Origin of the sequence: Rhodococcus gannanensis, assembly GCF_042681175.1 — a bacterium.
GTDB classification, from domain to species: domain Bacteria; phylum Actinomycetota; class Actinomycetes; order Mycobacteriales; family Mycobacteriaceae; genus Rhodococcus_G; species Rhodococcus_G gannanensis.
In genome coordinates this window covers 121354-350201 of the sequence record NZ_JBHUFB010000010.1, presented here as the reverse complement: position 1 = coordinate 350201, position 228848 = coordinate 121354, and the positions used below count along the sequence as shown (strand labels likewise).

217 protein-coding genes and 1 tRNA gene (1 of these 218 running past the window's edge) are annotated in these 228848 nt (G+C 69.1%); 141 read left to right on the top strand and 77 right to left on the bottom strand.

Features of this window, described 5'->3' with window-relative positions:
- Nucleotides 1-2000, bottom strand: partial view of a Stk1 family PASTA domain-containing Ser/Thr kinase gene (pknB, locus tag ACFSJG_RS12595; protein ID WP_378485558.1) — the 5' portion only. The gene continues 13 nt to the left of window position 1, outside the view; the window shows 2000 of its 2013 coding nt (coding positions 1-2000); its start codon is at nt 1998-2000; the stop codon falls past the left edge of the window.
- A 119-nt stretch (nt 2001-2119) separates the two neighbouring features.
- On the opposite strand from pknB, the gene ACFSJG_RS12590 reads away from it, so the two are divergent.
- On the top strand, nt 2120-2485 hold the full coding sequence (locus tag ACFSJG_RS12590; RefSeq protein WP_378485557.1) for an Rv2175c family DNA-binding protein: 366 nt from the start codon (nt 2120-2122) through the stop codon (nt 2483-2485).
- A 39-nt stretch (nt 2486-2524) separates the two neighbouring features.
- Nucleotides 2525-3412, top strand: coding sequence for an SDR family oxidoreductase (locus tag ACFSJG_RS12585; protein ID WP_378485556.1), 888 nt, complete (start codon nt 2525-2527; stop codon nt 3410-3412).
- On the opposite strand, the gene ACFSJG_RS12580 is transcribed toward ACFSJG_RS12585, so the two are convergent.
- From ACFSJG_RS12580 to ACFSJG_RS12565, 4 genes are all read right to left on the bottom strand, one after another.
- On the bottom strand, nt 3397-4317 hold the full coding sequence (locus ACFSJG_RS12580) for a phytoene/squalene synthase family protein (RefSeq protein WP_378485555.1): 921 nt from the start codon (nt 4315-4317) through the stop codon (nt 3397-3399). The two genes, ACFSJG_RS12585 and ACFSJG_RS12580, sit on opposite strands and share 16 nt — an antisense overlap.
- Before the next feature lie 10 nt (nt 4318-4327).
- On the bottom strand, nt 4328-5878 hold the full coding sequence (locus tag ACFSJG_RS12575) for an alpha-(1->6)-mannopyranosyltransferase A (RefSeq protein ID WP_378485554.1): 1551 nt from the start codon (nt 5876-5878) through the stop codon (nt 4328-4330).
- Between the two features lie 147 nt (nt 5879-6025).
- Nucleotides 6026-7561 (bottom strand): phytoene desaturase family protein, encoded by a 1536-nt coding sequence (gene crtI / locus ACFSJG_RS12570; RefSeq protein WP_378485553.1) that lies wholly within the window; start codon nt 7559-7561, stop codon nt 6026-6028.
- Nucleotides 7561-8649, bottom strand: coding sequence for a polyprenyl synthetase family protein (locus tag ACFSJG_RS12565; RefSeq protein ID WP_378485552.1), 1089 nt, complete (start codon nt 8647-8649; stop codon nt 7561-7563). The genes crtI and ACFSJG_RS12565 overlap by 1 nt, the downstream gene beginning before the upstream one ends.
- A 101-nt stretch (nt 8650-8750) precedes the next feature.
- On the opposite strand from ACFSJG_RS12565, the gene metF reads away from it, so the two are divergent.
- Nucleotides 8751-9674 (top strand): methylenetetrahydrofolate reductase [NAD(P)H], encoded by a 924-nt coding sequence (metF, locus tag ACFSJG_RS12560; protein WP_378485966.1) that lies wholly within the window; start codon nt 8751-8753, stop codon nt 9672-9674.
- A gap of 30 nt (nt 9675-9704) precedes the next feature.
- On the opposite strand, the gene ACFSJG_RS12555 is transcribed toward metF, so the two are convergent.
- The 5 genes from ACFSJG_RS12555 to ACFSJG_RS12535 are packed head-to-tail and all read right to left on the bottom strand — an operon-like array spanning nt 9705 to nt 14593.
- Nucleotides 9705-10862, bottom strand: a complete 1158-nt coding sequence (locus ACFSJG_RS12555; protein ID WP_378485551.1) for a glycosyltransferase family 2 protein — start codon at nt 10860-10862, stop codon at nt 9705-9707.
- A complete protein-coding gene (locus ACFSJG_RS12550; RefSeq protein ID WP_378485550.1) occupies nt 10859-11527 on the bottom strand; it encodes an LppM family (lipo)protein in 669 nt (222 codons plus the stop codon). The genes ACFSJG_RS12555 and ACFSJG_RS12550 overlap by 4 nt, the downstream gene beginning before the upstream one ends.
- A gap of 38 nt (nt 11528-11565) precedes the next feature.
- On the bottom strand, nt 11566-12375 hold the full coding sequence (locus ACFSJG_RS12545) for a carotenoid biosynthesis protein (protein ID WP_378485549.1): 810 nt from the start codon (nt 12373-12375) through the stop codon (nt 11566-11568).
- Nucleotides 12372-13949, bottom strand: a complete 1578-nt coding sequence (locus ACFSJG_RS12540) for a phytoene desaturase family protein (RefSeq protein ID WP_378485548.1) — start codon at nt 13947-13949, stop codon at nt 12372-12374. The genes ACFSJG_RS12545 and ACFSJG_RS12540 overlap by 4 nt, the downstream gene beginning before the upstream one ends.
- Complete coding sequence (locus ACFSJG_RS12535) at nt 13946-14593, bottom strand: GNAT family N-acetyltransferase (protein ID WP_378485547.1); 648 nt, start codon at nt 14591-14593, stop codon at nt 13946-13948. The genes ACFSJG_RS12540 and ACFSJG_RS12535 overlap by 4 nt, the downstream gene beginning before the upstream one ends.
- 229 nt (nt 14594-14822) lie before the next feature.
- Here ACFSJG_RS12535 and ACFSJG_RS12530 point away from each other — a divergent pair, with 229 nt between their 5' ends.
- From ACFSJG_RS12530 to ACFSJG_RS12415, 24 genes are all read left to right on the top strand, one after another.
- On the top strand, nt 14823-15224 hold the full coding sequence (locus ACFSJG_RS12530) for an SAV_6107 family HEPN domain-containing protein (protein ID WP_378485546.1): 402 nt from the start codon (nt 14823-14825) through the stop codon (nt 15222-15224).
- Nucleotides 15225-15413: 189 nt separating this feature from the next.
- The gene (locus ACFSJG_RS12525; RefSeq protein ID WP_007531178.1) at nt 15414-15824 is read left to right on the top strand and encodes a DUF3040 domain-containing protein; all 411 of its coding nucleotides are present in this window, start codon (nt 15414-15416) and stop codon (nt 15822-15824) included.
- 481 nt (nt 15825-16305) lie between these two features.
- Nucleotides 16306-16737, top strand: a complete 432-nt coding sequence (mraZ, locus tag ACFSJG_RS12520; RefSeq protein WP_378485545.1) for a division/cell wall cluster transcriptional repressor MraZ — start codon at nt 16306-16308, stop codon at nt 16735-16737.
- A 225-nt stretch (nt 16738-16962) separates the two neighbouring features.
- Nucleotides 16963-17919, top strand: a complete 957-nt coding sequence (rsmH, locus tag ACFSJG_RS12515) for a 16S rRNA (cytosine(1402)-N(4))-methyltransferase RsmH (protein ID WP_378485965.1) — start codon at nt 16963-16965, stop codon at nt 17917-17919.
- The gene (gene ftsL / locus ACFSJG_RS12510) at nt 17916-18740 is read left to right on the top strand and encodes a cell division protein FtsL (RefSeq protein WP_378485544.1); all 825 of its coding nucleotides are present in this window, start codon (nt 17916-17918) and stop codon (nt 18738-18740) included. The genes rsmH and ftsL overlap by 4 nt, the downstream gene beginning before the upstream one ends.
- A complete protein-coding gene (locus tag ACFSJG_RS12505) occupies nt 18737-20632 on the top strand; it encodes a peptidoglycan D,D-transpeptidase FtsI family protein (protein WP_378485543.1) in 1896 nt (631 codons plus the stop codon). The genes ftsL and ACFSJG_RS12505 overlap by 4 nt, the downstream gene beginning before the upstream one ends.
- A gap of 136 nt (nt 20633-20768) precedes the next feature.
- Entirely contained in the window at nt 20769-22373 is a 1605-nt protein-coding gene (locus ACFSJG_RS12500) for a UDP-N-acetylmuramoyl-L-alanyl-D-glutamate--2,6-diaminopimelate ligase (RefSeq protein ID WP_378485964.1), read from the top strand.
- Nucleotides 22370-23875, top strand: coding sequence for a UDP-N-acetylmuramoyl-tripeptide--D-alanyl-D-alanine ligase (locus ACFSJG_RS12495; protein WP_378485542.1), 1506 nt, complete (start codon nt 22370-22372; stop codon nt 23873-23875). Before ACFSJG_RS12500 ends, ACFSJG_RS12495 begins: the two co-directional genes overlap by 4 nt.
- Nucleotides 23872-24951 (top strand): phospho-N-acetylmuramoyl-pentapeptide-transferase, encoded by a 1080-nt coding sequence (mraY, locus tag ACFSJG_RS12490; protein ID WP_378485541.1) that lies wholly within the window; start codon nt 23872-23874, stop codon nt 24949-24951. The genes ACFSJG_RS12495 and mraY overlap by 4 nt, the downstream gene beginning before the upstream one ends.
- A complete protein-coding gene (gene murD / locus ACFSJG_RS12485) occupies nt 24951-26411 on the top strand; it encodes a UDP-N-acetylmuramoyl-L-alanine--D-glutamate ligase (RefSeq protein WP_378485540.1) in 1461 nt (486 codons plus the stop codon). The genes mraY and murD overlap by 1 nt, the downstream gene beginning before the upstream one ends.
- The gene (ftsW, locus tag ACFSJG_RS12480) at nt 26398-27963 is read left to right on the top strand and encodes a putative lipid II flippase FtsW (protein ID WP_378485539.1); all 1566 of its coding nucleotides are present in this window, start codon (nt 26398-26400) and stop codon (nt 27961-27963) included. Before murD ends, ftsW begins: the two co-directional genes overlap by 14 nt.
- Nucleotides 27960-29108: an undecaprenyldiphospho-muramoylpentapeptide beta-N-acetylglucosaminyltransferase gene (murG, locus tag ACFSJG_RS12475; protein WP_378485538.1), complete on the top strand. Its 1149-nt coding sequence runs from the start codon at nt 27960-27962 to the stop codon at nt 29106-29108. Before ftsW ends, murG begins: the two co-directional genes overlap by 4 nt.
- A complete protein-coding gene (gene murC / locus ACFSJG_RS12470; protein WP_378485537.1) occupies nt 29105-30619 on the top strand; it encodes a UDP-N-acetylmuramate--L-alanine ligase in 1515 nt (504 codons plus the stop codon). Before murG ends, murC begins: the two co-directional genes overlap by 4 nt.
- Entirely contained in the window at nt 30616-31353 is a 738-nt protein-coding gene (locus tag ACFSJG_RS12465; RefSeq protein ID WP_378485536.1) for a cell division protein FtsQ/DivIB, read from the top strand. The genes murC and ACFSJG_RS12465 overlap by 4 nt, the downstream gene beginning before the upstream one ends.
- A 278-nt stretch (nt 31354-31631) precedes the next feature.
- Nucleotides 31632-32846: a cell division protein FtsZ gene (ftsZ, locus tag ACFSJG_RS12460; protein ID WP_378485535.1), complete on the top strand. Its 1215-nt coding sequence runs from the start codon at nt 31632-31634 to the stop codon at nt 32844-32846.
- 11 nt (nt 32847-32857) lie between these two features.
- A complete protein-coding gene (gene pgeF, locus ACFSJG_RS12455; protein ID WP_378485534.1) occupies nt 32858-33583 on the top strand; it encodes a peptidoglycan editing factor PgeF in 726 nt (241 codons plus the stop codon).
- Nucleotides 33580-34326 (top strand): YggS family pyridoxal phosphate-dependent enzyme, encoded by a 747-nt coding sequence (locus ACFSJG_RS12450; protein ID WP_378485533.1) that lies wholly within the window; start codon nt 33580-33582, stop codon nt 34324-34326. Before pgeF ends, ACFSJG_RS12450 begins: the two co-directional genes overlap by 4 nt.
- A gap of 50 nt (nt 34327-34376) precedes the next feature.
- On the top strand, nt 34377-34994 hold the full coding sequence (locus tag ACFSJG_RS12445) for a cell division protein SepF (RefSeq protein ID WP_378485532.1): 618 nt from the start codon (nt 34377-34379) through the stop codon (nt 34992-34994).
- Nucleotides 34995-35109: 115 nt separating this feature from the next.
- Nucleotides 35110-35397, top strand: a complete 288-nt coding sequence (locus ACFSJG_RS12440) for a YggT family protein (protein WP_007531212.1) — start codon at nt 35110-35112, stop codon at nt 35395-35397.
- A gap of 147 nt (nt 35398-35544) precedes the next feature.
- Nucleotides 35545-36375, top strand: coding sequence for a DivIVA-like cell division protein Wag31 (wag31, locus tag ACFSJG_RS12435; protein ID WP_378485531.1), 831 nt, complete (start codon nt 35545-35547; stop codon nt 36373-36375).
- Between the two features lie 74 nt (nt 36376-36449).
- Nucleotides 36450-36692, top strand: coding sequence for a hypothetical protein (locus ACFSJG_RS12430; protein ID WP_378485530.1), 243 nt, complete (start codon nt 36450-36452; stop codon nt 36690-36692).
- A 297-nt stretch (nt 36693-36989) separates the two neighbouring features.
- Complete coding sequence (ileS, locus tag ACFSJG_RS12425; RefSeq protein WP_378485963.1) at nt 36990-40127, top strand: isoleucine--tRNA ligase; 3138 nt, start codon at nt 36990-36992, stop codon at nt 40125-40127.
- A gap of 78 nt (nt 40128-40205) precedes the next feature.
- Nucleotides 40206-41510 (top strand): DNA polymerase IV, encoded by a 1305-nt coding sequence (locus tag ACFSJG_RS12420; protein ID WP_378485962.1) that lies wholly within the window; start codon nt 40206-40208, stop codon nt 41508-41510.
- A gap of 136 nt (nt 41511-41646) precedes the next feature.
- On the top strand, nt 41647-42141 hold the full coding sequence (locus ACFSJG_RS12415) for a WKL family lipoprotein (RefSeq protein WP_378485529.1): 495 nt from the start codon (nt 41647-41649) through the stop codon (nt 42139-42141).
- Between the two features lie 71 nt (nt 42142-42212).
- Here ACFSJG_RS12415 and ACFSJG_RS12410 read toward each other — a convergent pair whose 3' ends face one another.
- Both ACFSJG_RS12410 and ACFSJG_RS12405 read right to left on the bottom strand, forming a co-directional pair.
- Complete coding sequence (locus tag ACFSJG_RS12410) at nt 42213-42935, bottom strand: sensor domain-containing protein (RefSeq protein WP_378485528.1); 723 nt, start codon at nt 42933-42935, stop codon at nt 42213-42215.
- On the bottom strand, nt 42932-43852 hold the full coding sequence (locus ACFSJG_RS12405) for a hypothetical protein (RefSeq protein ID WP_378485527.1): 921 nt from the start codon (nt 43850-43852) through the stop codon (nt 42932-42934). Before ACFSJG_RS12405 ends, ACFSJG_RS12410 begins: the two co-directional genes overlap by 4 nt.
- Nucleotides 43853-43952: 100 nt before the next feature.
- On the opposite strand from ACFSJG_RS12405, the gene lspA reads away from it, so the two are divergent.
- The 5 genes from lspA to dnaE all read left to right on the top strand — a co-directional run bounded on the left by lspA (nt 43953) and on the right by dnaE (nt 50864).
- Nucleotides 43953-44519, top strand: coding sequence for a signal peptidase II (gene lspA / locus ACFSJG_RS12400; RefSeq protein ID WP_378485526.1), 567 nt, complete (start codon nt 43953-43955; stop codon nt 44517-44519).
- Complete coding sequence (locus ACFSJG_RS12395) at nt 44519-45445, top strand: RluA family pseudouridine synthase (RefSeq protein WP_378485525.1); 927 nt, start codon at nt 44519-44521, stop codon at nt 45443-45445. Before lspA ends, ACFSJG_RS12395 begins: the two co-directional genes overlap by 1 nt.
- Nucleotides 45438-46097: a hypothetical protein gene (locus ACFSJG_RS12390; RefSeq protein ID WP_378485524.1), complete on the top strand. Its 660-nt coding sequence runs from the start codon at nt 45438-45440 to the stop codon at nt 46095-46097. Before ACFSJG_RS12395 ends, ACFSJG_RS12390 begins: the two co-directional genes overlap by 8 nt.
- Nucleotides 46094-47020, top strand: a complete 927-nt coding sequence (rarD, locus tag ACFSJG_RS12385; RefSeq protein ID WP_378485523.1) for an EamA family transporter RarD — start codon at nt 46094-46096, stop codon at nt 47018-47020. Before ACFSJG_RS12390 ends, rarD begins: the two co-directional genes overlap by 4 nt.
- 298 nt (nt 47021-47318) lie before the next feature.
- Entirely contained in the window at nt 47319-50864 is a 3546-nt protein-coding gene (gene dnaE, locus ACFSJG_RS12380; protein ID WP_378485522.1) for a DNA polymerase III subunit alpha, read from the top strand.
- Between the two features lie 49 nt (nt 50865-50913).
- Here the strand turns inward: dnaE and ACFSJG_RS12375 are convergent, their stop codons facing one another.
- Nucleotides 50914-51141 carry a hypothetical protein gene (locus ACFSJG_RS12375; RefSeq protein WP_378485521.1) on the bottom strand — a complete coding sequence of 76 codons (228 nt, stop codon included), beginning with the start codon at nt 51139-51141 and terminating at the stop codon, nt 50914-50916.
- 110 nt (nt 51142-51251) lie between these two features.
- Between ACFSJG_RS12375 and ACFSJG_RS12370 the strand changes: the two genes are divergently transcribed.
- Genes ACFSJG_RS12370 through ACFSJG_RS12350 form a run of 5 tightly spaced genes read left to right on the top strand, consistent with a single transcriptional unit; the run spans nt 51252 to nt 56699 of the window.
- Nucleotides 51252-51686, top strand: a complete 435-nt coding sequence (locus tag ACFSJG_RS12370; RefSeq protein ID WP_378485520.1) for a nitroreductase family deazaflavin-dependent oxidoreductase — start codon at nt 51252-51254, stop codon at nt 51684-51686.
- A gap of 12 nt (nt 51687-51698) precedes the next feature.
- Nucleotides 51699-53465: a pyruvate dehydrogenase gene (locus ACFSJG_RS12365; protein ID WP_378485519.1), complete on the top strand. Its 1767-nt coding sequence runs from the start codon at nt 51699-51701 to the stop codon at nt 53463-53465.
- A gap of 59 nt (nt 53466-53524) precedes the next feature.
- Nucleotides 53525-54865 carry a threonine ammonia-lyase IlvA gene (gene ilvA, locus ACFSJG_RS12360; protein WP_378485518.1) on the top strand — a complete coding sequence of 447 codons (1341 nt, stop codon included), beginning with the start codon at nt 53525-53527 and terminating at the stop codon, nt 54863-54865.
- 8 nt (nt 54866-54873) lie between these two features.
- A complete protein-coding gene (locus ACFSJG_RS12355) occupies nt 54874-55209 on the top strand; it encodes a DUF6191 domain-containing protein (RefSeq protein WP_378485517.1) in 336 nt (111 codons plus the stop codon).
- Nucleotides 55210-55241: 32 nt separating this feature from the next.
- The gene (locus ACFSJG_RS12350) at nt 55242-56699 is read left to right on the top strand and encodes an NAD-dependent succinate-semialdehyde dehydrogenase (RefSeq protein WP_378485516.1); all 1458 of its coding nucleotides are present in this window, start codon (nt 55242-55244) and stop codon (nt 56697-56699) included.
- A 19-nt stretch (nt 56700-56718) separates the two neighbouring features.
- Here ACFSJG_RS12350 and treZ read toward each other — a convergent pair whose 3' ends face one another.
- Nucleotides 56719-58455 (bottom strand): malto-oligosyltrehalose trehalohydrolase, encoded by a 1737-nt coding sequence (treZ, locus tag ACFSJG_RS12345; protein WP_378485515.1) that lies wholly within the window; start codon nt 58453-58455, stop codon nt 56719-56721.
- A 267-nt stretch (nt 58456-58722) separates the two neighbouring features.
- Here treZ and ACFSJG_RS12340 point away from each other — a divergent pair, with 267 nt between their 5' ends.
- Together ACFSJG_RS12340 and hpnE are read left to right on the top strand one after the other, a co-directional pair.
- Nucleotides 58723-59037 carry a hypothetical protein gene (locus ACFSJG_RS12340; RefSeq protein ID WP_378485514.1) on the top strand — a complete coding sequence of 105 codons (315 nt, stop codon included), beginning with the start codon at nt 58723-58725 and terminating at the stop codon, nt 59035-59037.
- A 54-nt stretch (nt 59038-59091) separates the two neighbouring features.
- The gene (hpnE, locus tag ACFSJG_RS12335; RefSeq protein ID WP_378485513.1) at nt 59092-60444 is read left to right on the top strand and encodes a hydroxysqualene dehydroxylase HpnE; all 1353 of its coding nucleotides are present in this window, start codon (nt 59092-59094) and stop codon (nt 60442-60444) included.
- A gap of 10 nt (nt 60445-60454) precedes the next feature.
- Here hpnE and ACFSJG_RS12330 read toward each other — a convergent pair whose 3' ends face one another.
- Together ACFSJG_RS12330 and ACFSJG_RS12325 are read right to left on the bottom strand one after the other, a co-directional pair.
- Nucleotides 60455-61729, bottom strand: a complete 1275-nt coding sequence (locus tag ACFSJG_RS12330; RefSeq protein ID WP_378485512.1) for an RNA polymerase sigma factor — start codon at nt 61727-61729, stop codon at nt 60455-60457.
- 4 nt (nt 61730-61733) lie between these two features.
- Entirely contained in the window at nt 61734-62075 is a 342-nt protein-coding gene (locus ACFSJG_RS12325) for a YciI family protein (RefSeq protein WP_378485511.1), read from the bottom strand.
- Between the two features lie 180 nt (nt 62076-62255).
- On the opposite strand from ACFSJG_RS12325, the gene ACFSJG_RS12320 reads away from it, so the two are divergent.
- Nucleotides 62256-62669 (top strand): hypothetical protein, encoded by a 414-nt coding sequence (locus ACFSJG_RS12320; RefSeq protein WP_378485510.1) that lies wholly within the window; start codon nt 62256-62258, stop codon nt 62667-62669.
- A 24-nt stretch (nt 62670-62693) separates the two neighbouring features.
- Here ACFSJG_RS12320 and ACFSJG_RS12315 read toward each other — a convergent pair whose 3' ends face one another.
- From ACFSJG_RS12315 to ACFSJG_RS12300, 4 genes are all read right to left on the bottom strand, one after another.
- On the bottom strand, nt 62694-63503 hold the full coding sequence (locus ACFSJG_RS12315; protein WP_378485509.1) for a mycofactocin-coupled SDR family oxidoreductase: 810 nt from the start codon (nt 63501-63503) through the stop codon (nt 62694-62696).
- 121 nt (nt 63504-63624) lie between these two features.
- Nucleotides 63625-65940, bottom strand: a complete 2316-nt coding sequence (gene treY, locus ACFSJG_RS12310) for a malto-oligosyltrehalose synthase (RefSeq protein WP_378485508.1) — start codon at nt 65938-65940, stop codon at nt 63625-63627.
- A 2-nt stretch (nt 65941-65942) separates the two neighbouring features.
- Nucleotides 65943-68051, bottom strand: coding sequence for a glycogen debranching protein GlgX (glgX, locus tag ACFSJG_RS12305; RefSeq protein WP_378485507.1), 2109 nt, complete (start codon nt 68049-68051; stop codon nt 65943-65945).
- Between the two features lie 50 nt (nt 68052-68101).
- Nucleotides 68102-70120: an acyltransferase family protein gene (locus ACFSJG_RS12300; RefSeq protein WP_378485506.1), complete on the bottom strand. Its 2019-nt coding sequence runs from the start codon at nt 70118-70120 to the stop codon at nt 68102-68104.
- Between the two features lie 116 nt (nt 70121-70236).
- Between ACFSJG_RS12300 and ACFSJG_RS12295 the strand changes: the two genes are divergently transcribed.
- Genes ACFSJG_RS12295 through bioD form a run of 3 tightly spaced genes read left to right on the top strand, consistent with a single transcriptional unit; the run spans nt 70237 to nt 73499 of the window.
- Nucleotides 70237-71529: an adenosylmethionine--8-amino-7-oxononanoate transaminase gene (locus ACFSJG_RS12295; RefSeq protein ID WP_378485505.1), complete on the top strand. Its 1293-nt coding sequence runs from the start codon at nt 70237-70239 to the stop codon at nt 71527-71529.
- A 54-nt stretch (nt 71530-71583) separates the two neighbouring features.
- A complete protein-coding gene (locus tag ACFSJG_RS12290; protein ID WP_378485504.1) occupies nt 71584-72771 on the top strand; it encodes an 8-amino-7-oxononanoate synthase in 1188 nt (395 codons plus the stop codon).
- Nucleotides 72768-73499, top strand: coding sequence for a dethiobiotin synthase (gene bioD, locus ACFSJG_RS12285; RefSeq protein ID WP_378485503.1), 732 nt, complete (start codon nt 72768-72770; stop codon nt 73497-73499). The genes ACFSJG_RS12290 and bioD overlap by 4 nt, the downstream gene beginning before the upstream one ends.
- Here bioD and ACFSJG_RS12280 read toward each other — a convergent pair.
- The gene (locus ACFSJG_RS12280) at nt 73399-74757 is read right to left on the bottom strand and encodes a cytochrome P450 (RefSeq protein WP_378485502.1); all 1359 of its coding nucleotides are present in this window, start codon (nt 74755-74757) and stop codon (nt 73399-73401) included. The two genes, bioD and ACFSJG_RS12280, sit on opposite strands and share 101 nt — an antisense overlap.
- Before the next feature lie 86 nt (nt 74758-74843).
- On the opposite strand from ACFSJG_RS12280, the gene ACFSJG_RS12275 reads away from it, so the two are divergent.
- From ACFSJG_RS12275 to ACFSJG_RS12255, 5 genes are all read left to right on the top strand, one after another.
- Nucleotides 74844-75125 (top strand): hypothetical protein, encoded by a 282-nt coding sequence (locus ACFSJG_RS12275; protein WP_378485501.1) that lies wholly within the window; start codon nt 74844-74846, stop codon nt 75123-75125.
- Nucleotides 75122-75940, top strand: coding sequence for a hypothetical protein (locus ACFSJG_RS12270; RefSeq protein ID WP_378485500.1), 819 nt, complete (start codon nt 75122-75124; stop codon nt 75938-75940). The genes ACFSJG_RS12275 and ACFSJG_RS12270 overlap by 4 nt, the downstream gene beginning before the upstream one ends.
- Before the next feature lie 22 nt (nt 75941-75962).
- Entirely contained in the window at nt 75963-77975 is a 2013-nt protein-coding gene (locus tag ACFSJG_RS12265) for a fumarate reductase/succinate dehydrogenase flavoprotein subunit (protein ID WP_378485499.1), read from the top strand.
- The gene (locus ACFSJG_RS12260) at nt 77972-78727 is read left to right on the top strand and encodes a succinate dehydrogenase/fumarate reductase iron-sulfur subunit (protein ID WP_378485498.1); all 756 of its coding nucleotides are present in this window, start codon (nt 77972-77974) and stop codon (nt 78725-78727) included. Before ACFSJG_RS12265 ends, ACFSJG_RS12260 begins: the two co-directional genes overlap by 4 nt.
- Before the next feature lie 97 nt (nt 78728-78824).
- Complete coding sequence (locus ACFSJG_RS12255; protein ID WP_378485497.1) at nt 78825-78980, top strand: hypothetical protein; 156 nt, start codon at nt 78825-78827, stop codon at nt 78978-78980.
- A gap of 22 nt (nt 78981-79002) precedes the next feature.
- Here the strand turns inward: ACFSJG_RS12255 and ACFSJG_RS12250 are convergent, their stop codons facing one another.
- Entirely contained in the window at nt 79003-79656 is a 654-nt protein-coding gene (locus tag ACFSJG_RS12250) for an endonuclease (protein WP_378485496.1), read from the bottom strand.
- Nucleotides 79657-79803: 147 nt separating this feature from the next.
- On the opposite strand from ACFSJG_RS12250, the gene ACFSJG_RS12245 reads away from it, so the two are divergent.
- From ACFSJG_RS12245 to ACFSJG_RS12235, 3 genes are read left to right on the top strand one after another with little or no spacing between them, the layout of a single operon-like run.
- Complete coding sequence (locus tag ACFSJG_RS12245; protein WP_378485495.1) at nt 79804-80757, top strand: ABC transporter ATP-binding protein; 954 nt, start codon at nt 79804-79806, stop codon at nt 80755-80757.
- Nucleotides 80757-81608, top strand: a complete 852-nt coding sequence (locus ACFSJG_RS12240; RefSeq protein WP_378485494.1) for an ABC transporter permease — start codon at nt 80757-80759, stop codon at nt 81606-81608. The genes ACFSJG_RS12245 and ACFSJG_RS12240 overlap by 1 nt, the downstream gene beginning before the upstream one ends.
- The gene (locus tag ACFSJG_RS12235; protein WP_007531294.1) at nt 81598-81840 is read left to right on the top strand and encodes a helix-turn-helix transcriptional regulator; all 243 of its coding nucleotides are present in this window, start codon (nt 81598-81600) and stop codon (nt 81838-81840) included. Before ACFSJG_RS12240 ends, ACFSJG_RS12235 begins: the two co-directional genes overlap by 11 nt.
- A gap of 62 nt (nt 81841-81902) precedes the next feature.
- On the opposite strand, the gene ACFSJG_RS12230 is transcribed toward ACFSJG_RS12235, so the two are convergent.
- Entirely contained in the window at nt 81903-83018 is a 1116-nt protein-coding gene (locus tag ACFSJG_RS12230; protein ID WP_378485493.1) for a lipase family protein, read from the bottom strand.
- Nucleotides 83019-83168: 150 nt separating this feature from the next.
- Here ACFSJG_RS12230 and ACFSJG_RS12225 point away from each other — a divergent pair, with 150 nt between their 5' ends.
- Entirely contained in the window at nt 83169-83900 is a 732-nt protein-coding gene (locus ACFSJG_RS12225) for an oxygen-binding di-iron domain-containing protein (protein ID WP_378485492.1), read from the top strand.
- 47 nt (nt 83901-83947) lie between these two features.
- Here ACFSJG_RS12225 and ACFSJG_RS12220 read toward each other — a convergent pair whose 3' ends face one another.
- Nucleotides 83948-84439, bottom strand: a complete 492-nt coding sequence (locus tag ACFSJG_RS12220) for a pyridoxamine 5'-phosphate oxidase family protein (RefSeq protein WP_378485491.1) — start codon at nt 84437-84439, stop codon at nt 83948-83950.
- Nucleotides 84440-84565: 126 nt separating this feature from the next.
- Here ACFSJG_RS12220 and ACFSJG_RS12215 point away from each other — a divergent pair, with 126 nt between their 5' ends.
- A complete protein-coding gene (locus ACFSJG_RS12215; protein ID WP_378485490.1) occupies nt 84566-84853 on the top strand; it encodes a putative quinol monooxygenase in 288 nt (95 codons plus the stop codon).
- Here the strand turns inward: ACFSJG_RS12215 and ACFSJG_RS12210 are convergent.
- From ACFSJG_RS12210 to ACFSJG_RS12200, 3 genes are all read right to left on the bottom strand, one after another.
- Nucleotides 84842-85504, bottom strand: coding sequence for a sterol desaturase family protein (locus ACFSJG_RS12210; RefSeq protein WP_378485489.1), 663 nt, complete (start codon nt 85502-85504; stop codon nt 84842-84844). The two genes, ACFSJG_RS12215 and ACFSJG_RS12210, sit on opposite strands and share 12 nt — an antisense overlap.
- Nucleotides 85501-86226 (bottom strand): FadR/GntR family transcriptional regulator, encoded by a 726-nt coding sequence (locus ACFSJG_RS12205; protein WP_378485488.1) that lies wholly within the window; start codon nt 86224-86226, stop codon nt 85501-85503. Before ACFSJG_RS12205 ends, ACFSJG_RS12210 begins: the two co-directional genes overlap by 4 nt.
- Nucleotides 86227-86312: 86 nt before the next feature.
- Complete coding sequence (locus tag ACFSJG_RS12200) at nt 86313-86900, bottom strand: TetR/AcrR family transcriptional regulator C-terminal domain-containing protein (protein ID WP_378485487.1); 588 nt, start codon at nt 86898-86900, stop codon at nt 86313-86315.
- 139 nt (nt 86901-87039) lie between these two features.
- Between ACFSJG_RS12200 and bioB the strand changes: the two genes are divergently transcribed.
- Both bioB and bsaP read left to right on the top strand, forming a co-directional pair.
- Nucleotides 87040-88053, top strand: a complete 1014-nt coding sequence (gene bioB, locus ACFSJG_RS12195) for a biotin synthase BioB (protein WP_378485486.1) — start codon at nt 87040-87042, stop codon at nt 88051-88053.
- A gap of 1 nt (nt 88054) precedes the next feature.
- On the top strand, nt 88055-88279 hold the full coding sequence (gene bsaP / locus ACFSJG_RS12190) for a biotin synthase auxiliary protein BsaP (protein WP_378485485.1): 225 nt from the start codon (nt 88055-88057) through the stop codon (nt 88277-88279).
- Nucleotides 88280-88308: 29 nt separating this feature from the next.
- On the opposite strand, the gene ACFSJG_RS12185 is transcribed toward bsaP, so the two are convergent.
- Nucleotides 88309-89274: a zinc-binding dehydrogenase gene (locus ACFSJG_RS12185; RefSeq protein WP_378485484.1), complete on the bottom strand. Its 966-nt coding sequence runs from the start codon at nt 89272-89274 to the stop codon at nt 88309-88311.
- 175 nt (nt 89275-89449) lie between these two features.
- Complete coding sequence (locus ACFSJG_RS12180) at nt 89450-89815, bottom strand: VOC family protein (RefSeq protein ID WP_378485483.1); 366 nt, start codon at nt 89813-89815, stop codon at nt 89450-89452.
- 154 nt (nt 89816-89969) lie between these two features.
- Here ACFSJG_RS12180 and ACFSJG_RS12175 point away from each other — a divergent pair, with 154 nt between their 5' ends.
- Nucleotides 89970-90521: a DUF2567 domain-containing protein gene (locus tag ACFSJG_RS12175; RefSeq protein ID WP_378485482.1), complete on the top strand. Its 552-nt coding sequence runs from the start codon at nt 89970-89972 to the stop codon at nt 90519-90521.
- A gap of 13 nt (nt 90522-90534) precedes the next feature.
- Here the strand turns inward: ACFSJG_RS12175 and ACFSJG_RS12170 are convergent, their stop codons facing one another.
- Nucleotides 90535-91545 carry a CPBP family intramembrane glutamic endopeptidase gene (locus tag ACFSJG_RS12170; protein ID WP_378485481.1) on the bottom strand — a complete coding sequence of 337 codons (1011 nt, stop codon included), beginning with the start codon at nt 91543-91545 and terminating at the stop codon, nt 90535-90537.
- Nucleotides 91546-91709: 164 nt separating this feature from the next.
- Nucleotides 91710-92399, bottom strand: coding sequence for an NUDIX hydrolase (locus tag ACFSJG_RS12165; RefSeq protein ID WP_378485480.1), 690 nt, complete (start codon nt 92397-92399; stop codon nt 91710-91712).
- A gap of 82 nt (nt 92400-92481) precedes the next feature.
- Between ACFSJG_RS12165 and nadA the strand changes: the two genes are divergently transcribed.
- Genes nadA through nadC form a run of 3 tightly spaced genes read left to right on the top strand, consistent with a single transcriptional unit; the run spans nt 92482 to nt 95941 of the window.
- On the top strand, nt 92482-93513 hold the full coding sequence (gene nadA, locus ACFSJG_RS12160; RefSeq protein WP_378485479.1) for a quinolinate synthase NadA: 1032 nt from the start codon (nt 92482-92484) through the stop codon (nt 93511-93513).
- A complete protein-coding gene (locus ACFSJG_RS12155; RefSeq protein WP_378485478.1) occupies nt 93513-95081 on the top strand; it encodes an L-aspartate oxidase in 1569 nt (522 codons plus the stop codon). The genes nadA and ACFSJG_RS12155 overlap by 1 nt, the downstream gene beginning before the upstream one ends.
- Nucleotides 95078-95941, top strand: coding sequence for a carboxylating nicotinate-nucleotide diphosphorylase (gene nadC / locus ACFSJG_RS12150; RefSeq protein WP_378485477.1), 864 nt, complete (start codon nt 95078-95080; stop codon nt 95939-95941). The genes ACFSJG_RS12155 and nadC overlap by 4 nt, the downstream gene beginning before the upstream one ends.
- Before the next feature lie 68 nt (nt 95942-96009).
- On the opposite strand, the gene ACFSJG_RS12145 is transcribed toward nadC, so the two are convergent.
- Complete coding sequence (locus ACFSJG_RS12145; protein WP_378485476.1) at nt 96010-97482, bottom strand: cellulase family glycosylhydrolase; 1473 nt, start codon at nt 97480-97482, stop codon at nt 96010-96012.
- A 97-nt stretch (nt 97483-97579) separates the two neighbouring features.
- A complete protein-coding gene (locus tag ACFSJG_RS12140) occupies nt 97580-99775 on the bottom strand; it encodes a phosphocholine-specific phospholipase C (protein WP_378485475.1) in 2196 nt (731 codons plus the stop codon).
- 154 nt (nt 99776-99929) lie between these two features.
- Here ACFSJG_RS12140 and ACFSJG_RS12135 point away from each other — a divergent pair, with 154 nt between their 5' ends.
- A complete protein-coding gene (locus ACFSJG_RS12135) occupies nt 99930-100343 on the top strand; it encodes a VOC family protein (protein ID WP_378485474.1) in 414 nt (137 codons plus the stop codon).
- A gap of 28 nt (nt 100344-100371) precedes the next feature.
- Here the strand turns inward: ACFSJG_RS12135 and ACFSJG_RS12130 are convergent, their stop codons facing one another.
- Both ACFSJG_RS12130 and ACFSJG_RS12125 read right to left on the bottom strand, forming a co-directional pair.
- On the bottom strand, nt 100372-101007 hold the full coding sequence (locus tag ACFSJG_RS12130) for a LysE family transporter (protein WP_378485473.1): 636 nt from the start codon (nt 101005-101007) through the stop codon (nt 100372-100374).
- Nucleotides 101008-101050: 43 nt separating this feature from the next.
- On the bottom strand, nt 101051-102328 hold the full coding sequence (locus ACFSJG_RS12125; RefSeq protein ID WP_378485961.1) for a glycoside hydrolase family 1 protein: 1278 nt from the start codon (nt 102326-102328) through the stop codon (nt 101051-101053).
- Between the two features lie 172 nt (nt 102329-102500).
- On the opposite strand from ACFSJG_RS12125, the gene ACFSJG_RS12120 reads away from it, so the two are divergent.
- Entirely contained in the window at nt 102501-103337 is an 837-nt protein-coding gene (locus tag ACFSJG_RS12120; protein ID WP_378485472.1) for a thioesterase family protein, read from the top strand.
- Here ACFSJG_RS12120 and ACFSJG_RS12115 read toward each other — a convergent pair.
- Entirely contained in the window at nt 103304-104113 is an 810-nt protein-coding gene (locus tag ACFSJG_RS12115; protein WP_378485471.1) for a slipin family protein, read from the bottom strand. The two genes, ACFSJG_RS12120 and ACFSJG_RS12115, sit on opposite strands and share 34 nt — an antisense overlap.
- A complete protein-coding gene (locus ACFSJG_RS12110; protein WP_378485470.1) occupies nt 104110-104580 on the bottom strand; it encodes an NfeD family protein in 471 nt (156 codons plus the stop codon). Before ACFSJG_RS12110 ends, ACFSJG_RS12115 begins: the two co-directional genes overlap by 4 nt.
- Nucleotides 104581-105019: 439 nt before the next feature.
- Here ACFSJG_RS12110 and ACFSJG_RS12105 point away from each other — a divergent pair, with 439 nt between their 5' ends.
- Nucleotides 105020-105976 carry an alpha/beta hydrolase gene (locus tag ACFSJG_RS12105; RefSeq protein WP_378485469.1) on the top strand — a complete coding sequence of 319 codons (957 nt, stop codon included), beginning with the start codon at nt 105020-105022 and terminating at the stop codon, nt 105974-105976.
- A 16-nt stretch (nt 105977-105992) separates the two neighbouring features.
- On the opposite strand, the gene ACFSJG_RS12100 is transcribed toward ACFSJG_RS12105, so the two are convergent.
- Nucleotides 105993-106676 (bottom strand): FadR/GntR family transcriptional regulator, encoded by a 684-nt coding sequence (locus ACFSJG_RS12100; protein ID WP_378485468.1) that lies wholly within the window; start codon nt 106674-106676, stop codon nt 105993-105995.
- Between the two features lie 61 nt (nt 106677-106737).
- Between ACFSJG_RS12100 and ACFSJG_RS12095 the strand changes: the two genes are divergently transcribed.
- The 5 genes from ACFSJG_RS12095 (at nt 106738) to ACFSJG_RS12075 (ending at nt 111388) form a co-directional block, all read left to right on the top strand.
- On the top strand, nt 106738-108027 hold the full coding sequence (locus ACFSJG_RS12095; protein WP_465270021.1) for an MFS transporter: 1290 nt from the start codon (nt 106738-106740) through the stop codon (nt 108025-108027).
- Between the two features lie 50 nt (nt 108028-108077).
- The gene (gene hisD / locus ACFSJG_RS12090) at nt 108078-109415 is read left to right on the top strand and encodes a histidinol dehydrogenase (protein WP_378485467.1); all 1338 of its coding nucleotides are present in this window, start codon (nt 108078-108080) and stop codon (nt 109413-109415) included.
- On the top strand, nt 109412-110557 hold the full coding sequence (locus ACFSJG_RS12085) for a histidinol-phosphate transaminase (RefSeq protein ID WP_378485466.1): 1146 nt from the start codon (nt 109412-109414) through the stop codon (nt 110555-110557). The genes hisD and ACFSJG_RS12085 overlap by 4 nt, the downstream gene beginning before the upstream one ends.
- Nucleotides 110554-111168, top strand: coding sequence for an imidazoleglycerol-phosphate dehydratase HisB (hisB, locus tag ACFSJG_RS12080; protein WP_378485465.1), 615 nt, complete (start codon nt 110554-110556; stop codon nt 111166-111168). The genes ACFSJG_RS12085 and hisB overlap by 4 nt, the downstream gene beginning before the upstream one ends.
- A gap of 64 nt (nt 111169-111232) precedes the next feature.
- Complete coding sequence (locus ACFSJG_RS12075; protein WP_378485464.1) at nt 111233-111388, top strand: hypothetical protein; 156 nt, start codon at nt 111233-111235, stop codon at nt 111386-111388.
- 19 nt (nt 111389-111407) lie between these two features.
- On the opposite strand, the gene helR is transcribed toward ACFSJG_RS12075, so the two are convergent.
- The gene (gene helR, locus ACFSJG_RS12070; protein WP_378485463.1) at nt 111408-113585 is read right to left on the bottom strand and encodes an RNA polymerase recycling motor ATPase HelR; all 2178 of its coding nucleotides are present in this window, start codon (nt 113583-113585) and stop codon (nt 111408-111410) included.
- A 281-nt stretch (nt 113586-113866) separates the two neighbouring features.
- On the opposite strand from helR, the gene ACFSJG_RS12065 reads away from it, so the two are divergent.
- From ACFSJG_RS12065 to hisI, 7 genes are read left to right on the top strand one after another with little or no spacing between them, the layout of a single operon-like run.
- The gene (locus ACFSJG_RS12065; protein WP_378485959.1) at nt 113867-114991 is read left to right on the top strand and encodes an MFS transporter; all 1125 of its coding nucleotides are present in this window, start codon (nt 113867-113869) and stop codon (nt 114989-114991) included.
- Nucleotides 114988-115617 (top strand): imidazole glycerol phosphate synthase subunit HisH, encoded by a 630-nt coding sequence (hisH, locus tag ACFSJG_RS12060; RefSeq protein ID WP_378485462.1) that lies wholly within the window; start codon nt 114988-114990, stop codon nt 115615-115617. The genes ACFSJG_RS12065 and hisH overlap by 4 nt, the downstream gene beginning before the upstream one ends.
- The gene (locus tag ACFSJG_RS12055; protein ID WP_378485461.1) at nt 115614-115886 is read left to right on the top strand and encodes a hypothetical protein; all 273 of its coding nucleotides are present in this window, start codon (nt 115614-115616) and stop codon (nt 115884-115886) included. Before hisH ends, ACFSJG_RS12055 begins: the two co-directional genes overlap by 4 nt.
- A 19-nt stretch (nt 115887-115905) precedes the next feature.
- Nucleotides 115906-116640: a bifunctional 1-(5-phosphoribosyl)-5-((5-phosphoribosylamino)methylideneamino)imidazole-4-carboxamide isomerase/phosphoribosylanthranilate isomerase PriA gene (priA, locus tag ACFSJG_RS12050; protein ID WP_378485460.1), complete on the top strand. Its 735-nt coding sequence runs from the start codon at nt 115906-115908 to the stop codon at nt 116638-116640.
- A 9-nt stretch (nt 116641-116649) separates the two neighbouring features.
- Nucleotides 116650-117483 (top strand): inositol monophosphatase family protein, encoded by an 834-nt coding sequence (locus tag ACFSJG_RS12045; protein ID WP_378485459.1) that lies wholly within the window; start codon nt 116650-116652, stop codon nt 117481-117483.
- Nucleotides 117480-118253, top strand: a complete 774-nt coding sequence (gene hisF / locus ACFSJG_RS12040; RefSeq protein ID WP_378485458.1) for an imidazole glycerol phosphate synthase subunit HisF — start codon at nt 117480-117482, stop codon at nt 118251-118253. The genes ACFSJG_RS12045 and hisF overlap by 4 nt, the downstream gene beginning before the upstream one ends.
- A complete protein-coding gene (hisI, locus tag ACFSJG_RS12035; protein ID WP_378485457.1) occupies nt 118250-118597 on the top strand; it encodes a phosphoribosyl-AMP cyclohydrolase in 348 nt (115 codons plus the stop codon). The genes hisF and hisI overlap by 4 nt, the downstream gene beginning before the upstream one ends.
- Here the strand turns inward: hisI and ACFSJG_RS12030 are convergent.
- The gene (locus ACFSJG_RS12030; protein ID WP_378485456.1) at nt 118594-119208 is read right to left on the bottom strand and encodes a class I SAM-dependent methyltransferase; all 615 of its coding nucleotides are present in this window, start codon (nt 119206-119208) and stop codon (nt 118594-118596) included. The genes hisI and ACFSJG_RS12030 overlap by 4 nt on opposite strands.
- Before the next feature lie 88 nt (nt 119209-119296).
- Here ACFSJG_RS12030 and ACFSJG_RS12025 point away from each other — a divergent pair, with 88 nt between their 5' ends.
- Nucleotides 119297-120559, top strand: a complete 1263-nt coding sequence (locus ACFSJG_RS12025) for an APC family permease (RefSeq protein ID WP_378485455.1) — start codon at nt 119297-119299, stop codon at nt 120557-120559.
- A 10-nt stretch (nt 120560-120569) separates the two neighbouring features.
- Here the strand turns inward: ACFSJG_RS12025 and nhaA are convergent, their stop codons facing one another.
- Together nhaA and ACFSJG_RS12015 are read right to left on the bottom strand one after the other, a co-directional pair.
- The gene (gene nhaA, locus ACFSJG_RS12020) at nt 120570-121874 is read right to left on the bottom strand and encodes a Na+/H+ antiporter NhaA (protein WP_378485454.1); all 1305 of its coding nucleotides are present in this window, start codon (nt 121872-121874) and stop codon (nt 120570-120572) included.
- A 153-nt stretch (nt 121875-122027) separates the two neighbouring features.
- The gene (locus ACFSJG_RS12015; RefSeq protein WP_378485453.1) at nt 122028-122240 is read right to left on the bottom strand and encodes a hypothetical protein; all 213 of its coding nucleotides are present in this window, start codon (nt 122238-122240) and stop codon (nt 122028-122030) included.
- 116 nt (nt 122241-122356) lie between these two features.
- On the opposite strand from ACFSJG_RS12015, the gene ACFSJG_RS12010 reads away from it, so the two are divergent.
- On the top strand, nt 122357-122536 hold the full coding sequence (locus ACFSJG_RS12010; protein WP_043807475.1) for a tautomerase family protein: 180 nt from the start codon (nt 122357-122359) through the stop codon (nt 122534-122536).
- A gap of 1 nt (nt 122537) precedes the next feature.
- On the opposite strand, the gene ACFSJG_RS12005 is transcribed toward ACFSJG_RS12010, so the two are convergent.
- Nucleotides 122538-123047, bottom strand: a complete 510-nt coding sequence (locus ACFSJG_RS12005; RefSeq protein WP_378485452.1) for a MarR family winged helix-turn-helix transcriptional regulator — start codon at nt 123045-123047, stop codon at nt 122538-122540.
- A gap of 94 nt (nt 123048-123141) precedes the next feature.
- On the opposite strand from ACFSJG_RS12005, the gene ACFSJG_RS12000 reads away from it, so the two are divergent.
- The gene (locus ACFSJG_RS12000) at nt 123142-123909 is read left to right on the top strand and encodes a dioxygenase family protein (RefSeq protein WP_378485958.1); all 768 of its coding nucleotides are present in this window, start codon (nt 123142-123144) and stop codon (nt 123907-123909) included.
- A 53-nt stretch (nt 123910-123962) separates the two neighbouring features.
- Here the strand turns inward: ACFSJG_RS12000 and ACFSJG_RS11995 are convergent, their stop codons facing one another.
- Entirely contained in the window at nt 123963-124415 is a 453-nt protein-coding gene (locus ACFSJG_RS11995; protein WP_378485451.1) for a peroxiredoxin, read from the bottom strand.
- A 45-nt stretch (nt 124416-124460) separates the two neighbouring features.
- On the opposite strand from ACFSJG_RS11995, the gene ACFSJG_RS11990 reads away from it, so the two are divergent.
- The 14 genes from ACFSJG_RS11990 (at nt 124461) to ACFSJG_RS11925 (ending at nt 143879) form a co-directional block, all read left to right on the top strand.
- Nucleotides 124461-125147, top strand: coding sequence for a hypothetical protein (locus ACFSJG_RS11990; RefSeq protein WP_378485450.1), 687 nt, complete (start codon nt 124461-124463; stop codon nt 125145-125147).
- A 46-nt stretch (nt 125148-125193) separates the two neighbouring features.
- A complete protein-coding gene (locus ACFSJG_RS11985; protein WP_378485449.1) occupies nt 125194-126768 on the top strand; it encodes an anthranilate synthase component I in 1575 nt (524 codons plus the stop codon).
- Nucleotides 126761-127441, top strand: coding sequence for a TIGR02234 family membrane protein (locus ACFSJG_RS11980; RefSeq protein WP_378485448.1), 681 nt, complete (start codon nt 126761-126763; stop codon nt 127439-127441). Before ACFSJG_RS11985 ends, ACFSJG_RS11980 begins: the two co-directional genes overlap by 8 nt.
- A gap of 84 nt (nt 127442-127525) precedes the next feature.
- Nucleotides 127526-128335 carry an indole-3-glycerol phosphate synthase TrpC gene (gene trpC, locus ACFSJG_RS11975; RefSeq protein WP_378485447.1) on the top strand — a complete coding sequence of 270 codons (810 nt, stop codon included), beginning with the start codon at nt 127526-127528 and terminating at the stop codon, nt 128333-128335.
- 117 nt (nt 128336-128452) lie between these two features.
- Nucleotides 128453-129703, top strand: coding sequence for a tryptophan synthase subunit beta (gene trpB, locus ACFSJG_RS11970; protein WP_378485957.1), 1251 nt, complete (start codon nt 128453-128455; stop codon nt 129701-129703).
- Complete coding sequence (gene trpA / locus ACFSJG_RS11965; RefSeq protein ID WP_378485446.1) at nt 129700-130503, top strand: tryptophan synthase subunit alpha; 804 nt, start codon at nt 129700-129702, stop codon at nt 130501-130503. Before trpB ends, trpA begins: the two co-directional genes overlap by 4 nt.
- A complete protein-coding gene (gene lgt / locus ACFSJG_RS11960; RefSeq protein WP_378485445.1) occupies nt 130500-131540 on the top strand; it encodes a prolipoprotein diacylglyceryl transferase in 1041 nt (346 codons plus the stop codon). Before trpA ends, lgt begins: the two co-directional genes overlap by 4 nt.
- Nucleotides 131541-131551: 11 nt before the next feature.
- Complete coding sequence (locus tag ACFSJG_RS11955) at nt 131552-132058, top strand: TM2 domain-containing protein (protein ID WP_378485444.1); 507 nt, start codon at nt 131552-131554, stop codon at nt 132056-132058.
- Nucleotides 132059-132231: 173 nt separating this feature from the next.
- The gene (gene gltB / locus ACFSJG_RS11950; protein ID WP_378485443.1) at nt 132232-136809 is read left to right on the top strand and encodes a glutamate synthase large subunit; all 4578 of its coding nucleotides are present in this window, start codon (nt 132232-132234) and stop codon (nt 136807-136809) included.
- The gene (locus ACFSJG_RS11945; protein ID WP_378485442.1) at nt 136802-138307 is read left to right on the top strand and encodes a glutamate synthase subunit beta; all 1506 of its coding nucleotides are present in this window, start codon (nt 136802-136804) and stop codon (nt 138305-138307) included. Before gltB ends, ACFSJG_RS11945 begins: the two co-directional genes overlap by 8 nt.
- Before the next feature lie 134 nt (nt 138308-138441).
- On the top strand, nt 138442-139863 hold the full coding sequence (pyk, locus tag ACFSJG_RS11940) for a pyruvate kinase (RefSeq protein WP_378485441.1): 1422 nt from the start codon (nt 138442-138444) through the stop codon (nt 139861-139863).
- Nucleotides 139860-140774: an acyl-CoA thioesterase II gene (locus tag ACFSJG_RS11935; protein ID WP_378485440.1), complete on the top strand. Its 915-nt coding sequence runs from the start codon at nt 139860-139862 to the stop codon at nt 140772-140774. Before pyk ends, ACFSJG_RS11935 begins: the two co-directional genes overlap by 4 nt.
- Nucleotides 140775-140804: 30 nt before the next feature.
- The gene (locus tag ACFSJG_RS11930) at nt 140805-141941 is read left to right on the top strand and encodes a cation:proton antiporter (RefSeq protein WP_378485439.1); all 1137 of its coding nucleotides are present in this window, start codon (nt 140805-140807) and stop codon (nt 141939-141941) included.
- 84 nt (nt 141942-142025) lie between these two features.
- On the top strand, nt 142026-143879 hold the full coding sequence (locus ACFSJG_RS11925; RefSeq protein ID WP_378485438.1) for an ABC transporter ATP-binding protein/permease: 1854 nt from the start codon (nt 142026-142028) through the stop codon (nt 143877-143879).
- A 19-nt stretch (nt 143880-143898) separates the two neighbouring features.
- On the opposite strand, the gene ACFSJG_RS11920 is transcribed toward ACFSJG_RS11925, so the two are convergent.
- Nucleotides 143899-144069, bottom strand: a complete 171-nt coding sequence (locus tag ACFSJG_RS11920; protein WP_378485437.1) for a hypothetical protein — start codon at nt 144067-144069, stop codon at nt 143899-143901.
- A gap of 417 nt (nt 144070-144486) precedes the next feature.
- Here ACFSJG_RS11920 and ACFSJG_RS11915 point away from each other — a divergent pair, with 417 nt between their 5' ends.
- Both ACFSJG_RS11915 and ACFSJG_RS11910 read left to right on the top strand, forming a co-directional pair.
- Entirely contained in the window at nt 144487-145458 is a 972-nt protein-coding gene (locus ACFSJG_RS11915; RefSeq protein ID WP_378485436.1) for an alpha/beta hydrolase, read from the top strand.
- Nucleotides 145459-145559: 101 nt separating this feature from the next.
- Nucleotides 145560-146639, top strand: a complete 1080-nt coding sequence (locus ACFSJG_RS11910) for a phosphatidylinositol-specific phospholipase C domain-containing protein (RefSeq protein ID WP_378485435.1) — start codon at nt 145560-145562, stop codon at nt 146637-146639.
- A gap of 51 nt (nt 146640-146690) precedes the next feature.
- On the opposite strand, the gene ACFSJG_RS11905 is transcribed toward ACFSJG_RS11910, so the two are convergent.
- Nucleotides 146691-147344: an NAD(P)-dependent oxidoreductase gene (locus ACFSJG_RS11905; protein ID WP_378485434.1), complete on the bottom strand. Its 654-nt coding sequence runs from the start codon at nt 147342-147344 to the stop codon at nt 146691-146693.
- 131 nt (nt 147345-147475) lie between these two features.
- On the opposite strand from ACFSJG_RS11905, the gene ACFSJG_RS11900 reads away from it, so the two are divergent.
- Complete coding sequence (locus ACFSJG_RS11900) at nt 147476-148432, top strand: AraC family transcriptional regulator (protein WP_378485433.1); 957 nt, start codon at nt 147476-147478, stop codon at nt 148430-148432.
- On the opposite strand, the gene ACFSJG_RS11895 is transcribed toward ACFSJG_RS11900, so the two are convergent.
- On the bottom strand, nt 148433-148900 hold the full coding sequence (locus ACFSJG_RS11895) for an SRPBCC family protein (RefSeq protein ID WP_378485432.1): 468 nt from the start codon (nt 148898-148900) through the stop codon (nt 148433-148435).
- A 53-nt stretch (nt 148901-148953) separates the two neighbouring features.
- On the bottom strand, nt 148954-149715 hold the full coding sequence (locus ACFSJG_RS11890) for an SDR family NAD(P)-dependent oxidoreductase (RefSeq protein WP_378485431.1): 762 nt from the start codon (nt 149713-149715) through the stop codon (nt 148954-148956).
- Between the two features lie 245 nt (nt 149716-149960).
- Here ACFSJG_RS11890 and ACFSJG_RS11885 point away from each other — a divergent pair, with 245 nt between their 5' ends.
- Nucleotides 149961-150086 carry a hypothetical protein gene (locus ACFSJG_RS11885; RefSeq protein ID WP_378485430.1) on the top strand — a complete coding sequence of 42 codons (126 nt, stop codon included), beginning with the start codon at nt 149961-149963 and terminating at the stop codon, nt 150084-150086.
- Between the two features lie 61 nt (nt 150087-150147).
- On the opposite strand, the gene ACFSJG_RS11880 is transcribed toward ACFSJG_RS11885, so the two are convergent.
- The 3 genes from ACFSJG_RS11880 to ACFSJG_RS11870 all read right to left on the bottom strand — a co-directional run bounded on the left by ACFSJG_RS11880 (nt 150148) and on the right by ACFSJG_RS11870 (nt 152563).
- On the bottom strand, nt 150148-151017 hold the full coding sequence (locus tag ACFSJG_RS11880) for an SGNH/GDSL hydrolase family protein (RefSeq protein ID WP_378485956.1): 870 nt from the start codon (nt 151015-151017) through the stop codon (nt 150148-150150).
- A 73-nt stretch (nt 151018-151090) separates the two neighbouring features.
- Nucleotides 151091-151318: a hypothetical protein gene (locus ACFSJG_RS11875; protein WP_378485429.1), complete on the bottom strand. Its 228-nt coding sequence runs from the start codon at nt 151316-151318 to the stop codon at nt 151091-151093.
- Nucleotides 151319-151426: 108 nt separating this feature from the next.
- Nucleotides 151427-152563, bottom strand: coding sequence for a helix-turn-helix transcriptional regulator (locus ACFSJG_RS11870; RefSeq protein WP_378485428.1), 1137 nt, complete (start codon nt 152561-152563; stop codon nt 151427-151429).
- A gap of 121 nt (nt 152564-152684) precedes the next feature.
- On the opposite strand from ACFSJG_RS11870, the gene ACFSJG_RS11865 reads away from it, so the two are divergent.
- On the top strand, nt 152685-153377 hold the full coding sequence (locus ACFSJG_RS11865) for a DNA alkylation repair protein (protein WP_378485427.1): 693 nt from the start codon (nt 152685-152687) through the stop codon (nt 153375-153377).
- A 105-nt stretch (nt 153378-153482) separates the two neighbouring features.
- Here the strand turns inward: ACFSJG_RS11865 and ACFSJG_RS11860 are convergent, their stop codons facing one another.
- Nucleotides 153483-154862 carry an FAD-binding oxidoreductase gene (locus ACFSJG_RS11860; protein WP_378485426.1) on the bottom strand — a complete coding sequence of 460 codons (1380 nt, stop codon included), beginning with the start codon at nt 154860-154862 and terminating at the stop codon, nt 153483-153485.
- Between the two features lie 83 nt (nt 154863-154945).
- Nucleotides 154946-155362, bottom strand: a complete 417-nt coding sequence (locus ACFSJG_RS11855; protein ID WP_378485425.1) for a RidA family protein — start codon at nt 155360-155362, stop codon at nt 154946-154948.
- A 577-nt stretch (nt 155363-155939) separates the two neighbouring features.
- Between ACFSJG_RS11855 and ACFSJG_RS11850 the strand changes: the two genes are divergently transcribed.
- Nucleotides 155940-157166 carry a lipase family protein gene (locus ACFSJG_RS11850; RefSeq protein WP_378485424.1) on the top strand — a complete coding sequence of 409 codons (1227 nt, stop codon included), beginning with the start codon at nt 155940-155942 and terminating at the stop codon, nt 157164-157166.
- A 282-nt stretch (nt 157167-157448) separates the two neighbouring features.
- On the opposite strand, the gene ACFSJG_RS11845 is transcribed toward ACFSJG_RS11850, so the two are convergent.
- Nucleotides 157449-157814, bottom strand: a complete 366-nt coding sequence (locus tag ACFSJG_RS11845) for a hypothetical protein (protein ID WP_378485423.1) — start codon at nt 157812-157814, stop codon at nt 157449-157451.
- Nucleotides 157815-158424: 610 nt separating this feature from the next.
- A tRNA-Leu gene (locus tag ACFSJG_RS11840) sits at nt 158425-158501 on the bottom strand.
- Nucleotides 158502-158646: 145 nt separating this feature from the next.
- Between ACFSJG_RS11840 and ACFSJG_RS11835 the strand changes: the two genes are divergently transcribed.
- The 8 genes from ACFSJG_RS11835 (at nt 158647) to ACFSJG_RS11800 (ending at nt 168416) form a co-directional block, all read left to right on the top strand.
- The gene (locus ACFSJG_RS11835; protein ID WP_378485422.1) at nt 158647-159255 is read left to right on the top strand and encodes an ANTAR domain-containing response regulator; all 609 of its coding nucleotides are present in this window, start codon (nt 158647-158649) and stop codon (nt 159253-159255) included.
- Nucleotides 159256-159521: 266 nt separating this feature from the next.
- Complete coding sequence (locus ACFSJG_RS11830) at nt 159522-160748, top strand: branched-chain amino acid ABC transporter substrate-binding protein (RefSeq protein WP_378485421.1); 1227 nt, start codon at nt 159522-159524, stop codon at nt 160746-160748.
- 85 nt (nt 160749-160833) lie between these two features.
- Nucleotides 160834-161892, top strand: coding sequence for a branched-chain amino acid ABC transporter permease (locus ACFSJG_RS11825; protein WP_378485420.1), 1059 nt, complete (start codon nt 160834-160836; stop codon nt 161890-161892).
- On the top strand, nt 161889-163136 hold the full coding sequence (locus ACFSJG_RS11820; protein WP_378485419.1) for a branched-chain amino acid ABC transporter permease: 1248 nt from the start codon (nt 161889-161891) through the stop codon (nt 163134-163136). The genes ACFSJG_RS11825 and ACFSJG_RS11820 overlap by 4 nt, the downstream gene beginning before the upstream one ends.
- Entirely contained in the window at nt 163133-164095 is a 963-nt protein-coding gene (locus ACFSJG_RS11815) for an ABC transporter ATP-binding protein (protein ID WP_378485418.1), read from the top strand. The genes ACFSJG_RS11820 and ACFSJG_RS11815 overlap by 4 nt, the downstream gene beginning before the upstream one ends.
- A complete protein-coding gene (locus tag ACFSJG_RS11810; protein ID WP_378485417.1) occupies nt 164082-164846 on the top strand; it encodes an ABC transporter ATP-binding protein in 765 nt (254 codons plus the stop codon). Before ACFSJG_RS11815 ends, ACFSJG_RS11810 begins: the two co-directional genes overlap by 14 nt.
- Before the next feature lie 67 nt (nt 164847-164913).
- Nucleotides 164914-167643, top strand: a complete 2730-nt coding sequence (polA, locus tag ACFSJG_RS11805) for a DNA polymerase I (RefSeq protein WP_378485416.1) — start codon at nt 164914-164916, stop codon at nt 167641-167643.
- A complete protein-coding gene (locus ACFSJG_RS11800) occupies nt 167643-168416 on the top strand; it encodes a PIG-L family deacetylase (protein ID WP_378485415.1) in 774 nt (257 codons plus the stop codon). Before polA ends, ACFSJG_RS11800 begins: the two co-directional genes overlap by 1 nt.
- Nucleotides 168417-168452: 36 nt before the next feature.
- On the opposite strand, the gene trxA is transcribed toward ACFSJG_RS11800, so the two are convergent.
- Together trxA and ACFSJG_RS11790 are read right to left on the bottom strand one after the other, a co-directional pair.
- Nucleotides 168453-168818, bottom strand: coding sequence for a thioredoxin (gene trxA, locus ACFSJG_RS11795; RefSeq protein WP_378485414.1), 366 nt, complete (start codon nt 168816-168818; stop codon nt 168453-168455).
- 136 nt (nt 168819-168954) lie between these two features.
- Nucleotides 168955-169467: a 2'-5' RNA ligase family protein gene (locus ACFSJG_RS11790; protein WP_378485413.1), complete on the bottom strand. Its 513-nt coding sequence runs from the start codon at nt 169465-169467 to the stop codon at nt 168955-168957.
- Nucleotides 169468-169486: 19 nt separating this feature from the next.
- On the opposite strand from ACFSJG_RS11790, the gene ACFSJG_RS11785 reads away from it, so the two are divergent.
- The 6 genes from ACFSJG_RS11785 to ACFSJG_RS11760 all read left to right on the top strand — a co-directional run bounded on the left by ACFSJG_RS11785 (nt 169487) and on the right by ACFSJG_RS11760 (nt 174465).
- The gene (locus ACFSJG_RS11785; protein ID WP_378485412.1) at nt 169487-170602 is read left to right on the top strand and encodes an isocitrate/isopropylmalate dehydrogenase family protein; all 1116 of its coding nucleotides are present in this window, start codon (nt 169487-169489) and stop codon (nt 170600-170602) included.
- A 34-nt stretch (nt 170603-170636) separates the two neighbouring features.
- Entirely contained in the window at nt 170637-171551 is a 915-nt protein-coding gene (locus ACFSJG_RS11780) for an ABC transporter substrate-binding protein (protein WP_378485955.1), read from the top strand.
- 26 nt (nt 171552-171577) lie between these two features.
- Nucleotides 171578-172531 (top strand): amino acid ABC transporter permease, encoded by a 954-nt coding sequence (locus tag ACFSJG_RS11775; RefSeq protein ID WP_378485954.1) that lies wholly within the window; start codon nt 171578-171580, stop codon nt 172529-172531.
- Nucleotides 172532-172558: 27 nt separating this feature from the next.
- Entirely contained in the window at nt 172559-173311 is a 753-nt protein-coding gene (locus ACFSJG_RS11770) for an amino acid ABC transporter ATP-binding protein (RefSeq protein WP_378485953.1), read from the top strand.
- Between the two features lie 114 nt (nt 173312-173425).
- A complete protein-coding gene (locus ACFSJG_RS11765) occupies nt 173426-174301 on the top strand; it encodes an SPFH domain-containing protein (protein WP_378485411.1) in 876 nt (291 codons plus the stop codon).
- Between the two features lie 5 nt (nt 174302-174306).
- A complete protein-coding gene (locus ACFSJG_RS11760; protein ID WP_378485410.1) occupies nt 174307-174465 on the top strand; it encodes a type II toxin-antitoxin system antitoxin in 159 nt (52 codons plus the stop codon).
- A 22-nt stretch (nt 174466-174487) separates the two neighbouring features.
- Here the strand turns inward: ACFSJG_RS11760 and ACFSJG_RS11755 are convergent, their stop codons facing one another.
- From ACFSJG_RS11755 to ACFSJG_RS11730, 6 genes are all read right to left on the bottom strand, one after another.
- Nucleotides 174488-175087 carry a TetR/AcrR family transcriptional regulator gene (locus ACFSJG_RS11755; RefSeq protein WP_378485409.1) on the bottom strand — a complete coding sequence of 200 codons (600 nt, stop codon included), beginning with the start codon at nt 175085-175087 and terminating at the stop codon, nt 174488-174490.
- Nucleotides 175084-175950 carry an ABC transporter ATP-binding protein gene (locus ACFSJG_RS11750; protein WP_378485408.1) on the bottom strand — a complete coding sequence of 289 codons (867 nt, stop codon included), beginning with the start codon at nt 175948-175950 and terminating at the stop codon, nt 175084-175086. Before ACFSJG_RS11750 ends, ACFSJG_RS11755 begins: the two co-directional genes overlap by 4 nt.
- Entirely contained in the window at nt 175947-176768 is an 822-nt protein-coding gene (locus tag ACFSJG_RS11745; RefSeq protein ID WP_378485952.1) for an ABC transporter ATP-binding protein, read from the bottom strand. The genes ACFSJG_RS11750 and ACFSJG_RS11745 overlap by 4 nt, the downstream gene beginning before the upstream one ends.
- 14 nt (nt 176769-176782) lie before the next feature.
- Nucleotides 176783-177844: an ABC transporter permease gene (locus tag ACFSJG_RS11740; RefSeq protein WP_378485407.1), complete on the bottom strand. Its 1062-nt coding sequence runs from the start codon at nt 177842-177844 to the stop codon at nt 176783-176785.
- A gap of 69 nt (nt 177845-177913) precedes the next feature.
- A complete protein-coding gene (locus ACFSJG_RS11735) occupies nt 177914-178492 on the bottom strand; it encodes a Rossmann-fold NAD(P)-binding domain-containing protein (protein ID WP_378485406.1) in 579 nt (192 codons plus the stop codon).
- A 226-nt stretch (nt 178493-178718) separates the two neighbouring features.
- Nucleotides 178719-179675 (bottom strand): class I SAM-dependent methyltransferase, encoded by a 957-nt coding sequence (locus ACFSJG_RS11730; protein ID WP_378485405.1) that lies wholly within the window; start codon nt 179673-179675, stop codon nt 178719-178721.
- Between the two features lie 188 nt (nt 179676-179863).
- On the opposite strand from ACFSJG_RS11730, the gene rpsA reads away from it, so the two are divergent.
- Complete coding sequence (gene rpsA, locus ACFSJG_RS11725) at nt 179864-181336, top strand: 30S ribosomal protein S1 (RefSeq protein ID WP_007531431.1); 1473 nt, start codon at nt 179864-179866, stop codon at nt 181334-181336.
- Between the two features lie 97 nt (nt 181337-181433).
- On the opposite strand, the gene ACFSJG_RS11720 is transcribed toward rpsA, so the two are convergent.
- Entirely contained in the window at nt 181434-181679 is a 246-nt protein-coding gene (locus tag ACFSJG_RS11720; protein ID WP_378485404.1) for a hypothetical protein, read from the bottom strand.
- A 115-nt stretch (nt 181680-181794) separates the two neighbouring features.
- A complete protein-coding gene (locus tag ACFSJG_RS11715; RefSeq protein ID WP_378485403.1) occupies nt 181795-181971 on the bottom strand; it encodes a hypothetical protein in 177 nt (58 codons plus the stop codon).
- Nucleotides 181972-182135: 164 nt separating this feature from the next.
- Between ACFSJG_RS11715 and coaE the strand changes: the two genes are divergently transcribed.
- Nucleotides 182136-183359, top strand: coding sequence for a dephospho-CoA kinase (gene coaE / locus ACFSJG_RS11710; protein WP_378485402.1), 1224 nt, complete (start codon nt 182136-182138; stop codon nt 183357-183359).
- A 52-nt stretch (nt 183360-183411) separates the two neighbouring features.
- Here coaE and ACFSJG_RS11705 read toward each other — a convergent pair whose 3' ends face one another.
- Nucleotides 183412-183915, bottom strand: a complete 504-nt coding sequence (locus ACFSJG_RS11705; RefSeq protein ID WP_378485401.1) for a ribonuclease FAU-1 family protein — start codon at nt 183913-183915, stop codon at nt 183412-183414.
- Between the two features lie 64 nt (nt 183916-183979).
- On the opposite strand from ACFSJG_RS11705, the gene uvrB reads away from it, so the two are divergent.
- On the top strand, nt 183980-186136 hold the full coding sequence (uvrB, locus tag ACFSJG_RS11700; protein WP_378485400.1) for an excinuclease ABC subunit UvrB: 2157 nt from the start codon (nt 183980-183982) through the stop codon (nt 186134-186136).
- Between the two features lie 11 nt (nt 186137-186147).
- Here uvrB and ACFSJG_RS11695 read toward each other — a convergent pair whose 3' ends face one another.
- On the bottom strand, nt 186148-187014 hold the full coding sequence (locus ACFSJG_RS11695; RefSeq protein WP_378485399.1) for an ABC transporter permease: 867 nt from the start codon (nt 187012-187014) through the stop codon (nt 186148-186150).
- Nucleotides 187011-189815: an alpha/beta fold hydrolase gene (locus ACFSJG_RS11690; protein ID WP_378485398.1), complete on the bottom strand. Its 2805-nt coding sequence runs from the start codon at nt 189813-189815 to the stop codon at nt 187011-187013. The genes ACFSJG_RS11695 and ACFSJG_RS11690 overlap by 4 nt, the downstream gene beginning before the upstream one ends.
- A gap of 169 nt (nt 189816-189984) precedes the next feature.
- Here ACFSJG_RS11690 and ACFSJG_RS11685 point away from each other — a divergent pair, with 169 nt between their 5' ends.
- Complete coding sequence (locus ACFSJG_RS11685) at nt 189985-190437, top strand: universal stress protein (RefSeq protein WP_378485397.1); 453 nt, start codon at nt 189985-189987, stop codon at nt 190435-190437.
- Between the two features lie 45 nt (nt 190438-190482).
- On the opposite strand, the gene ACFSJG_RS11680 is transcribed toward ACFSJG_RS11685, so the two are convergent.
- From ACFSJG_RS11680 to ACFSJG_RS11670, 3 genes are read right to left on the bottom strand one after another with little or no spacing between them, the layout of a single operon-like run.
- Nucleotides 190483-192801: a HelD family protein gene (locus ACFSJG_RS11680; RefSeq protein ID WP_378485396.1), complete on the bottom strand. Its 2319-nt coding sequence runs from the start codon at nt 192799-192801 to the stop codon at nt 190483-190485.
- A gap of 47 nt (nt 192802-192848) precedes the next feature.
- Nucleotides 192849-193394, bottom strand: a complete 546-nt coding sequence (locus tag ACFSJG_RS11675) for a pyridoxamine 5'-phosphate oxidase family protein (RefSeq protein ID WP_378485395.1) — start codon at nt 193392-193394, stop codon at nt 192849-192851.
- 47 nt (nt 193395-193441) lie between these two features.
- Complete coding sequence (locus ACFSJG_RS11670; protein WP_378485394.1) at nt 193442-194131, bottom strand: MBL fold metallo-hydrolase; 690 nt, start codon at nt 194129-194131, stop codon at nt 193442-193444.
- A gap of 153 nt (nt 194132-194284) precedes the next feature.
- Between ACFSJG_RS11670 and uvrA the strand changes: the two genes are divergently transcribed.
- On the top strand, nt 194285-197206 hold the full coding sequence (gene uvrA / locus ACFSJG_RS11665; protein ID WP_378485393.1) for an excinuclease ABC subunit UvrA: 2922 nt from the start codon (nt 194285-194287) through the stop codon (nt 197204-197206).
- 94 nt (nt 197207-197300) lie between these two features.
- On the opposite strand, the gene ACFSJG_RS11660 is transcribed toward uvrA, so the two are convergent.
- The gene (locus tag ACFSJG_RS11660; RefSeq protein WP_378485392.1) at nt 197301-197426 is read right to left on the bottom strand and encodes a hypothetical protein; all 126 of its coding nucleotides are present in this window, start codon (nt 197424-197426) and stop codon (nt 197301-197303) included.
- Nucleotides 197427-197708: 282 nt separating this feature from the next.
- Nucleotides 197709-198068 (bottom strand): DUF1844 domain-containing protein, encoded by a 360-nt coding sequence (locus ACFSJG_RS11655; protein WP_378485391.1) that lies wholly within the window; start codon nt 198066-198068, stop codon nt 197709-197711.
- 274 nt (nt 198069-198342) lie between these two features.
- Between ACFSJG_RS11655 and infC the strand changes: the two genes are divergently transcribed.
- The 8 genes from infC to ACFSJG_RS11615 all read left to right on the top strand — a co-directional run bounded on the left by infC (nt 198343) and on the right by ACFSJG_RS11615 (nt 204986).
- Nucleotides 198343-199038: a translation initiation factor IF-3 gene (gene infC, locus ACFSJG_RS11650; RefSeq protein WP_378485951.1), complete on the top strand. Its 696-nt coding sequence runs from the start codon at nt 198343-198345 to the stop codon at nt 199036-199038.
- 53 nt (nt 199039-199091) lie between these two features.
- A complete protein-coding gene (gene rpmI, locus ACFSJG_RS11645; protein WP_007531459.1) occupies nt 199092-199286 on the top strand; it encodes a 50S ribosomal protein L35 in 195 nt (64 codons plus the stop codon).
- 62 nt (nt 199287-199348) lie between these two features.
- Entirely contained in the window at nt 199349-199738 is a 390-nt protein-coding gene (rplT, locus tag ACFSJG_RS11640; RefSeq protein ID WP_050065175.1) for a 50S ribosomal protein L20, read from the top strand.
- Between the two features lie 23 nt (nt 199739-199761).
- A complete protein-coding gene (locus ACFSJG_RS11635; protein WP_378485390.1) occupies nt 199762-200574 on the top strand; it encodes a TrmH family RNA methyltransferase in 813 nt (270 codons plus the stop codon).
- 41 nt (nt 200575-200615) lie between these two features.
- Nucleotides 200616-201686, top strand: coding sequence for a phenylalanine--tRNA ligase subunit alpha (pheS, locus tag ACFSJG_RS11630; protein WP_378485389.1), 1071 nt, complete (start codon nt 200616-200618; stop codon nt 201684-201686).
- Nucleotides 201687-201722: 36 nt separating this feature from the next.
- A complete protein-coding gene (pheT, locus tag ACFSJG_RS11625) occupies nt 201723-204206 on the top strand; it encodes a phenylalanine--tRNA ligase subunit beta (protein WP_378485388.1) in 2484 nt (827 codons plus the stop codon).
- A 115-nt stretch (nt 204207-204321) separates the two neighbouring features.
- Nucleotides 204322-204777: a hypothetical protein gene (locus tag ACFSJG_RS11620; RefSeq protein ID WP_378485387.1), complete on the top strand. Its 456-nt coding sequence runs from the start codon at nt 204322-204324 to the stop codon at nt 204775-204777.
- Between the two features lie 44 nt (nt 204778-204821).
- Entirely contained in the window at nt 204822-204986 is a 165-nt protein-coding gene (locus ACFSJG_RS11615) for a hypothetical protein (protein WP_378485386.1), read from the top strand.
- A 98-nt stretch (nt 204987-205084) separates the two neighbouring features.
- On the opposite strand, the gene ACFSJG_RS11610 is transcribed toward ACFSJG_RS11615, so the two are convergent.
- Nucleotides 205085-206749, bottom strand: a complete 1665-nt coding sequence (locus ACFSJG_RS11610; protein ID WP_378485385.1) for an acyl-CoA dehydrogenase family protein — start codon at nt 206747-206749, stop codon at nt 205085-205087.
- Complete coding sequence (locus ACFSJG_RS11605) at nt 206746-207423, bottom strand: TetR/AcrR family transcriptional regulator (protein WP_378485384.1); 678 nt, start codon at nt 207421-207423, stop codon at nt 206746-206748. The genes ACFSJG_RS11610 and ACFSJG_RS11605 overlap by 4 nt, the downstream gene beginning before the upstream one ends.
- Nucleotides 207424-207531: 108 nt before the next feature.
- Between ACFSJG_RS11605 and ACFSJG_RS11600 the strand changes: the two genes are divergently transcribed.
- Nucleotides 207532-209061 (top strand): class I adenylate-forming enzyme family protein, encoded by a 1530-nt coding sequence (locus ACFSJG_RS11600; RefSeq protein ID WP_378485383.1) that lies wholly within the window; start codon nt 207532-207534, stop codon nt 209059-209061.
- 75 nt (nt 209062-209136) lie between these two features.
- On the opposite strand, the gene ACFSJG_RS11595 is transcribed toward ACFSJG_RS11600, so the two are convergent.
- Together ACFSJG_RS11595 and ACFSJG_RS11590 are read right to left on the bottom strand one after the other, a co-directional pair.
- On the bottom strand, nt 209137-210288 hold the full coding sequence (locus tag ACFSJG_RS11595; protein ID WP_378485382.1) for a hypothetical protein: 1152 nt from the start codon (nt 210286-210288) through the stop codon (nt 209137-209139).
- Nucleotides 210288-211238, bottom strand: coding sequence for a metal-dependent hydrolase (locus tag ACFSJG_RS11590; protein ID WP_378485381.1), 951 nt, complete (start codon nt 211236-211238; stop codon nt 210288-210290). The genes ACFSJG_RS11595 and ACFSJG_RS11590 overlap by 1 nt, the downstream gene beginning before the upstream one ends.
- A 163-nt stretch (nt 211239-211401) precedes the next feature.
- Here ACFSJG_RS11590 and ACFSJG_RS11585 point away from each other — a divergent pair, with 163 nt between their 5' ends.
- The 16 genes from ACFSJG_RS11585 to tyrS all read left to right on the top strand — a co-directional run bounded on the left by ACFSJG_RS11585 (nt 211402) and on the right by tyrS (nt 228663).
- Nucleotides 211402-212013 (top strand): TetR/AcrR family transcriptional regulator, encoded by a 612-nt coding sequence (locus ACFSJG_RS11585; RefSeq protein ID WP_378485380.1) that lies wholly within the window; start codon nt 211402-211404, stop codon nt 212011-212013.
- 44 nt (nt 212014-212057) lie between these two features.
- Nucleotides 212058-213119, top strand: a complete 1062-nt coding sequence (gene argC / locus ACFSJG_RS11580; RefSeq protein ID WP_378485379.1) for an N-acetyl-gamma-glutamyl-phosphate reductase — start codon at nt 212058-212060, stop codon at nt 213117-213119.
- Nucleotides 213116-214357: a bifunctional glutamate N-acetyltransferase/amino-acid acetyltransferase ArgJ gene (argJ, locus tag ACFSJG_RS11575; protein WP_378485378.1), complete on the top strand. Its 1242-nt coding sequence runs from the start codon at nt 213116-213118 to the stop codon at nt 214355-214357. Before argC ends, argJ begins: the two co-directional genes overlap by 4 nt.
- Entirely contained in the window at nt 214354-215295 is a 942-nt protein-coding gene (gene argB / locus ACFSJG_RS11570) for an acetylglutamate kinase (protein ID WP_378485377.1), read from the top strand. Before argJ ends, argB begins: the two co-directional genes overlap by 4 nt.
- Complete coding sequence (locus ACFSJG_RS11565; protein ID WP_378485376.1) at nt 215292-216479, top strand: acetylornithine transaminase; 1188 nt, start codon at nt 215292-215294, stop codon at nt 216477-216479. The genes argB and ACFSJG_RS11565 overlap by 4 nt, the downstream gene beginning before the upstream one ends.
- Before the next feature lie 2 nt (nt 216480-216481).
- Complete coding sequence (gene argF, locus ACFSJG_RS11560; protein ID WP_378485375.1) at nt 216482-217423, top strand: ornithine carbamoyltransferase; 942 nt, start codon at nt 216482-216484, stop codon at nt 217421-217423.
- Nucleotides 217420-217932 carry an arginine repressor gene (locus ACFSJG_RS11555; RefSeq protein ID WP_378485374.1) on the top strand — a complete coding sequence of 171 codons (513 nt, stop codon included), beginning with the start codon at nt 217420-217422 and terminating at the stop codon, nt 217930-217932. The genes argF and ACFSJG_RS11555 overlap by 4 nt, the downstream gene beginning before the upstream one ends.
- A 91-nt stretch (nt 217933-218023) precedes the next feature.
- Nucleotides 218024-219223 carry an argininosuccinate synthase gene (locus ACFSJG_RS11550; protein WP_378485373.1) on the top strand — a complete coding sequence of 400 codons (1200 nt, stop codon included), beginning with the start codon at nt 218024-218026 and terminating at the stop codon, nt 219221-219223.
- Nucleotides 219224-219226: 3 nt separating this feature from the next.
- On the top strand, nt 219227-220675 hold the full coding sequence (gene argH, locus ACFSJG_RS11545) for an argininosuccinate lyase (protein WP_378485372.1): 1449 nt from the start codon (nt 219227-219229) through the stop codon (nt 220673-220675).
- A 75-nt stretch (nt 220676-220750) separates the two neighbouring features.
- Nucleotides 220751-223753 carry an AMP-binding protein gene (locus ACFSJG_RS11540; RefSeq protein WP_378485371.1) on the top strand — a complete coding sequence of 1001 codons (3003 nt, stop codon included), beginning with the start codon at nt 220751-220753 and terminating at the stop codon, nt 223751-223753.
- A gap of 41 nt (nt 223754-223794) precedes the next feature.
- Nucleotides 223795-224013 (top strand): Trm112 family protein, encoded by a 219-nt coding sequence (locus ACFSJG_RS11535; RefSeq protein WP_378485370.1) that lies wholly within the window; start codon nt 223795-223797, stop codon nt 224011-224013.
- Between the two features lie 198 nt (nt 224014-224211).
- On the top strand, nt 224212-225321 hold the full coding sequence (locus tag ACFSJG_RS11530) for a hypothetical protein (protein WP_378485369.1): 1110 nt from the start codon (nt 224212-224214) through the stop codon (nt 225319-225321).
- 33 nt (nt 225322-225354) lie between these two features.
- Nucleotides 225355-226080, top strand: coding sequence for a hypothetical protein (locus ACFSJG_RS11525; protein ID WP_378485368.1), 726 nt, complete (start codon nt 225355-225357; stop codon nt 226078-226080).
- A complete protein-coding gene (locus ACFSJG_RS11520) occupies nt 226077-226577 on the top strand; it encodes a hypothetical protein (RefSeq protein ID WP_378485367.1) in 501 nt (166 codons plus the stop codon). The genes ACFSJG_RS11525 and ACFSJG_RS11520 overlap by 4 nt, the downstream gene beginning before the upstream one ends.
- A gap of 140 nt (nt 226578-226717) precedes the next feature.
- Nucleotides 226718-227362 (top strand): DNA-3-methyladenine glycosylase, encoded by a 645-nt coding sequence (locus ACFSJG_RS11515; RefSeq protein ID WP_378485950.1) that lies wholly within the window; start codon nt 226718-226720, stop codon nt 227360-227362.
- Nucleotides 227359-228663, top strand: coding sequence for a tyrosine--tRNA ligase (gene tyrS, locus ACFSJG_RS11510; protein ID WP_378485366.1), 1305 nt, complete (start codon nt 227359-227361; stop codon nt 228661-228663). Before ACFSJG_RS11515 ends, tyrS begins: the two co-directional genes overlap by 4 nt.
- The last annotated feature ends 185 nt before the right edge of the window (nt 228664-228848 follow it).

The window sequence follows — 228848 nt, the reverse complement described above, 5'->3', positions numbered from 1 at the left end:
GTCAGAGTGACGGTGCCGCCCGGCTCGATGCGCTCGCTGACGCCGGGGTTCTGTGCGACGACGATCGACTTGTCGGACTTGGACACCCGCCGGACCTCCACGTCCAGGCCGAGTCGTTCGAGTTCGTCGCGGGCCGATCCGACAGTGCGGCCAAGCATCGACGGCAGCTTCACCGCCGTGGACACGGTCAGGGTCACGCTCGATCCGGCGCCGACGGTGGTGCCCTGCTTGGGATCGGTGCCGACCACGTCGCCGGCGTCGACCTCGCTGTCGAAGACCTCACGGGTGTCGGACACGGTGATTCCGAGCGCGTCGAGTTCGGCGCGGGCCTGGTCCGCGGTCTTGCCGCGCAGGTCGGGCAGCTCGACGGGCGGGGACCCCTTGCTGCGCAGCACCTTCACCTCGGATCCGACGGCGAGCACGGTGCCGGGACCGGGATCGAGGGCGGCGACGGAGCCGACGGGAGCGGTGGCGCTGAAGGCTTCGCCGCCGTCGACCGGGACGAACGTTCGCGACCGCAGGTCGTCCTCGACCGTCGCGATGTCGGCGCCGCGGGTCAGGTTCGGAACGGCGGGCTTGCCCAGCGAGACGAGCAGCGCCACCGAACCGTCCCTGGGCACCCGGGATCCCGAGTCCGGGTCGGTGCCGAGGAGTGCGTCGGCCGGCGCCGTGTCGGAGTACTCGCCGCGGATCTCGGTACTCAGCCCCGCCGCTTCGACGGCAGCTGTCGCCGCGGTCCGGTCCATGCCCTCGACGGACGGCACCGAGGTGTACCGACCGGATCCGAGCCACCAGCCACCGAATCCGACCACCGCCGCCAGCAGGGCGATCACCAGCAGCCAGGTCATCATCGCCCGGCGGGACCGGCGGCGATCCGCCGCGAAATCGGGAAAGTCGTACCTGGTGTGAGCGGCGTACTCGTCGCTCGGGTTGTGCGGCAGGTCCTCGCGGTGCGTCAGCTGGGTCACGGCCTTCGTCGGCTGCGGTTCGGCGTGCGCGACTGCGGGGTGCGCCACGACCGTGGTCGGGGCGGCAGTCGAGACCGTGGGAGCCGCCGTTCCGGCCGCCTCGGTCGGTGCCGTGGACGCCGCGACCTGCATCGCCGCGCTGAGATGCTGGGCCGAACGTCGCGGTGCGGGCACCCGATAGTCGGGCAGTTGCAGTTGCCGTGCGGCGGCGACCAGTGCGGCGCTCATCTCGCCCGCGTGTGCGAACCGCTCCTCGGGGTCGCGGGCGGTCGCCTGCAGCACGATCTGGTCGAACTCGGCGGGGACCCCGGGAATCATCGAACTCGGCGCGGGGACGTCGGTGTTGATCCGCTGGTAGGCGATGGACAGCGAGGTGTCGCCGGTGAACGGCGTCCGGCCGGTGAGCGTCTCGAACAACATCAGTCCGGTCGCGTACACGTCGCTGCGGGGATCGGCGTACCCGGAGGTCACCTGCTCGGGCGACAGGTACGCGGCGGTGCCGAGGATGACGCTCGACGAGGTGACGTTCGACGCCGCGACCGCGCGAACCAGACCGAAGTCGGCGATCTTCACCTCACCGGCGTCGGAGATGAGGATGTTCTCCGGCTTGACGTCGCGGTGGACAAGCCCGGCACGGTGCGCGACCGCGAGGGCGTCGAGTACCGGGCGGACGACTGCCGTCGAGGCATGGGGTGGCATCGGTCCGCGTTCGCGCAGCAGCTCCCGCAGCGTTCCGCCGGCGACGAGCTCCATCACGAGGAACGCGTGTTCGCCGTCGACGCCCTGGTCGTGGACGGCGACGAGGCCGGGGTGGCTCAGCCGCGCGACCGCTCGTGCCTCGAACTCGAATCGGGAGAGGAACTGTGGGTCCTGCGCGAACTGCGGGTCCATCACCTTGATCGCGACGGGCCTGTCCAAGCGTAGGTCCATCCCGCGATAGACCGTGGACATGCCGCCGCGAGCGATCGGGGCGTCCACCCGATAGCGTCGCTCGAGCAGCTCGCCGATGAGCCGCTGATCGCCTGCCCCCACCCTCTCGTACCTTCTTTCGTTCGGTCCTGTGCCTCGCGACTCCCGTTTCGGGGTGTTCGCCCGGCATCGATGGTAGCCAGCGCGGTCGCCGGTCGGCCGAACCCGATACCGTAGCGGGTGTGAGTGCCATTCCGTACACCGACGACATCCTCGATCCCAGCGTCTCCATGCTGCAGCTGCCCGACGTGGCGAAGCTTCTCGGTCTGGTGGTGACCCGCGTCCACCAAATGCTCCGTGACGGCGAACTGATCGCGGTCAAGCGTGACGGCATCGTCTCCGTCCCGGAGTCGTTCTTCTCCGGCGACGAGGTCGTCCGGCTGCTCCCCGGACTGCTCGGCGTCCTGCGCGACGGCGGGTACAGCGACGCCGAGATTCTTCGCTGGCTGTTCACCGAGGACGAGACGCTCCCGGGCACACCGATCGACGCGATGCACACCGATTCCGCGCGTGAGGTCGTCCGCCGCGCTCAGGCCATGGCCTTCTGACCTGGATCGACCGCTGTCCACCGGCGTAAACTCACGTCGGTGGACAACCTTGCGGGCAAGGTCGTACTCGTCACGGGCGCAGCGCGCGGCATCGGTCGGGAGGTCGCTGGTCGCCTGCACAAACGCGGAGCGAGCCTCGTTCTCGTCGACCTCGACAGGGAGCCACTCGAGGCACTCGCTGCGGAACTCGGGAACCGGGTGGTGACCGCCGTCGCGGACGTCACAGATCTGGAGTCGACGAAGACCGCGGTCACGACCGGGGTCGACGTGTTCGGCGGCATCGACATCGTCGTCGCGAACGCGGGAATCGGCAGTTACGGCTCGGTCCTCGCGGTGGATCCGGCGGCATTCCGGCGGGTGATCGACGTCAATCTGATCGGCACGTTCCACACCGTTCGTGCCGCGCTGCCGTCCGTCGTCGAGCGCCGGGGCTACGTGCTCGTCGTGTCGTCCGCGGCGGCGTATGCTCCCGCCCCGGGCATGGCCGCCTACGACGCGTCGAAGGCAGGGGTCGAACACTTCGCGAACTCCCTGCGCCTCGAGGTCGCCCACCTGGGGGTCGACGTCGGCTCCGCGCACATGGCCTGGATCGACACCCCTCTCGTGCGGGAGGCGAAATCGGACCTCGGATCGTTCCGGACGATGCTGCAGTCGTTGCCGGGGCCACTGGGCCGGACGGTGTCCGTGCAGGACTGCGGGGAGCGGTTCGAAAAGGGCATTGCGCGGCGCGCCCGGCACATCGACGTCCCGGGCTGGGTCGGGTGGATGCGGCGGCTACGGCCCGTCCTGCAGTCACGGCTCGGCGAGCGTGAGACCAGACGGCTGGCCCCGGACCTGGTGCCGTCGATGGACTCCGAGGTCGCGGCGTTGGGCCGATCCGTCAGCGCCCGCACCCGGGCGCTCGGCGACGGTCACACCGCCGGCTGACGCACTCCCGTCAGCGCGGCGGCCACGATTGCGGCCCGGCGGCGCCTCGGCACCACCACACGCCGCTGCAGGACCGGGTACCCGTCGCGTTCGATCCGGTCGAGGATCGCCGCGTACAGCTCGAACGCCGCGGTGATCCCGGGCCGAACTCGCGGCGACAGCATTGCCAGTCCCGGTTCGGCGAGCCGGTACCAGTGCCGGTTGACGGCCACCAGGTGCGCGAGTGCGCGCTCGACCCGGCGGTCGGTGCGATCGTCGTCGCGGCACGCGCGGAGAAGGTCGGCATCCACGCCGAATGCACCGAGTTCGTCGGCGGGAAGGTAGATGCGACCGCGGTCGAGGTCCTCTCCGACGTCGCGCAGGAAGTTCGTCAGCTGGAACGCCTCACCGAGGGTCGCCGCCGCCGGTTCCGCTTCCGCGACGGGGACGACGGTCCCGAGGATCGGCAGCATCTGCAGCCCGATCGCGGCCGCGGATCCGCGCATGTACTCGCGCAGCGCTGCCATCGTCGGATAGGTGGCGCGGAAGTCGGGCGCGCCGGGCAGGTCCATCCGCATGGCCTGGAGGAACACGGCGAAGTGGTCGGGAGCGATCCGGTACCGCGTGATGGTGTCGGCGGCCGCGCGGACCACCGGCCGGGCCTCCGCGACGGCGCCCGCCAGTGCGGATGCGAGTTCGCCCTCGATCCGGTCGAGTTCGGCGAGGCGGACGGCCGGGGGATCGGTCGAGACGTCCACGACGTCGTCGACGGTCCTGGCGAACCCGTACAGCGCGTGAACGGCGGGGCGGTCCTGCGCCGGGAGCATCCGAGTCGCGAGGTGGTAGCTCTTGCCGTGGTGTGCGGTGAGTCGCCGGCAGTGCCGATAGGCGGCGTCCAACGAGGGATCGACGGGTGCAGCGCCCACGGTGGTCACCTCAGTTGCGGGTGGCGGCGACGGTGTCGTGTGTCGCGTCCACGCCCGACGGGCGCACCGCACGCAGCCGGAGCGGGTCGACCGTGATCAGCGAGCGGCCCGCCACTACGGCCGCGAAAGTCGCGAGCAGCACGTGCGGCAGCGAGTACAGCCCGATCGAGCCGTCGGGCTGGAACACCAGCATCAGCCACGTGGACAGCCCCACCAGCACCGCGAGTGTGGTCGTGGACATGGCGAAGCCCGCGGCGACGGCGAGCGGCCAGGAGTAGTACCAGGGCAGCGCGGCGGGGGACAGCAGCACGATCACGACGAGCGCGACGAGGATGCCCAGCACAGCCTGCTTCTCGGTCTTGCGGAAGTACCACCAGATCGCGGCCAGCGCGGCCACCATCACGAGCGCGGAGATCGCCCGCGTCACCTCGAGCACCGGCCCGAGGCGCAGCCCGGTCGCCCACGACGTCGTGACGGTGACGACGTGCGCCAGGATGGTCGGAACCGACAGCCAGTTGATGATCTTCGCGGAACCCTGCAGGGCGGTCAGCCAGCCCAGCCCGACACCCGCGACCAGTGAGCAGACGGCGAACACGGCGGCGAACACGCCGAAGCCGGTACCCGCCGTTCGCGCGAACAGGAGCAGCGCCGGAGCCGGCTCCCGGCCCTGGGCGCGGGCCTTCTCGCGTTCGTGGATCATCCAGATCCACACCACGAACGGCAGCGCGATGCCCGCCATGGCCTTCACTGCGACGCCGAGGGCGATGACGGCGACACCTGCGACGTGCCTGCGCTCGAGGGCGAGGACGATACCTGCGACCATCAGGCCCACCATGAGCAGTTCGTTGTGCACACCGCCGACCAGGTGGATCAGTACCAGTGGGTTGAGGACGGCGAGCCAGAGTGCGGTCGCGGGGTCGCCGCCGAGATGGCGCGCGAGCTTCGGCAGCGACCACATCAGCAGAGCCAGCCCCGGCAGCATCGTCAGGCGCAGCAACATGGTGCCCGCGATGACGTTGTCGCCGGTGATCGTGGTGATGCCCTGTCCGAGGAGCAGGGACACGGGGCCGTACGGCGCCGTGGTGGTCGTCCACACGTTGCTGACGTTGTCGAGCAGGACCCCCGGGTTGGCGACCGGGCCGACGGCATAGGGGTCGAACCCGTCCCGCAACAGGGCGCCCTGCGCGAGATAGGAGTACGCGTCGCGACTGAACAGCGGAACGGACAGCAGCAGGGGTGCCGTCTGCGCGGCGATCACCCAACGGAGTTCCCGGACGTCGACCAGTCCGGCCCGCACGTTGCGTCCGATCCGGACCCACGCCGCGATCATCAGGAGGACGCCGATCCACACGATGACGCCCGACAGGATCAGGCCGTGTCCGAACCGCAGCCACGACAGGTACATCGACTCGAGCAGCGGATCCCGGCGGCGCACCGCCCCCGAGCCGAAGCTGCCGAAGGTGATCATGACGGCGCCGATCACGCCGAGAATCGCAGCATGGCCTGCGTCGCTGCGCAGGAACCCGCCGCGCGGGCCTGACTCTGCAGTCGGGGCTGACATCGGTTACGGATCTCCCCCCGAATCGGCATGCGGCAGCCACCGGCGTCGGAGCGGTGGAACGGTGTCGGGCACACAGTTTAGTGGGTGTCCGGTCGGACCCGGGAATTGCGCCGCTGTTGCGGAGTTCACCTGTCGTTTCGCTCCCGGTTACCGGCCTGCGATCCGGGCCGCGGCGAGCTTGCCGGACAGCAGCACCGTGGGCACGCCGACTCCCGGGGTGGTCCCGCACCCTGCCAGCACGACGTTGTCGGCCCCCGTGTCGAGGTTGCCGCGGCGGAACGGGCCGGTCTGGACGAACAGGTGCGCCGCCGCGAACGGCGAACCGTCCGCCATGCCCTGCTGCGCCCAGGTGAGCGGGGTGTCGAGAACGTCGACGCGGAAGTGCTCCGCGATGCCCGTGTAGCCGCGCGACTCCAGGAGCGTCAGCAGCTCGCGCACGTACGGCGCCCCGAGCGCAGCCCAGTCGAGCGGGGCGCTGCGCAGGTTGGGGCACGGGGCGAGCACGGAGAGCGGCTCGTGCAGCTCGCCGTGACGAACGAGTCGCAGGTTCGCATCCGTGCACGCCGGCCTGGTCAGCAGCAGTGACGGGTCGCTCATCAGCCGGCCCCGTCCGGGGCGCGCGGTGATCTCCGCGAAGGTGCGTGACCAGGCCGCGCCGAAGTCGATGGTGTGGTGACCGCTGTCCCGCCACCGCTCGGCGACCGCGACGGGAACCGTGCCGTGCGCGACGACGGCGGACGGGGAGTGCCGTACCGGCCGGCGCGGCAGGCGACGGCGGGGGAGCAGCGCGTCGGCCGATCCGAGGTCGGCGGTGACCACGACCGCGTCGCAGTCGACCACGTTGCCGTCCGCGGTCCGCACGGCGACGGCGCGGCCCCGCTCGTAGTCGATCGAGGGGACCTCCGCGCCCAGCCGGACGTGCCCGCCCGCAGCGGTCAACGCGGACGCCATCGCCTCGGCGACTCGCCGCATGCCGCCCTCGGGGAAGTACACGCCCGTCGAGGTGTCCATGTGGGCGATCGCGCCGTAGACGCCGAGTGCCCGCGACGGCGACACACCCGCGTACAGCGCCTGGAAGGTGAAGATCCGCTGAAGGCGCGGGTCGTGCACCAGACGTGCGACCTGCGGGCCCAGTCGGCCGAACCCGCGGTGCCGCACGAGCGTCCACAGGTCGCGGCGGGCGGTGCGCGAACGCACCAGGTCGACCGGCGAATCGAAGTTGGCGTCCATGAAGCTGTCGAAGTCGGCGTCGAAGATCGTCGCCAGCCAGGACCGCAGGCGGCGGTACCGGTCGCTCTCCGCGCGGCCGCACACCCGCGCGATCTCGGCGGCCATCGCGTCCTCGTCGGAATGCACGCGCAGCGCGGAGCCGTCCGCGAACCGCGCGTGGTACGACGGGTCGAGGCGGTGGATGCGCAACGGTGGCGTCACGCTGGCGGCGGTGGCCCCGACCGCGGCGAGCGCCTCGTCGACCAGCTCGGGCATCGTCAGCACGGTCGCGCCGCTGTCGATCTCGTATCCCGGGCCGCGGTGCACGCCGACCCGGCCTCCGACCGTGGCGTCCCGTTCGAGCACGGTCACCTCGCGCCCCGAACCGCGCAGGTGCAGGGCGGCGGCGAGCCCGGCGAGGCCCGCCCCGACGACGACGACCCGATCGGTCGGTGCGGGAACGGTACGGGTCATCAGGCGGTGCGCCTGCCGACCGCGACCGCCATCGCCCGCAGCTCGTCCTTCGCCGACTCGGTGGCGGCGGACGCGTCCAGCGCGCGCAATCCCGCCGCGGTGAGCTCGTCGATGCGCGACTGCACGGCGTCCACCGCGCCGAGGTCGGTGATGACCTGCCGCATCCGGTGCACCTGGTCGTCCGTCAGGTCGGCACCGATTCCGCGTCGCAGGAAGTCCGCGGTCCCGGGATCGGACGCGTCCGCGCGGGCCAGGGCCTCGGCGAACAGCACGGTGCGCTTGCCCTCTCGTAGGTCGTCACCCGACGGCTTTCCGGTGAGGGCGGGGTCGCCGAAGACACCGAGCAGGTCGTCCTGGAGTTGGAAGGCGATGCCGATGTCGGTGCCGAACTCCCGGTAGGCGGCGATCAGGGCGTCGTCGGCGCCGGCCAGGGCCGCGCCGATGTGCAGCGGTCGCTCGATGGTGTAGGCCGCGGTCTTGTACCGGTTGATCCGCAGGGCCGCGGCCACCGACTCGTCGCCCGTGACCTCGGTGCTCACATCGAGGTACTGGCCGCCGAGGACCTCGGTGCGCATCGCCGACCACACGGGTGCGATCCGCGCGTGGGCCGCCGCGTCGACCCCGGATTCGCGAACCATGTCGTCGGCCCACGCGAGCGCGAGGTCGCCCAGCAGGATCGCGACGGACTCACCGAACTTCGCGGACTCGCCCGCCCAGCCTCCGACGGTGTGCCGGTGGGCGAACTCGACGTGCAGCGTCGGGAACCCGCGCCGTGTCGCGGACGAGTCGATGATGTCGTCGTGCACGAGGGCGCACGCCTGCACCAGTTCGAGGGCCGCGCAGGCCCGCAGCACCGCGTCGGCGTCGGGACCGCTCGGGTCACCACCTGCACCCAGCCAACCCGTCCACGCGAAGGCGGGGCGCACTCGCTTGCCGCCCCGCAGCACGAACGCCTCCAGCGTCGCCGTCGCATCGGGGAACGTTCCACCGACCGCCTCGGTGAGCGGACGACGGGATTCGAAGAAGGCGCGCAGAGCCGCCTCGACGGCCGACAGCAGAGAGGTGGCCGAGCCGGGAGGGGTGGTCATGGCCGCCAGCCTAGTGGTGGCCGGTGATCGCTCCACGGGCTCGCCCCTATGATTGGACGGTGACTTTTGAAGCCGTCAGGGGGCGATCCAGCGAGGGATGGGTGACCCGGACCCCGTCGATCGTCGACCGTATCGGTGCCGCAGGCGGCAGGATTCCGTTCTCGGTCGAGTTCTCGCCGCCGCGCGACGCCGACGCCGAGGCACGCCTGTGGCGTGCCGTCCGTGAGTTCGAGCGGATGGGCCCGGCGTTCGTGTCGATGACCTACGGCGCAGGCGGATCGACCCGCGACCGGACGGTCCGCGTCACCGGCGATCTCGCCGAGGAGACGACCCTGCTTCCCGTCGCGCACCTGACAGCGGTCGGGCACAGCGTCGACGAACTGCGCGCGATGTGCGGCGCCTACGCGGACCGCGGCATCAGCAACATCCTGGTGCTGCGCGGTGACCCACCGGGCGACCCGCTCGGAGACTGGGTCAAGCACCCCGAGGGCGTCGAGTACGCCGAGGAACTGGTCCGGCTCGTGCGCGACATGGGCGACTTCCACGTCGGGGTCGCCTCGTTCCCGGAGGGCCACTACCGGGCCCCCGACCTCGACCACGACACGAAGTACCTGGTGTCGAAGCTCCGCGCGGGAGCCGAGTACTCGATCACCCAGATGTTCTTCGACGTCGACGACTACCTGCGACTGCGGGACCGGGTCGCCCGGTTCGACGCCGAGCAGGGCGCGAAGCCGATCATTCCCGAGATCATGCCGATCACCTCGCTGCGGTCCGCGCGGCGCAGCCTGGAGCTGTCGGGGTCGAAGCTGCCCGCGCGACTCGAGGAGCGGCTGACGAAAGCCGCGGGCGACGGGCCGGAGGAGAATCGGGCCGCGGTCCGCGAGGCCGGCATCGAGGTCGCCACCGAACTCGCCGAACGCCTGATCTCCGAGGGCGCACCCTGCCTGCACTTCATCACCCTGAACTTCGCGCGGGCCACCCGCGAGGTCCTCACCAACCTCGGACTCGCCAGCCACGCCGCATAGGCGCTTCGCGCTCGTGCGCGTTTTCGGGGTCTAGGGACCCGCGATCCGCGCACGAGTCGCAAGCGGCCTGCCCTTCCAGGTGATCGAGCCCGCACGGTTGCGTCGGTGGGAGTCCACGGTCAGGACGGCCAGTCCGGCCACAGCCAGCGGGTGCGTGGCCGCGTCGAGCCCGTCCCGTGTGGCGAGGCGTCGTCCCGACTCGGCTCGCCGCGCCAGCAGTCGCGACGTCACCGCGCACCCGAACGCGGCGAGTCCCCACCGGCGCGGCCGGGCGAGCGCCGGGCCGATCGTGTACCCCAGCGCGGCGACGCCGAGCACCGCAGCGGCGCCGGCCGGTGACCCGAACTGGGTCCACAGCCAACGCCCGTGGCCGTCCCGAAGCCGGGCGGCCGACGAGTACATCCGGCACGACGCCAGGTGGCCGGCGAGGGCGACCGCGGTACGCCTGCCGGACCGTCGCAGCATCCGCGCCAGTTCCAGGTCCTCGGCGACGCAGGATGCGACGGAACGGTGCCCTCCGACGGCGCGGTAGGCGGCGGCGTCGAACACCAGGAACTGGCCGCATGCCACCGCCATCGAGGGGCGGAGGCCGTGGTTCGCGACGGGCAGGGGAGCGCTCGCGAACCAGGACCAGCACAGCAGAGGCTGCAGCAGACGCTCGGCAGGCGTCACGGCGACCTGGTACGGCCACGGCGACAACAGGTCCACCCGGAGCCGGCGCAGCGCACCCGCGGCGGCGGCGAGCGCGTCCGGGGCGAGCCGGACGTCGGCGTCGAGGAAGACCAGGATGCCGTCGCGGCCGGCGGCCAGTTCCGCGAGCCTGGCGCAGGCGGTGGTCTTGCCGAGCCAGCCCGATGGGGGATCACCCGCTCGCGACTCGATCGTGAAACGGGCGTCGCCGGCGGTCGCCGCCGCGGCAGCCGCGCCGGTCGCGTCTGCGGAGTCGTCGTCGAGGACGAACACGTGCAGGTCCGGGACGTCGCGTTGCGCCCGTAGGTCGGCGATCAGCAGTGGCAGTGTGTCGGCTTCGTTCCGCGCCGGAACGCACACCGTCACCGGCTCGGTGACCGGTCGGTCCGCACGCAGTCGCGGCGCCGCGACCGCGTTCACCGCCGCGATCGCCAACCCGGCCGCCGACACCGCGACCGCGGCACCTGCGAAAGCCGTGCCGGTGAACGCCGGGGTCACACCTTGTTCTCGTTGGCGCCGTCGCTGCGCACGAACCGCGGCGAGCGGTCGCGCTGGGTGTACGCCATCACGGCCACGACCAGCGCGACACCGAGCGTGATGCCGCCGACGATGCCTGCCCAGCCGGCGAAGCCCCGCGTACTCGGATCCTGGTATCGGACCTCGGCGCGCATCGTGTTCACCTCGCCGGGCACCAGTTTCCAGGTGACGATGGAATCGCCGTCCCTGGTTCCGTTCGTCGTTGCGACCCGCGCGGGAAACGCGACGCTGACCTGGACGTCGCTGCTGTCGGGTACGGCCTTGAGATCGGCCTTCCCGTCGAGGGTGACGACGTCGCCCGCGCGCTGGAAGTTCAGCTGCACAGACGTACCCGCCTGACTCGACAGCGCACCGAGCTGCTGGACCTCACCGAAGGTGAGATCACTGAAGAACACCTGGCTGCCGACGTATCCGTCCTGCTTGTACTCCTGGACGCGGACCTTGCCGACGAGGGAGTCCGGCACGGTCAGCTCGGGGCCCTTGTCGTCCGCTCCGGTCGGCACGTTCGCGGCGACCAGCTGCCCCGACACCCGGTCGTCGGAGGAGACACCCATCGACACCTGAACCCGCAGGCAGCCGCTGAGCAGCGGCACCGCGAGCAGCAGCAACGCGGTCAGTGCGGCCACTCGAGCGCGTGGGCGTCGGACTCGGGACGGGGTGTCGGTCAGCACTCGGACATGGTGCCAGCCCGGATCCCACGCGTCACCAGCGGCACGCCGACGACACCCATGCCGACGAACCCGTACAACGCGGACCATCCGAGTTCCGGCAGGAACACCGCGTGTGCCAGCGCTGACCCGAGCCAGGTCCACAGGAACAGGGCGAGGGGAACCGCGTCGTCGAGCGGGGGAGAGGGGGGACGGGCGCGGTCCAGCCACGTCAGCGTCACGCCGATCGCGGCGGCGATCAGCAGCCAGCCGAGGTAGTTGGTCCACGGGATCGGTTCGAGCCCGGGTGGTGACGGGTGTGGTGAACACCACGTCCACTGTCCGTCCGTGACCATCTGCGGGTCCAGGTACAGGTCCCAGGCGACGATCCCGACACTCGCCAGGGCGGCGCGCGCGACCGGCCTGGCCCGGCTCACGACGTGGGTGACGGCGATCCACACCGGGTAGCTGCCCGCCGTCCACGCCAGCGGCACCAGCAGCGGCACTCCCGCGACCTCGGGTCCCAACCGGCCGTCGGCGTACGCGTAGCAGCCGAACGGGAACCCGGTCGCGGTTCCGGCGATCTCCGAGAGCAGGCCGAGCCCGGCGGTCGCCGCGAGCATGATCGCGGTCCACCGCACGCCCCGTGTCTCCCACGCGTGGGCGAGCGCGGCAGCGGCCAGGGCGAGTACCACCGCGATCGTGACGGCGTCCCGGGCGTCGCCGTTCGTGAGCGGGTAGGCGATCTGCGCGGCGACCGCGACCACCGCCGCGGCTACGGCCGGGGTCGCGTGGTTCGTTCGGAGGGCCGGAGCCGTCCGGCTCATCGGCGCAGGAGTCGCCGTAGTCTGCCGAACCGGGCGTCCGACAACGCGATCCGGGCTGCGCTTCGGCCGCTCGATCCGGACACCCCGCCGCCGGGATGGGTCGACGCGCCGGTCAGGTACAGCCCTGTCGCGTCGGGAACGCGATGCCCGGCCAGTTCGGGAAGCGGACGCCACATGAACATCTGGTCGAGTGACATCTCGACGTGCATCACGTTGCCGCCGATCAGTCCCAGCTCGGATTCGAGGTCCGCGGGCGTCTGAACCAGCCGGTGGGTGACCGATTCCGCGAAACCGGGTGCCAGTCGGTCGATCTCGCCGACGATGCGATCACCCTCGGACTCGGCGAACTCGGACCAGCGACGACCGCCGGAGAGCCGGTACGGATGCCACTGCGACCACAGTGTCGCCTGGTGCTCGCCGGGCGGGCACAGTCCGGGGTCGAGACCACTGAAGCTCATCGCGAGGACAGCGGGTGCCGGCGGGAGCTCGCCGGCGAGCGCGGCACCGTGGGCGAGGCGGAGCTGGGCGCGGTCCGAGACGAGCAACTGCAGCCCGGAGGTGACGGTGGCGTCGGCGGGAGCGCTCGGGTAGTGCGGCAGCGAGTTCGTGCCGAGGCGCACCACCATCCCGATACCCGGGCCGACGCGGATCCGCCTGCGCCAGTCGGCGATCCGCTCCGCGTCGTATCCGCCCTGTTCGAGAAGGTCGAGGGTCGTGAGGATGTGGCACCCGGCGATCACCGTGCGGGAGCGCACCTCGTGGCCGGCCTCGGTGCGCGTCACCCAGCCGTCGCCGTCGCGTCGGACCTCCGCGACGGCGTCGCCCACGCGGATCGTGCCGTGGTCGGCGGTGAGGCGTGCGGCCAGCGCCGCGGTCAGCGCGCCGCTCCCGCCGACCGCCCGCCCCGGCGGGATGGTGTGCATCAGCGCGGCGAAGCCGACCATCGGCGCCGTCCCGGGTTCGGACATCGGTGGTCCCGACTGGGCCCCGAACCACGCCAATGCGGCCTTCAGTCGCTCGTCGTCGAACCAGTCGTCGAGCAGTGCGTCACCGGACGCGAGGAACTCCCGCGACAGCGTGGACGGTCCGTCGCCGGTGTCGAGGCCCCAGAACGAGCGCACCAGGCGTCCGCCGGTGGGCGGGGCGCCGAACGCCTTCATCACGGACGCGGTGCGCGGACCCCACACCTCGACGAACCGGCGGTACGCGTCGGCGTCGCGATGGGAGCAGGCCACCGCAATGGACGCGCAGGTGGCGTCGAGGTCGCGGTGGAAGACGATGCCGGGCCGCGGGTCGCCTGGCGGAGCGGGCGCGAACGCCCACGGATCGCAGTCCAGGTAGCGCAGTCCGTGAGCGGCGAGATCGAGCTCCTCGACGATGCCGGTGTGCCGGATCATGATGTGGGCGGACGAGCCACGGTCCACGCGGTGGCCGGGGAACCGTTCCACCGTCGACACCGCACCGCCGAGTTCGGTGTCGCGTTCGAGGACCTCCACCGACCAGCCGTCGCGGGCGAGGTAACACGCCGACACGAGTGCGTTGTGGCCCGAGCCGATCACGACGGCGTCGATCACCGTGTGGCTCCGGTCGATTCCGTGGTGGACGGCCGCAGCGGCAGTTCCCGGCCGAGCACCGCGAAGGGGCGGCTGTCGCCACTGAACCGGAAGTGCCGCACGACGTCCGTGAACCCGAGCCTGCGGTACAGGCGCCAGGCACGGTTGTCCTCGTGTGGCACCTCCGGGGTGGACAGCAGGACCCGGGCCTCGGGACGGTCGGCGAGCAGCGCGGTGAGGAGCGCGGAGCCGGTGCCATGTCCCTGGGCGCGCGGGGAGACGTGGAGTTCCGTCAGTTCGAAGTAGTCGCCGAGGACGGACTCGATCGAGTTCGGGTCGGCGCCGGCGCGGCGCATGCCTTCTCGTACCTGCTGGTGCCACCACTGGTGGGGTGCACCGCGGTATCCGTAGGCGATGCCGACCAGTGGGGCGCTCGGCTGCGCCGATGCTTCGGCTCCGTCACGGGGTGGGCCGTACGCGACGATGCCACGCCAGCCCGGGCGCGTGGCGTGTTCCGTCCACATCGGGGCGCGGTGTATCTCGGTCCCCTTGGGGTAGTCCATCGCCTCGACGTAGACGGCGAGCGCTTCGCCCAGGTGGGTGCGCAGGTCGGCTGCGGACAGTTCGACCAGTCGGGGTGCGGGGGTGGTGTCGACGGGACTCACCCTCTCTCTTGACTGCGTGTCGGTGGGTGCAGTTATATTGAATAGGTCGAACAGATGTTCGATACCGGCAATCCGGTGAAGCGTGAGGGAAGCGCGCTTCGCCGGATTGCGCGGACAGACCGCGGGTCCAGGAGCATCCCACCGATCGGGAGTGGCGCGCAGGGGATGGTGCGTCGCCTCCGTCGGTTCGATCGCCAGGTCGGGCCCGGCGCAGGGAGGTGTTCGGAGAATGGCAATTCGGGTGAATCTGCTCGACCGAGCGGACGCGCTGTTGGCCGAGGCGGCCGGGGCTCGTGACCCGGCGGATCGGTTTCGGGCCGCGTATCTCGCCGCGCTGCGCGGCGCGGGTGCGGCACTGGCGGGTCGCACCGCCCGCACCGGGTCGCGGAGCGCGTGGACTCTGCTGGCCCGGGTCGAGCCGGACCTCGCGGGCTGGGCGGAGTTCTTCGCATCCCACTCCGAGACCCGCGCGGCGATCGAAGCGGGAATATCCCGCACCATCACCGTGGGTGAGGCCAACCGCTTCCACTTCGAGGTGTCGCGGTTCCTCACCGTCGTCGAGGACCGACTGCGCGAGCTCGGGGCTCCCGGGACGCTGGTCGGAGACGGTCTCGCGCGCAGGTCCGCCTAGTTCGGCGGACCTGTCCACCAGGCGATCTCCGTGTTCGGCGGAAAATCTCGGACAACTCGTACGCGGAGTAGGTGGTACGCGGTGACGTGTACTCGTATCATTGACGACAGGTAGCCGCGAACGGCGGCAACCGGTCGAATCGACCCACGATTCGACCGCCACCATTGTGATGTGCCGGGGGAGGTAACCGTGCCACTCTCCGAGCACGAGCAGCGGATGCTCGATCAGATCGAGAGCGCCCTCTACGCCGAAGACCCTAAGTTTGCATCCTCCGTGAGAGGTGGCCGCATGCGTGCGGCCTCGAGCAAGCGTCGGATGCAAGCAGGGGCCCTCTTTGTTCTGGGGCTCATCCTTCTCGTCGCGGGCATCCCGCTTGCGGCGAAGGCGGGTGCGTTTCTGATCATCAGCCTGCTCGGCTTCCTTGTGATGTTCGGAGCCGGCGTCCTGTTCCTGAGGGGATCGGGCCCGGCTGTGAAGACGGGATCGGGTGAGAACTCCGGATCCGCCACTACGGCGAGCAAGCCTTCGGGCGGCCGCAAGGGCGGTGGGTTCTCGTCCCGCATGGAAGATCGCTTCAAGAAGCGGTTCGAACAGGAGTAGCAACTCCGAGAGCCGCGACGTCAAGGCGCGACACCGTAGGTGTCGCGCCTTTGTCGTGTCGTGGTGGCGCGGGCGTGTCGTGTGCCGAGGAGTCGCGCCAGTGGGGGTGCCCCACGTCTCCCCACCTCGGTCACCCACTGTTCCCCACGCGGCGGAACCGGTGTCGTACCGCCGGTCGCCGTCGGCTGCGGTGCGCCCCGTGAACTGCGATTACGGCGGGAGCGACCATCGCCGCGGCCGTTCGGTGGCGCATGACACACGAAACTTCCCCCACTCGTCACCACTGCGGTGACCTGCGAAGTCATCTGCATCGGAGCGTTGTTCGCCGAGTGTTCGCCTTGAATGTGGGGGAAAGTGGGGTAACGTGGAGCCCAGTGGTTCGCCTTGGTGGATCACAGGGCAGTGCGTTCGTTCCCCGAAAGAACGAGAGGCTCTCGGACGGCCTGTACGGCGTCCTTCGTAGCCGCAGGGAGGTGTCGAGATGTTTCTCGGTACCTACACGCCGAAGCTCGATGACAAGGGGCGACTGACGTTGCCCGCGAAGTATCGCGACGCACTGGCGGGAGGGCTGATGGTCACGAAAGGGCAGGACCACAGCCTCGCGGTGTACCCACGCGAGGAGTTCACGGCGCTCGCTCGTCGAGCCGCCGCGGCCTCGCGGAGCAATCCGGAAGCGCGTGCCTTCGTTCGCGCTCTCGCCGCAGGTGCCGACGAGCAGCATCCCGACGCCCAGGGACGCATCACGCTCTCGTCCGACCATCGGCGCTACGCCGGGCTGACCAAGGAGTGCGTGGTCGTCGGATCGGTCGACTTCCTCGAGATCTGGGATGCCCAAGCCTGGTACGCGTACTCCGACGAGAACGAGGAAACCTACTCCCAAGCGAGATCCGAATCACTCAGCGAGATCCTGTAGCCGCTTTCGTCGAGGCGAGTGCCGCGAGGCCTCTGCCCGATACCGACCCTGACGCACTTCCCCAGCGCCAGGTCCGGTGACTCGGACAGAGACCTCGCGGCATCCGCCCCCACTTCGAACAGCAGAGATGACCGACCAGGACGTAAGGGAGTGCTCGTGGACGACTTGAACCCGCCTGGTGATTCGGATCGTGATCCCACGCCGGAGTTCGGTCACGTCCCCGTGATGCTCACTCGCGCAGACGAGTTGCTCGGTCCGGCGATCACCGCGCAGTCCGAGGACGGGACGGGCGCGGTCATGATCGACGCGACACTCGGGTTGGGTGGTCATTCGGAGCACTTCCTGCGGACCTATCCCGGACTGCGGCTGATCGGCCTCGACCGCGACCCCGCCGCCCTGGAGATCGCGGGCGGTCGGCTCGAACCCTTCGGTGACCGGGTCACGCTGGTGCACACCAGGTACGACGGCATCGAGGACGCACTCGAGATCGCCGGCTACGACCAGGTCGAGTCGGTGCACGCCATCCTCTTCGACCTCGGTGTCTCCTCGATGCAGCTGGACGAGGCCGATCGCGGATTCGCGTACTCGGTCGACGCGCCGCTCGACATGAGGATGGATCCGACGCGCGGGCAGACCGCCGCCGACATCCTGAACACCTACAGCCACGGCGAACTCGCGCGGGTGCTGAGCACCTACGGCGAGGAGCGATTCGCGGGACGGATCGCGTCGGAGGTGGTGCGCCGCAGGAAGACCGAACCGTTCACCACCAGTGCCCAGTTGGTCGAGGTGCTCTACGCGTCGATCCCGGCCGCGACGCGACGCACAGGCGGGCATCCCGCGAAGCGCACGTTCCAGGCGCTCCGCGTGGAGGTGAACGGCGAGCTCGACTCGCTGCGGGACGCGATCCCCGCCGCCCTCGACGCGCTGGCCGTCGGCGGGCGCGTCGTGTTCATGTCGTACCAGTCGTTGGAGGACCGCCTCGTCAAGCAGGAACTGACACCGCGCACGCGATCCCGCAGTCCCGAGGGATTGCCCGTCGAATTGCCCGGCATGGGGCCGGAATTCGCGATGCGCACCCGCGGTGCAGAGCAGGCCAGTGAGCAGGAGATCGAAGAGAACCCGCGGTCGGCGCCCGTCAGATTGCGCTGTGCCGAACGGATTTCGAGGAGGGCTACGGAATGACAGTTCCCGTGCAGGACCGCACTGCGACCAAGCCCGCCCGGGTCGGCCGTCGAGTTCCCGCGAAGACGGGCGATCGCTCGGTGGCCCGTTCCGGCGCCGCACAGCGTGCCTACGCCAAGCGCAACCAGCGTGCCGCGGTCAGCGAGTCCACCCCGAAGTCCGCTCGCTCGGGCTTCACCGCCCGGATCCCGTTCGTGGCGGCGGTGATCGGCCTGCTGTCCGTCGGACTGGCCGTCACCCTGCTGCTCACCACCCGCGCTGCCGAGGATTCGTACAAGCTCAGTGCTGCCAAGGCACACAACCAGGAGCTGATCGAGAAGAAGGCCGCGCTCGAGCGTGACTTCCGCGCTGCCAACTCGGCACCCGAACTGGCGCGCAAGGCTGCCGAGCTGGGCATGATCGCCGCCACCGACGTGGCACGGTTGGTCGTGGCCGACGACGGCTCCGTCACGGTGGTCGGTGAGCCGAAGCCGGCAACCGGTGCGCCCGTGGTCGCGCCCGCGCCTGCCGCGGCTGCCGCACCGAGTGCCACGGGCCCCGCCCGCGGTGCCGGTGTCACGGCGGCGGACCTGCCTCCGGTGGGGACGCGGGCGACCGCCGACCTCGCGCCGATCCCTGCTCGGGCTCCCGCGGCGGTCGCGGCTGCTCCTGCGCCTCTCCCGGCTCCCGCAGCACCTGCTCCGGAGGCCGCCACGCCGCAGGCAGCCAATTCCCAGCAACCGGCCGCGCAGGATGAACAATTGGTGCCCATGGCACGCGGAGCACAGGCATCGGCGGACACCGGCACCGGGGGTGCCGCCGACACCGGCGGTGCCCGGTGACCACAGGTCGCCCACCTCGACCCCGCCGCGAGAACCCGCGCGGCGGGGTTCGCAGTTCAGGACCGGCCCGCAAGGGCGAGCGCGGTGGCAAGGTCGCGTACGAGTTCCGGCACAAGTGGGGCCGTCGGCTGATGTTCGGTGCGCTCGCCATCGCGGTCCTGCAGCTGCTGTGGATCCAGGTCGTGCAGTCACCCCGGTTGTCCGCGGAGGCCGCGGACCAACGGTCGACGACACTGATCGAACCGGCGACCCGGGGGTCGATCACCGACCGGAACGGTAAACCGATCGCGTTCACGATGGAGGCGAAGGCCCTGACCTTCCAGCCGCAGAAGGTGCGGAAGGAACTCGAGGAGAAGGCTCGCGACGAGGGACGGGAACCGAAGGTCGACGAGCGGCTCGCGGAGATCGCGGCGTTCATCCACGACAAGCTCGGAGCGGCCGCCCCGGAGAAGGACGTGCTGGCCAAGCTCAAGAGCGACACCACGTTCGAGTACCTCGTCCGCAGCGTCGACCCGGATGTCGCGGCGACCATCGCCGAGAAGTTCCCGGACGAGGTCGGTCTCGAGCGCCAGGACATCCGCGAGTACCCGGGTGGGTCGCTCGCCGCGAACCTCATCGGTGCGACCGGGTGGAACGGGCACGGGTTGCTCGGTCTCGAGGACTCGATGGACTCGACACTCGCAGGCACCGACGGGTCGCAGACCTACGACCGCGGATCCGACGGCGCCGTCATCCCCGGCAGCTGGCGGGACAAGCAGCCGGCGGTCGACGGCTCCGGTGTCGAGCTGACCATCGACGCCGACCTGCAGTTCTACGTGCAGCAACAGGTCCAGCGGGCCAAGGACCTGTCGGGGGCGAAGAACGCGTCGGCCGTGGTGCTCGACTCGCACACCGGTGAGGTGCTCGCGATGTCCAACGACAACACCTTCGATCCGTCCATCGGCGTCGGCAAGAACGTGAACAAGGAGCTGGGCAACCTGTCGGTCAGTACACCGTTCGAACCGGGATCGGTGAACAAGATCGTCACCGCCGCGGCCGCGATCGAGTACGGGCTGACCAAACCCGACGAGGTGTTGCAAGTGCCCGGCACCATCCAGATGTCCGGGGTGTCGGTCAAGGACGCCTGGGATCACGGCGTGGTGCCGTACACGACCACCGGAGTGTTCGGGAAGTCGTCGAACGTCGGGACGCTGATGCTCGCCCAGCGGGTCGGCGAGGACCGGTACGCGGACATGCTCGACAGGTTCGGACTCGGGCAGCGCACCGAGGTCGGACTGCCGGGCGAGAGTGCGGGCAGTGTGCCCACCCGCGACCAGTGGTCCGGCGGCACCTTCGCGAACCTGCCGATCGGCCAGGGTCTGTCGATGACACTGTTGCAGATGGCGGGGATGTACCAGGCCATCGCCAACGACGGTGTGCGGATCGCTCCACGCATCGTGCGGGCGACGATCGACGCGGACGGCAACCGGACGCCGACCGAGCACCCGGAGGGCGTGCAGGTGGTCAGCGAGCAGACGGCGACCACGGTCCGGGACATGTTCCGTTCGGTCACCCAGCGCGATCCCATGGGATACCAGCAGGGGACCGGCGCCGCCGCGTCTGTCGAGGGCTACCAGGTGAGCGGCAAGACAGGAACGGCGCAGCAGGTGGATCCGGCCTGCAAGTGCTACTCGAACTCGAACTACTGGATCACGTTCGCCGGCATTGCGCCTGCCGACAACCCGAGGTTCGTCATCGGGATCATGCTGGACGCGCCGGTGCGCAGCGCGAACGGGTCGGGCGGCCAGTCCGCCGCCCCGCTGTTCCACGACATCGCCTCGTGGATTCTGCAGCGCGACCGGATTCCACTCTCGCCGGATCCCGGTCGCCCACTGGTACTGCAGGCGGACTGACACCGTCGCAGTCGTCACCGGCGGGACGCCGCCTCCCCGCCGCGTCGGACTCGCCGGTAACGTGACACGTCGGCCGAGAGAGCCGACCGGCATCCGAAATCACCGTCAGCGCACGACCTCGTCCGAAGGGAGTCACCTGCCCGTGCAAGGGACCAACGACAGCGCCGAGCAGGGTTCGCAGAGCGTGCCCCCTGGATTGCGGCCCGCACATCCGCCGACGACGGCGGTGGCGACGCTGGCGCAGCTCGTCGGGGCGACCGTGCAGTGGCCCGCCGGCGACGGCGACGGTGGTGACGTCTCGGTGACAGGCGTCGATCTACGCGCGCAGGGCATCGTCCCCGGGGACCTCTTCGCCGCCCTTCCCGGCGCCCGGACGCACGGCGCCGACTACGCGGACGAGGCGGTCCGGCAGGGCGCGACCGCAGTCCTCACCGACCCGGACGGCGTGGCGCGGCTCGGATCGCTGCCGAGCCCGGTGCCGGTTCTCGTGCATCCCGATCCGCGGTCGGTTCTCGGTGTCGTCTCCGCGGCCGTGTACGGCAACCCGTCTGCGCGTCTGCGCATCGTCGGCATCACGGGCACCTCGGGGAAGACGACGACGTCCTATCTGGTGGAAGCCGGGTTGGCCGCGGCCGGTCGCCGGGCCGGCCTGGTCGGCACCATCGAGACCCGGATCGACGGCAGGCGGGTACCCAGCGCCCTGACGACTCCCGAGGCGCCGCAACTGCACGCGCTGTTCGCCGCGATGCTCGAACGTGGTGTCGACACCGTGGTCATGGAGGTGTCGAGCCACGCGTTGGCCCTCGGCCGTGTGGACGGCACCCGGTTCGAGGTCGGCGCGTTCACGAACCTGTCGCAGGACCACCTCGACTTCCATGCGGGACTCGACGACTACTTCGCCGCGAAGGCCCGACTGTTCGATCCCGCGTCGACGGTGCACGCCGAACGGTCCGTGGTGTGCGTCGACGACGATTGGGGCCGGAAGATGGCCGATCTCGTGGGGGCGGGCACCGTCACGGTCAGCACCACGGGGGACGCCCGGTGGACCGCGGGCGAGGTGGTCACCGCCGCGGACGGGTCGCAGTCCTTCACCGTCACCACCCCGGACGACGGCGAGCTCGCCGCATCCCTGCGGCTGCCGGGGCGTTACAACGTCGCGAACGCGTTGGTCGCGCTGGCCGTGCTGCACGAGTGCGGCATCCCGCCCGCCGATGCGGTGCGCGGGCTGGCCGAGGTGGACGTGCCCGGCCGGGTGCAGCGCATCGACCGCGGCCAGCGATTCCTTGCCGTCGTCGACTACGCACACAAGCCGGCCGCGCTGGAAGCCGTCATCGCGACTCTGCGCGGCCAGAGCACCGGCCGCCTGGCCGTCGTCGTCGGAGCGGGCGGCGACCGCGACCACGGGAAGCGGCCGCTGATGGGTGAGGGCGGCGCGCGGGGAGCGGACCTGCTGGTGGTCACGGACGACAACCCCCGGACCGAGGACCCGGCCGGCATCCGGCGGGCGGTGCTCGCGGGTGCACTGGCCGTGCCGGACGGTGAACGCGGCGAGGTGCGGGAGATCGGCGACCGGGCCGCGGCCATCGCGGCAGCCGTCGAGTGGGCGCGCCCCGGTGACGTCGTGCTCGTTGCGGGCAAGGGACACGAGATCGGACAGGAGATTGACGGGGTGAAGCACCCATTCGACGACCGCGAGGTCCTCGCGCAGGCCATCGACGGGGTGATCGGGGTGGAGCGGTGATCGAGATGTCACTGGCCCGGCTCGCCGAGATCGTCGGCGGGACCCTGCACGACGTTCCGGATCCTGATGTCCTGGTCGCCGGCACGGTGGAGTTCGACTCCCGGAAGGTCACACCCGGCGGGTTGTTCCTGGCGCTGCCCGGTGCCCGGGTGGACGGACACGACCATGCAGGCGCCGCGGTGGCGGCCGGAGCGGTCGCGGTGCTCGCCGCGCGTCCCGTCGGTGTCCCGGCTGTCGTCGTCGAGCCGCTGGGCCCCTCCGACAGCAACGCGATGGCCCTCGAACACGATGTCGACGGCTCGGGTGCCGCGGTCCTGGCCGCCCTGGCCCGGCTGGCCCGCACCGTGACGTCGGAGCTGCCGGACCTCACCGTCGTCGGTGTCACCGGTTCCTCCGGCAAGACGTCCACGAAGGACCTGCTCGCCGCGGTGCTCGCGCCGCTCGGCCCGGTGGTGGCACCGCCCGGCTCGTTCAACAACGAGCTCGGCCACCCCTGGACGGCGTTGCGCGCCGATCGCGACACCCGGTTCCTGGCGCTGGAACTGTCGGCCCGCGGCGTCGGGCACGTCGCCGCGCTGGCCGAGGCGGTTCCGCCGCGGGTCGGGGTCGTCCTCAACGTGGGAACCGCGCACCTCGGTGAGTTCGGATCCCGCGAGGCGATCGCGCAGGCGAAGGGGGAGCTGGTCGAGGCGCTGCCGTCCGCCGAGGACGGCGGTGTCGCGGTGCTCAACGCCGACGACCGCCTGGTGTCCGCGATGGCACAGCGCACCCGCGCCCGGGTGGTCACCGTCGGGCTGTCGTCGTCGGCGGACGTCCGCGCGGTCGACGTCCAGCTCGACGACCAGGCGCGGGCCGAGTTCACCCTGATGACGGCCGCCGGGAGCGTGCGCGTCGTGCTCGGTGTGCACGGTGAGCACCAGGTCGGCAACGCGCTCGCGGCGGCTGCGGTCGCGCTGGAGTGCGGGGCCACACTCGACCAGGTCGCCGAGTCGCTGGGCGGTGCCCGCGCAGTCTCGGTGAAGCGGATGGACGTGCAGACCCGTGCCGACGGCGTCACCGTCGTCAACGACTCCTACAACGCGAACCCCGACTCGGTGCGTGCCGCGCTGAAGGCGCTGGTCACGATGGGACGCTCCGCCGCCACGCCGCGACGTACGTGGGCGGTACTGGGTGAGATGGCCGAGCTCGGCCCGAACACGGTGATCGAGCACGACGCGATCGGACGGTTCCTGGTCCGCCTCGACGTCAGCCGGCTGATCGTCGTCGGTGAGGGCCGGCCATTGCGCGGCATGCACCAGGGTGCGGTCATGGAAGGCTCGTGGGGCGACGAGTCGATGCTGGTTCCCGACCGCGAGGCCGCGCTGGAGGTGCTGCGGCGCGAGGTGCGCCCCGGTGACATCGTGTTGGTGAAGGCGTCGCAGTCGGTCGGCCTGTGGACGGTGGCCGAGGCGCTGCTGTCGGATGTGCAAGATCCCGAGACGAACGAGGAGCACGACCGGTGAGACAGATCCTCTTCGCAGGTGGCATCGCGCTGGCGGTGTCGATCCTGCTGACGCCGGTGCTGATCAAGGCGTTCTCGCGGCAGGGATTCGGCCAGGAGATCCGGGTCGAGGGACCCGAGAGCCACCAGGCCAAGCGCGGTACCCCCACGATGGGCGGTGTCGCGATCATCATCGGGCTGTGGGCCGGCTACTGGGGTTCGCACCTGATCGGCATCGGCTACGACGCGGACGGTCCGAGCGCATCGGGCCTCCTGGTCCTGGGCCTCACCACGGTCCTCGGCGGGGTCGGCTTCCTCGACGACTTCATCAAGATCCGCAAGCAGCGGAACCTGGGCCTGAACAAGACAGCGAAACTCGTCGGGCAGCTGGTCGCCGCCGTGGCGTTCGGTGTGCTCGCGCTGCAGTTCCGTGGCGAGTCCGGGCTGACACCGGGCAGCCTGCACCTGTCGTACGTCCGGGACATCACCACGGTGACCATGGGGTCGGTGGTGTTCATCCTGTTCGTCTACCTGCTGGTCAGCGCGTGGTCGAACGCGGTGAACCTCACCGACGGACTGGACGGCCTCGCCGCCGGCTCGATGACCCTGGTGCTCGGCGCCTACACCGTCATCACCTTCTGGCAGTACCGCAACGCCTGCGAGACGAATCCGGGCAAGGGCTGCTACGACGTCCGCGACCCCCTCGACCTCGCCCTCATCTGTGCCGCCGCGGCCGGTGCGTGCATCGGCTTCCTGTGGTGGAACGCGGCCCCGGCGAAGATCTTCATGGGTGACACCGGCTCTCTCGCCCTCGGCGGCCTGCTCGCCGGTCTGTCGATCACCACCCGCACCGAGCTCCTCATGGTCGTCGTCGGTGCCCTGTTCGTCGCCGAGGCGGCGTCGGTGGTCATCCAGGTCGCGGTGTTCCGGTCCAGCAGGCGACGCGTGTTCAGGATGGCGCCCTTCCACCACCACTTCGAACTCGGTGGCTGGGCGGAAACCACGGTGATCATCAGATTCTGGTTGCTTGCGGCGATAGCGTCGGCGGTCGGTCTGGCGCTCTTCTACAGCGAGTACCTCGCGGTGGTCGGGGACTGATGGCGGACACGGCCCCGGCTACGGAACTGCCCGACGACATCGCCCGGCTGCGCGGCGCCCACGTCCTGGTGACCGGAGCCGGGATCTCGGGACGCGCGCTGGTCGCGCCCCTGCGTGACCTCGGCGCCGAGGTCACGCTCACCGACGGCAACGCCGACGCGCTCGCCGCGGCCGGTCGCGACCTCGACGTCCCGACCGTGACACCCGACGATGCCGTCGCCGGGATCGCCGGGTTCGCACAGGTCGTGACCAGCCCCGGATGGCGCCCCGATTCGCCGGTACTGTCCGCGGCGGCGGGATCGGGTGTCCCGATCTGGGGCGATGTCGAATTCGCGTGGCGCCTGGACCGATCCGGATTCCACGGACCTGCGAGGGACTGGCTCGTCGTCACCGGCACGAACGGCAAGACCACGACGACGTCGATGCTGGAGTCGATCCTGCGAGCGGGAGGGATCAGCGCGGTCGCGTGCGGGAACATCGGTCTTCCGGTGACCGACGCCCTGCGTTCGGAGTCGCCGCGCCACACCGCGCTGGCGGTGGAGCTGTCGAGTTTCCAGCTGTTCTGGGCGCCGTCGGTGCATCCGGCGGCGGGTGCCGTGCTGAACATCGCCGAGGACCACCTGGACTGGCACGGCGGCATGGAGGGCTACGTCGAGGCGAAGGCGCAGGCGCTGACCGGCGACGTCGGTGTGCTCGGGCTCGACGACCCGGTCGCGGCGGGCCTGCGTGACCGGCCGGGAATCGCGCGGACCGTCGGATTCCGGCTCGGGGTTCCCGCCGCAGGCGAACTGGGCGTCGAGAACGGGACACTGGTGGACCGTGCGTTCGCGACCGACGAACGTCTCGCCGACGTCGGCGACGTCACACCGTCGGGACCGGCGGGGCTGATGGACGCGCTCGCCGCGGCAGCGCTGGCCCGTTCGATCGGGGTAACGGCAGTCGCCGTGCGCGAGGGGCTGCGGACCTACCAGGTCGGACCGCACCGGGCGGCGACCGTCGCCGAGGTCGGCGGGGTCACGTACGTCGACGACTCGAAGGCGACGAATCCGCATGCGGCGCGGACCTCGCTGCTCGCGCACCCGCGGGTGGTGTGGATCGCGGGTGGGCTGCTCAAGGGTGCGAGCGTCGACGACCTCGTCGCCGAGGTCTCCGATCGCCTCGTCGCCGCCGTGCTGTTCGGTCGCGACGCCGGGCAGATCGCGGACGCGCTCGCCCGACACGCACCGCACGTCCCCGTTCACCGCGTGGAACCGGGGCACGATGAGCACGTGAAGTCGACCGACGCACCCGATGCCGTGATGGCCCGCGCCGTGCGGGTCGCGGCCGATGCGGCCGAATCGGGTGACGCTGTGTTGCTCGCACCGGCGGCGGCGTCGTTGGACATGTTCACCGATTACGGCCACCGCGGTCGCAGTTTCGCCGCGGCCGTGCACGCGCTGGCGGACGATGGCGCCCCCTGATCGACGGCGCCGTGATCCGGAGCCGAACCCGGTGACGGGCCTCGCCGCCGCGCGGGCCCGGTTCATGGCGTGGCTCGCGCGGCCGCTGGCCTCGTTCCACCTGATCGTCACGATCGCGACCCTGCTGACGGTGCTCGGCCTGGTTATGGTGCTGTCCGCGTCGAGCGTGGAAGCGTATGCCGACACCGGGTCGTCGTACAGCATGTTCACCACCCAGGCGACCTTCGCGGTGCTGGGCGCGGTGCTCTTCTACATCGCGCTGCGCACCCCGGTGCGTGTGTTGCGACGCCTCGCGACGCCTGCCTTCGTGGTGTCGCTGGTGATGCTGTTCCTGGTGCTCATCCCGGGTATCGGCACCCTCTCCGGTGGTGCGCGGCGCTGGTTCACCCTGGGTCCGCTGTCGCTGCAGCCTTCCGAACTGGCGAAGGTCGCCCTCATCGTCTGGGGTGCCCACGTCCTGGCGACCCGACCGCGGGGCGCGCCCTGGAAGGAACTGGTGGTGCCGCTGGTCCCCGGGGCACTGGTGGCGTCCTTCCTCGTCATCATGCAGCCGAACTACTCGACGACGGTGACCTTCGTGATCGTCGTCGGCGCGCTCCTGTGGTTCGCCGGTCTGTCACTGCGGTTGTTCGCCGGCGCCGCGATCGGCGTCGGGATCATCGGTGTCGTGCTGGTGTTCGCCGCCGACTACCGCGCCGCCCGGCTGTTCAGCTTCCTGAACCCGTCCGACGATCCGCAGGGTGCTGGATACCAGAGCCGGCAGGCGAAGTTCTCGCTCGCCGACGGCGGCTGGTTCGGCCGCGGCCTCGGGCAGTCCCGTGCGAAGTGGAACTACCTGCCGAACTCCCACAACGACTTCATCTTCGCCATCATCGGCGAGGAACTCGGGTTCATCGGCTGCGCCGCCGTCATCGGACTGTTCGCGCTGTTCGCCTACGCCGGGTTGCGGATCTCGATGAATTCGGTCGATCCGTTCCTGCGGTTGCTGACCGCGGCGGCGACCACCTGGATCGTCGCGCAGTCGATGATCAACATCGGCTACGTCGTCGGCCTGATGCCCGTCACCGGACAGCAGCTGCCGCTGGTCTCGGCGGGCGGCACGTCGACCGCTGTGACACTGCTGATGTTCGGCATCATCGCGAATGCCGCGCGGCACGAACCCGAGGCCGTCGCGACTCTGCACGCGGGCCAGGAGAGCAGGTTCGGGCGGCTGCTCCGGTTGCCGAAACCCGAGCAGTACTCGCCGGCGAAGGCGGCCGAGGCGCGGCGCGCGGCCGCGGCGAAGGCCGACCGCAAACGGGCGGCGCAGCGTGAGGCGCAGCGCCGCTCGGCGCAGCAGCGGGAGCGCCGGACCCGCGAGGACCAGCGTCGACGCGAGGAGCAGCGCAGACGTGAACAGCAGCAGCGCCGCCGCGCCGAGGCGACCCGTCGGCAGGAACCACGCCGCGGGACCCCGCGCCGTGGCCAGGCACTAGCATCGGACCAGCGACGGGACCGTTCGTCCGGCCGTGCCCAAGAACGTGGATTTCCTGAACGAGGTTTTCGTAGGTGAGTGAGAGCGGTACGTCGTCCGGCCTTTCCGTCGTCGTCGCGGGAGGCGGCACCGCGGGTCACATCGAGCCGGCGCTCGCGGTCGCGGACGCGCTGCGGCGACTCGACCCGTCGGTCACGGTGACGGCGCTCGGGACCGAACGGGGGCTCGAGACCACCCTCGTACCCGAACGCGGGTATCCGCTCGAGCTGATTCCGCCGGTGCCGCTGCCCCGCAAGCCCACGGCGGATCTGCTGCGTCTGCCGGGACGCGTCCGCGCCTCGGTCCGGCGCACCCGCGAGGTCCTCGACGGCGTGCAGGCGGACGTCGTCGTCGGTTTCGGCGGCTACGTCGCGCTGCCCGCGTACCTCGCGGCGGGCAAGGGCGTCACGCGGCGCAGGCGCGCGGTCCCGGTCGTCGTGCACGAGGCCAACGCCTCCGCGGGCATCGCCAACAAGATCGGCGCACGGCTCGCGTCCCGCGTGCTCGCTGCGGTGCCCGGCTCGGGGGTCGCGGGCCGGGGCCTGTCCGACGCCGAGATCGTCGGCATCCCGGTCCGGTCCTCGATCACGGGTCTCGATCGCGCGGGACTGCGGGCGCAGGCACGCGAGCACTTCGGGCTGCCCGCCGACGGGCCGGTCCTGCTGGTCACCGGCGGATCCCAGGGCGCGCGGTCCCTCAACGAGGCGGTGTCGGGTGCCGCGGAGGCACTCGCGGCCGGTGGGGTGTCCGTGCTGCACGCGTACGGGCCGAAGAACTCCGTCCGGGTCGACCAGCACAATCCCGCGGCGCCGTACGTCGCCGTCCCGTACCTGAACCGGATGGATCTCGCGCTGGCCGCCGCGGACGCGACCGTCTGCCGATCGGGTGCGATGACCGTGGCCGAGATCTCGGCCGTCGGACTGCCAGCGGTGTACGTGCCGCTGCCGCACGGCAACGGCGAGCAGGAACTGAACGCCCGGCCGGTGGTCGCGGCGGGCGGCGGACTGTTGGTCGCCGACGCCGACCTCACCTCCGAGTACGTCGCGGAGTCGGTGGTGCCGTTGCTGCGCGACCCGGATCGGCTCGCCGCGATGGGCGCGGCCGCCGCGGGTGCCGGGCACCGGGACGCGGCCGACGCCGTGGCCCGGATCGTCCTCGAGGTTGCGAAGGGTGGTCGGCGATGAGCGCGGACAACACACGGAAACCGGGATCGGCACTGCCCGACCATCTGCAGCGTGTGCACATGGTCGGCATCGGCGGTGCGGGCATGTCCGGGATCGCGCGGATCCTGCTGGCCCGCGGCGGCCAGGTGTCGGGGTCGGACGCGAAGGAGAGCCGCACCGTCCTGTCGCTGCGGGCGCGCGGCGCACAGGTCCGGATCGGACACGACGCGAGTGCGCTCGACCTGATCCCCGGCGGCCCGACGGCCGTGGTCTCGACGCACGCGGCGATCCCGAAGGACAACCCCGAACTGGTGGCTGCCGCGGAGCGGGACATCCCCGTCATCCTGCGCCCCGCGGTCCTGGCGTCGCTCATGACCGGTCACCAGTCGCTGCTCGTCGCCGGAACGCACGGCAAGACGTCGACGACGTCGATGCTGGTGGTCGCGCTGCAGCACTGCGGTGTCGACCCCTCGTTCGCCGTCGGCGGCGAGCTGAACGAGGCGGGCACCAACGCGCACCACGGGTCCGGCGCCGTGTTCGTGGCGGAGGCCGACGAGAGCGACGGCTCACTCCTGCAGTACGACCCGAACGTCGTGATCGTCACGAACGTCGAGGCCGACCACCTCGACTTCTTCGGCAGCACCGAGGCGTACGTCCAGGTGTTCGACGACTTCGCCGAGCGCATCGCGCCGGGCGGCGTGCTGGTCGCGTGCCTCGACGACCCGGGTTCCGCGGCGCTCGCCGAGCGGGTCGCCGCGCGGAACCTGCCGATCCGCGTTGTCGGCTACGGCAGCGAGGAATCAACCGGACCGGTGCCGCTCGCCGCTCGGCTGCTGGACTGGGAGGCCCGCGACGTCGGCGGTGTCGCGCGGGTGCAGCTGACCGGGGAGGACGCGCCGCGGGTGCTGACGCTCGCGGTTCCCGGCAGGCACATGGCGCTCAACGCGCTCGGTGCATTGCTCGCGGCCCGTGAGGTCGGGGCCGAGGTCGACGAAATCGTCGAGGGCATCGGCGGGTTCGGCGGTGTGCACCGCCGGTTCCAGTACACGGGGCGCGAGAACGGCGTACGTGTGTTCGACGACTACGCCCACCATCCGACCGAGGTCCGGGCGGTGCTCGGTGCGGCGCGCGAACTGGTGCGCAGTTCGGCGGGGCGGGTCCTGGTCGTGTTCCAGCCGCATCTGTACTCGCGTACCTCGGTGTTCGCGACCGAGTTCGGTGAGGCGCTCGACCTCGCGGACGAGGTCGTGGTGCTCGACGTGTACGGAGCGCGGGAGAAGCCGCTGCCCGGGGTGAGCGGCGCGCTGGTCGCCCACGCCGTCAGCAAACCCGTGCACTATCAGCCGGACCTCTCGATGGCGCCGCGTCAGGTGGCGGCCCTGGCCCGCGCGGGCGACGTGATCATCACGATGGGCGCCGGTGACGTGACGATGCTCGGCAAGGAGATCCTCGGGGCACTGGCCGCGGCGCCCTCGGCGGCCCGGAACCGGGCTCGGACGGACGTGGCGGGGCGGGCCGAGGAGCAGCGGTGAGCAGAGGGCGCCGGCCGGAGCGAACGCGCAGCACGGGGACGGGAGTTCGGTCGGGTTCGGCGCCGCGCCCACCGCGGAACCGCAAGCCGCTCTTCCTGACCGTCGCCGCGGTCGCGGTGATCGTCGCACTGACCGCGGTCGCCTGGTTCACGCCGCTGCTCTCGGCTCGCGCCGTGACGGTTGTCGGGAACGCCGGCGTCCCGTCCGAGGAGATTCTGGCCGCACTCGACGTCCCGACCGGGCAGCCGCTGTTGCGGGTCGACACCGGCGCGGCGGCCGCCCGGGTGGCATCCATCGCGAAGGTCGACCACGTGCGGGTCGAGCGGAAGTACCCGTCGACGATCCGGGTCACCGTGGTCGAGCGGGCACCTGCGGTCTTCTACGACGCCCCCGAGGGCACTCACCTGATGGATGCCTCGGGTGTCGCGTACGCGATCGAGCCGCCGCCTCCCGGCGTGCCGCGTCTGGCCGTGGCCGACCCGTCGCGGGACGACGCCGCGACCGAGGACGCGCTGGCCACCCTGGCTGCGTTGCCGCCGGTGCTGCGTCCGCAGGTCACGGAGGTGTCGGCGGCGTCCTTGTCGGACATTCGCCTCACACTGGCGGACGGCAGGCAGGTCCTCTGGGGCAGTGTCGACGAGTCCGAGCACAAGGCCGCGATCGTCGGCCCGCTGCTCGGACAGCCCGGCCAGGTCTTCGACGTCTCGAGCCCGGATCTCCCGACAGTTCGGTGACGATCCCTGCGGCGATTCGGATTCCGATGACAAATCGGTGTGTCCGTCGGCGCGCCTGCTGGAATCGGGAGGGCACCGTGCATAGCGTTTCGCCCAGTCATCCACTTGACATAACTGTAAGTCTATGGTTGAGGTTGAGGGTTTGGCTGCACCACCGGTGATGTAAAGGCGACCGGGCTCACGCGTAGCGTCGGCCCCACAAGTAGCCTCTGCACCACAAGTAACGTCAGCATCGCCAGAAACACCTCAGCGCGACTACACACGGAAGGCGAGAGCCCATGACGCCCCCGCACAATTACCTCGCCGTTATCAAGGTCGTCGGCATCGGCGGCGGCGGTGTGAATGCGGTCAACCGCATGATCGAGCAGGGACTCAAGGGAGTCGAGTTCATCGCCGTCAACACCGATGCGCAGGCCCTCCTGATGTCCGACGCCGACGTCAAGCTCGACGTCGGACGTGAACTGACCCGTGGCCTCGGCGCCGGCGCGGACCCGGAGGTCGGGCGCAAGGCGGCGGAGGACCACAAGGACGAGATCGAAGAGGTGCTCAAGGGCGCCGACATGGTGTTCGTGACGGCGGGCGAGGGTGGTGGCACCGGCACCGGTGGCGCACCGGTCGTCGCGTCGATCGCGCGCAAGCTCGGTGCGCTCACCGTCGGTGTCGTCACGCGCCCGTTCTCGTTCGAGGGCAAGCGGCGTGGCACCCAGGCCGACAACGGCATCCAGGCGCTGCGCGAGTCCTGCGACACCCTGATCGTCATCCCCAACGACCGGCTCCTGCAGCTCGGCGACGCCGCCGTGTCACTGATGGACGCCTTCCGCTCCGCCGACGAGGTGCTCCTCAACGGTGTCCAGGGCATCACCGACCTGATCACCACCCCGGGTCTGATCAATGTCGACTTCGCCGACGTGAAGGGCGTCATGTCCGGGGCTGGCAGCGCCCTGATGGGCATCGGCTCCGCTCGTGGCGACGGCCGCGCGATCCAGGCCGCCGAGACCGCCATCAACTCCCCGCTGCTCGAGGCGTCGATGGAGGGTGCGCGCGGCGTGCTCCTGTCCATCGCGGGCGGCTCCGATCTCGGTCTCTTCGAGATCAACGAGGCCGCCTCGCTGGTGCAGGAGGCCGCCCACATCGACGCGAACATCATCTTCGGCACGGTGATCGACGACTCCCTGGGCGACGAGGTCAGGGTCACCGTCATCGCCGCCGGATTCGACGGCGGTGCGCCCGTGCGCCGGGTCGAGCAGCCGCAGCAGGCCGCGGCGGGCCGCGGCAACATCGGTGTCGCGCGGGCGGGAGAGATCGGGCGGTCCCCGGCCGCCGAGGAGCAGCCGCAGCCGGCCGCTCACACGCCGCAGCACAGCACCGAGTCCCGTCGCGAGACGGGTGGTTCACTGCCCCCGATTCCCGTCGGCGCGACCGCTCGTGCCGTTCCCGTCGCGGAGGACGACGGGGAGGACGACGTCGACGTCCCCGACTTCATGCGTCGGTGACGGCAGCAGCAGTGACCTCTACGGTCCGGGTCCGCCGGGTCGTCACCTCGCGAACGGGTGGCGTCTCGGCGGCTCCGTACGATTCGTTCAACCTCGGCGACCACGTCGGCGACGATCCTTCGGCGGTCGACGCGAACCGGCGTCGGCTCGCCGCCGGGATCGGCCTGCCGTTCGAGCGGCTCGTCTGGATGGAGCAGATCCACAGCCGGACCGTCACCGTGGTCGACGGTCCGGTCGGTGCACCGGTCGAGGCCACCGACGCGCTCGTCACCGCCGAGCGGAAACTGGCGCTGGTCGTGCTCACCGCCGACTGCGTGCCGCTCCTGCTCTCGGACGACGAGGCCGGAGTGATCGCCGCGGTGCACGCCGGGCGGGTCGGCGCGCGGATCGGCATCGTGCCCCGGGTGCTCGACGCCATGGTCGCGAAGGGGGCGGAGGTGTCCAGGATCGGTGCTTTCCTGGGGCCCGCGGCCAGCGGCAGGCAGTACGAGGTCCCGGCGCAGATGCAGGCCGATGTCGAGGCGCATCTGCCGGGCAGTGCCACCACCACCCTCCGCGGCACACCGGGTCTCGACCTGCGCGCCGGGCTGCGACGTCAACTCGAGGCGGCAGGCATCGGCGGGGTGGCCGAGGATCCGCGGTGCACGATCGAGGACTCGACGTTGTTCAGCTACCGCCGTTCCGGGACCACGGGACGCATCGCCGGAGCGATCTGGATGGAGTCCGCGGAACAGTGACCGACCGCAGTACCCAGATCGCGTCTGCGCTGGCGGGTGTCCGGGAGCGCCTGGCCCGGGCGTGTGCCGACGCGAACCGTGCGCCTGATGCCGTCCAGCTCCTTCCGGTGACGAAGTTCTTCCCGGTGTCGGACGCCCGGATCCTGTACGACCTCGGATGCCGTGAGTTCGGTGAGTCACGCGACCAGGAGGCGTCCACGAAGGCCGCCGATCTCGCCGAATCGATCTCGGGGGAGCGCACTTTCGCTGCGGACGACGTCCGGTGGCACATGATCGGCAGCGTGCAGCGGAAGAAGGCGCGCTCGATCGTGCGCTGGGCGGACGTCGTCCACTCGGTCGACAGCGAGCCTCTGATCGCGGCGCTGTCGCGGGCCGCGGTCGCGGCGCTCGACGCGGGGGAGCGGGCGGAACCGCTACAGGTTCTGCTACAGGTGAGCCTCGACGGTGACCCGAAGCGGGGCGGGGTTCCGGTCCCGGAGTTGCACCGACTGTGCGAACTCGCTGCGGCCGCAGATGGACTCACGCTCGGCGGACTGATGGCGGTGCCGCCACTCGATGCGGATCCGGACGCTGCTTTCGCTACACTCGCGGCCACCCACCGTGACGTGGTGCGTGACCATCCGGACGCGCGCACGCTCTCGGCGGGTATGACCGCAGATCTCGAGATCGCGGTCCGACACGGATCGACCTGCGTGCGTGTCGGAACCGCGCTGTTGGGTTCTCGGCCGATAGCCTCGGATTGAACTGATCGGCATCCCGACCGATTATCCGCCACGCCAAGGAAGGTCGATCGATGAGCACTCTGCACAAGTTCAAGGCTTACTTCGGCATGGTTCCCCTCGAGGACTACGAGGACGACTACCTCGACGAGCCCCGTCGGGCTCCGAGGAGTTCCCGCTACGAGGACGGAATCGACGGCGGTTACGACGACGACGGCTACGGCCCTCGTGACGATCTCGACGACCGGCAGCCTGCGCCCCGGCGGATGGAGCCGCTGCCGCCGCGGTCGACGCGTCCGGTGCAGCCGTCCGCGGGCTCCGCGCGATCGACGTCCACCCACGGCTCGCTCGCCGTCAACACGGCACCTCGGGTCGAGAGCCGGCGGGCTCCGGTGTTCGACGAGGGCGGCCCCCTGTCGAAGATCACCACGCTGCGTCCTCGGGACTACGGCGAGGCCCGCATCATCGGTGAGCGGTTCCGTGACGGCACTCCGGTCATCATGGACCTCGTCGAGATGAGCAACGCCGACGCCAAGCGTCTCGTCGACTTCGCGGCCGGCCTCGCGTTCGCGCTGCGCGGATCGTTCGACAAGGTGGCGACCAAGGTGTTCCTGCTCTCACCCGCGGACATCGACGTGTCCGCGGAGGAGCGCCGACGGATCGCCGAGAACGGTTTCTACAACCAGAAGTGACATCCACCCTCGACCGAGGGGCGTGATCGACGGGTGCGGCCGGGTTCCGGCCGCACCCGGCGTGTGAGAGGGACCCGATTGTGAGTGGGACGGAAAGGTCAGGCAGAGTGGTGGAGTGCCCTTGTTCGCGGTGATCTACTTCGTACTGTTCGTTTTCTGGCTGCTACTCATCGGCCGAATCATCGTCGAGTTCATCCGGACGTTCGCACGGGACTGGCGTCCGACCGGTTTCGTGGTCGTCGTCCTCGAGGCGATATTCACGGTCACCGATCCGCCGATCAAGTTGCTGCGGCGACTGATCCCGTCGATTTCGCTCGGCGGGGTCCGGTTGGATCTGTCCATCATGGTCTTGCTCTTCATCGTGTTCATCCTGATGCAGGTCACCCAGGGACTTGCCGCGTGACGTGCACGGATGGCGTCGCGGCACGGGCTGTCGGGTCGGGTGTGACAGAATGACCCGCAGTTACAGTGTGAAAACGTGGTCCTGCAGTGAGTGCGTCATAACTGAATGCTTGCTTGACCGCCAACAGATGCGCGAAGGGATCCTTCCATGCCGCTGACACCAGCTGATGTTCACAACGTCGCGTTCAGCAAGCCTCCGATCGGTAAGCGTGGCTACAACGAGGACGAGGTCGATGCCTTCCTCGACCTCGTCGAGCAGGAGCTCGCACGGCTGATCGAGGAGAACGCAGACCTGCGCCAGCGTGTCGGCGAGCTCGACCAGGAGCTTGCGGACGCGAAGAAGGCGCCGCGCCCGGCCGCGCAGCAGGCGCCGGCTCCGGCTCCGGTGCCCGCCCCGGAGCCGCCGAAGCCCGTCGCTCCCGTCGCGCCCCCGGCGCCGGCCCCCGCACCTGCCCCGGCCCGTGCCGGCGGTACGGAGGAGGCCAACCTCCAGGCCGCCAAGATCCTCGGGCTCGCCCAGGAGATGGCCGACCGCCTCACCGGCGAGGCGAAGACGGAGTCCGAACAGCTCGTCTCCAGCGCTCGCGCGAACTCCGAGCAGCTCGTCAGCGATGCCCGGACCAGGTCCGACAGCATGGTCGCTGACGCCAAGCAGAAGTCCGAGGCGCTGCTCGCCGATGCGCAGACCCGCTCCGAGACGCAGTTGCGCCAGGCCAAGGAGAAGGCCGACGCACTGCAGGCGGACGCCGAGAAGAAGCACACCGAGATCATGGCGACCATCAACCAGCAGCGCAGCGTGCTGGAGGAGCGGATCGAGCGGCTCAAGACGTTCGAGCGCGAGTACCGGGTGCGGCTGAAGTCGTACCTGGAGTCGCAGCTCGAGGAGCTGGAGCAGCGCGGCTCGGCGGTTCCCGTGGACGGCGGCCAGGACGCCCTCGGTTCCGAGGGTTCCAAGTCGTTCGCCAAAGGGAGCAACTGACCCGGCGTCGTTGGGGCGGCGGTGATGGTTCGGCCTGACGGTCGGGGCGTGACGGCTCACGGCAGGGGGTTCCCGTGCTGGTACTGACCCTGGCGATGGCGGCGGTGGGGTTCGCCCTGCTCGTCGTCGCGCTGATGACCGGTTCGGTGGCGTGGGCGTGGGGGTGCATCGTCGTCTGCGTCATCGGCGCGGTCCTGCTGCTGGTGAGCTCGCTGCGTGGTCCCGCGCCTGCGGCCTCGGACCGGCCCGCGTCGCGCGGTTGGGTGGAGCCCGATCCCGACGATCCGCCGACCGAGCGATTTGACCGGCCCGAGTAGTATCGAGACACGAATGCGCCCGATTCGATCGGGTGTGAGCAGGCGTCGATCCGGCCATCACCGGGGAGCCTTCGGAAGAACGGTGGCGCCCGGCCTCCCCAGGGAGGCCGGGTCGCGCTCAGTAGAACCGAACGGGTTCGGCCCGTCACAGCCGATCGAGAGAGGCCGGATCCCGGATCCGGCAAGCGGGGTGGTACCGCGGCCAGGCGCACCGGCGCCGACGTCGTCCCCGTGCCAGATGAACAGGCACGAGGGAGTACGGCAGTGTCCGACAATGCAGCGCCGGAGAACGGTGCACTGAACGCCACCTATCCCCGGGTCGACCTCACCGACGGTCGGTCCGCGGGCAGCGTCAACTTTCCCGAGCTCGAGCAGCGTGTACTCGCCGGGTGGGACGCCGACGACACCTTCCGTGAGTCGGTCGCCCAGCGCGGCGACGCCGAGGAGTTCGTCTTCTACGACGGTCCGCCGTTCGCCAACGGCCTGCCGCACTACGGCCATCTCCTGACCGGCTACGTCAAGGACGTAGTTCCGCGGTTCCAGACGATGCTGGGCAAGAGGGTGGAGCGCCGGTTCGGCTGGGACTGCCACGGACTTCCCGCCGAGCTCGAAGCGGAACGCCAGCTCGGCATCAAGACCGGCGACATCGGCGAGATGGGCGTCGCCCGGTTCAACGAGTACTGCAGGCAGTCGGTGCTGCGGTACACCGACGAGTGGCGGAACTACGTCACCCGGCAGGCCCGCTGGGTGGACTTCGACAACGACTACAAGACTCTGGACCTGGACTTCATGGAGTCCGTCATGTGGGCGTTCAAGGAGCTCTACGACAAGGGCCTGATCTACCAGGGCTTCCGTGTGCTCCCGTACTCCTGGTACGAGCAGACCCCGCTGTCGAACCAGGAGACCCGGCTCGACGACGCCTACAAGATGCGCCAGGACCCGGCGGTCACCGTCGACATGGTCCTCACGGTTCCCGGGGACGATCTCGACGGCGCGAACGCACTGATCTGGACCACCACGCCGTGGACCCTGCCGTCGAACCTCGCGGTCGCGGTGCACCCTGAGATCACCTACGTCCACATCTCCGCAGCGGACGGCAAGCGGTACGTTCTCGCGAAGGACCGCCTCGCACACTACGCGCGCGAGTTCGGTGACGAGCCCGAGGTACTCGGGGAGTACCAGGGCGCCGACCTGGTCGGCCTGACCTACACGCCCCCGTTCGACTTCTTCCACGGCCCCGGCAAGGGTCACGAGAACGCGCACCGGGTGCTGTCCGCCGACTACGTCACGACCGACTCGGGTACCGGAATCGTCCACCTCGCACCGGCTTTCGGCGAAGAGGACATGGACGTCGCGTCGGCGAACGGCATCGAGATCGTGCAGCCGCTCGACGCCGGCGGCAAGTTCACCTCGCTGGTTCCGCCGTACGAGGGCATGCAGGTCTTCGACGCGAACCCGGTGATCATCAAGGACCTCAAGGCCGCCGGAAAGCTGCTGCGGCACGAGACGATCGAGCACTCGTACCCGCACTCGTGGCGCTCCGGCCAGCCGCTGATCTACATGGCGGTGCCGTCGTGGTTCGTCGCGGTGACCAAGTTCCGGGACCGCATGGTCGAGCTCAACCAGGAGATCACCTGGGTGCCGTCGCACATCAAGGACGGTCAGTTCGGCAAGTGGCTCGAGGGTGCCCGCGACTGGAACATCAGCCGGAACCGCTACTGGGGCAGCCCGATCCCCGTCTGGATGTCGGACGATCCGGCCTACCCGCGGGTCGATGTGTACGGCTCCCTGGATCAGCTCGAGGCCGACTTCGGGGTGCGGCCGACCGACCTGCACCGTCCCGTGATCGACGAGCTGACCCGCCCGAACCCGGACGATCCGACCGGCAGGTCGACGATGCGCCGCGTTCCCGAGGTCCTCGACTGCTGGTTCGAGTCGGGGTCGATGCCGTACGCGCAGGTGCACTACCCGTTCGAGAACAAGGACTGGTTCGAGGGAGGCAACGGTCAGGTCAGCCACAACCCCGGCGACTTCATCGTCGAGTACAACGGCCAGACCCGCGGCTGGTTCTACAACCTGCACGTTCTCTCGACCGCGCTGTTCGACCGTCCGGCATTCAAGAACGTCGTGGCGCACGGCATCGTGCTCGGTGACGACGGACTGAAGATGAGCAAGTCGAAGGGCAACTACCCGGACGTGAAGGAGGTGTTCGACCGGGACGGCTCCGACGCGATGCGCTGGTTCCTGATGGCGTCGCCGATCCTGCGCGGCGGCAACCTCGTCGTCACCGAACAGGGCATCCGCGAGGGTGTCCGGCAGGCGCTGCTGCCGATGTGGAACGCGTGGAGCTTCCTTCAGCTGTACGCGTCGAAGCCCGGTGTGTGGCGGACGGATTCGCCGAACGTCCTCGACCGCTACATCCTCGCGAAGCTCGCCGCCACCCGCACCGCGATGACCGACGCCCTCGAGGTCAACGACATCGCCGGCGCCTGCGACGAGCTGCGGCTGTTCTGCGACGCGCTGACCAACTGGTACGTGCGTCGCTCGCGGAACCGGTTCTGGGACGAGGACCAGGACGCGATCGACACCCTGCACACCGTGCTCGAGGTGACGTGCCGGCTGGCGGCACCGCTGCTGCCGCTGGCGACCGAGGTGATCTGGCGGGGCCTCACCGGTGGCCGCTCCGTGCACCTGGCGGACTGGCCGAGCGCGACCGAGCTGGTGCCGGACGCCGATCTCGTCGAGTCCATGGACGAGGTGCGGAACGTCTGCTCCACCGTCCTGGGTCTGCGCAAGGCGCAGAACCTGCGGGTGCGGCTGCCGCTGCCCGAGGTGACGGTCGCTGCGTCGGATGCCGAGCGGCTGCGGCCCTACCTCGGCATCATCGCCGACGAGGTCAACGTCAAGAAGGTGGACCTGACCGAGGACGTGGACGTGCACGGCAAGTTCGAACTGGTCGTCAACGCCCGCGCGGCGGGCCCGCGACTCGGCAAGGACGTACAGACCGTGATCAAAGCGGTCAAGGCCGGCGACTGGACCGAGACCGACGGCGTCGTCAGCGCCGCGGGCATCGCGCTGCTGCCGGAGGAGTACACGCAGCGACTGGTCGCGGCCGAGCCGGAATCCACGGCCGCGCTGCCGGACAACGCCGGACTGGTGGTCCTGGACTCGCAGGTCACCGAGGAACTGGAGGCCGAGGGCTGGGCGAAGGACCGGATCCGTGAGCTCCAGGACGCGCGGCGCGCGGCCGGGCTCGAGGTCTCGGACCGGATCACCGTCACCCTCGAGGTGCCGGCGGACCGACTGGACTGGGCGCAGCGGCACCGGGATCTGATCGCGGGCGAAATCCTCGCCACCACAATGGAACTCGGCCCGGTCGGAGCCGACGCGGTCGATCTCGGCGAGGGTGTCCGGGCGACAGTCGTCAAGGCGTGAGGTGACGTCGCCGGCCGTGGCGGTCCGCCGGCGGTGCCCGCGGTGACCACGCAGCGTCGGTGGGTGCTGCATCTCGACATGGACGCGTTCTTCGCGTCGGTCGAGCAGCTCACCCGCCCGACGCTGCGTGGTCGTCCGGTTCTCGTCGGCGGGCTCGGCGGTCGCGGTGTCGTCGCGGGCGCCAGCTACGAGGCGCGGGCGTTCGGAGCGGGCTCGGCGATGCCGATGCATCAGGCCAGGCGGCTCGTCGGTCCCGGAGCGGTGGTGCTTCCACCGCGCGGCGCGCTCTATTCGGCGGTCAGCAAGTCGGTCTTCGACGTGCTCCGGACCCGTGTGCCCGTCCTCGAGATGCTGTCGCTCGACGAGGCGTTCGGGGAGCCTCCCGAGCTGGTCGGGGCGGACGCCGACGCCGTCCGCGACCACGCGGAGGGACTGCGCTCCCTGATCCGTGCGGAGACGGGTCTGGTCGCGTCGATCGGTGCCGGATCGGGGAAGCAGGTCGCGAAGATCGCGTCCGGCCTCGCGAAACCCGACGGGGTGCGCGTCGTGACCGTGGACGAGCAGGCCGAGCTGTTCGAGGCGCTGCCGGTGCGGAAGCTGTGGGGGATCGGTCCGGTGGCCGAGTCGAAGCTGCGCCGACTGGGGATCGAGACGATCGGGCAGTTCGCCGCCACCAGTGAGTCCGAGGTCGTCACGCTCCTCGGCGGCACCGTGGGGCCGGGTCTGCACCGGCTGGCGAAGGGCTTCGACGACCGTCCGGTCGCGGAGCGCGCAGACGCCAAACAGATCAGCGCCGAAACCACTTTCGCCGAGGACCTGGTGACGATGGATCAGCTGCGGGCCGCTGTCGAGCAGTGCGGGGGGCACGCACACCGGAGGCTGGAGAAGGACGGGCGGGCGGCCCGCACCGTGGTGGTGAAGCTGAAGAAGTCGGACATGACGATCGTGACCCGGTCGGCGACACTGCCGTACGCGACGACGGACCTGCAGACGCTGATCGCGACCGCCCGCCGTCAGCTGATCGACCCGCGGGAACTCGGTGCGGTGCGCCTCGTCGGGGTCTCCTACGGCGGGCTGACGGCCACCGCGCAGGGATCGTTGTTCCCGGATCTCGACCAGGGCGACGACTTCGCCGCCGACGACACGCCTCCGGCGGCCGTGCCGGAGCCGGGGCGCTCCGCGCCGGCGCAGCCGGGTGCGCGCTGGCGTCCGGGTCAGGACGTCCACCACGACGAGCACGGCCACGGCTGGGTCCAGGGCTGCGGGCACGGTGTCGTCACGGTGCGTTTCGAGACCAGAAGCACCGGTCCCGGACCCGCCCGTACGTTCCCGGAGGACGAACCGGCGCTGAGAATCGCCGACCCCGCCGACAGTCTTCGTTAAGGAAGCCCTTATTTTTTCCGTGTTCACTAGGGTGACACTTGCTCGCGCGCGGGCGGGGCCACGTCGTGCGGTTCGCCGTCACAGACCACGGTTTCAAGCAAAATGCACGTTCCAACGAAGAGAAGGACACAGATTGATGCTCCGGAAGACCCTCGTTGCCGGTGTCGCGGTTGCCGCCGCGCTGACCCTCGGTGCCTGCAGCTCTGACGACGGTGACACCGCCACCGCCACCACCAGCAAGGCCACCACCACGACCGCCGTGGCAGCAACCGAAGACACCCCGCCGGTGCCGACGGCCGCCGAGCTGAACGCGATGCTGGTCAAGGGTCTCGACCCGGCCACCCCGGTCGAGGAGAAGGTCACCCTCGTCGAGGACGGCCAGTCCGATCCCGGCCTGTTCGACCAGGTCGCCGCCGCGGCCCAGCAGAACAACGCGTCCGTCGAGGTCGTCGACCCGATCCTGGACAACGGCGACGGCACCCTGACCGCCACCGTCAACATGACCATCGGCGGCCAGGTGAACCCGGGCACCGCCACCTTCGTGGTCCAGGACGGCCAGTGGGTGCTGTCCAAGGAGTACGCCTGCAACATCGTCAAGCTGGCGAACCTGACCTCCCCCGCCTGCGCCTGACGCTCCGCACACGAATGCCGGCACCCGACTGGGTGCCGGCATTCGGCGTCCTGGGGGACGTCGACCCGAACTCAGGAGTCGCCGGACCGGAGGTTGTCGGCAGCCGTCCTGGCCAGGTCGCTCAGTACCGCGGGGTCGATGGGGTCCTGGCCGGTGGCGGTGACCTGGACGACGACGCCGCCGACGACGGCGATCACGGTGTCGGAGACCATCGTGAAGCCCTCGCTGGTGGTGGTCAGCCGGAAGGCGGTCGACGCATCGCCGACGGGCGCTTGGTCGAGTCCACCGAGCCGGTAGGTGACGTCGACGCCGTCCGCGTCCGTCCCCGAGTACTCGCTGCACGCGGTGAGGGTCGTCTGCACGGCCGTGAACGCCGCGGCCGCGTCGGGATACGCGGCGGCGTCGGTGTCGATGCTCGTGAAGTCCGGTCCCGAGAACCTGGACGTCGCCCGCGCGGTGGCCCCGGGGGACTGGTCGGCGATCGGGGCGAGCACGTCGGCGCACGCGGCCGGATCCGTCGACGAGCGGTCCGACTCGGACGTCTCGGCGGCGGGAGGCAGTCCGAGATCGTCGACGGGATCGGCGACCGGAGCGAAGCCGACGGGCAGGTCCGCGACGTCGAGGAGCGCGGACCGCAGGCCGGCGTCGTCGAGGGACGAGGCGGTGGTCGCGGTCGGGGCGGCCACCGTGGTCAACGCGGACGACGGGGCCGTGTCCTCGCCGTCGCCGACACATGCGGTGAGGAGCGGCAGGGCCAGGAGGGGGAGCGCCGCGGTGGCGCGGGTGGCCTTCACTGCCCGGACCACCGGACGGTGTTGGTCGTCGCCTGTCGCAGCTTGGTGGTGCTGTTCGGGTCGGAGTAGGTCTGCTCGCCGTGGACGGTGACCGACCCGTCCACCGGCAACGGTGCCCCGAGATCGACGACGAGGGTACCGGTCCCGGTCATCACGAACGTGTCGATGTTGAGGGTGCCTGCATCGGCAGGCAGATTCCACACCCTGGCCTCCGGCTCCTGGGTGATCGAGAGGTCGATCGTGAGCCGGTTCCCGTCCTGTGCACGCAATGTCGCCGTGGTCACCTGACGCAAAGCCATCCCGCTCATCACCTGCTGCTGCATCGTCCACACCGCGCCCACACCGATCTCGGCGTCCGGGAACGCAACCCCACGGTAGACCGCCTGGTAGAACGCCTGCTCGATCGCCGAACGCGCGATGTCCTCGGAATCGGCGGCGGGCGTGATGCGCAGCGCGGTGATCGCGCCGTTCGGCTGCACCGACAGCCCGGCCTTCGACCCCTCCGACGACGCGAGCGAATCCTGAAGCCTGCTGTCCGGTGACGTCATGGCGCCGAGGGTCAGATCCACCGAGAGGGCCGGATCGGGTGCCGACGCCACCGCTGTCAGCGGCATCGTCAGCTCGGGCGTCGACAGGTCCTGCTGGGGCTGATCGGCGATCTGCTGGAAGATGTCCGACCGCGACGTCATCACCACCTGCTGCGGGATTCCCGGCGGCGGAGCGAACGTGACCCGGCTGCGGGGTTCCGCTCCGGGGTCGACGACGGAGGTCGTGATCGCCGAGATCGGGACGGTGGTTTCCTTGGTCGTTTCGGGGGCGGCGGACGAGGCCCCGTCGTCGTTGCTGCACGCGGCGGTGAGCGCGACCGCGGTGAGGACGGCCGCGACCTGCGCGACCCGTTTCGAGAACACAGACACCCGACCAGGTTAGCCACGCCCCGGCGCGGCAAGCGTGGACCGCGTCGGTGCGGGGACGGTGCCTGCGCCCGCAGGTGGCGCGGTAAGGGATGATGGCGGGGTGAGCGAAGTGGACAAAGAGGTGAGCGCGGGCGAGCGGCTGCCGACGCGAATGCGGATGCTGGTGGTGATCGCGGCGACGGTCCTGGGCCTCGACCTGGTGACGAAGGTCGCCGCAGTGCACTTCATCGAGCCGGGGAATCCGATCGAGATCGTCGGCGACTTCGTCACGCTGAAGCTGATCCGTAATCCGGGTGCCGCGTTCTCGATGGCGACGGGAATGACGTGGCTGTTGACGCTGGTCGCGATCGCCGTCGTGATCGGCGTGATCAAGATCGGTCGCACCCTGCGGTCCCCGTGGTGGGCGCTGGGCCTCGGACTGGTTCTCGGCGGCGCCCTCGGCAATCTGATCGATCGCCTGTTCCGCGCACCCGGACCGCTGCAGGGCCACGTCGTCGACTTCGTCTCGGTCGGCTGGTGGCCGGTGTTCAACGTCGCCGACTCGGGCGTCGTGTGCGGTGCGATCCTGCTGGTCGCGCTCACCCTGTTCGGACTGAACCCGGACGGTACGCGTGGGCAGGCGGACGAGTCCGCCGACACCGACTCCGCCACCGGGAAGGAGTCCTGATGCGCGAGACACGGTCGATGCCGGTGCCCGACGGGCTCGAGGGCATGCGGGTGGACGCGGGTCTGGCGCGGCTGCTCGGGTTGTCCCGGACGACGGTCGCCACGCTGGCCGACGAGGGATCGGTCCTCGTCGACGGCGGACCCGTCGGCAAGTCGGACCGCTTGCCGTCCGGCGCTTGGCTGGAGGTGACGCTGCCCGAGCCGGCGCGACCGCTGACCGTCGAGGCGCAGCCTGTCGAGGGCATGGACATCCTGTACGCGGACGACGACGTCGTCGCGGTCGACAAGCCCGTCGGTGTCGCCGCCCACGCCAGCGTCGGGTGGACCGGTCCGACGGTGGTCGGCGGGCTCGCCGCGGCCGGGTTCCGGATCTCGACGTCCGGAGCGCACGAACGGCAGGGCATCGTCCACCGTCTCGACGTGGGCACTTCCGGCGTCATGGTCGTCGCGACCTCGGAGCGCGCGTACACGGTCCTGAAGCGGGCGTTCAAGCAGCGCACCATCGACAAGCGCTACCACGCGCTCGTGCAGGGGCATCCGGATCCGTCGAGCGGCACGATCGACGCCCCGATCGGACGGCACCGCAGCAACGACTGGAAGTTCGCGGTGACCGCGGACGGCAAGCCGTCGATCACGCACTACGACACGGTGGAGGCGTTCCAGGCGGCGAGCCTGCTGGACATCCACCTCGAGACGGGCCGCACCCACCAGATCCGCGTGCACTTCTCCGCGCTGCGGCATCCGTGCTGCGGTGACCTCACCTACGGTGCCGATCCGCGGCTGGCGGATCGTCTCGGACTGGAACGGCAGTGGCTGCACGCCCGGTCGCTCGGTTTCGCGCACCCGGCGGACGGCCGATGGGTCGAGATCACCAGTGAGTACCCGAAGGACCTGCAGCACGCGCTGGATGTCCTGCGGAGTGCCTGATCGGTTCGGTGCGGTCGCCGCGGCGGTCTGCGCGGCAGGTGTGGTCGCGGGTGTCGTGGCGCTCGGCGCGGCGAACCCGCCGACGCCGCTTCCGGTCTCGACCGACCGCCTCGGCCCGGACGCCGGGGAACAGGTGGCCGACTACCTGGCCCGGGCCGGCGACACGCTCGACACCGGCGACGGTGCCGACCCGCGCTGGGGTCTGGTCTCGTTCGACCACGAGGTCACCGCAGCGGAGGCCGATGCGCTGACCGCCGACGTCCGGGTCTCCCAACTGTGGTTCCGGGTGCCGATCGACCGGGTGCAGACCCCGATCGTCCCGGTCGGGGTGGCCGGTGCGGAGTCCATCGCTCGCGCATCGGGCCTGGCCGCGGTGCAATTGCGGGGGACCACCGGCGAGTGGGACCGCCAGGCGCAGGTCGATGCGGTGTCGGCGCTGCGACTCGGCCAGAACTGCGCGTGTGTCGTCGCGGCCACGGTGCGTGGACCGCTGAGCGAGGTCGCCGAACTCGAGGGGGTGGACGGGGTGCGGGTGGTCGAGGTGCTCCCCTCCGACGCGGTGTTCGGCAGGTTCGCGGTGCGGCCGCTGCTGCCGGAGCAGACGGACGCGGTCACACCCGGTCCCGACGACGGCGAGGTGCCGTCGCGGTGAGCGCTCCGGGGGGCGGTGTCGGGACGGGTACCCGCGCGAGCGGACTCGCCGCCGGTGTCGCCGCCTACGCGGCGTGGGGGATGTTCCCGCTGTTCTTCGGCCTCCTGGCGTCCGCCGGTGCCGTGGAGGTGCTCGCGCACCGGATGCTGTGGACGCTCGTGGCGATGCTGGGGGTCGCGGCCCTGACGGGGCGGCTGTCGAGGCTTCGCGGGTTGAGTGTGCGGACCACAGCGATGGTCGTCGCAGCGGCCGTGTCGATCTCGATCAACTGGGGTGTCTACATCTACGGCGTCACCTCGGGGCAGGTCGTCGAATCCGCGCTCGGATACTTCGTGAACCCGCTCGTCGCGGTCGTGCTCGGGCTGGTCGTGCTGCGCGAACGCATCACGCGGTGGCAGGCGGTCGCCGTCGCGCTCGGCGCGGCGGCGGTGGTGGTGCTGACGGTCGACTACGGACGTCCGCCGTGGATCGCGCTGATCCTGGCGGTCAGCTTCGGCATCTACGGACTGGTGAAGAAGACGATCCCACTCGACCCGGTGACCAGCCTGACGGCGGAGGGCATCGTCACGGCGCCGTTCGCGATCGGCTATCTGGTGTGGCTCGCGGTCGTCGGGCAGAGCACGTTCGCCTCCGACGGACCCGGTCACGCCGCGCTGCTGGTGGCCTCCGGGGTGGTGACGGCGGTACCGCTGCTGCTGTTCGGGTTCGCGGCGCAGCGCCTCCCGCTGGTGACGCTCGGCATCATCCAGTACCTGAACCCGGCGATGCAGATGACGTGGGGAGTGGTGCTCCTGCACGAGGACATGCCGGGGTCGCGGTGGATCGGGTTCGGCCTCATCTGGCTGGCCCTCCTGGTGTTCACCGTCGACGCCGTACGGCGCGTGCGGCGCAGCAGGCGAGGGGCGCTCGCGCCGGTCGGGTGAGTCCGGACTCCGGTGTGGTGGACGGGGCGGAGCCCGAGGCTGAGCCGACTGTCGTGCCGGGGAGATCACCTTCCCCGGGTAATGTCATAATCAAAATTATCGGCCTGGAATCGGCGTTCATCTCGCCAGGGCGGGGTACCTGGCAGCAGGGGGACCGCAGTCGTTCTCGCCGGATGGGGATGTTTGCCGGTGGTCCGCGGGACGCGGTGAGTCGTGTCCGTCACGTGTCCCGCCGGTCGAGCCAGGTGGTCGCGGCGTGCCGGGGAACGGTGTCCGTCCGACCCCCTACACTCGGAGCGTGGCTGACTCCTTCGTCCATCTTCACAATCACACCGAGTACTCGATGCTCGACGGCGCGGCGAAGGTCGGACCGCTGTTCAAGGAGGCCGAACGCCTCGGCATGACTGCGGTCGGCATGACCGACCACGGAAACATGTACGGCGCGAGCGAGTTCTACAACAAGGCGAAATCCGCTGGGATCAAGCCGATCATCGGCATCGAGGCGTATATCGCGCCGGAGTCCCGGTTCAACACCAAGCGCGTGCTGTGGGGCGACCCGAGCCAGAAGTCCGACGACGTCTCCGGCTCCGGCTCGTACACCCACATGACGATGGTCGCGGAGAACGCGACCGGCGTCCGGAACCTGTTCAAGCTGTCCTCGCGGGCGTCGATCGAGGGTCAGCTCGGCAAGTGGGCCCGCATGGACGAGGAGATCATCGCCGAGCATCACGAGGGCATCATCGCGACCACCGGCTGCCCGTCGGGGGAGATCCAGACCCGGCTGCGTCTGGGTCACGACCGCGAGGCCCTCGAGGCGGCCGCGAAGTGGCAGGAGATCTGGGGCAAGGACAACTTCTTCCTGGAGCTGATGGACCACGGCCTGTCCATCGAGCGGCGGGTCCGCGAGGGGCTGCTGCACATCGGGAAGGCTCTCGGCATCCCGCCGCTGGCGACCAACGACTGCCATTACGTCACCAAGGACGCCGCCGAGAACCACGAGGCGCTGCTGTGCATCCAGACCGGTAAGACGCTGTCCGACCCGACGCGGTTCAAGTTCGACGGTGACGGCTACTACCTGAAGTCGGCGCAGGAGATGCGGGCGCTGTGGGACGGGGAGGTCCCCGGCGCCTGCGACAACACGCTGCTCATCGCCGAGCGGGTGCAGCCGTACGACGAGGTGTGGCAGCACCGGGACCGGATGCCGATCTTCCCGGTTCCCGATGGGCACACGCAGCAGTCGTACCTGCATCACGAGGTGATGCGCGGCCTGCGTGAGACCCGTTTCCCGGGGCGCGAGATCCCCGAGGACTACGTCACGCGCGCCGAGTACGAGATCGGCGTCATCAACGAGATGGGCTTCCCTGCCTACTTCCTCGTGGTCGGTGACCTCATCAACCACGCGAAGGACGTCGGCATCCGGGTCGGTCCCGGTCGTGGCTCGGCCGCCGGCTCGCTCGTCGCGTACGCGATGGGCATCACCAACATCGACCCGATTCCGCACGGTCTGCTGTTCGAGCGGTTCCTCAATCCCGAGCGCGTCTCGATGCCCGACATCGACATCGACTTCGACGATCGCCGCCGGGGCGAAATGGTCCGCTACGCCACCGAGAAGTGGGGTTCGGACAAGGTCGCGCAGGTCATCACCTTCGGCACCATCAAGACGAAGGCCGCCATCAAGGACTCCGCGCGCGTCCAGTTCGGGCAGCCCGGGTTCGCCATCGCCGACCAGATCACCAAGGCGCTGCCGCCGCCGATCATGGCCAAGGACATCTCGGTGTCCGGCATCACCGATCCGGAGCACGAGCGGTACAAGGAGGCCGTCGAGGTCCGGGCGCTCATCGACTCGAATCCCGATGTCGCGAAGATCTACCAGACCGCCAAGGGCCTCGAGGGCCTGATCCGCAACGCGGGCGTGCACGCCTGCGCGGTGATCATGTCCTGTGAGCCGCTCACGGATGCGATCCCCGTGTGGAAGCGCGCCCAGGACGGCGCGATCATCACGGGGTGGGACTACCCGTCGTGCGAGGCCATCGGCCTGCTGAAGATGGACTTCCTCGGTCTGCGCAACCTCACGGTTCTCGGTGACGCCATCGAGAACCTGAAGGCGAACCGGGGCATCGACCTGGACCTCGACGCCCTGCCGCTGGACGACCCCGCGACGTACGAACTGCTGGCCCGCGGCGACACCCTGGGTGTGTTTCAGCTCGACGGCACCGCGATGCGCAGCCTGCTCAAGCTGATGAAGCCGACCGGCTTCGAGGACATCGTCGCCGTGCTCGCTCTGTACCGGCCGGGTCCGATGGGCGTGAACGCGCACACCGACTACGCGAAGCGCAAGAACGGTCTGCAGGAGGTCAAGCCGATCCACCCGGAGCTCGAGGAGCCGCTCAAGGAGATCCTCGCCGAGACGTTCGGCCTGATCGTGTATCAGGAGCAGATCATGCAGATCGCGCAGAAGGTGGCCGGGTACTCGCTCGGCCAGGCAGACCTGCTGCGCCGCGCGATGGGCAAGAAGAAGAAGGAGATCCTCGACGAGGCGTACGACGGCTTCGCCGCGGGCATGAAGGAGAACGGTTTCTCCCAGGGCGCGATCACCGCGCTGTGGGACACCGTCCTCCCGTTCGCCGGCTACGCGTTCAACAAGTCGCACGCCGCCGGCTACGGCCTGGTCTCGTTCTGGACCGCCTACTTCAAGGCGAACTACCCCTCCGAGTACATGGCGGCACTGCTGACGTCCGTCGGCGACGACAAGGACAAGTCGGCGATCTACCTCGCGGACTGCCGGTCGATGGGCATCACGGTGCTGCCGCCCGACGTCAACGAGTCGGTGGTCAACTTCGCCTCGGTCGGCGAGGACATCCGGTTCGGTATGGGCGCCGTCCGCAACGTCGGCGCGAACGTGGTCGAGTCGATCATCTCCGCGCGCACCGAGAAGGGGAAGTACACCGACTTCTCCGACTACCTGAACAAGATCGACGCGCAGGCGTGCAGCAAGAAGGTGACGGAGTCGCTGGTCAAGGCCGGTGCGTTCGACTCCCTGGACCATCCCCGCAAGGGCCTGTTCCTGGTGCACACCGACGCGATCGACGCGGTGATGGGTACCAAGAAGGCGGAGGCCGCGGGCCAGTTCGACCTCTTCGGCGGCGCCGACGCGGACGAGTCGGTGACCTCGGTGTTCAACGTGAAGGTGCCCGACGAGGAGTGGGACACCAAGCATCGGCTGGCGCTCGAGCGGGAGATGCTCGGCCTGTACGTGTCCGGGCACCCGCTCGACGGCGTCGAGCACGTGATCGCCGCGCAGACGGACACCCCGATTGCGGCGATCCTCGAGGGTCAGGCCGGTGACGGCGCGCAGGTCACCGTCGGCGGCATCCTCGCGTCGGTGACGCGCCGGATCAACAAGAACGGATTGACCTGGGCCGCAACGGAACTCGAAGGTGTCGGCGGCGCGTCCGTCGAGGTGATCTTCTTCCCACAGGCGTACGCGGTGTACGGCATGGACATCGCCGAGGACTCGGTGGTCCTGGTGAAGGGCCGCGTCAACGTCCGTGACGAGCGGGTCTCGATCATCGCCAACGACCTGGCGGTGCCGGATCTGTCGGCGATCGGTGTGGCGAAACCGCTCGCGGTGAGTCTGCCGACGCGGCTGTGCACCCCCGACAAGGTCGGGGCGCTCAAGCAGGTCCTGTCGAAGCATCCGGGCACCTCGGATGTGCACCTGCGCCTGATCAGTGGCACCCGGATCACGATGCTCAAGCTCGACGACAGCCTGCGCGTGGAACCGTCGTCGGCGCTGATGGGTGATCTGAAGGCACTGCTCGGCCCGAGTTGCCTGAGCGTGTAGGGGAGAACCGGGGGCCGAGTGGCAGTGGACTCGCTGGGGCGACGCGCGATCAGTGCGTGGGGGAGCGCCAGTGCAGGCGGCGAACCCACCACACCACGACGGTCGCGCCCGCGGCGGAGAGGGCTGCGGGCTGGAGCGCTCCCGTGATGACCAGCACGGCGAGGAACACGAGCAGCCCGGCCGCGAGTGCCTCGAGCTTGTAGAGCGGCCACGGCGCACCGGCGATGTCGATCGTGCCGGTGGGGCGCGACGAACGAGTGAGGCCGACGGTGGTCATGGGTTCAGGCTACCGGGCACCCGAGGTTTCGGTCCACCCAACATTTTCTCCAGGGCGGGTGATCTCCGTCTCGGGCTGCGGACCCGGCGGCGGCGGTGTTCACTGGAACCATGCCGCTGACAGGTGAATACGTACCCAGTCCGAGCTCGTGGGCCGCGGAGCAGGTGGAGGTCTACGAGAAGTCCGGAGGCACCGAGGGCACCACGATGCAGGGCAAGCCGGTGGTGATCCTGACGACCGTCGGGGCCAAGTCGGGCAAGCTCCGCAAGGCCCCTCTCATGCGGGTCGAGCACGACGGCAGCTACGCCGTCGTCGCCTCGCTCGGAGGCGCCCCTCAGAACCCCGTCTGGTACCACAACGTCCTCGCCAACCCGCACGTCGAACTCCAGGACGGCGCCACCAAGCAGGACATGACCGCACGTGAGGTCACCGGCGACGAGAAGGCGCAGTGGTGGGAACGCGCGGTCGCGGCGTGGCCCGACTACGCCGAGTACCAGAAGAAGACGGACCGGCAGATTCCGGTCTTCGTACTCGAGCCCGAGTGATCGGAGGCCACGATGGCGCCGCGCACCGTTGCCGACCAGCTCGTCGCCCAGCTGGTCGACGCGGGTGTGCGGCGCATCTACGGCATCGTCGGTGACAGTCTCAACCCGATCGTCGACGCGGTGCGCCGGACCGGCGGCGCCGCGAAGGGCGGCATCGACTGGATCCACGTCCGGCACGAGGAGGCCGCGGCGTTCGCGGCCGCCGCCGATGCTCAGGTCACCGGAGACCTGGCGGTGTGCGCGGGCTCGTGCGGACCGGGCAATCTGCATCTGATCAACGGGTTGTACGACGCGAACAGGTCCGGCGCGCCCGTGCTGGCGATCGCCTCGCACATCCCCAGCGTGCAGATCGGGTCCGGCTACTTCCAGGAAACCCACCCGGACCGGATCTTCGTCGAGTGCTCGGTGTACTCCGAACTCGTCGCCTCACCCGCGCAGTCGCCGCGCGTCGTGCAGAGCGCCATGCAGCACGCGATCGGCGGACCGGGTGTCTCCGTCGTCACCCTGCCCGGCGACGTCGCCGACCTTCCCGCCGAGGGCACACCAGCGCCGCTGGTCCGCACCCGGCGGCCCGCTGTCGTGCCCGCGTCCGAGGACGTCGCGGCACTCGCGGCGGCGATCGACTCGGCGAACCGGGTCGCGATCTTCGCCGGCCACGGGGTGCGGGGCGCCCGGACCGAGCTGTTGCAACTGGCGGACACCGTCGGTGCGCCGATCGGCCACACCCTGCGCGGAAAGGAGTGGATTCAGTACGACAACCCCTTCGACGTCGGGATGACGGGACTGCTCGGCTACGGAGCCGCCCACGACGGGATGCACGACGCGGACCTGCTGCTCCTCGTCGGCACCGACTTCCCATACGAACAGTTCCTCCCCGACGACGTCCCGACGGCGCAGATCGACGTGGACGCGTCCCGGCTCGGCCGGCGCACGGGGCTCGACCTCGCGGTCCACGGCGACACCGCCAGCACCCTGCGTGCCCTCGCCCCTCTGGTCGAGCGCAAGACCGACCGCAGCTTCCTGGACTCCCAGCTCGCCCGGCACCGCACGCTGATGGACAAGGTGGTCGGCGCCTACACCGGCGACGTGAAGCAGAAGGTGCCGATCCATCCCGAGTACGCGGCGTCGATCCTCGACGATTTCGCCGCACCGGATGCCGTGTTCACCGCGGACACGGGCATGTGCAATGTGTGGACCGCGCGGTACCTGAACCCGAACGGGTCGCGCCGGTTCCTGTCGTCGGCGCTGCACGGGTCGATGGCCAACGCGTTGCCCCACGCGATCGGCGCCCAGGTCGCCTGCCCGGGCAGGCAGGTGATCTCGATGTCCGGTGACGGCGGACTGTCGATGCTCCTCGGCGAGCTGGTCACCCTCGCTGCCACGAACCTGCCGGTCAAGGTCGTGGTGTTCAACAACTCGACCCTGGGCATGGTCAAGCTGGAAATGCTCGTGGACGGGCTGCCCGACTTCGGCGTCGATGTGCCGAACGTCGACTACGCGGCGGTCGCAGGGGCGCTCGGGCTGTTCGCTCGTCGCGTCGAGCAGCCCGGCGACATCGAATCGGGGATGCGGGCGGTGCTGGACCATCCCGGGCCCGCGCTGCTCGACCTGGTGACGGACCCCATGGCGCTGTCGCTGCCGCCGACGATCACGGCGGGGCAGGTGAAGGGTTTCGCGCTCGCGATGTCGAAGATGGTGATGGGCGGCGGAGCCGGAGAGGCCGTGAAGATGGCGAAGTCGAATCTGCGCAACATTCCGAGGCCCTCACAGTTCGGCTGAGGGCGTCGCCGGCGCGGCCCGATTGATCGCAGACGGGGGAGAAGTGGCAGCATGGACGGGTGTCGAACACCCGAGAACTTGCTGACGTGAAGGCTGCGCCGCTCGATGCGCGCGAGATCGATGCCGCCGCGAAGCGAATTTCGGGCGTCGTCGACGCGACCCCGCTGCAGTTCTGCCCGAGGCTCTCGGCCGCGACCGGTGCACGCGTCTTCCTCAAGCGCGAGGACCTGCAGATCGTCCGCTCGTTCAAGATTCGCGGTGCCTACAACCTGATCGTGCAGCTCAGCGAGGCGGAGAAGGCCGCGGGTGTGGTCTGCGCCAGCGCGGGCAACCACGCGCAGGGCGTTGCCTTCGCGTGCAGCAGCATGGGTATCCGCGGCCGGATCTACGTCCCCGCCAACACCCCGAAGCAGAAGCGCGACCGGATCCTCACCCACGGTGCGGGCTTCGTCGAACTGATCGCGACCGGGCAGACGTACGACGCGGCGGCCGAGGCGGCCGCGGCCGACGCCCGCCGGACCGGCGCGACGATGGTGCCCCCGTTCGACGATCCGCGGACGGCAGCAGGTCAGGGCACGATCGCCGCCGAGATCCTCGACCAGCTCGGCGAGGAGCCGGACACCGTCATCGTCCCGGTCGGCGGCGGCGGCCTCATCGCCGGGATCGCCACCTACCTGCAGGAGCGGTCGCCGCAGACGGCGATCGTCGGCGTGGAACCGAGCGGCGCGGCGTCGATGACGGCGGCCCTCGTGGCGGGGGCACCGGTGACGCTCCCCGAGATCGACCCGTTCGTCGACGGCACCGCGGTGCGCCGGATCGGTGACCTGCCGTTCGAGGTGATGTCGAGTCTGGGCGGCGAGGTGGTCACGCACAGTTCGCTGCCGCTGGTGGCCCGGCAGGGTCCGGGGGCCGGCAACTTCACGATGATGCACTCGGACGAGGGCGCCGTGTGCACGGCGCTGCTCGGCCTGTACCAGAACGAGGGTGTCATCGCCGAGCCGTCGGGTGCGCTGGCGGTCGCGGCGCTCGACAACCTCACCGTCGAGCCGGGCTCGACAGTCGTGTGCCTGATCTCCGGCGGCAACAACGACGTCTCCCGCTACGGCGAGATCCTCGAACGCTCCCTCGTTCACAAGGGACTCAAGCACTACTTCCTGGTGGACTTCCCGCAGGAGCCGGGCGCGCTGCGCCGGTTCCTCGACGAGGTTCTCGGCCCGGACGACGACATAACGCTGTTCGAGTACGTGAAGCGGAACAACCGGGAGACGGGCGCCGCGCTGGTGGGGGTCGAGCTCGGTTCAGCGGACGGCATCACGTCGCTGTTGGAGCGGATGGCGTCGTCGCCGATGAAGGTCGAGCAGCTGGAGCCGGGTTCGCCGGCGTACCGCTACCTGACATAGGTGCGACCGTGGGAGCACTGTGGGCGATGACGCTGCCAGGTCTGGTGGTCCTGCTGGTGGTGCTGGCCTCAGCGGAAACCCTGTGGAACCGCCTGACCGGCGGGCGCATGCTGCCGTGGACCCGCAGGCGCGGTGGCAGGACGGTCGCGGCCACCGGGTTCGAAGAGGTCGCGGCGGTGTTCCAGGGCGCCAAGCACCACGAGTTCGAACAGCGGCAGACCACGTTGATGCATCGCGACGAGGCGGGGGACGCGCAGCGCCGGGTCGACGTCGACATCACCGCCAACCGGGTGACGCTGCGGGGACCGTCCACCGACGACTCGCCGGGGCGACTGTCGGAGTGACCGGACGCGGCGCCGATGGGATGGTGGAGCCCATGAGCAACTTCGACGCCCTTCTCGCATCGGTGCCCACTGGTCTGTGGATCGACGGCACGGAGTCCGACGCAGCCGCGGGCGGCAGGTTCGACGTCCAGGATCCCGCCACCGGCCAGGTCCTCACCTCCGTCGCGGACGCCACGGAGCAGGACGCGACACGCGCATTGGACTCGGCATGCCGCGTGCAACGCGACTGGGCAGCGACCCCGCCCCGTCGACGCGCCGAGATACTCCGCGCCGCATGGCAACTCGTCACCGATCGCGCCGAGGACTTCGCGCTTCTGATGACGTTGGAGATGGGTAAGGCGCTCCCGGAGAGCCGTAACGAGGTGGCGTACGGCGCCGAGTTCCTGCGCTGGTTCAGCGAGGAGGCGCCCCGGATCCAGGGCCGGTACACCACTTCACCGTCGGGGAGCGGGCGCATTCTGGTGACGAAGGCTCCTGTCGGGCCGTGCCTGGCGATCACGCCGTGGAACTTTCCGCTCGCCATGGGGACCCGGAAGATCGGGCCTGCGCTGGCGGCCGGGTGCACCATGATCGTGAAACCCGCTTCCTCGACACCGTTGACCATGCAGCTACTGGCGCAGGTGTTCGCCGATGCCGGTCTGCCCGGCGGTGTGCTGTCGGTGTTGCCGACATCGAATGCGGGTGCGGTCAGTGGTCCGCTGATGGCGGATCCTCGGCTTCGGAAGGTGACCTTCACCGGCTCGACCGGTGTCGGACGCAGGCTGATCGAGCAGTCGGCGCCGCAGGTGCTCCGGGTGTCGATGGAACTGGGCGGTAATGCGCCGTTCATCGTGTTCGACGACGCCGATGTCGACGCAGCGGTCGACGGCGCTGTCGCGGCAAAGATGCGCAACGGTGGAGAGGCCTGCACGGCTGCCAACCGCCTGATCGTGGCGAACGCGGTGCGGGAACAATTCACGGTGAAGCTCACCGAGCGGATCGCGGCCATGGTCGTCGGACCGGGCTACGAGGAAGGAACGCAGGTCGGCCCACTGATCGATGCACAGCAGCGCAGTAGCGTCGCGGAGCTCGTGGACGAAGCGGTCGCGGCGGGCGCGCGTGTGCGCACGGGTGGAGCAGTGATCGACGGTCCGGGCTACTACTATCAGCCGACCGTGCTCGACAATGTGCCTGCCGGTTCGCGGATCGTTGCGGAGGAGATCTTCGGCCCGGTCGCCGCGATCACCGGCTTCGACACCGAGGACGAGGCGATCGCCGCCGCGAACTCGACCGAGTTCGGTTTGGCTGCATACATCTACACGCAGTCGCTCGACCGGTCGCTGCGCGTCGCCGACGCTCTCGAATCGGGCATGGTCGGCGTCAACCGTGGCGTCATCTCCGACCCGGCCGCACCGTTCGGCGGTGTCAAGCAGTCCGGGCTGGGAAGTGAGGGTGGCACCGAGGGGATCGAGGAGTACCTCGAGACGAAATACGTGGCGCTGCCGATCTGACGGTCCGCCCTCGTCCACGCTAGGTCTCGAGCACGACGAAGGAATGCCGCGGCACGATCGTCGCCGCACCCGTCGCGTCCTGGGTCACCGGATCCCACCACAGCGCCGGGCTGCCGCCGAACGGCACCGTCACCGGGTCGGTGCCGAGGTTGCAGGCGAGACGAATTCCTCTGCGATGCACAGTGATCCACTGTGTTTTCTCGTCGTAGTCGACGCGGACGTGGTCGAGCCACGGGTCGGTCAACTCCGTGCGCTGCGCACGCAACGCGATCAGATCGCGATAGGTCGCCAGGAGTCGGGCGTGGTGCCCGGAGGAAAGCTCCGACCAGTCGAGCTTCGAGTCCGCGAACGTTCGCGGATCCTGCGGATCGGGGATGTCCGTCGCCGGCCAGCCGTGTGCGGCGAACTCGGCGATCCGTCCCTGTGCGGTCGCCGTGGCGAGTTCCGGCTCGGGATGCGACGTGAAGAACCGGAACGGTGTGCTGGCGCCCCACTCCTCGCCCATGAACAGCATCGGGGTGAAGGGGGAGCACAGGATCAGCGCGGCCTTGATCGCGAGCTGTCCCGGCGTCAGGTATTCGCCGGGTCGATCGCCGGTGGCACGGTTGCCGACCTGGTCGTGCGTGCACGTGTACGCGACCAGCGCGTTCGCGGGTGTGCGCCGGGTGTCGAGGGGGCGGCCGTGCACCCGAGCGCGGAAACTCGAGTACGTACCGGCGTGGAAGAACCCCTGCCGCAGCGTCGTCGCGAGGCACTGGAGCGAACCGAAATCTCCGTAGTAGCCCTGCCTCTCGCCGGAGACGGCGGCGTGGACGGCGTGGTGCACGTCGTCGTCCCACTGCGCGTGCAAGCCGTACCCACCGGCGGATCGGGGCGTGACGAGGGTCGGGTTGTTGAGATCGGATTCGGCGATCAGGGTCAGTGGCCTGCGCAGATGCGTCGACAGTGTCTCCACCTCGATCGCAAGCTCCTCGAGGAGGTGGGTGGCGGTGTGGTCGACGAGTGCGTGCACGGCGTCGAGCCGCAGTCCGTCGATGTGGAAGTCGCGCAGCCAGCGCAGTGCGTTGTCGATGATGTAGCGGCGCACGGGCCCGGAGTCGGGACCGTCGAGATTGAGCGACGCACCCCAGGTGTTGCGACCCTGCGTCAGGTACGGGCCGTAGCGGTCCAGGTAGTTTCCCGACGGGCCGAGATGGTTGTAGACGACGTCGAGGATCACCCCGAGGCCGCGCTCGTGGCAGGCACCGACGAAGCGCTGCAGTCCCTCCGGTCCGCCGTACGGTTCGTGCACCGCGTACCAGAGGACTCCGTCGTAGCCCCAGTTGTGAACGCCGTTGAACCCGTTGACGGGCATCAGTTCCACGAATCCGACGCCGAGGTCCACGAGATGGTCGAGCCGATCGACGGCGGCGTCGAACGTGCCCTCGGCGGTGAACGTTCCGATGTGCAGTTCGTACACGACGCTGCCTGCGAGTTGTCTTCCGGTCCATCGGGAGTCGGTCCAGGACTCCGGATTCACGTCGTGCAGCATCGACGGCGCGTGGACGCCCTCGGGCTGGCGTGGGGAGCGGGGGTCGGGCAGGACGGTCTCGTCGTCGTCGACGACGAAGCCGTAGCGGGCGCCGGTGTCGGCCGGAACCTCGGCGTGCCACCATCCGTCGTCGTCGCGGGTCATCGGGTGCAGACGACCGTCCAGGTGCAGTCGTACCTGGCGTGGGATCGGGGCCCATACGTCGAATTCGCGCGCCGTGCTCACCGCACCAGCATGCCGCACCCGTCGATCGCCCGTCGGGCGCCGCGAGGGTCGCATCGTCGAACCAGGTTGCCTGTTCGGCGATTTGATTGAACGGCAAACTAGCGGTTAACGCTTCCTCGCGGGGGAGACGGCGGCAAGGTTCGCGGTGTATGTTGCAGATTCGATATTGACGGCACGCGAAGAAGCGGCGGTCAGGCGATGGGGGTCGCCCAACCGTGAGTTTTCTGTGACTGTCAATTACAGATCAGCAAACTGGGGAGGGTGAGCGTGGCGTACGTGAATTCGTGGCACCGGGGTGGTGCCGGGACGGAACTCGTCGGTGGTTGGCGGGTGGAATCCACCTTCACGGTCGAGCTCTGTGTCCTACCTGGGTGCTCGCGGCCGGTGGCCGCGGCGGGCGGAGCGTGCACCAGGTGCCGGGCCGGGTACGGCAGCTGGATTCGGCTGGGCGAGTCCAGTTCGGGTACCCACTGTGGACTGTGCGGCGCCGCGGAGATCCTCGGAGATGCGCTGTGCCAGGACTGCGCCGAGATCGCCGACACCAGGGTCGGAGCGAGGGTCGGTATGCGGGCGACCGGCTGAGCCCGTTCGCCCGAACCGGACGTCGGGCCACCCGGCAGCCCCTACGCTGGCCCCATGCACTGTGTGGTCGTGGGTGGGGGACTGGCCGGACTGGCGTCGGCGGTGTGGTTGGCGGAGGCCGGGCATCGGGTGACACTGTTGGAGCGACGGGGATCGCTCGGCGGGCGGACGATCTCGATGCCGCTCGCCGCTGTGGACGATGTGCCGGACAACGGCCAGCACGTCTTCGCCAGCGGATACACCGACCTCATGCGATACCTGGAAAGCGTGGGGACCCGTGAGCACGTCTGCTTCCCGGGGCACATGACCTTCCGGATGCCGGGCGGAGCGACGCGTCGGTCGGCGTTCGCGGGGATCCCCGGACTGCGGGCGGCGTTCGGCGACCTGCCCGGTGTGACCGGCAGGGACCGCTGGCGCACCGCGCGGGCGCAGGCGAGGTTGATCCGTCAGGCGCTGCGTCAGCCGACGTGGCTCGACGACGTCACCGCCGACGAGTGGTTCAGGCGGATCGGGATGCCGCAGACGGCCCGCGACGCACTGTGGGACGGCATCGTCATCGGGCTCACCGGTGACAAGCCGACCATCTCGTCGGCGAAGGTTCCGGCGGATCTCCTCGTCACCGGCATCCGTCGTGCCCGCGCGAGCCGAGCACCCATCTCCATCGGCTACCCGACCGTCGATCTCGACACTCTGTTCGTCGACAGCGCGCAGAAGACGTTCGCCGAAAGCGGTGTGGACGTGCGGTATCGGGCCGTCGTCGGGTCGGTCGCCGTCGTGGACGGCACGGTCGCCGGCGTCACCCTCAAGGACGGGGAGCGGATCACGGCCGATGCGGTGGTGTGCGCGGTCCCGGTGTGGAACGTGAAGGGACTGCTCGACCAGGTGCCCGGCCACGAACGGATCTACGAGGCCGTCGACGCACTCACCCCGGTCCCGATCGTCAGCGTCAACCTGTACCTCGACCGCTCGATCGGCATGGCCGACTGGGGTGAGGTCCTGCTCGGCGGTGAAGGCGTCCTCGAACAGGTGTGGGACCGGCAGCGGATGCACGGCCGCGACGCGTCCCGCACCCACTTCTACTCGACGACCGTGTCCGCGTCGTACGACCTGATCGGCAAGTCGAACACCGAGATCACCGACGTCCAGATGGACATGCTGCGGCGTTTCTACCCCGATGCCCGCGATGCGCGTGTGGTGCACAGTCACGTGGTGCGGATGCCGCGTTCGACGTTCGCGCAGCGCCCCGGTACGGCAGGCATCCGCCCGGAGCAGCGCACCGCGGTCAAGGGGTTGGCACTGGCGGGGGACTGGACCCGCACCGACTGGACCACCACCATGGAGGGCGCCTGCCAGAGCGCGGCCCGAGCAGTGGACGTCATCCTCGAGTACGCCGGCGCCCGCACCTGAACCGGCGACATCAGTCGGCCGCAGCCGCTTTCGCCTGCGCCAGCCGCGCCGCGAGCAGTCGTCGCTCCGGCTGTGTTCCGGCGAGGTCGACCGCATGCTCGAACGCCGCCACCGCCTCGGCGTGCCGCCCGGCCCGCCGCAGCAGGTCACCGCGCGCCGCGGAGAAGGGTGCATAGGACCGCAGTCTCGGGTCGTCGGCCAGCATGTCGAGAAGATCGAGTCCCGCGTCGGCGCCGTCGCGCATCGCGACGGCGACGGCCCGATTCACGGTGACCACCGGCGACGGCGCCACCGACTCCAGAATCTCGTACAACCCGACGATCTGCGGCCAGTCGGTGGAGTCGACGTCGTCCGCCTCGTCGTGCACCGCGGCGATCGCCGCCTGCACCCCGTACGGTCCGGGCGGTCCGCCGGTGAGCGCGGTGACGACGAGCTCGGAGCCCTCGGCGATCATCTGCCGGTCCCACCGCGTCCGGTCCTGGTCCGCGAGCAGCACCACGTCGCCGCCGGGGCCCACCCGGGTTGCGTGCCGGGCATGGGTGAGCAACATCAACGCCAGCAGGCCCGCCACCTCCCGGTCGTTCGGCATCAGTCGGGCCAGGATTCGCGTCAGTCGGATCGCCTCCTCGCAGAGGTCGACCCGTTGCAGCGAAGCGCCTTCGCTGGCGACGTAGCCCTCGGTGAAGATCGAGTAGAGCGCGGCCAGGACGCCGGGAAGTCGGGAGGGGAGCTCGTTCGCGTCCGGGACGCGGAACGGGATCCTCGACACGCGAATCTTCTTCTTGGCGCGCACTATTCGCTGCGCCATGGTCGCGGTCGGGACCAGGAAGGCGCGAGCCACCTCAGGGGTGGTGAGGCCGCCGAGGCAGCGCAACGTCAGCGCGATCCGATCCTCCTCGGCCAGCGCCGGATGGGTGCACGTGAAGAACAGTTGCAGGCGCTCGTCCGGGAGGTCGTCGGTGGGTGGCGGCGCAGTCGCGGGACCGTGGCGGTCCGCCTCGGTCTGGAGGACGGCGAGGCGGGCGGCGTAGGCGGTGTCCCGTCTGAGCCTGTCGACCGCCTTCCGTCTGGCCGTGGTGAGCAGCCACGCGCCCGGCTTCGACGGCACGCCGTCCTGCGGCCAGTGGATCAGGGCCGCCTCGACGGCATCCGCGGTGACCTCCTCGGCGAGGTCGAGATCGCCGAAGCGGGCGACGAGCGCCGCCAGCAGTCGACCACGCTCCTCCCGGAAGACCGCCTCGACGGCCTCCCGAGAGCGGGCGCGGCCCGCCGCGGGCTCGGTCACGGGCTCAGCCCCAGTCCGCGATCGGGCTCACGACGATGCGGCCGCCCCCCTGCGAGCCGGGGCATCTGGCCGCCCAGTCGAGCGCGACGTCGAGGTCGGGGACGTCGATCACGTAGAACCCGCCGACCAGTTCACGGGTCTCGGGGTAGGGGCCGTCGGTGGTGACCGACCGTGTGCCGTCGCGGTCCACCTTCACGCTCGTGCCGGCGGTGAGGTCGGCGAGGGACTCGCCGGAGACGAAGATCCCGGCGTCCTTCACCTGCTTGTCATAGACCATCCAGTCCTCGGGGGTGCAGTCGGACGTGGTGTTCGCAGATTCGGCGTGGATGAGCAGCAGGTACTTCACGATGTTCTCCTTCGCTTCGGTGCGGCGAGTTGCCGTACGTCATGACGACGAACGCGTCCACCGCGAATCGACAGCCCACCGGAGATTATTTCCGATCGGTCCCGCGAGTACCCGAGAGTGTCAAGCTAGGCTTGACGTATTTGTCAGGGTCGGCTTGACTGAGAAGGGAAGGGAGTGGCAATGGATGTGATGATCGAACAGGCACTCGCCGCGGATGTCGCCACGCACGCGGCCGCGGTGACGGTGGCGGCAATGGACGAGGTGAACCGGCGGGCCGATGTGATCGTGCCGCCGGGGCCGCTGCCGGGGACGCCGGAGTGGGAAGCCGAGTCGACGACGTCGATCCCGGCGACGCGCCAGCTGGCGTGGCAGCTCGTGGTGCTGCGAATCCAGCTCGCTGCCGGTCTCGACGGACTCGAATCGGTGATCGTGCTGCGGAGCCAGGGCGTGACGTGGGCGCTCATCGCGCAGGCCGCGGGCGTCACCAGGCAGGCCGCGCACGAGCGGTGGGGAAGCAGGGTGCGGGCCGTCCTCGACCGCTACGGGGAGGGCATGCCCGACACCGTCGCCGACGACGACCCGCCGACCGGCTGATTCCGGTCGGCGGATCCGGTCACGTCAGCGAATCGTGTTGCCGAGATCGATCGGCATGTTGATGCCGGTGATGTGCCGAGCCTCGGAAGACGACAGGAACGCGACGACGCTCGCGACGTCCTCGGGGTCGCTGAAGCCGTCGGGGATGGCGGCCATGAACGTCGGCGCGAGGGTCTCCGCGTAACGCTCGAGCAGCGGCAGCATGTCCGTCATGACCATGCCGGTGGTGACTCCGTGCGGGTGTACGGAGTTCACGCGGATGCGGTGCTCGCCGAGTTCGTTCGCCATCGTCTTCGTCAGGCCCGCGACGCCGTGCTTGCTGGCGACGTAGTGGCCGTAGAACGGCACGCCCTTGATGCCGGCGACGGAGCTGGTGATGACGATCGAGCCGCCCTCGCCCTGCTCGATCAGCTTCGGGATCGCGGCCTTGCAGGTGAAGAACACTCCGGTCAGGTTGACGTCGATGGTCTCCTGCCACTGCTCCGGGGTGATCTCCCACGACAGCGCCGCCGAGCAGATGCCGGCGTTCGCAACGACGATGTCGAGCCGCCCGAGTGACTCGACGCCTGCGTCGAGTGCGGCGCTGACGGCGGCGAAGTCGCGGACGTCGGTCTTGGTTGCGACGATCTTGCGGCCCTGCTCCTCGACGAGGCGCACGGTCTCGGCGAGATCCTCCTCGGTGGCTCCCTCGTACGGGGTCGAGTCGAATTTCACGCACGCGTCGAGGGCGATGATGTCCGCGCCCTCGGAGGCGAACTTCACTGCCTCGGCCCTGCCCTGACCGCGCGCCGCGCCCGTGATGAATGCGACCTTGCCCTCGAACCGATTACCCATGTTCCGTAGTCCTCCGCCGTACCGATTGTGAGTTGTGTTCACGGTCACGGTAGGCGGTGGCGCCTCGCCGTGTGCCGAATTGTCTCGGCCAGTGGTCGGGCGGCGTTCGTCCGGCAGACGGTCACTGCCGGACGAGCAACAGGACGGACCGTCCGGCGAACAGGGCGGACAGTTCGACGGTGCCCTCGAACTCGCGCCCGGTCAGTCGATCGGTCCACCGTCCGGGCGGGAACCGGATGACGGTGCCGTCCCATCGCCGCCCGAATCCGGAGACCGACAGTCGCGCGGTCAGCGCGATCACTTCGTCGCCGCGGAGAAGGCCGACCACGTGGTCGGCGGTGGGGCCGTCCGCGAACACGGGGGTGTAGGAACCTCCGACGAAACACCACGGGCGTTCCCGCCGTATACGCAGCGCTTCGCGGACCACCAGCATTTTCACGGACTCGTCGACCGCGCCTCGTGGGTCGAGCACCGCGAGCAGGGCCCGCCGCACCGCGAAGTCGACGGGCCTGCGGTTGTCAGGGTCGACGAGGGAGTCCTCCCACAGCTCGGTGCCCTGGTATACGTCGGGGATTCCGGGTGCGACGAGTTGCAAGAGCTTCTGGCCGAGTGCGGCGACCTGGCCGTGCGGCGCCAGTCTGCGAACGACGTTCGCCATCGACCGGCACACGGGCCCGGTGAGGACGGCGTCGATCCAGTGGTGCACCTCGTTCTCGAAGTCCGGGTTCGTCGACGCCCAGTCGGTGTGCACGGCCGCCTCCCGAACCGCCTTTGTCGCGTAGTCGTGCAGGCGTACGTGCAGCAGAGACGTCGGTTCACCCTCGACCGGCCACACCCCGAACATCGTCTGCCAGAGGAACAGTCCCGTCGCGGGGTCGGGGCTCGGGGTCGTCGTCTCCCATTCACGCACCGATTCCGCCCACAGATCTGCGACCTGCGACAGGACACCGATCCGGGCGCGCACGTCCTCGCCACGCTTGGTGTCGTGAGTGGACAGGGCGGTCATCGCGGCCGGCCACGACCGCGCCCGCTCGGCCTGCAACAGATGGAACTCGGGAACAGGGATCGCGAATCGGCCCGGGTTTCCGCCGACCTCCTGCAAGGAGGTCAGGCGCGCGGTTCGGTAGAACAACCGGTCCTCGACGGCCTTCGCTGTCGCGGCACCGCAGACCTGCTGCAGGCGGACGGCGGCCTCACCGTTCGCGAGGACGGCACTCGTCACGGCGGACAGCGCTCCGGCGAGGCCCGGCCTGGCGTGCGCGGCATCGCCTGCGGCAGTTGCGAGGACCCCCACAGTCGGTCCGTAGTCCGTTCGGTAGGTGGGGATCCGGGAGACGATCTCGATCACCGCGCCGGTGAGCGGGGCGGTGTCGACGGTGACGGGGGAGTCCCGGCGGATCGCCTCGACGAGTCGGTCCACCTCGGGCTTGAGGCCGCCCCACAGCACTTCACGTTTGGTGTCCCGCTCCGCGGCCGCGAGCGCGTCGGCATCGCCCGCGTCGCCGGTGAACTCGCGGTGCAATTCAGTTAGAGGGCCCTCGCCCGCGGGGTCGACGAACACGCCGCCGAACTCGGCGAGCGCGTCGTATCCGGTGGTGCCGTCCACGGGGAGCGCGGGATCGAGGGATTCGCCGTGCGTGAGGATCTTCTCGGCGACGAGCCAGCGGGCGGGACCGACGACGGCACGCAGTTGGGTGAGGTAGCCCGTCGGGTCCGCGAGTCCGTCCGGGTGGTCGACCCGGACGCCGTCGACGAGGTCGTCGGCGATCCACGACGCGACCTCGCGGTGTGTCGCCTCGAAGACGGCCGGATCCTCCTGCCGCACCGCGGCCAGCGAGTCGACGGTGAAGAACCGGCGGTAGCCGACGCGCCCGCTGCGCCAGTGCACCAGCTCGTACGCCTGTTCGGCGTGGGTCGCCGCGGCGTCGCCGCGGTCCGTTCCGGGGGCGATGGGGAAGCGGCGCTCGTGGTAGGCCAGAGTGGGTTCCGGACCGGAGCGGTCGACGGTCAACTCCGCCGTACCGTCGTCACCGAGGACCGGGACCGCGAATCGTCCCTGCGTCCAGTCGATGTCGAAGAACTCCGCGTACTCGGAGCTGCGACCGTTCCGCAGCACGTCCCACCACCAGGGATTCTCCTGGGGTCGGTCCACCCCGACGTGGTTCGGTACCAGGTCGACGACGACACCCATGTCACGGGAGCGCAGGTCCGCGACGAGGGCCGACAACGCCTCCCGTCCGCCGAGCGCCGCGGAGACGGTCGTCGGGTCGGTGACGTCGTACCCGTGCGTCGAGCCCGCGCCCGCGGTCAGGACAGGAGAGAGGTACAGGTGTGAGATGCCCAGATTCTGCAGGTAGTCGGCGAGCTTCCGGGCGTCGTCGAGGGTGAGGGCGTCGGGCCGCAACTGCAGTCGGTACGTCGAGGTGATCGGCCGCACCGTCAGTCCACCCGCCGCAGCACCGTCAACGACCGCGCCCCGGCCTTCAGGTTCGCGCCGCCGTCGACGACCGCATCGGAATGTCCGGTCGGGGTGTCGGTGTCGAGGACGACCTCCCAGTGCGAGCCGGCCGCGACCTCGGGGACGGTGAACTCGATGCCTTCGTCGTGGGCGTTGAAACACAGCAGGAAGGAATCGTCGCGGACCGGTTCGCCGCGATGGTTCGGCTCGCGGATCGCGTCACCGTTGAGGAGGGCCGCCAGGGACCGGGCGAAGCCTCTGCCCCAGTCGCTTTCGGTCATCTCGGTGCCTGCGGGCGTGAGCCACAGGATGTCGCGGGCCGATTCGCCCGCGGTGACCTGCCTGCCCTCGAAGAACCGGCGCCGCCGGAACACCGGATGTGCGGCACGCAACGCCATCACCCGCTGCGTGAACTCGAGAAGATCCGAATTCGTCTGTGCCAGAGTCCAGTCCATCCACGACAGGGGAGAGTCCTGGCAGTACACGTTGTTGTTGCCGTGCTGGGTGCGGCCCATCTCGTCGCCGTGCGCGAGCATCGGCGTGCCCTGACTCAGCAGCAGCGTCGCGAGGATGTTGCGGCGCTGCCGGGCGCGCAACGCGAGGACCTCCGGATCGTCCGTCTCGCCCTCCACGCCGCAGTTCCAGGACCTGTTGTGGCTCTCGCCGTCGCGGTTGTCCTCCCCGTTCGCCATGTTGTGTTTCTCGTTGTAGGACACCAGGTCCGCCAGTGTGAAGCCGTCGTGTGCGGTGACGAAGTTGATGCTCGCGCTGGGCCTCCGCCCGGTCGCCTCGTAGAGATCGGAGGAGCCCGTCAGTCGCGACGCGAACTCGCCGAGGGTGGCCGGCTCGCCGCGCCAGTAGTCGCGGACGGTGTCCCGGTACTTGCCGTTCCACTCCGTCCACAGTCCCGGGAAGTTGCCGACCTGGTAGCCGCCCTCGCCGATGTCCCAGGGTTCGGCGATCAGCTTGACCTGGCTGACCACCGGGTCCTGTTGCACGAGATCGAAGAACGCCGACAGTCGGTCCACGTCGTGCAGTTCACGAGCCAGCGTCGAGGCGAGGTCGAACCGGAACCCGTCGACGTGCATCTCGAGGACCCAGTAGCGCAGCGAGTCCATGATCAGTTGCAGTGTGTGCGGGTGGCGGGCGTTGAGGCTGTTGCCGGTGCCGGTGTAGTCCATGTACGTGGACTTGTCGTCGTCGACGAGTCGGTAGTAGGCGGCATTGTCGATACCGCGGAAGTTCAGGGTCGGGCCGCGGTCGTTTCCTTCCGCGGTGTGGTTGTAGACGACGTCGAGGATGACCTCGATGCCGGCGACGTGGAACGCCCGGACCATCGCCTTGAACTCCGCCACCACCGCCGACGGTTTCTCGAACGCCGCGTAGCCGGCGTGCGGCGCGAGGAACCCGAAGGTGTTGTACCCCCAGTAGTTGTGCAGACCCTGGTCGACGAGCACCTGATCGTCGAGGAACTGGTGGACGGGCATCAGCTCGATCGCGGTGACGCCGAGCTTGGTCAGGTGCTCGATGACGACGGGGTGCGCGAGCCCCGTGTACGTGCCGCGCAGGTCCTCGGGCACCCCCGGGTGGGTGGCGGTCATCCCCTTGACGTGTGCCTCGTAGATCACCGTCTCGTGGTAAGGCCGTTTCGGTGCGCGATCGGACTGCCAATCGAAGTACGGGTTGATGACCACGGTCGTCATGGTGTGGCCGAGCGTGTCCGCGCCGAACGTGCGCAGCGACGAGTCCCCGTCGAAGTCGCCGTCGAACGCCTTGCCGTACGGGTCGAGGAGCAGTTTCGAGGCGTCGCAGCGGTGGCCGGCGTCGGGCTCGTACGGCCCGTGCACCCGGTAGCCGTACCGCTGACCCGGGACGACGTTCGGCAGGTACGCGTGCCACACGTAGCCGTCCACCTCGGTGAGCGGAATCCGTTCCTCCGTGCCGTCCCGTGCGATGAGGCACAGCTCGACCGACTCCGCGACCTCGGAAAACAGGGAGAAGTTCGTTCCGGCCCCGTCGTAGGTCGCGCCGAGTGGATATGCGTGGCCCGGCCAGACGGCGCGGGCGGGCGGTGACGCGGACTCGGGCATGGCTCGACCCTAGTGTGCGACGCGACGGTGAGCGCGTCGGATGATCCGGGTCACCACCAGCCGGTCGAGACTCCGAGCTGCCTGTCGAGTTCCGGCGCGAGGGTGCGCGAGTACGCGGTGGTCATGTGGTCGGTGTCGCGGTAGATCAGCACGTTACCCTCGACGACCCGGCATCGGTCGGGTCGGCAGACGGCGTCCGAGAGATCCATCGGGTACACGGTCGGCAACGGCGCCGACGCGTCCCGAGCCGGGTCCACGGCGTCGAGCACCGCGGTTCGGTCCATGCCGCACGAGTCGGCGTCGCCGCCGTTGGCGAGGCAGTCGGCTGCGCGATAGATGACGCCGTCCTCCCACAACCACGGGGTGTCCCGCACGACCGCTGCGGGAATGTCCAGTTCCGACAGTCGCTCCCACATGCGCACGTAGCCTTCGGGCGTCCAGTCGCCGCCGACGTGGTCGGGCCGCGGCCGCGTCGAGGTGCTGAAGACGAGATCGGGCGGGGACGCGGCGAGCGCGCCGAGCACCGAGCCGGACCAGATCGTGCACTCGTCGGGCTCGTCGTCGGGTGCCGCCACCGTCACTGGGCAGCCGACCTTCATGTACGTCTCCAACCGTAGCCCGCGGTCGCGGGCGATCGACTCGAGCGCGGGGAACCAGTGTTCGGCGTGCGAACCTCCGATGACCGCCACGGTTCGGGTCCCGTCCGGATCGCCGTACTCACAGCGGAGCGGATCCACCATGCCGCCACCCGCGAGGCACTCGTCGGCGGTGGTGACCGGCAGGTCGAGATGCGCGACGTAGCGGGAGGGCTGCTCGGGTCGAACCGGAACCTCGTCGCCGGTCGCGAGAACCGCGGCGCCCGGGTAGGCCGCGGGGTCGATGTCGGCGAGGTGGGAGATCTCGTCCGACTTGCCGGCGATCGACATGATCCACCCACTGGTGGCGGCGAGGACCGCGACCGCCAGCGCAGCGACACCCGCCACGAGAGTGCGGCGGCGCGGTGACGGTACGCCGCGTCTGATGGGCTCTTCCACCAGGCGGGTGGTCAGGTGTGCAAGCACAAGCGAGACCGCGATGACGGCAAGCCCGCCCGCCGGGCCGACGTCCGGACGGTCCAGGGCGATCAGGGTGAAGATGAGCACCGGCCAGTGCCACAGGTACAGCGAGTACGCGATGTCTCCGAGGCGCTGCAGCGCGGGGGACGCCAGCAGCCTCGACGCGGGTCCGCCGGCGACGATCACCGCGAGCGCACCTCCCACCGGCACCAGCGCCCACGGTCCGGGGAACTCGTGCCTGCCGTCGAGCAGGAAGCCGGTGCCGACGATCGCGATCAGCCCGGCCACACCGAAGAGTGCCTGAAGCGCTCGCGGCAGCCGGAGCCACGGCATCGCGCAGGCCAGCAGACCGCCGGCCAGCAGCTCCCACATGCGCGCACCGGTGTCGTAGTAGAGCCACGACTGCGGGTGCTCGGCAGAGATGGCGTACCAGAACGAGCCGGCCGCCAGAGCGGCGAGCAGGCCCGTGATCGGGCCACGGACCGCGACCCCTCGGGACCGGAGCAGCCAGGCGGTGCCGAACACCACGAGCAGCGCTGCCAGGTAGAACTGTCCCTGAACGGAGATCGACCACAGGTGCTGGAGCGGGCTCACCGACGGGTCGGCGGCGAGATAGTCGCTCGCCGTCTCCGCGAGGTGCCAGTTCTCCCAGAAGAACAGCGCGGACCGGCCCTGTTCGGCGAGGCCCAGCCACGAGGTGGGTGCGAGCAGTGCCACCGTGGCCGCCGCTGTCGCCGCCAGGACCAGAACGAGCGGGGCGAGGAGGCGGCGGGCGGTTCGCAGCAGCACCGGCCGTGGATCGAGTGGCGCCGCCGATTCGGCGGCGCGCACCAGTGATCCGACGAAGAAGAACCCGGCAAGGGTGAGGAAGACGTCGACGCCACCGGACACCTTGCCGAACCACACGTGGAAGACGACGACCAGGGCGATCGCCAATCCACGCAGGCCGTCGAGATCCGCGCGGTGCGGCGCACGGGTGGACGGTGCGGACGGGGCGAGGGCGGGCTCGGACATGGTCGTGCGGACGGGCAAAACTCTCCCTCGGTGGCGCGGCCGGTTCGATGCTCGGTGCACCAGTCTAGGCGTGCGTCCGGATCTGCCTTTCGGACGGGACGCTATCGTCGGGCCACGTGAGCACCGACCGCTATCCCAGTCACCGTATTGCCGAGCTCGATGCCGCCCACCTGTGGCATCCGTACGGTGCGTTTCCGGCGACCACCGAGCCGCTGGTCGTGGAGAGCGCCGCGGGCGTGCGGCTGACGCTCGGCGACGGCACCGAACTCGTCGACGGCATGAGCTCCTGGTGGTCGGCGGTGCACGGCTACCGGCACCCTGTCCTCGACGCCGCGGCGACCGCACAACTCGGCCGGATGAGCCATGTGATGTTCGGGGGACTGACCCACGAACCGGCTGTACGCCTTGCGGAATTGCTGGTGAGGATCACGCCGGACGGTCTCGACAAGGTGTTCCTCGCGGACTCGGGCTCCGTGTCCGTCGAGGTGGCGATCAAGATCGCGCTGCAGTACCAGCGGGCAATCGGCCGGCCCGGCCGGCACCGGCTGATGACCTGGCGGGGTGGCTACCACGGCGACACATTCGCGCCGATGAGCGTGTGCGACCCGACGGGCGGCATGCACTCGATGTGGACCGACGTGCTGGCCCGACAGGTGTTCGCACCCGCGCCTCCCCGCGAGTACGAGCCGGGCTATGTCGCCGAGTTCGAGGAGATTCTGGTCCGGCACGCCGACGAGCTGGCGGCGGTGATCGTCGAACCGGTGGTCCAGGGCGCGGGCGGGATGCGCTTCCACGATCCGCGGTACCTGCGTGAGTTGCGCCGGATGTGCGACGGGCACGGGCTGCTCCTGATCTTCGACGAGATCGCCACCGGATTCGGTCGCACCGGCGAGCTGTTCGCCGCCGACCACGCCGGCGTGACCCCCGACCTGATGTGCGTCGGCAAGGCGCTCACCGGCGGATACCTCACCCTCGCCGCCGTCCTCTGCACCTCCGCGATCGCCGAGGCGATCAGCATCGGGGAGGGCGGCGGCGTCATGCACGGGCCCACGTTCATGGGCAACCCGCTCGCGTGCGCGATCGCGGTCGCGGCGGTGGAACTGTTGCTGTCGCGGGACTGGCGGGCGGAGGTGGCGGCGCTCGAGGCCGGACTGGACGCGGGTCTCGCAACGGTGCGGGATCTGCCCGGTGTCGCCGATGTGCGGGTGCTCGCCGGCATCGGGGTGATCGAGATGGCGGAGCCGGTCGACATGCGGTCCACGACCGCGGCCGCGGTCGGCGAGGGTGCGTGGCTGCGACCGTTCGGGAAGCTGATCTATGCGATGCCGCCGTACGTGTGCACGCCGGACGATGTCGCGACGATCACCCGAGGCATGGTCGCCGCAGCCCGCAGCCAGCTGAACACCTGACCGGGACACCCGGGGCTTGAACACTGTTCAAGTAGGCGCGTATGGTGCGCAGTCGTGGGAGAACGTGACGCACTGAGCTGGCTCGACGACATCGCCGACGCGCGCCGCGCCGCCGGTCTGCACCGCGACCTGCTCGCGCGCACACCCGGCTCGTCGCTCGTGGACCTGGCGTCCAACGACTACCTCGGCCTGGCTCGGCACCCCGAGGTCCTCGACGCCGCGGCGACCGCGCTGCGCAGGTGGGGTGCCGGATCGACCGGGTCGCGACTGGTCACCGGGACCACCGCCGAACACGAACTGCTCGAGAGCGAGCTCGCCGACTTCGTCGGCGCCGAGTCCGGCCTCGTGTTCGCCAGCGGGTATGCGGCGAACCTCGGTGCCGTCACCGCACTCGCCGGCCGCGACGCGCTCGTCGTGTCCGACGCCGGCTGCCACGCCTCGCTCGTCGACGCGTGCCGGCTGTCCCGATCGCGGGTCGTCGTCACCCCACACGCGGACGTCGACGCCGTCGCGTCCGCGCTCGCGTCCCGGACCGAGGCCCGCGCACTGGTGCTCACCGATTCCGTGTTCAGCGCCGACGGCGATCTCGCCCCGCTGAGTGCATTGCACCGCGTGTGCCGTGAACACGGTGCGGTGCTCCTCGTCGACGAGGCCCACGGGATCGGCGTGCGCGGCGAGGGCGGTCGGGGGCTCGTCCACGAGGTCGGCCTCGCCGGTCAACCCGACGTCGTGGTGACGGCCACCCTGTCGAAATCCCTTGCCGCGCAGGGCGGTGCTGTGCTCGCCGACCGGCGCGTGCGCACCCATCTGATCGACACCGCCCGCACGTTCATCTTCGACACCGGACTCGCGCCCGCCGCCGTCGGCGCTGCCCGAGGTGCGCTCACCGTCCTTCGTCGCGAACCCGAACGCGCCGCCGCAGTGCTGGACCGCGCCCGCGACCTCGCCCGCGTCACCGGCGCGGCGGAACCCGAGTCCGCCGTCGTCTCCGTGATTCTCGGCGACCCGCAGGTCGCCTACGACGCGTCGATCGCATGCCGCGAGCGGGGGCTGCACGTCGGCTGTTTCCGTCCGCCGTCCGTACCCGAGGGCACGTCGCGGCTGCGGTTGACCGCTCGCGCTGACCTCACCGCAGCCGACATGGCGACCATCGCGTCGGTGCTGACCGAGGTGCTTTCGTCGGCGGTGCCTACCGGTGCCTCGTCGGCGGTGCCGACCGATGACTCGGCGGCGCGGGTATGAGCATCCTCTGCGTCACCGGAACGTCCACCGACGTCGGAAAGACCGTTGTCACCGCTGCGCTGGCGGCAGCGGCCCTTGCCCGAGGACTGTCGGTCGCGGTGTGCAAGCCCGCGCAGACCGGCGTCGGCGCCGACGAGGCGGGTGATCTCGCCGAGATCACCCGGCTGTCCGGGGTGGAGACCGTCGTCGAACTGGCCCGGTATCCCGAGCCGCTGGCTCCGGACACGGCCGCTCGTCGCGCGGGCCTTCCGTTGCTCGATCTCGACGCGGTTGTCGACGCGGTCCGTGATCTGGACGCCCGCCACGACCTGACGCTGGTCGAAGGTGCCGGGGGACTGCTGGTGCGTATCGGCGCAGGCGGATTCACCCTCGTCGATGTCGCCGCCGGACTGGACGCGCCGCTGGTGCTGGTCGCCGCCGCCGGACTCGGCACCCTCAACCACAGCGCGTTGACCGTTGCCGCCGCGCGTGAGGCGGGTGTCGCCTGCGCGGGCACGATCATCGGCGCCTGGCCGGCGGACCCGGACCTCGCGATGCGCTGCAACCTCGCCGACCTCCCCGACGTCACGGGGGTGCCACTGCTCGGTTCCGTCCCGGACGGTGCGGGTCGCCTGGACCGCGACGCATTCACCGCGGCGGCTCCGGGCTGGTTCGACGAGCTGCCGATGGAAGTCCCCGCTCGACAGTCCTCGGACATCCGGAGCCGTACCCGACCGGCAGGTGCTTGATCCCGTTCAGCCAGCCGGAGCGGAGGCGAACGGGATCGCCGAGCCGGGTGATGTCGGGCATCCTGTCGGCGATCGCGTTGAAGATCAGGTCGATCTCCATGCGGGCGAGGTTGGCGCCGAGGCAGTAGTGAGCGCCTGAGCCGCCGAACCCGAGGTGCGGGTTGGGGTCGCGGAGGATGTCGAATCGGGTCGGGTCCTCGAACACGTCCTCGTCGAAGTTGGCGGACGCATAGAACATCAGCACCCGGTCGCCTGCCTTGATCTGCTGCCCACCCAGCGTGGTGTCGGTGGTGGCGGTGCGCTGGAACGTCGTCACCGGGGTGGCCCACCGGACGATCTCGTCGGCAGCGGTCGCGGGGCGCTGACTCTTGAACAACTCCCACTGGTCGGGGTGGTCGAGGAAGGCGATCATGCCGTGGGTGATGGCGTTGCGGGTGGTCTCGTTGCCGGCGACCGCGAGGAGCAGCACGAAGAATCCGAACTCGTCGGGCGTGAGTTCGGTGCCGTCGGTGTCCGGCTGGATCAGGGTGGTCGCGATGTCGTCGGCGGGGCACCGGCGCCGGTCCTCGGCCATCCGGTATGCGTACCCGAGCATCTCGGCGGTGGCGGCGAGCGGGTCGACGTCGTACTCGGGGTCTTCGCCGCCGATCATCTCGTTCGACCAGTCGAACAGCTTTCCGCGGTCCTCCTGTGGAACGCCGATGAGCTCGGCGATGGCCTGCAACGGGAGCTCGCACGCGACCTGCGTCACGAAGTCGCCGCCGCCGGTGGCGGCGGCCTCGGCGACGATGTGCTCCGCGCGGGATCTCAGGGCCTCCCGCAGTCGTTCGATGGCGCGGGGGGTGAATCCGCGGGCGACGAGCTTGCGCAGCCGCGTGTGTTCGGGTGCGTCCTTGTTCAGCATGATCAGCCGCTGCATCTCGAAGTCGGTCTCGGAGATGTCGTCGTTGAGGCGGACCAGGGCGCCACCCAGCCAACTCGAGTAGGTGGCGCTGTCCCGGGACACCTCCCGGACGTCCTCGTGCCGGGTGACCACCCAGAATCCGCTGTCCTTGAAGCCGCCCACGTCTGGTGGTTGCGGGTTCCACCAGACGGGTGCGGTCCTGCGCATCGCTGCGAACCGTCCGTAGGGGACGCCGTCGGTGTAGGCGTCCGGGCTGGTGAAGTCGTAGGTCGGCTCCGGGTCGAAATGCGCGGCCGAGGACGTGCGCGCGGTGGTTTCGCGGGTGACCGTGCGTTCGCGGGGTTCGGTGCTCATGTCGTCGTTCCCTTCGGATCGGGCGCACACGCAAGGCTTCTGACGTACTGTGAGAGCCATCACATCATCTGTGGTTGGAGGTTCCGATGTCCACCAGTGAAATGATGGAGCTGCAGCGCACGATCGGGCACCTGCGTCACTGCGTGGGTTCGCTCCGGTCGCGCTATGGCGATGCCGCGCAGGTCCGCCGCCTGGCCAACGACATCGACCGGCTCGACATCGACGCCAAGGAGCTCGAGGAGTATCCGCCGCGCGAGGTGCCCGCCACCTCCGGTGAGCGGATCCAGGTGCCCGACACCCCGTACAGCGACGAGCTGTTCCGCGGAGTCGACGACGAGGGACTCGGCGGCCTGCACGAGGCTCGGTGAACGCACCGGCCCGATCGACCACGGGAGTCCGCGCGCCGGGGCGCGCGGAGATCACGGCGCGCACCCTGCGCACGGACCTGTGGTGGCGCCCGCCGCTGCTGACGACGCTCGGTCTCGCGGTGTTCGTCGTCTACGCGACGATTCGCTCCTTCGTGCGCACGGCGTACTGGGTGGACGAGTACCACTACCTGACGCCGTTCTACTCGCCGTGCGTCAGCGCGTCGTGCGTCCCCGGCTCCACCCACTTCGGGGTGTGGTTCGGTGAGCTGCCGATGTGGATCCCACTCGCGTTCCTGTCGCTGCCGTTCCTGCTCGGGTTCCGGCTCACCTGCTACTACTACCGCAAGGCCTACTACCGCTCGATCTGGCAGTCGCCGACCGCCTGCGCCGTCGCCGAGCCCCGCGCCCACTACACCGGCGAGACGCGGCTGCCGCTGATCCTGCAGAACTCGCACCGCTACTTCTTCTACGTCGCCCTGGTCGTCTCCGCGATCAACACCTACGACGCGGTGCTCGCATTTCACGGCAGCACAGGTGGATTCGGGTTCGGGCTCGGCAACGTGATCATCACGGCGAACGTGATCCTGCTGTGGGCGTACACGGTGTCCTGCCACTCCTGCCGACACGTGACGGGCGGCAGACTCAAGCACTTCTCCGCCCACCCGGTGAGGTACCGGCTCTGGACGTGGGTGAGCCGGCTCAACACCCGGCACATGCAGTTGGCGTGGACCACGCTCGGCACGCTGATGCTCACAGATTTCTACATCATGCTCGTCGCGAGCGGCACGATCTCGGACCTGCGATTCGTCAACTGAGCGTCAGCAGAGGGGAGCCCCGGTGGCGGAGGTCGAACGGCACGACTACGACGTCGTCGTCATCGGCGCGGGCGGCGCCGGCCTGCGCGCGGTGATCGAGGCACGGCAACGCGGGCTACGGGTCGCGGTGGTGTGCAAGTCGTTGTTCGGCAAGGCGCACACGGTGATGGCCGAGGGTGGCTGCGCGGCCGCTATGGGCAACGCCAACTCGAAGGACTCCTGGCAGGTGCACTTCCGGGACACCATGCGCGGCGGGAAGTTCCTCAACAACTGGCGGATGGCCGAGTTGCACGCCCGCGAGGCCCCGGACCGGGTGTGGGAACTCGAGACATACGGCGCCCTGTTCGACCGCACCGCCGACGGGCGTATCGCGCAACGCAACTTCGGTGGTCACACGTATCCGCGGCTCGCGCACGTCGGTGACCGCACCGGTCTGGAGCTGATCCGCACGATGCAGCAGAAGATCGTGTCGCTGCAGCAGGAGGACTTCGCCGAGACAGGTGACCACGAGGCGCGAATCAAGGTGTTCGCCGAATGCACGATCACGGAGTTGCTCCTCGACGACGGATCGGGCGGCGTTGGATCGGACGGCGCTGCCGTCGCGGGCGCTTTCGGGTACTGGCGGGAATCCGGCCGCTTCGTGGTGTTCGCCGCTCCGGCGGTGGTCCTGGCGACGGGCGGAATCGGCAAGTCCTACAAGGTGACGTCCAACTCGTGGGAGTACACCGGTGACGGCCACGCGCTGGCGCTGCGGGCGGGCGCGAAGCTGATCAACATGGAGTTCATCCAGTTCCATCCGACCGGGATGGTGTGGCCGCCGAGTGTGAAGGGGATCCTCGTCACCGAGGGTGTTCGCGGCGACGGCGGCGTCCTGAAGAACTCCGACGGCGCCCGGTTCATGTTCGAGTACATTCCCGCCGTCTTCAAGGGCCAGTACGCCGAGACCGAGGCTGAGGCGGACCAGTGGCTGAAGGACAACGACAGTGCTCGCCGCACCCCGGACCTGCTGCCCCGTGACGAGGTGGCCCGTGCGATCAACTCGGAGGTCAAGGCCGGGCGCGGAACCGAGCACGGCGGCGTCTACCTCGACATCGCGTCCCGGTTGCCCTCCGACGAGATCATGCGGCGCCTGCCGTCGATGCACCACCAGTTCCTCGAACTCGCCGACGTCGACATCACGAAGGAGCAGATGGAGGTCGGACCGACCTGCCACTACGTGATGGGTGGGATCGAAGTGGACCCGGACACCGGATCATCCTGTGTTCCAGGGCTTTTCGCGGCGGGTGAGTGCTCCGGTGGCATGCACGGTTCGAACCGGCTCGGTGGGAACTCGCTGTCGGATCTGCTCGTGTTCGGTCGTCGCGCCGGTCTCGGTGCCGCGACCTACGTCGAAACGCTCGGCGAACGTCCCGCCGTCACCCCCGGGGCGATCGACGCCGCGGCGGCGATGGCTCTCGCCCCGTTCGATCCGCCGACCGGCTCGGCGCCCGAGAACCCGTACGCCCTGCACATGGAGCTGCAGCAGGTGATGCACGACCTGGTCGGCATCATCCGGACGGACGTGGAGATCCGTTCGGCGCTGAGCGAACTGGAACGAATACGGCATCGCCTGGAATCCGTGGCGGTCGAGGGGCACCGGCAGTTCAATCCCGGCTGGCATCTGGCCGTCGACCTTCGCAACATGGTGCTCGTCAGCGAATGCGTCGCACGGGCGGCACTGATGCGTACTGAGAGCCGCGGCGGTCACACTCGCGACGACCATCCGGGCATGGACGCGAGCTGGCGGGGAACGCTGCTCGTATGCGGACTCGTCGGTGGGCCGGACGCCGGTGGCCGCGTCGTCCCGGACATCGACGTCACGTCGGAGCCTCAGGAGCCGATGCGTCCGGATCTCTTCGCGCTCTTCGATTTCGCGGAGGTCGTCAAGTACTACACAGATGCGGAGCTCGCGCAGCATCCCGGGGGAGCTGATGCGGAGCATCCGGGCGGGGCCGGCGAGGACCGTGCGGAGGGTCCGGGAGAGGCGGAGAGATGAGCTATCAGGCGTCCTTCCGGGTGTGGCGCGGCGACACCGACGGTGGTGACCTGCGCGACTACACCGTCGAGGTCAACGAGGGCGAGGTCGTGCTCGACATCGTGCACCGGTTGCAGGCGACTCAGGCGCCGGACCTCGCGGTGCGCTGGAACTGCAAGGCGGGTAAGTGCGGATCCTGTTCGGCGGAGGTCAACGGCAGGCCCCGGTTGATGTGCATGACCCGGATGTCGACCTTCGCCCCCGACGAGACCGTCACGATCACGCCGATGCGCGCGTTCCCGGTGATCCGCGATCTCGTAACCGACGTGTCCTTCAACTACGCCAAGGCGCGTGAGATCCAGTCGTTCACGCCGCCCCCTGACCTCGGCCCGGGCGAGTACCGGATGGCGCAGCAGGACGTGGAGCGCTCGCAGGAGTTCCGCAAGTGCATCGAGTGTTTCCTCTGCCAGAACACCTGCCATGTGGTGCGGGATCACGAGGAGAACAAGCCGGCGTTCGCGGGACCGCGCTTCCTGATGCGCATCGCGGAACTGGAGATGCATCCGCTCGACGTCGCGGACCGCCGCGACGTGGCGCAAACCGAGCACGGTCTTGGTTTGTGCAACATCACCAAGTGCTGCACCGAGGTCTGCCCGGAGGGCATCCACATCACCGACAACGCCCTCATTCCGATGAAGGAACGAGTCGCGGACCGCCGCTACGATCCGCTGGTGTGGTTGGGCAACAAGCTGTTTCGCCGCGGCGAACACTGATTTCGGTATCCCGCCGGATTGACCGGGTGGAAATCGGCCCGCCGGCCGCCTTCTGCAAGTACTGTGATCGCAGTCACACAGGCTCGAGGAGGGTGCAATGCAGGCGAAGTCGCTGGTCGCGGGGGTTGTGAGTGCCGTATTCCTGGGCGCGACGGTGTGGGGTGCATCCATGCTCGTGTCCAGCGGCGTCACGCAGCCCGTATTCCATCACGCTCCCGCTCCCGCTGCGGTCGCGGCCGAGTTGGGTCGCTGACGCCGCTGTATTGCGGTCCGGCTCACCGAGGGGGCGTGTCGAGGATCTCGGTACGCAGTTCGATGTCGAGCGACGTGCGTACCAATGCTGCGGCGAGCGGTGCGACGTCGCCTCGTGATGCGAGTGCAGCGAGGTCGGCCGGTTCGGTCGGGAGTCCGAGATCGTCTGCCGAGCGTAGGGCGCGTTCGTCCAGGTAGGGACGGACCCACGGCCACACGTCCTGCGCCTCTCGCAGGAAGATGGACGCCCCGACCTCGCCTATTCCGGTGAACTCGGTGAGTAGCGCGGTGGCCGCCCCGATGTCGCCGTCGGATCGCTCGGCCAGCTTCCGGAGGTCGCCTCGATATCGATCGCGGACCGTCTCGCCAATCTCCCGCAGCCGTGTGGCGGTGCTCTCGTCGTACCGTCGGTAGTGTGCGCGGCCCAGGGCGGCAATGATGGAGCGGCGGTCGGCCGTCGCGGCTGCGTCCGGTGTGCGGATGCCTGCGTGGAACAACTCGCGAGCGGCGCGCACCGCGAGATCGGCCGAGATCCGGGTGCTGAGAAGTAGTGCGAGCACGAGGAGTTGAAACAAGGGCATCGGTCGGTTCCGCAGCGTGATGTCCGCTTCCGCCGCATAGGTCGTGCCCGCGCGGTCGACGAGTCGTGATGCGACCTCGGCCGTGCTGTTGTTCATTCTCCGGGCGGTACCCGTCCCGACGTGCCGGTAAACCTGTCGCCGCTCACCAGCGGGATTCGTCTCCCATGCGCAATGAAGCATTGCCGCAATGCAATGTAGTAGATATGCTATGAAACATCGCAAATCGATGATGGGGAGGCATTCATGAGATCGATAGAGGATGTGGTCATCGACGTCGACGCGTTGCGCATGCGGTACGACGACGTCGACGTTCTCGCGGGGGTGACGTTTCGGGCCCGCCGCGGCGAGGTGCTGGTGATGCTCGGTCCCAACGGTGCGGGCAAGACCACGACAATCGAGGTGCTCGAGGGTTTCCGCGAGCCCTCCGCGGGCAGCGTCGCGGTCCTGGGGGCAGATCCGGCGCACGGCGACGAGAACTGGCGAGCCGGGATTGGGGTGGTCCTGCAGTCGTGGCGCGATCACGCCCGGTGGCGGGTGCGGGAACTGCTCGACCACATCGCCGCCTACTACCGGCCGTATCTCGACGGACGACACCGGAAACCCTGGGGGACGGACGAACTCCTCGGTCTCGTCGGGCTCGAGGACCACGCGGGCGCGCGGATCTCGACGCTCTCGGGCGGGCAGCGGCGCAGGCTCGACGTGGCGATCGGGGTGGTGGGCCGGCCCGAGGTGCTGTTCATGGACGAGCCGACCGCGGGCTTCGACCCTGCGGCGCGCCGCGACTTCCACGACCTCGTCCACCGGCTGGCGGACCTCGAGGACACGACCGTGCTGCTCACAACGCACGACCTCGACGAGGCCGCGAAGCTTGCCGATCGGATCCTGATCCTCGCGGGAGGGCGCATCGTCGCGAACGGCACGCCGGACGAACTGGCCCGCGCGGTCGCCGGTGAGTCGGAGGTGCGGTGGACGGTGAACGGGCAACGGTACGTGCACACCACCACCGAGTCCACGAAGTTCGTACACGAGTTGTTCACGCAGTACGGCGACGGCATCGGGGAGTTGGAGGTGCACCGTGCCTCCCTGGAGGACACCTACATGGCGCTGGTCCGGCGACACGAGTCCGACGACCCTGCCGTCGATGCGGCGGCCCGTCTCGGCGAAGCCGGTTCCGTTCTGCTCGAGGAGGTTTCGTGATGAATGCCACTGTTCATGCCGCGAGAGTGGGGCTGACCCGCGGCCGGATCGAGCTCCGTCAACTCTTCACCGCGGCGCCCGATCTGATCGGACAGTTCCTGACCCCGGCGATCTCACTGGTCGTGCTGTACCTGCTCCGCAACCGTGAGTACGCCGGCGGCGATCTGTCGATCGCGGAACTCGCACTGCCCGGGCTCATCGGTTCGATCGTCGTGTTCAACGGGTTGTTCGCGATCACGAACGTGCTGGTGCTCGACCGCGAGGACGGGACGTTGTTGCGCGCGAAGGCTGTTCCCGGCGGGATGACAGGTTACTTCGTCGGGAAGGTCGTGGCCGGCGCAGGATCGGTGCTGGTCCAGGTCGTGGTCGTCCTGCTCGTCGGAATGGCGGTGATCGGTGGTTCGTCGTTGGAGGGTCTCGGTGCGTGGGTGACGTTCGCGTGGGTGCTGGTGCTCAGCCTGCTCGCCGCGTTGCCGATCGGCGCGATCCTCGGAGCCGTGCTCGACGGTCCACGGGCCACGTTCCTGCTGACGATGCCGCTGATGGGGCTCGTCGCGATTTCGGGCATCTTCTACCCGCTCACCTCGCTGCCCGGATGGTTGCAGGGGGTCGCGCAGGTGTTCCCGATGTACTGGAGCGGTCTCGGTATGCGATCGGCGCTGCTGCCGCCCGAGGCCGAGGCAGTCGAGATCGGGGAGTCCTGGCGGCACCTGGAGACGGCGGCGGTGCTGGGCGCCTGGGCGTTGGTCGGTGTTCTGGTCGCGCCGGTAGTGTTGCGGCGCATGGCACGTCACGAATCGGGATCCAGCATGGCAGCGCGCCGGGAGAAGGCGATGCAGCGTGCCTTCTGAGGTCATCTACAACCGCATCGCGATGCTTCGTGCCGAACGCGGGCTGTCGCGGCGGGAGCTGGCGGATGCGCTCGGCGTGCACTACCAGACCGTCGGTTACCTCGAACGTGGTGAGTACAGCCCCAGCCTGCACCTGGCGTTGCGGATCGCGGCGTACTTCGACGTCGCGGTCGAAGTGGTGTTCTCCACCGAGCCGTTCCCGAGGCTCGGCTCGGGCACGGCGACGGCATAGCCGACATTCGGACCTGTGCGCGCCTTTGGTAGTTCCCGCTACCAAAAGCGCGCACGGGTGCGTCAGCGCGTCAGTACCTTTCGGGCGAACTCGTTCGCCTCGGGCTCGGACGCGAGCATCGTTTCCAGGTGACCCTGCGGGTAGGTGCGGAAGGTGAACTTCTGACCGGCCAGTGCAAGGTCCGCGACCAGCTTGAACGTCAGCGGCGACGGCACGATCGTGTCGAACAGCCCCTGCCCGACGAACAGTGGTCGGTCGTAGCCTCGGACCGGGACGGCGAGCATCTCCCGCAGCTCTCGCAGCAGTGGCTCGTCCACCTGGCGGGAGAACAGTTCGCCGATGGAGGTGGACCCGATCGTGTCGGCGGCCTCCGCGTAGCAGAGTTCCTCCACCTGGGTGAGCACCGCCTTGCCCCGGTCGCTCAGGTACGAGTCCACGTCGACGCCGGGATCCGTCGCACGTAGCCCCGCCAGTGCGTAGGCGATGAAGACGGTCGTGCCCTCCAGTGGCAGGGGTGGGAACAACGGCCCGCCCAGCGCAGCGAGATTCTCGATGTTCGACGGCACCCCCAGCGCGATCGTGCCGCGGTAGTCCAGTTCGGGCGCATGGGTTTCGGCGAGGGTGGCGGCCACCATCGCGGCCAGCCCGCCCTGCGACTGGCCGAGGGTGATCCAGCGGTCCGACAGGCTCGGCTCGACGGCCCGCGCCGCACGGACCATGTCGATCACCGCATGCGCTTCCGAGCGGCCGTCGAGGTACGGGTGCAGCCCGTCGGTGCCGAGCCCGACGTAGTCCGTCGCGACGATCGCGTAGCCCTGGGAGAGCCAGCGTCCCAGGTAGGGTCCACCGATCCTGCCCGAGACGGTCGGTGCGCACGAGTCGGCGATCCCGACCGCGCCGTGCGCCCACGAGATCACCGGCCAGCCTCCGGGCGGCGGTTCGCCGGACGGCACGAACACCGCGCCGGTGGACAGCGCCGGCCTGTCGTGCGGGCCCAGGGTGCGGTAGCTGATCGCCGTCCCGGAGGCCGAGCCGGGGATCAGGTGTTCGGGGGGCAACGGCCGGGTGGCGGTCACGGTCCCGGGAGTGACGGGCTGCGCGGCGGCGGGAACGGCGACCGCGACCGGCAGCGCGAGCGCTGCGGCGGCAGTGGCTGTGGCGGCCAGACGCGCGAGCATGTGACCAGTGTGCGCAGTGATGTGGCCTGCGGTCGGGTGTGTGGGCAACCACGGCGTAACGATCCGGCGTCGGAGTGTGCACTGTTGTGCAGGGTGCGCGTCCGGGCGGAAGCTTGATTCCGGGGCCGAAGGATGGGAGCGGAGCGGGACATGGACACCACGACCACCGAGATCGCGCCCGACATCTACCGGTTCTCGACGTATTTCGACGCCGCGAACCTGGTGATGAACCAATACCTCGTCGACGGCGACGAACCGCTCCTGTTCCACCTGGGCTACCGCGCGCTCTTCCCGACCGTCTCGGCCGCGGTCGGTCGGGTGGTGCCGCTCGACCGACTGCGCTGGCTCGCGTTCGGCCACGTCGAGGCCGACGAGTGCGGGTCGATGGCGTCGTGGCTCGCCGCGGCTCCGAACGCGGAGGTGGCGCACGGTGCGCTGGCCTGCTTCGTCCAGGTCGGCGACCTCGCCGACCGGCCGCCCCGGCCACTGCAGGACGGTGAGGTGATGGAGCTGGGTGAGCGCCGAGTGCGGCAGATCGACACCCCGCACGTGCCCCACGGCTGGGACGCCTGCCTGATGTTCGAGGAATCGACCTCGACGCTGCTCTGCGGCGATCTGTTCACGGCCTTCGGGCGACAGGCCGCGGTGACGGACGCGGATGTGGTCGGCCCGGCGCTGCAGGCGGAGGAGATGGGCAACCCGACCGCACTGACCCCGACGCTGGCCCCCACCCTGCGGGCGCTCGCCGACCTCGGGCCACGCACGCTCGGACTGATGCACGGCCCGGCGTACACCGGCGACTGTGGCGCCGCCCTGCACGACCTCGCTGCCGCATACGGGGAACGATTCGACGCGGAGTGCGAGCGGCTCGGTCGGGACTGACGGAGCGAGCCGGGTCGGCGGTGTGGGGCGACACGCGACGGCACCCGTCAGTGCTTGCGCACCACTCGTTCGCCCACGCCCGGCTTCCAGATGGTCACGTCCATGTGCCCGTCCCGGACCTCGACGGCCGAGGCGCTCAGGATGTCGGCTGCGTAGAAGGGGCGGAACACCTCGCCGCGCAGGTCGAGTCCCGTCTCCTCGAGCAGGAACTCCGCGTATCGCTCGTGCAACGCGGCGTCCTGTACGTCGTGTACGCGCCCCCACAGCTTGACGTCACCGTCGCCGACCATGGAGTCGACCGTCGCGGTGTGCAGGCAGAAGCGTGGATCGCGATCGAGATCACGGAACTTCGTGGTGCCGGGCATCCCGCCGATCCACAGCTCGCCCTCGAACACGCGCGGCTCGAGGGGGCTGATCCGTGGAAACCCGTCGGTGCGCAGCGTCGCGATCAGGCACAGGTTTCCCGTCGCAGTGAGGCGCCGACGGAAGACGGGTGCGATGATCGGTGCGTCCGTGTCGAACTCGGACCAGGTGGTCATCGACGCCTTCTCGACATGAACCCAGTCTGCGCCCGTGACGCCCGACCTGCTCGGTGACCGATGAGTTCACCTCGCTCCGGCAGTCTGCCCTGTCGGAGTCGTGACGTCGGACGAGAGGAGATCAGCATGGTGATCGTCGCCGGACACATCGTCGTTCGCCCGGAGGACCGGGACCGCTACCTCGACAGCTGCGCGCCGGTCGTCGAGCAGGCCCGCGCGGCAACCGGGTGCCTGGACTTCGCGATCGCCGCTGACCTCGTGGACGCCGGCAGGATCAACGTCTTCGAGAAGTGGGAATCGGTGTCCGCGGTCGAGAAGTTCCGTGGTTCCGGGCCGGGCGACGATCAGGGCGCGATGATCGTGTCGGCGTCCGTCGCCGAGTACGACGTCACCGGGGAACGCTCACTGACCTGACGCGGCGTGCAGGTTCCGCGCGGTGGCCGACACGGGCACCGCGTCGGCGTCCGGTTCGGTGCCCAGCAGTCGATCCGCGGTGCCGCTCGTGGTCACCGTGAACCAGTAGTGCTCGTTCCGGTAGTGATGATGGCGGTGGTGCCGCCACACCGACCGGTAGGTGGCGGACTTCGGCTTGTAGTCGGTGTGGATGAGGAAGTGGGTCCACTCGTACACCATCCCGAGGGCGCTCACGGTGAGCAGGAAGGTGAGCCCGAGTCCGATCCTCGGGAAGGCGAGCACCGCGATCGCCACCAGCACCGGCAGTAGCCACAGCAGGGTCTGCCAGGGAATGAAGATCAGCGGCACGGCACGCGGATCGGCATGGTGCGCACGGTGTTTGCGGGCGAGCAGTGAATCCACGGTCATGCCGACGACGTGACGTGGCCGCCAGTGCAGGATCACCACGTGGATCACCCACTCCACGAACGGGAACACCGCGAGCGCGATCACGGGCACGAGTGCGTCCGTCCACTGCCAGTCGCCGACCAGTGCCCGGCCGACGAGCGCGCCGACGAACACGGCGCCGATCAGCCAGGGCGACGGATGACGACGGAACTCGGCGGCCATCGAGGGCAGGTCCACCGACCGCCGGCGCTCGGTTGTGCTCATGTGTCCTCCCGGGAGTCGAACAGGTCGAGTGCCGCCGTGACCGCGGCCGTGCCGAGGCCGAGCAGTGTCGCCGCGACGGCTTCGGCTGCTGTGGGGTCGTGCGCGGTGACGGCATTCGCGAGTTCCGCGTACATGTCGGCGCGGCCCACCTCCGCGACCATGACGGCCGCGAGGGCCGTCATGGTGGGCTCGTAGGCGCTCCGGAGGCTGTTGAAGATCAGCCGGAACGCGATCGAATCGGCGGCGTCGACCAGGTGTTCCCAGAAGGCGAGCGCCGCGATCTGGAGTTCGACGGGATCCTCGCTCCCCGTCAGTCGCTCCGCCGCCGTGCCGAGCAGTCGTAGTGCGTCGTCGGATGCTCGCGCCGCCGCCAGTCCGGCCACCTGGACGCCGATCATCCGGCGCGCTTCGAGGACGCTGCGCACGACCGCCGGGTCGGGGACACCTCCGCGAATCAGCAAGTGGGGGAGCAACTCCGGGCCGCCGGACCGGAGGTAGTCGCGGACCGAGGTCGGCTCGCCCTGGCGGACCTCGACCAGGCCCGCCTGGGTGAGCTTCTGGATCGCCTCGCGCACCGCGGGCCGTGACACCCCGAACGCCTCCGCGAGGTTCCGTTCGCTCGGCAGTGCGTCGCCCGCCGCGAGGTCGCCGGCCAGCACGCGGGTGCTGATCTGGTCGAACACCGCGGCGGAGGCGGTGGTGCGGGTGATCGGCTCGAACATGCGCCCACCCTAGAACCCTATTGGTCAGAGGTCAACTGGTCAGACCAGTTGGTTCGACCGACCGCGAAGAGCTCGGGCAGTCGAGCTCAGTTGGTGGAGTGCGCGCTCAGTCTGCTGCGAACGCCGTCGACGAACAGCCCGAGCCCGTAGGTGAACCGGGCCGTGCCGCTGACGCTGTCGTACAGCGGCGACGCTTCCTCGGTGAGTGCGCCGTGGCTGTCCATCTGCATGCGGGACTGCTCGTCCATGGTCTGTCCGAGGATGTAGAACAGCAGCGTGTCCGCGGCGAACTCCGCCTCGTCGGCGGGCAGGCCGGCGTCGGCGCAGGCTGCCGCGAGGGTGTCGCGGGCGTCGTTGGTTGCGAGCCGCGCGGAGTACGACGCCGATGCGAGTTCGGCGCCGTCCCGATGGGCGAGCAGGGCGTCACGGATGCGGTGTGCGAGGGCGTCGAGTCGCTCGTCCCATCGCGACGCCGCTACCGGACCGGACACCCCGCCGAGCATCTCGTCGGTGATCGCGGCCAGCAGCGTCTGCTTGTTGGGGAAGTGCCAGTACAGCGCCCCCGGCTGCACCCCGAGTGAGGTGGCCAGCCTGCGCATCGTCAGGTCGCCGAGTCCGTACTCGTCGAGGATGGCGATCGCTCCGGCCAGGACGTCGGCTCGACGCAGTTGCACGGTGGCTCCCTTGCTTCGGTGGTTGACACCATTTCACCACGACCTTAACCTGAACGCCGTTCAACTTGTACGGTGTTCAAGTTCGCTGAGGCAACGATCTCGCGATCCGCGCACCTGCCGGAATCCGAAGGAGCTGCTCGTGACCCAGGCACCCGTCCGCACCGACATCCTCGCGATCGCGCGGGACCAGGTCCTCGACCGTGGCGAGGGACTGACCCAGGACCAGACGCTGCAGGTGCTGCAGCTGCCCGACGACCGACTCGAGGACCTCCTCGCCCTCGCGCACGACGTGCGCATGAAGTGGTGCGGCCCCGAGGTCGAGGTCGAGGGGATCATCTCCCTCAAGACCGGTGGCTGCCCCGAGGACTGCCACTTCTGCTCGCAGTCCGGCTTGTTCCAGTCGCCGGTCCGCGCGGCCTGGCTGGACATCCCGAGCCTCGTCGAAGCCGCCAAGCAGACCGCGAAGACCGGCGCCACCGAGTTCTGCATCGTCGCCGCCGTCCGCGGACCCGACGAGCGGTTGATGGCGCAGGTCGCCGCCGGCGTCGAGGCCATTCGGAACGAGGTCGACATCCAGGTCGCGTGTTCGCTCGGCATGCTGAACCAGGAACAGGTCGACCAGCTCGCCGCGATGGGAGTGCACCGCTACAACCACAACCTCGAGACGTCGAAGTCGTACTTCCCGAACGTGGTCACCACGCACTCCTGGGAGGAGCGCTGGGACACCCTCCGCATGGTCCGCGAGGCCGGTATGGAGGTCTGCTGCGGCGGCATCCTCGGTATGGGCGAGACCCTCGAGCAGCGTGCCGAGTTCGCCGCGAACCTTGCCGAACTCGAGCCCGACGAGGTCCCGCTCAACTTCCTGAACCCGCGTCCCGGCACCCCGTTCGGTGATCTCGACGTGCTCCCCGCCGCGGACGCGCTGCGTGCCGTTGCCGCTTTCCGCCTCGCGCTGCCGCGCACCATGCTCCGCTTCGCAGGCGGCCGTGAGATCACCCTCGGCGACCTCGGTGCCAAGCAGGGCATCCTCGGCGGCATCAACGCGGTCATCGTCGGCAACTACCTGACCACCCTCGGTCGGCCCGCCGAATCCGATCTGGACCTGCTCGGCGAGCTGCAGATGCCGATCAAGGCGCTCAACGAGACGATCTGACGTGTCGACGATCGACGAGGCGGAGCGCTACAACCCGTACACGGGCCGACGGATCGTCGACGGTGTAGACGATCCGATCCCCGCGGCCGCCGCGCTCGGACTGGAGCCGCCGCGCTTCTGCGAGCACTGCGGTCGCCGGATGATCGTGCAGGTCAGTCCCGACGGCTGGTGGGCCAAGTGCTCACGACACGGAGTCAGTGACTCCACCGCGCTCGAGTTTCGCTGATCCCGGGGCCGGGCGCCCGGGTTGCATCGTCATGGCAGCAGGATCGTCTTCCCGATCGTCGTGCGCGCTTCGATGGCCGCATGGGCTGCGGCAGCGTCGTCGAGGGCGAACGACTGACCGATCGTCGGCCGGATGATTCCTCGGGCGGCGAGGTCGAGGGCATCTTCGACGAGGGCGAACATTGCGGCGGGGGTCGGACCGACGGCGGACAGCGGGATCACCGTCACCCCCGCGCCGGCCGCGGTGGCAGGGTCGATGGTGCTCCAGGTCCCTCCCGCCGCGCCGTGTTGCACGTATCGGCCACCGGATCGGACGAGGCCGAAGAGGTGCGCCGTCGTGTCGGCGCCGATCCCGTCGAAGACGACGTCGACGCCGTCGGGGGCCGCACCGCGAACGCGGGTGCTCCACTCGCGGTCGCGGTAGTTGATCGTCGTGTCCACGCCGAGGCTGCGGGCGTGGTCGAGTTTTGCGTCGCTTCCGGCGAGCCCGATGGTGCGCGCGCCCGCGGCCTTCGCGAGCTGGACGAGGATGCCTCCCACACCGCCGGCCGCGGCGGTGACGACCACCGTGTCGCCGGTTCGGACACCGGCCGCTCGGTGCAGTCCGACGGCCGTCCGGCCGTCGGCGAGCAGTGCCGCTGCCTCGGGATACCCGAGCGGATCGGGTATGTGGTGCAGGTCGGTGGTCTGGGCGAGGGCAAGGGCGGCGTAGCCGCCTGCACCGCCGGTTGTGGCCACGACGCGTGCGCCGATCCAGTCCGTGTCCACGTCCGGCCCGGCGCGATCGACGACCCCGCTGACGCCGTTTCCCAGGATCGTGGGGAACGCCATGCGTGGGGCCACCGGGCTGCCGGCTCGGATCATGGTGTCGATGAAGGTGATCGCCGCGGCCTCGGTCGCGATGCGTACCTCGCCGGGACCCGGCTCGGGGTCGGGCAGCGTGGCGGGGTGCAGGACGTCCGGGGCGCCCGGCCGGTCTGCGATGACGGCTCTCATGTCGCGGTCCTCGATTCTCGATCGGGTGTGTCGATCACGGCGGGTTGTCCGCGAGGGAAACCGTGACGACGACGGTGCCGAAGCGGCGCCGACGGCTACCTGACGACGGCGCTCGCCGCTGCTCGTGGCGCCCCGACGACGAAAGGGTGGGATATCCGACGGGCTCGTGCCGCCGTCATTCCGGGGGCTGGTGCAGGCCGAAGGGCGAGCCCTGGTCGTCCTTGCAGAAGGCGAAGCGGCCGAAGCGCTCGACCGTGTCGGCGTCGTCGCCTGCGTCGAGGGGCACGATCTCGCCGCCCAGGGCGGCGACCTGTTCGAGCGCGGCATCCAGATCTTCCACTGCGAAGAACACGTAGGGACCGGCGCCCGCGTCCCCCGGATGCATCCCGCCGGGGACGTCGGGTGTCGTGATCGCCCAGCCCGCTCCCGACGGGCCGGGCTCGAACCTCCAGCCGAAGAGCGCTTCGTAGAAGGCTCGACCTCGCTGAGCATCCGCGACGCCGAGCTCGAAGAATGTCACTGCACCAGGAGTGATCTTCATGGTGTCGAACCTACGCCCGCGCCCGGCCCGGGGCTTGGACGAGCGAGGTGCGGTTTGTCGGCACTCTGCGGTCGTCGTGCCGGGATCGGTCGACGAGAACCGCGGGACCGGCCTGCCTGCCGAGCGGGACAGGTGCCGAATAAGCTGGTTGCTCATGACCGCCGACACCGCGCAGCCGACGCAGACGAGGCCGAAGGCCGACCGCGTGGAGGTCCGCTTCGCAGCCCGGGTGGTCGTCGGCGTCACCGCGCTGAGCGCGGTCGCGGGGATCGTGTGGGGTCTGCTCGCGCCCGCACAGCACTTCCTCGTCGTGTCGGGTGGGGGAGCGGTGTCACTGACCGGCGAGAGCATCCACCAGTTCGACGCGATGGCGTTGTTCGTCTGTTTCGGGCTGGTCGTCGGGGTGCTGTCGGCGGTGGCGGTGTGGGCGCGCCGCGAGCTGCGCGGCGTAGTCCAGTTCGCCGGCCTGCTGGTCGGGTCGCTGGTGGGGGCGGCCGCAGCGGCCGTCGTCGGGGAAGGCGTCGTGGGGATTCGATACCCGAGCCTCGACGACCTCGAACTCGGGCAGATCGTCGCGGCACCGCCGGGGATCGGCACGCTCGTGGCGCTGATCGCACAGCCGCTCGCCGCGGCGGTGGTGTACGCGGCGCTCGTGTCGTTCAGTCCGGACCCGAATCTGGGGCGTCCTGCCGACTCGTCCGGATGACCACGACCGGTGCTCACGCCACAGGGTCGGCGACGCCGCCTCCCTCGAATGTCGCCGACGGGCCGTCGGCCGTCGCCGAGGATCGTCCGTCCGAGTGGACGGAGGTGCCGGTGACTTCCGGAGCCCCTGGTGGTTGGACGCCTGTCGGAAGGCCGAGCCGCCCCTTCGTGGCCACCGTGACGGCGACGGCGAACAGTCCGAAGCCGATGATCAACGCGAGATAGAGTTTCTGCACGCCGAACGACGTGGTCTCGCCGAGCGCAGGAAACATCGGGAACAGCACGACGTTCGGGAACGCGTCCATCGAGGCGTGCAGGACCACCGCGATGAGAATGCTGCCACCGGTGTGGTTCGACGCCCACGTGTACTGGAACGACGCGAGCACCAGGAACAGGCTGTAGCACAGCACGTTCTGCACGTTCAGCACGCTCCAGTTGTTGCTGAACCAGATCGGCGCGTGCCAGCAGGTCCACAGCAGTCCCATGACCACGGTGGCGACGAGCGGCACGAATCGCTGCTGCAGCCGGGGGAGAGCGAAACCTCGCCATCCGAGTTCCTCGCCGAGTGGTCCGCCCACGAGCAGGGTGGGGTACAGCAGGAAGGGCAGGTAGTCGGTGAGTGAGCGATCCAGCCCCTCTGTCGTGATGCTGGACGCCACGCCCGGCATCAGCAGGCATCCGATGGTCGCCGTGACGGGAAAACCGAGGAGTGCGAACGCCCACCAGCGGAAACCCACGCGCCACATCACGATTCGTTTGAGGAACGCGATGAGCGCACCCTCGCCTTCTGTGACGCCGATGACGATCACCGCCGCGACCGCGGGTCCGAATGTGCCGATGCCGATCGTCGCCATGAACGGCCACGTCGCATGGAATCCGAACCAGCCGCTGCCGTCCTGTGACAGCACGAACTGCGACCACACCAGCCACGAGAGGCCGTATGCGATCACGAAGAACGACACGAGGGGGTGCCGGGCGACGATGCCGGCGAGGCGCCCGCGGGAATCCGATTCGACAGCCACCATTGCGCACTCCACGGTCGGGGCGTTTGCGGAAGGTCGATCAGTCGAGAATCGTACGCCGTCATCGGCGTGCGTGAGAGTCGTTCAGGATCGGTGCGCCTTCCTGACGGTGGTTCGCTCCGAAGGTGATCGGCGCGAAGTCCGGGTTCTGGCTTCCGATCCGTCGGTCAGCTCGGGGGACGAAGCGCGGCGAACTCGTCGGTGACGCGCAGGCGCGACTCGGCGAATCGGTAGAGCGCGGGCGGGCGGCCTCCGAAGCGTCCCGGCGGTGCGGTGGCACCGGTCGCGACGAGGACTCCGCGACGCCCGAGCACCCTCTGCAGGTTCGTCGCGTCGACCTGGTAACCCAGTGCAGCACAATAGATTTCGCGCAGCGTGGACATGGCGAACTCGGTCGGAGCGAGGGCGAAGGCGATGTTCGTGTACGAGAGCTTCGAGGCGAGTCGCGTGCGGGCGTGGGTGAGCACCACCCCGTGGTCGAAGGCGGTCCGGGGAAGCGCGGAGACAGGGTGCCACGCGGTGTCGTCCGGCAGGACGGGGTCCGCGCCCAGCGGGACCAGTCCGAGGAACGTCGACGCGATCACCCGCGCTCCCGGAACGCGCTGCGGGTCCGAGAACACGGACAGCTGCTCGAGATGCGCGACCTCGCGGACGTCGACCTTCTCGGTGAGCTGCCGGCGTGCCGAGGTGGGCAGATCCTCGTCGGGGCGGAGGAGGCCGCCCGGCAGTGACCAGGCGCCGAGCTCCGGCTCCTGTGCCCGCTGCCACAGCAGGACGCACAGCTCCGGCATGTCCTCGATCTTGCGAACCTGGAACACCGCGGTGAGCACTTCGTGACGAGTGTTACCATTGGGCACGTTTTCGATCCTAAGTCGAAAACCCCCGAACAGGAAATCCGGGCACAGCCCGCCCGGGTTGCAGCCAGTAAGGAGCAAGCCCATGACCACGACCGAGTGGGCGGGAGCCGCCGAGATCGTCGACGGCCCCGGTGGCTACACCGGTGTCGAGGGGACACCCGAGTGGGCCGAGGAGGTCCGCCGGCTCGCTCGCGCGCAGAACGCGACGATCCTCGCGCACAACTACCAGCTCCCGGCGATCCAGGACGTGGCCGACCACGTCGGCGACTCCCTCGCGCTCTCCCGCATCGCGGCCGAGGCGCAGGAGGAGACCATCATCTTCTGCGGCGTGCACTTCATGGCCGAGACCGCGAAGATCCTCAGCCCCGAGAAGAAGGTGCTGATCCCGGACGAGCGGGCCGGTTGCTCGCTCGCGGACTCGATCACCGCCGATCAGCTGCGCGAGTGGAAGGCCGAGTACCCCGACGCCGTCGTCGTGTCGTATGTGAACACGACCGCCGAGGTGAAGGGCCTGACCGACATCTGCTGCACGTCCTCGAACGCCGTCGACGTCGTTGCCTCCATCGACCCCGAGCGCGAGGTGCTCTTCCTTCCGGACCAGTTCCTCGGCGCCCACGTCAAGCGGGTGACCGGGCGCGCGAACATGCACATCTGGGCGGGTGAGTGCCACGTCCACGCCGGCATCAACGGCGACGAGCTCACAGCGCAGGCCAAGGCGCACCCGGACGCCGAGCTGTTCGTGCACCCGGAGTGCGGCTGCGCGACGTCCGCGCTGTACCTGGCGGGCGAGGGCTTCGTCCCCGAGGACAAGGTGAAGATCCTCTCGACCGGCGGCATGCTCGACGCCGCGCGCGCGACCGGCGCCAAGCAGGTTCTCGTCGCGACCGAGATCGGGATGCTGCACCAGCTCCGCAAGGCCGCACCCGAGGTGGACTTCCAGGCCGTCAACGACCGCGCCTCCTGCCCGTACATGAAGATGATCACCCCCGCCGCCCTGCTGCGTTGCCTGCAGGAGGGCAAGGACGAGGTGCACGTCGACGCGGCCGTCGGTGAGCGTGCGCGCAAGTCCGTGCAGCGGATGATCGAGATCGGCAACCCGGGCGGCGGCGAGTAGTGACCGGTCCCGTGCCGGCCTCCACCTGGGAGGCGCACGCCGACCTCGTGGTGGTCGGCGGCGGGGTCGCGGGACTGACCGCGGCCCGCACCGCCACCCGCGCCGGACTGCGAGTGCTCACCGTCAGCAAGGGTGGGCCCACGGACACGGCCACCGTGTACGCCCAGGGCGGCATCGCGGTCAGCTCCGGCTACGACGTCGACGCGCACGTCGCGGACACCCTCGCCGCGGGCGGGGGCCTGTGCGACGAGCAGGCGGTCCGGTCCATCGTGGCCGCGGGTGCGGACGCTGTGACCGCGCTCGCGGACCTCGGTGCCGTGTTCGACCGCGGCCGCGACGGCCGGGTGTCCCGCACCCGCGAGGGTGGGCACAGTGCGCGACGCATCATCCACGCGGGCGGCGACGCGACCGGGGCCGAGGTGCAGCGCGCGTTGAACGCCGCGGGCATGCCGGTGCTGTTCGGTGCCGCCGCGGCGCGGGTGGTGACAGACGCGAACGGTGTGGCCGGCCTGATCGTGTTGTCCGACAGGGGCATCGGCATCGTCCACGCTCCGACCGTCCTGCTCGCGACCGGCGGGCTCGGACAGCTGTACTCGTGCAGCACCAATCCGCCCGGGGCGACCGCCGACGGCATCGCGCTCGCCCTCGACGCCGGGGCAACGGTCGCGGACCTCGAGTTCGTCCAGTTCCACCCGACGGTGCTGTTCGCGGCGGACGGCGTCGGTCGCCGCCCGCTGATCTCCGAAGCGGTGCGCGGGGAGGGCGCGGTTCTCGTGGATTCCCACGGGAACTCGGTCACCTCCCGCGTCCACCCGATGGGCGATCTGGCACCACGGGACGTGGTGTCGAAGGCGATCGCGGCTCGGCTGCGCGCCCTCGGCGAGGACCACGTGTACCTCGACGCCCGCGGCATCGACGGGTTCTCCGCGCGGTTCCCGACGATCACGGCCTCCTGCCTGGCCGTCGGCATCGACCCGGTGGCCGATCTGATCCCCGTCGCGCCCGCCGCCCACTACTCGTGCGGTGGTGTCGTCACCGACGCGCACGGGCGGACTGCGGTGTCCGGGCTCCTCGCCGCGGGTGAGGTCGCGCGTACCGGACTGCACGGTGCCAACCGGCTGGCGTCGAACAGCCTGCTGGAGGGACTTGTTGTCGGGGAGCGTGCCGGCCTCGCCGCCGTCGAGCGTTCCGGGACGGCCACGCAGGTTCGCGACGCGGACCTGCCCGAGGCCGCATGGATCTCGCGGGAATCGGTGCAGGAGAACATGACCGCGCACGCGTCGGTGGTGCGCGACGGCGGCGGACTGTCCGCGGCCGAGGTGGTGCTGGGCGACACGACCGCGATCACACCCAGCACCGTCACCGAACTCGAGGACGTCGCGCTCGCCACCACGGCCTCCGCGCTCGTCCTCGCCGCGTCGACCCGCACGGAGAGCCGCGGCTGCCACACCCGCCTCGACCATCCCGACACCGACGACGACTGGCGCCGCCCGCTGCACGTGCGGCGCTCACCCGACGGCACCCTCGCCGTCACCGACCTCGACCGCGTCCCGACAGGAGCACGATGACCACCCTGGCCGACGGCCTCGACGCCGACGAGATCCGCGCGCTGGTGCGCGTCGCACTCGACGAGGACCTGCGTTACGGACCCGACGTCACGTCGGTCGCCACCGTCCCCGAGGGTGCGATCGCGAAGGCGTCCGTCGTCTCGCGGTCGACCGGAGTGGTGGCAGGCGTCGACGTCGGTCTGCTCGTCCTCGACGAGGTGGTCGGCGAGGGACGGTACGAGGTGCTCTCGCGTCTCGAGGACGGGACGAGGGTCGAGGCGGGCAGTGCGGTGCTCACCGTGTCCGCGCCCACCCGTGACCTGCTCACCGCCGAACGCACGATGCTCAACCTGATGTGTCACCTGTCGGGGATCGCGACCGCGACCGCCCGGTGGGTGGATGCCGTGGACGGTACCGACTGCAAGATCCGAGACAGCCGAAAGACGCTGCCCGGACTGCGTGGCCTGCAGAAGTACGCGGTGCGGATGGGCGGTGGCGTGAATCACCGGATGGGTCTCGGTGATGCGGCCCTCATCAAGGACAACCACGTCGCCGCCGCGGGATCGGTCGTCGCCGCGCTGCGCGCCGTGCGGGAGGTCGCGCCGGACATCGAGTGCGAGGTCGAGGTCGACAGCCTCGAGCAACTCGACGAGGTGCTCGCCGAGGGGGTGGACCTGGTCCTGCTGGACAACTTCGCCCTGTGGCAGACGCAGGCCGCGGTGCAGCGCCGCAATTCGCGTTCGCCGCAGACGAAGCTGGAGTCGTCGGGTGGTCTGACGCTCGACGTCGCCGCCGAGTACGCCGGAACCGGCGTGGACTTCCTCGCCGTCGGCGCGCTGACCCATTCGGTGACGGTGCTGGACCTCGGCCTCGACATGTGACGCGAACGGCACTACGGCCGACCACCGGAAGGTGGCCGGCCGCAGTGCCGTTCGGTCCGGGTGCGGTGTCAGGCGGCGGGTGTCACCGTGACCGTCACCTCGGCCGCGTCGGCGGCGGACCGCACGGTCAACAGTCGGCTGTCCTGATCCCAGCCGACGACGTCCGCGCCCTGCACGGCGACGTCGCCGGGGAATCCGGCTGCCGGAAGGTAGATCTCGGTCGGCGCGGTCACCGCGGGATCGGTGCGGTACGTCAGTTCGAGACGGTCCACCGACGACGACCAGGACAGTGGAGTGCCCGCCACGGCGCGGGGATACGCCTTGTTCATCGTGTTCACGAGGATCGTCGGCGTGCCGTCCGCGAGATACGGGCCCCAGGTTCCGGGATCGCTGGACCAGTAGGACACCCCGGCCCCCATCTCGCGAGCGGCGGTGTAGACGCGGTCGAGGTACTCCTGCGCGCCGGGCAGCGTCGTGTCGAGCCCGAACTCGCCGAGGATGACGGGCGCACCGCCGAGCACGTCCGTGGCGACCTGCTCGATGCTCGCGAGCCACGTCTGCATGGTCGCGTCGGTGAGCGTCTTCGACACGCCGGAGTAGCCGTCACCCAGGTCGAGGGGGAGCGGGTACAGGTGCGGGCAGTACGCGATCCGCTGCTCACCGGCGCGGGGATCGGTGATCTTCCCGAGTGCGCTGGGGATGCCCTGGTTCACGCCGACGGCCTGCGGGGCGACGCACACCCAGCTGTCCTGGTCGACGGTGCGGATCGCGTTCGTGCTGCGCTGGTACAGGTCGGTCAGCGGTCCGGCCTCGAACGCTCCGAACTGCAGTGAGCCGCCCCATGGCTCGTTCATCAGGTCGTAGGCGACGACCGTCTCGTTGGCCGCGAAGCGCTCCGCGACCGCCCGCCAGGCGTTCACGTAGTGCTCCACGAGTTCCGGGTGCTTCCCGGTGGTGTTCCAGAAGTTGTCGAAGGCACGCATGACGCCGGGCTGGATGTAGTACAGCTCCCACTGGTCCTGCTTCTCGACAGGCAGTCCGTCGGTGAACGTGGCCCAGGCGGGTGCGCCGTTGCCGATCGGTCCGGCGCCGGTGCCCGCGGTGTCGTCGGCCATGATGGCGCCCGAGTACACGTCCTGGTGCATGTCGAGCATGACCTTGTATCCGCGCTCGGCGTACCAGCCGACCCGCTGTTCGACCCGGTCGAGGTAGGCCTGGTCGTACTTGCCCGGTTCGGGTTCGACGGACCGCCACGAGATCAGGAATCGGACGAAGTTGGTGCCCATGGCCGCGTGCTCGCGGTCGAGGTCCGCCTCGGTGAACGCCGGCATGCCGTCGGGGGCGCTCTTCGCGCTGGACGCGGTGTTGAACCCGCGCAGGATCAGCGATCGGCCGTCCTTGTCCGTCAGGTACGACGTCGACGTCCAGTCGCTGGAACCGGCGCTCCCGGACGGGGGAACGCTGCTCTGGGCGGCGGCGATCCCGCCGCCGGCGATCAGTGAGCCTGCCAGGACCAGCGATGCGAGCCTTGTGCTGCGCACGAAACCTCCTATTGGACGCTTGGTACACACAGTGTGCGGCACGGGTGAACCCTGCGTTGATCGAATGGACGAACGGTTCGTCGCCGATCGGCGGCCGTCAGCGTGGCTGACTGACGCTCGCCTCGCCGTTCTCTATGTGCCCGACCAGACGCCGACGGAAGGCCGGATCCTGGTCGACGCCGAGAGTGCAGTCGTACCAACCGTCCGACACGGGAACGGACCACGACCGCCCGGCACCGGGAGACAGGCGGTGCGGAACTCCATCGAGCGTCACCTCGAGTTCGTCAGGGCCGGTGTTCTCGGCCGTCAGCACCAGTGTCCGGGCGGCCGGATCGATCGCGCTCGCGACGTGGAGCGACGACGCGGGTCCCTCGGCCGATCCCGCGAACTCCCGCAGGAATCCGTTCGGCCCCGACAGTCTCAGGTCGTATTCGGTGTCGGGCATCGGCACCACGTCCTCGGTGGTGCCGTCGACGTCGTAGTGCCGCGGTACCGCGAACTCTCCGGCGTACGGGTGGAGCGCGAAGTGTGCCGACGCCGCCCCGGAGTTCGACACGGTGACGATCAGCGATCGGGCCGGCCCGTCGACCGTCACGTGCGCGTCCGTCTGGTACGGCAGCGGTCGAGCCGGTCGGGTCCCGCTCTCCTGCACCGGCATTCGTTGCTCGGCCGGTGGAGTCGGAGTCCACCTCGGTTCCAGCGGTGGGGTGGGGCGGGGCGGTGTGACGGTCGGACGGCTCCGCGGTGTGGCGAAGTCGAAGGCGGAGGTGAGGTCGCCGCTCACCGTGCGGCGCCACGGGTCGATCTCGTTCTGGGTGAATCCGAACCGACGCTCCAGGAACTGCACCACCGAGGTGTGGTCGAAGACCTGCGAACAGACGAAACCGCCGACGGTCCATGGTGAGATGACCGTCAACGGCACCCGGGGGCCGAGGCCGAGGGGCTGGCCTGCCACCCATTCCGTTCCCGCCGAAGCCGGGGGACGCGGCGGCGGGACATGGTCGAAGTAGCCGTCGTTCTCGTCGAAGTTCACCAGGATCGCCGTCTTCGACCACAGTTCCGGATCGGAGGCAACCGCATCGAGCACCTGGTACAGCAACGTCGCGCTCGCGGCGGGCGAGGATCCGGACGGATGCTCGGAATCGACCTCGGAGGGAACGAGATAGCTGACCTGGGGCAGCCGACCGGCCTCGACGTCCCTGCGGAACTCCGCGGCGAGAGTGCCCGGCCGCGAGCGGTACAGCGCCCGGTCGTACAGCTGGCGCTCGGCGGGTGACAGGCGGTCGGCCGCGCTCTCCAGAGCTCGCACGGCGGCGTCCTGCGCGGCAGGTGGGAGCGACGGCAGGGCCAGATAGAAGCCGGCGAGCGTCTGGAGCTGGTAGGGCAGCAGGGCGGGCTGGCCGAGAAGTGCCGCGGCGACCTTCTTGAACGTGGTGAAGTACTCGAGGTTGTTGTCGCCGAAGTTGTCCCACTCCTGGTACGTCTTCCAGCTGACACCGGCGGCCTGGAGACGTTCGGGCACGGTCGTCCAACCGTACCCGCCGTGCCAGGGGTCGTACGCGGCGTTGGTGACCGCGCGGCCCTCCGGGCCGGGTTGCGACAGCAGGGTCACGTCCGACGACGTGACGCCACCCGACGACCCTGCCGCGTCCAGCGGGATCGGGGGAGCGGGCTCGAAGCCGGTGTACCCGGACACCCAGTAGTTGCGGTTCGGGCTGGTCGACGTCGGCACCGAGCAGTGGTAGGCGTCGCAGATCGTGAACGCGTCCGCGAGTTCGTGGTGGAAGGGCAGGTCCGTGCGGTCGTAGTAGGCCATGGTGGTGGGCGTCTTGGCGGCGATCCAGCCGTCGTGCCAGCCGTCGGCGAGCGCCTGGTGTCCGCCCTCCCAGCTGTGGTCGAGGCCGGTGACGTTCTGGGTGTCCATTCGTTGAGCCGCCGCCGAGTCCCGGATGGGGAACGGCAGCACCCGGCCGGACGGCCCGGGCTGCTCGAACACCGACGCCCCGTCCCGCAGGCGCAGGGCGCTCGGATCGCCGAATCCCCGGACCCCACGCAGGGTTCCGTAGTAGTGGTCGAAGGACCGGTTCTCCTGCATCAGCAGCACGACGTGCTCGACCGCGTCGAGTCCGCCGGGGCGGGCACGCGTCGCGAGGGCGCGTTGCAGGGACGGGGGGAGTAGCGAGCCCGCGACAACGGCTGCGGCCACACCGGATCCTGCGGCGAGGAACTGTCTCCTCGACAAGCCGATCCGGTGGTCGTCGGAAGGGGTGCGGGCACTGCGGAAGAGGCTCACGGAGCCCTAGAGTAGGACAACCGTCCAGTTTGTTAGGCGGAGTTGGGTGAATTTGTGGCAACAGATTCGAGTGCGGGCGTCCGGCCGGGTTGTGCGCGCACGGGAGTGTCGTAGTGTGGTGCACGCCACTCTCAGGCCGACCCGAGGAGCCCTCATGAGCTCTCGTCTCAACCCGTACATCAGCTTGAAGGACAACGCACGCGCGGCAATGGAGTTCTACCGGTCCGTGTTCGGCGGCGAACTCGCGCTGAACACGTTCGGCGAGTTCGGCGACAGGGACGCGCCCGGCGCGGACCTGATCATGCACGGAATGCTCGAAACGCCACAGGGTTTCACCCTGATGGCCGCAGACACACCGCCCGGGATGGAGCACAATCCCGGCACCAACTTCGCGGTCAGTCTCAGCGGAGACGACGCCGACGAACTGAACGGTTGGTGGGCGAAGCTCTCGGACGGAGGCGCGGTGCAGGTACCCCTGGAGAAGCAGATGTGGGGCGACACATTCGGCATGTGCCTCGACCGATTCGGCGTGGGCTGGATGGTCAACATCGCAGGCACGTCGTCCTGACGGACCCAGGCGTCGCGGCCCACCCCGGTCAGACGGGTACGGCCCGCCTCACGAGCGACAGGAACCCGGCGGCGGCGAAGAACAGACCGGCGAACACCCGGCCGACGACGCGCTGTTGCCGGGCCGAACGCATGACCGTGAGAACCCGCGCGGCCAGTCCCGTGTACCCGGTCATCACGATCACGTCGACGCACACCATCGTCGCGGCGATGATCGCGTACTGCGGGGCGAGGGGCCGCGCCGGATCGAGGAACTGCGGCAGCACCGCGAGCATGAACACCACGGCCTTCGGATTGCTCGCGTTGACCAGGAACCCGCGGACCGTCATCGCCAACCCGGACCCCGACACCCGTTCGGCGCCGTCGGTGTTCATCTCGGTCGGTGCCGAACGCCACTGCCGGACACCGAGATACGCGAGATAGGCCACCCCGAACCACTTCACCACCGTGAACGCGACCGCCGACGACGCCAGCAGCGCACCCACACCGGCGGCGACGATCGCGATCTGCAGCAGCAGACCGAGCTGCAGCCCGAGGATGTTCCAGTACCCGCGGCGCAGGCCGTGGCCGAGCCCGGCCGACATCGACGCGATCGCCCCGGCGCCCGGCGAGAGGCTGATCACCCATGCCGCGCCGAGGAAACCCAACCACACCTGCCACGACACCCGATCAGGGTAGTGGCTGCGGCCGAGGCGGGGTCGGCGCGGGTCAGTTGCCGGACGATCCGGTGTTCACGCAGCTGTCCGGCGGGCTCACCAGCGAACACACGGAATCGGGCATCACCGGCGTGTAGTCGGCGGGGACACCGTCGGACGCGGTTACCTCGCGATAGGCGGCGACCGCATCCGTGGGCCGACGCGTGAGCGTCGGGTCGGTCAGGACGTCCACCGTGTAGAGCCCGAACCGGTTCCGGTAGTTGCCCCACTCGTAGTTGTCGGTGATCGACCAGTAGTTGTATCCGACTACGTTCGCGCCGTCCTGCCGCGCACGCTGCAGCCAGTACACGTGATCGCGGAGGTGGTCGGCGCGGGTGTATCCGTCGGCTCTGGCCTTGCCGTCGTCGCTGGGCATCCCGTTCTCGACGACGACGATCGGCAGCTCCGGGTACTTGCGAGCGAAATGCAGTGCGGCGTGGTAGATCCCGTCGGGCTGTGGGCGGACGTCGTAGAACGCCTCGGTGGCCGCGGCAGCCGCCGTCAGGTTGTCGAGGGAAACCCCGTAGTAGTAGTCGAGGCCCACGAAGTCGAGCTTGTCGCGCACCCGGTCGGTGAACAGGGAGTCGATCACACCCATCGCGGCCGGAATGTACGAGACGTTGCTCGACACCCGAGCCCCGGGATCGAGACGGTGGATCAGGTCGTAGGCGCTACGGTGCGCGCGGACCATACGGTCCAGGGCGCCGGGCGCGTCGAGCGGGGACAGCCCGCCGAAGGTGAGCTCCTTCTGAACGAACACGGTCGGCTCGTTGAACGTGATCCAGGTGACGTCCTGTCCGGCGTACCGCGAGACGACCTTCTCCGCGTTGGCCAGCCAGAGGTCGATCGTCTCGTCACGGGTCCAGCCGCCGCGGTCGACGGCCCAGCCCGGGAACACGAAGTGGTCGAGCGTGATCATCGGCCGCATTCCGTGCGCCCGGATCTCTCGGACGACGTCGTCGTAGTACGCGAACTCGGACTCGTCCCACTCGCCCGGCCGCGGCTGCACCCGCGCCCACTCCACCGAGAAGCGGAACGTGTCGACGCCCATCGCCGCGGCGTTGGCGATGTCCTCCGCGTAGCGGTGCCGGAAGTCGGGGCCGCTGCCGTACGGATCGTGTGTTCGGCCCTCGGCGACGTATCGAGCCCAATTGCTGTCCGGCGGTGTGCCCTCCGCCTGGAAGCCCGACGTGGCGACGCCCCACTCGAAGTCCGGTCCCAGCGGGGCAACGGACGGCGCCGCGCCGGCGGGGGCTGCGACGAGCGCACTCGCGACGGCGACGGCGAACACGGTCAGGGCACGCGCTACTCGGCTCACGCGAGCAGGCTAAGGGATCGCCGGATCGCGGTATGGGGAATCTCACAATCAATTCCGTATGAGGGGATAACGATTTCGGTGCGGCGCTGGGCGCCGTGGCGTGATCATGGGCGTTCGGAAGCACCGCACGTCGAAAGGCTCGCCCGTGACCGCCCCGCTCGCGTTCTTCAGTTCGACCCCCGACGGCTTCGTCGCCGAGCACTTCGCGATCAGTCGCTGGTCGCCCGACATGGTGAACGGTGCGGCCCTGTGCGGTCTGGTCGCGCGGGCCCTCGAACGGGAGCACGGCGGCGACGGCTTCGTGCCCGCCCGGCTGACCGTCGACCTGTTCAAGCCCGCGCGGACCACGCCGCTCACGGCCCGGACCACCCTCGTTCGCGACGGGAATCGCATCCGGGTCGCCGATGCGGAACTGATCCAGGACGGCGAGGTCGTGGTCCGTGCGGGCGCGGTGTTCCTGCGCCCGTCCGAGCAGCCGCCGGGCGACCTGTGGACGCGCGATCACCGGCCGTCGCCGCCGCCGGAGCACATTGCCCAGGTCGCCTCGGACTCGTCGCATCCGTACTTCGGGAGCGACGACCATCCGGACGGCTGGTCACAGTCGATGCTCGAGCACCAGGGCGCCAGCCGGAAGCGGATGTGGGCCCAGCACCTGCCCGTCGTCGCGGGGGAGGAGCCGTCCCCGTTCGCCCGGGCCGCGATGGCCGGCGAGCCGACCAGCCTGATGACGAACTGGGGCACCGCCGGAGTCGGCTTCATCAACGTCGACATGACGCTGGTTCTCGCTCGCCTGCCCGAGGGGGTCGAGGTGGGGATCGAGGCCGACGACCACATCAGCTCGGACGGGGTCGCGGTGGGCACGACCACGATGTACGACCGGCGCGGGCCGATCGGCACGTGCGTGGTCAGCGCTCTCGCCAACGCACACAGGCAGGTCGACTTCTCCGGTCAGGGTGTGTTCGCGCTCCCGGACAAGGCCTGACCGTTCGAGCTGTCGGTGACGGCAGGCATCCCGCGGAGGAGCGGGCGGATCAGGTCCAGCGGCAGCGGGACGACCACCGTGGAATTGCTGTCGCCTCCGACCTCCCGCAGTGTTTGCAGATAGCGCAACTGCAAGGTCGTGGGGTTTCGGGAGATCACACTCGCCGCATCGGCCAGTTTCGCCGACGCCTGGAACTCGGCCTCCGCGTTGATGATCTTCGCGCGCCGCTCCCGTTCGGCTTCGGCCTGCCGGGCAATTGCTCGCTGCATAGGTTCGGGGATCTCGACATCTTTGATTTCGACGGTGGTGACCTTCACGCCCCACGGTTCTGTCTGTTGGTCGATCACCTTCTGCAGGTCTTCGTTGAGCCGGTCGCGGTCGGCGAGCAGGGTGTCGAGTTCGGCCTTGCCGAGAACCGACCGGAGCGTCGTCTGCGCGATCTGGGTGGTCGCGGCAAGGAAGTCCTCGACCTCGATGACGGCGCGGTCCGCGTCGAGAACCCGGAAGTAGGCCACCGCCGTCACCTTCGCGGGCACGTTGTCGCGGGTGATTATCTCCTGCATCGGGATCTTCAACGTGACGGTGCGCAGACCGACCCGGACCATCCGGTCGACGACGGGGATCAGCAGCACCAGTCCCGGGCCCTTCACCTCCAGTGCGCGGCCGAGCCGGAAGACGACTGCACGCTCGTACTCGCGCAGCACCCGGATCGTGGTGCCGGGGATGACCAGCGCCAGTATCGCCAACACGACCAGGACGGTCAGCAGGACTGTCATGGCAACTCCCACGGTTCGCGGCGCCGCACGCCGAGGGTCAGGCCCCGTACGGATTCCACGACCACCGACTCACCGGCGGACGGAGTGGGGGCCTGCGGATAGCCGAACTCGATGCGCGCGTGCCAGAGTCCGCCGTCGGTGTGGACCTGACCGCTGTCGCCGGTCCAGCTGCGGACGGTCGCTTCGTGGCCGACGAGGCCCTTGGTACCGCCGCGCACCGGCGCGCGGCGTGCGGTGATAGCCGTTCGGCCGAGGACCGCGGCACCCGCGAGTCCCACTCCGGCGATCCCGATTGCGACAGGGACGGCGACGACGTTGCCAACTCCGCCGGCGACGAAGAGCATCGCAACGCCGGCGCCGATCAGGAGTGCGGCCAGCCCGCTGAGCACTCCGGCGGTGGGCGCGTGGGCCTCGACCAGGATCATCACCAACCCCAGTACCACGGCAACCACGCCCAACGTGGCCATCACACGGCTCCCACGCCCGCCCGAGGCGGGCCGATCGACATCTCTCGACTTCCACGGTAATCGCGGTGTCTCCGGGGTGCCACCACATCGGAAGGGGCTGACCTCGTGTTACGGGCTCGTAAATGTGTCGCAGGTCACGTAGCATGGTCTGGCTGCCCGTGAACTTCGGCAGTGCGGTCGGGATGTAGGAATCAGGTGCTTCAAGCCCCTTCGTGCCTGCCAGGAGCTCGCGATGACAACACAGCCGTCGTCACCACAGCCGTCGCCGCGGCGCAGGTCGTCAGCGCCGTCGTTGCCGAACGAGAGACGGTCCGCGCAGGTATCCGCGGTCCGGCGGTCGACGCGCGGAACTCCGTCCGGGCACCCGTCGCCGCGGCGACGCTCTGCAGCTCCGCCGGTCGCCGTCGCCGTCGAACCACTGTTCGTCGCCGGAGCGGGTATGCGGTCCCGCGTTCTCGCCCACACCGTCAAGCTGGCGGTCAAGCCGGTGCTCGACGTGTGGGGCCGCTATCCGAGCCCGGTGTGGCCCGCGGGGCTGCTCGACTTCGGCGCCCGGTACCTGCAACCGACCCGGGGTGTCGCCAGGCACCGGATCCGGCTCGACAACTGTGATGCGGAGTGGTGGGAGCGACGTATCCAGGGGCGTCGCTCGTCGGAGGCCGATCCCGTCGACACAGCGGACGTCGCGATCCTGTACCTGCACGGCGGCGGATTCCTGACCTGCGGGCTGAACACGCATCGGGTTCTGGCACTGCGGATCGGTGCCGCCTCGCGGGCGTCGGTGCTGACGGTCGGCTACCGGATGCTGCCCCGGCACTCGATCGCCGAATCGGTCGCAGACTGCGTCAGCGGCTACCGCTGGCTGCTCGAACGCGGCTTCACCCCGGACCGCATCGTCATCGCGGGTGACTCGGCCGGCGGATTCCTCACCTTCGCGACCGCGCTCACGCTGGCCGAGCAGGGCCTCGACCAGCCTGCTGCGCTGGTCGCGCTGTCCCCGCTGACCGATCTCGACCCCACCGCGAAACTCGCCCGGCAGGAAGGGCGCGAGTGTCCACTCATCCCGAGCTCGGTGTTGCTCACGCTCGCGGAGATCGCCGGCCGCGCGGACGGAGACAACCCCACCGTGTCGCCGGTCGATGGCGACCTAGCGGGGCTGCCGCCGGTGCTGATCCAGGTCGGATCGACGGAGATGCTCTACGTCGACGCGGAACTCATGGCGCAGCGACTCGGCGCGGCGGGCGTGCCGGTGACCCTCGAGGTGTGGGACCGGCAGGTGCACGTGTTCCAGGCAGCCGCCGACGTCCTACCGGAAGCGGCGCGTGCGGTCCTCCGGATCGGCGAATTCGTCCAGACCGCGACACGAGCACGGGACAGGTCCGCCGCGAGCAGGTGAGCGGCCCGCGGCGCGCTCACCGCCCCTGTCGGGTGCGGATGTGGACCGCGTCGAGAGTCAGGTCGAGGTAGCCGCGGGCGGCTGCGATCGCCGCATCGGAGTCCCGGGCGTCGACGGCGTGGAGCGCCGCCCGGTGCTGATCGGCGGCCAGGTCGTGACTGTGCACACCCTCGGTGAACGCGTAGGTGGCACGCATCGGTTCGAGCAGTGCCCCGATCAGGTCGGTGAGGACCGGGTTGTGCGCGGCAGCGACGATCGCGAGATGGAATTCGAGGTCGTGGTGGGCGAACGCGGTCTCGTCGGTGCCCGCCGCGTCCCGCCCGGCGAGGCTCGCACGCATCCGGGCCAGGTCATCGGTGGTCCGGCGATCGCACGCCAGGGTGATCGCCTCGACTTCCAGCGCTCGCCGCACCTCGAAGACGTGTAGCAGTTCGGCCGGGTCGACAGCCCGTCCGAGAAGCCCGCCGATGTCGGTGCGTGCCCGGACGAAAGTGCCCGAGCCGCGCCGTATCTCGAGGATGCCGGTTGAGGTGAGTGTCTTGATCGCCTCGCGCACCGTGTTGCGACCGACGCCGAGTGCGGTCATGAGGTCCGGCTCTGTCGGGATGCGGTCGCCAACCGCCCAGTCCCCGCACTCGATGCGCTCACGGAGCCAGTCGAGCGACTGCTGATAGGCGGTTTCCCGCTGGACCACTGCCACCGCTCCATACTGGCACGCCCTGCTGCGATATCCTACGTCGGACGTCCTACCTATCGAAGGAGTGATTTCCACGTCCCGGCCCGCTGCCGTCCAGTCCGACACCCTCCCGTCCGCCCCCGTTCCGTCGACCACGCCGCGCATGCGATGGCGCAGTCGCAACTTCCACGGCGTCGCGTACCTCCTCGTGGTACTGCTGGTCGGCGCCAACATCCCGAACGCGCTGTACGGGCTCTACCGCGCCGAGTTCGGGTTCAGCGCCGCCGTGCAGACGGCGATCTTCGCGGTCTACGTGGTGGGGATGATTCCGTCGCTGCTGCTCTTCGGGCCCCTCTCCGACGCGCTCGGTCGACGCGTGGTGCTCGGCTTCGCCGCTGCCGCCGGGGTCGTCGGAGCTGTCACGATGGCCTTCGCGGACGCCACGGTCTGGCTCTTTCTGGGACGGATCGCCCAGGGGATCGCGGTCGGTGCGGTCTCTGCGGCCGGGACCGCGGCGCTCATCGACCACGAACCCGACGGCAATCACCAGCGCGCCGCACTCGTCTCCTCTGCCGGTGGTGCCCTCGGTGGTGCGCTCGGTCCCCTCGTCGGCGGTGCGGTGGCCCAGTACCTGCCCCATCCACTGCAGGCCCCGTTCGTGGTGTTCCTCGTCGCACTGCTGCCCGCGGTGATCGCCGTGATCCTGCTGCCTCGGGGAACCCGCGACCGGTCCGCGCCGCTGGTGCGGGTCCCGTCGGTACCGGCCGCGGTGCGGGGGGTGTTCTGGATCTCCTCGATCGCGGTGGGGCTCTCGTGGGGCGCGGTCGGACTGTTCCAGGCGGTGGTCCCGGCGTGGATCACCGGCCAGTTGGGAGTGAGCAATCTCGTGGTCGGTGCGGTGGCCGCCTCGCTCGTGATGATCTGCTCGGTCGCCACCCAGGCGGCGAGCCGGCGACTACCCGCTCGACGGGCCGAACGCGCCGGACTCGTCGTCCTGGCCGTCGCCATGCTCGGGCTCGCCGCCGTCGCACGTGAACCCGTCCTCGCCCTGCTGTTCCTTGTCACCGCCGTCGTCGGTGCCGGTCAGGGGTTGACCTTCGCCGGGGGACTGCGCAGCGTGAACGCGTCGGTGACCACGCACGCACCTGGCTCGCAGGGCGGGGTGCTCGGCGCCTTCTACGTGGTCAGCTACGTGGGGCTGGCCGTCCCGATCGTCGTGGCGGGTCTGGCGATCACGGCATGGGGGACCGGTACCGCGGTGACCGCGCTCGGACTGATCGGCGCGGCGCTCTGCACCGCCATCCTGCTGGTGGGTGGGCGGACGCGTCGCGAGGTCGGTGCCGGTGCGGCGCGAACGCCGAGTCGAATCCGGTAACGCCTAAACTGGGTAGTCGATTGCACATCTCCTGTCGTGAAGGGACACCCATGTCTGCCCGCACCGAGCTCGCCCGCGTCGATCTGCGCGGTCGAACCCCGTCCGTCGCCGAACTCCGGTCGGCACTGCCCCGTGGCGGAGTGGACGTGGACGCGGTGCTGCATCAGGTGCGCCCCGTCGTCGAGGCGATCCGCGATCGCGGTGCCGATGCCGCGCTCGAGTTCGGTGAGAAGTTCGACGGCGTCCGGCCCGCGCAGGTGCGGGTTCCCCGTGCCGAACTGACCCGCGCGCTCGCCGAGCTCGACCCCGACGTGCGCGCCGCCCTCGAGGTCGCGATCGAGCGGACCCGGAAGGTCCACGCCGACCAGCGCCGCACCGACACCACCACCGAGGTCGTCCCCGGCGGCACCGTCACCGAGCGCTGGGTCCCCGTCGAGCGGGTCGGCCTGTACGTGCCTGGTGGCAACGCCGTCTACCCGTCCTCGGTCGTGATGAACGTGGTCCCCGCCCAGGCCGCGGGCGTCGAGTCGCTGGTCGTCGCGTCGCCGCCGCAGGCAGCGTTCGGTGGACTGCCGCACCCGACGATCCTTGCCGCCGCAGAACTCCTCGGGGTGGAGGAGGTGTGGGCTGTGGGCGGCGCGCAGGCCGTCGCGCTGCTCACCTACGGCGGCATTGACACCGACGGGGCAGAGTTGGCACCCGTCGACCTGATCACCGGACCGGGCAACATCTACGTCACCGCCGCCAAGCGGCTCTGTCGCGGCCTGGTCGGTATCGACGCCGAGGCCGGGCCCACCGAGATCGCGATCCTGGCCGACGACACCGCCGACCCGGTGCACGTCGCCGCCGACCTGATCAGCCAGGCCGAGCACGACGTCATGGCGGCGTCGGTGCTGGTCACCACGTCCACGGCGCTCGCGGACGCCGTCGACGCCGCCCTGACCGCGCAGCTCGCGCTCACCAAGCACCAGGAGCGGGTGGCGACTGCGCTGGCAGGCAGCCAGTCCGGGGTGATCCTCGTCGACTCGATCGAGGACGGCCTGCGTGTCGTCAACGCGTACGCCGCCGAGCACCTCGAGATCCAGACCGAGAACGCCTCCGAGGTCGCGGGTAGCGTGCGGTCCGCCGGCGCGATCTTCGTCGGTCCGTGGGCGCCGGTCAGCCTCGGCGACTACTGCGCCGGCTCGAACCACGTGCTCCCCACCGCGGGCTGCGCCCGGCACTCCTCGGGGCTCAGCGTGCAGACGTTCCTCCGCGGCATCCACGTCGTCGACTACTCCGAGTCGGCGCTGAAGGACGTGGCGCGGCACGTGATCAACCTCGCGAACGCCGAGGACCTGCCTGCACACGGCGAGGCCATTCGGCTCCGTTTCGAGAGCCTGCAGTGAGCGCGGCACAGGGGGCGGCGCCGGGCGCCGCGGCGACCGTCGACGACCTGCCGCTGCGGGAGAACCTGCGCGGCAAGTCCGCGTACGGCGCTCCGCAGCTCACGGTTCCGGTGCAACTCAACACGAACGAGAACCCGCACCCGCCGACGAAGGCACTCGTCGACGACGTCGCCGAGGCGGTCCGTGAGGCGGCGCGGGAGCTGCACCGCTACCCGGACCGGGACGCGGTGGCGCTGCGGACGGACCTCGCGGACTACCTGACCCGGCAGACGGGCGTGCCCGTCACCGTCGACAACGTGTGGGCGGCCAACGGCTCCAACGAGATCCTGCAGCAGCTGCTGCAGGCGTTCGCCGGACCCGGCCGGTCCGCGATGGGCTTCGTGCCGTCGTACTCGATGCACCCGATCATCTCCGACGGCACCGACACCACGTGGCTGCCGGTGCTGCGCGGCGCCGACTTCGCGCTCGATGTGGATGCGGCGGTCGCCGCCATCACGGAGCAGCGGCCCGACGTCGTGTTCGTGACCAGTCCGAACAACCCGACCGGGCACAGCATCCCGATCGCGGCGCTGCGGCTGCTCCTCGACGCGGCATCCGGCATCGTGATCGTCGACGAGGCGTACGCCGAGTTCTCCGACGCCCCGAGTGCGCTGACCCTGATCGACGAGTACCCGACCAAGCTGGTCGTGTCGCGGACGATGAGCAAGGCGTTCGCGTTCGCGGGCGGACGGCTCGGCTACCTCGCCGCCGCACCGGCGTTCGTCGAGGCGCTGCTGCTCGTCCGGCTGCCGTACCACCTGTCGGTGGTCACCCAGGCCGCCGCGCGGGCCGCGCTGCGTCACGCCGACGAGACCCTCGGCAGCGTCCACGCCCTCGCCGCCGAGCGCGTCCGGGTGTCGAAGGCGCTGGCGGACACCGGTTTCCACGTCATCCCGTCGGACGCGAACTTCATCCTGTTCGGTGAGTTCGCCGACAGCGCCGCCGCATGGCAGGCCTACCTGGACCGCGGGGTGCTGATCCGAGACGTCGGGATCCCCGGATTCCTGCGCACCACCGTCGGGCTCGCCTCCGAGAACGACGCCTTCATTGCCGCCAGCGACGAGATCGCCACCATGTACCTCACCCCGAAGGGAACCCGATGACCGATCGCATCGCGAAGATCGAGCGGACGACGAAGGAGTCGTCGATCTCGGTCGAGTTGAACCTGGACGGCACCGGCATCGTCGACGTCTCGACCGGCGTCCCGTTCTTCGACCACATGCTCACCGCTCTCGGCGCGCACGCCAGCTTCGACCTGACGATCAAGGCGGAAGGCGACATCGAGATCGAGGCCCACCACACCGTCGAGGACACCTCGATCGTGCTCGGTCAGGCACTCGGTCAGGCGCTCGGTGACAAGAAGGGCATCCGCCGTTTCGGTGACGCGTTCATCCCGATGGACGAGTCCCTCGTGCACGCCGCCGTCGACGTCTCCGGCCGCCCGTACTGCGTACACACCGGCGAACCGGAACACATGCTGCACACGGTGATCGGCGGCTACCCCGGCGTCCCGTACGCGACGGTGATCAACCGCCACGTCTTCGAGTCGATCGCGTCCAACGCCCGGATCGCGCTGCACGTCCGGGTTCTCTACGGCCGCGACCAGCACCACATCACGGAGGGTGAGTTCAAGGCCGTCGCCCGCGCGCTGCGCGAGGCCGTCGAGCCGGATCCGCGGGTGTCCGGTGTGCCGTCCACGAAGGGGTCGCTGTGAGCGGAGCCTGCGGAGGGAACCGGAAGCCTGTGAGCGGAGCCTGCGCAGCGAAGAGAGAGAACAAGTGAGCACCGTCCTGATCTACGCACTGTTCCTCATCGCCGGTTTCGCGATCGGTGGCGCGTACTCGATGTGGAAGAACGACAACAAGCTCGGCATGGGCGTGCTGCTGGCCATCGCGGTTCTCGCCGCGGCCGGTGGCATCCTGCGTCTGGTCTGAGCCACCGGCCTGGCAGCCGTCAGGCCGAGAGGACGACGAGCTCGCGCGTCGCGCGGGTCATCGCGACGTACCTGTCGACGGCGTGTTCGATGCCGTCGCCGATGGCGGTATCGGTGCGGTCGACGAGCACCACGAGGTCGAATTCGAGTCCCTTCGCCAGGGTCGGGGTCAGCCACCGGACGCGGGCGGTCGGCTCGAACGGCGGCTCGCCGCTTCCGATGACACACGCCGTGCCCTCGTCGTGCTCGGCCAGCCAGGCCTCGAGGATCGACGTGAGTTCACCGATGTTGCCGTGCCGCACCGGAATTCCGTTGCTGCGGATGGACGTCGGGACATTGGCGTCGGGGAGCGCGGCGCGGATGACGGGTTCGGCCTCGGCCATCACCTCCTCCGGTGTTCGGTAGTTGATGGTCAGCGACGCCAGGTCGATGCGGTCCATTCCGATGCGTTCGAGTCGCTGCCGCCAGGTCTCGGTGAATCCGTGTCGTGCCTGGGCACGGTCGCCGACGACGGTGAAGCTGCGCGACGGACACCGGGCCAGCAGCATCTGCCACTGCGCATCCGTCAGTTCCTGGGCCTCGTCGACGACGACGTGTGCGAACGGGCCGGCCAGGAGGTCGGGGTCGAGGGCGGGCATCGCGTCCTCGTCGACGAGCAACTCCTGCAGGTCGTGCTGCCGTAGCTGCGTCATCAGCCCCTCGCCGTCGGCGTACGCGTCGGACGCGATCAGGTCGTCGACGACGGCGGACCGTCGCTCGCGCTCGGCGGCGACGGCGGCCCGGTGACGCCGTGCTCGGCGCGAGGCCTCGGGATCACCGAGCCGCCGCCGAGCCGCGTCCAGGATCGGGAGGTCCGCGTCCGTCCACGCCTTCGCGTCGGTGCGTTGCAGCAGCCGGACCTCGTCGGGGCCGAGCCAGGGTGCGCACCGTCGGAGGTACGCCGGGACCGACCACAGGTCGGCGACGAGGTCCGTGGCCTCGACCAGCGTCCACGAGTTGTCGAGGGCGGCGCGCAGTTCGTCGTTCCGCTGCAACGACTGCCGGAGCTGCGCGCGGGGGACGTCCGCGTCGGCCTTGTCCAGCAGGATCGTCAGCAGCAGCTCCCAGATCTCCTCACGGGCCTCGTTGTGCGGCGTTCCCCGTTCTGGCGCGCCGAACGCTTCCGCCCAGTCGTCGGCGGTGAGCGGGATGTCCGCCCAGTCGGTCGCGACCGTCGTCGTCTCGGTGGGTGGCTGCTCGTAGAACCGGACGGCGGCGTCGACGGCCCCCACCAGATCGGCGGTCGACTTCAGCCGCGCCACCGCCGGATTGGATTCCGGTGGCGCGCCGGCCCCTTCGGAGACCAGGTCGCGGACCGTGCACAGCTGTACGCCCTCTTCGCCGAGGCTGGGCAACACGTCCGCGACGTACGCCAGGTAGGGCTCGTGAGGCCCGACGAACAGCACGCCGTGCCGTAGGCGCGGATCGGAGTACAGCAGGTACGCGGCACGGTGCAGCGCGACGACGGTCTTTCCGGTGCCCGGACCACCGTCGACGACGAGAGCGCCCCGTGACCCGGCGCGGATGACGGCGTCCTGGTCAGCGGCGATGGTGCCGAGCACGTCCCGCATCCGGGGCGACCGGTCGCTGCCCAGGCTGGCGATGAACGCGGACTGATCGTCGAGCGCGGCATCCTGGCCGGCGTCGGAACCGAAGGTCTCGTCCCAGTAGTCGTGGATCCGGCCACCGGTCCAGCGGTAGCGGCGCCGGCGGTCCAGGCCCATGGGGTTGCCGTGTGTCGCGCCGAAGAACGGTTCGGCGGCGGGGGAGCGCCAATCCACCAGAAGCTGGTTGCCCGCTCCGTCGAGCAGGCCGAGTCGGCCGATGTAGACGGTCGGCGACCCGTCGGCGGGGACCATGTGGCCGAGGCAGAGGTCGAGGCCGAACCGGCGCAGCGCGCGGAGTTCCGCGCTCAGCTGGTGCACGGCGAGGTCCCGCTCCACGATCTCCTGCCCGGGTCGGGCGGGGGCCCTGCGGGCGGCGTCGATGCGGCGGGTGAGGTCGGCGACCGACTTGTCGAGGCTCTCCGCCAGGAGCGCGAAGTGACGCTCGTCGGCTGCGATCAGCGCCGGATCGGACTTCGCGGCGAGTCGCTCCGGCAGGTCGAATGCGCTGTCGGGCCGGGGCCTGTTCTTGTTGTGTCGATCCTGCTCGTGCATTCCGTGGCTCCACCCCTCGGGTCGTCGGCTCGAGGCCGGTTCGTCGTCAGGTCAGCGATTCTGCGCCGGACCCGGGGCCTTGCCACAAGCCCCCGGGTCGGCTATAAGTTGAAAGTGGAAAGGAGCGTTCTCCTTCCCCCTTCACGGCGCGATGCGCGCCGATCCTCGTTCCCCCCCAGTTCAGAACCGTTGGTGAGACTCGTGCAGCCCGACCTGCCGTGGCCCGGCACACGAATGCCCGTCCGGTGACCCTGTTCCGTACCGCGGGCCTGCCCGTCGCAATGCTGATGGGCTTCGCCACATTCGGGGGCTGGTCCCTGCTGCTGCCGGTGGTCCCGCTCGCCGTGTCCGACGCCGGAGCCTCCGATGCCGCCGCAGGCGCGGTGACCGCGGTCTTCATGGCGGCGACGGTCCTCACCCAGCTCGCGACACCCCGGCTTCTGCACAGCTGGGGCTACCGACCGGTGCTCGCCGTCGGGTGCGCGTTGCTCGGACTGCCCGCGCTGCTGTTCCTCGTGTCCGTCGCCGAACCCGTCGCCCTCGCGGTCTCCGTGATCCGCGGGATCGGGTTCGGGCTCGTGACCGTCGCCGGGAGCGCGCTCGTCGCCGAACTCGTCCCGGCGGATCTGCTCGGACGCGCGACGGGGGCACAGGGCATCGCGATCTCCGTCGGACAGATGCTCGCCCTCCCTGCCGGCCTCGCCCTGTACGGGCGCGGGCAGGCGGATCTGGTGTACCTGCTGGGTGCGGCGGTTCCCGTGGCTGCGGTCGGCGCCGTCGCGGCATTGCCCCCGATCCGGCACGCCCCGACGGGTGGGCCCGGAAATCGCCTCCCGGTATCGCTGCTGCTCCTGCCCTGTCTCGCGATGATCGTGGTCGCGTCCGTCTACGGCGGCGTCACGACCCTGCTGCCGATCGCCGTGACCGACCGCGCCGCGGCAGCCGGTGTCGCGCTGGCCGTCGTCAGCGGTGCCATCCTGGTCGGCCGGTACGGCGCAGGCGTGCTCGCCGACCGGATCGGCATCGGACGGGTGCTGGTGCCGGCTCTCGTGTGCGCGGGCGCCGGTGCGGCGCTGCTGGCCGTGTCCATCGCGTCGGACGGCGCCACCGGCCCGCTCGTCGCGGGGGCGGCGCTGTTCGGTGCCGGGTTCGGTGGTGTGCAGAACGAATCGCTGGTCCGGCTGTTCCGGTCCGCCGGTCCCACCCGGCTCGGCGCCGCCAGCGCGGCCTGGAACATCAGTTACGACGCGGGAACCGGTGCCGGGGCGCTCGCGCTCGGTGTCGTCGCGGGGGCCGCCGGGTACACCGCCGTGTTCGTCGTCTCGGCCGCCGCGATCGCGGTCGTGATCCCGGCGGCGTTGGTGGTTCCGGCGACCGTTCGCTCGGCCGATAGAGTTGAACCATGACCTCCGTCGCCCTCCTCGATTACGGTTCCGGGAACCTGCACTCCGCGCAGCGGGCGCTCGCGCGTGTCGGCGCCGACGTCACCGTCACCTCCGACCCCGACGTCGCTCTCGCCGCCGACGGTCTCGTCGTGCCCGGCGTGGGCGCCTTCGCGGCCTGCATGGAAGGTCTGAAGGCCGTTCGGGGCGAGCGGATCATCGGCAAGCGGCTCGCCGGTGGACGACCCGTCCTCGGCATCTGCGTCGGTATGCAGATCCTCTTCGATCGCGGCGTCGAGCACGGCGTCGAAGCCGACGGCTGCGGCGAATGGCCGGGCACCGTCGAGTTGCTCCAGGCCGAGGTGTTGCCGCACATGGGCTGGAACACGCTGCAGGCGCCCGACGACAGCGTCCTGTTCGCCGGCCTCGACGCCGACACCCGCTTCTACTTCGTGCACTCTTACGCCGCCCAGAAGTGGGAACTCGCGGACGACGACCTGATCGCGCCCGCCAAGCTGACCTGGGCCGATCACGGCGGCCCGTTCCTCGCCGCCGTCGAGAACGGCCCTCTGTCCGCCACCCAGTTCCACCCCGAGAAATCCGGGGACGCGGGTGCGGCGCTGCTGGAGAACTGGGTTCGCAGCCTGTGAGCGGGCAGCGCGGGAACCTGTCGCTGGCGACGCTCGCGCTGTCCTCGCTCGGCGCCGCGACGGCGGTGCTGGTCCTCACGACGGTCCTGATCGCGGTACTCGAACCGAGCCCTGTGCCGGGTCTGATCATCGGGGTCGGCGGCGTCGTGGGCGCGATCGTCGCGATGGGCGTCGTATCGACCAGGATGTCGCGCCGCGCCTTCGGCGACCCGGGTTCCACGGATTCCGGCGGGCCCGGCTCCGACCCGGGGACCGGTGCGTCGTCGTGACGCAGTAGTCTTCACGCACGTGAGCCTGGTCCTTTTGCCTGCGGTAGATGTCGTCGACGGTCAAGCTGTTCGCCTCGTTCAGGGAGAGGCAGGCAGCGAGACGAACTATGGCTCGCCGCGTGACGCCGCCCTCGCCTGGCAGAACGCCGGCGCCGAGTGGGTTCATCTCGTCGACCTCGATGCCGCTTTCGGGCGCGGCTCCAACCGCGACATGCTCGCAGGCGTCATCGGCGAGCTCGACGTGAAGGTCGAACTGTCCGGCGGTATCCGCGACGACGCGTCCCTCGAGGCGGCCCTCGCCACGGGATGCGCTCGCGTCAACCTCGGCACCGCCGCCATCGAGAACCCCGAGTGGTGCGCGAGCGCCATCGCCCGGTTCGGCGACAAGATCGCCGTCGGCCTCGACGTCCGGAACGTCGACGGCCGCTACCAGCTCCGCGGCCGCGGCTGGGTCACGGAGGGCGGCGACCTGTTCGAGACCCTCGCCCGCCTCGACCGCGACGGCTGCGCCCGATACGTCCTCACCGACGTCTCCAAGGACGGCACCCTCACCGGACCCAACCTGGACCTGCTGCGTGAGGTGTGCGCGGCCACCGACGCGCCCGTCGTCGCATCGGGCGGTATCTCCGTACTCGACGACGTCGTCGCGATCGCGGCGCTCGGCGACCTCGGCGTCGAGGGCGCGATCATCGGCAAGGCCCTCTACGCCGGACGGTTCACGTTGCCCGAGGCTCTCGCCGCGGTCTCCCGCTAGTCTCGCCGTATGACGGACCCACACGAGTTGCTCGCGGTGGCCGGGGGTGTGCTCGACGGGGCGGTGGAGTCGTTTCGCGCCGGCATCGGGGCACCGAGCGCGGTTGCCAAGGGGCCCAAGGACTTCGCGACCGCCGTCGACCTGGAACTCGAGAAACGGATCTCCGGGGAACTCGTCGCGCGCACCGGAATCGCCGTGCACGGTGAGGAATTCGGTGGCCCGGATCTCGGCAGCGGTCTGGTGTGGGTCCTCGATCCCGTCGACGGCACCCTGAACTACTCGGCGGGTCTGCCGATGGCAGGGATCCTGCTGTCGTTGCTGCGCGACGGCGAACCGATCCTGGGCCTGACGTGGTTGCCGATGATGAACCGGCGCTACAGCGCGGTGGTGGACGGCCCGCTGTACTGCAACGGTGAGGCACTACCCCGGCTCCAGCCGCAGGACCTGGCGGAAACAATGGTGGGCTTCGGCGCGTTCAACCTGGACGGACGCGGCCCGATCCCGGGCGAGTACCGGGTGCGGGCGCTCGGCGAGGTCAGCAGGGTGTGCCGTCGGCTGCGGATGCACGGCTCCACCGGTGCGGACCTGGCGTTCACCGCTGCCGGTGTGCTCGGTGCGGCGGTGGTCTACGGCTACCACGCGTGGGACAACGCGGCCGGGGTGGCGCTGGTGCGCGCTGCCGGTGGCGTCGTGACCGACCTCGCCGGCGAACCCTGGCACCTCGGGTCGCGGTCGGTGCTCGCCGCCGCGCCGGGCGTGCACGAACAGATCTTGGACATTCTCGTCTCCCTGGGTGACCCGGGGGACTATCGGGACGGCGGAAGTCGGGAAGGAACGACATGAGTGTGGCGGTACGGGTCATCCCGTGTCTGGACGTCGACGCGGGCCGCGTGGTCAAGGGCGTCAACTTCGAGAATCTGCGGGACGCCGGCGATCCGGTGGAGTTGGCCGCCGCCTACGATGCGCAGGGCGCCGACGAGCTGACCTTCCTCGACGTGACCGCATCCAGCGGTGACCGCGGCACCATGATCGACGTCGTCACCCGCACCGCCGAGCAGGTGTTCATCCCGCTCACGGTCGGTGGAGGTGTACGTACCGTGGACGACGTGGACCGGCTGCTGCGCGCGGGAGCGGACAAGGTCAGCGTCAACACCGCCGCCATCGCCCGCCCAGAGGTGCTGCGCGAGATGTCGCAGCGGTTCGGTGCCCAGTGCATCGTGCTGTCCGTCGACGCGCGCACCGTCCCCGAGGGACAGGAACCGACTCCGTCCGGCTGGGAGGTCACCACCCACGGCGGCAAGCGCGGCACCGGAATCGACGCGGTCGAGTGGGCGCGACGCGGCGCGGAACTCGGTGTGGGGGAGATCCTGCTGAACTCCATGGACGCCGACGGCACCAAGGCCGGATTCGACCTGCCGATGATCCGGGCGGTCCGTGCGGCCGTCCACGTGCCCGTGATCGCCAGCGGTGGAGCAGGCGCGGTCGAGCACTTCGCGCCCGCCGTGCAGGCGGGGGCCGACGCGGTGCTGGCCGCCAGCGTCTTCCACTTCGGCGACATGACGATCGGCGAGGTCAAGGAATCCATGCGAGCAGACGGGATCACGGTCCGATGAGCACTCTCGATCCGGCGATCGCGGCTCGGCTCAAGCGCAACGATGCCGGCCTGTTCAGTGCGGTCGCGCAGGAACGCGCCACCGGTGACGTGCTGATGGTGGCGTGGATGGACGACGAGGCCCTCGCGCGGACGCTGGAAACCCGTAAGGGAACGTACTTTTCGCGGTCCAGGAACGAGTACTGGGTCAAGGGCGAGACGTCCGGCCACACCCAGTACGTCCACGAGGTTCGGCTCGACTGCGACGGTGACAGCGTGCTGCTGATCGTCGACCAGGAGGGCGCGGCGTGCCACACCGGCACCCACACGTGCTTCGACTCCGACGTCCTGCTCGCGCGTCCCTAGGGCGCGGTGACACCGAGCGAGAGGGCGCCGAGCACCTTGGGGACGCCCTTCTCGTAGAAGACGTCGAGGTCGGCGATCTCGAAGCCGGCGTCCTGAACGAGGTCCGGTATCTCGCGGGTGAGGTGGCAGCCGCCCGCGACGGTCTTCTGGATCGGCTCCAGCCGTCGCTGCCAGCGCTGGACCTTCTCGTCCGGGGCGAGCCCGTGCTCGACGAAGTGCAGCGTCCCGCCCGGCTTCAGCACACGGCGCAGCTCACGCAGTGCGGCGCCGACGTCGGGGATCGTGCACATCGTCCAGGTCGACAGGGCGCTGTCGAAGTGTTCGTCGGGGAACGGCAGGGACTGCCCGTCGAGACCCGAGCGCTCGACCGGCACGGGTGCCGTCGCCAGCCGACCCTGGGCCAGCTTCCAGCCGAGGTCGGCCGGTTCGACGGCGGCGACGGTCTCCACGGCGCCCGGGTAGAACGGAACGTTCAGTCCCGACCCGAATCCGATCTCGACGACGTGGCCGTGCAACCCGGAGCACGCGCTCCGGCGCAGGTGGTCCAGCGAGGACAGACCGCACGAGACGTTGACCAGGCGCGGAACGACGTGGTTGTCGTAGAACCCCATGAGCGTCTCCTTCGGTTGCCCGACCGGTGCCCCAGGTTCGCGCGCTCGTCGGGCGGTGGTCGGTTCGGCGTCGATACCATCGTCCACCGTGGTCATTCCTGGGGGAAGCGGTGAGTTGCGGCGAAGTCTGGGCCTCGCGGACGCCGTCGTGATCGGTGTCGGCTCGATGGTCGGTGCAGGAATCTTCGTGGCGCTCGCTCCTGCAGCGCGGGCCGCAGGTTCGGGATTGCTGGTCGGACTGGCCGTCGCAGCGGTCGTCGCCTACTGCAATGCGACGTCCTCGGCACGCCTGGCGGCACGCTATCCGACGTCCGGCGGAACCTACGTCTACGGGCGGGAGCGGCTCGGCGAGTTCTGGGGTTTCCTCGCGGGCTGGGGTTTCGTCGTGGGTAAGACGGCGTCGTGCGCCGCGATGGCGCTCACCGTGGGCGTCTACGTGTGGCCCGACCATGCGCGCGTGATCGGAGCCGTGTCCGTTGTGGCGCTGACCGCCGTGAACTACCGCGGAATCGCCAAGTCCGCCACCGTGACCCGCATGATCGTCGTGTTCGTTGCAGTCGTACTCACGGCGGTCGTGACGGCGGCGCTGGGATCCGGGGCCCTGTCGTCCGGATCCCTGGCGGTCGAGTCCGACGCGACGGTGGGTGGCGTGCTCCAGGCGGCCGGTCTGCTGTTCTTCGCGTTCGCCGGCTACGCGCGCATCGCCACCCTCGGGGAGGAGGTCCGCGATCCGAAGCGGACGATTCCCCGGGCGATCGGAATCGCTCTCGGCCTCGCGTTCGCCGTGTACTCGGTGGTCGCGGTCTCCCTGCTCCTCGTGCTCGGGGCCGATGGGCTCGCGTCTTCGTCGGCGCCCCTGGTCGATGCGGTTCGGGAGGTCGGTACCGACTTGCTGGTGCCGGTCGTGGTGGCCGGGGCAGCGATCGCTGCGCTGGGGTCGTTGCTGTCCCTGATCCTGGGCGTGTCACGAACGATGTTCGCGATGGCCCGCGACCACCGGCTTCCGCACGTCCTCGCGGCGGTCCACCCCAGGTACGGCGTTCCCCACCGCGCCGAGGTCTCGGTCGGTGTGGTCGCCGTGATCCTGGTATTGACGGTCGATGTTCGCGAGGTCATCGGATTCTCGTCGTTCGGCGTGCTCGTCTACTACGCGATCGCGAACGCCTCGGCGTGGACCCTCACTCGTGCGGAGCGTCGCCCGCCGCGAATCGTGCCCGTCGTCGGGATCGCCGGATGCCTTGTTCTCGCCGCCACCCTGCCTGCGGCGTCGGTGCTGGTGGGGGCGGGTGTCCTCGCGGTGGGTGCCCTCGTCCACGGCGTTCGGGCGGGTCAGCTCCGGACGGGTCGGTGACGCCGCTCGGTCACGGATGCTGGTAGACGTCCGGGATTCCGTCGTTGTCGCTGTCGTCGGTCTGCCGCTCGTACAGTTCGCGATGGGCCCGGTTACGGATTCTGAGCGCGATGGTCGCGAGCAGTGCCGACACGATGCTGCCGACGAGGACACCGACCTTGACGTGGTCGATCCGGGTCTCGTCGCCGACGAAGGCGAGCTCGCCGATCAGGAGTGACACGGTGAATCCGATACCGCCGAGCAGCGCGACCGCGGCGACGTCGAGCCACCGCAGTCCCTCGGAGAGGCCGGTGCGGGTCACCTTCGCCGTCAGGTAGCTCGCTCCCGTGATGCCGACCGCCTTGCCCACCACGAGGCCGGCGATGATGCCGATGGCGACCGGGTCGGTGAGGGTGTTCACGAATCCGTCGATCCCGCCGACCGTCACACCCGCGGCGAAGAACGCGAACACCGGCACCGCGAATCCAGCGGAGAACGGCCGGATCCGGTGTTCGAAGTGTTCCGCGAGACCGGGACCCGCGTCGGGGCCACCCGCCTTGTCGCTGCGGAGGACGGGCACAGTGAGGCCGAGCGCGACACCCGCGATGGTGGCGTGGATGCCGGACTGGTGGAGCAGGGCCCAGGTGGCGACGGCGAGGGGGATGAGGATCCACCACGCGCGGATGCGTCTCTGGACGGCGAGCGCGAACAGGGCCAGCGGAATCAGCGCGAGGCCGAGATAGGCGAGGTTGATCTCGTCGGTGTAGAAGACCGCGATGACGGTGATCGCCAGCAGGTCGTCGACCACCGCCAGCGTCAGCAGGAACGTGCGCAACGCGAGCGGCAGGTGTGAACTGATCACCGCGAGGATGGCCACGGCGAATGCGATGTCCGTCGCGGTCGGGATGGCCCAGCCGTGGGTGGCGCCGTCGCCGGCGCCGAGTGTGATCGCGACGAAGATGGCGGCTGGCACCAGCATGCCGCCGATCGCGGCCATGACGGGCAGCGCGGCGCGCCGTGGGTCGCGCAGGTCGCCGGCGACGAACTCACGTTTGAGTTCGAGTCCGACGACGAAGAAGAAGATCGCCAGCAGTCCATCGGCCGCCCACAGCGACAGCGGCATGTTCAGGTGCAGGCTCTCCGGCCCGACCGTGAAATCGCTGATCTCGTAGTACATGTCGGACCACGGCGAGTTCGCCCAGACGAGGGCGACGGTCGCGGCGATCAGCAGCAGGATGCCGCCGACGGTTTCCTTGCGGAGAATCGTTGCGATGCGCGAGGTCTCGGGCCAGGAACCCGGGCTGAAGAGTGGCAGGTTTGCGAATGGTCGACTCATGAGAACTTCCCGTGTGGACCGTCGGCCGCCATGGGGGCGACGGCGGTCGCGGCGAACCGTGGCGACGGTCCCGGACGGCGGCGCGTGGCAGCCACGCGACCGGCCGTGCCGTCCGTTCGGGGGACGAACCGGAAGGTGGTCGATGCGTGGCCGTCAGGTGCGCGACGGTGGGCAGCCGGCCATCTTGCCGTGTGCATTGGTGCCCCAGGACGTCGTGTAACCGTTGGTTCCGCCGGGAAGTTTGTTCTCGTCGAACAGCAGTCGAGTCGGCCGCCGAAGTGCGCCGGCCCGTGTCGTGCAGCGGGAGTCCCGGATCCGAGAAGGCTCGTGCGGACCCCAGGAGACGCTGGTGTCGGCACTCTGCATGGTTCGACCTTACCGGCTGACGACCTGGAGTTCCGGCACCGTCCGCTCTCCGGTGATGGTCGGCCGGAGCCGATCGTCGAGGGGTCCGCCCCACGCGCTGTGGCACAGTTTCCCGTGTGCCGATGATTCAGATCACCCAGACCCCCGGGCTCACCACCGAGCAGAAGCGCGCCGTGATCGAGGCGGTGACCGCTGCCTATGCGGAGGCCGCGGGCAAGAACCCGGACAAGGTCTGGGTCACCATCACCGAGGTTCAGGGCGAGAACTGGGGGGTGGGCGGTACGCCTTTGGCCTGAGTCAGGCCTTGCCGGTGCCGCCGGCGATGGTCCGGTCGAGTTGGGTGACCATCGTCGAACCGAGCGTGAGCAGCGTGCGGACCTGGTCGTCGTCGAGTCCGTCGAACACCAGTGCCTGCACCGTCTCGACGTGGCCGGGAGCCGTGGCCACCACCTTCGCGTGGCCGGCCGGGGTGAGGACGGCGTACGAGCCGCGTCCGCCGACGATCGGCTCCCGGCGGACCCAGCCGGCCTTCTCCATGCGGGTGACCACGTGGGACAGGCGCGAGAGCGAGGCGTTCGCCTCCGTCGCGAGGACGTTGAGCTGGAGTCGCCGTTTCGGCGCCTCGGACAGGACGGCGAGCACGAAGTACTCGAAGTGGCTGATTCCGGCGTCGCGCTGGAGTTGGGTGTCGAGGGCGGCGGGAAGCCGGGTGCACAGCGCGACGAGTTCGCGCCACGCCTGCTGCTGCTCGTCGGTGAGCCAGCGCGGTGCGTCGCCGCCGCGTTGCGTTTCCTCTGCCTCGGCCATCCGGCACCCCCTGGGAATACTTGTCGAAACGGTGCGTTGACTCCTATATTAGTTGAAGCTTCAACCTATAGGAGTGGACATGCCGGATCTCGCCATGCCGACGCTGTACCTGAGCCATGGTGCACCGCCGCTCGTCGACGACCAACTGTGGGTCTCCGAACTCGCGGCCTGGTCGCACAACCTGCCCAGGCCGAAGGCGATCCTCATCGTGTCCGCGCACTGGGAATCCGCACCGCTGACCATCGGAACCGTCACCACCGGCACCCCGCTCGTCTACGACTTCGGCGGATTCGATCCCAAGTACCGACGTGTGCGCTACGCCGCGCCCGGTGCGCCCGACCTCGCACGCACCGTCGCCGCACTGATGCCCGACGACGAACCGGTGTACCACCTGCCGGACCGGGGACTCGACCACGGTGCGTACGTGCCGCTGACCGTCATGTATCCGGCCGCCGACATTCCGGTCCTGCAGATCTCCCTGCCGACCCTCGACCCGGCGCGGCTGCTCCACCTCGGCGAGCGCCTGCGGCCCTTGCGGGACGAGGGGGTGCTCGTCGTCGGATCCGGCTTCACCACCCACGGTCTGCCGTTCCTGCGCGACTGGACGCCGAACGCCGCTGCCCCCGGCTGGTCGCAGGAATTCGACGCCTGGGCCGCCGAGCGCTTCGCGGCAGGCGACGTCGACGCCCTCGTCGACTTCCGCAACGCAGCGCCGGGCATGCCCTACGCGCACCCGACCATCGAACACTTCGCGCCGCTGTTCGTCGCGCTCGGCGCCTCCAGCGACGCCGAACAGGAACCCGACCAGGTCGTCGACGGATTCTGGATGGGTCTGTCGAAGCGCTCACTGCAATTTGCCTGACGGCCTGTGCGCACTTCCGGTAGTGGGGACTACCGGAAGTGCGCACAGGTGCGTCAGCGCTTGAGGAACTCCAGAGCCTGATCGGCGTGTGTGTTGGCCTTCAGCTCGCTGGCGATCACCTTCTGAATCGTGAGATCGGTGCCGATCACGAAGGTGGTCCGTTTCACCGGCATGAACTTCGACAGCAGGCCGCGCTTCACACCGAACTGCTCGGCGACCGCGCCGCCGACGTCCGACAGCAGCGGGTAGTCGAACGACTTCGCCGCCGCGAACGACGACTGCGTCTCCACCGCATCCGTCGAGATTCCCGCGCGCGAGGCACCGACGGCGGCGAACTCGTCCGCCAGGTCACGGAAGTGGCAGGCCTCCGCCGTGCACACGGGCGTGTTCGCGGCAGGGTAGAAGAACAGCACGAGCGGCCCGTCCGCGACGAGCTCGCTCAGCGTCCGGACCGTGCCGGACTGATCGGGAAGCGCGAAGTCGGGTGCCTTGTCACCGGGATTCATGCGCCGAGAGTACGTGGCTCGGCCCACATCGAATACGGTCGGCGGATGCGGACGATCGTGCGGGGCTTCTGGGGGCCACGGCCCGAATCGCTCGACGAGGTCGCCGACCGTTGGCTGGCGACACTGACGGCGATCGACGAGTTGCTGCCCGGCGCCGGTTGGCAGCACGTGCATGCGTCGGGGCCGCCCACTGCTCTCCCTCCGGAGCGCGCGCCACTGCTCGGAGCACTGCGGGCGGCCGAGGCCGCAGAAGGGTGGTCGGACGTGATCGGGACCGGGCTGCGTCTGATCCGAACCACGACGGCGGGCGGTGAGATCGAGGTGAGCGGGCTGGCGGGAGGAGCCCCCGAATACCTGCTGCAGTCACTCGTGATCGGCATCACCTCACCCGACGGGGTCGCGCTCCCCGAGGCCCGACTCCTCGCGGCCGTGGTGCTCGCGTGGGAACCGGATTTCGGGGACGTGACGGACGACGACATCCTCGACGCGCTCGAGGACGACGGCGGATTCGCGGTCGACGATCCGGCGATCGGCCGGCTCGCCTACCTGTCGGCGCGGCGCGGCGCCCGGCTGCCGGACGACCTGGGGGCCGCACGTCGGGAGGCGCTCGTGGGTGGCGTCGTCGTCGCGACGAGTGGGGGACCGGACGCGGTCGTGCGGGTGGCCGGGCTCCTGCGTGACGCCGGAGTCCTCCAGCCGCTTCCCAGGCCGATGGATCGTGCGCTCTGGTAGGCGGCCATCGCAATCGCCTCCGACCGCTCCTGCGATGATTGACCCCATGTCCGGCGAGCCAACCACCGTCCCGTCCGTGTCCGCCGCAGCCGACACGACCGCAGCCACCACCAGCCGCGCCCAGTTCCGGGCGCTCGCGGCCGAACACCGGGTCGTGCCCGTGACCCGAAAGGTGCTGGCGGACTCCGAAACTCCACTGTCCGCGTACCGCAAGCTGGCGGCCGACCGACCCGGCACGTTCCTGCTGGAATCGGCCGAGAACGGACGCTCGTGGTCGCGCTGGTCCTTCATCGGCGTCGGTTCGCCCGCCGCACTGACCGTCGTCGACGGCGAAGCCGCCTGGTACGGCAACGTCCCCGCGGGCGCGCCGTCCGGTGGTGATCCGATCGCGGCACTCGGACAGACCCTCGAACTCCTGCGCAGTGAGCACCTGCCGGACATGCCGCCGCTGACGGGCGGCATGGTCGGATTTCTCGGCTACGACGTCGTCCGACGTCTCGAACGGCTCCCCAGCCACGCAGTGGACGACCTGCACATCCCCGAGATGGTGATGCTGCTCGCCACCGATCTCGCGGCGGTCGACCACCACGAGGGCGCGATCACGCTGATCGCCAACGCCGTCAACTGGGACGGCAGCGACGAGCGGGTCGACGAAGCCTACGACGACGCGGTTGCCCGTCTCGACGAGATGACCCGGGCGCTCGGTGCGCCCTCGACGTCCACCGTCTCGGCGTTCACGACTCCCGCCCCCGAGTTCCGTCGCCAGCGGACCACCGAGGAGTTCGGTGCCGACGTCCGCCGCCTGATCTCGGAGATCGAAGCGGGCGAGGCCTTCCAGGTGGTGCTCTCCCAACGGTTCGAGATGGACACCGACGCCGCTCCCGTCGACATCTACCGCATGCTCCGCGCCTCCAACCCGAGCCCGTACATGTACCTCGTCAACGTCCCGGACGGCGACGGCGGCACCGCCTTCGCGATCGTCGGGTCCAGCCCCGAATCGCTGGTCACCGTCAAGGACGGCACCGCCACCACGCACCCCATCGCGGGCACCCGCTGGCGCGGCGACACGGAGGAGGAGGACCTCCTGCTGGAGAAGGACCTGATCGCGGACGAGAAGGAGAACTCCGAGCACCTCATGCTCGTCGACCTCGGGCGCAACGACCTCGGTCGGGTCTGCGAGCCCGGCACCGTGAAGGTGCACGACTACCGGCACGTGGAGCGCTACAGCCACGTCATGCACCTGGTCTCGACCGTGACCGGTCGGCTGGCGGACGGCAAGCACGCGCTCGACGCCGTCACCGCCTGCTTCCCGGCAGGCACCTTGTCCGGCGCGCCCAAGGTCCGGGCGATGGAGTTGATCGACGAGCTCGAACCCACCCGCCGCGGCATCTACGGCGGCATCGTCGGCTACCTCGACTTCGCCGGCGACGCGGACACCGCCATCGCGATCCGCTCGGCACTCGTGAAGGACGGCGTCGCCTACGTGCAGGCGGGCGCGGGTGTCGTCGCCGACTCCGATCCCGTCTACGAGGACACCGAGGCACGGAACAAGGCCATGTCCGCGCTCAGCGCGATCGCTGCCGCGGGCACCCTCCACACCATCGGCGGCGGCGATGACTGACGCCGAGCCGGCTCCCGCCAGGAGGTCGCCTGCCGCCGCGGCGCTGCCCGCGCTGCTGCTGGCGGTGGCCGCACTGTGCCTCTGGGCGTCCTCGCGGATGACGTGGGTGCAGGTGGACTCGTTCGACGGACTCGGCGAGGCACGCACGACGGCGTTGATCGGCGGGACCTGGGCGGCGGCGACCACCCCGCTGGCGCTCGCCCTGCTCGCCGCGATCGCGGCGTCCTTCGCGGTCCGAGGATGGGCGTTGCGGGTGCTGGCGGTCCTGGTGGCCGTCGTCGCGGTCGCGGCGATCGTCCCCGCGGTGACGATGCTCGTCTCCGACGTCGACGCCGATCGCGCCGGACGGCTCGCGGAACTGCCCGACCGGGCGGAGGTGACGAGCACCGCGGTGTCCACCGGTCCCGCGGTGCTGGTGATCGCCGGGGGAGTCGTGGCGCTCGTGGCCGCGGTGCTGCTGCTGCGGCGCGCATCGGTCAGCACGGGCCTGTCGGCCAAGTACGCGGCACCGGCCGCGCGACGCGACGAGGCGGTCAAGCGCCGGGAATCCAGTGAACCGCCGAGCCAGCGGGTCCTGTGGGACGCGCTCGACGCGGGCGACGACCCCACCGACGACGACACCGACGACCAGGACGGACCGGGTTCGGACAGAGGCACGGACACCCGCCGTTAGTCAAGACATGGGCGGCATCTAGGCTTGCTCGGACGGATGACGTTTCTCACAATCGGCAACTGCCCAGAAAGGACTCGGGACGCGATGACAGTTCTCGATTCGATTCTCGACGGGGTGCGCGCCGACGTCGCCGCTCGCGAATCCCAGCTCGACTTCGCCGCCGTGAAGGCCGCCGCCGCAGCTGCATCGCCCGCACTCGACGCGGCCGCCGCGCTCCGGGCCGACGGCATCGGTGTCATCGCGGAGGTCAAGCGCGCAAGCCCGTCGAAGGGCGAGCTGTCCACGATCGCCGACCCGGCCTCGCTGGCCCGCGCGTACGAGGAGGGTGGGGCGCGTGTGATCAGCGTGCTCACCGAGGAGCGGCGCTTCAAGGGGTCGCTCGCGGACCTCGACGCCGTCCGGAAGGCCGTGTCGATCCCGGTCCTGCGCAAGGACTTCATCGTCGGCCCCTACCAGATCCACGAGGCCCGTGCCCACGGCGCGGACGTGATCCTCCTGATCGTGGCGGCGCTCGACCAGAACACCCTCGCGTCGCTGCTCGACCGGACCGAGTCGCTGGGCATGACCGCCCTCGTCGAGGTACACACCGAGGAAGAGGCCGACCGCGCCCTCGAGGCGGGTGCGAGTGTCATCGGAATCAACGCCCGCAACCTGAAGACCCTCGAGGTCGACCGTGACACCTTCGCCCGCATCGCACCGGGCCTGCCGAGCCGCGTCGTCAAGATCGCCGAGTCCGGCGTCCGGGGCACCGCGGACCTGCTCGCCTACGCGGGCGCCGGAGCCGACGCCGTGCTCGTCGGCGAGGGTCTGGTCACCAGCGGCGACCCCCGCACGGCCGTCAAGGATCTGGTCGCAGCCGGGACACACCCGTCCTGCCCGAAGCCCGCCCGCTGACAGTCCTACCCGTCCGGACCCGGTCGGTCCGCCCTAGGGCAGACTGAACAGGTGACTGCAGACGATCCCGTACTTTCCGCCAAGGGCTTCCCCAGCACGAACCAGGGCCTGCCGCTCATGAGCGAGGCCGTGGCCGTCCCCAGCGCGCACGAACCCGATGCCGCCGGACACTTCGGGGTCTTCGGTGGTCGGTACCTCCCCGAGGCTCTGATGGCCGTGATCGAAGAGGTCACCGCCGCCTACGAGAAGGAACGCAGCGACCCGGGATTCCTGGCCGAGCTCGACCGTCTCCAGCGTGACTACACGGGTCGACCCTCGCCGGTCTACGAGGCGACCCGGCTCAGTGAGCACGCAGGTGGTGCGCGGCTGTTCCTCAAGCGCGAAGACCTCAATCACACCGGTTCGCACAAGATCAACAACGTGCTGGGGCAGGTGCTGCTCGCCAAGCGCATGGGGAAGACCCGGATCATCGCCGAGACGGGTGCCGGCCAGCACGGCGTCGCGACCGCGACCGCGTGCGCGCTCTTCGGTCTCGAATGCCTCGTGTACATGGGTGAGGTCGACACCAAACGGCAGGCCCTGAACGTCGCGCGCATGCGACTGCTCGGCGCCGAGGTCGTCGCCGCGGTGACGGGCTCGCGCACACTCAAGGACGCCATCAACGAGGCGATGCGCGACTGGGTCACCAACGCCGACAACACCTACTACTGCTTCGGTACCGCCGCCGGTCCGCACCCGTTCCCCGCGATGGTCCGGGACTTCCAGCGCATCATCGGCCTCGAAGCGCGCGCCCAGGTCAGTGCGCTGACCGGTCGCCTGCCCGACGCCGTCGTGGCGTGCGTCGGTGGCGGGTCCAATGCCATCGGCATCTTCCACCCCTTCATCGACGACCCGTCGGTGAAGTTGGTCGGCATCGAGGCGGGGGGCGACGGCGTCGACACCGGCCGGCACGCCGCGACGATCGGCGGCGGTTCCCACGGCGCGCTGCACGGGGCGTACTCGTACCTGCTTCAGGACGAGGACGGGCAGACCGTCGAATCGCACTCGATCTCGGCCGGACTCGACTATCCCGGTGTCGGACCGGAACATTCGTGGCTCGCCGACACCGGGCGAGCCGAGTACCGGTCGGCCACCGACACCGACGCGATGGAAGCGTTCCGGCTGCTGTGCCGCACCGAGGGCATCATTCCGGCGATCGAATCCGCGCACGCCGTCGCGGGTGCGCTCGAACTCGGCAGGGAACTCGGCGAGGGAGCGATCGTCCTGGTGAACCTCTCGGGTCGCGGCGACAAGGACGTCGACACCGCAGGCAAGTGGTTCGGGTACCTGCCCACCGACAGCACCGACACCGAAGGAGCCGCGCAGTGAGCGCCCCGCACGAACGCCTCACCGAGATCTTCACGACCTGCCGCGCCGAGAAGCGCGCCGCGCTGGTCGGCTACCTCCCGGTCGGCTATCCGACGGTCGAGAAGTCCATCGAGGCCGTCGTCACGCTCGTCGAGGGCGGCTGCGACCTCGTCGAGGTCGGCATCCCCTACAGCGATCCCGTCATGGACGGCACCACGATCCAGAACGCGGCCAACGCGGCGCTCGCCGCCGGTGTGCGTGTGCGTGACGTGTTCCCGGCAGTCAAGGCCGTCACCGACGCGGGCGGGGCCGCCGTCGTCATGACGTACTGGAACCTCGTGCTCAAGTACGGCGTCGAGGAGTTCGCCCGTGACCTCGCTGCCGCGGGCGGTCTCGGCATCATCACCCCGGACCTGATTCCCGACGAGGCCGCCGACTGGATCGCGGCCTCCGACAAGTACGGGCTGGGACGCATCTTCCTCGTGGCACCCAGTTCCACCGCCGAGCGGCTCGCGATGACCGTCGACTCCTGCCGCGGATTCGTGTACGCGACCTCGACGATGGGCGTCACCGGCGCCCGCGACGCCGTCGACAACCGGGCCCCGGAGATCGTCGCGCGGGTTCGTGCGCACTCCGACATCCCGATCGGTGTCGGGCTCGGTGTTCGTTCGGGTGCGCAGGCGGCGGAGATCGCGGCCTACGCGGACGCCGTCATCGTCGGGTCCGCGCTCGTCACCGCTGCCGGTGAGGGCCCGGACGCGGTGCGGGCGCTCACCGCCGACCTCGCGGCCGGTGTCCGTTCGGCTACCGTGGCGTCGTGACGTCCACTGTCGATCTGCTCGCCTACATCCCCAGCCCGCCGCAGGGTGTGTGGGAAATCGGTCCGTTTCCGTTGCGCGCCTATGCGTTCTTCATCATCGTCGGCATCGTCGTCGCGGTGGTGTGGGGCGACCGCCGTTGGGTGGCGCGTGGTGGCGAGAAGGGCACCGTTCTCGACGTCGCCATCTGGGCGGTGCCGTTCGGTCTGATCGGCGGCCGGCTGTACCACGTCCTCACCGACTGGAGCACCTACTTCGGCGAGGGCGGGAATCCCGGTGACGCACTGAAGATCTGGCAGGGAGGCCTCGGAATCTGGGGTGCCGTCGCCTTCGGTGCCGTCGGCGCCTGGATCGGCTGCCGCCAGCGGGGCGTCTCCGTCGCGGCGCTCGGTGACGCGATCGCACCCGGAATCCTGTTGGCGCAGGCCATCGGCCGCGTCGGCAACTGGTTCAACCAGGAGCTGTACGGCCGGGAGACGACCGTCCCGTGGGGCCTGGAGATCTACGAGCGGGTCAACGACGCCGGTCGTCTCGACCAGCTCGCCGGAACGTCCAACGGTGTCGTCGAGAAGGTCGTGCACCCGACGTTCCTGTACGAGCTGATCTGGAACGTGCTGATCGTGATCCTGCTGGTCGTGGTGGACCGCCGGTTCCGGATCGGACACGGACGACTGTTCGCGCTCTACGCCGCCGGCTACAGCCTGGGACGGTTCTTCGTCGAGCTCATGCGCGACGACCACGCGACCCACATCGCCGGAATTCGCATCAACTCGTTCACGTCCGCGATCGTGTTCGCGCTCGCGATCGCCTACTTCGTGCTCGCAACCAAGGGTCGTGAGACGCCGGCCGAACTGCGGATCGGGAAGGCCCGCGAGCAGTACCTGGCGGATCATCCGGAGGAGACGAAGGACTCCGGTCCCTCCGCCGAACCGGATGGTGCGGAGAAGCCCGCCGAAGCGGACACTGGGCAGAGTGACGAGGGGCCCGGTGAGGGTTCCTCCGGCGGAGGTGCCGCGAGCACCGAGTCGTCGAGCAGCTGAGGAGAGACCACGTGACCGGTCCGGCAGACGACTGGCAGGAACGCATCGAGTCGGGACGCTCGTTCTATCCCGATTTCGAGGAGCAGTACCCGCCGAAACCCGACCCCGTGTTCCCGCCGCACCCGGCGGCGGGAGGCCCGCGCGACTTCGCGTCGCCCGGCGCAACCCAGCAGTTCCCCGCCGTGCCGGGATACGGCTACCCGCCCGCCGACGCGGGCGCGCCGTTCGGTCGGGACCCGGTGACCGGTGAGCCGCTGTCCGACAAGTCGCGGCTCGCGGGTGGGTTGCTCCAGGTACTGCTTCCCTTTGCCGGCATCTGCGGGGTGGGCCGCATCTACATCGGCAGCACCACCATCGGACTCATCCAATTGCTCGGCATGTTCGTCGCGATGTTCATGTCGCTGCTGCTGATCGGCATTCCGTTCATGATCGCGATCTGGTTCTGGTCGGTCATCGACGGCATCCTCATGCTCGCGGGCAACGTTCGCGACCCCTACGGACGCAAGCTCCGCAGCTGAGAACGGGCGGGTTGGGTCCCCGAAATTCGGCCTGCTCCACGGCCCATTCGCGCTGCTAAACTGTGCGCACCCGAGTGTGACGCTCGGCCGACTCCCTCCCTGTGCGCCACACCGGTCGCCGCCTGCCTCGGGGCCACGTGCCCGTGACGGTGGCCTCCCGTGGAGGTGTCCAGGTGCAGTTCTCCCGAATACCCGCACCGCAGGGCCTGTACGACCCGGCGCGCGAATCCGATTCCTGCGGGGTCGCGATGGTCGCGGACATCCACGGAAGGGCGGGCCACGGCATCGTCGCCGACGGCCTGCTCGCGCTGGCGAACCTCGACCACCGCGGTGCCGCAGGCTCGGAGCCGAACAGCGGCGACGGAGCGGGCATCCTCCTGCAGTTGCCCGTCGACCTGCTGACCGCGGTCGCGGGGTTCCCGCTGCCCGGTCCGGACGCTTCCGGTGCCGCGACGTTCGCGGCGGGTATCTGCTTCCTGCCACGGGACGACGTTGCGCGGGCTGCCGCGGTGCGGCGCGTCGAGTCGATCGCCGCCGAGGAGAGCCTCCAGGTCCTCGGCTGGCGCGACGTCCCGGTCGATCCGGACGGTGCCGACGTGGGCGCCGGCGCACGCGACTGTATGCCGCACATGAGCCAGCTGTTCGTCGCGGCGCCCGCGGGACCGTCGGGCGGGCGGCCGTCGGGGCTGGAGCTCGACCGCCTCGTCTATCCCGTGCGCAAGCGCGCCGAGCAGCACGCCGCCGACGGGACGCCGGGTGTGTACTTCCCGTCGCTGTCGGCACGGACGATGGTCTACAAGGGGATGCTGACCACCACACAGTTGCCCGTGTTCTTCCCGGATCTGCGCGACGAGCGGTGCCGCAGCGCGATCGCCCTCGTGCACAGTCGCTTCTCCACCAACACGTTCCCGTCGTGGCCGCTCGCGCATCCGTTCCGGTACGTCGCGCACAACGGGGAGATCAACACGGTCCGCGGAAACCGGAACCGGATGCGGGCGCGCGAGGCGATGCTCGCGTCCGACCTGATCCCCGGTGACCTGTCCCGGCTGTACCCGATCTGTACTCCCGAGGCGTCGGACTCCGCGTCGTTCGACGAGGTTCTCGAACTGCTCCATCTCGGTGGCCGCAGCGTCGCGCACGCGGTGCTCATGATGATCCCGGAGGCGTGGGAGAACGACCGCACGATGACCGCCGCCCGCCGCGACTTCTACCGCTACCACGCCTCCTTGATGGAACCCTGGGACGGACCGGCGTGCGTGACCTTCACCGACGGTGTGCGGGTCGGGGCCGTGCTCGACCGCAACGGGCTGCGGCCCGGGCGGTGGTGGCGCACCGACGACGGACGTGTCGTCCTCGCAAGCGAGTCCGGAGTGCTCGACATCGACCCCGCACGGGTCGTCGCGAAGGGCCGCCTCGAGCCCGGGCAGATGTTCCTGGTCGACACCGCCGCGGGCAGGATCGTCCCCGACCGCGAGGTCAAGGAGGAGTTGGCGGCCGCGCAGCCCTACTCGGAGTGGTTGTACGCGGGACTGCTGTCGCTCGACGAACTGCCGGACCGCCCTCCGGCGGTGCACCCACACGAGTCGGTGGTCCGCAGGCAGATCGCGTTCGGCTACACGGAGGAGGAGCTGCGGGTCCTGCTCGCGCCGATGGCCGCGTCCGGCGGCGAGCCGATCGGATCGATGGGCACGGACACCCCGATTGCGGTGCTGTCGCAGCGGTCGCGCCTGCTCTACGACTATTTCGTGGAGCTGTTCGCCCAGGTCACGAATCCGCCGTTGGACGCGATCCGGGAGGAAGTCGTCACCTCACTCGCTCGGGTGATGGGACCGGAGCAGAACCTCCTGCACCCGAGCGCGGCATCGTGCCGGCAGATCGTCCTGCCCTGGCCGGTGCTCGACAACGGCGCTCTGAACCGGATCGTCCACATCGACGACGAAGGCGACCACCCGGGATTGGCGGCGACGGTGCTGCGCGCCCGCTACGAGGTGGAGCGCGGGGCCGACGGAATGACCGACGCGATCGAGGATCTCCGGGCACGTGCGAGCGCGGCCATCGCCGCCGGATACCGCACGCTCGTCATCTCGGACCGCGACGCCGACTCCGCGCTGGCCCCGATCCCCTCGTTGCTGGCCGTGTCGGCGGTGCACCACCATCTGATCCGAACGAAGGAACGCACCAGGGTTGCGCTCGTCGTGGAGTCCGGCGACGCCCGCGAGGTCCACCACGTGGCGCTCCTGATCGGTTTCGGTGCGGCCGCCGTCAACCCGTACCTGGCCATGGAGACCATCGAGGACCTGGTCCGGGAAGGCGAGTTGACCGGCCTCGAGCCGCAGGTCGCCGTCCGGAACTACCTGACCGCCCTCGGCAAGGGCGTGCTGAAGGTGATGTCCAAGATGGGGATCTCGACGGTCGGGTCCTACACCGCCGCACAGGTTTTCGAGGCGGTCGGCCTGGACCGTGTGTTGGTGGACGAGTACTTCACCGGGACTGTGTCGACGCTCGGCGGTGTCGGTATCGACGTGCTCGCCGAGGAGGTCAGGGCCCGGCACCGTCTCGCGCATCCGTCGAACCCGAGCGACCGCGCCTTCCAGCGTCTCGACGTCGGCGGTGAGTACCAGTACCGGCGCGACGGCGAACTCCACCTGTTCACCCCCGAGACGGTGTTCCTGCTCCAGCACGCCACCCGCACCGGACGTCGCGAGGTGTTCACCCGCTACAGCGACACCGTCAACGCTCTCGCCGAACGCGGCGGCGCACTGCGTGGATTGTTCCGCTTCCGGGAGGGGGTCACGTCCCCGGTCCCACTCGACGAGGTCGAGCCTGTCGAGTCCATTGTCGCCCGGTTCAACACCGGCGCAATGAGTTACGGGTCCATCTCGGCGGAGGCCCACGAGACGATGGCAGTCGCCATGAACAGGCTCGGAGGGCGATCGAACACCGGAGAGGGAGGCGAGACCGCCGACCGGCTGCGCGATCCGCTGCGCCGGAGCGCGGTCAAGCAGGTCGCCAGTGGACGCTTCGGCGTCACCAGTGACTACCTCGTCAACGCCACCGACATCCAGATCAAGATGGCGCAGGGCGCGAAGCCGGGAGAGGGTGGACAGTTGCCGCCGTTCAAGGTGTACCCGTGGGTGGCCTCCACGCGGCACTCGACGCCCGGCGTCGGACTGATCTCGCCGCCACCACATCACGACATCTACTCCATCGAAGACCTGGCCCAGCTCATCCACGACCTCAAGAACGCCAACGATCGCGCACGGGTGCACGTCAAGCTCGTCAGCTCCGTCGGAGTGGGAACCGTCGCGGCCGGCGTGGCCAAGGCCCACGCCGACGTCGTGCTGATCTCGGGGAACGACGGCGGCACCGGCGCCTCGCCGCTCACCTCGCTCAAACACGCAGGCGCACCCTGGGAGATCGGGCTCGCCGACGCCCAGCAGACGCTGGTGCTCAACGGGCTCCGCGACCGGATCACCGTCCAGTGCGACGGCGGGCTGCGTACCGGCCGCGACGTGATGGTCGCGGCGCTGCTCGGCGGCGAGGAGTACGGATTCTCGACGGCACCGCTGATCGTGGCCGGGTGCATCATGATGCGGGTCTGTCATCTCGACACCTGCCCGGTCGGCGTCGCCACCCAGAATCCGGTGCTCCGTTCGCGCTACACCGGCAAGCCGGAGTTCGTCGAGGAGTTCTTCCGGTTCGTCGCGGAGGAGGTCCGCGAGCACCTGTCGCGGCTCGGCCTGCGCAGCCTGGACGAGGCGATCGGACGCGCCGATCTGCTGGAGACGGCGGAGGGGGTGGCGCACTGGAAGAGTCGGGGACTGGACCTCTCGCCGATCTTCGTGGTACCCACGGACGCCGACGGACAGCGGCTGCCGCAGCGGCGCCGGATCCGGGAACAGGACCACGGGCTGTCGGAAGCCCTGGACCGCAGCCTGATCCAACTCGCCGAGGGGGCACTCGAGGATGCGCGGCCGGTGCGTCTGCGGCTCCCGGTCCGCAATGTCAACCGCACCGTCGGCACCCTCCTCGGCGCCGAGGTGACCCGGCACTACGGTGCCGCAGGCCTCCCGGACGACACGATCGTGGTGGAACTGACGGGATCGGCCGGTCAGTCGCTCGGGGCGTTCCTACCGCCGGGCGTCACCATCGCACTGACCGGCGATGCGAACGACTACGTCGGCAAGGGACTGTCGGGTGGTCGCATCGTGCTGAGGCCCGCGGACGACGCGCCGTTCGATGCGCAGGACCAGGTGATCGCGGGGAACACGCTGCTCTACGGGGCGACGTCCGGGGAGTTGTTCGCCCGTGGACAGGTGGGGGAGCGCTTCTCTGTGCGCAACTCCGGTGCCGTCGCCGTCGTCGAGGGCGTCGGGGACCACGCCTGCGAGTACATGACCGGTGGCCGGGTGGTGATCCTCGGGCCGACGGGCCGCAATCTCGCGGCAGGAATGTCCGGTGGAATCGCCTACGTGCTGAACCTGGACCCGGCCGACGTCAACACGGCGATGGTCACGCTCGAGGCACTCGACCCGGACGATCTGGAGTGGCTGCGCGGCGCGGTCCTGCAGCACCGGGAGCGCACCTGCTCGCCGGTCGCGGCGTCGATACTCGCCGACTGGTCCCGGCGGGCGGCCCTGTTCACGAAGGTGCTCCCGATCGACTACCGGCGGGTCCTCGAGGCGGGCCGACTGGCGCGAGCGGAAGGCCGGGACGTCGACACGGCGATCATGGAGGCCGCTCGTGGCTGACCCGCACGGATTCCTCACCGTGAACAAGCGGGAGGCGCCGAAACGACCGGTCGCGGAACGGGTGCGCGACTGGGCCGAGGTCGGGGCGGAGGAATCCGCGGCGGAACGCGCCGCGGACGTGGCGCAGCAGGCGACACGCTGCATGGACTGCGGTATCCCCTTCTGCCACTCGGGGTCCGCGGGATGCCCACTCGGCAACCTGATTCCGGAGTGGAACGACCTGGTGCGGCGCGGTAGGTGGGACGCGGCCTCCGACCGGCTTCACGCGACCAACAACTTTCCCGAGGTCACGGGTCGTATCTGTCCCGCCCCGTGCGAGGCGGCGTGTGTGCTGTCGATCGCGGAGAACGACACCGGCGGCAGCGTGACCATCAAACGGATCGAGCAGGCCATCGCCGACGCCGCGTTCGAGGCGGAGGCGGTGACACCTGCGCCGGCGACGGTGACCACCGGCCGTCGGGTCGCGGTGGTCGGGTCCGGACCGGGTGGGCTCGCCGCCGCGCAACAACTCACGCGGGCCGGCCACGAGGTCACCGTGTTCGAGCGGGACGACCGGCTCGGCGGGCTCCTCCGCTACGGCATCCCCGCCTTCAAGCTGGACAAGGGTGTCATCGACCGCAGGATCGACCAGATGCGTTCCGAGGGAACCCGGTTCGTCACGGACTGCGAGGTCGGCACGGACGTGACGGTCACGCAGCTGCGGGAGCGGTTCGACGCGGTCGTGCTCGCGGTCGGTGCGCTCCGGGCCCGGGACAATCCGGACGTGCGGGGCCGGGAGCTGGACGGCATCCACCTGGCGATGGAGCACCTCGTCCTCGCGAACCGTGAGTGCGAGGGCGATGGAGTGAGCCCGGTGACGGCGCACGGCAAACACGTGGTGATCATCGGTGGCGGCGACACCGGAGCCGACTGCCTCGGCACCGCCCACCGGCAGGGCGCGCTGTCCGTGACGCAGCTCGACTACCACCCGGAGGCGCCGGTGGTGCGTGACGAGGAGCGATCGCCCTGGCCGTCCTGGCCGATGGTGCTGCGGACGTCACCCGCCCATGCCGAAGGGGGAACCCGGCGTTACGAGGTTGCGGTGCAACGTTTTCTGGGGGACGAGCGTGGTCGGGTGCGCGCCATGTCGCTGGCGGAGGTCCGGGTGACGCGTGACGCCGAGGGACGCAGGCACGTCGCACCGATCGGTGAGGAAGTCGAACTGCCTTGCGAGCTGGCACTTCTCGCGATCGGATTCGAGGGAGTCGAACACAGTGCCCTGCTCGACGGCCTGGGGTTGACGCTCACGGACCGCGGTGTGATCTCCTGCGGGCCCGACTGGCAGACGACGGCACCGGGGGTGTTCGTCTGCGGCGACGCGCACCGCGGCGCCTCGCTGGTGGTGTGGGCGATCGCGGAGGGTCGGTCGGTCGCCAACGCGGTCGACGGATTCCTCACCGGGAATTCGGATCTCCCGGCGCCGGTGCGGCCGACCGCCCTTCCCCTGCAGGTGTTGTGAGCTGTGCGGCGGGGCGGGCTGCACCGGGATGCGGCGTACACCGAGGTGACGCCGCGGTGAACGCTCCGCACGAGTTCGTTGTGTTCACCGACCGCGAATAGAACTGAATCGGTTCACCGACTAGGCTCGACCGCGTGACTCGACGAACAAAGATTGTGTGCACCCTGGGGCCCGCGGTGGCGACCGAGGAGAAGATTCGGGAACTCGTCGAGGTCGGCATGGACGTGGCCCGACTCAACTTCAGCCACGGCGAGCACGCCGATCACGAGCACAACTACGACCTCGTGCGGGACGCGTCGGACGCCGCCGGGAAGGCCGTCGGTATCCTGGCCGATCTGCAGGGCCCGAAGATCCGGCTCGGACGCTTCGCCACCGGCTCGACGGTGTGGGAGAACGGCGAGGAGGTCCGCATCACCGTCGACGAGTGCGACGGCACGCACGACCGGGTCTCGACCACCTACAAGGAACTCGCCGCGGACGCGAAAGCCGGTGACCGCCTCCTCGTCGACGACGGCAAAGTCGGTCTCACTGTCGATCGCGTCGAGGGCAACGACGTCGTCTGCATCGTCACCGAGGGCGGACCGGTCAGCAACAACAAGGGCGTCTCCCTGCCCGGGATGAACGTCTCGGTGCCCGCATTGTCGGAGAAGGACATCGAGGACCTCGAGTTCGCGCTCGGGCTCGGGGTGGACTTCATCGCGCTCTCCTTCGTCCGCTCGCCCGCCGACGTCAAGCTCGTGCATGCGGTGATGGACCGTGTGGGTCGCCGGGTTCCGGTCATCGCGAAGCTGGAGAAGCCGGAGGCGATCGAGAACCTCGAGGCCGTGGTGCTGGCGTTCGACGCGGTGATGGTTGCCCGTGGCGACCTCGGTGTCGAGCTGCCGCTGGAGCAGGTTCCGCTCGTCCAGAAGCGGGCCATCCAAATCGCACGCGAGAACGCCAAGCCGGTCATCGTGGCGACGCAGATGCTCGATTCGATGATCGAGAACTCCCGTCCCACCCGCGCCGAGGCGTCGGACGTCGCGAACGCGGTGCTCGACGGCGCGGACGCCGTCATGCTCTCCGGTGAGACGTCCGTCGGCAAGTTCCCGATCGAGACCGTCGAGACGATGGCCCGCATCGTCGAGGCCATCGAGACCGAATCGACGCGCGTCCCGCCGCTCACCCACGTGCCGCGCACCAAGCGAGGGGTCATCTCCTACGCCGCCCGCGACATCGGCGAGCGGCTCGACGCCAAGGCGCTGGTGGCGTTCACCCAGTCGGGCGACACGGTTCGCCGGCTCGCGCGCCTGCACACTCCGCTGCCGCTGCTGGCGTTCACTCCGCTGCCCGAGGTGCGCAGCCAGCTCGCCCTGACGTGGGGCACCGAGACCTTCCTGGTTCCGGGGGTCTCGTCGACCGACATCATGATTCGCCAGGTCGACACCGCGTTGCTGTCCCTCGGCCGGTACAACAAGGGTGATCTCGTCGTGATCGTCGCCGGATCCCCGCCCGGCACCGTAGGCTCCACCAATCTGATTCACGTCCATCGGATCGGGGAAGAGGACCATACGTGAGTGATGCGGGTGCCGACGTCGTGAGCCCGAGGGCGGAGGAACGCGGCCAGGACCTGGAGACGCTGCTCGGTCTGCTCGATCTCGAACAGACCGGCGAGAACTCCTTCCTGGGCATTCATCCGACGGGGAGACAACTCGGCAGCCGCACATTCGGTGGGCAGTTGGTCGCGCAGTCGATGATCGCGGCCGGCCGCACCGTCGACGGTGATCGGCCGCTGCACGTCGTGAACGTGCACTTCATCCGCGGCGGAGACGTCAAGGAACCGATCGAGTACCACGTCGAGCGCTTCCGCGACGGCCGGGCGCTGGCCAACCGTCAGGTCACCGCAGTCCAGGACGGTCGCGAGCTGTCCGTCGCGCTCGTCGCATTCCAGGAGCACGGTCGCGGCCTCGAACACGCCGTCGCGCGGCCCGACGTGCCCGGACCGGAGACGCTTCCGACCATCGGCGAGCGGCTTGTCGGGTTCGAGGACACCCTTCCGCATTTCGTCGGGGCGCTGCGGCCCATCGACATGCGGTACGCCAACGACCCGGCGTGGATCCTGAAGGGAACCGGCGAGACCCTCGGGCACAACCGGGTGTGGATGCGCACCGACGGTCCGCTCCCGGACGACGGTCGGCTGCACGCCGCGGCCCTGGCCTACGGTTCCGACACCACCGTGCTGGATTCGATCATCACCACGCACGGGTTGTCCTGGGGCCTGGACCGCATTGTCGCGGCGACCGTCAACCACTCGATCTGGTTCCACCGGCCGCTCCGCTTCGACGAATGGGCGCTCTACGCCACGGAGTCCCCGGTGGCCTCCGGTTCGCGCGGGCTGGCGACGGGTCGCTTCTTCTCGCATGACGGTGAGCTGCTCGCGACCGTGGTCCAGGAGGGAATGATCCGGCACTTCCCGAAACGGGGTTGACCGGCGGCACCCGGCGGAGGTGAGTGGCCGGTGGGATTCGGGACGCTCGCACTGATCGCGGCGGTCGCGCTGCTCGGCCCGTTGCTCGCCGCCCGACGGCGCTGGAACCTGCCCGTCGTTCTCGGCGAGCTCGCCGCCGGAATGCTGATCGGGATCAGCGGACTGCACCTCGTCGACGCGACCGACCCGATCCTGTCGTTCCTGGCGGACATCGGGTTCGCGCTCGTGATGTTCGTGGCCGGAACCCACGTCCCGATGCGCGACACCGCGATCCGGCCGGCGCTTCGGCGCGGTGTGCTCCGAGCCGTCGTCGTCGGTGTGGCCGCGGTCCCCGTGGGAATCGCGCTCGCCGCCGCGTTCGGCACCGGCAAGGCCGGACTGTACGCGGTGCTCGTCGCCTCCTCGTCGGCGGCGCTGGTGCTGCCGATCGTCGACTCGCTGCGCCTCGGCGGGGCCTCGGTCGTCGACACCGTCGCGCAGGTGGCCGTTGCGGATGCCGCGTGCATCGTGGCACTGCCGCTCGTGATCGACCCGGGCCGGGCGCCGAGGGCGGCACTGGGCGCGGTGGTCGTCGCAGCGGGTGGCGCGCTCGTGTACCTCGCATTCAGGGCGATGGTCCGCAGCGGCCTTCAGGATCGGCTGCATCGCGTCTCGGAGCAGCGCGGGTTCGCGTTGGAGCTGCGGGTGAACCTGATCCTGCTGTTCGGGCTCGCGGCGGTCGCGACGTCGATGCACGTGTCGGTGATGCTCGCCGGATTCGCCCTCGGGCTCGCCCTGTCGGCGGTCGGTGAGCCACGCCGGTTGGCTCGGCAACTGTTCGGTGTCACCGAGGGCTTCCTCGGGCCGCTGTTCTTCGTCTGGCTCGGCGCGTCCCTGGATCTGCGCGCACTCGCCCTGGCGCCGTCGTACATCGGACTCGGTGTCGCACTCGGTGTGTCGGCGGTGCTGGTGCACGCCGTGGCGCGACTGCTCGGTCAGCCGCTGCCGCTGGCGGCGCTGTCCGCAGCCCAGCTCGGAATTCCGGTGGCAGCGGCCACGGTCGGTACCCAGTTGGGGCTGTTCGCGCCGGGTGAGGCGCCGGCTCTGTTGCTGGGCGCACTCGTCACGATCGGGATTGCCGCGATCGCGGGTGGCCTCGCGGGGCGCCGCGGGATGGTGCGTCGGTGAGCCCGCGACCTGCACTTTCTCGGACACCGCGACCGCTGCGGAGGTAGAATTCGCGCACTGCCCACCGTCTGAGGAGGGGCGCGAATGTCCGAATCTTCTTCGCTGGACTGGAATCACGAATTGTGGAACAGCCTGCGGTGGATCCTGGAGGCGTTCGGGATCTCCGCCGTTTGTTTCGTCCTCGCCGCCGTGCTGCTGCTGCGATACACCCGGTGGGGCAGGCAGTTCTGGCGGATCAGCGGCGACTATTTCACCGGCCGCGACAGCGCCCCCACGTGGGCGCTGCTTGCGGTAGTCCTGTTCATGACCGTGTTCGCGGTCCGGATGACGGTGCTGCTGTCGTACCAGGGCAACGACATGTACACGGCGCTGCAACTCGCTGCGCAAGCCTTCGCCCAGGGCGACGCGACCGCCCTCGATGCGGCCAAATCGGCGTTCTGGACAAGCGTGGTCGTCTTCGCGATCCTCGCCACCATTCACGTCGCACGCTCGCTCCTCGACTTCTACGTGGGCCAGGCGTTCGACATTCGGTGGCGGCGATGGCTCACCGACCACGTGACCACCGACTGGCTCGAAGGTCGCGCCTTCTATCGGGACCGTTTCGTCGACGCCACCATCGACAACCCCGATCAGCGAATCCAGCAGGATGTCACCGATTTCGTGCAGATCTCCCGATCGTTGTCGATGGGCGCCGTCGGAGCACTCGTCTCGTTGGTGTCCTTCACGAAGATCCTGTGGGACCTGTCCGGTCCGATGACGTTGTTCGGCACCGAGGTTCCCCGGGCCATGGTGTTCCTCGTGTTCGCATACGTGCTGTTCTCGACGATCGTGGCGTTCTGGCTGGGGCGGCCGCTCATCCAGCTCAACTTCTGGAACGAGCGGCTCACCGCCAACTTCCGGTACGCGCTGGTCCGGGTTCGGGACGGCGCGGAGAACGTCGCGTTCTACCGTGGGGAAGGTGTCGAACGGCAGGGACTGCTCACCCGATTCGCCGCGGTCCTGCGGAACTATTGGCAGATCGTCTACCGGACGCTGAAGTTCAACGGCTGGAATCTGGGTGTGAATCAGGTCGCGGTCGTGTTTCCGATACTGATCCAGGCGCCGCGCTTCTTCTCGGGGACCATCACCCTCGGTGACGTCACCCAGTCCGCTACGGCGTTCGGCCAGGTGCACGACTCCCTGTCGTTCTTCCGCGAGTCGTACGACACCTTCGCCGGGTATCGTGCGTCGCTGATCCGACTCGACGGTCTCCGCCGCGCGAACCACGACTCCAGAGCATTGCCGTCCCTCGACGCCGCCGATGTGGACGGCGGCCTGGAGCTCGAGCGCGTGGGCGTGCGGACGCCTGACGGCGCATCGCTGGTGACCGACCTCGACCTCACGATGGCCCCCGGCGACACGCTCGTCGTCAAGGGCCAGTCGGGGAGCGGGAAGACGACGCTGCTCCGGAGCCTCGCGCAGATGTGGCCCTTCGCGGAGGGTGTCGTTCGCCGTCCTGCTGGGCGCGAGACGCTCTTCCTGTCGCAGATGCCGTACCTGCCCCTCGGTGACCTCCGCACCGCTGTGGCCTATCCCGGTTCGGTCGAGGAGCACGATGACGACAGGATCCGGGACGTACTGCGCAAGGTGCAGCTCGGAAACCTGGTGGACCGCCTCGACGAGGAGGCGGATTGGGCGAAGATTCTCTCACCGGGGGAGCAGCAACGGATCGCGTTCTCTCGGATCGTGCTGCTCAGGCCGGCTGTCGCGTTCCTCGACGAGGCGACGTCCGCCGTCGACGAGGGGCTCGAGTACTCGCTGTACGACCTGATTCGCACCGAGGTCCCGGACTGCATTCTGTTCAGCGTCAGCCACCGCAGCACCGTCGACCAACACCACGCCCGTCAACTGGAACTGTCCGGTGACGGGTCGTGGGAACTGTCGTTGGTGTCGGTGTGAGCGTCGCCGGTTCCCCGGCTCAGGGCCGCCAGCCGGCGGGCATGTGCTCGTCGGCGAATGCCAGTTTGATCCGGATGAGTTCGGAACGGTTGGGCTTGCCGGATTTCATCAACAACCCCTCGATCGCGGCCTGTTCGTCGTAGAACGCGATCTGGATGGCGTCCATCTTCACGCCGACCAGCGGGCGCACCGGCCCGGGCCTAGGCATGGCGACGTGCTCCGACCGCGGTCCGGTCGACCGTTCTGTACTCGAACTGTCGCTTCTCGACCACATGGCGTATCGCGCTCAACGGTGACCTCCCGAGGATCAGATCGTCTGCGTGTAACCGTGTTGGGTTGTTGTGCGGCGTGTCCGCACAAGTCTGGAGTGGAGGGTAGCGAACCGAACAGTCGCTGCAGGCAGTTTGAACCGTTTTTGTTGAACGAGTGTCCGATCACGATCCGTGCAGGTCCCGTAACGATTGAGCGGCGAACGAATCGGTCGATCGGCATGGGGCATACCGTGATCCAAGGAATTGTGACCTATTTCACAGTGAATGGTCGAGGCCTCGGCGCGGACCCCCGATTCGACGCCAGGTCTCGGACGATCGCGACGGAGGTCGATCCGATGGGTTCGTCGACGCGTGGCTGGCGGCATCTCGTACTGCTCCTGGTCGCAGCCGTGGTGGTGCCGCTCGGCATCGCGGTCGGTGCCGCCGCTGTGGCGAACGCGGATCCGTACTCGCGGCTCCGAGAGGACTGGGTGCCTGCGCCGGGTGGGGTTGGGCACATCAAGGTGCGGACTTGGCTGGCGGCCAACGGGAGCAACCGGAGTGTGTATCTCCTCGACGGACTGCGCGCGACCGACGACGTCAGCGGGTGGGAGCACGAGACCAATGCCGCCTGGCTGTCCGATCACGGCGTCAACGTCGTCGAACCCGTCGGCGGACAATCCAGCTTCTACGCGGACTGGTACGCACCCAACAACTTCACAGGCCAGCCGTATACGTACATGTGGGAGACCTTCCTGACACGGAATCTTCCCGACTTCCTCTCCGCGCGATACGGATTCAGCCGTTCCGGCAACGCAGTTGTCGGTCTGTCGATGGGTGGGAACGCCGCACTGGTGCTGGCGTCGCGGCACCGAGACCAGTTCGCCTTCGCCGGCGCGATGTCCGGCTATCTCAATCTGTCCGCCCCGTCGATGCGCGAGGCGATCAGGGTCGCGATGCTCGATGCCGGTCTGTTCAATTCCGACTGCATGTGGGGGCCGCCGTGGGACGTGGCGTGGCTGCGTCACGATCCGTTCGTCCAGGCGGAGGGTCTTCGCGGCCTGCCGATGTGGGTGTCCGCGGGCAGTGGTCTCCCGGGGGTGCACACGCGCCCCTCGGCGCTCGTCGACTACTGGAACACGACGGTGGGGATGGGGCTCGAAGCGCTCTCCCTCGCGCAGACGCGTGCCTTCGAGGTTCGGCTCGCGACGATGGGAATCACCAGCGCGCACTTCGACTTTCCCTCCACCGGGATTCACTCCTGGCCCTACTGGCAGGACCAGTTGTGGGCGATGCTTCCGATGATGAAGGGCGCGATCGGGGCGTGACGCACGGCCGTCCCGATCCTGCCGAACAGCTCCGCTGACATGGGTTTGCTCGTACGCTGCTCGGTGGCGTTGTGGTCCGAGCGGTGAGGGCGGTGTGGCGGGTGTCGCGTGCGGTGGTGCGGCTGGTGGTGATCTCGGCGGTCGTGGCGGTGATGTCGGCGACGGCATCGGCGTCGGCGGAAGGGCATGGGAACGTCGGCGGCTTGCGCTACGACCAGACGACTTCTGTCGGCGTGCACAACGCCTACGAGACGGCGACCTACCCGTATCTCGTCGACGCTCTCGATGCCGGAGCCGCGCTGATCGAACTCGACGTGTGGACCAACGTCGGCGGTATCGGCTGGCGTGTGTCGCACCAGAATCCGGTGGCCAACGAGAACAACTGCGTGGGCGGTGGATCGGTCGACGGACGGTCGGGTCCGCGCAACGGGGACCTCGCAGCCTGCCTGACGGATCTGCGCACGTGGCACGATGCGCACCCCGCCCACCCTCCGGTGCTGGTGAAGATCGAGATGAAGGACGGGTTCAGTGCGGTACCGGTCGGCGGGTCGGCAGGTTCGGAGGGGTCGGCCGGAATCCCGCGCGGGCCGGTCGACTTCGACGCCCTCGTGCGGGAGACGTTGGGCGACGCGGTGTACACGCCTGCGGAACTGCTCGGCGACGCCGCCACCCTCGACGACGCCGTCCGCGCACGCGGCTGGCCGACACGTGACGAACTCGCCGGCCGGTTCGTGATCGACCTGATCTCCGGCACCGTGGAAGAGGTCAACCCGTTCGACGCCCTCTGGACGGACCGAGAGTACGCCGCCCACCTGCGTGACCTCGCTGCGTCGGATGACCTGACCACCGCCGTCGCGTTTCCCGCAGTGAACGGCGCCGCGCCCGGCGATCCGCGACTGCGGTACTCCGACGACTCGCTGCGGCCCTGGTTGGTGGTGTTCGACGGGGACGCGTCGGCCTACGTCGACGGCGGCATCGACACCGGGTGGTACCGGGACAACAATTACCTGCTGGTGATGACCGCCGCGCACGCGGTTGCACCCGCGATCGACAACCGGGTCCCCGATCCGGCGGCGGCCACGGCGCGGGTCACCGAGTTGGCGGGCCGCTCGGCGAACGTGATCACCTCCGACTGGGCGACGCTGCCGTCGGTGCTGTCCCTGGTGGAGCCGCGTCGGTGATCGTTGGGGCCGGCGCAACGTGATGCTCGCGTCGGCCCTGGCGCCGAGGGGTCACCCCGACACGCTGACGGTCGCACCGAACCAGTCGTCGTGGCGCAGGGCGTCGGCGTGCACCCGTCCGACCTGTCGTCGCGTGACGCGAAGGTCCTCGATCCGGTCGTCCACGTCGACGTGGGCCGGTGTCTCGTCGCCGCCGGATGATCCGTCGGTCAGCGAGACCGGGCGGATGATCGTCCAGTCGAGGTCGCTGCCCCGGACGACTGTCTCCTGCGCCTCGCTGTCGGCGAGTTGCGGGGCGAGCACGAGCCGGAAGAACAGCTTCAGCGGCAGCGACAGCTGACCGAAGGTGTCGCCGAGCCCGTAGGTGGTCTGTACGACGAGTCTGCGAATCCCGTGGTCCCACATGGCGTCGACCACCCTGCGGGTGCCTTCGGACCGCACGTCGAGCGGTGTTCGGGCACGCCGGAACAGGCGCACCCCGAACGGATTGTCCGAGATCCCGAGGATCACGACCACCGCCTCCTGGTCGATCATCGCCTTCCCGAGCGCGTCCGGATCGAATACGTCGCCGGTGACCGTGCGGACGTCCTCGGATTGCGCGGACGCAGTCCGCGCGAAGGCCGTGACCTCGTGTCCGTCCCGGACCAGTTCGGCGACGGCGGCCGCTCCGGTGCCCCTGCTCGCTCCCACTACCAAGACCTTCATGTCGTCCACTCCTCGTCTTCGGTGCCCGGGCTTTCCGGGTGTCTCCAGACTCGGCTCGTCGGGCGATACGATCAATGCCAATCACGCTTGATTCATTGCTCGATCGTCTACTCGGTGGAAGACTGGGTCGCATGCACACCGACCTGCTCACCGCCGCGCTGCAGGACTTCGGCATGACCGGGGTGTTCTACGCGGTGTCCGACCTGGCCGAGCCGTGGGGCATCGACATGCCGCCACTGCCGGGGACGATGATCTTCCATCTCGTCACGGAGGGGTCGGCGGTGGTCGTGGTCGACGGGGTGGAGCGGCGTCTCGAACCAGGGGACGTCGCGCTCGTTCCGCGCGGCACCGGGCACCTGCTCGCGGATTCGGCGGACACTCCCGGTGTCCCGCTGTTCGATCTTCCGCGTGAAGAGCTCACCGACCGGTACGAGCGGATCCGGATCGACGGTGGTGGTGCGCCCTGCCGTCTGGTGTGTGGCGCGGTCTCCTTCTCCGGGCTCGGAGTGGCACGTCTGGTTCGGACCCTGCCGCCGGTGCTCGTCACCGCCGGCGCGGACGCCGGGTGGCAGCGCGCGGCGCTGGAGGTCGTCGCCGCCGAGTCGATCAGCCCACGTCCGGGGAGCGACGTCGTCACGGCCCGGCTCGCGGACGTTCTGGTGGTCCAGACGATCCGGTCGTGGCTGGAGCAGTCGACTCCGCGTGGCTGGGTCGCGGCAGTGCGTGATCCCGCCGTCGGAGCTGCGCTGTCGGCCTTCCACGCCGAACCCGACCGGCCGTGGACGGTCGAGTCCCTCGCGAAAGCGGCCGGCATGTCGCGATCTGCGTTCGCGGTCCGGTTCACCGACCTCATGGACGAGCCCGTGATGGCGTACGTGACGTCGTGGCGGATGGATCTCGCGGCCCGGCTCGTCCGCGGTGGGGGACTGTCGCTCGGGCGGATCGCGGCGCGCGTCGGCTACCGCTCGGAGGCCGCGTTCAACCGCGCATTCCGGCGGTGGCACGGCTGCACGCCGGGCGCGTTCGCGCGCCGCGGAGCCACCTTCCAGGAGCAGATCGGTGGCGGTGTGAGCGTGGTGCCCGGGTAGTCAGCGCCCGGCGGCCTCGGCTCGAGCGGCGATGTCGTCGAGATCGGTGGCCATCGCCTTTCTCGTCGCCTTCGTGCCGATGCCACCGAACACCGCCATCAGGAGCTTCGTGACGAACGACGGTGACCCCACCTCGGCCGAGAAGACCATCGTCAGGTCCGTCCCCGAGCCCGCCCCGGTGACCGTGAACGCGGTCGTGTAGTCCGTGCCCGACGAATGCGCCTTGACGACCGTGCGGTGAGGCGCGTCGACCTCGGCGACCCACATCTCCTCGGTTGCCTCCTTGCCGAACATCTTCCGCGTCTCACGCCACCTGGTGCCGACCTCGTAGCCGTCACCTGCGACCCGCTCGACGCGAGTGACCCCGGACAGGGTCTGCTCGGCCGAGTCGAGGTCGGTCAGTACCGCCCAGACCTGGTCGGGGGACGCGGCGACGTGCCTGTCGAGCCGTATCTCCTTGGGTGCCATCGTCGTTCCTCCTCATCGGGTGGGCCGGGTCGTCACACGTCGGTCCCGGGCGGTCAGGTGATGGTGAAGCCGCCGTCGACGGCGATGGTCTGGCCGGTGACGTAGCCGCCGGCATCCGACGCCAGCCACACAAGCGTCGCAGCAAGTTCGGCCGGATCCCCGGTGCGGCCCAGCACGATCCGGGCCGACTGGCTCTCCAGGTATCCGTCCGCGTACTGGTCGGTCATCTCGGACTCGAAGAAGCCGGGGGCGATCGCGTTCACCCGGATTCCCTTGCGCGCTCCCCACTGCTGCGCCAGGTCCCGGGTGAGGCCGACGATCGCCGCCTTGCTCGCGCTGTACGCGGCCTGCGGCAGCTGGGCCGTGGTCAGTCCCAGGATGCTGGCGATGTTCACGACGGAGCTGCCGGGCTGCATCACCCGGCCGCAGGCCTGTGCCGCCCAGTACGAGCCGTTCAGGTTGATGTCGACGACCGAACGGAACTGTTCGGGGGTCTCGCGGGTGGCGGGAACGGCGGTGCCGACGCCTGCGTTGTTCACCAGAACGTCCACCCGGCCGAACTCGGCCATCGCGGCGTCCACCATGGCCTGGCACTGCTCGGGCGACGTGACGTCGGTGGCGACGGTGAGTGCCCGTCGTCCGGCGGCTCGGACCAGGCCTGCGGTGCCCTCGAGCCGATCGGCCCGGCGCGCCGCGAGGACGACGTCGGCGCCCGCTTCAGCGCAGGCCTGCGCGAACGCGACACCCAGGCCGGAGGATGCGCCGGTGACGACGACAACCTTGTCGTCGAGACGGAACCTGTCGAGGACGGACATGCGGCCACCTTTTCCTGTGTGTGGGCGACGCCGGGTGTCGTCGCCCGCTCCGCCCGTGGGCGGACGAATTCGGATGACCCACTATGGCACCTCCGACAGGTCGTTCGGACGTCACGTCCTCGTCGACGTCGGTCACCCGGCGGCGGTGGGCAGATCGAGCGGCGGTGTCACCGTCACGGCACGCCGCGTGACCTCCGTGACCCTGCGAACGGCCGTTCCGATGCGTTAGCGTTATGCGTCATCGCATGACGGTGACATTCCGTCCGACAGATAATGAGGAGCAATTCATGGGCAGCATCGAAGAGATCTTCGCTTCCGTCGCAGACATCCTCGCGGGCCTCGGGCTCGGTTCCAGCGACGTCCCGGAGTAGACCTCGCAGTCGACGCGACCCCCACCGCTCAGCAGAGTGGTGGGGGTCGCGTCGTGTCCGGTCAGCCCACAGCGGCAAGGACGGCGTCCGCCATCCCCTGCTCTCCCGCTGCGTTCGGATGCACGGGAACAGGCTGCAGCGCGCCGATCATCGGCTCGATCCATCGCTGCTCCGGCGTCTGGCAGCCGTCGCGTCCGGTCGAGGACTGCGCCATGTCCACGAAGACGGTCCCCGTTTCCGCGGCCGCACGGGCGACGGCGTCGTTCAATGTCGCCTGCAGGCTGTGCAGGTACGGCACGTCGCCCGCGGCGAGTGGCATCTGCGGCACGCAACTGCCCGATGCCGGCAGCAACCACGGATAGCCGACGATCGCGACCTCGGCGTTCGGCGCGCGGTCATGGACGTCGCGCAGCGCCTGCAGCAGCGCCGGATACGTCTGCGTGCGGACCTCGTCGGCGAGACTGTCGCCGTACTGTTCCTGGCACGGATTCCAGGCACCGAGCCGGGCTACGGCAGCACCGATGCAGCGAGCCATGGCCATTGCGAACGTGTTGTTGTTGTTTCCGCCGATCGTCATCGTGACGAGGTCCGTCGACTCGGTGAGCGCGTCGAGCTGCGGGGCGAGGCCCGGATACTGCGCCCGGTAGAAGTCCTCGGTCTTGGCTCCACCGCAACTGACGTCCGTCAGCGCATAGCCTCGGCTCGCCGCCACCACGTGCGCGAAGTTCCGTTCGGAGCGGCTGCAATTCGGGTGCGAACCGGGAACCGTCGGTTGCACGCCGGCGCCGGCGCTGAAGCTGTCGCCGAGGTTGACGTAGTCGACCGGTTCCTGCGCCTGCGCTCCCGACACCGCCACGGCCGACGCGGTTGCCACGACCGCCGCCACCGCGGCGGCCCGGAGCCGCGACCCTCCACGCACCTTCGAGAACATGCCCACGACCGCGACTCCTCGCCGATCCGCGAAGTGGCCCCCGCCACCTCGATTGGGCAGGAATCTAGCAGGATCAGGCCACGCAGATCGGGAAAATGATGTTGGGTCCGAACAACGGAATGATCCCGACAGGTGCGCACGCGAGTAGCGCGCCGAGCGGATTCTGGTTCTGGCCGATCAGGACCACCGGTTGAACGGGGTGCACGACCGAGGGGTCGGCTGCGGCGCCCGCGGAACCGAGCAGCAGCAGTGGCGGCAGGGCGGCGGCCGCGATCGCGGCGCGCAGTGCAACGGTTCTCATGACGGATCACGACCACTTCGTCGACAGGAGGTCCCTTCACCGTGCGCTCTCACGCGGCAGGAAGCAAGGGTTGAGAGCTGTCGGTGCGGAGTTCGGGTCGCGGCCGCCTCACCCTTCCGCGAGGAACGATCCGGACGGCGTCAGCGGCTGGTTGATGCGCGGCGCGTACTGATCGAAGTAGACGCGCGCGATCAGATCCCGGCGACTCCGCACCCCGGCCTTGTCGAAGATGAGCTTCAGGTGGTCCTGGACCGTGTAGGCGGACAGATGCAGTGCGGCGGCGATGTCCTTCGTCGCCACCCCCTGCAGCACCATCTGCGTCACGTCCCGCTCCCGCGCGGTCAGTCCGAACGCCTCGACGACGATCGGCACGATGTCCGGGGGTCGCGCCTCCTCGATCGTCACGACGACCTCACCGACCCGCCCGTCGCTGGACGACAGTGGAGAGGCGTTGATGACCAACCACATTCCGGACCGGCCGCGGACACGCAGGCGCGGTGGCAGCGTCGAGTCGCCGCGGCCGTAGCGCCGCGCGGCGCCGATCAGGGAGTAGATCGGGTTGACGGCGGCTCCGCTGTTGGCACCCGCGGTCAGATCGTCGATCCGTTCCTGACTGCCCGCACTCATCTGCACGATCTCGTCGTTGCGGTCGACGATGAGCACCGCGGGGCCGGTCAGCGTCGTCTGCGGTTCGGCGACGACGGTGCACAGCAGGCCCGACCGGACCCCGTGCGCGAGCGTCCGGGACAGGGTGCCGAGGAACTCCACCTCGTCGTCGTCGAACGGGCGACAACTCGCTCCGACCCGGAAGAACGAGATCCCGCCCCAGACGTGGCCGCCGTCGCGCAGGATCATGCGCGCCTCGTCGTGGAATGCGTACTCGGGGATCATCAGTTCGTTCATGCGATCGGACTCGCGGGGCTCGCCGTGGGTTGCCGCGTGCAGACCGACCGCGTCGACGCCGTGCGCCGCCATCTCCCGGAACGCCGTCTCCTCGTCCCGGCCGTACTCCAGCAGACCCCACTGGGCGTCCTTGTGGTCCTGCCCGAGCAGGCACCCGTACTTGCGCGCGGACGTCAGCAACAGCGAACTGGGATCGAGACCCGCGACGCAGATGGCGTCGTTGGGGACGGCGCGGCTGATCGACTCGACGGCTTCGGCGAAGAAGTCGTCCAGGCCGAGACCCGCGTGGGCGACCACGTCCAGGTCTCGGCGTACACGCTCGGCAGTCAAGCTCGGCGTCATCGTCCCAGTGTGGAACCGTGCAGTTCGGCTGTCCATCCCAGATTACTGGGGTGGCCCGAGGGGCGGACAGGACCGGGGCGCACTCGGTAGCCTCGACACGACCGTCGAGGACGGGAGTCGGATGTCCGAGCGTCTCCTCACGGCGGAAGCCGTCCACACCCGGTTGCTGGCGCACGCGGATCCGGCCCAACTGCCCGCGGTCCGCAAACGGCTCGCGCCCACAGAGGTCGCCATCGGCATGCGCATGCGCGATCTGTTCGACACCGCGAAGGCGGCAACCGGGATGCCGTTGCCGGAGGTCGAGCGGCTGATGGACCTGGAGGCCTACGAGGCGCGCATGGCCGCGTTCTGCGTCCTCGACTTCAAGGCGCGCCGGATGCGGGGGGATCGTGAACTCCACGACCTGTACCTGCGACGACACGATGCGATCAGCACCTGGGACATGGTCGATCGCGCTGCGCCGAGGGTCGTCGGTGGTCATGTGACCGGCGGGCCCTACGCCGTGTTGCACGAATTGGCCGCCGCGGAGGACCCGTTGCGACGGCGGACAGCCGTGACGGCGCCCCTGTACTTCGTCATGTCCGGCACCGACGCCGACTGTGCCGAGGGATTCGCGCTCTGCGCCGGCCTGCACGCCGATCCGGAGCCGGTGGTCACGAACGCGGTCGGCATCTACCTCAAGCATGCGGGACATCGCGATCGCGACGCTCTCGAGGATTTCCTCGGGAAGTACGCCGAGGCGATGCGCCGCCCGTCGCTTCGGCTCGCGGTGGAGAAGTTGCCTCCGGCAGACCGGCAGCGCTGGCTCGGCTGACGGCACTCACACAACCGAGGCCGGGGCGCACCACCGACATCGCGGGTGGCGCGCCCCGGCCTCGGTTCGTCGCGGCGCGAACACGGGACCGTCTCGGTCCGTGCCTCAGTCCAGGTCGTCGGCGCCTGTCGGGGAGAAGGTTCCCGCGGGGTCGTATCGATGCCGGACCTCGAGCAGGCGGGCGCGGCTGTCGGCGGGCCACAGTGCGGTCCGTTCCGCCGCGGGAAGGCCACAGAAGCTCAGCAGCGCTCCGCAGGTCCACTGCGCCACGGCGGCGGTCACCGCGCGCAGGTGCGAGTCGACCCGATCTCCCAGCGGTCCGGCGCAGACCCCGATACCGGTCACGGCGAACCCGGCGTCGCGGCCGGTCACGGCGTTGGCCGGCCCCTGCGGGTGACGCAGCGCGCCACCGAGAAGACGGATCTCCACGATCGCGAGCGGACTGTCGACGGCGGGGCCGGCCACAGAGAGGAGTGCGTCCACCGCCTCCGCCGGAAGCGCCGACAACGTCGTCCCGCGGTCGGCGGCGGGCAGCGGGCCGGGAGGGTCCATGTGCACGGCGTCGAGAGCGGCCACCGGCATGACGCCGATCGTGTCGAGCAGGACCGGACCGGCATTCCGTATGGGCGCGAGGAGCGACTCGGCCCGGTCGGGGTCGCCGGTGTGGGTGAACCGGAGGTGAACCACGGTCTGGCCCTGCAGTGGCGGCGGCAGGTTCGGGTCGGGCGGCAGCCGGGTGATCGCCACGGACGTGCCGGCCTCTTCGGGCAGCATTGGCGCCCACGAACGCCACGCGTGCAGAACGTCCGACGCGCTGTCGCCGGAGAAGAAGATGCCGCCGCCGTACAACGTCGCGAGTTCGACGAGTCCGATCTCGATCGCGGTGACGACGCCGAAGCCGTCGCGGCCGCCGAGCAACGCCCAGAACAGGTCCGGGTCGCTGGTGGGATCGACGGCGCGGACGCTGCCGTCCGCGGTGGCGAGTTCGATCGAGTGCACTCGGTCTGCGGCGAAACCGAATTCGCGTCCGAGCGGACTCAGTCCGCCGCCGAGGGTGTAGCCGACGACACCGACACCGGACGAGGAACCGACCAGCCCCGTGAGCCCGTGCGGGGCGGTGGCTGCGGCGACGTCGCGCCACCGGGCGCCGGCGCCGACCCGTGCCGTCCGGGCGACCGGATCGACGACGACGTCGTTCATGCGAGCCGTGGTGACGATCAGCGTGCCGGGTCCCTCGATGACCGCGCCGTGGCCGGTGGCGCGGACCCCGACTCGCAGGGCGTGGGTGCGGGCGTACCGGATCGCGGCGGCCACGTCGTCGGCGCAGGTCGCACCGACGACGATCGTGGCATCGGGTGTGGACGCGACGTTGAAGCCGGTCAATTCGGCATCGAAGTCGGCGTCGCCGGGTGCGAGGACCGGCCCGGCGACGGAGGCGCGGAGCTGGTCGGTGGACGGGGATGGCGGCTGGGTGGTGATCGACATCGGGTTCTCCTCGGAGCGTGGGTGACACGAAATAGGTTGTGGCAGTGGGTGTCGTGCGAAGGCTCGGCGGCGGATGCGGCCGATCAGCGCCCTGCCTGCGCGGCGATCTCGACCGCGAGTCCGGGCAGGGCGAGAGCGGTGACACCCACGAGCGCGGCGGGCGGTGTCGCGTCGGCGGCCTCGAGGCGCTCGGTCAGCGCCGAGTACGCGGCAAGGGTCGCGGGCACGTCGGTCGTGTAGACGGTGAGCATGTGCACGTCGGCGAGGGTCATGCCTGCGCTCTCGAGGATCTCCTCGATGTTGTGCATGGCGAGGGAGATCTGCGCGGACATGTCGCCCTCGTGCAGGACATTGCCGTCGGCGTCCACCGATGCCTGTCCCGCGATGGACAGGATCCTGCTCGGCGCCGGCCGGAGCTGTGCGTGGTCGAAGCGGAACGGGGCGTTCCAGGTGGTCGGGTTGATCCGTCGGGTGACGGCGGGGGAGGTTGTCGTGGTCATGACTACGAGCGTCGTCGCAGGACACGGTGTTTCCCATCCCGCATCGACGGGGAATTCCGCGGCCACGTATCTGGGTGTGCCGGTACCCAGAAACCTGGGGGCGACGAGGGCTTGGCGCACGTCGCGCGTTCAGACGTGCGATGATTTCCGGCGCTGCGCGGCGAGACCCTCGCGATTGGCATGTCGCCGCAGGAGATGGCCCACGACGGATACACCGTCCAGCGAGGTGCGGGGAGCGGACGGGGAGTCGATTCTCTTCGACGGGACGACCGTGACGAAGTTTCGGCATCACGGCAATGACGAGGCTGCGGGAAACCGGTCTGGACTTTCCGTGAACTGCAGATCACGGAGAAGAAGTCGCTGTTCGGCAAGCCTCGCAATCCGAGGCAGTTCTCCGCGCTGCTCGTCATGTCGTCGATCATGAGTTTCACAGTGGACGAGGCGGGCAAGAGCGCGCTGGAAACGATGGTGGACGGGTTCCGCAACTGACCGCGGTTCCGTCGCGGCGCTATGGTTGGTCCGATCGAGGCCTGATACTCCTTGAGGTTTGGGGATCGAGACAGAATCGAGGTCGCCGATGACCGGGACGTTCACGCGATGTCGGGCATGGGTGGTCGCGTTGTGCGCAGCCGTGGGGATCGTGTTGGGAGTCGGTCCTGCCGCAGCTCTCGCGCAGGCGATGCCGACGCCGGCCGACGATCCCTTCTACAGCGACGGGGCCGACCTGGGTGCGTATCCGCCCGGCGAGGTCTTGCGAACTCGTGACGTGCAGTTCGTCGCTGACAACGTCGGCACACCGTTCCGGTCGACACAGGTGCTCTATCGCAGCACCGACGAGAACGGCAACCCGACCACCGCCGTCACCACGGTCGTTCAGCCACTGGCTCCGATCGGGTCCACCCGCATCGTGTCGTTCCACATGTTCTACGACGGTCTCGGCGCTCACTGCGATCCGTCGTACACCTTGCGGGGTAACAACCCGAGCGCCTCGGAACTGTCCGAAGAGGCTGCGGTGCTCGCGTATCTCGCGGCCGGCCAGACGGTGGTGATACCCGACTACGAAGGCCCGCAGCGAGCATTCTCGGTCGGCCGCCATGCCGGCCGCATCGCCCTCGACGGCATCAGGGCGGCCGAAACGTACCTGGGTGTCCCGAGTTCGACACCGGTGGGCATGATCGGCTACTCGGGGGGCGCCACCCCGACCGCCTTCGCGGCCGAACTCGCCCCGACCTATGCCCCCGAACTCAACATCGTCGGCGCTGCAGCGGGCGGTCTGTTGGTCTCCCCGCAACACACCCTCGAGTACGTCAACGGCCGCAACAGATGGTCGGCGGTGCTCCCCGGAGTTCTCGTCGGCTACCAGCGTGCCTACGGTTTCGACACGGACTCGTTCCTGTCGCCGTACGGGCGGATGCTCGTCGGCGATGTGGCCGACAAGTGCCTGCTCGAGTTCCGCGACAGCTATCCGGGACTGACGGACGCGTCCATGGTTCGGTCGCCGTACCGAGGGTTCTCCGACGTCCCCGCTCTGGCCGAGGCAATGCGCCGGAACGAGGCCGGAACGGCGGGGACTCCTCGTGTCCCGTTGCTGCTCTCGGTGGGCAACGTCGACGGGCAGGGCGACGGTGCGATGGTGGCCCGCGACGTTGCGGATCTGGCGGAAAAGTACTGCCGGGGCGGAGCACCCGCCCGGTTTCAGGTCTACTCGGGGATGGACCACAGTGGTTCGTTCGTCCCGTTCCAGGCCGATGCCGCGGTGTTCCTGGCGGAGCGATTCGCCGGTGTCCCGCCCGCGCAATGCTGAACCCGCGGGCGAACGGTGCACGGTGACGTAGGCAGGAGCGATGTCCGAGCGGCAGTCGGATCCGGCGTCACGCCGTCGACGTCGGCGTGAGAGGCATTGGCCACCAGTGGTTGTGGTGGCGGCCCACGGAATCGCGCCCCGGAGTTCAGTCGAGCAGGTTGACCGCGTTGGCGACGACGAGACCGAGAATCACGATCGACAGCACCGGCTGCACCGCCATGGCCAGCTTCGCCCACCGGGCGAGCGGCATGACGTCGGTGGGGCTGAAGGCCGTTGCGTTGGTCAGCGCGAGGTAGAGGTAGTCGAAGAAGACCGGTCTCCATCCGGGTGCCGCCAGGGTGGGGTCGAGTTGCTGTGGGAACGCAGGTCGGGGTGTTCTCGGGGATGCAGATGCCTCGTGACGGGTCCGCCGTTGTCGAGTTCCCAGTACAGGAAACCGAAAGCGATGATGGTCTGGAGCCACACCAGGGCGGCGGCGACGAGCGGTTCGAGTGCCACGGTGGTGCCGGGTTTGCCGTGCAGGAGATCCCATACGAGGCGCCCCGCGCTCCACGCCGCGCCGGAGGCGATCGCTGCGACGAGTAGGAGCGAGAGGATGCGAACCGATCGTCCGGGCCGATCGATGCGGCCGGGGTCGAGCACGATCAAGGCCAGGAGCAGGCATCCCGCGACGGCCGGGATGAACCACGGGAGGAAGCCAGTCCGTGCCGGGTCCGTAGTCTCCCGGAAGCAGGAACGGGACCGTCATCGAGACCACCACGAACGCGGACGCAGTCCACCGTTGCTCGGCTCGCGGCCGGCGGTCGGGCGGCGCGTCGTCGTTGCCATTCGGTCCCACCTTTGACGAAGGCCCGGGATTCACCGGATTGAAGGATCTCATCCAACCCGGGCGGAAGCGACCGGGAACCGGCTCGGCTTCGTTCGACGATGGTGTCCCGCGTCAACAGGTCAACAGTTGTCGAACTGCCACCGTCCGTCGATGAACGTCCAGGTACGCGGTTGCATTGCGTGTGCAGGCGCGCTCGGGTCGGAATCCACGGTGACCACCTGCCCTGACGACCCGTTCACCCTGACCGTCCAGTCGGTGTAGTTCGGGGTACGTCCGGCGTAGAACTCGTCGAGTACGAGACGGTAGATCTCGAGTGATCCGATCCGATCCCTGCATCGCTGTGAGTAGAACGCCCATGCCGCTGCGTCGTCGCGAACACCGGGAAGAGGCTAACGGCGTGAGGCGACGGGCGCGGAATCGCGTCGGTCGTGGTGCCCTCGGTGAGACTCGAACTCACACTGCACGGGTTTTGAATCCGTTTCCTCTGCCAATTGGGATACGAGGGCTTGTGCGGACACCACTGTAGAAGATCGGGCACGGGCGTCAAGCACCGGTACCCTCTAGAAGCCGCCGGACGCGTGACACGATGGCGGGTGAATGCTGTCGACGCGTGTCGTGCTCCGGCCACGCGCGGGGAGAGGAGTGCCGAGAATGAACGACCCCGCCGGGCCGGAGAACCGCCCCGCACCGCGTCGCGTCGTCGTGGCAGAGGACGAGACCCTCATTCGGATGGATCTCGTCGAGATGCTCCGTGAAGAAGGTTACGACGTGGTCGGCGAGGCCGAGGACGGGCAACGGGCCGTCGAGCTCGCCGAGGAGCACAAGCCGGACCTGGTCATCATGGACGTGAAGATGCCGCGCCGCGACGGCATCGATGCGGCCTCGGAGATCGCCGCGAAACGCATTGCGCCGGTGGTGATCCTGACCGCGTTCAGCCAGCGTGAACTCGTCGAGCGGGCTCGCGACGCGGGGGCGATGGCGTACCTGGTCAAGCCGTTCTCGAAGGCCGACCTCGTTCCCGCCGTCGAGTTGGCGGCGAGCCGGTTCGCCGAGATCGCGGCTCTCGAACGCGAGGTCGCCGGCCTCACCGAACAGTTCGAGACCCGCAAACTCGTCGAACGGGCCAAGAGCGTGCTCATGACGTCGCAGTCGCTGAGCGAGCCCGAGGCGTTCAAGTGGATCCAGCGTGCCGCGATGGACCGTCGCACCACCATGCGAGTGGTGGCCGAAGTGATCCTGGAGACCCTCGGCACACCGTGAACACTGCGCTACCGCCGTGTTTCCGAGCGCGCCGTGGGCCGACGCGTTCGCGGTGAGGTGCGCGCCCGTTCGACCTGATCCGGGCGGGTGCGAGGAGCCCGGCGGTCACGGATCCCCACCCGGTCGACGCGTAACGCTCGAAACACGAAACGCGCCACGTCGATTCATTGCGGTGCACAGTCATAGTGGCGACGCTATGTTCACTCCGAAGCTGGCGCGGTCGGCACATGCGGCCGTCCAGGGAGCGCATACATCGGAGGTGGACCGTGCATCGTCGTGCAGTGCAAGGCGCGTTGGTTCTGGGAGTCGCCGCGACTCTCGCCGTGGCGGGATGTAGCAGTAAGACGACCGACGAGGGATCGAGCGGTGGCGGGACCAGCGCATCGGCCGGTGGAATGAGCATCGTGCCCCAGGTGCTGCTCGACACCGAGGGTGTCGAGGTCCCGGCCACCGACGTCACCGACGCCGCCGACCCCGCCGGAAGTGGGAACGCCACGTGCGAGGGCGTGTCCATCGCCATGGCCGGGGCTCTCACCGGTGCGAACGCCGCGCTCGGCCAGAACATCCTCAACGGCGCGAAGCTCGCCGTGGACAAGCACAACGAGAACAACCCGAACTGCCAGGTCCAGATCGTCCAGTTCGACACCGAGGGCGACCCGCAGAAGGCGACTCAGGTCGCGCCGAACATCGTCAGCGACCAGTCCGTCATCGCGTTGCTCGGACCGGCCTTCTCCGGCGAGACCAAGGCAACCGGCGCGATCTTCAACCAGGCGGGCCTGCCGTTCCTGACCGCGTCCGCCACCAACCCCACCCTGACCGAGAACGGCTGGACCACCTTCTTCCGCGGCCTCGGCAACGACAACAGCCAGGGCTCTGTCGTGGCGAAGTACCTCACCGACACCCTCGACGCCAAGAAGGTCTGCGTCGTCCAGGACGACTCCGACTACGGCGTCGGCCTCGCGAACGTGGTCACCGAGAGCCTCGGCGCGGCGGCCGACCCCGCGTGCTCGGCCAGTGTGAAGACCGGCCAGAAGGACTTTGCCGCCACCGTCTCCCAGATCAAGGCCGAGGAGCCGGACGCGATCTGGTACTCCGGCTACTACGCGGAGGCGGCACCGTTCGTCACCCAGCTGCGGGAGGGCGGCGTCACGGCGCTGTTCGCGTCCGGTGACGGCGTGAACGACCCCGAGTTCGTCAAGCAGGCAGGCGAAGCCGCGAAGGACGCGATCCTCACCTGCCCGTGCATCCCCGCCCCCGAGGCGCTCGCGGACGAGTACGAGGCATCCAGCGGACAGGCGCCCGGCGTCTACTCCGTCGAGGGCTACGACCTCGCCACGATCATGCTCACCGCGATCGACTCCGGCGTGAAGGACCGCGCCGGGATGCTCGAGTTCGTCAAGAACTACGACGGCCAGGGCGTCGGCAAGCGCTACCAGTGGAACCCGCAGGGCGAGCTGTCGAACGCCCTCGTCCAGATCTACGAGGTCAACTGATCGTCCGCGGCCGGGCACCGGTGACAAGTGCCCGGCCGCGTGACGCGGCACCACCGACCTCCACACGACTGAACGAGGTACCGCGATGATCGCGACCGCCCTCGTCGACTCCACTGCCCTCTACGCAGGCAGTGTCGACGTCCTCGCAGACAACATCGACTTCAACATCGCAGGACTGACGAAGAGCTTCTGGCAGCTGACCGTCGACGGCCTCAGCTACGGCGCCATCTACGCCCTCGTCGCGATCGGCTACACGCTCGTCTACGGCGTCCTGCGGCTCATCAACTTCGCCCATTCCGAGATCTTCATGCTCGGACTCTTCGGGCAGTACGTGGCGCTGATGCTGCTGGGCTTCGCGCCGAGCGGCAACGTGTACAACGAGGGCGTCGCGATGACCGTCGTCTACCTCGGTCTCGCCATGCTCTTCGGCATGGCCGTGTCCGGCGGCGCCGCCGTCGGGCTCGAACGCGTCGCCTACCGCCCACTGCGCAAACGCGGCGCCAAACCGCTCGTCTTCCTCATCACCGCCATCGGAATGTCCTTCGTCCTCCAGGAATTCGTGCACTACGTGCTGCCGAAGATCTGGCCGGGACTCGGGGGGACCAACGCCCAGCAGCCCATCAAGCTGGTGCAGCCGGTCGAGGTGTTCACCGTCTTCGGCGCCACCGTCACCAACGTGACGATCGTGATCATCGTGGCGGCACTGCTGCTCACCGCCGCGACCGACATGCTGATCAACCGATCGAAGTTCGGGCGCGGGATCCGCGCCGTCGCGCAGGACCCGGACACCGCGACCCTGATGGGCATCTCGCGGGAGCGGGTCATCATGTTGACGTTCCTCATCGGCGGCCTCCTCGCCGGCGCCGCCGCGCTGCTGTACGCGCTGAAGATCCCCTCCGGAATCATCTACAACGGCGGCTTCATCCTCGGCATCAAGGCGTTCTGCGCGGCCGTCCTCGGCGGTATCGGCAACCTGCGCGGCGCGCTGATCGGCGGACTGCTGCTCGGTGTGATGGAGAACTACGGCCAGGTCGTCTTCGGAACCGAGTGGCGTGACGTGGTGGCGTTCGTCCTGCTGATCGCCGTGCTGATGTTCCGCCCGACGGGCATCCTCGGTGAGAGCCTCGGGAAGGTGCGGGTATGAGCGCCCGGCACGCCGGCGCCGCCGACGCAGCCAGGGGCCGCGGCGTCGGGGACGCGATCCGTGGCTGGTGGAACGGGCTGACCCGGCCGATGCAGTGGCTCGTTGGTGTTCCGCTGATCGTGCTCATTGCCCTCCTCCCGGTGTGGCGACCACCGCTGCTCGACACTCCCGGCACCGACTTCGGTGGCGTGATGGCGCAGTTCGCGATGGTCGCGCTCATCGCAATCGGCCTGAACGTCGTCGTCGGCCAGGCCGGGCTGCTCGACCTCGGTTACGTCGGCTTCTACGCCGTCGGCGCCTACACCGTCGGGCTGCTGACCAGCCCGAACAGTCCGTGGAACAAGATGGGAACCAGCGAGTTCTTCTCCACGGACTGGGCGTGGCTGTCGTGCCTGCCGATCGCGGTCGCGATCACCGCGTTCACCGGACTGCTGCTCGGAACACCGACACTGCGGTTGCGCGGCGACTATCTCGCCATCGTCACGCTCGGGTTCGGTGAGATCGTCCGACTGCTCGCGGACAACCTCACTGACGTCACCAACGGCGGCCAGGGTCTGTCGCAGATCGCGTACCCGCACCTCGGAGAATCCGAGGAGAAGCCGTACGGCGTCTTCTCCGCAGGCAACACCGGCGGCGACGTCAACTCCGGGGTGTGGTGGTTCTGGGTGGGCATGGCGATGGTGATCGTCGTGCTTCTCCTCGTCGGCAACCTCGAACGCAGCCGTGTCGGCCGTGCCTGGGTCGCGATCCGGGAGGACGAGGACGCCGCCGAGATCATGGGTGTGCCGACGTTCAAGTTCAAGCTGTGGGCGTTCACCATCGGCGCCGCGATCGGTGGCCTGTCCGGGGCGCTGTACGCGGGACAGGTGCAGTTCATCAATCCCACGGGCTTCAACGTCATCAACTCGATGCTGTTCCTCTGCGCTGTGGTCATCGGCGGACAGGGCAACAAACTGGGTGTCATCGTCGGTGCGTTCATCATCGTGTACCTGCCGAACCGGGTGATGTCGGTGCAGGTGGGGGACCAGTCGCTGGGCGACTACAAGTACCTGTTCTTCGGCCTCGCGCTGGTGGTGCTGATGATCTTCCGGCCGCAGGGTCTGTTCCCGGCCCGACAGAAGCTGCTGGCGTACGGTCGGCAGGTGTACCAGGCGGTGCGCAGGCCGTCCGATGTGGCGGACCCGCCGGACCGGGGCGACCCGGAACCGACCCCGGAACCCGTCGCGAACGGAGGTGGGCGATGACCGCGGGACCCGGCGCGGGTGACGCGCTGTTCGACAACGAGGACCTCGCCGTCGACCTCCCCCCGGAGGAGAGCGCACAGAACGCGGGCGTCGTCGACGTGGCCGCGCTCGACCCGGCGCTCGCCGATCCGGATGCTGTCGCGGAAGCCGTTGCACCGCAACGTGAGATCCGGGTCGACGAGGGTGAGGCGCTGCTCCGCACCGAGGGGCTGACGGTGAAGTTCGGCGGACTCGTCGCGCTCGACGACGTGAGCTTCGAGATCCGTCGTGGCGAGATCCTGGGTTTGATCGGGCCGAACGGCGCAGGCAAGACCACCTGCTTCAACGCGATAACCGGTGTCTACAAGCCGTCCGGGGGCACCGTGACCTTCGACGGCAGGCCGCTGGCGAAAACCAAACGCAACGAGATCACCCGCCTCGGTATCGCGCGGACCTTCCAGAACATCCGACTCTTCGGCGAGATGACGGCGCTGGAGAACGTCGTCGTCGGAACCGACGCCCGGCACCGCACGTCCGTCCCCGGCGCGATCTTCCGCACCGCGAGGCACCGCCGCGAGGAACGCGACGCCGTCGAGCGAGGCATGGCGTTGCTCGAGTTCGTCGGAATCGCACCGCGCGCCGTCGAGAAGGCCCGCAACCTCTCCTACGGAGACCAGCGCAGGCTCGAGATCGCCCGCGCCCTCGCCACCGAACCCAAACTCCTGTGCCTCGACGAGCCGGCCGCGGGGTTCAACCCCAGCGAGAAGGCCGCTCTGATGGACCTCATCCGCAAGATCCGCGACGACGGGTTCACGGTCCTGCTGATCGAACACGACATGCGCCTGGTTATGGGGGTGACCGACCGCATCGTCGTCCTCGAGTTCGGGCGCAAGATCGCCGACGACGTGCCCGCCGCGATCCGCGAGAACCCGGCCGTGATCGCCGCCTACCTGGGAGTGCCCGACGATGAACCAGCCTGACACCGACTCCGCGTCGGACGGCACCACCGACGCGCCGCTGCTCCAGGTCACCGACATGATCGTGGGCTACGGCCGGATCCGGGCGCTGCACGGGATCTCGATCGACGTCCGTCGCGGCGAACTTGTCACGTTGCTCGGCGCGAACGGGGCGGGGAAGTCGACGACGATGCGGGCGCTGTCCGGACTGCTCCCGCTCGGCGGCGGGCGGATCGTCTTCGACGGCGCCGACATCAGTCACGTCAAGGCACACGACCGGGTGAAGCTCGGAATGGTGCAGGTCCCGGAGGGGCGGGGCGTGTTCCCCGGCATGACCGTGCAGGAGAACCTCGACATGGGTTGCTACGCACGGACGTTCGCATCCAAGGGCGAGTACGCCGAGCGTCTGGACTGGGTGTTCGAGCTGTTTCCGCGACTCGCGGAGCGTCGCACCCAGGTCGGCGGCACCATGTCGGGCGGCGAGCAGCAGATGCTCGCGATCGGACGGGCACTGATGGCGCGGCCGCGACTGCTGATGATGGACGAGCCCTCGATGGGTCTGGCTCCGATGGTGATCGCCCAGATCTTCCGCATCATCGCCGAGATCAACGCGCAGGGCACCACCATCCTGCTCGTGGAGCAGAACGCGCAGCAGGCGCTCCGCCGCACCGACCGCGCCTACATCCTCGAAACCGGCGAGATCACCCGCACGGGTACCGGTAGCGAACTGCTCGCCGATCCTGCGGTGAAGCAGGCGTACCTGGGCGTCGGATGAGCCGACGCGCCAGCGTGGCGCGCCCGATGTTGCGTACCTGTCGGGGCACCTCCCTAGACTCACTGCGGTGAGCCCGACAACGTCACCCGCATCCGACACCGCATCCGCAGGCACCGGCGACAAGCCGACGCTACTGCTCCTCGACGGGCACTCGCTGGCGTATCGCGCGTTCTTCGCCCTGCCGGCCGAGAACTTCAAGACCCACAGCGGTCAGACGACCAACGCCGTGTACGGGTTCACCTCGATGCTCATCAATCTGCTGCGCGACGAGCAGCCCACCCACGTCGCCGCCGCGTTCGACGTCTCGCGGCAGACGTTCCGCGCCGAGGCGTTCCCCGAGTACAAGGCGAACCGCAGCAAGACGCCGGACGAGTTCAAGGGTCAGGTCGAGATCACCAAGGAGGTGCTCGGCGCGATGGGCATCCCGGTGATGGCCGAGGCCGGGTTCGAGGCCGACGACATCATCGCCACCCTCACCACCCAGGCCACCGCCGAGGGATTCCGCGTGCTCGTGTGCACCGGCGACCGTGACGCGCTGCAGCTCGTCACCGACGACGTGACGGTGCTGTACCCGCGCAAGGGAGTCTCCGACCTGACGCGGTTCACGCCCGCCGCGGTCGAGGAGAAGTACGGTCTGACGCCGACGCAGTACCCTGACTACGCGGCACTTCGCGGCGACCCGTCGGACAACCTGCCCGGTATCCCGGGTGTGGGGGAGAAGACCGCGGCCAAGTGGATCCGCGAGTTCGGGACGTTCACCGAGCTCGTCGACCGGGTCGACGAGGTCCGCGGCAAGGTCGGTGACGCGCTGCGCGCCAACCTGTCGTCGGTGGTGATGAACCGTCAGCTCACCGAGATGGTCCGCGACGTCCCACTGCCGTACACCCCCGACCAGCTCGCGTTGGCGCCGTGGGACCGCGACAAGATCCACTCACTGTTCGACGATCTCGAGTTCCGGGTTCTCCGGGACCGACTGTTCGACACGCTGTCCTCCGCCGAACCCGAGGCGGAGGAGGGCTTCGAGGTCCGCGGCGGCCCGCTCGCGCCCGGGGAGGTCGCCGGATGGCTCGCGGAGCATGTGCGAGACGGCGCCCGGGCGGCGCTGTCGGTGGTCGGCCCGGGCAGCCCGTACGGGGGTGACGCGACGTCCGTCGCCATCGCTGCCGCCGACGGCGAGGGCGCGTACATCGGAACCGCCACGGTCACCGAGGAGGACGAGAACGCCCTCGCGGACTGGCTGGCCGATCCCGCGGCGCCGAAGGCTCTGCACGAGGCGAAGTCGGCCATCCACGCGCTGCGGGGCCGCGGCTGGACACTGCGCGGCATCACCAGCGACACCGCACTTGCGGCGTACCTGGTCCGGCCCGGGCAGCGGAGCTTCAACCTCGACGACCTGTCGCTGAGGTACCTCAAGCGGGAACTGCGCGTCGAGGACTCGGGCGACGCACAGCTGTCGTTGCTCGACGCCGAGGACGAGGCGGAGTCGAAGGCAGCGGAAACGGAGATCCTGCGGGCCCGGGCGGTCCTGGACCTCGCCGACGCCTTCGACACCGAACTGGCGGCTATCGAGTCGGCTCGCCTGCTCACCGACCTCGAGCTGCCCCTGCTGGAGGTGCTCGCCGAGATCGAGGCCACCGGCATCGCCGTCGACACCGACCACCTGGACGGCCTTCAGTCGACCTTCGCCGCGCGGGTGGCCGATGCCGCGAACGCCGCCTACGAGGTGATCGGCGAGCAGATCAACCTCGGCTCGCCCAAGCAGCTGCAGGTCGTGCTGTTCGACAAGCTCGACATGCCGAAGACGAAGAAGACGAAGACCGGGTACACCACGGATGCCGCAGCGCTGGAGTCCCTGTTCGAGAAGACGCAGCATCCGTTCCTCGAGCACCTGCTCGCGCACCGCGACGCCACCCGGCTCAAGATCACCGTCGACGGCCTGCTGAAGTCGGTCGCGGACGACGGTCGCATCCACACCACGTTCAACCAGACCGTCGCCGCCACGGGACGGCTCTCGTCGACCGAGCCGAACCTGCAGAACATCCCGGTCCGCACCGACGCCGGCCGGCAGATCCGCGACGCCTTCGTCGTCGGGAGCGGGTTCGAATCCCTCATGACCGCCGACTACAGCCAGATCGAGATGCGGATCATGGCGCACCTGTCGAACGACGAGGGCCTCATCGAGGCGTTCAACACCGGCGAGGACCTGCACAGTTTCGTCGGGTCCCGGGCCTTCGGCGTGCCGATCGAAGAGGTCACCCCCGAATTGCGTCGCCGGGTGAAGGCTATGTCCTACGGCCTGGCCTACGGGCTCAGCGCCTACGGCCTCGCCGCGCAGCTGAAGATCTCGACCGAGGAGGCGAAGGAACAGATGGACGCGTACTTCGCGCGGTTCGGCGGAGTCCGCGACTACCTCCACGAGGTGGTCGAGAAGGCACGCAAGGACGGCTACACGTCCACCCTGTACGGGCGTCGCCGCTACCTGCCCGACCTGAACTCCGACAATCGGCAGCGCCGTGAGGTCGCCGAGCGGGCGGCGCTCAATGCGCCCATTCAGGGCACTGCCGCCGACATCATCAAGGTCGCGATGATCGACGTCCAGGCCGCACTGTCCGACGCCGGTCTGCGGTCCCGGATGTTGCTCCAGGTGCACGACGAACTGGTGCTGGAGATCGCGGCGGACGAGCGTGACGCCGTGGAGGCCCTGGTCCGCGAGAAGATGGCAGGCGCAATCGAGCTGTCGGTTCCCCTCGACGTCTCCGTCGGAGTGGGTCGCAGCTGGGATGCGGCGGCCCACTGATGGGGGTTCTGGTCTGCTTCCACGCGCACCCCGACGACGAGGTGTTCATCACCGGCGGCGTGATCCGCGCTGCCGCGGACGCCGGGCACCGCGTCGTCCTCGTCACCGCGACCGACGGCGCACTGGGTGAGGTGCCGGACGGTGTTCTCGGCGCCGGCGAGACCCTGGCCGGGCGGCGTATGTCCGAGCTCGACGCCTCGGCCGCCGCGCTGGGCGTGCATCGGGTGGTGCCGCTGCACTACCGGGACTCGGGGATGGCGGGCACCGCCGACAACGCCCACCCCGACGCGTTCTGCAACGTCGATGTCGACGTCGCCGCGGCTCGCCTGGCGGAGGTGCTCGCCGAGGAGCGAGCCGACGTCGTGACGATCTACGACGAGAACGGTGGATACGGACATCCCGACCACATCCAGGTTCATCACGTCGGGGTCCGGGCAACCGAACTCGCCGGTGTGAAGCGGGTGTACGAGGCCGCGGTCAACCGGGACCACATGAAGCGGATGATCGCCGCCAATCCTGCGTGGGCGGACGGTGCCGACGCACCGGACGTGGAGACTCTCGGTCTGCCGGAGGAACTGATCACCACCGTCGTGGACGTCTCCGGTCACGTCGAGGCGAAGCGTGCGGCGATGGTCGCGCACGCCACCCAGGTCGGCGACTTCGGGCCGTTCCTGCAGATGCCGGTCGAACTGCTGCGCGCCGCGGTCGGAACGGAGTGGTTCCGGCGCCGCGACGCGCAGGACGGTCACCGCGAGTCGGCGCTCGACCTGTGACAGCCGGGTCGGCGACGCCGCCGACCCGGCACCGAACTACGCGTCCTGCTGGGCGTCGATCTGCTTGCGGACCTCGTCCATGTCGAGGGCCTGCACCTGCGTCACCAGGTCCTCCAGAGCGGCCGGCGGCAGCGCCCCGGGCTGGGAGAACACGAGGATGCCCTCGCGGAACGCCATGATCGTGGGGATCGAGCGGATGTTCGCCGCGGCGGCGAGTCCTTGCTCGGCCTCGGTGTCCACCTTGCCGTGCACGACATCCGGATGGGACTCCGACGACGCCTCGAAGGTCGGGGCGAACTGGCGGCACGGACCGCACCAGGACGCCCAGAAGTCGACCAGCACGACGTCGTTGCCAGTCACGATCTCGTCGAAGTTCTGCTGGGTCAGGGTCTGGGTGGCCATTCGAATCCTCTCGCCGCCGGTCGGTGCCGGGATCGGTGCAGCCCCTCGGCTGCAGTCGCGTTCTACAACGCGTTGTTCACGTCGATTCTTCCCGACCGCACCGCGCACCGTCCCAACGGGCATCGCCCGGCCCGGGTCACGCGATCAGCCACTCGCGTTTCGCGTCGCCGTCCCATCGGCGGACACCGGCCGCCTTCCCCGTCGTGTGAGCGGGGTGGACCAGGTTCACGGCGGGCCCGATCTCGTCGGGGAACACGCGCCGCGCGAGGGTGATGTGCGGGGTCCAGTCGCCCGGGTGGATGTGCGCCGGGACGCCGGGACAGTCGTGCAGGATCCGAAAGATGCTCCGCTGCAACGCCAGCAGGCCCGCGGTGGGAATGACGAGATACGCCAGGGTCTTTCGGTGCCCACCGAACACGACCAGGCCGCCCAGCGAGATTCGCAGATCCGGGGGTGACAACTGCTGCTGCAGCAGCAGTTCGGTTTCCGGGTCGATGTGCTGCGCGACGGCGAGCGTCACGTGCGGCCGGTTGGTCGACTTCCGAACCACCCCCTGGCTCGGAAGCGCGGCGTCGGACAGTCGCCGCCACTCCCGTCGGACGGTGTCGTCGAGGCCGGAGTCGAGCAGCAGTTCCACGGACTGCACCATGCTGAGCAATGATTGTCGTGTGACCCCACCGAGCGCAATCACCCCCGAATCCGGGCCGGTCGAGCCCCCGCTGCGACTGGGACTGCTCGTCGGCGACGGGATCGGGCACGAGATCGTTCCCGACACGCGCCGAGTCGTGGACACCGCGGTCGAGGCGGTGGGGCGCGACCCGATCACCTGGATGGAACTGCCGATCGGCTTCGACGCGATCGACAGTCACGGCACCCCGATCCCGGACGAGACGCTGACCGCGCTCGAAGGACTCGACGGCTGGGTGCTCGGCCCCCACGACAGCGCCGCCTATCCCGCCGCGTTCCGTGGCGACCTCACGCCCGGCGGGGTGATCCGCAAGCGGTTCGGCCTGTTCGCGAACATCCGGCCCGCTCGGGCCCATGCCGGCGTGCAGGCGACCGTCTCCGACATGGACCTGGTGATCGTGCGCGAGAACACCGAGGGCTTCTACGCGGACCGGAACATGCACATCGGCAGCGGCGAGTTCATGCCGACCCCGGACGTGGCGATGGCGGTCGCGGTGTTCACCCGCGCCGCCTGCGAGCGCATCGCGCACACTGCGTGCCGACTCGCCGCGGCGCGCCGGGGACGGGTCACCGTCGTCCACAAGACGAATGTGCTGGCCTTGACGACCGGACTCTTCCTGGAGGCGGTCACCGACGTCGCGCGCGGCTACCCCGGCGTGCATGTCGACTCCGAGCACGTCGACGCGATGGCCGCACACCTCGTCCGGAGGGGTGGTGACTTCGACGTCGTCGTGACCGAGAACATGTTCGGCGACATCCTCTCCGACCTCGCGGGTGAACTCTCCGGGTCGCTCGGCATGGCGCCGTCCCTCAACGCCTCGGCCTCGCAGGCGATGGCGCAGGCCGCACACGGGGCAGCACCCGACATCGCGGGCCGCAATCGCGCCAACCCGACGGCGATGATGCTGTCGGCGGCGATGCTGCTGGACTGGCTGTCGGACCGTCGCGGGGACGCGCTGCTGGCGCGCGCAGCGGAGCGGATCCGGCGCGCCGTCGCGGACACGCTGGCTGCCGGCGTGGCGACCGCGGACCTGGGCGGGCTGGCGTCGACCGCCGAGTTCACCGAAACGGTGGGTGCGCGAATCCTGCGCCGGTGAGTGACCTGCCAGTACGCTGCGAAGGGTGCGACTCTTGCCGGTCGAGGGGACGACGTGGGTGCGTCGACAGTCCAGGCGCGTCCGCCTTTTCGGTGCGTTGGCCGCGGTCACCGTCGCGGTGTCGGCATGTGTGCACAACAGCGAGGGCCTCGTTCCGCCCGACACCGTGCACGTCACGCGAGTCGACGAGATCGCGGCGCAGGTGCCGCCGTCGGTGGCGGCGTCCGGCCGGCTGCGGATCGGGGTCAACGTGCCCTACGCGCCCAACGAGTTCAAGGACGAGAACGGCAACATCGTAGGTTTCGACGTCGACCTCATGGAGGCCGTGACGTCGGTTCTCGGGCTCCGTGCCGAGTTCGTCCAGGCCGACTTCGACAAGATCATTCCCGCGGTTCAGGCCGGGACCTTCGACCTCGGGATGTCCTCGTTCACCGACACCGTCGAGCGGCAGAAATCGGTGGACTTCGTCGATTACTACATGGCCGGAGTCCAGTGGGCGCAGCAGACGGGCGAAGCCGTCGACCCCGGCGACGCGTGCGGCCTGCGGGTGGGAGTGCAGACCACTACGTACGAGGACATCGACGAGGTTCCCGCCAAGAGCGATGCGTGTGTGGCGGCGGGCAAACCGGCGATCAAGAAGATCAAGTACGACAGTCAGGACGACGTGTCGAATGCGTTGATCCTCGGCCGGATCGACGCGATGTCCGCGGACTCGCCGGTCACCGCGTACGCGATCAAACGCAGCGACGGAAGGCTCGAACCGTCCGGCGAGCAGTTCGACTCCGCCCCGTACGGCTGGGCGGTGGCGAAGGGGTCGCCGCTCGCGCCGGTCCTCCAGCAGGCGCTCCAGCACCTGATCGACACCGGTGACTACCAGCAGATCGCCGACAATTGGGGGGTCGGGTCGGGAACCGTCACGACCGCGCAGATCAACGGCGCCACGAGCTGAGTCGTCCGACAGGAAGGGTGGTGACCATGTCCCAGGAGCCGGCGTCCGCTGCCGCACTCGCGGACGAACCCGCACCGATCCGAGCGGTGCCCCTGCGTCACCCGGGTCGCTGGATCTCGGCCGTCGTCGTGATCGTGTTGGTGGCACTGTTCGTGTACGGCGCCGCCACCAACGAGGCGTTCGGCTGGGACGTCTACGCGCAGTATCTGTTCGACGTGCGCATCACCGAAGGCGCGGTACAGACGATCGTGCTCACGATCCTCGCGATGATCATCGCGGTGGTACTCGGTGTGATCCTCGCGGTGATGCGGTTGTCCCCGAACCCGGTGTTGCGCACGGCCGCTTGGGTGTACCTGTGGGTCTTCCGTGGCACCCCGGTGTACGTGCAGTTGGTGTTCTGGGGCCTGTTCCCGTCGATCTACAAGACCGTCTACCTCGGTGTCCCGTTCGGTCCGCACTTCGCTGAGTTCAACCTGCAGGACCTGCAGGCGGCGTTCCTGTTCGCGGTGATCGGCCTCGGGCTGAACGAGGCCGCGTACATGGCCGAGATCGTCCGCGCGGGTGTCGGTTCCGTCAACGAAGGGCAGGTCGAGGCGTCGACGGCGCTGGGAATGTCGTGGTCGCAGACAATGCGACGCACTGTCCTGCCGCAGGCGATGCGGGTGATCATCCCGCCCACGGGCAACGAACTCATCAGCATGCTCAAGACGACGTCGCTCGTCCTTGCCGTGCCGTACACGGGCGAGTTGTACGGCAGGGCCCGGGACATCTCGGGCGCGAACTTCCAGCCGATCCCGTTGCTGCTCGTAGCCGCGACCTGGTATCTCGCGATCACCAGCATCCTGATGATCGGTCAGTACTACCTGGAACGGCACTACTCGAAGGGCCTGTCGCGGGTGCTGACGGCCCGACAGTTGCAGGCGCTCGCCGATGCCCAGAACACGCCGCCGACCGGCCCTGCCGGCGGACAGGGAGGATGACCGATGACTGCTGCGTCGACGACACCGATGGTCAGGGCCGATCGGGTCTGCAAGAGTTTCGGTGCGCTCAAGGTGTTGCGGGGTGTGACGCTCGAGATCGACCGTGGGCAGGTGCTCTGCCTCGTCGGGCCGTCCGGGTCCGGGAAGTCGACGTTCCTGCGGTGCATCAATCACCTCGAACAGGTCAGTGCCGGCCGCCTCTACGTCGACGGCGACCTCGTCGGCTACCAGGAGAAGAACGGCAAGCTCTACGAACTGCACCCCCGTGCCGCAGCGAAGCAGCGCCGCGACATCGGAATGGTGTTCCAGCACTTCAACCTGTTCCCACATCGAACCGCGCTGGAGAACGTGATCGAGGCCCCCGTGCGGGTGAAGAAGGTGGCGCGCGCCGAGGCGTTGTCCAGGGCGCGTGATCTGCTCGACCAGGTGGGACTGTCCGCGAAGGCCGACGCCTACCCGGCGCAGCTGTCCGGCGGGCAGCAGCAGCGGGTCGCGATCGCACGGGCTCTGGCGATGGAACCGAAGCTGATGCTGTTCGACGAGCCGACCTCGGCGCTCGACCCGGAACTCGTCGGCGAGGTGCTCGGAGTCATGAAGAACCTCGCGAAGGAGGGCATGACGATGGTCGTCGTCACCCACGAGATGGGTTTCGCTCGCGAGGTCGCGGACCAGTTGGTGTTCATGGACGGGGGAGTGGTCGTCGAGTCCGGCGAGCCCCGTGCCTTGCTCGCGAACCCGCAGCACGACCGGACGAAGGCCTTCCTCTCCAAGCTCCTGTGACTGCATGAACGGTGTGTTCGGTCGATCCGTTCGAGTGAACGGAACCCTTCTGTCCTTCGCGCTCGGAACCTTTTGCTATCTTCGTGATATCACTTCAATAGCAAAGGTGGGGGCATGGAGCGCAGGGCGTTTCGGTTGGACGGGTTCGTGGTCCTGTTGGTTCTGGTCGTGGCGACGCTGCTCGCGGCCGGCTCGGGGGTGGTCGGGTTCCTCGTTGCCGCCAGCCTTCCGGTGCAGATCGTCTGGTGGGTGGTCGCAGGGCTGATCCTGCTGGCGGTGTTGGTGCTCGCGACCGGATTCACCGTCATCAATCCGAACGAGTCCCGGGTGATCCAGTTCTTCGGGCGGTACATCGGCACCGTGGCGGACGACGGGTTCAAGTGGGTGGTGCCATTGACGTTCAAGCGCCGGGTCACGTTGCGGGTGCGCAATTTCGAGACCTCGAAGCTCAAGGTCAACGATGCTGACGGCAACCCGGTCGAGATCGCTGCCGTCGTCGTCTACAAGGTGGTAGACAGCGGTAAGGCGACGTTCGCGGTCGACGACTACGAGGAGTACGTCGCGATCCAGTCCGAGGCCGCCGTGCGGCACCTGGCGACAACCCACCCGTACGACTCGGACTCCGGCGCCGGGACCAGCCTCCGGGACGGCGCGGAGGTGGCTGCCGAACTCACCGCGGAGCTGCGCGAACGTACCGATCTCGCAGGCATCGAGGTGGTCGAAGCCCGCATCACCCATCTGGCCTACGCGCCGGAGATCGCCCAGGCCATGTTGGTTCGGCAGCAGGCCGCGCAGATCGTGGCTGCCCGGACCCGGATCGTGGAGGGCGCGGTCGGCATGGTGGAGGGTGCGCTGGACCAGCTCTCGGCCCGCGGTGTCGTCGACCTGGACGAGGAGCGTCGCGCGACGATGGTGTCGAACCTGCTGGTCGTCCTGTGCGGGGACAAGGCGACGCAGCCCGTCGTCAATGTCGGATCGCTGTACGCCTGACCGCGATGGCCGAGCGCAAGAAGGTGCTGCTGCGCCTCGACCCGGCCGTCCACGCCGCGATCGCGAAGTGGGCGGCGGACGACCTGCGCAGCATCAACGCGCAGCTCGAGTTCGCGCTGCGTCTCGCGCTCGAGCAGGCGGGGCGGTCGCCGAGATCGGAGTGAAGGCCCGCCCCTCGTGGCGAGGTCACGGGGCGGGCAGCGGCCCGGTGAGATAGCGGTCCAGGGTGGGGCCGACGATCCCGGCCAGCTCGCCGACGGACACGTCGCGGACGCCGGGGATCTGCACGATGTAGCGCGACAGTCCGACACCGAAGATCTGGGTGGCGACGAGTCCGAGGCGCAGCGGCCGACGGTCGGGGGCAGTCAGCGGGCCCAGGGCGGTGGTCAGCGACCGCACCTGGAACTCGCGGAGCATCGTGGCGACGTCTTCCCGTGTCATCGCCACGCGCAGGAGTGCGATCACTCGGGTCCGAACAGCTGGATTGCCCTCCCAGTAGCCGAACAGCCTGCGGGCGAACTCGGTACCGGCCGAGTCGGCGTCGGCGATGCCGTCGAAGGTCGACGCCACATCCAGGTCGGGCTGCAACGCCTGCATGAGGAGCGTGTTCTTGTTCGTGAAGTAGTGATGGATGAGCGCGGGATCCACGCCTGCCGTCGCTGCGACCGCCCGCATGGTGGTCCGATCGAAACCCTTGTCGGAGAAGAGTGTTCGAGCTGCATCGAGAATGAGGGAGCGTTTGTCCGGCCCCCCGGTGGTGGCGCTCGGACGTCCGCGGCCGCTCACCGTCCCGCCGCGCGGGCCAGTGTCAGCATCCGCTCCTCGATGGTGGCGCGCACGTCCTCGAGTTCGGCGTCGATTCCGGCCGACGTCAGCGCGGAACGCAGATCGCGTTCGTCCGTGTCGGGAACCCGGATCGCACGGCCGGACAGGATCACCGGGATGCCGGCGTCGTTCAGGGCTGCGAAGGCACGCCCCCAGTCCGCGCAGTGCACTGCGATCGTGTGGGTGTCGCCGATGATGGCGTCCTCGTCACCCGATGCGACCAGTCGTCCGTCGGCCATCAGCAGCAGTCGGTCGCACTGCTGGGCCTCTTCCATGTAGTGCGTGGTGACGAGGACGCCCGCACCGCGGTCGGCCTGTTCGCGGATGGTGTCCCACAGGCGTGCCCGGGACAGCGCGTCCACCCCGGACGTGGGCTCGTCGAGGATCAGCGCCTCCGGAGCGTGTGCGAGCGCCACCACGAACGCGACCTGACGCTGCGAACCCAGTGGGAGGTCGCCGACGAGGGTGTTCGCGTGTGTCGCGAGTCCGGCCGGGAGGGTCGGCTCGGGCACCCCATAGGATTCGGCGCTGAACTGAAGGTTCTCCGCGACGGTCATGTCGCGGTACAGACCGAGGTTCTGCGGGACGTACCCGAGTCGGGCGCGCCTCTGCAGGTCCGGCGGACCGTCGAACAGGGTGACATCGCCTGCCGACGGGGCGAGGAGCCCGAGCACCATGCGGATCAGAGTCGTCTTCCCGGCCCCGTTCGCGCCGAGCAGGCCCACGACCTCGCCCGCGCTGACGTCGATGTCGACCGAGTCCACCGCCGTGAACGACCCGAAGCGGCGCGTCGCGCCGCGGGTGCCGAGAATCCGCTCGCTCATGACGCGTCCTGCATGCTGCGGGCGAGTGACACCGCGATGACGATGTCCTCGAGATCGGGGTCGACGCGAGGTGCATCGGTGCCCTCGGGTGCGGTGGGCCAGTACTCGTGGCGTTCCCGGCCGCGGCGCCACGACCATTCGCGGCGCACCGGGTCCGGGCTGCGGGTCACGGTGCCCGTGAAACCCGACCGCACCTCGTCGTACGAGCCCTGCACCAAGACCTGTCCGGCCTCGAGAACGACGAGATGCGCGGCGCGCTCGGCCTCGTCGAGGTAGGTGGTGGACATGATCACTCCGGACCCCTGCGCTGCCGCCTCGGACACCATGCGCCACAGGTCGATTCGGCTCACCGGGTCGACTCCGGTGCTCGGTTCGTCGAGGATCACCAGGGCAGGGCGGTGGATCATCGCCATTGCTGCGCCGAGTTTGCGGCGCATGCCTCCGGACAGGGCGGACGCCTGTCGATCGGCCGCGGCGGTGAGTCCGCACCGTTCGACGAGTTCGTCGCGGCGCGACCGTAACTCGTCGCCCTTCAGGCCGTATGCCCCGCCGACGAAGTCGAGGTTCTGGCGCACGGTCAGCGCGGCCCAGCTCCCGGGTCCGGCGGGGAGGAAGCCCATGCGGTTCTTGTCCGGGGAGGTGACGGTGCCCGCGTCGGGTGCGACCTCGCGGGCGAGGGCTCGTAGCAGGGTGGTCTTTCCCGCGCCGTCGCCGCCCACGACCGCGACCACCGCGCCGGCGGGGACGGTGACCGTCACCCCGTCCAGCGCGACCCGTCGGCCGAATCGGACGGTCACGTCCCGTACCTCGGCGGTGATGGCCGCCGCCGAGGTCACTGTGCCGCCATGTCGGTGTCGTCGGTACGGGCGTTGCGCGGCTTCACGTTCGGTGCGAGATCGCGGCGGAAGCGAAGCGTGGCGCCGGTGAACACGACGACGGCCATCACGGTGAGGATCAGGAGCGGCAGCCACAGCGTGGCGATCGGTGCGCCGCGGAGCATGACGCCCTGCGAGATCATCGTGAAATAGGTGAGGGGTAGCAGGTAGCCGATCCAGCGAACGCCCGCCGCCATCGCGTCGAGCGGAAAGATCATGCCCGACAGCAGGATCTGTGGCATCAGGAACAGGAATGCGAGCTGGATCGCCTGGCCGGTCGTTTGCGACACCGTCGAGATCAGAACGCCGAGTCCGAGCACCACGAACAGGAAGATCGCCGCACCGAGCGCGAACACGAGGACGTTGCCGTTGAAGGGAACGCCGAACAGCAGCATGCCGAGTCCGGTCACCACGATCATGTCGAGTGCCGCGAGCAGGAAGTACGGCACGATCTTGCCGAGGATCACCTGGCTCGGCCGGATCGGCATGACAGCCAGCTGTTCCAGGGTCCCGGCCTCCCGCTCACGGACCAGTCCGATGCTGGTGATGATCGTGCCGATGAACGTGAGGATCAGGCCGATGATCGCGGGCACCATCACCCACGAAGTCTTGAGTTCGGGGTTGAAGAGGACGTCGGTCTGCACCGAGTCGCCGACCTTGTTGAGCACCGAGACCGTCGACTGTGCGGCGAACAGGTTCGACCCGTCGACGAGTGCGACCGCAGGGGTCCCGGGGTTGGTGGTGACGATCGCGACGTCGACCTTGTTGTCCCGCACCAGGTTCTCTGCCTGGGTGCGGTCGTAGCCGGGTTCGGTGATCGTGACGTCGAAGTAGTCGGGCAGCGACTGCTCGACCTGCGTCGCCAACGGTCCCGTCACGGCGGCCTTCACCGACGAGACGTAGAAGTTCGCCGCGTAACCGAACACCACCAGGAGCAGCAGTGGCAGCACGATCAGCATGGCCAGGGTGCGTCGGTCCCGCGCCAACTCGCGGAACTCCTTGACGATCATTGCCCGCATGGACGAAGCGTAGGAGTCGTCCGCGTGGTGGTCAACGGATGGTGAATTACGGCTCGGAGTCGAATCCGGTCAGCGAACGAGGGTGTCCAGCAGCCGCATGCTGTCGTCGTACAGCGCGCGCTGCGTCTCCCGGTCGTACGAGTCCTCCGACGACCGCCTCTCCCGGCGACCGACGACGTGCCGGCCGGTCACGCCGTCCAGGGTGGGGTCGGTGACCAGGCGGGCCAGGTCGGTTCCGGAGCGTGCGGGAGTGTGAACGCCGGGCAGCGCCACGAGCCCCCGCACGACCGACCGCCACAGCGTGCGCGCGACAGGGCCGGCGTCGCGGGCGAGCCCGGTGCCGGGCATCAGACCCGGGTCGAAGACGTTGACGGTGACGCCGTCGTCGGCCAGTCGTCGGTCCAGTTCGCAGCTGGTCATGAGATTGGCGAGCTTCGACGTGCTGTACCTGCGTCTTCCGTCGCGCTGTGCGGACTCGGAGGGCTCCGGCGGATAGGCCAGCGCGTCGACGTCGATCCGTAGGGGACGGGGCATTCCGGTCAGCTGGTCGGGGTTGTGGGTGCCCGACGTGACGAAGACGACGCGGGCCGGTCGCGTCATCCCGGGTAGGAGCTCACGGAGCAGCGCCAGGTGTCCGAGGTGGTTCACCCCGAAGGGTCGCCTCGAGCCCGTCCGCGGTGTGGCTGCGTCGCGTGAACTGCGGCCCGGCGTTGCACACGACGGCGCTGGGTCGAGGGAGTGAGGAGTCGTGAATTGCGACTGCGAAATCGCGGACCGAGGCGAGGGATCCCAGGTCGAGTGGCAGACCGTGCGCACCCACCGCCCGTGCTGCCTCGTCGGTGCGCGCGCGGTCGCGGCCGGTCAGCAGGCTGGCCTACGCGGCCGGTATCGCAGCGTCCTGACCGGGGGGTTTGCGGCATACGAAGATCGCGGTCCCAGGGAAGAGCTGGCCGCGCAGCGGACTCCACTGCCCCCACTCGCGGTCGAGCCACTCCGGCCAGTCCGGCTCGACGATGTCGAGCAACTCCAGGCCGGCGGCGACGATTTCACGGACCCGGTCGCCGATCGTGCGGTGGTGCTCGACATAGGTCGGGGTACCGGACTCGTCGACCTCGACGTACGGCGTGCGGTCGAAGTACGGGATGGTGGCGGTCAGCCCGGCAGGCCCCGGGTCGTCCGGGAAGATCCACCGCATCGGGTGGTTCACCGCGAACACCCACCGGCCACCCGGACGCAACACCCGGGCTACCTCGCGCATGACGAGCGCGGAGTCGGCGACGAAGGGCACGGCCCCGAAGGCCGAGCAGGCGATGTCGAAGCTCTCGTCGGCGAAGGGTAGCGACTCCGCGCCCGCCTGGACGAGTGGGACCCGCGGGCCGCCACGCGCCATCGCCGCGAGCCCGCGGTCGAGCATTCCGCGGGAGATGTCGAGTCCGACCGGTCGCGCCCCCGCGCCGGCCAGCCACCGCGCGCACGGAGCCGATCCGCATCCGATCTCGAGCACGTCGCGGCCGGCCACCTCGCCGAGCAACTGCACGTCGCCTTCGTGGAGCCCCTCCGGGCACCACACGAACTCGCCACCGTCCGAGTCGACGCCCAGGAACTGGCCGTGGGTGCGGTGGTAGTCGTCGGCGTCGGCGTCCCACCACGCGCGGCTCGCGCGTTCGCTCTGCGGCGTGTCCACCCGGGCGCGGCTGACGCCGGTCGTGCCGAGTGTGGCGTTGGCAGCCGCGTGCCGGTTGCCGTCCGGGGGCGCGGCCGAGCCGGCGGGAAGTGGAGAATCGGATCCACCGGAGACGTCGGATTCGGGGTGCTCGTCGTGCTGCGTCATGGCGAACAGCACCGTAGCGCCGAGGTGAGGGCGGGTGCCACCCGGGTTTGCCCAGCTCCTGTCGGGTCGCGTACCCTGTCAGTCGCGAGTGTCCACCGAACGGCCCCTCCGGGGAGCGGCCGGTTGGCCCTCGTGAGTCCGACCGAACACCGTCAACCGAATCCAATCCCTCCGGAGCAATTCACCTAATGCCCTCCACCACCGTCACCTCGCCGCAGGTAGCCGTCAACGACATCGGCTCCGCCGAGGACTTCCTCGCCGCCATCGATGCCACGATCAAGTACTTCAACGATGGCGACATCGTCGAAGGCACCATCGTCAAGGTCGATCGCGACGAGGTCCTGCTCGACATCGGTTACAAGACCGAAGGCGTCATCCCGTCCCGTGAGCTCTCCATCAAGCACGACGTCGACCCCAACGAGGTCGTCTCCGTGGGCGATGAGGTCGAGGCTCTGGTCCTCACCAAGGAGGACAAGGAAGGCCGCCTGATCCTGTCGAAGAAGCGTGCTCAGTACGAGCGTGCTTGGGGCACCATCGAGGAGCTCAAGGAGAAGGACGAGGCCGTCAAGGGCACCGTCATCGAGGTCGTCAAGGGCGGCCTGATCCTCGACATCGGTCTGCGTGGCTTCCTGCCCGCTTCGCTCGTCGAGATGCGTCGTGTCCGCGACCTCCAGCCGTACGTCGGCAAGGAGATCGAGGCCAAGATCATCGAGCTCGACAAGAACCGCAACAACGTGGTCCTGTCGCGTCGCGCATGGCTCGAGCAGACTCAGTCCGAGGTCCGCAGCGAGTTCCTGCACCAGCTCCAGAAGGGCCAGGTCCGCAAGGGCGTCGTGTCCTCCATCGTCAACTTCGGCGCGTTCGTCGATCTCGGCGGTGTCGACGGCCTGGTGCACGTCTCCGAGCTGTCCTGGAAGCACATCGACCACCCGTCCGAGGTTGTCGAGGTCGGCAACGAGGTCACCGTCGAGGTTCTCGACGTCGACCTGGACCGCGAGCGTGTCTCCCTGTCGCTGAAGGCGACGCAGGAGGACCCGTGGCGTCAGTTCGCCCGCACCCACGCGATCGGCCAGATCGTTCCGGGCAAGGTCACCAAGCTGGTTCCGTTCGGCGCGTTCGTCCGCGTCGAGGAGGGCATCGAGGGCCTGGTCCACATCTCCGAGCTGGCCGAGCGCCACGTCGAGGTCCCGGACCAGGTTGTTGCCGTCGGCGACGACGCGATGGTCAAGGTCATCGACATCGACCTCGAGCGTCGTCGTATCTCGCTGTCCCTCAAGCAGGCCAACGAGGACTACAACGCCGAGTTCGATCCGTCGAAGTACGGCATGGCCGACAGCTACGACGAGCAGGGCAACTACATCTTCCCCGAGGGCTTCGATCCCGAGACCAACGAATGGCTCGAGGGCTTCGACAAGCAGCGTGAAGAGTGGGAGTCCCGGTACGCCGAGGCCGAGCGTCGCCACAAGATGCACACTGCTCAGATGGAGAAGATGGCTGCCGACGAGGCTGCCGAGGCTGCGGCCGGTGCGTCGGGCACCAACTACTCCTCCGAGTCCGGTGCCGGCGAGGGTCAGCCCGCTGCCGCGTCCGAGGCCGGCGGTTCGCTGGCCAGCGATGCACAGCTCGCCGCGCTCCGCGAGAAGCTGTCCGGCAACGCCTGACACGATCGCCCGTAATCGGGTGTGAGCTAGAAGGCCCCGGTCCTGCACTGCAGGACCGGGGCCTTCGGCGTTGTCCGGAATGCGGCAGCCCGAGGACTCAGCCGCCCTGGCCTGCGATCGTGTCGTCGAGCATCGCGGCGCGTTCGTCCAGGTCGTGCGCGGTGGGGTTGTCGGCGTCGGGAAGGTCGTGACGCAGGTCGTCCAGCGTGGTCACCACCCAGGACGACAGCTCCTCGGCCCGGTCGCGCGAATAGACCTTGACCTTGCCTTCCTCCAGCACCAATGTGGCACCGGGTTCGGTACTGGACAGCAGTGTGCGCAGGTCGTCGGCTGTGACAGTCATGTGTTCACGGTAGAACCGGAAGACCGGTGCCGCATCCCGCACGGACACCGACGACCGCGACCCCACCCGTAGATCCGGGTGGGGTCGCGGTCGTGAGTCGGCGGTGGGCCGGGTGTCAGTTCGCGGTGGCCGCGCCGGCCGCCCACGAGGTCTGCATCTCTGCGGTGCGCTTGCGGATGGACGCGAAGCTGTGGCGGGCGGGGCTGAGCATCTGCGTGAACCAGTTGCGGCGATGTTCCTGGAGTGCGGCGGCCACCTCGGGGATCAGGATGCAGTGCACCCCGTCGACCATGCCAAGACGGTGCCGACCAGGCTGGGGGGAAGTGGTGCGCATGGGGTTCCTTCATCTCGAAGTGGGTGGCCTGGCACGTCGCTTGAACATAGCCGACGAACGGGAGATCCCTGGTCATTTGGAGCGGATGTGAAACGAGCGTGTTTGGTGACAGACTGGGGGGCGTGTTGCGAATCGGCCTCACAGGAGGCATTGGAGCTGGAAAATCGACAGTCTCACGGATCCTCGGCGATCTCGGGGCCGTCGTCGTGGACGCGGATCTGATAGCGCGCGAGGTCGTGGAACCGGGCACCCCCGGACTGGCCGCGCTCGCTGACGAGTTCGGTCCGGAGATTCTGCTGCCCGACGGGCAGCTCGACCGAGCTGCCCTGGCTACCAAGGCGTTCGGCGACGACGCGGCCCGCGGTCGACTCAACGGCATCCTACATCCCCTCATCGGGGCGCGAACCGCCGCGCTGGTCGAGGCGGCTCCTGCGGATTCCGTGGTCCTACAGGACATCCCGCTCCTGGTCGAAGGGCGCATGGGAGCGATGTTCAACCTGGTCGTCGTCGTGCACGTCGACGAAGCCGAGAGGGTCCGTCGACTGGTCGAGCTCAGGGGGATGGGGGAGGGCGACGCTCGGGCTCGGATCGCGGCACAGGCCACCGACGACCAACGGCGCGCCGCCGCGGACGTGTGGCTCGACAACAGCGGGCCGCCGGACTCGCTCGACCCTGTCGTGAAGGCACTGTGGGACCGGCTTCGGACCTACGCCGACAACATTGCGAATTCGGTTGTGGCGCGCGGCCTGCCGGTGCTCGTGGACGCCGATCCCGACTGGGCGGATCAGGGCCGCAGGCTCGTCGAACGGCTGAGGTTCGTGTGCGCCGGTGACGCGCTGCGTATCGACCACGTCGGCTCGACCGCTGTACCCGGACTCGCAGCGAAGGACGTCATCGACCTCCAGATCACGGTCACGAGCCTCGATGTCGCGGACGCACTCGCGGATCGCCTGGCGCAGGCGGGATTCCCTCGAGTCGACGCCGTCACCGCCGACGATCCGAAGCCCGCGTACGGCATCGGCGGCGAGGCGGACCCGACCTTGTGGGACAAGCGTTTCCACGCGTCCGCTGATCCGGGTCGCCCGGCGAACGTGCACATTCGCGTCGACGGCTGGCCGGGGCAACGGTTCGCGCTCGCCTTCCGGGACTGGCTGCGTGCGAACGAGGCCGAACAGGCCGACTATCTGACGATCAAGCGCACCGCCGCGGCGAGCGCGGCCGACGAGTCCGACGCCGCGGCCGCGATCGAGCGCTACCTGGAGGTGAAGACCCCGTGGTTCGACGGCGCTGCCGGGCGCATGGAGCAGTGGGTCGAGGACACCGGTTGGACACCCGACGCCTCGTGACCTGAGTGGGGAGCCGGACGGCGGCGCGGTCCGACCGGAACGCGGTCGCCGGTCAGCGCCAGTCGACCGGCATCCCCACCGACGCGAGCCAAGAGTCGAGGTCGTGGCCGTGGGCGGCGATCCCGTCCACGGCCCGGGTCGCCGACACGACGGCCTGTTCGGCGGTGGCCGCGTCGAGGTGCCCGGAGGCATGCGCGGCGAGCAACTCGTCGACGTCGAGGAGTTCGGTGTCCCGGCCCGTGCGCACCACCAGGTCGAGGTAGTGGTCGACAGACCGCCACACCCGCTCGCCGGCCGTGAACTCGCCGATGTCGACGTATCTGTCCTGGTCACGCGCGTGGTAGGGGTGGTAGTGGAAGATCGACGCGCGGACTCCCAGCTCGGGTAACAGCCAGGATTCCAGGTAGTGGAAGTGCGGGTGGTCCGAGTGCCGGGCCATGTACAGACCCCACGGTTCCACTCGAAAGTGCTCCACCGGCCGCACGAATCCCTTCGGATCGGTGTTGGTGAGATCCGAGAGGTCGAAGGCTTCCTTCTTCGGCGGGTGCACGTGCATGGCAGGAACCTACCGTCCGCCGCGCCGACGGGTGTTGTCGGACCGTGCGCCTACCCTGGTGTGCATGGCGTTTGCATCCGAGCATCCCGTGGTCGCGCATTCCGAGTTCCGGCCGGTCGGGGAGATCGAGCGGTCCGGCGGGCAGTTCGAGGTGGTCAGCGAGCACCAGCCTGCCGGCGACCAGCCGCAGGCGATATCGGAGCTGACCCGCCGGCTGGGCGAGGGTGAGAAGGACGTCGTGCTTCTCGGCGCCACCGGCACCGGCAAGTCGGCGACGACCGCCTGGCTGATCGAACAGGTGCAGCGGCCCACGCTGGTGATGGCGCCCAACAAGACGCTGGCAGCGCAGCTGGCGAACGAGTTGCGCGAGATGCTGCCGAACAACGCCGTCGAATACTTCGTCTCGTACTACGACTACTACCAGCCCGAGGCGTACATCGCGCAGACGGACACCTACATCGAGAAGGACTCGTCGATCAACGACGACGTCGAGCGACTGCGCCACTCCGCCACGTCGAGCCTGCTGTCTCGCCGTGACGTGGTCGTGGTCGCGTCGGTGTCCTGCATCTACGGTCTCGGTACCCCGCAGTCCTATCTGGACCGGTCGATCGAGCTCGAGGTCGGGGTGGAGGTTCCGCGTGACGCCCTCCTGCGGCTGCTCGTGGACGTGCAGTACAACCGCAACGACGTGGCGTTCACCCGAGGCTCGTTCCGCGTGCGCGGCGACACTGTCGAGATCATTCCGTCCTACGAGGAGCTCGCCGTTCGCATCGAGTTCTTCGGCGACGAGATCGAGGCGCTCTACTACCTGCACCCGCTCACCGGTGACGTCGTCCGCCAGGTCGACTCCGTGCGTATCTTCCCGGCCACCCACTACGTCGCCGGGCCGGAGCGGATGGAGCGTGCGGTCCGCGACATCGAAGCGGAGCTCGAGGAACGCCTCGCCGACCTGGAGAACCGCGGGAAGCTGCTCGAGGCCCAGCGGTTGAGGATGCGCACCAACTACGACATCGAGATGATCAAGCAGGTCGGGTTCTGCTCCGGCATCGAGAACTACTCGCGGCACATCGACGGCCGGCCCGCAGGCTCGGCTCCCGCGACCCTCATCGACTACTTCCCCGAGGACTTCCTCCTCGTCATCGACGAGTCGCACGTGACCGTGCCGCAGATCGGGGCGATGTACGAAGGCGACATGTCCCGCAAGCGAAACCTCGTCGAGTACGGTTTCCGGCTCCCGTCGGCCACCGACAACCGGCCACTCACGTGGGAGGAGTTCACGCAACGCATCGGGCAGACGGTGTACCTGTCCGCGACTCCGGGTTCGTACGAACTGGGCCAGGCGGGCGGCGAGTTCGTCGAGCAGGTGATCCGCCCGACGGGCCTCGTCGACCCCGAGGTCGTGGTGAAGCCGACGAAGGGCCAGATCGACGACCTGGTCCACGAGATCCGGCAGCGGGCCGAACGCGACGAGCGCGTCCTCGTCACCACCCTGACGAAGAAGATGTCCGAGGATCTGACCGACTACCTCCTCGAACTCGGGATCAGGGTTCGCTACCTGCATTCCGACATCGACACCCTGCGCCGTGTCGAGCTGCTCCGCCAGCTCCGGCTCGGCGAGTACGACGTGCTCGTCGGCATCAACCTCCTCCGGGAGGGCCTCGACCTGCCCGAGGTCTCGCTCGTCGCGATCCTCGACGCGGACAAGGAGGGGTTCCTCCGGAGCGCGACCAGCCTGATCCAGACGATCGGCCGTGCGGCCCGAAATGTATCCGGTCAGGTACACATGTACGCCGACAAGATCACCGACTCGATGGCGCGGGCGATCGAGGAGACCGAGCGGCGCCGCGAGAAGCAGATCGCCTACAACACCGAGATGGGCGTCGATCCGCAGCCGCTGCGCAAGAAGATCGCCGACATCCTCGACCAGGTGTACGAGGAGGCGGACGACACCGACGTCGAGATCGGCGGATCCGGCCGCAATGCGAGCCGGGGGCGGCGCGCCCAGGGTGAGGCGGGCCGTGCAGTCAGCGCCGGTGTCTACGAGGGTCGCGACGTCAAGTCGATGCCGCGCGCCGAGTTGGCAGATCTCGTGAAGGAACTCACCGATCAGATGATGAACGCCGCCCGCGATCTCCAGTTCGAGCTCGCGGGGCGACTGCGGGACGAGATCGCGGATCTGAAGAAGGAACTGCGTGGGATGGATGCCGCCGGGCTGAAGTAGGCAGTGCCACGTCAGCTGGTGATGTCCTTGCGGGCGAACACGAACCAGGCGGTCACCGCGAAGGCAGCGCCGTACGCCAGGGCGGAGAACGATCCGATGACCATGTCGTGCCAGTCGACGGTGGGTGCCAGGAATCGGGTCCACGCGAACGAGAAGTGGCCCGGCAGGTAGTCGCGCCAGTGGTCGAGTGCGGTGATCTGGTCGAGGATCTGCACGAGGATCGACACCATCACCGTGCCGCCCACGGCGCCGAGTGGGGCATCGGTGAGGACCGACAGCAGCATCGCCAGTCCCGCCACCCAGATCAGGTTCACCGCGATGTAGGTCAGCGCCAGACAGAGCCGCCCGATCGCCTCCCAGTACCCGAGTGAGTCGCCGAACGGGGTGACGAGAGCGCCGGCGCCGTAGGCGACCGTGCCGACCGTCAGCGCGACGGCCACCAGCAGGATCAGCGCGACGACGGACAACAACGCCGACACGATCGCCTTCTGCTGGAGGAGCCGGTTGCGTGGCACCGGAATCGCGAGCAGGTAGCGAAGGGACGACCACGACGCCTCGCTGGCGACCGAATCGCCGAAGAACAACGCGACCACCACGATCAGCAGGAAGCCCACTGACATCAACAGCGTGAAGACCGTGAAGTTCACCCCGCTGCGGGTCGCCAGGTCGATCAGGTCGGACCCGCCCGTATTCGGTCCGGTGCCTCCGATCGCGAACGCGGCCACGAGAATCAGCGGCAGCGCCGCCAGGAATCCCAGCGCCAGGTGCGTGCGCCGCCGCTTGCACTGCCGCACCAGTTCGGTACGGAGCGGCAACGTGCGCCGCGCTCGGTAGCCGTCGGCGCGCCCGTCGGCGGGAACGATCGACTCGTCGGTCACGGGTCCTCCACTTCGCGAGCAGTTCCCGATGCGTGTGCCGTGTCCGCGTCACGGTGGTCCGAGGTGTGCACCAGTCGCAGGAACACCTCCTCGAGCCGCGTCGTCCGCGCGACCTGCCGTACCGCGACACCTGCCCCGACGAGCACGCGAACCATGTCGGCGGGATCGGTGTCGCCGAGATCGACGCGGATGCGATCGGCGTCCACACGATGCACCTGGACCGGCAGGGTGCCGGCGAGCACTGTTTCCGCCGCGGTTGCGTCGTCGACTCGGACGTCCGTCGCACCCTGAGCCGAGGTGAACTCTTCGACGGTTCCCTCGGCGATCACCCTGCCGTGATTCATCACCACGACGGCAGTGCACGTCTGCTCGACCTCTGCGAGCAGGTGGCTCGAGACGAGAACGGTTCGACCGCTGCGCGCGTAGTTCACCAGGACGTCCCGCATCGTGGCGATCTGCGGCGGATCGAGGCCGTTCGTCGGCTCGTCGAGCACCAGCAGATCAGGCAGTCCGAGCATCGCCTGGGCCAGCGCGAGCCGTTGGCGCATGCCCTGACTGTAGGAGCGGACCCTGCGGTGCACCGCATCGCCGAGATCCGCGATCGCCAGTGCCTCGTCCATCCGCGCCTCGGCCGTCGGCCGGCCCGTCGACTGCCAGTACAGCCGCAGGTTGTCGATGCCGCTGAGGTGGGGAAGCAGCCCCGAGCCCTCGACGAACGATCCGAGCCGGGACAGGACCGGGGCGCCGGGGGTCACGCGGTGCCCGAATACGCGGATCTCGCCCTCGGTCGGTGTGATCAGTCCCATCAGCATCCGCAGGGTCGTGGTCTTGCCGGCCCCGTTGGGGCCGAGGAGCCCCATCACCTCCCCGCGGCGGACGGTGAAGTCGACCCCGTCCACGGCGCGGAACCCGTTGGCGTAGGTCTTGCGGAGGCCCGTCACGGTCAGTGGGGTGCCGGCCAGTGCCGGGTCGGCATCGACGACGGCACGACGGCGGGATCGGACCACACCGATTCCGATCAGTACGGCGACGGCGACGGCGATGACGCCGATCCCGACGAGCGGGGCCAACGGCAGTGCGCGAGTCGACGACGTCGAGTCGACGCTGGGCACGGTCAGGGTGGTGTCCGCGAGTTCGACCGTGAATCGGGCGGGTGTCAGCGGCGTCGCGTACGCCTGGTCGGTGGTGGTGACCGCGAGTTCGAGGTGATGCCCCTCGGCGACCTGATGGGCGATCGCGGGGAGGCTGACGGTGATCGGAATGCGTTGTCCGGGGGCGTCTCCGGCAATCCTGATCGCAGACACGGCGCCGCCGGGGAGCAGGTGGCGGCCCTGCGGCGACACGTCGTAGAGCTTCGCGTACAGCACGCCCTCACCCGAGGCGGCCGTCGTCGTGACCGCGAGGGAGACCGTGGACGTCCCGGTGACGGTCAGTGCCTCGGGCAGCGGCGCCGTCGCGAATCGGGCGGTCTGTCCCGGCGGATCCGCCACCAGGTCGGTGGCAACACCGGCCGCTCCGAGGAGGTTCGCGGCAGCGCCGACACCCGGAACGGACGAGATCGCCGCGGGTGTGGCACCGGGAGGTCGATCGACGGTCTGCGGGGGACCGGAGAGCGTCAACCCGTGCCGTGGTGTGGCCGGCGAGGTGGCGGTCAGGCCCGGGTAGTCCGGGGCCGTTCTGCGCCGGTACGACTGCCCCTCGCCGCTGCCCGTGCCGGGCACGGTGAACACGAACGGTGTCGGCTCGTCCGCGGGTGCCGGGTCGCCTGCGGGAGAACCCAGGCGTTCGGTGAGGAAGCGAGCAGCGGCGGCCCGGCTGCCGTCCGAGTCGCCCCCGGCGTCGTGGCCGCCGGGGAACCAGCGCACCTGCACCGGTGTGCCCGCGGCGGCGATCTGCCGGGCGTTCGCATCGGCCTCGTCCAGTCCGAACAGCGTGTCCTGCTCGCCCTGGAGCAGCAACGTCGGCGCCGTGATCCGGTCGGCCACCGACGCGGGCGAGTGGGATCTCAGAAGGTCCAGCAGTTCCGTTGTCGGAGTACCAGATTCGGCGGCGGGGGCGTACGCAAGACAGATCGTCGGGTCGAACCGGCCGCACGGGCCGGTGTCGCCCTCCGAGTCGCCACCGGAAACGCCTGCGCCGAAGAAGATTCCCGCCCACCCGCGCTTGAGCACGCCGGGGCCCGCATAGCCCGGTGACGCCGGTGTGGGCGCCGTCGTCGGTGCGCCGTAGTTGGGGAAGAGCGCCCGACCCAGGTCGTTCCAGGTGATCGCCGCGGCGACCGCATCCACCCGCGGGTCGGTTCCGGCCACCATCAGCGAGAGCGCGCCTCCGTAGGACGCGCCGGTCACCCCGACGCGAGGATCGCCCGGGGAGTCGCGCAGGACCTCGGGCCGAGCCCCCAGCCAGTCGATCAGAGATCGGGCGTCGGCAACCTCACGATCGGGGTCGTTGAGCGTGATTCGGCCGGAACTCGAGCCGAATCCGCGAGCGCTGTAGGTCAGGACCACGAATCCGTCCGCCGCGAGGTCCTGCGCCTGGGCGTCGAGGGTGTCCTTGGAGCCGCCGAATCCGTGCGCGAGCAGGACTGCGGGAGCCGGTGTCTGCCGTGGCAGGTGGAGGCGCGCGTCGATCTGCACGTCGGCGTCCGAACCCGGTGACTCGGTCACCGACAGCGTCACGTCCTGCGTGGATCCGGGGTCGCCGGACGTCCCCCGCACTCCCACGGCGAGCCCGGCCGCCGTCACCGCGACCACGGCCGCAATGCCTGCGGCGGCGAGTCCGGTGGGGCGACGGAGGCGCATGAGATGCAATCCTGCCAGACACCACGGCTGTGGCTTGGCGCGCAATTCCCCCTCACCGGACGGGCATCCGACTAGGGTTACGGCAAGCGGCCGGGTGTCCCACGGGGTTGGGTGCCATGCCCGGCAACGACAATGCGCCGTACCCGGCGCGTGAGAAACCGGAGGAAGAATGAGTGCCTACCGCACCATCGTTGTGGGGACCGATGGCTCGGATTCGTCGCTGAAAGCGGTGGACAAGGCTGCGGCACTGGCCGGCGACGCCGGCGCGACGCTCGTCATCGCGTGCGCCTACTACCCGGCGGACCCCAAGGACATCGAGTCCGCGCAGGACGCCCTGCGCGAGGACGCATACCAGATCACCGGTTCCGCGCCGACATACGAGATCCTGCGGACCGCGCGGGAGCGGGCGCAGGCGGCCGGTGCGGCGAACATCGACGAGCGGGCCGTCGTGGGTGCACCGGTCGATTCGCTGCTGACGCTGGTCGACGAGCTCGAGGCCGACCTGCTGGTCGTCGGCAACCGGGGGCTGAACACTCTCACCGGGCGCCTTCTCGGCTCCGTCCCGTCGGATGCCGCCCGCAAGTCCACCTGCGACGTCCTGATCGTCCACACCGTGCGTTGAGCCCTGCCGGTGCCGACACTTCGGAGTCGGCACCGGCAGTCGGTCCTAGGCCGGTGGAGTCAGCTTCGACAGGACCTCCGGCAGCGCCTCCGAGTGGACGACGCCGAGACGCTGCGTGGCGCGCGTGAGCGCGACGTACAGGTCGTTCATCCCTCGAGGCGAGTCGCCGACGATCGCTGCCGGTTCGACGACGACGACCGAGTCGAACTCGAGTCCCTTCGCCTCCCGAACGGACAGCACGCTCACCGAGCCGCCGTGCAGATGCCGGTAGTCGGCCACCGTGTCCTCGGATGCGATCACCGCCACCAGGCCCGGCCCCGTCTCCGCTGCGACCCGCGCGCGGACCTCCGCGGTCAGACCCTCACGGGAGACACGACGGGCCCAGGGCACCGACCCTGAGTCACGAACAGACCGGGGAACGGACTGGTCGGGGTCGATCGCCGCGAGCACGTCCTGCGCCACCGCCATGATCTCCGACGGAGTGCGGTAGTTCACCGTCAACTCCGTCAGCTTCCAGCGGTTCGCGACGTACGGCTCGAGCACCGACTGCCACGACGAGCTGCCCGCCGGGTCACCCGTCTGTGCCGTGTCCCCGACCAGGGTCATCCAGCGATTCGGGATGCGGCGCATCAGCATTCGCCACGCCATCGCCGACAGCTCCTGGGCCTCGTCGACGATCACGTGGCCGAACGTCCACGTCCGGTCGGCTGCGGCGCGTTCGGCCGCCGTCAGTTGCTGGCGCATCTCGTGTCGCTGCGCCAGCTGGCTCGCGTCGACGAGGTCGTACGCCATGAGGATCTCCGGATCCAGCTCGTCCTCGAGATCCTGGGGAGCGGACCCGGTGAGGATGTCCAGCGCACCCTGCGCGTCCTCGATTTGCGCCCGCCACTCGCGGTCCGCGCGGTCACGTTCGGCGGCGTCGTCCACACCGAGCAGTTCGGCGAGTTCGTCGAGCAGGGGCGCGTCCGCCGCGCTGAAGCCGGTGTGCCGGTCGCGGTGGAGGAGCGCGCGTTGTCGAGGAGTGAGGTCGGGCGCGGCGGAGTCGACCCGTTCGGGCGACTGCAGCAGGTCGGTGAGAACCTGCTGCGGCGAGAGCCGCGGCCAGTACTCGTCGATCGCCGCCATCAGCGCCGAATCCTGGCGCATCTCGTCGCGGATGTCCGCGACGTCCTCGCGACTGAGTAGGTTCGATCCACCGAGCACGTTCGCGCCGAGGTTGGCGGCGAACTGGTCGGCCAGCGCCTCGACCGCGGCGGAGACGAAAAGCGGGCGCGCAAGGTTGTGCGGCCTGCGGGACGACCTTGCCCGGCCCCGGGCCCGGCTGACGATCTTGCGATCCAGGGTGACCGTGTAGGTGTCGAAGGGGATCGTGATCGGCTTCCTCGGGACCGACTGCCGGTCCCGCACGGCCTGCTTGAGTACCGCGACCATGTCGAGCGAGCCCTTGACCGCGCCGGTCTCCAGTGAATCCTGTTGCGTGGCAGTGACACCCGGATACATGTCGCCGACGGTGGAGAGGAGGACGCCGGTCTCTCCGAGTGAGGGCAGGACCTGCCCGATGTAGTCCAGGAAGGTGGCGTTCGGTCCCACGATCAACACACCGGACTTCGCCAGCTGCTGCCGGTAGGTGTACAGCAGGTACGCGGCGCGGTGCAGTGCGACCGCGGTTTTGCCCGTCCCCGGGCCACCCTGGACGACCATCACGGACTTGTGGTTGGACCGGATGATGGCGTCCTGCTCGGACTGGATCGTCTCGACGATGTCGGCCATGTGCCCGGTTCGCGCGGCGTTCAACGCCGTCAACAGCGCGCTCTCGCCCGCCACGCCGCGCGCGGTGCCCGCGACACCCGCGCGCTGCGCGGCCTCGAGATCGAGATACTCGTCGGCGATGCCGGTGACGCGCCTGCTGCGGGTGCGGATGTGCCTGCGCCGGGTGACGCCCTCCGGCGAGGCGGTCGTCGCGAGATAGAAGGGCCGGGCGAGCGGGGCCCGCCAGTCCAGCAGCAGTGGCTCGTAGTCGTCGTCCTCGTCGAGGATCCCGACGCGGCCGACGTACCGGCGGGCGTCCGCCGCGGTTGCACCCGCCTCCAGTTCCTCGGGGTCGAGGTCGATTCGTCCGAAACAGAGCCCGTTCTCGGCCGCGTCGTACTTGGCGATGTCCTCGCTGTACATCTGCGTGAACGACTCGCGCTCGCTGCGCGCCTGCGGAGTGCCTCCGGTCTCGAGGAGGACCGAGGCCAGGCGGGACTGGGCGTACCGGCGAAGGCCGTCGAGACGGTCGTACAGGAGCGACACGTGCTGCTGCTCGTGCTCCTGTTCGTCGGTGATGGTGCGGTCGGGGCCGGTGGCCGCCTCGTCGGGCAAGTGGAACTCCTCGGCGGATTCGTCAGGGCGAAAAGTGCCCAGCGAGTCTAGTCGCCGTCGGTCGCCGGTGCGGAAACCCCTGATCCGGGCCGTGCGAATCGCCACCGGGTCTGCCCGAACGGCCCCTTTCCGAACCCGAATCCGGTCACCGGTGAGACCCGGTACACGCGGGAGAGTCCGCCGCCTCCGCGGAAACCGCCTGCGGTCACCTCGAAACGCCACTGCCTGCCGTACTTCGCCACGTACGCGTCGGCCAGGCGCTGCAACAGGTCCTCGTCCGACACGAGCGTGGCGGCTCCTTCGAGGACGATGTCGAACCCCTCGGCGTAGACGTTCGTCCCCGTGGTCACCGCGACGGCAGAATTGCCGTCCAGGTTCACGGCCTTCCGCTCGCCGGGACCCGTGCAGAAGTGCCAGGCGTCGTCGACCCACACACCGATGAGGGGAGTGACGTGCGGGCGGCCGTCGGGGCGCACGGTGCTGAGCCAGTAGATCTCCGCGTCCCTGACGAGGTCACGGGCCCACTCCCAGCTGACCGGGAACGCCCCGGGCTCGCTGTAACGCTCGTCCAGATCGGTGATCGGATCGGTCATCGCAGGTCCCTCTCCCTCGGGGCCGCGCAGCGCGCGGCCTGGTCAGGTCACCAGCCGCGCTCCTGCCACTCGGCGAGGAACGGCCGCTCGTCGCCGAGTGTCGTGTCCCGGCCGTGGCCGGGGTAGACGACGGTGTCGTCGGGGAAGCGCTCGAACAGCTTGGTGGTCACGTCTCGGTACAGCGAGTCGAACATCTGCGCGTCGGCTGTCTTGCCGACACCACCGGGAAACAACGAGTCCCCGGTGAACAGGTGGACCTGACCGTTGGCGGGGTCGGTGAGCGCGAGCGCGATCGAGCCCTCGGTGTGCCCGGACAGGTGGATGACCTCGAGAGCGAGGCGGCCGACCTCCACGAGGTCGCCGTCGGAGACCGTCTGCGCCGGCACCACGGGGAGTGCTGGAGCGTCGAGCGGGTGCGCGATGGTCGGCGCCCCGGTGGCTGCGGCGATCTCGGCCAGTGCGAGCCAGTGGTCGGGGTGCTGGTGGGTCGTGACGATCGACCCGAGGTGCGGGGCGGCGGCCTCGAGCAGATCCGTCAGCCGATCGGCCTCGTTCGCCGCGTCGATCAGCAGCGACTCGCCCGTGCCCGCGTCGACGACGAGGTAGGCGTTGTTGTCCATCGGGCCGACGGACATCTTCGTGATCGTCGCGTCCGCGATCGTTCGTCGCTGCGGATCGCCACCCTGGGTGAGTACACCGGTGTAGTGGTCGTCGATGCGCATCAGCCGCTGGTCCATGAGGGGAGGCTACCGTCGCGACGGCACTCGTGACGGGTCGGCGACGACGTCGTGGCGAAACCGTGTCGGACCTCGGGCCTACGATGGATGGCGGCCGAGAACTCCGAACCGGCGAACACGGGACCGGCGGTGCGGCGCGAGAAAGGACAGCGTGTGGCGGACCGCCTGATCGTGCAAGGGGCGCGTGAACACAATCTCCGGGGAATCGACATCGACCTGCCCCGGGACAGCATGATCGTCTTCACCGGGCTCTCGGGGTCCGGTAAGTCGTCGCTCGCCTTCGACACCATCTTCGCGGAGGGGCAGCGTCGGTACGTCGAGTCGCTGTCCGCGTACGCGCGGCAGTTCCTGGGCCAGATGGACAAGCCGGACGTCGACTTCATCGAGGGCCTCTCGCCCGCGGTGTCGATCGACCAGAAGTCGACGAACCGCAATCCGCGTTCGACGGTCGGCACCATCACCGAGGTCTACGACTACCTGCGTCTGCTCTACGCCCGCGCGGGGACTCCGCACTGCCCGGCCTGCGGTGAGCGAATCGCGAAGCAGACACCACAGCAGATCGTCGATCAGGTGCTCGCCATGGAGGAGGGCACCCGGTTCCAGGTGCTGGCGCCGGTGGTCCGCACCCGCAAGGGCGAATTCGTCGACCTGTTCGAGCAGCTCAACACCCAGGGGTACGCGCGTGTCCGCATCGACGGTGTGGTGCATCAGCTCACCGACCCGCCGAAGCTGAAGAAGCAGGAGAAGCACGACATCGAGGTCGTGGTCGACCGCCTGACCGTGAAGGCGAGTTCGAAACAGCGACTCACCGACTCGATCGAGACCGCGCTGCGGCTGGCCGACGGCATCGTCGTCCTCGACTTCGTCGACCGGGAGGACGACGCACCCGACCGTGAACGACGTTTCTCCGAGAACCTCGCCTGCCCGAACGGGCACCCGCTGGCGATCGACGATCTCGAACCGCGGTCCTTCTCGTTCAACTCGCCGTACGGCGCGTGCCCCGAGTGCACCGGACTCGGCATGCGCAAGGAGGTCGACCCCGAGCTCGTCGTCCCGGATCCGGAGCTGAGCCTCGCCGAGGGCGCCATCGCACCGTGGTCGATGGGCCAGACGTCCGAGTACTTCGGTCGGCTGCTGTCGGGCCTCGCCGATGCGATGGGTTTCGACATCGACGCGCCGTGGCGTGAACTGCCCGCGAAGGCCCGCCGCGCGGTTCTGGAGGGCAGCGAACATCAGGTTCATGTGAAGTACAAGAACCGCTACGGACGAACACGGTCGTACTACGCCGAGTTCGAGGGCGTGATGCCGTTCCTGCATCGCAGGCTCGAACAGACCGAGTCGGAGCAGATGAAGGAGCGCTACGACGGGTACATGCGGGACGTCCCGTGCCCGGCCTGCCAGGGCGCTCGACTGCGCCCCGAGATCCTCTCCGTGACGATCGAGGCGGGGGAGTACGGGGAGAAGTCGATCGCCGACGTCGCCGAGTTGTCGATCGCCGAATGCGCCAGGTTCCTCGACTCGCTGACGCTCGGCGCCCGTGAGGAGGCGATCGCCGGGCAGGTGCTCAAGGAGGTTCAGGCCCGCCTCGGGTTCCTGCTCGACGTCGGATTGGAGTACCTGTCGCTGTCGCGTGCGGCGGGCACGCTGTCCGGTGGCGAGGCCCAGCGCATCCGTCTGGCGACCCAGATCGGATCCGGGCTGGTCGGTGTCCTGTACGTCCTCGACGAGCCGTCGATCGGTCTGCACCAGCGGGACAACCGGCGTCTGATCGACACCCTCACCCGGCTCCGCGACCTCGGCAACACACTGATCGTCGTCGAGCACGACGAGGACACCATCCGCGCCTCCGACTGGGTCGTCGACATCGGACCCCTCGCCGGCGAACACGGCGGTCAGGTCGTGCACAGCGGACCGTACGCCGACCTCCTGAAGTGTGAGGAGTCGTTGACCGGCGCGTACCTGTCCGGTCGGTCCGTGATCGAGGTGCCCCTGGTGCGCCGGGCAGTCGACAAGAAGCGGCAGGTCACGGTCGTCGGTGCGAAGGAACACAACCTCAAGGACATCGACGTCAGTTTCCCGCTCGGGGTGCTCACCGCGGTGACGGGTGTGTCGGGGTCCGGAAAGTCGACCCTCGTCAATGACATCCTCGCGACGGTGATGGCGAACAAGCTCAACGGCGCCCGGCAGGTCCCCGGCAGGCACACCCGTATCAACGGACTGGACCAACTGGACAAGCTGGTCCAGGTGGACCAGTCGCCGATCGGCCGGACTCCGCGGTCGAATGCCGCAACGTACACCGGGGTGTTCGACAAGATCCGCACCCTGTTCGCGCAGACGACCGAGGCGAAGGTCCGCGGCTATCAGCCCGGCCGCTTCTCGTTCAACGTCAAGGGTGGACGCTGTGAGGCGTGCTCCGGCGACGGCACGCTGAAGATCGAGATGAACTTCCTGCCCGACGTGTACGTGCCCTGCGAGGTGTGCCACGGTGCCCGGTACAACCGGGAGACGCTCGAGGTGCACTACAAGGGCAAGACGATCGCCGAGGTTCTCGACATGTCGATCGAGGAGGCGGCGGAGTTCTTCGAGCCGATCACCTCGATCCACCGATACCTCGAGACCCTCGTTCGGGTCGGCCTCGGTTACGTCCGCCTCGGACAGCCGGCGCCGACGCTCTCCGGCGGTGAGGCGCAGCGCGTCAAACTCGCGGCGGAGCTGCAGAAACGCTCCACCGGCAGGACTGTCTACATCCTCGACGAGCCGACCACCGGCCTGCATTTCGAGGACATCCGGAAGCTGCTCGGTGTGGTGAACGGGCTCGTCGACAAGGGCAACACCGTCATCGTGATCGAGCACAACCTGGACGTCATCAAGACGTCGGACTGGATCGTCGACATGGGGCCGGAGGGCGGCTCGGGCGGTGGAACGGTCGTCGCGCAGGGGATCCCCGAGGACGTCGCACAGGTCCCGGAAAGCTACACGGGCACGTTCCTCAAGGAGGCGCTGGCGGGAACGCCTGCCGCTGCACAGCCGAAGCGTAAGAGGGCGCCCCGGAAGGTGGCGGCCGCACGGGGGTAGTGCGAGAGGCGCGAACCGCTCGAAACGAGCGATGCCGGTGGGCACGGACCGCAAGGTCCGTGCCCACCGGCATCGGTGCTGTGGACGACTGAAATCAGGCGGCGGTGCCGCCACCTGCGTCGACGTCGCCGGGAATGGAGGATCCGCCCGCGAGGAGCGAGTTCACGATGTTTGCGAGCGATCCGAACAGGCCGTCGATGTCGCCGGGGTTGATGCCCATTGAAGTCTCCTTGGTGATGATGTGCTGATCCGACCGTCGCGCGCGCACGCGGGCGGCTTGGGGTGTCGGAAATCGATCGGTAACCGTGTCCCCGCTTGGCCCGGCGGGTACATGACGACGGCCGTGGCGATGATCCCCCGATCGCAGTGACCGCTCGTGCAATGCGGCGCCTCCACTGCATTCGCGGATCTTTGTACACGACGGTGCCGGTCGGAACTTCGTCTTTCAGCGAATCGGAAACGACATCAAGAAGTGATCTTCATCACGTGACGAACGGGGTTCTCAGTACACCGGTCCGGTGTACTTTTCGCCCGGACCCTTGCCTGGCTCGTCGGGATGCGCGGACGCCTCACGGAAGGCGCGCTGCAGCGCCTGCAGTCCGTCCCGGATCGGGCCGGCGTGCGGGCCGAGGTACTCGACCGACGCCGTGACCAGGCCCGCGAGCGCGGTGATGACACGGCGGGCCTCGTCGAGATCGAGGTGGGCGCTCTCGCTCGGGTCCTCCGCAGACAGTCCGAGCTTCTCCGCGGCCGAGCTCATCAACATGACGGCCGCCCGGCTGATCACCTCGACCGCCGGGACCTCCGCCAGTTCGCGAACCTCGGCGTCGTCGTTCTGCCCTGCGTGCGATGCGTCTGTCATGGCTGCTAGACTTTCACACACGACCGCCCCCGATGATGTCGGGGGCAGCAAGTGGAGTCCGACTCCCACCGTTCGTTCCGTGAAGTCAATTCGCAGGTCAACGGTTCCGGTCATCCGGGTTTCGAGCCCGCCGCCTCAGTCTGGGGTGCGCAGGTTCGTGCCGGGTTCCCCATTCGGGGAGGTGACGTTCATCCGTTGCCTGATCGGTCGACATCGGACCCCGACTGGAGATTCTTCCAGCGGGGTTCTTTTGTTGGGGACATGGGCAGGCGGGCTGCCGGCGGTCAGGACGACCACGCCGCACTACCTAGGAGGCCCCATCAGCACTGAGACTCGCATCAACGAGCGCATCCGCGTACCCGAGGTTCGACTTGTCGGACCGGGTGGTGAGCAGGTTGGCATCGTGCGTGTTGAAGATGCACTCCGCTTGGCGCAGGACGCGGACCTCGATCTGGTCGAGGTCGCTCCCGACGCGCGTCCGCCGGTGTGCAAGATCATGGACTACGGCAAGTTCAAGTACGAGGCCGCGCAGAAGGCGCGCGAATCGCGCAAGAACCAGCAGCAGACCGTGATCAAGGAGCAGAAGCTCCGCCCCAAGATCGACGACCACGACTACGAGACGAAGAAGCGCAATGTCGTTCGCTTCCTCGAGGCCGGGTCGAAGGTCAAGGTCACGATCATGTTCCGTGGTCGCGAGCAGTCCCGCCCCGAGCTGGGATTCCGGCTTCTGCAGCGTCTCGGTGCCGATGTCGCCGATCTCGGTTTCATCGAGACGTCCGCGAAGCAGGACGGCCGCAACATGACGATGGTGCTGGCGCCGCACAAGGGTGCCAAGACTCGCGTCAAGGCGCAGGAGCAGGCACAGCAGCGCGTCGCACGTCCCGCAGCGGCGGCACCCGCGCCCGCACCCGAGGCTCCCGCAGCTCCGGAGGCCGCGGCCCCGCAGACCCCAGACACGCCTGCGAGCTGACGAAGACCAGCTGGCAGTACGCAGCAGTACAAGAAACGGAAACTGAGGACTCCATGCCCAAGAACAAGAGCCACAGCGGCACCTCGAAGCGATTCAAGGTGTCCGGCAGCGGCAAGATCCTGCGCCAGAAGGCCGGACGTCGCCACCTGCTCGAGCACAAGGCCACCAAGGTCACCCGCCGCCTCGACGGCGTCGCCGTGGTCGACAAGGCCGACGTCCCCCGCGTCAAGCGCCTGCTCGGCATCTGATTCGACTTTCCACCACCCCTCGGGTGCGCCAGCCGCGTCCGACCGATTGACAGGATTTATCAGTGGCACGCGTAAAAAGGGCAGTCAACGCCCAGAAGAAGCGCCGTTCCGTTCTCGAGGCTTCCGCCGGCTACCGCGGCCAGCGTTCGCGCCTCTACCGCAAGGCCAAGGAGCAGCAGCTCCACTCGCTGACCTACGCCTACCGTGACCGTCGCGCGCGCAAGGGCGACTTCCGCAAGCTGTGGATCTCGCGCATCAACGCCGCCGCTCGTGCGAACGACATCACCTACAACCGCTTCATCCAGGGCCTGAAGGCTGCTGGTGTCGAGGTCGACCGCAAGATCCTCGCCGAGCTCGCGGTCTCCGACGCCGAGGCGTTCGCCGGTCTGGTTGCCGTCGCGAAGGCAGCACTGCCTGCCGACGTGAACGCTCCCGCCGGGGAAGCGGCCTGAGCAAGCCGATCCAGGAGCGACCCGTGGACCCGTTCACCGAGCGGACTCCACGGGTCGTTTCTGCTGTCAAGCTGCTTCGCGGCGCGGACCGCCGGAAGGCGGGCAGGTTCCTCGCCGAGGGCGCGAACTCGGTGACCGCCGCCCTCGACACCGGTCGGGCCGAGGAACTGTTCGTCACGACCGACGCGGCGGTCCGGCACTCCGATCTCGTGGAGCGTGCGCTCGCGCTGGGCGTGCGGGTCTCGCCGGTCACGGATCGTGCCGCGAAGGCGCTCGGCGACACCGTGACGCCGCCGGGGTTGGTCGCCGTCTGCCGGTTGGTCGACGTCCCGCTGGCGCAGGCGCTGGGGGAGTCGCCTCGACTGCTCGCGGTGCCGGTGGCGATCTCCGACCCGGGGAACGCGGGCACGGTGATCCGGGTCGCGGACGCGGTCGGCGCGGATGCCGCAGTGCTGGCGGGCGACAGTGTCGATCCGCACAACGGCAAGGCCGTCCGATCCTCGGCGGGCAGCGTGTTCCACCTGCCGATCGCCCGTGAGCGCGACGTGGACGTCGTTCTCGGCTCGTTGGCCGATGCGGGGGTTCGCGTGCTCGCGACCGCTGCCGACGGCGAGGTGGAGCTGGACGAGGCGGACGACCTCCTGGCGGGGCCGACGGCGTGGCTGTTCGGCAACGAGGCGCACGGACTCGATCCGGAGCTCGCCGCACGAGCGGACCATCGCGTGCGGATCCCGATCCACGGTCGTGCCGAATCGCTGAACCTGGCGACGGCGGCCGCGATCTGCCTGTACTCGAGTGCCCGGGTGCAGCATTCCGCGTCTCGCCCGACCACCTAGAATCTGCCCTGCAGAACCGACGACGAGGAGTACGACGAGCCGTGGCCAAGAACGAGGGCGACAGTGCACCGACCATCGACGCGCAGGCGCTGACCGAGGAGTCGCTCACCGCGGCCGCGGTCGCCGCGGAACAGGCGTTCGCCGAGGCGGCCGACCTCGACGCGCTCGCCGTCGCGAAGACGGAGCATCTCGGGGACAAGGCGCCGCTGTCGCTCGTGCGCCGTGCGCTGGGATCGCTTCCGGGCAAGGAGAAGGCGGATGCAGGCAAGCGGGTCAACGCGGCCCGCACTCGGGCAGGCGCCGCGTACGACACCCGGCGTGAGGTGCTGCTCGCGGAACGCGACGCCGCGGTCCTGGTCGCGGAGGCGATCGACGTCACCGTCCCGTCCGGCCGCCGGCCCGTCGGCGCGCGCCACCCCATCACCATCATCTCCGAGCAGGTCAGCGACGTGTTCGTGGCGATGGGCTGGGAGATCGCGGAGGGCCCGGAGGTCGAGACGGAGCACTTCAACTTCGATGCCCTGAACTTCCTGCCGGACCATCCGGCCCGGACCATGCAGGACACCTTCCACATCGCGCCGGAGGGGTCGCGTCAGGTGCTCCGCACCCACACCTCACCGGTCCAGGTGCGGACGATGCTCTCGCGGGACCTCCCGGTGTACGTGGTGTGCCCCGGCCGTACGTTCCGGACCGACGAGCTGGACGCGACGCACACGCCGGTCTTCTCGCAGATCGAAGGCCTCGCGGTGGACAAGGGCCTGACGATGGCGCACCTGCGGGGCACGCTCGACGCCTTCGCTCGCGCGCTCTTCGGTCCGGACACGCGAACCCGTATGCGACCCAACTACTTCCCGTTCACCGAGCCCTCCGCCGAGGTCGACGTGTGGTTCCCGGGCAAGAAGGGTGGCGCCGGCTGGGTGGAATGGGGCGGCTGCGGCATGGTCAACCCGAATGTGTTGCGGGCCAGCGGAATCGATCCGGACGAGTACAGCGGGTTCGCGTTCGGGATGGGGCTGGAGCGGACCCTGCAGTTCCGCAACGGAATCCCGGACATGCGTGACATCGTCGAGGGTGACGTGCGTTTCACGCTGCCCTTCGGTGTTCAGGCCTGAGTGAACCAGCAGAGCGAACGAGAGAGCTGAGTAGACGTGCGAGTAGCGCAATCGTGGCTGACCCAGATCCTGCAGCGGGCGACGCCGGGCTGGGAGGTGACCCCCGAGGAACTCGACGCAGGTTTCGTGCGGGTCGGTCTCGAGGTCGAGGAAGTCGACGCCGTGCCCCTGGTGTCGGGTCCGCTGGTGGTGGGCCGGGTCGTCGAGATCGAGGAACTGGCCGAGTTCAAGAAGCCGATCCGGTTCTGCCGGGTGGACGTCGGCGGCGAGGACCTTCAGGAGATCGTCTGCGGCGCACGGAACTTCGCGGTCGGTGATCTCGTCGTCGCAGCGTTGCCGGGTGCGGTGCTGCCAGGGGATTTCGCGATCGCCTCCCGGAAGACGTACGGCCGGGTGTCGAACGGCATGATGTGTTCGGCCTCCGAGCTCGGGATCGGCAAGGACCACTCCGGGATCCTGGTCCTCGAGCCGGGTACGGCCGCGCCGGGTACGGCAGCAGGCGAGATCCTCGGCCTCGGCGACACCATCATCGAGCTGAACATCACGCCGGACCGCGGCTACTGCTTCTCGGTGCGCGGCCTCACCCGTGAGCTGGCCAACGGTTTCGACCTCGAGTACGTCGACCCGGCCGCCGGGGTACCCTTCGAGGCGTCCGGCGACGCGTGGCCGCTCGACGTTCGGCCCGAGTCCGGATGCACCCGGTTCGCGTTGCGTCGGGTCACCGGCGTCGATCCGGCTGCCGTCACTCCCTGGTGGATGCAGCGCCGACTGCTGCTGTCGGGCGTGCGGCCGATCTCTCCCGCCGTCGACGTGACGAACTACGTGATGCTCGAACTCGGGCATCCGCTGCACGCGTTCGACGCGGCCAAGGTCTCGGGTGGCCTCGTGGTGCGCCGTGCCGTTGCGGGGGAGACCCTGACGACCCTCGACGAGGTCGAGCGCACTCTCGACGCCGAGGACGTCGTCATCTGCGACGACTCGGGTGTCATCTCGCTCGCCGGTGTGATGGGGGGTGCGAGCACGGAAGTCGGCCCCGGCACCACCGAGGTTCTCCTCGAGGCGGCGATCTGGAATCCGCTCGCCGTGTTCCGCACCTCGCGCAGGCACAAGCTGATCTCGGAGGCGTCCAAGCGCTACGAGCGGGTCGTCGATTCGGCGCTCTCCGTCGCGGCACTCGAACGGGCGGCCGGGCTGCTCGCCGAGATCACCGGCGGCCACGTCGAGCCCGTGCTGACGGATGCCGGTTCGGTCGCCGATCCCACCCCGATTTTCATGGATCTCGATCTGCCCAGCCGGGTGGCGGGAGTCACCTACCCGGACGGTACCGCGGCCCATCGCCTCACCCAGATCGGCTGCACCGTCGACGTCTCCGTCGACGACGGCCTCGGGCACCTCGTGGTGACGCCGCCGACGTGGCGTCCCGACCTGACCCAGCCCGCCGACCTCGTCGAGGAGGTGCTGCGACTCGAGGGCCTCGAGAAGATCCCGTCGGTGCTTCCCGCGGCACCCGCCGGGCGTGGCCTGACCCCCGAGCAGCGGCGACGCCGCGCCGTCGGCAAGGCACTCGCGTTCGACGGATACGCCGAGGTTCTCCCGACGGTCTTCCTGCCCGCAGCGGTCTTCGACGTGTGGGGCCTGGATGCGGACGATCCGCGCCGCGTCACCAGCCGGGTGCTGAACCCGCTCGAATCCGATCGCCCGGAGCTGGCGACCACGCTGCTGCCGGGTCTGCTGGAGATCCTGTCCCGCAACGTCTCTCGGGGCCAGCGCGACCTCGCGCTCTACGGCCTCCAGCAGGTGGTCCAGCCCGGTCCGGACACGAAGGCGGTGCAGGCGCTGCCGGTCGACCGCAGGCCGACAGATGCACAGATCGCGGAGTTGGTGGAGTCGCTGCCGAAGCAGCCGCTGCACGTCGGTGCGGTCCTCACCGGCCTTCGCGAGCCGAGCGGACCCTGGGGCGTGGGACGTGCCGCCGAGGCCTCGGACGCGTTCGCCGCGGCGGACACGATCGCCGCGGCCGCCGGTGTGACGCTCGAGCGCCGTGCGGCCCAGCACCTTCCGTGGCACCCGGGCCGGTGCGCCGAACTGCTTGTGGACGGTGTCGTCGTCGGGCACGCCGGCGAACTGCATCCGGCCGTCCTCGAACGAGCGGGCCTGCCGGCTCGTACGTGTGCCGTCGAGGTGAACCTCGATGCCCTGCCCGTCGCGGAATCGCTGCCTGCTCCGCGGGTGTCGCCGTTCCCCGCGGTGCTGCAGGACGTCGCGGTGGTCGTCGACGACACCGTGGCTGCGGCGTCGGTCGAGGCGGCGCTGCGCGGTGGTGCCGGTGAACTCCTCGAGGACATTCGCCTGTTCGACGTGTTCACCGGCGAACAGGTCGGTGCCGGACGTAAGTCGCTCGCCTTCGCGCTGCGATTCCGTGCAACCGATCGAACCCTCACCGAGGACGAGGCGAGTGCCGCCCGCGATGCGGCAGTGGCGGCGGCCGGTGCGGCCGTCGGAGCGACGCTGCGCGCCTGAGAGTTCCAGTTCGCGAGGGCCGCTCCGTCGTCGGATGGGGCGGCCCTCGTCGCGTGCTGGTCGAACCGTTCCGGATCGGACTAGCCTTGACGTACCGACCGAATGAGGTGCCGTTGTGACCGATACCCAGGCCATCGTCGATGCGATGAACGCGCTGACCGACGACGAACTCCGTGCGGTGGTCGCCGCGGCGACCGCGGGTCGCCCCGACCTGACGGCGTTGCGCGCCGCAGCGTTGCAGATCGGAATCGTTCCGGGACCGGCGCCTGCTGTCCCGGTACCGGCGGTGCCGCCGCCGGCCGAGATCGTCGATGCTCAGGTCGTCGACGAACCGGGAGTCGTCATGGCGCCCGGAAGTGCCGAGTCGCTGACCGGCTGGACCGATGCCGGGGTGCCGACGTTCGACGCGGTCCGTGAGCGCATCGAGACCCGTGCCGGCACGGCTGACGGAGCAACCGAACTCGACGCGTCGTCCGGCACCGGTCGCACCGTCGAGGAGCAGTACGCGGCGAGGGAGAAGGCTGCGCAGGAGAGGCTCGCCGAGATCCGTAGGTCGCTACGAAAGGACTGAACCGGCGTGGGTACGGTGGACGGAACAAGACTACGGAGGTCGTGATGGTGGAAATTGGTGTCGTGTTCGGTTACATCGTGGTGATCGCCACGATCGCTGTGGTGCTGGTCGGGGTGGTCGCGCTCTTCATTCTCTCCATCAAGGGCGGTCCTTCCTCTTCAGGGTCCCAGACCGAAGGATTCGAGAAGGACACTCGCTCGATCCGGTAGGTCACGGCCCTAACCACACCTGTTATCCAGATCGGCCCGTTCCGTCCGTCGATCAACCGGCGGACGGAGCGGGCCGATCCGTGAAACGACGACGGTCGTCAGTGCCGCTGGAGGATGGCGCCGAAGTCCGTACCAGCCGGCAGCGAGCCGTACTCGAGGTCGCGGTCCGGGCCGAGCCGCGCGGCGAGGAACGCCTCCGCGACTGCCGTCGGAGAGTTCTGCAGCAGCAGCGACGCCTGGAGGCCCAACGCCATCGACGCCGCGACCGACCGCGCCCGCAGCTGTGCGTCCCCCTGGTCGAGGGTCGCGAGCTCCGTCAGGGCAGCGCGCATCCGGTCGTGGTGCGCGTCGAACAGCGCGGAGGCACCCCGGGCCTTCGTGAGTTCGGCGTCGAACGCCTGCACCGACTCCGGTTCCCGGGTCATCGCCCGCAGCACGTCGAGCGCGATGACGTTGCCGGATCCCTCCCAGACCGCCATGACCGGCTGTTCGCGGTACCGCCGCGCGAGGGGGAACGCCTCGGTGTACCCGTTGCCGCCGAGGCATTCGAGCGACTCGTACGCGTGGTGGGGTCCGCGCTTGCAGATCCAGTACTTCGCGACCGCGGTCGCGAGCCGGCGGAACGCCTTCTCGGTGTCGTCGGCGTCGTCGTCGTGTGCGCGCGCCAGGCGCAGGGACGTGACGGTGGCGGCCTCCGACTCGAGGGCGAGGTCGGCGGCCACGGCGGTCATCGCGGGCTGGTCGATCAGGGTCGCGCCGAAGGCGGTTCGGTTGCGGACGTGCCACAGGGCTTCCGCCACGGACTGGCGCATGCCGGCAGTGGACCCGTACACGCAGTCGAGGCGGGTGCGCGCGACCATCTCGATGATGGTGCGCACGCCGCGTCCGGGTTCGCCGACGAGATGCCCGACAGTGCCGTCGAGTTCGATCTCCGAGGACGCGTTCGACTTGTTGCCGAGCTTGTCCTTGAGGCGCTGGATGCGGAACACGTTGCGGGTGCCGTCCTCGAGGACCCTCGGCACGAGGAAGCAGGAGAGCGCCTGCGAGCCGGCGTGTTCGGTCTGGGCCAGAATGAGGAATCCGTCGGACATCGGCGCCGAGCAGAACCACTTGTGGCCGGTGAGCGACCAGGTTCCGTCGGCGTTCGGCACGGCGCGGGTGGTGTTCGCGCGGACGTCCGACCCGCCCTGCTTCTCGGTCATCGCCATGCCGAGGAGCACACCGGGCTTGTCTCCGGGTGCGACGAGGTTCCCGTCGTATCCGCGGCCGTAGAGGCGTGGCAGCCACAGGTCTGCGAGGTTCGGGGACAGTTCGATTGCCGGGACCGCGGAATGTGTCATAGAGATCGGGCACGCGTGCCCGGGCTCGACCTGGGCGAACAGCATGAACGAGGCGGCTCGTGCGACGTTCGCGCCCGGTTTCGGATCCGCCCAGGCGGAGGTGTGTGCGCCGTGCTCGACGGCGGCCCCGATGATGCGGTGGTAGGCGGGGTGGAACTCGACCTCGTCGATCCGGTTGCCGTAGCGGTCGTGGGAGTGGAACTCCGGCGTGATCGTGTTGGCGAGTTCGGCGTCGTGCTGGAACGACTCGGTGCCCACGAGTGCGCCGATCGCGGTGAGTTCCGCTGTGGCCCAGCCGGAGTCGTACCTCCGAACGCCCTCGACCAGGGGGATGTTCGTGGTGAACTCGTTGACGTCGATTCGAGGCGGTGCCTGGTTGAACACCTCGTGTGTGCGGAATCCGGACGGTGCGGTTGCGGTCATGGGTCGATTCCTTCGTCTGGTGAGGGGTTCGTCGAGCGGGTTTCGGGGGCCACATGACCGACGCCGTGGAGACAGAACCGGAGGATGGCCTCGACGGTGTCGGCGTCGTCGGCATCGGTCGTCACGGCGTGGGTCGGGGAGAGTCGTCCGGTGAGCGCTTCACTGATCGCGCCGATCAGTGCGGTGGCCGTCACCTCGAGATGCTGGCGGGGGAACTCGCCCGATTCCATCCCGTCACGAAGGATCTCGGTGGTGAGGGCGTGGTAGTCGGCGCGATAGGCGAGGCGTTCGGCATCGATCCGGGGATCCACGGGTTCGAAGAGCAGTGACCAGGCCAGTTGCCTGCCGCGGATGGCGCGCTGCGCGAACGTCTCGACGAGGGCGCGGAGTCGGTTCGCACCACCCTCGGTGGCAGCGACGGCGGCGCGCACGGCCTCGAGTTCCTGGTCGGCGCCCCGCCGGAAGACCGACGCCAACAAGTCCGTGCTGCCGTCGAAGTGGGAGTACACCGAGCCGACACTGACCTCGCAGCGCTCGGCGATCGCCTTCACGGTCGCTGCGGTGAATCCGCCCTCGGCGACGAGTTCGGTGGCCTCGGTGAGGAGGGCTGCTCGGCGCTGGGCCTTCGCTGCCCGCGTCTTCTCGGTCGGCCGGTAGGCCACGTCGGTTCTCACCTTCCCCAATAGTATGAATCATGATTCAATCCTTCGAGACCGAACTGTAGAACGATTCCGGCGCCACGGCAACGTCCACCGGCATCGCGCCGAGCACGAGGAGAATTCATGAACCTGACCACGATGCTGGAGAGCACGGCGCGCAAGTACCCGACGAAGGACGCGATCGTCTACGGCGACGAGCGGATCACGTACGCCGAACTGCTCGCCGCGTCGAAGCGAGCGGCCGCGGTCCTCCGCGCACGGGGTGTGCAGCACGGCGACCGGGTCGCCGTGATGACCTACAACAGTCCAGGATTCGCCGTCGCCGCATTCGGCGCGTGGCGGGCGGGCGCGTCGCTCGTCCCGGTCAACCACAAGCTCGCCCCACCGGAGGTCGAGTACACCCTCGGGCACTGCGGAGCCAAGGTCGGAGTGGTCTCGGCCGATCTGAGGGGCAGCGCGGAAAGTGGTGCACCGCAGGTCGACTGGCTGCTCACGGAATCGGGCGCGAGCTCCGTGGAGGACGCCGCGAGCGACTTCGACGCCCTGGTCGCCGACGCCGGGGAATGGGAAGGCGTCGAGGTCGACGAGACCGACATCGCTCAGGTCCTCTACACCTCCGGCACGACGAGTGCGCCCAAGGGCTGCCTGCACACCCATCGCTCGATCACCACCGTCGCGCCCTACATCTCCACAACGCTCGGCCTCGATCGCGACGAGCGGGTGCTCATCGCGATGCCGATATGGCATGCGGCTCCGCTCAACGTCTGGTTCGTACCGACGATGTTCCTGGGCGGGACGGTCGTGCTCATGCGGGAGTACCACCCGATCGAGTTCCTGAAGGTCGTGGAGTCGGAGCGGGTCACCGCGTTCTTCGGCGCCCCGATCGCCTACCTCGCCCCGATCCAGGCAGCGAAGGCAGCCGGGCTCGACCTCGCGAGTTTCGACCTGTCGTCCGTCCGCCGCTGGACCTACGGAGGCGCACCGATCGGCGCCGAGGTGGCACGGGCACTCCAGCAGGCCTACCGGTCCGAGGACTTCTACCAGGTGTACGGGATGAGCGAGATGGGCCCGACCGGAACCGCGCTGTACCCGCACGAGCAGATCGAGAAGGCTGGTTCGATCGGACGATGCGGAATGCCCGGTGTCGACCTGCGGGTGGTCCGCGCGGACGGCGTCGACGCAGCCCCCGGCGAGACCGGTGAGATCTGGCTCGCCGGCGACACGCGAATGGTCGGCTACCTGGACAACCCGGATGCGACGGACGAGGCGTTCGAGGGTCGCTGGTACCGCACCGGAGACGTCGCACGACTCGACGACGACGGTTACATCTACATCGTCGACCGTACGAAGGACGTGATCATCACCGGCGGTGAGAACGTGTACTCGCAGGAAGTGGAGGAGGCGATCCGGCCCCGCGCCGACGTGCTCGACGTCGCGGTGATCGGACGACCGCATCGGGAGTGGGGTGAGACGGTCGTCGCCGTCGTCCTTCCGGTGGACGGCGCAACGGTCGAGCTCGAGGACCTGCGCGACTACCTGTCCGACAAGCTGGCTCGTTACAAGATCCCCCGTGAGGTGGTGCTCGTGGACGAGATGCCGCGCAATCCCTCGGGCAAGCTCACCAAGCACGTCCTGCGGGAGTCGGTGCTGTAGGTCCGCGGTCGGCGGACCTGCGAACAGCGGCGCCGCCGGGGCACCAAGATTGTTGCCCCGGCGGCGCCGTCGTGCCTAGACCGCCGCGGGTTCCCCGGAGGCGGCAGCGGGAGTCGCGTCCGGTGCGGGCCGCGGAACGGTGAACGTCGCGGCAACACTGAGGATCGCGATCACGAAACAGCCTGCGGTGTACCAGAGGCTGCCGACCGGGTCGCCGTTTGCGGTGACACCGTCGACCGCGTCGAAAAAGTCGGGGAGCGCTGTCGCCCACAGCAGGGCGAACACCGCGAGATACACGATCGCGTACCAGCGGACGAAGTCGTTCGAGTACGGCGGGATGTCGGAGGTGCCGGACCGCATCCGAGACCACTGCGTCGTCAGCGCCCAGATCGCCACGGCGGAGAGCACCACCAGTTCGGCCGCGTACAGGAAGCCACGGACGGTGTCGCTGCCCGCACCGAACACCGTCGCGGGCAGCGGGAGGACGAACACCCCGACCGACGCGGTCAGGCCGATGACCACGGTGCGCCACACCAGCTGCAGGCCGGAGAAGTGCCTGCCGGCGTCGACGTGCTTGCCGACGAAGAACTGGGCGCACAGCGCGAGCGACATCGGCCACAGCGCTGCGAAGACGACCACGCTGGGTAGTGGAACGGAATCGAAGAACGGCAGGTTGACCTTGTTGTCGAGTGTCCACTCCCACCAACGCAGCTGCGGGCCGAGGTGGTCGAAGATCTCGTAGAACGCGTGGTGCACGAACCCGACGGAGACCGCCCCCACGATCACCCCGTACCGCTTGAACACACCGAGCATCCGCACGATCTCGAATGCGATGGTGGCCATGAACGGGTAGATCGCGACGATGTACAGCGGCAGCCGTCCCCACAGGAACTCGACGCTGAACACGTTGTGCGCGAACATCGTTCCCAGATACTCCTCGGTTCCGAAGGTGTCCGGGAAGTAGATCGGCGGCTCGATGACGAAGAGGAACGCGGTGGCGCCGAACCACACCACCAGGTTGGTGGGGTCACCGTGCCTGCGGAGCCGCAGGATCGCGTAGACGAGAGCGAGGATCGCGCCGAGGACGATGGTGAACTCGAGGACCGGAAGCGTCCAGTTCTCGAGGGCGGTCGGACTGCGGAACTCGACGAGGCCGCCGGCCTCGGCGCAGGTGAAGCCGAGGCGGGTGGCGAGGTCCTCGAAGGTCGGCGTGCAGAGATCTGCCATCAGTTGACCCCCGAGACGGCAGGTTCGGCCCCGCCGGCGGCTTCCTCGGCCGTGTACCAGCGGGTGCAGTCGTAGCCCGCGTCGTAGCGAGTGAACCACTGGTCCGCGAGGATGGGCAGGTTCTCGTGGGCGGGGTCGTGGCCCGGCATCTGGCTCTTGACGGCACCGGACAGCGCAGCGAGCTGCTCACGCATCGGCAGGTGGTCGAATGCGCGGGGCATCGGCCCCTTGGTCAGGTACGGCGCGAAGGCGGTCAGGACGCGCTGCTTGATGCGGTGGCGCGCGAACAGCGACATCGCGTCGACCTTCCGGTCGGACAGCGGGACGTGCATGTTGAAGCCTGCACACGCGATGCGGATCGCCTTGAGCACGTGCGCGAAGACCGACGCGGCCATGCGCATGCGGTACATCTCGCTGCCGACGACGGCGTTGTAGATGATGAGCGCCGAACTGCGGTGCTCCACCTCCTCGACGAAGTGCCACATGAACAACGATGCGATCCGGTCGTCGCCGGGGCGGAACAGGGTGTCTTCATTGTCGAGCATCAGCTTGAACACGGGCGTGAACGTGGCCTCGAGGTCGGCGGTGTAGGCGAGCCGGTACTCGATCGAGGTCCGCTCGGTGAGCAGGTCGAATTCGCCGATGACCGCGTCGAGGGTGTTCTGCAGGCCGGGGTACTTGCGGATCAGTGCGTTCACGTGCTGCCGGTGCGCGGTGGAGTGGTGGCCCTCCTGTCGCATGAAGGCGACGGCCTCGGCCGCGACCTCGGGATCGGTGATCCGCGGCTTCGTCTGCATGATCAGCTTCACGATCATCTTCTCGAAGCCGACGGCCAGGAACGACACGGCGTTGGTCATGTTCGACCAGGCCGGGTTCTCGGGATTCCAACAGAACGGCACGTCGGCGTCGTCGAATCCGAAGTCCATTTTTCGGGGGTGTAGGTCGGTCACTATCCGTACCTCGCATCTCGGGCTGGGCGGGTGTCTCGTCTGATGTCGCTCGCGTCGATTCGTGAACATACGCGGGAATGTCGACGCGTATGATCACTTTGGGTCACATGGTAGAACGTGTTACATATTTTTGTCCACGGGGCCTTGTGATAGCGTCCGCTCGATGGCGCGCAGACGCGGGTGGGGCGGTAGTCCCCCGGACAACGACGAGGACGCGTCGAAGCGGATTGTCGAGGCCGCCGTCGAGCTGATCGGAATGACCGGCTCGGCCATCGGAATCGCCGACGTCGCCGAGTCTCTCGGGGTCATTCGTCAGACCGTTTATCGGTACTTCCCGAGCGCCGACGCGCTGATGCGGGCCGCGGCGATCGCCTCGGTCGACGGATTCCTCGACCGCCTGACCGTCGTGGTCGCCGGTCGCACCGATCCGGTCGACGCCACCGTCGAGTCCGTGATGTTCACTCTCACGGAGGTGCGTCGCACGCCCCATCTGGGAATTCTCCTGACGGGTTCGTACTCGGACTTCCAGCCCGACGGGGTGCTGTCGGCCGAGGCCCGTGTCTTCGGCGCCACGATGATCCGGCGGTTCGACGTCGACTGGGAGCGCTACGGATACGACGACGAGGCGCTCGACGACCTCGTCGAGTACATGTTGCGCACCATGCAGTCGTTCTTCGTCTCGCCCGGCGATCCTCCTCGCCAGGGCGACGATCTGCGCCGGTATCTGAGACGATGGATGGGGAGCGCGATCGCCGCGCAGCCGCTGTCCGGCTGAGCCCGCCTGTGAATGGGCTTGCATGATGGTGCATAATCGTCCATATGGTCCCCACAACAGACATCACCGGTCCCATCCGGGTCGCAATCGCCGGAGCCAGCGGATACGCAGGCGGCGAGGTTCTGCGCCTGTTGCTCGGCCATCCCGCACACCGCGAAGGGCGACTCGTCATCGGCGCGCTCACTGCGGGAGGCAACGCAGGCGCGACCCTCGGGGCGTTCCATCCGCACCTGCTTCCGCTCGTCGACCGTGTCCTCGAGCCCACCACCCTCGACGTGCTGGCCGGCCACGACGTCGTGTTCCTCGGCCTGCCGCACGGCAACTCCGCCGAGATCGCCAAGGCTCTGCCCGAGAGCACCGTGATCATCGACTGCGGTGCGGACTTCCGGCTCGCGAACGCCGCCGACTGGGAGAAGTACTACGGCAGCGCACACGCCGGAACCTGGCCGTACGGGCTCCCCGAGCTGCCGGGCAATCGCGACAAGCTCGTCGGTGCCACCCGGATCGCGGTGCCCGGCTGCTACCCGACCGCGGCCAGCCTCGCGCTCGCGCCCGCCGTCGCCGCCGGCATCGTCGAACCCCGGGTCAACGTCGTCGCCGTCAGCGGGACCTCGGGAGCCGGGCGCGCACCGAAGGCGGACCTCCTCGGATCCGAGGTGATGGGATCGGCAAGGGCGTACGGGGTCGGTGGCGTGCACCGCCACACGCCGGAGATCATCCAGAACCTCTCGGCGCTGACCGACACCCGAGTCTCGGTCTCGTTCACACCCGTCCTCGCGCCGATGCCGCGCGGCATCCTCGCCACCTGCACCGCTCCGACGACCGTCGACCTCGCGCAGGCGCGCGCGGTGTACGAGAAGGCCTATGCGGACGAGCCGTTCGTGCACGTGCTGCCCGAGAACGTCTACCCGCAGACCGGTGCCGTCGTCGGATCGAACGCCGCGCAGATCGGTGTCACCGTCGACGAGGAAGCCGGCCTGCTCGTGGTGATCTCGGCGATCGACAACCTGACCAAAGGCACCGCAGGCGGTGCCGTCCAGTCCATGAACCTGGCCCTTGGCCTGCCCGAGACCGATGGTCTCTCGACCGTGGGAGTTGCTCCGTGACAACCGAATCCGATTTCGCCGTCCCGCACGTGAACATCGCGGGCGGCCGCCTGATCCGCACCCAGGGCGTCACGGCTCCCGCGGGCTTCCGCGGCGCCGGTATCGCGGCGGGCATCAAGGTCAGCGGACGTCCCGATCTCGCACTGGTGTTCAACGAGGGACCCGACACCGCCGCCGCGGGTGTCTTCACGACCAACAAGGTCAAGGCCGCGCCGGTGCTGTGGTCGCAGCAGGTGCTGAAGTCGGGTGCGCTGCGCGCGGTGGTACTGAACTCGGGCGGTGCCAACGCGTGCACCGGGGCGCCCGGATTCCAGGACTCCCACGCGACCGCCGAGCACGTCGCCGCCACCCTCAGCGACTGGGGAACCGAGACCGGCGCCGGCGAGGTCGCGGTCTGCTCCACCGGGCTGATCGGCGACCGGCTGCCGATGGACAAGCTCCTCGCAGGCGTCACCGAGATCGTGCACGAGCTCGCGGGCGGAATCACCGGCGGCACCGACGCGGCACACGCCATCATGACCACCGACACCGTCCCGAAGCAGGCCGCGCTGCACCACGCCGACAAGTGGAACGTCGGCGGGATGGGCAAGGGCGCCGGCATGCTCGCCCCCGCGCTCGCCACCATGCTCGTGGTCGTCACGACCGATGCCGTCGCCGATGCCGCTCAGCTCGACATCGCGCTCCGTGCCGCGACCCGGCTGACCTTCGACAGGCTCGATGTCGACGGCGCGACCTCCACCAACGACACAGTGCTGCTGATGGCGTCCGGCGCCAGCGGCGTGACCCCGACGCAGGAGCAGCTCAACGCCGCGGTGCTCGCGGTCTGCGACGACCTCGCCGACCAGATGATGGCCGATGCCGAGGGCGTCACCAAGCGCGTCACCGTCACCGTTGCCGGCGCGGCGAGCGAGTCCGATGCTCTCGTCGGTGCCCGGACCGTCGCGCGCGACAGCCTCGTCAAGACCGCACTGTTCGGGTCCGACCCCAACTGGGGCCGCGTGCTCGCCGCGATCGGTATCGCCCCGATCGAGCTCGACCCGAACCGGATCTCGGTGTCCTTCAACGGAAACCCGGTCTGCATCGACGGCGCAGGCGCACCGGGTGCACGCGAGGTCGATCTGTCCGGTGAGGACATCGCGCTGCGCATCGAACTCGGTATCGGCGACGCCGAGGTCAGTATCCGCACGACCGACCTGTCGCACGCCTACGTCGAAGAGAACTCGGCGTACTCGTCATGACCACTCGAGCCGATCTGGGCGGCACCGCCGCCGCCATCCTCGACCTCACGTCGAATCAGAAGGCCTACGTCCTCGCCGAGGCACTGCCCTGGTTGCAGCGTTTCCGGGGCAAGGTCGTCGTGGTCAAGTACGGCGGCAACGCCATGGTCGACGACGAACTGAAGGGAGCCTTCGCGCAGGACATGGCGTTCCTGCAGACCGTCGGCATCCATCCCGTCGTCGTGCACGGCGGCGGGCCGCAGATCAACGCCATGCTGGGTCGACTCGGGATGGAGGGGGAGTTCCGTGGGGGGTTCCGCGTCACCACCCCCGAGGTGATGGACGTCGTCCGGATGGTGCTCTTCGGCCAGGTCGGACGGGAACTCGTCGGGCTGATCAACGCGCACGGCCCGTACGCGGTCGGCATCTCCGGTGAGGACGCGCACCTGTTCACCGCCACCCGCCGCACCGTCGTGGTCGACGGCGAGCCCACCGACATCGGTCTCGTCGGCGACGTCACCACCGTCAACCCGGCCGCCGTGCTGGATCTCATTGCGGCGGGACGCATTCCGGTCGTGTCGACGATCGCCCCCGACGCCGACGGAGTCGTCCACAACATCAACGCCGACACCGCGGCCGCCGCGCTCGCGGAGGCGCTCGGCGCGGAGAAGCTCGTCGTCCTCACCGACGTCGAGGGGCTCTACACGGACTGGCCGGACCGCAGTTCGCTCGCGTCGGTGATCGACGTCGCCGCGCTCGAGGAGCTGCTGCCACGCCTCGACTCGGGCATGGTCCCCAAGATGGAGGCGTGCCTGCGCGCCGTGCGCGGTGGGGTGCCGACCGCCCACGTGATCGACGGACGCGTCGCCCACGCAGTCCTTCTCGAACTCCTGACCACCGCGGGCATCGGCACGATGGTCACGCCCGCCCCGGACACCACGAAAGAAGGCATCGCATGACCGGCACCTCGGCACTACAGCAGCGTTGGTCCGGTGCGCTGATGAACAACTACGGCGTGCCACGGGTTGCGCTCGCCTCCGGCGACGGCGCGGTTCTCACCGATGCCGACGGCAAGCAGTACCTGGACCTGCTCGGTGGCATCGCCGTGAACATCCTCGGTCACCGCCACCCGGCGATCATCGACGCGGTGACGGCGCAGCTGAACACCCTTGGCCACGTGTCCAACCTGTACGCCAGCGAGCCGGCCGTCGCACTCGCCGAGCAGTTGCTGCGTCACCTCGGTCACCCCGGACGGGTGTTCCTCTGCAACTCCGGCACCGAGGCCAACGAGGCCGCGTTCAAGATCGCCCGGCTCACCGGCCGGCCGAAGATCATCGCTGCGGAGAAGGCATTCCACGGCCGCACGATGGGTGCACTCGCGCTCACCGGTCAGCCCGAGAAGCGGGCCCCGTTCGAGCCGATGCCCGCAGGCGTCGAGTTCGTGCCATACGGCGACATCGCCGCGCTCGACGCCGCGGTCGACTCGGACACCGCAGCGGTGTTCCTCGAGCCGATCATGGGTGAATCGGGTGTCGTCGTGCCGCCCGAGGGCTACCTCGCGGAAGCGCGACGGATCACCGCCGAACGGGGTGCGCTGCTCGTCCTCGACGAGGTCCAGACCGGCATCGCGCGGACCGGTTGGTTCTACGCCCATCAGGCGTCGGGCATCGTCCCGGACGTGATGACCCTCGCGAAGGGGCTCGGCGGCGGCATGCCGATCGGCGCCTGCATCGCGACCGGCGCGACGGCCGACCTGTTGACGCCGGGCAAGCACGGCACGACCTTCGGCGGCAACCCGGTGTGCGCTGCCGCTGCCCTCGCCGTGCTCCGCACCGTCGAACAGGACGATCTGATCAGCCACGCCGACAGCGTGGGCAAGTCGATCGCCGCAGGCATCGAGGCGCTCGGTCATCCGCTCGTCGACCATGTCCGAGGCTCGGGGCTCCTGCTCGGCATCGTCCTCACGGACACCGTCTCGCCGGCTGTCGAGGCCGCGGCGCGGGACGCCGGCTACCTCGTCAACGCGGCCGCCCCCGACGTGATCCGCCTCGCGCCGCCGCTGATCGTCACCGAGGAGCAGGCGCAGGGCTTCGTCTCCGCGTTGCCGGGGATTCTGAACACCGCTGTGGCGGAAGGAAAGTAGACATGGGCATCAGGCACTACCTGCGCGACGACGACCTCACGCCTGCGCAGCAGGCCGAGGTCCTCGACCTCGCCGCAGCGCTGAAGAAGGACCCCTTCGCCAAGCAGACCCTCGCCGGTCCGCGTGCCGTCGGCGTCATCTTCGAGAAGAACTCCACCCGCACCCGCTTCTCCTTCGAGGTCGGCATCGCCCAGCTCGGCGGGCACGCCGTCGTCGTCGACGGTCGCAGCACCCAGCTCGGCCGGGAGGAGACGCTGCAGGACACCGGCAAGGTGCTCTCGCGCTACGTCGACGCCGTCGTCTGGCGGACGTTCGGTCAGAGGCGACTCGAGCAGATGGCGTCCGGTGCGACGGTTCCGATCGTCAACGCCCTCTCCGACGAGTTCCATCCCTGCCAGGTCCTCGCCGACCTGCAGACCCTGCGGGAGCGCAAGGGAGAGCTCACGGGCCTCAAGCTGACCTACCTCGGTGACGGCGCCAACAACATGGCGCACTCGCTGCTCCTCGGCGGCGTCACCGCAGGCATCGACGTCACCATCGCCGCCCCCGACGGGTTCGCGCCGCTGCCGTGGGTGCTCGAGGCCGCTCGCGCCCGGGCCGCGGAGACCGGGGCGACGATCACCCTGTCCGACGACCCGCAGGCCGCGGTGGCAGGCGCCGACGCACTCGTCACCGACACCTGGACCTCGATGGGGCAGGAGAACGACGGACTGGACAGGGTGGGACCCTTCCGTCCCTTCCAGATCAACGCCGAGCTGCTCGCGAAGGCCGCGCCGGACGCCGTCGTCCTGCACTGCCTGCCCGCCCACCGCGGTGAGGAGGTCACCGACGAGGTGCTCGACGGACCCCAGTCGGCGGTGTGGGACGAGGCCGAGAACCGGCTGCACGCGCAGAAGGCGCTGCTCGTGTGGCTGTTCGAGAACCAGGACCGGGAACGGCCGTGACCGCCGCCCGGGCAGGCACCTCGAAGGCCGTCGCGGTCGCGCACACCCGCGCGGGGAGGCAGGCACGGATCACCGCGTTGCTCGCCGCGAACGAGGTGCGCAGTCAGCCCGAGCTTGCCGCACTTCTCGCTGCGGAGGGCATCGAGGTCTCCCACGCGACGTTGTCGCGGGACCTGGAGGAACTCGGCGCGGTGAAACTGCGTGCCGCGGACGGCGGGGCGGGCGTCTACATCGTCCCCGAGGACGGCAGCCCGGTGCGCGGAGTGTCGGGAGGAACCGACCGCCTGTCGCGGCTGCTCGGTGAGCTCCTCGTCTCCACGGATGCCAGCGGGAACCTCGCCGTGCTGAGGACGCCGCCGGGTGCCGCTCACTACCTCGCGAGCGCCCTCGACCGGGCCTCGCTACCCGAGGTTGTGGGAACCATCGCCGGGGATGACACCATTCTTGTAGTTGCGCGCGAGCCGCTGACGGGATCACAGCTCGCCGAGATGATCGAGAAACTGTCCTGACCTGCGATGACATCGCCAGGTTCGGTGCACGTGCGATCGAACAACTGAAAACCGGATAACAGTTACAACCCTTTGAAGGAGCACACAGATCATGGCTGAACGCGTCGTACTCGCCTACTCGGGCGGGCTTGACACCTCGGTGGCCATCAGCTGGATCGGCAAGGAGACCGGCAAAGAGGTCGTCGCCGTCGCCATCGATCTCGGACAGGGTGGCGAGGACATGGAGGTCGTGCGTCAGCGCGCCCTCGACTGCGGCGCCGTCGAGTCCGTCGTGGTCGACGCCCGCGACGAGTTCGCGGACGAGTACTGCCTCCCGACCATCCAGGCCAACGCCCTCTACATGGACCGCTACCCGCTGGTCTCGGCCATCAGCCGTCCGCTGATCGTCAAGCACATCGTCGAGGCCGCCCGCGCGCACGGCGGCACCGTCGTCTCGCACGGCTGCACCGGCAAGGGCAACGACCAGGTCCGCTTCGAGGTCGGCTTCGGCGCACTCGCCCCCGACCTCGAGGTCATCGCGCCGGTCCGCGACTATGCCTGGACCCGGGAGAAGGCCATCTCCTTCGCGGAGGAGAACAACATCCCGATCAACGTCACCAAGCGTTCGCCGTTCTCCATCGACCAGAACGTGTGGGGCCGCGCAGTCGAGACCGGCTTCCTCGAGGACCTGTGGAACGCGCCCACCAAGGACGTCTACGACTACACGCAGGACCCGACCCTCAACTGGAACACCCCGGACGAGCTGATCATCAGCTTCGAGGCGGGCAAGCCGGTCGCGATCGACGGCAAGCCCGTCACCGTGCTCGAGGCGATCCAGGAACTGAACAAGCGGGCGGGCGCGCAGGGCGTCGGCCGGCTCGACGTCGTCGAGGACCGTCTCGTAGGCATCAAGAGCCGCGAGATCTACGAGGCACCGGGCGCGATGGTGCTCATCACCGCGCACCAGGAACTCGAGCACGTCACCCTCGAGCGCGAGCTCGGCCGCTACAAGCGGCAGATGGAGCAGCGCTGGTCGGAGCTCGTCTACGACGGCCTGTGGTTCTCCCCGCTCAAGGAGGCGCTGGACACGTTCGTCGCCAAGACCCAGGAGAAGGTCACCGGCGACATCCGGCTGTTCCTGCACGGCGGCGCGATCACCGTCAACGGTCGCCGCAGCTCGCAGTCGCTGTACGACTTCAACCTGGCCACCTACGACGAGGGCGACACCTTCGACCAGTCGTACGCGAAGGGCTTCGTCAACATCCACGGCCTGTCCTCCAAGGTCGCGGCGAAGCGCGACCTGGGTCTCTAGGTCATGACCGACGCCCACGGCGCCGATGGCGCTCAAAGCCACGGAACCAACGAGGGCGCCCTGTGGGGCGGCCGGTTCGAGTCCGGACCGGCCGCCGCCATGGCGGCGCTGAGCAAGTCGACGCACTTCGACTGGGTGCTCGCGCCCTACGACGTGCGGGCGTCCAAGGCGCACGCGAGGGTCCTGCACAAGGCGGGTCTGCTCAGCGAGGCCCACCTCGCGACGATGCTCGACGGCCTCACCCGCCTCGGTGACGACGTCGCCTCCGGCGCGTTCGGCCCTGCGGAATCCGACGAGGACGTCCACGGCGCCCTCGAACGCGGGCTGATCGAGCGCGTCGGGCCCGAGGTCGGCGGTCGGCTGCGCGCCGGACGCTCCCGCAACGACCAGGTGGCGACGTTGTTCCGCATGTGGCTGCGGGACGCCGTGCGGCGGGTCGCGGCAGGCGTGCTCGACGTGGTCGACGCGCTCGCAACCCAGGCCGCGGCACACCCGGACACGGTGATGCCGGGCAAGACGCACCTCCAGGCCGCGCAGCCGGTGCTGCTCGCCCATCATCTGCTCGCGCACGCCCATCCGCTGCTGCGGGACGTGCAGCGCCTGGTCGACTTCGACAAGCGGGCCGCGGTGTCGCCGTACGGGTCCGGGGCACTCGCCGGTTCGTCGCTCGGGCTCGATCCGGATGCGATCGCGGCCGACCTCGACTTCGACTCGGCCGCGGACAATTCGATCGACGCGACGTCGTCCCGGGACTTCGCCGCCGAGGCGGCGTTCGTGCTCGCGATGACGGCGGTCGACCTGTCCCGGATGGCCGAAGAGGTCATCATCTGGAGCACGCCCGAATTCGGGTACATCACCCTCGCCGACGCCTGGTCGACGGGATCGTCGATCATGCCCCAGAAGAAGAACCCCGACGTCTCGGAGCTCACCCGAGGCAAGGCCGGCCGGCTCATCGGCAACCTCACCGGGTTGCTCGCCACGCTGAAGGCGCAGCCCCTGGCCTACAACCGGGACCTGCAGGAGGACAAGGAACCGGTCTTCGACTCGGTGGCGCAGCTGGAGCTCCTGCTGCCCGCGATCACGGGACTGGTCTCCACCCTCGAGTTCCACCCGACGCGGATGGCGGAACTCGCACCGGCCGGATTCACCCTCGCCACCGACATCGCAGAATGGATGGTGCGCCAGGGGGTTCCGTTCCGGGTGGCACACGAGGCCGCCGGTGCGTGCGTGCGGGTCGCCGAGGCGCGTGGCGTCGGCCTCGAGGACCTCACCGACGCCGAACTCGCCTCGGTGGACCCGGCGTTGACACCTGCCGTGCGAGACGTCCTCACGGTCGAGGGTTCGATCGCGTCGCGTAACGCTCGCGGCGGCACGGCCGGTGTTCAGGTGGCACGCCAGCTCGATCGGGTCACCGAGTCTGCAGGCGAGCTGCGGCGTTGGATCGGCAACTGACGGTGCCCGACCGCGCCGCGTGCATATAGTTCAAGGTGCTGGCGAACAGCGGCCGAACAGTATGGGGGCGCGGTAGTGAGTTGGTCTGAGGTCCTGAACGGCACCGTGCGCAGGGTGGTTGCCACCGCGCAGAACGGTCTCGAGGTCGTCCGATTGGGCGGCCTCGAGACCGAGGCGCGCGCAACGGACTTCAGGATCGTCGAACGCCGGCCGATGTACCGGCTGCGGAGGTACTTCGCCGACGACGAACTGTCGCCCCCGTCGGGACCGCCGGTGGTGCTGGTGCCGCCGATGATGATGTCGGCGGACGTGTACGACGTCACCCAGGACCAGGGCGCCGTCGGAATCCTGCATTCGATGGGCCTGGACCCGTGGGTGGTCGACTTCGGCTCCCCGGACAGTGAAGAGGGCGGGTGGGACCGCACCCTCGCCGACCACGTCGTCGCCATCAGCGAGATCATCGACCGCGTTCGTAGGGAGACCGGTCGGGACGTCCACCTGGCCGGTTACTCGCAGGGCGGGATGTTCGCCTATCAGGCCGCCGCCTACCGTCGCTGCCGCAACGTCGCATCGCTCATCACGTTCGGCGCGCCGGTCGACACGCTGGCCGCACTGCCGTTCGGCATCCCCGGGGACCTCGCCGCTCCGGCCGCGGGATTCCTTGCCGAACACGTCTTCACCCGACTGTCGATCGCGGGGTGGATGGCCCGCACCGGATTCCAACTGCTGGATCCGGTCAAGACCGCGAAGTCCCGCATCGACTTCCTCCGGCAGTTGCACGACCGTGAAGCGCTGTTGCCACGCGAGCAGCAACGCCGCTTCCTCGCCACCGACGGTTGGGTCGCCTGGTCGGGTCCGGCGGTCGCAGAACTTCTCACGCAGTTCGTGATGCACAACAGGATGGTGTCCGGCGGTTTCGTGATCGGTGACCGGCCCGTCACCCTCGCCGAGCTGACCTGCCCGATCCTCGCGTTCGTCGGCGAGGTCGACGACATCGGGCAGCCCACCGCGGTCCGCGGGATCAGGAGGGCTGCACGGAAGGCCGAGATCTACCAGTACACGATGCGCAGCGGGCACTTCGGGCTGGTGGTGGGATCGATCGCGGCGCAGCAGACGTGGCCGGTGACAGGGGAATGGGTGCGTTGGCGCGCCGGCGACGGCCCGCGGCCCCAGGGCATCGAGCCGATGCAGGGCGACGAACCCGCCGTCGACCAGACCGGTGTGTCCGTCACCGATCGAATCCTGCACACCGGTGCGTCCATCGCCGAGGTCGGCGTCGAGACGGTCCGTGGCGTCCTGGGCGCGACGGCGCAGGCGGTGCGGGGGAGCCGTGAACTGACGGCAGAAGCGGCTCGCGCCCTGCCGCGGCTGGTCCGGCTGGGTCAGATCCAGCCGCACACCAGGATCTCGATGGGCAAGTTGCTCGCTGAGGCGGGCGAGCGATCGCCGCGGAGCGAGTGTTTCCTGTTCGACGACCGGGCGTACACCAACGAGGCGGTCAACACCCGGATCGACAACGTCGTCCGTGGTCTGATCAGTACCGGTGTCCGGCCGTCGACACGTGTCGGGGTCCTGATGGAGACCCGGCCGAGCGCGCTGGTCGCGATCTCCGCGTTGTCGAGGATCGGTGCGGTCGCCGTACTGCTGCCACCCACCGAGGATCTCGCCGAAGCGGTCCAGTTGGGCGGCGTCGCCACCATCGTCGCGGACCCGGACCACCTGCGCGTCGCGGAGCGGCTCGGCCCGCCCGTCCTGATTCTCGGCGGCGGCGAGACCCGTGTCCTCGACATCCGGCCCGACTCCGGGACGGTCGATCTCGAGCACATCGATCCCGACGACGTGCCACTGCCTGCGTGGTACCGACCGAATCCCGGTAGGGCGAACGAGCTCGCGTTCGTGCTGTTCGGCCGCTTCGGTGGTCGAGTCGAGGCGAAGCACGTCACCAACCACCGGTGGGCGCTGTCCGCCTTCGGGACCGCGACCGCCGCGAACCTCGGTAGTGGCGACACCGTGTATTCCATTGCACCGCTGTATCATTCGTCCGTCGTGCTCGCCACACTCGGCGGTGCGATCGTCGGCGGCTCCCGCATCGCGCTCTCCCGGGGACTCGACGCCGACCGGTTCTCCACCGAGGTGCACAGGTACGGCGTCACCGTCGTCGCCTACACGTGGACGATGCTGCGTGAGCTCGTCGACGTCCCCGATTTCGAGTTCGACGCCTCGCACCCGATCCGGCTGTTCATCGGCTCGGGCATGCCGCGTGGACTTTGGCTGCGCACGATGAAGCGGTTCGCCCCGGCCCAGGTGCTCGAGTTCTACGCCTCGACGGAGGGGGCCGTCGTGCTTGCGAACGTGTCCGGGGCGAAGCCCGGTTCCAAGGGGCGGCCGCTGCCGGGCAGCACGCCGGTTCGGGTTGCGGCGTACGACCCGGTCACCCGCCGATTCCTCGAGGACGAGCACGGACTCGTCCGGGAGTGCGGAGTCGGTGAGGTCGGACTCCTCCTCGGTCAGGCGACCGGTCACGAGGCCGTCAACGGAGCAATCCGAGGAGTGTTCACCGCGGGCGATGCCTGGGTGCCGACCGAGCACCTCTTCCAGGTCGACGCCGACGGCGACCACTGGCTGATGGACGAGCGGAACGCCGTCGTGCGCACCCGCCGCGGGCTCGTCTACGGCGAGCCGATCGTGTGTGCGCTCGGTGCTCTCGAACCGATCGACCTCGTCGTCAACTACGCCGTGCAGGTCGGAGACGAGGAGGTCGCCGTCACCGCCGTGACGCTGCGGCCGGGGATGTCCCTGACGGCATCGGATCTTGCCGACGGCCTCGCCGAACTCGACGAGGACCGATGCCCCGACCTGATCCACGTCGTTCCCGAGATCCCGATCAGCACGTCGTATCGTCCGCGGCGCAGCGCCCTGCGGGTCGCCGGACTGCCGAACCCCGGTGCGCGGTCCTGGTACCGAGACGACGACGGTCGGTACCGGCGACTGACCAAGGCCGCGCTCGCCGAGTTGCAGGGACGGGCCGCCCCAACGCACCTGACCGGGCCGTCCGTCGACGTTCCCGGCGGCGGGTAGCCTGAGCGGAGTTCCGTGACACCGACGTGAGAGGACCCTTCGTGGCGCTCGATCCCACCCTGCTGAGCATCCTGGCCTGCCCGCAGGACAAGGGCCCGCTCCTGCTGGTCGACGACAAGCTTCTCTACAACCCGCGCCTGCGTCGTGCCTACCCGATCGAGGACGGTATCCCCGTTCTGCTCGTGGACGAGGCTCGCGACGTCACCGACGCCGAACACGACGACTTCGTGGCCAGGGGCACCGATTCCGGCAACGACTGACCGGCCGGGACCTGGGCTTGAGGTCCAACTGGTCGCGCAGTGTGTGCGCAGTCGGCCGTGAGCTTCTTTCCCCGCTCGACGGATAGCACCGAACTCGGGATTCAATCCTCGGTGGTATGGTGACGCACGCGCAGGGGGGCTGCGCAGATCGAACTGATCTGGAGCGAGCATCAGGGGGCTGACATCGCTGATCTGTCTGTGGACACATCGAATCTTGCGGGTTTCGCGATCGATATGCAGGAGGTCGGTTCGGTCTTCTCCTCGAACTCCACACGGCTGCTGTCCGCACTGTCTCTTCGAGGCGGTGGATCAGGACTCCTGGCTGACCTTGTGCCGCATGTCCAGGCACTACACGACGCACTTGCCGGCGCACACACGAACGATCTGAGCGGCCTGGATTCGCTTCGAGCCAACATCGGCACCGTTGCGGATGACTACCAGGAGTCCGGAGACGCGCACGCTCGATCCATTGCGGCGGCGGGGGTCGCGCTGAATGGGCACGGTGGGTCCACACCGGCAGCGCCCCGGGAGGTGTCTCGGTTCAACGGATTGCAGCTGCCGATTCTCCAAGATCAACTGGAGGAGTCGTACACGGTCCGGCAGGTGGTCACCGCAGGGATCGAGATGCTCGATCCTTACGAGGAGGCGCTCGGCCAGGCGATCGGTGTCCGGCCCGTCTCGGACTACTTGTCTCCGCTCGATGCGGACTGGGAGCAATTGCAGTCGGTTGGTCGAGGCATCGGGCTGCTGGGCATAAACGATTACGTCGCGGCGACCAATCTCGCCAACGGAACTCGGTGGCTGCAGAACAGTTGGTCCGGGGATGCCTCGATTGCCTTCGGGACTGCCTCGAGCGGTCTCGGGGATCCGATATCCGGCCGCAGTGAGGATCTCGATGCAGTGGCGAAGGTCGTGGAGAACGGCGGTCGGCTTCTCGAGAGACTCGTGTACAACCAGGCGATCGAGCTGGCGGGTGCCGTAGCCAAGCCGATGAACTTCCTACGGTTCACCCTGCCGCTCGGAGTGTGGGCGCAGTTGATCGACAGCCCCATGCAGAGTTCGATAAGGAACGAAATCGCCTCTGCCGTTGATGAATTGACGGCATCGGCCGAATCTCGGCACGGTCGGATTGTGAGTACCGTCGACACGATCGCCGGTGCCCTGAAGTACGAACAGGGCAAATCCCTCCCCGTGTACGACCCCTCCTGGTTCGAACTGCCCGACAAGGTGACCATTGACGCGGGTGCGCGCCGGTACGGATTCGGCTCGAACGTCTGGTGGGAACACGCTGTCGATTCGATCTCCTGACCTTCAACAATCCCGAACGAGCGAGAAGTCGAGATGACACAGATTCCCGATCCGCTACCTCCACCCCCGACCGATGCCGGGCAGGGTGAGTGGGGTTCGCAGCCCTTGTACAGCCGTGCTGACGACCTCTTGTGGGCGAATGCGGCCGCAAAGGCGTCGTTGGCGGCCGATGCGGCGGGCTGGACCAATGCCTCCGCGCACCTCGACCACTATCTGGACAACAGTGGTGAGGTGCTGCACATCAACGCGGATACGATCCTGCGAGATGTGCCTGATGCAGCGATCAGAGTGAACGCAATTGCCGAATCGGAGTTGCGGCGGGTTGCTGCCGAGTCGTTGGCGTCCCAACATTTTGATGTTCCCGTGCAGTTTCAGTCTCAATGGCACGAGTTCTACGTAACGGAGTCGATGGACAGCAATTGGTACTTTGCGATGGGGGGCATGGAATTCTCGTCCACTGGTGTCGTTGTCGTGCATCGGCCGGGTGAAGGCGCGGAGCCAAGTATCGCTGCCGAGTACAAGTTTCATGTCTTCGACCGCTACAACTGGGACGGCGAGAAGAGCGTCGACATCGCCGGCGTGACCATCACGGATGCTCGCATGGGTGCGTTGCACACTGCTGGTCTCGCGCGGGAGTACGACATCGTCGGGTCCAGCGAGATCCGTCGTTACGAGGGCGTGGTGCCAGTGGAAGGGTCGCTGAATCTGCCGGGCACTCCTGGTGGTCGTGATGGTGACAGGACGGATCCAACTCGATGAAGTATTTGTCTTCCGGAAGCGTGCAGAAGCGAGTGGGCGGCGTCTTCGTCGGTTTGGTGGTTGCGGTTGGTGCGTCTGGATGTGGTGGTGTTGTCGACACCGGCGTTTCACGGACGGATTCGTCAACCACGGTGAGTGATGCCGAGTTGATCAAGGAGGCGGCCGAGTTCGGTGGGCTGGTTCTGCCTGCGGATGTCACGGTGCTCGGTGTTGATTCCATGCACGGCATCGACTCGCTCTACCAGCTGGCAATTTCGACGGATCAGGACGGTCTGGACGAGCTGCTGGTGTCATCCGCGTTCTCGGCACCTCTGGAGAGGACTTTCACAGTTGCCGAATCGACTGTCGCGGGGCCGCCCCTGGAGACATCGCCGTTGATCCTGCGGGGGCAGGAACGGTATCGCCGTGCCGACGGAAAGTCGGTCGCTCGGATCGTGATCGTCGATGAGCGAGATCCGGTGACCCGGATCGTCCATCTGCAGGTCTTCGACACCTGATGATGGATCCTCAGCCGAGAGTGACGGCCGAGTACGAGTCCCGCGTGTGACGGCGCTGTGACTCGGGGCAGGAGTGTCCGGACCATCGTCGGTGGTGCGAGATCCGGGCGTGAGACAGGCACAATGTTGTCGTGCCGGACGTGTCGGGGTCTCTCTCCCGCTCAGCAGAGCTCAGCCACTCCTCGCTGAGCGGTGCAACACCCCTGGGTGCCGCGCACCTCCTGCTCGGCGCGGAGATCGTCGCGGGAGCGGTCCGCCTCCGGGTCGTGGAGGTCGAGGCGTACGGGAGTGACCCGGGCGGACCGTGGCCGGACCCGGCCGCGCATTCGTTTCCGGGCCCGACTCGGCGAAACGCGGTCATGTTCGGGCCGGCCGGGAGGTTGTACGTCTATCTGAGTCACGGACTCCATCACTGCGTGAACGTGACGTGCGCGCCGGAGGGAACTGCCGGTGCGGTGTTGATCAGAGCTGCCGAGGTCGTTGTCGGAGCAGAGGCGGTGCGCGCCCGCCGGGGTGCCGAACGCGCCGATCGGGATCTGGCCCGTGGACCCGGAAACCTGGGCCGGGCGTTGGGAATTACCCTGTCGGACAACGGGATCGACTTGTTCGATCGTCAGTCGGCGATTCGCCTCGAATCGGCTTCCGCGACCGGGGTGGCGGCTGGACCTCGCGTGGGTGTGTCGCGTGCCGCCGATCGTCCGTGGCGGATCTGGGACCCCGAGTCGAAGGCTGTCTCGTCGTATCGGCGGAGCCCGCGTGCGCCCGCCGCTCCGAGTGCGGGATGATCGAAGCCGTGACCGATCACAACGCCTCCACCACGGACATCATCGACGAACTGACCTGGCGTGGACTCATCCAGCAGTCAACCGACCTCGACGCGCTGCGTCGCGAAGCCGACGGCGGACCGGTCACGCTGTATTGCGGTTTCGACCCCACCGGTCCGAGCCTGCACGCGGGCCACCTCGTCCCGCTGCTGACGCTCAAGCGATTCCAGCTCGCCGGGCACCGTCCGATCGTCCTCGCCGGTGGTGCGACCGGCATGATCGGTGATCCCCGCGACGTAGGGGAGCGGACCATGAACTCTGCGGACACGGTGGCCGACTGGGCGCAGCGGATCCGGTCCCAGCTCGAGAGGTTCGTGTCCTTCGACGGCGGTAACGCCGCGATCGTCGAGAACAACATGAACTGGACCGGCAAGCTCAGCGCGATCGACTTCCTGCGCGACCTCGGCAAGCACTTCTCGGTCAACGTGATGCTGGCGCGGGAAACGGTCAAGCGCAGGCTCGAATCCGACGGCATGTCCTACACCGAGTTCAGCTACATGCTCCTGCAGGCCAACGACTACCTGCAGCTCCGGCGCACACACGGGTGCACGCTGCAGGTCGGTGGATCCGATCAGTGGGGGAACATCATCGCCGGTGTCGAACTGAACCGTCGCGTCGACGGCGAGCACGTTCACGCGATGACTGTTCCGCTCGTGACGTCGTCGGACGGCAAGAAGTTCGGCAAGTCCACCGGTGGCGGAAGCCTCTGGCTCGACCCCGAGATGACCAGCCCGTACGCCTGGTACCAGTACTTCGTGAACACTGCCGACGCCGATGTCGTCCGGTACCTGCGGTGGTTCACGTTCCTCGGCCGCGAGGAGTTGGCCGAGCTCGAAGCGGAGGTGGCGGAGCGTCCGCAGGCGCGGGTCGCTCAGCGCCGACTTGCCGCGGAGATGACGACGCTCGTGCACGGCGCGGCGAACACCGCGGCGGTCGAGCTCGCGAGCCAGGCACTGTTCGGCAAGGGCGAACTGCGGGATCTCGACGAGGGCACTCTCGCTGCCGCGCTCTCGGAGGCGTCCGTCGCCCAGGTCGGGGCCGGCGAGCCGTCGACGATCGTCGACCTTCTCGTCGCGAGCGGTCTCTGCGACAGCAAGGGCGCCGCGAAGCGCACCGTCAAGGAAGGCGGTGCCTATGTCAACAACACGAAGATCGGTGCCGAGGACTGGGCTCCGCAGCAGGACGACCTGCTGCACGGTCAGTGGCTCGTGATCCGCCGGGGCAAGCGCAACTTCGCCGGCATTCAGGTGTTGCCGGCCTGATCGACCAGCCATCCGTCTCGACAGAGGGCGCCGCATCTCGCTTCCAGCGAGGGCGGCGCCCTCTGTGCATCCAACGAGGCGATCGAGTCTGCCGAAGCGAGGTGTCGGGCGTCACACGGATGTGATTCGCGGGTTTTAGGGCGGCTCGGGGGCTACGACCTGCGCGTTTGGGGGTGTTCGGTGGT

What these genes read in the sequence shown, in the direction of transcription:
- ACFSJG_RS12575 (WP_378485554.1), bottom strand. Translation starts at nt 5,878, where the DNA reads ATGTCAGCCCCGACTGCAGAGTCAGGCCCGCGCGGCGGGTTCCTGCGC.
- crtI (WP_378485553.1), bottom strand. Translation starts at nt 7,561, where the DNA reads ATGACCCGTACCGTTCCCGCACCGACCGATCGGGTCGTCGTCGTCGGG.
- ACFSJG_RS12565 (WP_378485552.1), bottom strand. Translation starts at nt 8,649, where the DNA reads ATGACCACCCCTCCCGGCTCGGCCACCTCTCTGCTGTCGGCCGTCGAG.
- ACFSJG_RS12545 (WP_378485549.1), bottom strand. Translation starts at nt 12,375, where the DNA reads ATGAGCCGGACGGCTCCGGCCCTCCGAACGAACCACGCGACCCCGGCC.
- ACFSJG_RS12530 (WP_378485546.1), top strand. Translation starts at nt 14,823, where the DNA reads ATGGCAATTCGGGTGAATCTGCTCGACCGAGCGGACGCGCTGTTGGCC.
- mraZ (WP_378485545.1), top strand. Translation starts at nt 16,306, where the DNA reads ATGTTTCTCGGTACCTACACGCCGAAGCTCGATGACAAGGGGCGACTG.
- rsmH (WP_378485965.1), top strand. Translation starts at nt 16,963, where the DNA reads ATGCTCACTCGCGCAGACGAGTTGCTCGGTCCGGCGATCACCGCGCAG.
- ftsL (WP_378485544.1), top strand. Translation starts at nt 17,916, where the DNA reads ATGACAGTTCCCGTGCAGGACCGCACTGCGACCAAGCCCGCCCGGGTC.
- murD (WP_378485540.1), top strand. Translation starts at nt 24,951, where the DNA reads ATGGCGGACACGGCCCCGGCTACGGAACTGCCCGACGACATCGCCCGG.
- ftsW (WP_378485539.1), top strand. Translation starts at nt 26,398, where the DNA reads ATGGCGCCCCCTGATCGACGGCGCCGTGATCCGGAGCCGAACCCGGTG.
- murC (WP_378485537.1), top strand. Translation starts at nt 29,105, where the DNA reads ATGAGCGCGGACAACACACGGAAACCGGGATCGGCACTGCCCGACCAT.
- ftsZ (WP_378485535.1), top strand. Translation starts at nt 31,632, where the DNA reads ATGACGCCCCCGCACAATTACCTCGCCGTTATCAAGGTCGTCGGCATC.
- ACFSJG_RS12445 (WP_378485532.1), top strand. Translation starts at nt 34,377, where the DNA reads ATGAGCACTCTGCACAAGTTCAAGGCTTACTTCGGCATGGTTCCCCTC.
- wag31 (WP_378485531.1), top strand. Translation starts at nt 35,545, where the DNA reads ATGCCGCTGACACCAGCTGATGTTCACAACGTCGCGTTCAGCAAGCCT.
- ACFSJG_RS12420 (WP_378485962.1), top strand. Translation starts at nt 40,206, where the DNA reads ATGGACGCGTTCTTCGCGTCGGTCGAGCAGCTCACCCGCCCGACGCTG.
- ACFSJG_RS12415 (WP_378485529.1), top strand. Translation starts at nt 41,647, where the DNA reads ATGCTCCGGAAGACCCTCGTTGCCGGTGTCGCGGTTGCCGCCGCGCTG.
- ACFSJG_RS12395 (WP_378485525.1), top strand. Translation starts at nt 44,519, where the DNA reads ATGCGCGAGACACGGTCGATGCCGGTGCCCGACGGGCTCGAGGGCATG.
- ACFSJG_RS12375 (WP_378485521.1), bottom strand. Translation starts at nt 51,141, where the DNA reads ATGACCACCGTCGGCCTCACTCGTTCGTCGCGCCCCACCGGCACGATC.
- ACFSJG_RS12370 (WP_378485520.1), top strand. Translation starts at nt 51,252, where the DNA reads ATGCCGCTGACAGGTGAATACGTACCCAGTCCGAGCTCGTGGGCCGCG.
- ACFSJG_RS12365 (WP_378485519.1), top strand. Translation starts at nt 51,699, where the DNA reads ATGGCGCCGCGCACCGTTGCCGACCAGCTCGTCGCCCAGCTGGTCGAC.
- ACFSJG_RS12350 (WP_378485516.1), top strand. Translation starts at nt 55,242, where the DNA reads ATGAGCAACTTCGACGCCCTTCTCGCATCGGTGCCCACTGGTCTGTGG.
- hpnE (WP_378485513.1), top strand. Translation starts at nt 59,092, where the DNA reads ATGCACTGTGTGGTCGTGGGTGGGGGACTGGCCGGACTGGCGTCGGCG.
- ACFSJG_RS12320 (WP_378485510.1), top strand. Translation starts at nt 62,256, where the DNA reads ATGGATGTGATGATCGAACAGGCACTCGCCGCGGATGTCGCCACGCAC.
- ACFSJG_RS12315 (WP_378485509.1), bottom strand. Translation starts at nt 63,503, where the DNA reads ATGGGTAATCGGTTCGAGGGCAAGGTCGCATTCATCACGGGCGCGGCG.
- glgX (WP_378485507.1), bottom strand. Translation starts at nt 68,051, where the DNA reads ATGCCCGAGTCCGCGTCACCGCCCGCCCGCGCCGTCTGGCCGGGCCAC.
- ACFSJG_RS12300 (WP_378485506.1), bottom strand. Translation starts at nt 70,120, where the DNA reads ATGTCCGAGCCCGCCCTCGCCCCGTCCGCACCGTCCACCCGTGCGCCG.
- bioD (WP_378485503.1), top strand. Translation starts at nt 72,768, where the DNA reads ATGAGCATCCTCTGCGTCACCGGAACGTCCACCGACGTCGGAAAGACC.
- ACFSJG_RS12280 (WP_378485502.1), bottom strand. Translation starts at nt 74,757, where the DNA reads ATGAGCACCGAACCCCGCGAACGCACGGTCACCCGCGAAACCACCGCG.
- ACFSJG_RS12275 (WP_378485501.1), top strand. Translation starts at nt 74,844, where the DNA reads ATGTCCACCAGTGAAATGATGGAGCTGCAGCGCACGATCGGGCACCTG.
- ACFSJG_RS12260 (WP_378485498.1), top strand. Translation starts at nt 77,972, where the DNA reads ATGAGCTATCAGGCGTCCTTCCGGGTGTGGCGCGGCGACACCGACGGT.
- ACFSJG_RS12255 (WP_378485497.1), top strand. Translation starts at nt 78,825, where the DNA reads ATGCAGGCGAAGTCGCTGGTCGCGGGGGTTGTGAGTGCCGTATTCCTG.
- ACFSJG_RS12250 (WP_378485496.1), bottom strand. Translation starts at nt 79,656, where the DNA reads ATGAACAACAGCACGGCCGAGGTCGCATCACGACTCGTCGACCGCGCG.
- ACFSJG_RS12245 (WP_378485495.1), top strand. Translation starts at nt 79,804, where the DNA reads ATGAGATCGATAGAGGATGTGGTCATCGACGTCGACGCGTTGCGCATG.
- ACFSJG_RS12240 (WP_378485494.1), top strand. Translation starts at nt 80,757, where the DNA reads ATGAATGCCACTGTTCATGCCGCGAGAGTGGGGCTGACCCGCGGCCGG.
- ACFSJG_RS12230 (WP_378485493.1), bottom strand. Translation starts at nt 83,018, where the DNA reads ATGCTCGCGCGTCTGGCCGCCACAGCCACTGCCGCCGCAGCGCTCGCG.
- ACFSJG_RS12225 (WP_378485492.1), top strand. Translation starts at nt 83,169, where the DNA reads ATGGACACCACGACCACCGAGATCGCGCCCGACATCTACCGGTTCTCG.
- ACFSJG_RS12220 (WP_378485491.1), bottom strand. Translation starts at nt 84,439, where the DNA reads ATGACCACCTGGTCCGAGTTCGACACGGACGCACCGATCATCGCACCC.
- ACFSJG_RS12215 (WP_378485490.1), top strand. Translation starts at nt 84,566, where the DNA reads ATGGTGATCGTCGCCGGACACATCGTCGTTCGCCCGGAGGACCGGGAC.
- ACFSJG_RS12210 (WP_378485489.1), bottom strand. Translation starts at nt 85,504, where the DNA reads ATGAGCACAACCGAGCGCCGGCGGTCGGTGGACCTGCCCTCGATGGCC.
- ACFSJG_RS12205 (WP_378485488.1), bottom strand. Translation starts at nt 86,226, where the DNA reads ATGTTCGAGCCGATCACCCGCACCACCGCCTCCGCCGCGGTGTTCGAC.
- ACFSJG_RS12185 (WP_378485484.1), bottom strand. Translation starts at nt 89,274, where the DNA reads ATGAGAGCCGTCATCGCAGACCGGCCGGGCGCCCCGGACGTCCTGCAC.
- ACFSJG_RS12180 (WP_378485483.1), bottom strand. Translation starts at nt 89,815, where the DNA reads ATGAAGATCACTCCTGGTGCAGTGACATTCTTCGAGCTCGGCGTCGCG.
- ACFSJG_RS12175 (WP_378485482.1), top strand. Translation starts at nt 89,970, where the DNA reads ATGACCGCCGACACCGCGCAGCCGACGCAGACGAGGCCGAAGGCCGAC.
- ACFSJG_RS12170 (WP_378485481.1), bottom strand. Translation starts at nt 91,545, where the DNA reads ATGGTGGCTGTCGAATCGGATTCCCGCGGGCGCCTCGCCGGCATCGTC.
- nadA (WP_378485479.1), top strand. Translation starts at nt 92,482, where the DNA reads ATGACCACGACCGAGTGGGCGGGAGCCGCCGAGATCGTCGACGGCCCC.
- nadC (WP_378485477.1), top strand. Translation starts at nt 95,078, where the DNA reads ATGACCACCCTGGCCGACGGCCTCGACGCCGACGAGATCCGCGCGCTG.
- ACFSJG_RS12135 (WP_378485474.1), top strand. Translation starts at nt 99,930, where the DNA reads ATGAGCTCTCGTCTCAACCCGTACATCAGCTTGAAGGACAACGCACGC.
- ACFSJG_RS12115 (WP_378485471.1), bottom strand. Translation starts at nt 104,113, where the DNA reads ATGACAGTCCTGCTGACCGTCCTGGTCGTGTTGGCGATACTGGCGCTG.
- ACFSJG_RS12110 (WP_378485470.1), bottom strand. Translation starts at nt 104,580, where the DNA reads ATGGCCACGTTGGGCGTGGTTGCCGTGGTACTGGGGTTGGTGATGATC.
- ACFSJG_RS12105 (WP_378485469.1), top strand. Translation starts at nt 105,020, where the DNA reads ATGCGGTCCCGCGTTCTCGCCCACACCGTCAAGCTGGCGGTCAAGCCG.
- hisD (WP_378485467.1), top strand. Translation starts at nt 108,078, where the DNA reads ATGTCTGCCCGCACCGAGCTCGCCCGCGTCGATCTGCGCGGTCGAACC.
- hisB (WP_378485465.1), top strand. Translation starts at nt 110,554, where the DNA reads ATGACCGATCGCATCGCGAAGATCGAGCGGACGACGAAGGAGTCGTCG.
- helR (WP_378485463.1), bottom strand. Translation starts at nt 113,585, where the DNA reads ATGCACGAGCAGGATCGACACAACAAGAACAGGCCCCGGCCCGACAGC.
- ACFSJG_RS12065 (WP_378485959.1), top strand. Translation starts at nt 113,867, where the DNA reads ATGCTGATGGGCTTCGCCACATTCGGGGGCTGGTCCCTGCTGCTGCCG.
- hisH (WP_378485462.1), top strand. Translation starts at nt 114,988, where the DNA reads ATGACCTCCGTCGCCCTCCTCGATTACGGTTCCGGGAACCTGCACTCC.
- ACFSJG_RS12045 (WP_378485459.1), top strand. Translation starts at nt 116,650, where the DNA reads ATGACGGACCCACACGAGTTGCTCGCGGTGGCCGGGGGTGTGCTCGAC.
- hisF (WP_378485458.1), top strand. Translation starts at nt 117,480, where the DNA reads ATGAGTGTGGCGGTACGGGTCATCCCGTGTCTGGACGTCGACGCGGGC.
- hisI (WP_378485457.1), top strand. Translation starts at nt 118,250, where the DNA reads ATGAGCACTCTCGATCCGGCGATCGCGGCTCGGCTCAAGCGCAACGAT.
- ACFSJG_RS12030 (WP_378485456.1), bottom strand. Translation starts at nt 119,208, where the DNA reads ATGGGGTTCTACGACAACCACGTCGTTCCGCGCCTGGTCAACGTCTCG.
- nhaA (WP_378485454.1), bottom strand. Translation starts at nt 121,874, where the DNA reads ATGAGTCGACCATTCGCAAACCTGCCACTCTTCAGCCCGGGTTCCTGG.
- ACFSJG_RS12015 (WP_378485453.1), bottom strand. Translation starts at nt 122,240, where the DNA reads ATGCAGAGTGCCGACACCAGCGTCTCCTGGGGTCCGCACGAGCCTTCT.
- ACFSJG_RS12005 (WP_378485452.1), bottom strand. Translation starts at nt 123,047, where the DNA reads ATGGCCGAGGCAGAGGAAACGCAACGCGGCGGCGACGCACCGCGCTGG.
- ACFSJG_RS12000 (WP_378485958.1), top strand. Translation starts at nt 123,142, where the DNA reads ATGCCGACGCTGTACCTGAGCCATGGTGCACCGCCGCTCGTCGACGAC.
- ACFSJG_RS11995 (WP_378485451.1), bottom strand. Translation starts at nt 124,415, where the DNA reads ATGAATCCCGGTGACAAGGCACCCGACTTCGCGCTTCCCGATCAGTCC.
- ACFSJG_RS11990 (WP_378485450.1), top strand. Translation starts at nt 124,461, where the DNA reads ATGCGGACGATCGTGCGGGGCTTCTGGGGGCCACGGCCCGAATCGCTC.
- ACFSJG_RS11985 (WP_378485449.1), top strand. Translation starts at nt 125,194, where the DNA reads ATGTCCGGCGAGCCAACCACCGTCCCGTCCGTGTCCGCCGCAGCCGAC.
- ACFSJG_RS11980 (WP_378485448.1), top strand. Translation starts at nt 126,761, where the DNA reads ATGACTGACGCCGAGCCGGCTCCCGCCAGGAGGTCGCCTGCCGCCGCG.
- trpC (WP_378485447.1), top strand. Translation starts at nt 127,526, where the DNA reads ATGACAGTTCTCGATTCGATTCTCGACGGGGTGCGCGCCGACGTCGCC.
- trpB (WP_378485957.1), top strand. Translation starts at nt 128,453, where the DNA reads ATGAGCGAGGCCGTGGCCGTCCCCAGCGCGCACGAACCCGATGCCGCC.
- ACFSJG_RS11925 (WP_378485438.1), top strand. Translation starts at nt 142,026, where the DNA reads ATGTCCGAATCTTCTTCGCTGGACTGGAATCACGAATTGTGGAACAGC.
- ACFSJG_RS11915 (WP_378485436.1), top strand. Translation starts at nt 144,487, where the DNA reads ATGGGTTCGTCGACGCGTGGCTGGCGGCATCTCGTACTGCTCCTGGTC.
- ACFSJG_RS11905 (WP_378485434.1), bottom strand. Translation starts at nt 147,344, where the DNA reads ATGAAGGTCTTGGTAGTGGGAGCGAGCAGGGGCACCGGAGCGGCCGCC.
- ACFSJG_RS11900 (WP_378485433.1), top strand. Translation starts at nt 147,476, where the DNA reads ATGCACACCGACCTGCTCACCGCCGCGCTGCAGGACTTCGGCATGACC.
- ACFSJG_RS11895 (WP_378485432.1), bottom strand. Translation starts at nt 148,900, where the DNA reads ATGGCACCCAAGGAGATACGGCTCGACAGGCACGTCGCCGCGTCCCCC.
- ACFSJG_RS11890 (WP_378485431.1), bottom strand. Translation starts at nt 149,715, where the DNA reads ATGTCCGTCCTCGACAGGTTCCGTCTCGACGACAAGGTTGTCGTCGTC.
- ACFSJG_RS11885 (WP_378485430.1), top strand. Translation starts at nt 149,961, where the DNA reads ATGACGGTGACATTCCGTCCGACAGATAATGAGGAGCAATTCATGGGC.
- ACFSJG_RS11880 (WP_378485956.1), bottom strand. Translation starts at nt 151,017, where the DNA reads ATGTTCTCGAAGGTGCGTGGAGGGTCGCGGCTCCGGGCCGCCGCGGTG.
- ACFSJG_RS11875 (WP_378485429.1), bottom strand. Translation starts at nt 151,318, where the DNA reads ATGAGAACCGTTGCACTGCGCGCCGCGATCGCGGCCGCCGCCCTGCCG.
- ACFSJG_RS11870 (WP_378485428.1), bottom strand. Translation starts at nt 152,563, where the DNA reads ATGACGCCGAGCTTGACTGCCGAGCGTGTACGCCGAGACCTGGACGTG.
- ACFSJG_RS11865 (WP_378485427.1), top strand. Translation starts at nt 152,685, where the DNA reads ATGTCCGAGCGTCTCCTCACGGCGGAAGCCGTCCACACCCGGTTGCTG.
- ACFSJG_RS11860 (WP_378485426.1), bottom strand. Translation starts at nt 154,862, where the DNA reads ATGTCGATCACCACCCAGCCGCCATCCCCGTCCACCGACCAGCTCCGC.
- ACFSJG_RS11855 (WP_378485425.1), bottom strand. Translation starts at nt 155,362, where the DNA reads ATGACCACGACAACCTCCCCCGCCGTCACCCGACGGATCAACCCGACC.
- ACFSJG_RS11850 (WP_378485424.1), top strand. Translation starts at nt 155,940, where the DNA reads ATGACCGGGACGTTCACGCGATGTCGGGCATGGGTGGTCGCGTTGTGC.
- ACFSJG_RS11835 (WP_378485422.1), top strand. Translation starts at nt 158,647, where the DNA reads ATGAACGACCCCGCCGGGCCGGAGAACCGCCCCGCACCGCGTCGCGTC.
- ACFSJG_RS11825 (WP_378485420.1), top strand. Translation starts at nt 160,834, where the DNA reads ATGATCGCGACCGCCCTCGTCGACTCCACTGCCCTCTACGCAGGCAGT.
- ACFSJG_RS11820 (WP_378485419.1), top strand. Translation starts at nt 161,889, where the DNA reads ATGAGCGCCCGGCACGCCGGCGCCGCCGACGCAGCCAGGGGCCGCGGC.
- ACFSJG_RS11815 (WP_378485418.1), top strand. Translation starts at nt 163,133, where the DNA reads ATGACCGCGGGACCCGGCGCGGGTGACGCGCTGTTCGACAACGAGGAC.
- ACFSJG_RS11810 (WP_378485417.1), top strand. Translation starts at nt 164,082, where the DNA reads ATGAACCAGCCTGACACCGACTCCGCGTCGGACGGCACCACCGACGCG.
- ACFSJG_RS11800 (WP_378485415.1), top strand. Translation starts at nt 167,643, where the DNA reads ATGGGGGTTCTGGTCTGCTTCCACGCGCACCCCGACGACGAGGTGTTC.
- trxA (WP_378485414.1), bottom strand. Translation starts at nt 168,818, where the DNA reads ATGGCCACCCAGACCCTGACCCAGCAGAACTTCGACGAGATCGTGACT.
- ACFSJG_RS11790 (WP_378485413.1), bottom strand. Translation starts at nt 169,467, where the DNA reads ATGGTGCAGTCCGTGGAACTGCTGCTCGACTCCGGCCTCGACGACACC.
- ACFSJG_RS11775 (WP_378485954.1), top strand. Translation starts at nt 171,578, where the DNA reads ATGTCCCAGGAGCCGGCGTCCGCTGCCGCACTCGCGGACGAACCCGCA.
- ACFSJG_RS11770 (WP_378485953.1), top strand. Translation starts at nt 172,559, where the DNA reads ATGGTCAGGGCCGATCGGGTCTGCAAGAGTTTCGGTGCGCTCAAGGTG.
- ACFSJG_RS11765 (WP_378485411.1), top strand. Translation starts at nt 173,426, where the DNA reads ATGGAGCGCAGGGCGTTTCGGTTGGACGGGTTCGTGGTCCTGTTGGTT.
- ACFSJG_RS11760 (WP_378485410.1), top strand. Translation starts at nt 174,307, where the DNA reads ATGGCCGAGCGCAAGAAGGTGCTGCTGCGCCTCGACCCGGCCGTCCAC.
- ACFSJG_RS11750 (WP_378485408.1), bottom strand. Translation starts at nt 175,950, where the DNA reads ATGAGCGAGCGGATTCTCGGCACCCGCGGCGCGACGCGCCGCTTCGGG.
- ACFSJG_RS11740 (WP_378485407.1), bottom strand. Translation starts at nt 177,844, where the DNA reads ATGCGGGCAATGATCGTCAAGGAGTTCCGCGAGTTGGCGCGGGACCGA.
- ACFSJG_RS11730 (WP_378485405.1), bottom strand. Translation starts at nt 179,675, where the DNA reads ATGACGCAGCACGACGAGCACCCCGAATCCGACGTCTCCGGTGGATCC.
- rpsA (WP_007531431.1), top strand. Translation starts at nt 179,864, where the DNA reads ATGCCCTCCACCACCGTCACCTCGCCGCAGGTAGCCGTCAACGACATC.
- ACFSJG_RS11720 (WP_378485404.1), bottom strand. Translation starts at nt 181,679, where the DNA reads ATGACTGTCACAGCCGACGACCTGCGCACACTGCTGTCCAGTACCGAA.
- ACFSJG_RS11715 (WP_378485403.1), bottom strand. Translation starts at nt 181,971, where the DNA reads ATGGTCGACGGGGTGCACTGCATCCTGATCCCCGAGGTGGCCGCCGCA.
- ACFSJG_RS11705 (WP_378485401.1), bottom strand. Translation starts at nt 183,915, where the DNA reads ATGCACGTGCACCCGCCGAAGAAGGAAGCCTTCGACCTCTCGGATCTC.
- uvrB (WP_378485400.1), top strand. Translation starts at nt 183,980, where the DNA reads ATGGCGTTTGCATCCGAGCATCCCGTGGTCGCGCATTCCGAGTTCCGG.
- ACFSJG_RS11690 (WP_378485398.1), bottom strand. Translation starts at nt 189,815, where the DNA reads ATGCGCCTCCGTCGCCCCACCGGACTCGCCGCCGCAGGCATTGCGGCC.
- ACFSJG_RS11685 (WP_378485397.1), top strand. Translation starts at nt 189,985, where the DNA reads ATGAGTGCCTACCGCACCATCGTTGTGGGGACCGATGGCTCGGATTCG.
- ACFSJG_RS11675 (WP_378485395.1), bottom strand. Translation starts at nt 193,394, where the DNA reads ATGACCGATCCGATCACCGATCTGGACGAGCGTTACAGCGAGCCCGGG.
- ACFSJG_RS11670 (WP_378485394.1), bottom strand. Translation starts at nt 194,131, where the DNA reads ATGGACCAGCGGCTGATGCGCATCGACGACCACTACACCGGTGTACTC.
- ACFSJG_RS11660 (WP_378485392.1), bottom strand. Translation starts at nt 197,426, where the DNA reads ATGGGCATCAACCCCGGCGACATCGACGGCCTGTTCGGATCGCTCGCA.
- ACFSJG_RS11655 (WP_378485391.1), bottom strand. Translation starts at nt 198,068, where the DNA reads ATGACAGACGCATCGCACGCAGGGCAGAACGACGACGCCGAGGTTCGC.
- rpmI (WP_007531459.1), top strand. Translation starts at nt 199,092, where the DNA reads ATGCCCAAGAACAAGAGCCACAGCGGCACCTCGAAGCGATTCAAGGTG.
- ACFSJG_RS11615 (WP_378485386.1), top strand. Translation starts at nt 204,822, where the DNA reads ATGGTGGAAATTGGTGTCGTGTTCGGTTACATCGTGGTGATCGCCACG.
- ACFSJG_RS11610 (WP_378485385.1), bottom strand. Translation starts at nt 206,749, where the DNA reads ATGACCGCAACCGCACCGTCCGGATTCCGCACACACGAGGTGTTCAAC.
- ACFSJG_RS11600 (WP_378485383.1), top strand. Translation starts at nt 207,532, where the DNA reads ATGAACCTGACCACGATGCTGGAGAGCACGGCGCGCAAGTACCCGACG.
- ACFSJG_RS11595 (WP_378485382.1), bottom strand. Translation starts at nt 210,288, where the DNA reads ATGGCAGATCTCTGCACGCCGACCTTCGAGGACCTCGCCACCCGCCTC.
- ACFSJG_RS11585 (WP_378485380.1), top strand. Translation starts at nt 211,402, where the DNA reads ATGGCGCGCAGACGCGGGTGGGGCGGTAGTCCCCCGGACAACGACGAG.
- argC (WP_378485379.1), top strand. Translation starts at nt 212,058, where the DNA reads ATGGTCCCCACAACAGACATCACCGGTCCCATCCGGGTCGCAATCGCC.
- argB (WP_378485377.1), top strand. Translation starts at nt 214,354, where the DNA reads ATGACCACTCGAGCCGATCTGGGCGGCACCGCCGCCGCCATCCTCGAC.
- ACFSJG_RS11565 (WP_378485376.1), top strand. Translation starts at nt 215,292, where the DNA reads ATGACCGGCACCTCGGCACTACAGCAGCGTTGGTCCGGTGCGCTGATG.
- argF (WP_378485375.1), top strand. Translation starts at nt 216,482, where the DNA reads ATGGGCATCAGGCACTACCTGCGCGACGACGACCTCACGCCTGCGCAG.
- ACFSJG_RS11550 (WP_378485373.1), top strand. Translation starts at nt 218,024, where the DNA reads ATGGCTGAACGCGTCGTACTCGCCTACTCGGGCGGGCTTGACACCTCG.
- argH (WP_378485372.1), top strand. Translation starts at nt 219,227, where the DNA reads ATGACCGACGCCCACGGCGCCGATGGCGCTCAAAGCCACGGAACCAAC.
- ACFSJG_RS11525 (WP_378485368.1), top strand. Translation starts at nt 225,355, where the DNA reads ATGACACAGATTCCCGATCCGCTACCTCCACCCCCGACCGATGCCGGG.
- ACFSJG_RS11520 (WP_378485367.1), top strand. Translation starts at nt 226,077, where the DNA reads ATGAAGTATTTGTCTTCCGGAAGCGTGCAGAAGCGAGTGGGCGGCGTC.
- tyrS (WP_378485366.1), top strand. Translation starts at nt 227,359, where the DNA reads ATGATCGAAGCCGTGACCGATCACAACGCCTCCACCACGGACATCATC.